This is a genomic window from Pantoea sp., assembly GCF_028283705.1.
Classification (GTDB): Bacteria; Pseudomonadota; Gammaproteobacteria; order Enterobacterales; family Enterobacteriaceae; genus Pantoea.
Genome location: NZ_JAPWKD010000011.1, coordinates 1 through 230,686, shown reverse-complemented (window position 1 = coordinate 230,686; position 230,686 = coordinate 1). Strand labels below are relative to the sequence as shown.

205 protein-coding genes and 6 pseudogenes (1 of these 211 cut by a window edge) are annotated in these 230,686 nt (G+C 56.4%); 123 read left to right on the top strand and 88 right to left on the bottom strand.

From position 1 onward, the window contains the following. Both PW844_RS08140 and PW844_RS08135 read right to left on the bottom strand, forming a co-directional pair. Positions 1-751 carry the 5' portion of an ABC transporter substrate-binding protein gene (locus PW844_RS08140; RefSeq protein ID WP_299451089.1) on the bottom strand. Its footprint begins 320 nt before the window's first position, so 751 of the gene's 1,071 nt are visible here — the first part of the coding sequence; its start codon is at positions 749-751; its stop codon lies beyond the left edge, outside the window. Positions 752-785: 34 nt separating this feature from the next. Continuing rightward, positions 786-2,915, bottom strand: coding sequence for a TonB-dependent siderophore receptor (locus tag PW844_RS08135; RefSeq protein ID WP_299450161.1), 2,130 nt, complete (start codon positions 2,913-2,915; stop codon positions 786-788). Positions 2,916-3,359: 444 nt separating this feature from the next. Between PW844_RS08135 and PW844_RS08130 the strand changes: the two genes are divergently transcribed. After that, the gene (locus tag PW844_RS08130; RefSeq protein ID WP_299450159.1) at positions 3,360-4,247 is read left to right on the top strand and encodes a MurR/RpiR family transcriptional regulator; all 888 of its coding nucleotides are present in this window, start codon (positions 3,360-3,362) and stop codon (positions 4,245-4,247) included. A gap of 25 nt (positions 4,248-4,272) precedes the next feature. On the opposite strand, the gene PW844_RS08125 is transcribed toward PW844_RS08130, so the two are convergent. Both PW844_RS08125 and iolE read right to left on the bottom strand, forming a co-directional pair. Then, positions 4,273-5,454: a Gfo/Idh/MocA family oxidoreductase gene (locus tag PW844_RS08125; protein WP_299450156.1), complete on the bottom strand. Its 1,182-nt coding sequence runs from the start codon at positions 5,452-5,454 to the stop codon at positions 4,273-4,275. 12 nt (positions 5,455-5,466) lie between these two features. After that, a complete protein-coding gene (gene iolE / locus PW844_RS08120; protein WP_299450155.1) occupies positions 5,467-6,390 on the bottom strand; it encodes a myo-inosose-2 dehydratase in 924 nt (307 codons plus the stop codon). Between the two features lie 120 nt (positions 6,391-6,510). Here iolE and PW844_RS08115 point away from each other — a divergent pair, with 120 nt between their 5' ends. The 4 genes from PW844_RS08115 (at position 6,511) to PW844_RS08100 (ending at position 10,898) form a co-directional block, all read left to right on the top strand. Further along, complete coding sequence (locus tag PW844_RS08115; protein ID WP_299450153.1) at positions 6,511-7,548, top strand: LacI family DNA-binding transcriptional regulator; 1,038 nt, start codon at positions 6,511-6,513, stop codon at positions 7,546-7,548. Positions 7,549-7,820: 272 nt separating this feature from the next. After that, a complete protein-coding gene (locus tag PW844_RS08110; RefSeq protein ID WP_299450150.1) occupies positions 7,821-9,332 on the top strand; it encodes a pyridoxal-dependent decarboxylase in 1,512 nt (503 codons plus the stop codon). A gap of 2 nt (positions 9,333-9,334) precedes the next feature. Continuing rightward, complete coding sequence (locus PW844_RS08105) at positions 9,335-9,934, top strand: N-acetyltransferase (RefSeq protein WP_299450147.1); 600 nt, start codon at positions 9,335-9,337, stop codon at positions 9,932-9,934. Positions 9,935-10,169: 235 nt separating this feature from the next. Next, positions 10,170-10,898: a LuxR family transcriptional regulator gene (locus PW844_RS08100; RefSeq protein WP_299450145.1), complete on the top strand. Its 729-nt coding sequence runs from the start codon at positions 10,170-10,172 to the stop codon at positions 10,896-10,898. Positions 10,899-10,952: 54 nt separating this feature from the next. Here the strand turns inward: PW844_RS08100 and PW844_RS08095 are convergent, their stop codons facing one another. Both PW844_RS08095 and PW844_RS08090 read right to left on the bottom strand, forming a co-directional pair. Next, positions 10,953-13,091 (bottom strand): TonB-dependent siderophore receptor, encoded by a 2,139-nt coding sequence (locus PW844_RS08095; RefSeq protein ID WP_299451086.1) that lies wholly within the window; start codon positions 13,089-13,091, stop codon positions 10,953-10,955. Between the two features lie 421 nt (positions 13,092-13,512). Next, positions 13,513-14,193 carry a type 1 glutamine amidotransferase domain-containing protein gene (locus tag PW844_RS08090; protein WP_299450142.1) on the bottom strand — a complete coding sequence of 227 codons (681 nt, stop codon included), beginning with the start codon at positions 14,191-14,193 and terminating at the stop codon, positions 13,513-13,515. Positions 14,194-14,363: 170 nt separating this feature from the next. Between PW844_RS08090 and PW844_RS08085 the strand changes: the two genes are divergently transcribed. Further along, positions 14,364-15,266, top strand: a complete 903-nt coding sequence (locus tag PW844_RS08085) for a LysR family transcriptional regulator (protein ID WP_299450140.1) — start codon at positions 14,364-14,366, stop codon at positions 15,264-15,266. 186 nt (positions 15,267-15,452) lie between these two features. Here PW844_RS08085 and PW844_RS08080 read toward each other — a convergent pair whose 3' ends face one another. The 3 genes from PW844_RS08080 to PW844_RS08070 form a co-directional block, all read right to left on the bottom strand. Then, on the bottom strand, positions 15,453-15,854 hold the full coding sequence (locus tag PW844_RS08080) for an H-NS family nucleoid-associated regulatory protein (protein WP_299450137.1): 402 nt from the start codon (positions 15,852-15,854) through the stop codon (positions 15,453-15,455). A gap of 163 nt (positions 15,855-16,017) precedes the next feature. Then, positions 16,018-17,313 carry a citrate:proton symporter gene (locus tag PW844_RS08075; protein WP_299450134.1) on the bottom strand — a complete coding sequence of 432 codons (1,296 nt, stop codon included), beginning with the start codon at positions 17,311-17,313 and terminating at the stop codon, positions 16,018-16,020. Between the two features lie 287 nt (positions 17,314-17,600). Beyond that, positions 17,601-18,731: an L-dopachrome tautomerase-related protein gene (locus PW844_RS08070; RefSeq protein ID WP_299450132.1), complete on the bottom strand. Its 1,131-nt coding sequence runs from the start codon at positions 18,729-18,731 to the stop codon at positions 17,601-17,603. Positions 18,732-18,859: 128 nt separating this feature from the next. Between PW844_RS08070 and PW844_RS08065 the strand changes: the two genes are divergently transcribed. Further along, positions 18,860-19,747: a LysR family transcriptional regulator gene (locus PW844_RS08065; protein ID WP_299450129.1), complete on the top strand. Its 888-nt coding sequence runs from the start codon at positions 18,860-18,862 to the stop codon at positions 19,745-19,747. A gap of 436 nt (positions 19,748-20,183) precedes the next feature. Then, positions 20,184-22,355, top strand: coding sequence for a ferric-rhodotorulic acid/ferric-coprogen receptor FhuE (gene fhuE / locus PW844_RS08060; protein WP_299450127.1), 2,172 nt, complete (start codon positions 20,184-20,186; stop codon positions 22,353-22,355). Positions 22,356-22,398: 43 nt separating this feature from the next. On the opposite strand, the gene PW844_RS08055 is transcribed toward fhuE, so the two are convergent. The 15 genes from PW844_RS08055 to PW844_RS07985 form a co-directional block, all read right to left on the bottom strand. Next, positions 22,399-23,235 (bottom strand): hypothetical protein, encoded by an 837-nt coding sequence (locus PW844_RS08055; protein WP_299450124.1) that lies wholly within the window; start codon positions 23,233-23,235, stop codon positions 22,399-22,401. A 1-nt stretch (position 23,236) separates the two neighbouring features. Continuing rightward, positions 23,237-24,802, bottom strand: coding sequence for a hypothetical protein (locus tag PW844_RS08050; RefSeq protein WP_299450122.1), 1,566 nt, complete (start codon positions 24,800-24,802; stop codon positions 23,237-23,239). Between the two features lie 14 nt (positions 24,803-24,816). After that, a complete protein-coding gene (locus PW844_RS08045; RefSeq protein WP_299450119.1) occupies positions 24,817-26,199 on the bottom strand; it encodes an OmpA family protein in 1,383 nt (460 codons plus the stop codon). Positions 26,200-26,537: 338 nt separating this feature from the next. After that, complete coding sequence (locus PW844_RS08040; protein ID WP_299451083.1) at positions 26,538-27,053, bottom strand: SRPBCC domain-containing protein; 516 nt, start codon at positions 27,051-27,053, stop codon at positions 26,538-26,540. A 115-nt stretch (positions 27,054-27,168) separates the two neighbouring features. Further along, complete coding sequence (locus PW844_RS08035; RefSeq protein ID WP_299450117.1) at positions 27,169-28,017, bottom strand: VOC family protein; 849 nt, start codon at positions 28,015-28,017, stop codon at positions 27,169-27,171. Between the two features lie 23 nt (positions 28,018-28,040). Further along, positions 28,041-29,192 (bottom strand): amidohydrolase, encoded by a 1,152-nt coding sequence (locus tag PW844_RS08030; protein WP_299450114.1) that lies wholly within the window; start codon positions 29,190-29,192, stop codon positions 28,041-28,043. Positions 29,193-29,194: 2 nt separating this feature from the next. Then, entirely contained in the window at positions 29,195-30,298 is a 1,104-nt protein-coding gene (locus PW844_RS08025; RefSeq protein ID WP_299450111.1) for an alkylhydroperoxidase domain protein, read from the bottom strand. A gap of 12 nt (positions 30,299-30,310) precedes the next feature. Further along, positions 30,311-31,306: a putative FMN-dependent luciferase-like monooxygenase gene (locus PW844_RS08020; RefSeq protein ID WP_299450109.1), complete on the bottom strand. Its 996-nt coding sequence runs from the start codon at positions 31,304-31,306 to the stop codon at positions 30,311-30,313. Continuing rightward, positions 31,303-32,913 (bottom strand): ABC transporter ATP-binding protein, encoded by a 1,611-nt coding sequence (locus PW844_RS08015; RefSeq protein ID WP_299450106.1) that lies wholly within the window; start codon positions 32,911-32,913, stop codon positions 31,303-31,305. Before PW844_RS08015 ends, PW844_RS08020 begins: the two co-directional genes overlap by 4 nt. After that, on the bottom strand, positions 32,910-33,767 hold the full coding sequence (locus tag PW844_RS08010; RefSeq protein ID WP_299450104.1) for an ABC transporter permease: 858 nt from the start codon (positions 33,765-33,767) through the stop codon (positions 32,910-32,912). The genes PW844_RS08015 and PW844_RS08010 overlap by 4 nt, the downstream gene beginning before the upstream one ends. Continuing rightward, positions 33,767-34,708 (bottom strand): ABC transporter permease, encoded by a 942-nt coding sequence (locus tag PW844_RS08005; protein ID WP_299450101.1) that lies wholly within the window; start codon positions 34,706-34,708, stop codon positions 33,767-33,769. Before PW844_RS08005 ends, PW844_RS08010 begins: the two co-directional genes overlap by 1 nt. A gap of 12 nt (positions 34,709-34,720) precedes the next feature. Then, on the bottom strand, positions 34,721-36,343 hold the full coding sequence (locus PW844_RS08000) for a TIGR04028 family ABC transporter substrate-binding protein (RefSeq protein WP_299450099.1): 1,623 nt from the start codon (positions 36,341-36,343) through the stop codon (positions 34,721-34,723). 199 nt (positions 36,344-36,542) lie between these two features. Continuing rightward, entirely contained in the window at positions 36,543-36,755 is a 213-nt protein-coding gene (locus tag PW844_RS07995) for a hypothetical protein (RefSeq protein ID WP_299450097.1), read from the bottom strand. Continuing rightward, positions 36,752-37,285, bottom strand: a complete 534-nt coding sequence (locus tag PW844_RS07990; protein WP_299450094.1) for a DUF2778 domain-containing protein — start codon at positions 37,283-37,285, stop codon at positions 36,752-36,754. Before PW844_RS07990 ends, PW844_RS07995 begins: the two co-directional genes overlap by 4 nt. Positions 37,286-37,487: 202 nt before the next feature. Next, complete coding sequence (locus PW844_RS07985) at positions 37,488-38,405, bottom strand: alpha/beta hydrolase (RefSeq protein ID WP_299450092.1); 918 nt, start codon at positions 38,403-38,405, stop codon at positions 37,488-37,490. A gap of 287 nt (positions 38,406-38,692) precedes the next feature. Between PW844_RS07985 and PW844_RS07980 the strand changes: the two genes are divergently transcribed. The 11 genes from PW844_RS07980 to PW844_RS07930 all read left to right on the top strand — a co-directional run bounded on the left by PW844_RS07980 (position 38,693) and on the right by PW844_RS07930 (position 48,449). Beyond that, a complete protein-coding gene (locus PW844_RS07980; protein ID WP_299450089.1) occupies positions 38,693-39,499 on the top strand; it encodes a hypothetical protein in 807 nt (268 codons plus the stop codon). 192 nt (positions 39,500-39,691) lie between these two features. Further along, entirely contained in the window at positions 39,692-40,690 is a 999-nt protein-coding gene (locus tag PW844_RS07975; RefSeq protein WP_299450086.1) for an MsnO8 family LLM class oxidoreductase, read from the top strand. Positions 40,691-40,712: 22 nt separating this feature from the next. Beyond that, positions 40,713-41,870, top strand: coding sequence for an amidohydrolase (locus tag PW844_RS07970; protein WP_299450083.1), 1,158 nt, complete (start codon positions 40,713-40,715; stop codon positions 41,868-41,870). 53 nt (positions 41,871-41,923) lie between these two features. Further along, positions 41,924-43,237, top strand: a complete 1,314-nt coding sequence (locus tag PW844_RS07965; RefSeq protein ID WP_299450080.1) for an LLM class flavin-dependent oxidoreductase — start codon at positions 41,924-41,926, stop codon at positions 43,235-43,237. Positions 43,238-43,252: 15 nt separating this feature from the next. After that, positions 43,253-44,188, top strand: a complete 936-nt coding sequence (locus PW844_RS07960) for an ABC transporter substrate-binding protein (protein ID WP_299450077.1) — start codon at positions 43,253-43,255, stop codon at positions 44,186-44,188. 9 nt (positions 44,189-44,197) lie between these two features. Further along, positions 44,198-44,710 (top strand): GNAT family N-acetyltransferase, encoded by a 513-nt coding sequence (locus PW844_RS07955; protein WP_299450075.1) that lies wholly within the window; start codon positions 44,198-44,200, stop codon positions 44,708-44,710. A gap of 9 nt (positions 44,711-44,719) precedes the next feature. Continuing rightward, positions 44,720-45,646, top strand: coding sequence for an amino acid ABC transporter permease (locus tag PW844_RS07950; protein WP_299450071.1), 927 nt, complete (start codon positions 44,720-44,722; stop codon positions 45,644-45,646). After that, positions 45,630-46,424, top strand: coding sequence for an amino acid ABC transporter ATP-binding protein (locus PW844_RS07945; protein WP_084881001.1), 795 nt, complete (start codon positions 45,630-45,632; stop codon positions 46,422-46,424). The genes PW844_RS07950 and PW844_RS07945 overlap by 17 nt, the downstream gene beginning before the upstream one ends. 252 nt (positions 46,425-46,676) lie before the next feature. Next, positions 46,677-47,237 carry a non-canonical purine NTP pyrophosphatase gene (locus PW844_RS07940; protein WP_084881000.1) on the top strand — a complete coding sequence of 187 codons (561 nt, stop codon included), beginning with the start codon at positions 46,677-46,679 and terminating at the stop codon, positions 47,235-47,237. Next, entirely contained in the window at positions 47,234-48,028 is a 795-nt protein-coding gene (locus PW844_RS07935; RefSeq protein WP_084880999.1) for an SIR2 family protein, read from the top strand. The genes PW844_RS07940 and PW844_RS07935 overlap by 4 nt, the downstream gene beginning before the upstream one ends. Before the next feature lie 73 nt (positions 48,029-48,101). After that, positions 48,102-48,449 carry a YebG family protein gene (locus PW844_RS07930; protein WP_299450055.1) on the top strand — a complete coding sequence of 116 codons (348 nt, stop codon included), beginning with the start codon at positions 48,102-48,104 and terminating at the stop codon, positions 48,447-48,449. A gap of 44 nt (positions 48,450-48,493) precedes the next feature. Here PW844_RS07930 and PW844_RS07925 read toward each other — a convergent pair whose 3' ends face one another. The 5 genes from PW844_RS07925 to PW844_RS07905 all read right to left on the bottom strand — a co-directional run bounded on the left by PW844_RS07925 (position 48,494) and on the right by PW844_RS07905 (position 54,368). Beyond that, positions 48,494-49,600, bottom strand: coding sequence for a Fic family protein (locus PW844_RS07925; protein WP_299450052.1), 1,107 nt, complete (start codon positions 49,598-49,600; stop codon positions 48,494-48,496). A 109-nt stretch (positions 49,601-49,709) separates the two neighbouring features. After that, positions 49,710-50,441 carry a hypothetical protein gene (locus PW844_RS07920; RefSeq protein WP_299450049.1) on the bottom strand — a complete coding sequence of 244 codons (732 nt, stop codon included), beginning with the start codon at positions 50,439-50,441 and terminating at the stop codon, positions 49,710-49,712. 700 nt (positions 50,442-51,141) lie between these two features. Further along, positions 51,142-52,602 (bottom strand): MFS transporter, encoded by a 1,461-nt coding sequence (locus tag PW844_RS07915; protein WP_299450046.1) that lies wholly within the window; start codon positions 52,600-52,602, stop codon positions 51,142-51,144. A 50-nt stretch (positions 52,603-52,652) separates the two neighbouring features. Next, positions 52,653-53,387: an RraA family protein gene (locus PW844_RS07910; RefSeq protein WP_299450043.1), complete on the bottom strand. Its 735-nt coding sequence runs from the start codon at positions 53,385-53,387 to the stop codon at positions 52,653-52,655. 3 nt (positions 53,388-53,390) lie between these two features. Continuing rightward, positions 53,391-54,368 carry a hydroxyacid dehydrogenase gene (locus tag PW844_RS07905; RefSeq protein WP_299450040.1) on the bottom strand — a complete coding sequence of 326 codons (978 nt, stop codon included), beginning with the start codon at positions 54,366-54,368 and terminating at the stop codon, positions 53,391-53,393. 492 nt (positions 54,369-54,860) lie between these two features. Between PW844_RS07905 and PW844_RS07900 the strand changes: the two genes are divergently transcribed. From PW844_RS07900 to PW844_RS07865, 8 genes are all read left to right on the top strand, one after another. After that, entirely contained in the window at positions 54,861-55,259 is a 399-nt protein-coding gene (locus PW844_RS07900) for a DoxX family protein (protein WP_299450037.1), read from the top strand. 49 nt (positions 55,260-55,308) lie between these two features. After that, positions 55,309-55,785 (top strand): heme-binding protein, encoded by a 477-nt coding sequence (locus tag PW844_RS07895; protein WP_299450035.1) that lies wholly within the window; start codon positions 55,309-55,311, stop codon positions 55,783-55,785. A gap of 15 nt (positions 55,786-55,800) precedes the next feature. Continuing rightward, positions 55,801-56,457: a sugar dehydrogenase complex small subunit gene (locus PW844_RS07890; RefSeq protein WP_299450032.1), complete on the top strand. Its 657-nt coding sequence runs from the start codon at positions 55,801-55,803 to the stop codon at positions 56,455-56,457. 25 nt (positions 56,458-56,482) lie between these two features. Continuing rightward, positions 56,483-58,075 carry a GMC family oxidoreductase gene (locus PW844_RS07885; RefSeq protein ID WP_299450029.1) on the top strand — a complete coding sequence of 531 codons (1,593 nt, stop codon included), beginning with the start codon at positions 56,483-56,485 and terminating at the stop codon, positions 58,073-58,075. Between the two features lie 3 nt (positions 58,076-58,078). Continuing rightward, entirely contained in the window at positions 58,079-59,479 is a 1,401-nt protein-coding gene (locus PW844_RS07880; protein WP_299450026.1) for a c-type cytochrome, read from the top strand. A gap of 46 nt (positions 59,480-59,525) precedes the next feature. After that, on the top strand, positions 59,526-59,993 hold the full coding sequence (locus PW844_RS07875; protein WP_084880987.1) for a heme-binding protein: 468 nt from the start codon (positions 59,526-59,528) through the stop codon (positions 59,991-59,993). 187 nt (positions 59,994-60,180) lie between these two features. Next, positions 60,181-62,121 carry a methyl-accepting chemotaxis protein gene (locus PW844_RS07870; RefSeq protein ID WP_299450014.1) on the top strand — a complete coding sequence of 647 codons (1,941 nt, stop codon included), beginning with the start codon at positions 60,181-60,183 and terminating at the stop codon, positions 62,119-62,121. 65 nt (positions 62,122-62,186) lie between these two features. Continuing rightward, positions 62,187-62,540 carry an MmcQ/YjbR family DNA-binding protein gene (locus PW844_RS07865; RefSeq protein WP_299450012.1) on the top strand — a complete coding sequence of 118 codons (354 nt, stop codon included), beginning with the start codon at positions 62,187-62,189 and terminating at the stop codon, positions 62,538-62,540. Here the strand turns inward: PW844_RS07865 and PW844_RS07860 are convergent. Then, entirely contained in the window at positions 62,524-63,522 is a 999-nt protein-coding gene (locus PW844_RS07860) for a class I SAM-dependent methyltransferase (protein ID WP_299450010.1), read from the bottom strand. The genes PW844_RS07865 and PW844_RS07860 overlap by 17 nt on opposite strands. Positions 63,523-63,632: 110 nt before the next feature. Between PW844_RS07860 and PW844_RS07855 the strand changes: the two genes are divergently transcribed. Beyond that, the gene (locus PW844_RS07855) at positions 63,633-64,511 is read left to right on the top strand and encodes a response regulator transcription factor (protein ID WP_299450007.1); all 879 of its coding nucleotides are present in this window, start codon (positions 63,633-63,635) and stop codon (positions 64,509-64,511) included. On the opposite strand, the gene cybB is transcribed toward PW844_RS07855, so the two are convergent. Together cybB and PW844_RS07845 are read right to left on the bottom strand one after the other, a co-directional pair. Beyond that, positions 64,503-65,042, bottom strand: coding sequence for a cytochrome b561 (cybB, locus tag PW844_RS07850; protein ID WP_299450004.1), 540 nt, complete (start codon positions 65,040-65,042; stop codon positions 64,503-64,505). The genes PW844_RS07855 and cybB overlap by 9 nt on opposite strands. Before the next feature lie 60 nt (positions 65,043-65,102). Beyond that, positions 65,103-65,597: a MarR family winged helix-turn-helix transcriptional regulator gene (locus PW844_RS07845; protein WP_299450001.1), complete on the bottom strand. Its 495-nt coding sequence runs from the start codon at positions 65,595-65,597 to the stop codon at positions 65,103-65,105. A gap of 105 nt (positions 65,598-65,702) precedes the next feature. Here PW844_RS07845 and PW844_RS07840 point away from each other — a divergent pair, with 105 nt between their 5' ends. The 3 genes from PW844_RS07840 to PW844_RS07830 all read left to right on the top strand — a co-directional run bounded on the left by PW844_RS07840 (position 65,703) and on the right by PW844_RS07830 (position 67,887). After that, positions 65,703-66,851, top strand: a complete 1,149-nt coding sequence (locus tag PW844_RS07840; protein ID WP_299449999.1) for an MFS transporter — start codon at positions 65,703-65,705, stop codon at positions 66,849-66,851. 95 nt (positions 66,852-66,946) lie between these two features. After that, positions 66,947-67,453 carry a DUF1543 domain-containing protein gene (locus PW844_RS07835; RefSeq protein ID WP_299449996.1) on the top strand — a complete coding sequence of 169 codons (507 nt, stop codon included), beginning with the start codon at positions 66,947-66,949 and terminating at the stop codon, positions 67,451-67,453. 26 nt (positions 67,454-67,479) lie between these two features. Then, entirely contained in the window at positions 67,480-67,887 is a 408-nt protein-coding gene (locus PW844_RS07830) for an NUDIX hydrolase (protein WP_299451080.1), read from the top strand. Between the two features lie 12 nt (positions 67,888-67,899). Here the strand turns inward: PW844_RS07830 and PW844_RS07825 are convergent, their stop codons facing one another. Further along, positions 67,900-68,322 carry a DUF2000 domain-containing protein gene (locus tag PW844_RS07825; protein ID WP_299449993.1) on the bottom strand — a complete coding sequence of 141 codons (423 nt, stop codon included), beginning with the start codon at positions 68,320-68,322 and terminating at the stop codon, positions 67,900-67,902. Between the two features lie 137 nt (positions 68,323-68,459). Here PW844_RS07825 and PW844_RS07820 point away from each other — a divergent pair, with 137 nt between their 5' ends. From PW844_RS07820 to PW844_RS07810, 3 genes are all read left to right on the top strand, one after another. Further along, positions 68,460-68,930 carry an Lrp/AsnC family transcriptional regulator gene (locus PW844_RS07820; RefSeq protein ID WP_299449990.1) on the top strand — a complete coding sequence of 157 codons (471 nt, stop codon included), beginning with the start codon at positions 68,460-68,462 and terminating at the stop codon, positions 68,928-68,930. An 88-nt stretch (positions 68,931-69,018) separates the two neighbouring features. After that, on the top strand, positions 69,019-69,891 hold the full coding sequence (gene rluF, locus PW844_RS07815; RefSeq protein WP_299449987.1) for a 23S rRNA pseudouridine(2604) synthase RluF: 873 nt from the start codon (positions 69,019-69,021) through the stop codon (positions 69,889-69,891). Between the two features lie 233 nt (positions 69,892-70,124). Beyond that, positions 70,125-71,270, top strand: coding sequence for a glycosyltransferase family 4 protein (locus PW844_RS07810; protein WP_299449984.1), 1,146 nt, complete (start codon positions 70,125-70,127; stop codon positions 71,268-71,270). A gap of 21 nt (positions 71,271-71,291) precedes the next feature. On the opposite strand, the gene PW844_RS07805 is transcribed toward PW844_RS07810, so the two are convergent. Further along, on the bottom strand, positions 71,292-72,155 hold the full coding sequence (locus tag PW844_RS07805; RefSeq protein ID WP_299449982.1) for an aldo/keto reductase family oxidoreductase: 864 nt from the start codon (positions 72,153-72,155) through the stop codon (positions 71,292-71,294). A gap of 96 nt (positions 72,156-72,251) precedes the next feature. Between PW844_RS07805 and PW844_RS07800 the strand changes: the two genes are divergently transcribed. The 3 genes from PW844_RS07800 (at position 72,252) to PW844_RS07790 (ending at position 80,910) form a co-directional block, all read left to right on the top strand. Then, positions 72,252-73,181, top strand: a complete 930-nt coding sequence (locus tag PW844_RS07800; protein ID WP_299449979.1) for a LysR substrate-binding domain-containing protein — start codon at positions 72,252-72,254, stop codon at positions 73,179-73,181. Between the two features lie 82 nt (positions 73,182-73,263). Then, a complete protein-coding gene (locus PW844_RS07795; RefSeq protein ID WP_299449977.1) occupies positions 73,264-74,448 on the top strand; it encodes a pyridoxal phosphate-dependent aminotransferase in 1,185 nt (394 codons plus the stop codon). A 150-nt stretch (positions 74,449-74,598) separates the two neighbouring features. After that, positions 74,599-80,910, top strand: coding sequence for a hypothetical protein (locus PW844_RS07790; protein ID WP_299449975.1), 6,312 nt, complete (start codon positions 74,599-74,601; stop codon positions 80,908-80,910). A gap of 75 nt (positions 80,911-80,985) precedes the next feature. On the opposite strand, the gene PW844_RS07785 is transcribed toward PW844_RS07790, so the two are convergent. The 4 genes from PW844_RS07785 to PW844_RS07770 all read right to left on the bottom strand — a co-directional run bounded on the left by PW844_RS07785 (position 80,986) and on the right by PW844_RS07770 (position 85,170). Beyond that, on the bottom strand, positions 80,986-82,458 hold the full coding sequence (locus PW844_RS07785) for an aspartate aminotransferase family protein (RefSeq protein ID WP_299449972.1): 1,473 nt from the start codon (positions 82,456-82,458) through the stop codon (positions 80,986-80,988). 14 nt (positions 82,459-82,472) lie between these two features. Beyond that, positions 82,473-83,858 (bottom strand): diaminobutyrate--2-oxoglutarate transaminase, encoded by a 1,386-nt coding sequence (locus PW844_RS07780; protein ID WP_299449969.1) that lies wholly within the window; start codon positions 83,856-83,858, stop codon positions 82,473-82,475. 212 nt (positions 83,859-84,070) lie between these two features. Then, positions 84,071-84,826 (bottom strand): A24 family peptidase, encoded by a 756-nt coding sequence (locus PW844_RS07775; protein WP_299451078.1) that lies wholly within the window; start codon positions 84,824-84,826, stop codon positions 84,071-84,073. A 134-nt stretch (positions 84,827-84,960) separates the two neighbouring features. Then, the gene (locus tag PW844_RS07770; protein ID WP_084880970.1) at positions 84,961-85,170 is read right to left on the bottom strand and encodes a hypothetical protein; all 210 of its coding nucleotides are present in this window, start codon (positions 85,168-85,170) and stop codon (positions 84,961-84,963) included. A 518-nt stretch (positions 85,171-85,688) separates the two neighbouring features. Here PW844_RS07770 and arnB point away from each other — a divergent pair. The 8 genes from arnB (at position 85,689) to PW844_RS07730 (ending at position 94,307) form a co-directional block, all read left to right on the top strand. Continuing rightward, positions 85,689-86,825: a UDP-4-amino-4-deoxy-L-arabinose aminotransferase gene (arnB, locus tag PW844_RS07765; protein WP_299449965.1), complete on the top strand. Its 1,137-nt coding sequence runs from the start codon at positions 85,689-85,691 to the stop codon at positions 86,823-86,825. A 1-nt stretch (position 86,826) separates the two neighbouring features. Next, the gene (gene arnC / locus PW844_RS07760) at positions 86,827-87,810 is read left to right on the top strand and encodes an undecaprenyl-phosphate 4-deoxy-4-formamido-L-arabinose transferase (RefSeq protein WP_084880968.1); all 984 of its coding nucleotides are present in this window, start codon (positions 86,827-86,829) and stop codon (positions 87,808-87,810) included. After that, the gene (gene arnA, locus PW844_RS07755) at positions 87,807-89,789 is read left to right on the top strand and encodes a bifunctional UDP-4-amino-4-deoxy-L-arabinose formyltransferase/UDP-glucuronic acid oxidase ArnA (RefSeq protein ID WP_299449960.1); all 1,983 of its coding nucleotides are present in this window, start codon (positions 87,807-87,809) and stop codon (positions 89,787-89,789) included. The genes arnC and arnA overlap by 4 nt, the downstream gene beginning before the upstream one ends. Next, the gene (gene arnD, locus PW844_RS07750; RefSeq protein WP_299449958.1) at positions 89,786-90,682 is read left to right on the top strand and encodes a 4-deoxy-4-formamido-L-arabinose-phosphoundecaprenol deformylase; all 897 of its coding nucleotides are present in this window, start codon (positions 89,786-89,788) and stop codon (positions 90,680-90,682) included. The genes arnA and arnD overlap by 4 nt, the downstream gene beginning before the upstream one ends. 6 nt (positions 90,683-90,688) lie before the next feature. Then, a complete protein-coding gene (gene arnT / locus PW844_RS07745; protein ID WP_299449957.1) occupies positions 90,689-92,338 on the top strand; it encodes a lipid IV(A) 4-amino-4-deoxy-L-arabinosyltransferase in 1,650 nt (549 codons plus the stop codon). Further along, positions 92,335-92,667: a 4-amino-4-deoxy-L-arabinose-phosphoundecaprenol flippase subunit ArnE gene (gene arnE, locus PW844_RS07740; RefSeq protein WP_299449956.1), complete on the top strand. Its 333-nt coding sequence runs from the start codon at positions 92,335-92,337 to the stop codon at positions 92,665-92,667. The genes arnT and arnE overlap by 4 nt, the downstream gene beginning before the upstream one ends. Then, positions 92,664-93,038 carry a 4-amino-4-deoxy-L-arabinose-phosphoundecaprenol flippase subunit ArnF gene (arnF, locus tag PW844_RS07735; RefSeq protein ID WP_299449955.1) on the top strand — a complete coding sequence of 125 codons (375 nt, stop codon included), beginning with the start codon at positions 92,664-92,666 and terminating at the stop codon, positions 93,036-93,038. The genes arnE and arnF overlap by 4 nt, the downstream gene beginning before the upstream one ends. A gap of 126 nt (positions 93,039-93,164) precedes the next feature. Then, entirely contained in the window at positions 93,165-94,307 is a 1,143-nt protein-coding gene (locus PW844_RS07730; protein WP_299449954.1) for a DSD1 family PLP-dependent enzyme, read from the top strand. 50 nt (positions 94,308-94,357) lie between these two features. Here PW844_RS07730 and PW844_RS07725 read toward each other — a convergent pair whose 3' ends face one another. Beyond that, positions 94,358-95,701 carry an MFS transporter gene (locus PW844_RS07725; protein WP_299449953.1) on the bottom strand — a complete coding sequence of 448 codons (1,344 nt, stop codon included), beginning with the start codon at positions 95,699-95,701 and terminating at the stop codon, positions 94,358-94,360. Positions 95,702-95,860: 159 nt separating this feature from the next. After that, entirely contained in the window at positions 95,861-96,871 is a 1,011-nt protein-coding gene (locus PW844_RS07720) for a GntR family transcriptional regulator (protein WP_084880960.1), read from the bottom strand. 311 nt (positions 96,872-97,182) lie between these two features. Between PW844_RS07720 and PW844_RS07715 the strand changes: the two genes are divergently transcribed. The 7 genes from PW844_RS07715 to PW844_RS07685 all read left to right on the top strand — a co-directional run bounded on the left by PW844_RS07715 (position 97,183) and on the right by PW844_RS07685 (position 103,573). Then, positions 97,183-98,058 carry a polysaccharide deacetylase gene (locus tag PW844_RS07715; RefSeq protein WP_299449948.1) on the top strand — a complete coding sequence of 292 codons (876 nt, stop codon included), beginning with the start codon at positions 97,183-97,185 and terminating at the stop codon, positions 98,056-98,058. A gap of 86 nt (positions 98,059-98,144) precedes the next feature. Beyond that, positions 98,145-99,509, top strand: a complete 1,365-nt coding sequence (locus tag PW844_RS07710; RefSeq protein WP_299449946.1) for an MFS transporter — start codon at positions 98,145-98,147, stop codon at positions 99,507-99,509. Between the two features lie 9 nt (positions 99,510-99,518). After that, complete coding sequence (locus tag PW844_RS07705; protein WP_299449944.1) at positions 99,519-100,295, top strand: SDR family NAD(P)-dependent oxidoreductase; 777 nt, start codon at positions 99,519-99,521, stop codon at positions 100,293-100,295. A 9-nt stretch (positions 100,296-100,304) separates the two neighbouring features. After that, a complete protein-coding gene (locus PW844_RS07700; protein WP_299449942.1) occupies positions 100,305-101,051 on the top strand; it encodes an SDR family NAD(P)-dependent oxidoreductase in 747 nt (248 codons plus the stop codon). Between the two features lie 11 nt (positions 101,052-101,062). Further along, positions 101,063-101,353, top strand: coding sequence for a hypothetical protein (locus PW844_RS07695; RefSeq protein WP_299451075.1), 291 nt, complete (start codon positions 101,063-101,065; stop codon positions 101,351-101,353). Continuing rightward, the gene (locus PW844_RS07690; RefSeq protein WP_299449940.1) at positions 101,353-102,375 is read left to right on the top strand and encodes a GTP-binding protein; all 1,023 of its coding nucleotides are present in this window, start codon (positions 101,353-101,355) and stop codon (positions 102,373-102,375) included. Before PW844_RS07695 ends, PW844_RS07690 begins: the two co-directional genes overlap by 1 nt. Positions 102,376-102,379: 4 nt before the next feature. Beyond that, the gene (locus PW844_RS07685; RefSeq protein ID WP_299449938.1) at positions 102,380-103,573 is read left to right on the top strand and encodes a signal peptide prediction; all 1,194 of its coding nucleotides are present in this window, start codon (positions 102,380-102,382) and stop codon (positions 103,571-103,573) included. A gap of 91 nt (positions 103,574-103,664) precedes the next feature. Here the strand turns inward: PW844_RS07685 and malG are convergent, their stop codons facing one another. The 3 genes from malG to malE are packed head-to-tail and all read right to left on the bottom strand — an operon-like array spanning position 103,665 to position 107,353. Continuing rightward, positions 103,665-104,555, bottom strand: coding sequence for a maltose ABC transporter permease MalG (gene malG / locus PW844_RS07680; RefSeq protein WP_299449936.1), 891 nt, complete (start codon positions 104,553-104,555; stop codon positions 103,665-103,667). 9 nt (positions 104,556-104,564) lie between these two features. After that, the gene (malF, locus tag PW844_RS07675; protein ID WP_299449934.1) at positions 104,565-106,103 is read right to left on the bottom strand and encodes a maltose ABC transporter permease MalF; all 1,539 of its coding nucleotides are present in this window, start codon (positions 106,101-106,103) and stop codon (positions 104,565-104,567) included. A gap of 59 nt (positions 106,104-106,162) precedes the next feature. Continuing rightward, positions 106,163-107,353: a maltose/maltodextrin ABC transporter substrate-binding protein MalE gene (gene malE, locus PW844_RS07670; RefSeq protein WP_299449932.1), complete on the bottom strand. Its 1,191-nt coding sequence runs from the start codon at positions 107,351-107,353 to the stop codon at positions 106,163-106,165. Positions 107,354-107,714: 361 nt separating this feature from the next. Here malE and malK point away from each other — a divergent pair, with 361 nt between their 5' ends. From malK to malM, 3 genes are all read left to right on the top strand, one after another. Beyond that, on the top strand, positions 107,715-108,824 hold the full coding sequence (gene malK, locus PW844_RS07665; RefSeq protein WP_299449930.1) for a maltose/maltodextrin ABC transporter ATP-binding protein MalK: 1,110 nt from the start codon (positions 107,715-107,717) through the stop codon (positions 108,822-108,824). 42 nt (positions 108,825-108,866) lie between these two features. Next, positions 108,867-110,168 carry a maltoporin gene (locus PW844_RS07660; RefSeq protein WP_299449928.1) on the top strand — a complete coding sequence of 434 codons (1,302 nt, stop codon included), beginning with the start codon at positions 108,867-108,869 and terminating at the stop codon, positions 110,166-110,168. 96 nt (positions 110,169-110,264) lie between these two features. After that, the gene (gene malM / locus PW844_RS07655) at positions 110,265-111,188 is read left to right on the top strand and encodes a maltose operon protein MalM (protein WP_299449926.1); all 924 of its coding nucleotides are present in this window, start codon (positions 110,265-110,267) and stop codon (positions 111,186-111,188) included. A gap of 149 nt (positions 111,189-111,337) precedes the next feature. On the opposite strand, the gene malQ is transcribed toward malM, so the two are convergent. Both malQ and malP read right to left on the bottom strand, forming a co-directional pair. Next, positions 111,338-113,359 carry a 4-alpha-glucanotransferase gene (gene malQ, locus PW844_RS07650; protein WP_299449924.1) on the bottom strand — a complete coding sequence of 674 codons (2,022 nt, stop codon included), beginning with the start codon at positions 113,357-113,359 and terminating at the stop codon, positions 111,338-111,340. Continuing rightward, positions 113,356-115,755 carry a maltodextrin phosphorylase gene (gene malP / locus PW844_RS07645; RefSeq protein ID WP_299449922.1) on the bottom strand — a complete coding sequence of 800 codons (2,400 nt, stop codon included), beginning with the start codon at positions 115,753-115,755 and terminating at the stop codon, positions 113,356-113,358. The genes malQ and malP overlap by 4 nt, the downstream gene beginning before the upstream one ends. Before the next feature lie 285 nt (positions 115,756-116,040). On the opposite strand from malP, the gene malT reads away from it, so the two are divergent. Beyond that, complete coding sequence (gene malT / locus PW844_RS07640; protein ID WP_299449920.1) at positions 116,041-118,743, top strand: HTH-type transcriptional regulator MalT; 2,703 nt, start codon at positions 116,041-116,043, stop codon at positions 118,741-118,743. Here the strand turns inward: malT and pqiB are convergent. Further along, a complete protein-coding gene (pqiB, locus tag PW844_RS07635; protein WP_299449918.1) occupies positions 118,714-120,378 on the bottom strand; it encodes an intermembrane transport protein PqiB in 1,665 nt (554 codons plus the stop codon). The genes malT and pqiB overlap by 30 nt on opposite strands. 285 nt (positions 120,379-120,663) lie before the next feature. Here pqiB and PW844_RS07630 point away from each other — a divergent pair, with 285 nt between their 5' ends. From PW844_RS07630 to PW844_RS07605, 6 genes are all read left to right on the top strand, one after another. Further along, the gene (locus tag PW844_RS07630; protein WP_299449917.1) at positions 120,664-120,987 is read left to right on the top strand and encodes a DUF3302 domain-containing protein; all 324 of its coding nucleotides are present in this window, start codon (positions 120,664-120,666) and stop codon (positions 120,985-120,987) included. Positions 120,988-120,991: 4 nt separating this feature from the next. After that, positions 120,992-122,128, top strand: a complete 1,137-nt coding sequence (locus PW844_RS07625; protein ID WP_299449915.1) for an HlyD family secretion protein — start codon at positions 120,992-120,994, stop codon at positions 122,126-122,128. A 104-nt stretch (positions 122,129-122,232) separates the two neighbouring features. After that, positions 122,233-122,484 (top strand): helix-turn-helix transcriptional regulator, encoded by a 252-nt coding sequence (locus PW844_RS07620; RefSeq protein ID WP_299449914.1) that lies wholly within the window; start codon positions 122,233-122,235, stop codon positions 122,482-122,484. After that, complete coding sequence (locus PW844_RS07615) at positions 122,474-123,709, top strand: type II toxin-antitoxin system HipA family toxin (RefSeq protein ID WP_299449912.1); 1,236 nt, start codon at positions 122,474-122,476, stop codon at positions 123,707-123,709. Before PW844_RS07620 ends, PW844_RS07615 begins: the two co-directional genes overlap by 11 nt. A 132-nt stretch (positions 123,710-123,841) precedes the next feature. Then, entirely contained in the window at positions 123,842-124,819 is a 978-nt protein-coding gene (locus PW844_RS07610; protein WP_299449910.1) for an arginase family protein, read from the top strand. A gap of 191 nt (positions 124,820-125,010) precedes the next feature. Then, a complete protein-coding gene (locus tag PW844_RS07605) occupies positions 125,011-126,351 on the top strand; it encodes an ISNCY family transposase (protein ID WP_299449909.1) in 1,341 nt (446 codons plus the stop codon). Between the two features lie 152 nt (positions 126,352-126,503). On the opposite strand, the pseudogene PW844_RS07600 reads toward PW844_RS07605, so the two are convergent. After that, a pseudogene (locus tag PW844_RS07600) lies at positions 126,504-126,731 on the bottom strand (IS3 family transposase); the annotation flags it as partial. Positions 126,732-126,919: 188 nt separating this feature from the next. Here PW844_RS07600 and PW844_RS07595 point away from each other — a divergent pair. Next, positions 126,920-128,650: a penicillin-binding transpeptidase domain-containing protein gene (locus tag PW844_RS07595; RefSeq protein WP_299449907.1), complete on the top strand. Its 1,731-nt coding sequence runs from the start codon at positions 126,920-126,922 to the stop codon at positions 128,648-128,650. A gap of 212 nt (positions 128,651-128,862) precedes the next feature. Next, on the top strand, positions 128,863-130,275 hold the full coding sequence (gene fliD / locus PW844_RS07590) for a flagellar filament capping protein FliD (RefSeq protein WP_299449906.1): 1,413 nt from the start codon (positions 128,863-128,865) through the stop codon (positions 130,273-130,275). 25 nt (positions 130,276-130,300) lie between these two features. On the opposite strand, the gene norR is transcribed toward fliD, so the two are convergent. After that, positions 130,301-131,818 (bottom strand): nitric oxide reductase transcriptional regulator NorR, encoded by a 1,518-nt coding sequence (gene norR / locus PW844_RS07585; protein ID WP_299451073.1) that lies wholly within the window; start codon positions 131,816-131,818, stop codon positions 130,301-130,303. A 156-nt stretch (positions 131,819-131,974) separates the two neighbouring features. Here norR and PW844_RS07580 point away from each other — a divergent pair, with 156 nt between their 5' ends. After that, the gene (locus PW844_RS07580) at positions 131,975-132,208 is read left to right on the top strand and encodes a DUF2526 family protein (RefSeq protein ID WP_299449905.1); all 234 of its coding nucleotides are present in this window, start codon (positions 131,975-131,977) and stop codon (positions 132,206-132,208) included. A gap of 43 nt (positions 132,209-132,251) precedes the next feature. Here PW844_RS07580 and PW844_RS07575 read toward each other — a convergent pair whose 3' ends face one another. Then, a complete protein-coding gene (locus PW844_RS07575) occupies positions 132,252-132,521 on the bottom strand; it encodes a hypothetical protein (RefSeq protein ID WP_299449904.1) in 270 nt (89 codons plus the stop codon). Positions 132,522-133,027: 506 nt separating this feature from the next. Here PW844_RS07575 and PW844_RS07570 point away from each other — a divergent pair. The 6 genes from PW844_RS07570 to PW844_RS07545 all read left to right on the top strand — a co-directional run bounded on the left by PW844_RS07570 (position 133,028) and on the right by PW844_RS07545 (position 142,604). Beyond that, positions 133,028-134,401, top strand: coding sequence for a NarK family nitrate/nitrite MFS transporter (locus PW844_RS07570; protein WP_299449903.1), 1,374 nt, complete (start codon positions 133,028-133,030; stop codon positions 134,399-134,401). Between the two features lie 16 nt (positions 134,402-134,417). Continuing rightward, complete coding sequence (locus PW844_RS07565) at positions 134,418-138,155, top strand: nitrate reductase subunit alpha (RefSeq protein WP_299449902.1); 3,738 nt, start codon at positions 134,418-134,420, stop codon at positions 138,153-138,155. Next, positions 138,152-139,687, top strand: a complete 1,536-nt coding sequence (narH, locus tag PW844_RS07560) for a nitrate reductase subunit beta (RefSeq protein ID WP_299449901.1) — start codon at positions 138,152-138,154, stop codon at positions 139,685-139,687. The genes PW844_RS07565 and narH overlap by 4 nt, the downstream gene beginning before the upstream one ends. Then, entirely contained in the window at positions 139,687-140,376 is a 690-nt protein-coding gene (gene narJ / locus PW844_RS07555; protein WP_299451070.1) for a nitrate reductase molybdenum cofactor assembly chaperone, read from the top strand. Before narH ends, narJ begins: the two co-directional genes overlap by 1 nt. Then, on the top strand, positions 140,376-141,053 hold the full coding sequence (narI, locus tag PW844_RS07550; protein WP_299449900.1) for a respiratory nitrate reductase subunit gamma: 678 nt from the start codon (positions 140,376-140,378) through the stop codon (positions 141,051-141,053). Before narJ ends, narI begins: the two co-directional genes overlap by 1 nt. 342 nt (positions 141,054-141,395) lie before the next feature. Next, positions 141,396-142,604: a hypothetical protein gene (locus PW844_RS07545; protein WP_299449899.1), complete on the top strand. Its 1,209-nt coding sequence runs from the start codon at positions 141,396-141,398 to the stop codon at positions 142,602-142,604. A gap of 117 nt (positions 142,605-142,721) precedes the next feature. On the opposite strand, the gene PW844_RS07540 is transcribed toward PW844_RS07545, so the two are convergent. Genes PW844_RS07540 through PW844_RS07515 form a run of 6 tightly spaced genes read right to left on the bottom strand, consistent with a single transcriptional unit; the run spans position 142,722 to position 147,972 of the window. Continuing rightward, positions 142,722-143,582 (bottom strand): VOC family protein, encoded by an 861-nt coding sequence (locus tag PW844_RS07540; protein ID WP_299449898.1) that lies wholly within the window; start codon positions 143,580-143,582, stop codon positions 142,722-142,724. Then, a complete protein-coding gene (locus PW844_RS07535) occupies positions 143,579-144,298 on the bottom strand; it encodes an ABC transporter ATP-binding protein (RefSeq protein ID WP_299449897.1) in 720 nt (239 codons plus the stop codon). The genes PW844_RS07540 and PW844_RS07535 overlap by 4 nt, the downstream gene beginning before the upstream one ends. Next, positions 144,295-145,074, bottom strand: coding sequence for an ABC transporter ATP-binding protein (locus tag PW844_RS07530; RefSeq protein WP_299449896.1), 780 nt, complete (start codon positions 145,072-145,074; stop codon positions 144,295-144,297). The genes PW844_RS07535 and PW844_RS07530 overlap by 4 nt, the downstream gene beginning before the upstream one ends. After that, complete coding sequence (locus tag PW844_RS07525; RefSeq protein ID WP_299449895.1) at positions 145,071-145,943, bottom strand: branched-chain amino acid ABC transporter permease; 873 nt, start codon at positions 145,941-145,943, stop codon at positions 145,071-145,073. Before PW844_RS07525 ends, PW844_RS07530 begins: the two co-directional genes overlap by 4 nt. Further along, positions 145,936-146,829, bottom strand: a complete 894-nt coding sequence (locus PW844_RS07520) for a branched-chain amino acid ABC transporter permease (protein ID WP_299449894.1) — start codon at positions 146,827-146,829, stop codon at positions 145,936-145,938. Before PW844_RS07520 ends, PW844_RS07525 begins: the two co-directional genes overlap by 8 nt. 36 nt (positions 146,830-146,865) lie before the next feature. After that, on the bottom strand, positions 146,866-147,972 hold the full coding sequence (locus tag PW844_RS07515) for an ABC transporter substrate-binding protein (RefSeq protein ID WP_299449893.1): 1,107 nt from the start codon (positions 147,970-147,972) through the stop codon (positions 146,866-146,868). 130 nt (positions 147,973-148,102) lie between these two features. Here PW844_RS07515 and PW844_RS07510 point away from each other — a divergent pair, with 130 nt between their 5' ends. The 4 genes from PW844_RS07510 to PW844_RS07495 all read left to right on the top strand — a co-directional run bounded on the left by PW844_RS07510 (position 148,103) and on the right by PW844_RS07495 (position 151,221). Next, a complete protein-coding gene (locus PW844_RS07510) occupies positions 148,103-148,339 on the top strand; it encodes a hypothetical protein (protein ID WP_299449892.1) in 237 nt (78 codons plus the stop codon). A gap of 136 nt (positions 148,340-148,475) precedes the next feature. Further along, the gene (locus PW844_RS07505; protein ID WP_299449891.1) at positions 148,476-149,177 is read left to right on the top strand and encodes a GntR family transcriptional regulator; all 702 of its coding nucleotides are present in this window, start codon (positions 148,476-148,478) and stop codon (positions 149,175-149,177) included. Positions 149,178-149,239: 62 nt separating this feature from the next. Next, the gene (locus PW844_RS07500; RefSeq protein ID WP_299449890.1) at positions 149,240-150,424 is read left to right on the top strand and encodes a M20 aminoacylase family protein; all 1,185 of its coding nucleotides are present in this window, start codon (positions 149,240-149,242) and stop codon (positions 150,422-150,424) included. After that, a complete protein-coding gene (locus tag PW844_RS07495) occupies positions 150,421-151,221 on the top strand; it encodes a pyrroline-5-carboxylate reductase dimerization domain-containing protein (protein ID WP_299449889.1) in 801 nt (266 codons plus the stop codon). The genes PW844_RS07500 and PW844_RS07495 overlap by 4 nt, the downstream gene beginning before the upstream one ends. A 58-nt stretch (positions 151,222-151,279) precedes the next feature. Here PW844_RS07495 and PW844_RS07490 read toward each other — a convergent pair whose 3' ends face one another. Together PW844_RS07490 and PW844_RS07485 are read right to left on the bottom strand one after the other, a co-directional pair. Continuing rightward, positions 151,280-153,640 carry a glucose/quinate/shikimate family membrane-bound PQQ-dependent dehydrogenase gene (locus tag PW844_RS07490; protein ID WP_299449888.1) on the bottom strand — a complete coding sequence of 787 codons (2,361 nt, stop codon included), beginning with the start codon at positions 153,638-153,640 and terminating at the stop codon, positions 151,280-151,282. Between the two features lie 276 nt (positions 153,641-153,916). Continuing rightward, on the bottom strand, positions 153,917-155,032 hold the full coding sequence (locus PW844_RS07485) for a metallophosphoesterase (RefSeq protein WP_299449886.1): 1,116 nt from the start codon (positions 155,030-155,032) through the stop codon (positions 153,917-153,919). Positions 155,033-155,257: 225 nt separating this feature from the next. Here PW844_RS07485 and PW844_RS07480 point away from each other — a divergent pair, with 225 nt between their 5' ends. Further along, positions 155,258-156,058 carry a MetQ/NlpA family ABC transporter substrate-binding protein gene (locus tag PW844_RS07480; RefSeq protein WP_208717624.1) on the top strand — a complete coding sequence of 267 codons (801 nt, stop codon included), beginning with the start codon at positions 155,258-155,260 and terminating at the stop codon, positions 156,056-156,058. 43 nt (positions 156,059-156,101) lie between these two features. On the opposite strand, the gene PW844_RS07475 is transcribed toward PW844_RS07480, so the two are convergent. After that, positions 156,102-157,415, bottom strand: a complete 1,314-nt coding sequence (locus tag PW844_RS07475) for an MFS transporter (RefSeq protein WP_299449885.1) — start codon at positions 157,413-157,415, stop codon at positions 156,102-156,104. 435 nt (positions 157,416-157,850) lie between these two features. On the opposite strand from PW844_RS07475, the gene PW844_RS07470 reads away from it, so the two are divergent. Further along, positions 157,851-159,026 (top strand): MFS transporter, encoded by a 1,176-nt coding sequence (locus PW844_RS07470; protein ID WP_299449884.1) that lies wholly within the window; start codon positions 157,851-157,853, stop codon positions 159,024-159,026. Between the two features lie 5 nt (positions 159,027-159,031). On the opposite strand, the gene PW844_RS07465 is transcribed toward PW844_RS07470, so the two are convergent. The 4 genes from PW844_RS07465 to PW844_RS07450 all read right to left on the bottom strand — a co-directional run bounded on the left by PW844_RS07465 (position 159,032) and on the right by PW844_RS07450 (position 163,682). After that, the gene (locus tag PW844_RS07465) at positions 159,032-159,943 is read right to left on the bottom strand and encodes a LysR family transcriptional regulator (RefSeq protein ID WP_299449883.1); all 912 of its coding nucleotides are present in this window, start codon (positions 159,941-159,943) and stop codon (positions 159,032-159,034) included. Between the two features lie 89 nt (positions 159,944-160,032). Beyond that, on the bottom strand, positions 160,033-161,433 hold the full coding sequence (locus PW844_RS07460) for a cytochrome c (RefSeq protein ID WP_299449882.1): 1,401 nt from the start codon (positions 161,431-161,433) through the stop codon (positions 160,033-160,035). Further along, entirely contained in the window at positions 161,430-163,085 is a 1,656-nt protein-coding gene (locus PW844_RS07455; RefSeq protein ID WP_299449881.1) for a GMC family oxidoreductase, read from the bottom strand. The genes PW844_RS07460 and PW844_RS07455 overlap by 4 nt, the downstream gene beginning before the upstream one ends. Positions 163,086-163,115: 30 nt before the next feature. Beyond that, entirely contained in the window at positions 163,116-163,682 is a 567-nt protein-coding gene (locus PW844_RS07450) for a sugar dehydrogenase complex small subunit (protein WP_299449880.1), read from the bottom strand. Between the two features lie 290 nt (positions 163,683-163,972). On the opposite strand from PW844_RS07450, the gene PW844_RS07445 reads away from it, so the two are divergent. Next, positions 163,973-164,881, top strand: coding sequence for an alpha/beta hydrolase (locus PW844_RS07445; RefSeq protein WP_299449879.1), 909 nt, complete (start codon positions 163,973-163,975; stop codon positions 164,879-164,881). Here PW844_RS07445 and zinT read toward each other — a convergent pair. Then, positions 164,878-165,525, bottom strand: a complete 648-nt coding sequence (gene zinT / locus PW844_RS07440; protein WP_299449878.1) for a metal-binding protein ZinT — start codon at positions 165,523-165,525, stop codon at positions 164,878-164,880. The genes PW844_RS07445 and zinT overlap by 4 nt on opposite strands. Before the next feature lie 542 nt (positions 165,526-166,067). On the opposite strand from zinT, the gene PW844_RS07435 reads away from it, so the two are divergent. Then, positions 166,068-166,373: a DUF1471 domain-containing protein gene (locus PW844_RS07435; protein WP_299449877.1), complete on the top strand. Its 306-nt coding sequence runs from the start codon at positions 166,068-166,070 to the stop codon at positions 166,371-166,373. 51 nt (positions 166,374-166,424) lie between these two features. On the opposite strand, the gene efeB is transcribed toward PW844_RS07435, so the two are convergent. Genes efeB through PW844_RS07415 form a run of 4 tightly spaced genes read right to left on the bottom strand, consistent with a single transcriptional unit; the run spans position 166,425 to position 170,740 of the window. Then, positions 166,425-167,690, bottom strand: coding sequence for an iron uptake transporter deferrochelatase/peroxidase subunit (gene efeB / locus PW844_RS07430; protein ID WP_299449876.1), 1,266 nt, complete (start codon positions 167,688-167,690; stop codon positions 166,425-166,427). A gap of 3 nt (positions 167,691-167,693) precedes the next feature. Beyond that, positions 167,694-168,908 carry an iron uptake system protein EfeO gene (gene efeO, locus PW844_RS07425; RefSeq protein WP_299449875.1) on the bottom strand — a complete coding sequence of 405 codons (1,215 nt, stop codon included), beginning with the start codon at positions 168,906-168,908 and terminating at the stop codon, positions 167,694-167,696. A gap of 30 nt (positions 168,909-168,938) precedes the next feature. Next, positions 168,939-170,507, bottom strand: a complete 1,569-nt coding sequence (efeU, locus tag PW844_RS07420; RefSeq protein WP_299449874.1) for an iron uptake transporter permease EfeU — start codon at positions 170,505-170,507, stop codon at positions 168,939-168,941. Next, on the bottom strand, positions 170,480-170,740 hold the full coding sequence (locus tag PW844_RS07415) for a hypothetical protein (RefSeq protein WP_299449873.1): 261 nt from the start codon (positions 170,738-170,740) through the stop codon (positions 170,480-170,482). The genes efeU and PW844_RS07415 overlap by 28 nt, the downstream gene beginning before the upstream one ends. On the opposite strand from PW844_RS07415, the gene PW844_RS07410 reads away from it, so the two are divergent. Continuing rightward, a complete protein-coding gene (locus PW844_RS07410) occupies positions 170,739-171,332 on the top strand; it encodes a hypothetical protein (RefSeq protein WP_299449872.1) in 594 nt (197 codons plus the stop codon). The two genes, PW844_RS07415 and PW844_RS07410, sit on opposite strands and share 2 nt — an antisense overlap. A gap of 136 nt (positions 171,333-171,468) precedes the next feature. Next, entirely contained in the window at positions 171,469-173,085 is a 1,617-nt protein-coding gene (locus PW844_RS07405; RefSeq protein ID WP_299449871.1) for a terminase family protein, read from the top strand. A 72-nt stretch (positions 173,086-173,157) separates the two neighbouring features. On the opposite strand, the gene PW844_RS07400 is transcribed toward PW844_RS07405, so the two are convergent. Then, entirely contained in the window at positions 173,158-173,286 is a 129-nt protein-coding gene (locus tag PW844_RS07400; protein WP_299449870.1) for a hypothetical protein, read from the bottom strand. A 357-nt stretch (positions 173,287-173,643) separates the two neighbouring features. On the opposite strand from PW844_RS07400, the gene PW844_RS07395 reads away from it, so the two are divergent. Further along, the gene (locus tag PW844_RS07395) at positions 173,644-174,261 is read left to right on the top strand and encodes a glycoside hydrolase family 19 protein (protein WP_299449868.1); all 618 of its coding nucleotides are present in this window, start codon (positions 173,644-173,646) and stop codon (positions 174,259-174,261) included. Positions 174,262-174,516: 255 nt separating this feature from the next. Here the strand turns inward: PW844_RS07395 and PW844_RS07390 are convergent, their stop codons facing one another. Together PW844_RS07390 and PW844_RS07385 are read right to left on the bottom strand one after the other, a co-directional pair. After that, positions 174,517-174,915, bottom strand: coding sequence for a thioesterase family protein (locus tag PW844_RS07390; protein ID WP_299449866.1), 399 nt, complete (start codon positions 174,913-174,915; stop codon positions 174,517-174,519). Between the two features lie 157 nt (positions 174,916-175,072). After that, the gene (locus PW844_RS07385) at positions 175,073-175,909 is read right to left on the bottom strand and encodes an acyl-CoA thioester hydrolase/BAAT C-terminal domain-containing protein (RefSeq protein WP_299449865.1); all 837 of its coding nucleotides are present in this window, start codon (positions 175,907-175,909) and stop codon (positions 175,073-175,075) included. Positions 175,910-176,129: 220 nt separating this feature from the next. Here PW844_RS07385 and PW844_RS07380 point away from each other — a divergent pair, with 220 nt between their 5' ends. From PW844_RS07380 to PW844_RS07320, 13 genes are all read left to right on the top strand, one after another. Beyond that, positions 176,130-176,921 carry an alkaline phosphatase family protein gene (locus PW844_RS07380; protein WP_299449863.1) on the top strand — a complete coding sequence of 264 codons (792 nt, stop codon included), beginning with the start codon at positions 176,130-176,132 and terminating at the stop codon, positions 176,919-176,921. Further along, positions 176,842-177,969 (top strand): alkaline phosphatase family protein, encoded by a 1,128-nt coding sequence (locus PW844_RS07375; protein WP_299449862.1) that lies wholly within the window; start codon positions 176,842-176,844, stop codon positions 177,967-177,969. Before PW844_RS07380 ends, PW844_RS07375 begins: the two co-directional genes overlap by 80 nt. Positions 177,970-178,150: 181 nt before the next feature. Continuing rightward, a complete protein-coding gene (locus tag PW844_RS07370; protein ID WP_299449860.1) occupies positions 178,151-178,990 on the top strand; it encodes a Dabb family protein in 840 nt (279 codons plus the stop codon). Between the two features lie 88 nt (positions 178,991-179,078). Next, on the top strand, positions 179,079-180,239 hold the full coding sequence (locus PW844_RS07365) for a phage portal protein (protein ID WP_299449858.1): 1,161 nt from the start codon (positions 179,079-179,081) through the stop codon (positions 180,237-180,239). 52 nt (positions 180,240-180,291) lie between these two features. Then, the gene (locus PW844_RS07360; protein ID WP_299449856.1) at positions 180,292-180,567 is read left to right on the top strand and encodes a CopG family ribbon-helix-helix protein; all 276 of its coding nucleotides are present in this window, start codon (positions 180,292-180,294) and stop codon (positions 180,565-180,567) included. Then, positions 180,564-180,860: a type II toxin-antitoxin system RelE/ParE family toxin gene (locus PW844_RS07355; protein ID WP_299449854.1), complete on the top strand. Its 297-nt coding sequence runs from the start codon at positions 180,564-180,566 to the stop codon at positions 180,858-180,860. Before PW844_RS07360 ends, PW844_RS07355 begins: the two co-directional genes overlap by 4 nt. A 234-nt stretch (positions 180,861-181,094) precedes the next feature. Further along, positions 181,095-181,415: a DUF6107 family protein gene (locus PW844_RS07350; RefSeq protein WP_299449852.1), complete on the top strand. Its 321-nt coding sequence runs from the start codon at positions 181,095-181,097 to the stop codon at positions 181,413-181,415. A 279-nt stretch (positions 181,416-181,694) separates the two neighbouring features. After that, complete coding sequence (locus PW844_RS07345; RefSeq protein ID WP_299449850.1) at positions 181,695-182,285, top strand: HK97 family phage prohead protease; 591 nt, start codon at positions 181,695-181,697, stop codon at positions 182,283-182,285. Between the two features lie 4 nt (positions 182,286-182,289). Continuing rightward, positions 182,290-183,552, top strand: coding sequence for a phage major capsid protein (locus PW844_RS07340; RefSeq protein ID WP_299449848.1), 1,263 nt, complete (start codon positions 182,290-182,292; stop codon positions 183,550-183,552). A gap of 514 nt (positions 183,553-184,066) precedes the next feature. Then, positions 184,067-184,636, top strand: coding sequence for a head-tail connector protein (locus tag PW844_RS07335; RefSeq protein WP_299449846.1), 570 nt, complete (start codon positions 184,067-184,069; stop codon positions 184,634-184,636). A gap of 2 nt (positions 184,637-184,638) precedes the next feature. Further along, positions 184,639-184,974, top strand: a complete 336-nt coding sequence (locus PW844_RS07330; RefSeq protein ID WP_299449844.1) for a phage head closure protein — start codon at positions 184,639-184,641, stop codon at positions 184,972-184,974. After that, positions 184,971-185,111 (top strand): hypothetical protein, encoded by a 141-nt coding sequence (locus tag PW844_RS07325; protein ID WP_299449842.1) that lies wholly within the window; start codon positions 184,971-184,973, stop codon positions 185,109-185,111. The genes PW844_RS07330 and PW844_RS07325 overlap by 4 nt, the downstream gene beginning before the upstream one ends. After that, the gene (locus PW844_RS07320) at positions 185,108-185,509 is read left to right on the top strand and encodes a DUF3168 domain-containing protein (protein WP_299449840.1); all 402 of its coding nucleotides are present in this window, start codon (positions 185,108-185,110) and stop codon (positions 185,507-185,509) included. Before PW844_RS07325 ends, PW844_RS07320 begins: the two co-directional genes overlap by 4 nt. On the opposite strand, the gene PW844_RS07315 is transcribed toward PW844_RS07320, so the two are convergent. Further along, positions 185,499-186,764, bottom strand: a complete 1,266-nt coding sequence (locus PW844_RS07315; protein ID WP_299449838.1) for an MFS transporter — start codon at positions 186,762-186,764, stop codon at positions 185,499-185,501. The genes PW844_RS07320 and PW844_RS07315 overlap by 11 nt on opposite strands. A gap of 308 nt (positions 186,765-187,072) precedes the next feature. After that, complete coding sequence (locus tag PW844_RS07310) at positions 187,073-188,011, bottom strand: NmrA/HSCARG family protein (protein WP_299449836.1); 939 nt, start codon at positions 188,009-188,011, stop codon at positions 187,073-187,075. A gap of 206 nt (positions 188,012-188,217) precedes the next feature. Here PW844_RS07310 and PW844_RS29420 point away from each other — a divergent pair. The 4 genes and pseudogenes from PW844_RS29420 to PW844_RS29410 form a co-directional block, all read left to right on the top strand. Further along, positions 188,218-188,340: pseudogene (locus tag PW844_RS29420) on the top strand (winged helix-turn-helix transcriptional regulator); the annotation flags it as partial. A 160-nt stretch (positions 188,341-188,500) separates the two neighbouring features. Next, a pseudogene (locus tag PW844_RS29415) lies at positions 188,501-188,988 on the top strand (phage major tail protein, TP901-1 family). Further along, positions 188,988-189,350, top strand: coding sequence for a gene transfer agent family protein (locus tag PW844_RS07300; RefSeq protein ID WP_299449832.1), 363 nt, complete (start codon positions 188,988-188,990; stop codon positions 189,348-189,350). Before PW844_RS29415 ends, PW844_RS07300 begins: the two are co-directional and overlap by 1 nt. A gap of 62 nt (positions 189,351-189,412) precedes the next feature. Further along, positions 189,413-189,553, top strand: a pseudogene (locus PW844_RS29410) (phage tail assembly chaperone); the annotation flags it as partial. A 361-nt stretch (positions 189,554-189,914) separates the two neighbouring features. Here the strand turns inward: PW844_RS29410 and PW844_RS07295 are convergent. Continuing rightward, a pseudogene (locus PW844_RS07295) lies at positions 189,915-190,201 on the bottom strand (endonuclease domain-containing protein). Positions 190,202-190,342: 141 nt separating this feature from the next. Here PW844_RS07295 and PW844_RS07290 point away from each other — a divergent pair. From PW844_RS07290 to ccmE, 13 genes and pseudogenes are all read left to right on the top strand, one after another. After that, positions 190,343-190,918, top strand: a complete 576-nt coding sequence (locus PW844_RS07290) for a hypothetical protein (protein ID WP_299451145.1) — start codon at positions 190,343-190,345, stop codon at positions 190,916-190,918. A gap of 8 nt (positions 190,919-190,926) precedes the next feature. Then, positions 190,927-191,364: pseudogene (locus PW844_RS07285) on the top strand (TIGR02217 family protein); the annotation flags it as partial. After that, complete coding sequence (locus PW844_RS29405) at positions 191,279-191,569, top strand: DUF2460 domain-containing protein (RefSeq protein WP_367187755.1); 291 nt, start codon at positions 191,279-191,281, stop codon at positions 191,567-191,569. The pseudogene PW844_RS07285 and the gene PW844_RS29405, both read left to right, overlap by 86 nt. Continuing rightward, positions 191,566-192,456 (top strand): DUF2163 domain-containing protein, encoded by an 891-nt coding sequence (locus tag PW844_RS07280; protein ID WP_299449828.1) that lies wholly within the window; start codon positions 191,566-191,568, stop codon positions 192,454-192,456. Before PW844_RS29405 ends, PW844_RS07280 begins: the two co-directional genes overlap by 4 nt. Next, positions 192,453-192,893, top strand: coding sequence for an NlpC/P60 family protein (locus PW844_RS07275; RefSeq protein ID WP_299449826.1), 441 nt, complete (start codon positions 192,453-192,455; stop codon positions 192,891-192,893). Before PW844_RS07280 ends, PW844_RS07275 begins: the two co-directional genes overlap by 4 nt. A gap of 958 nt (positions 192,894-193,851) precedes the next feature. Further along, positions 193,852-197,448, top strand: a complete 3,597-nt coding sequence (locus PW844_RS07270; RefSeq protein WP_299449824.1) for a glycoside hydrolase/phage tail family protein — start codon at positions 193,852-193,854, stop codon at positions 197,446-197,448. 22 nt (positions 197,449-197,470) lie between these two features. Further along, positions 197,471-197,683: a hypothetical protein gene (locus PW844_RS07265; protein WP_299449822.1), complete on the top strand. Its 213-nt coding sequence runs from the start codon at positions 197,471-197,473 to the stop codon at positions 197,681-197,683. A 127-nt stretch (positions 197,684-197,810) separates the two neighbouring features. Next, positions 197,811-198,065 carry a hypothetical protein gene (locus PW844_RS07260; protein WP_299449820.1) on the top strand — a complete coding sequence of 85 codons (255 nt, stop codon included), beginning with the start codon at positions 197,811-197,813 and terminating at the stop codon, positions 198,063-198,065. 47 nt (positions 198,066-198,112) lie between these two features. Continuing rightward, the gene (locus tag PW844_RS07255; protein ID WP_299449818.1) at positions 198,113-198,784 is read left to right on the top strand and encodes a response regulator transcription factor; all 672 of its coding nucleotides are present in this window, start codon (positions 198,113-198,115) and stop codon (positions 198,782-198,784) included. After that, a complete protein-coding gene (locus tag PW844_RS07250; RefSeq protein ID WP_299449816.1) occupies positions 198,774-199,268 on the top strand; it encodes a hypothetical protein in 495 nt (164 codons plus the stop codon). Before PW844_RS07255 ends, PW844_RS07250 begins: the two co-directional genes overlap by 11 nt. A 247-nt stretch (positions 199,269-199,515) precedes the next feature. Continuing rightward, complete coding sequence (locus PW844_RS29400; protein WP_367187754.1) at positions 199,516-200,172, top strand: ATP-binding protein; 657 nt, start codon at positions 199,516-199,518, stop codon at positions 200,170-200,172. Between the two features lie 103 nt (positions 200,173-200,275). Next, complete coding sequence (locus tag PW844_RS07240; RefSeq protein WP_299449814.1) at positions 200,276-200,704, top strand: hypothetical protein; 429 nt, start codon at positions 200,276-200,278, stop codon at positions 200,702-200,704. A 136-nt stretch (positions 200,705-200,840) separates the two neighbouring features. Then, a complete protein-coding gene (gene ccmE / locus PW844_RS07235) occupies positions 200,841-202,445 on the top strand; it encodes a cytochrome c maturation protein CcmE (protein ID WP_299449812.1) in 1,605 nt (534 codons plus the stop codon). On the opposite strand, the gene PW844_RS07230 is transcribed toward ccmE, so the two are convergent. Next, positions 202,370-202,876, bottom strand: a complete 507-nt coding sequence (locus PW844_RS07230) for a hypothetical protein (protein ID WP_299449810.1) — start codon at positions 202,874-202,876, stop codon at positions 202,370-202,372. The genes ccmE and PW844_RS07230 overlap by 76 nt on opposite strands. Between PW844_RS07230 and PW844_RS07225 the strand changes: the two genes are divergently transcribed. The 9 genes from PW844_RS07225 (at position 202,866) to PW844_RS07185 (ending at position 212,135) form a co-directional block, all read left to right on the top strand. Continuing rightward, positions 202,866-204,014, top strand: a complete 1,149-nt coding sequence (locus PW844_RS07225) for a heme lyase CcmF/NrfE family subunit (protein WP_299449808.1) — start codon at positions 202,866-202,868, stop codon at positions 204,012-204,014. The two genes, PW844_RS07230 and PW844_RS07225, sit on opposite strands and share 11 nt — an antisense overlap. Continuing rightward, entirely contained in the window at positions 203,906-204,211 is a 306-nt protein-coding gene (locus tag PW844_RS07220; protein ID WP_299451064.1) for a cytochrome c-type biogenesis CcmF C-terminal domain-containing protein, read from the top strand. The genes PW844_RS07225 and PW844_RS07220 overlap by 109 nt, the downstream gene beginning before the upstream one ends. Further along, complete coding sequence (locus PW844_RS07215) at positions 204,205-204,432, top strand: cytochrome c-type biogenesis CcmF C-terminal domain-containing protein (protein WP_367187753.1); 228 nt, start codon at positions 204,205-204,207, stop codon at positions 204,430-204,432. Before PW844_RS07220 ends, PW844_RS07215 begins: the two co-directional genes overlap by 7 nt. Before the next feature lie 179 nt (positions 204,433-204,611). After that, the gene (locus tag PW844_RS07210) at positions 204,612-205,070 is read left to right on the top strand and encodes a cytochrome c-type biogenesis protein (protein WP_299449806.1); all 459 of its coding nucleotides are present in this window, start codon (positions 204,612-204,614) and stop codon (positions 205,068-205,070) included. A 167-nt stretch (positions 205,071-205,237) separates the two neighbouring features. Beyond that, complete coding sequence (locus tag PW844_RS07205; protein ID WP_299449804.1) at positions 205,238-206,791, top strand: Do family serine endopeptidase; 1,554 nt, start codon at positions 205,238-205,240, stop codon at positions 206,789-206,791. 76 nt (positions 206,792-206,867) lie between these two features. Continuing rightward, entirely contained in the window at positions 206,868-207,638 is a 771-nt protein-coding gene (locus tag PW844_RS07200) for a response regulator transcription factor (RefSeq protein ID WP_299449802.1), read from the top strand. Beyond that, entirely contained in the window at positions 207,635-209,047 is a 1,413-nt protein-coding gene (locus PW844_RS07195) for a HAMP domain-containing sensor histidine kinase (protein WP_299449800.1), read from the top strand. Before PW844_RS07200 ends, PW844_RS07195 begins: the two co-directional genes overlap by 4 nt. A 131-nt stretch (positions 209,048-209,178) precedes the next feature. Further along, positions 209,179-209,733: a hypothetical protein gene (locus PW844_RS07190; RefSeq protein WP_299449798.1), complete on the top strand. Its 555-nt coding sequence runs from the start codon at positions 209,179-209,181 to the stop codon at positions 209,731-209,733. 11 nt (positions 209,734-209,744) lie between these two features. Then, entirely contained in the window at positions 209,745-212,135 is a 2,391-nt protein-coding gene (locus tag PW844_RS07185; protein ID WP_299449796.1) for a bifunctional [glutamine synthetase] adenylyltransferase/[glutamine synthetase]-adenylyl-L-tyrosine phosphorylase, read from the top strand. Here PW844_RS07185 and PW844_RS07180 read toward each other — a convergent pair. From PW844_RS07180 to PW844_RS07125, 12 genes are all read right to left on the bottom strand, one after another. Next, positions 212,088-214,466 carry a PAS domain-containing sensor histidine kinase gene (locus tag PW844_RS07180; RefSeq protein ID WP_299449794.1) on the bottom strand — a complete coding sequence of 793 codons (2,379 nt, stop codon included), beginning with the start codon at positions 214,464-214,466 and terminating at the stop codon, positions 212,088-212,090. The genes PW844_RS07185 and PW844_RS07180 overlap by 48 nt on opposite strands. A gap of 211 nt (positions 214,467-214,677) precedes the next feature. Beyond that, on the bottom strand, positions 214,678-215,571 hold the full coding sequence (locus tag PW844_RS07175; RefSeq protein WP_299449793.1) for an aminopeptidase N C-terminal domain-containing protein: 894 nt from the start codon (positions 215,569-215,571) through the stop codon (positions 214,678-214,680). Then, positions 215,483-217,327 (bottom strand): aminopeptidase N, encoded by a 1,845-nt coding sequence (pepN, locus tag PW844_RS07170; protein ID WP_299449791.1) that lies wholly within the window; start codon positions 217,325-217,327, stop codon positions 215,483-215,485. The genes PW844_RS07175 and pepN overlap by 89 nt, the downstream gene beginning before the upstream one ends. Positions 217,328-217,511: 184 nt before the next feature. Further along, positions 217,512-218,756 carry an MFS transporter gene (locus tag PW844_RS07165; protein WP_299449789.1) on the bottom strand — a complete coding sequence of 415 codons (1,245 nt, stop codon included), beginning with the start codon at positions 218,754-218,756 and terminating at the stop codon, positions 217,512-217,514. 154 nt (positions 218,757-218,910) lie between these two features. Continuing rightward, positions 218,911-219,063 (bottom strand): hypothetical protein, encoded by a 153-nt coding sequence (locus tag PW844_RS07160; protein ID WP_299449787.1) that lies wholly within the window; start codon positions 219,061-219,063, stop codon positions 218,911-218,913. Positions 219,064-219,166: 103 nt separating this feature from the next. Then, entirely contained in the window at positions 219,167-219,355 is a 189-nt protein-coding gene (locus PW844_RS07155; RefSeq protein ID WP_299449785.1) for a hypothetical protein, read from the bottom strand. 152 nt (positions 219,356-219,507) lie between these two features. After that, positions 219,508-220,392, bottom strand: a complete 885-nt coding sequence (locus tag PW844_RS07150) for a uracil-DNA glycosylase (RefSeq protein ID WP_299449783.1) — start codon at positions 220,390-220,392, stop codon at positions 219,508-219,510. Positions 220,393-220,468: 76 nt separating this feature from the next. Beyond that, on the bottom strand, positions 220,469-221,758 hold the full coding sequence (locus PW844_RS07145; protein ID WP_299449781.1) for an Hsp70 family protein: 1,290 nt from the start codon (positions 221,756-221,758) through the stop codon (positions 220,469-220,471). Positions 221,759-221,910: 152 nt separating this feature from the next. Next, positions 221,911-225,027, bottom strand: a complete 3,117-nt coding sequence (locus PW844_RS07140; RefSeq protein WP_299449779.1) for an efflux RND transporter permease subunit — start codon at positions 225,025-225,027, stop codon at positions 221,911-221,913. Beyond that, complete coding sequence (locus PW844_RS07135) at positions 225,024-225,305, bottom strand: hypothetical protein (protein WP_299449776.1); 282 nt, start codon at positions 225,303-225,305, stop codon at positions 225,024-225,026. The genes PW844_RS07140 and PW844_RS07135 overlap by 4 nt, the downstream gene beginning before the upstream one ends. Positions 225,306-225,310: 5 nt before the next feature. Beyond that, positions 225,311-226,255: an efflux RND transporter periplasmic adaptor subunit gene (locus PW844_RS07130; RefSeq protein ID WP_299449774.1), complete on the bottom strand. Its 945-nt coding sequence runs from the start codon at positions 226,253-226,255 to the stop codon at positions 225,311-225,313. Positions 226,256-226,667: 412 nt separating this feature from the next. Continuing rightward, positions 226,668-227,456, bottom strand: a complete 789-nt coding sequence (locus PW844_RS07125) for an SDR family oxidoreductase (protein WP_299449772.1) — start codon at positions 227,454-227,456, stop codon at positions 226,668-226,670. A gap of 252 nt (positions 227,457-227,708) precedes the next feature. Between PW844_RS07125 and PW844_RS07120 the strand changes: the two genes are divergently transcribed. After that, positions 227,709-229,373, top strand: a complete 1,665-nt coding sequence (locus tag PW844_RS07120) for a 4Fe-4S dicluster domain-containing protein (protein ID WP_367187751.1) — start codon at positions 227,709-227,711, stop codon at positions 229,371-229,373. Between the two features lie 11 nt (positions 229,374-229,384). Next, a complete protein-coding gene (locus PW844_RS07115) occupies positions 229,385-229,921 on the top strand; it encodes a GNAT family N-acetyltransferase (protein WP_299449771.1) in 537 nt (178 codons plus the stop codon). A gap of 91 nt (positions 229,922-230,012) precedes the next feature. Here the strand turns inward: PW844_RS07115 and PW844_RS07110 are convergent, their stop codons facing one another. Next, positions 230,013-230,378, bottom strand: a complete 366-nt coding sequence (locus PW844_RS07110; RefSeq protein ID WP_299449769.1) for a type II toxin-antitoxin system VapC family toxin — start codon at positions 230,376-230,378, stop codon at positions 230,013-230,015. Next, a complete protein-coding gene (locus PW844_RS07105; protein WP_299449767.1) occupies positions 230,375-230,596 on the bottom strand; it encodes a type II toxin-antitoxin system VapB family antitoxin in 222 nt (73 codons plus the stop codon). The genes PW844_RS07110 and PW844_RS07105 overlap by 4 nt, the downstream gene beginning before the upstream one ends. Positions 230,597-230,686 lie beyond the last annotated feature (90 nt).

Sequence of the window (230,686 nt, the reverse complement as noted above, 5' to 3'; positions counted from 1 at the left end):
CGCCGGTGGCGAAGTAATATTCTGGCTGTGCGGCAATCACGCTTTCCTCGCTAAGACGACCAAATACCCCCTGCACGGTTTTGCTGGCAATGTTGTCGCCACCGGCGGCATTGAGTAACTCGCCGAGGCTGCCTTTGACGGCCGTGACGCAACATTCGTTGCGTCTTCCAAGGTGCAGTTGCAGCAGTACCGTCGGTTTTGGTCCGTGATAACTCGCCAGCCGCTGTTGAATCACCTGCAAATGCGCCTGATAGAAACGGTTGAACGATTCGGCCCGCGCTGTCTGGTTCAATACTTCACCGAGGATCTGCACGCTGCGCGTGGTGTTCTTTAGCAAATGCACACGCAAATCGATCTTCACTACCGGGATGTGTGCTGCTTTCAGCATCGCCAGCAGACGTAAATCCCCATCGTCGTAACGTGCCAGGCTGGGCAGGATCACCACATCCGGTTTGAGCGCCAGCACTTGTTCCGGGTTGATGTCATTGGTGCCGCCCGCCCCCAGGACCGGAATTTTCAGCATCTGCGGGAACTTGCGGGCGAAAATGTCCCACATCTGGCTGTCGTATCTTTTCAAATCCTGCGGCCAGCCGATAATGCGCTGGAAAGGATCGCCAGGCTCGAGCATCGCCAGCGTGTACAGCATGCGGCTTTCCCCCAGCACGATGCGCTGGGGGTTATCGGGAATCGTCACCGGGTTGCCGTCGATATCGGTGATGGTTTTTGCCAGCGCGGCGCTGCTCAGCATCATCAGCAGCAGCGTCACTATCCTGAGAATGATCGCCTTAGAATTCAACGCTGGCCTCTAGCATAAAGTTTCGGGTGGCACCTTCACGCACACGCAGATTGCCGCCGCTTGAGGTGTAGTAGTGTTTATTAAACAGGTTATTCAGATTCAGTTTCAGCTGGGTTTTGTTGCCCAGCAGACGATTGTTCCAGGCAATAAAGCTGTCAGCCACGATGTAATCCGGCATGGTGAAGCTGTTTTCTGGATCGCCCGCACGAGCGCCCACATAACGTGCACCGCCACCGACGCGGAAATCACCCGGAATTGCGTTAAACGTCAGGTTATGGCTCAGGTATAGCGCACCAGAATGGCGCGGCGCATTTTGCAGGCGGTTGCCGTTATTGGCAGAATCCTCGCCATCGTTAACGATTTCCGCCTTGTCATAGCTGTAGTTGGCGCTGAGATCCCAACCTGGCAGGATTTCACCGTTCAACTCAAACTCGGCACCGCTGGAACGTGCTTTATCGATGGCACGGGTTTCACCATTGATGCTGAGCGACATATCGCGCTCATCGATACGATACAGTGCCACGCTGGCGAACAGACGCGGCGAGATTTGCCACTTGCTGCCCACTTCCCAGGTGGTGCCCTGTTCGGGTTTACCGACGTTACCATCATCATCCACATCGGTTGACGGGGTGAACGATTTGCTGACGCTGCCGTACAGCGACACATCTGGCGTCAGTTTGTAGATCAATCCGGCCTGTGGCAGGAACTTGTTACCTTCATCGTTCAGGGTTTCGACCACCGGATCCCAGCCTTGTGAAGCGCGTTGCTCATAATGCTGGTAGCGCCCGCCGACGACGGCGATCCAGTTGGAGGTCAGCGAGATGCTGTCCTTGGCATACACCGAGCGGCTGTGAATACGGTTCAGCAGATTGGCGTTGGCGGTTTTCTCGGTGCTGCTATCGGTCACCGGCGACAGCAAATCGTACTGTGGATCATACAGATTGAAATCGCTGTTGGATTTGCCCTGATACTGATGCGCACGGTAGGTCTGGTTCATCTCATAATCGGTACCGACCACCAGATTGTGTGTCATGCCGAAGATTTCCGGCGTTCCCATCACATCCCAGGAGACATATTTAGTTTTGTGGTTAAAACCACGGTTAGCATCAGCACGGCGCGTCACGGCTCCGGTGGTGGTGTTGATGGCCGTGACCCTGACTTCGTTGTTGTCATACTGGCGCTGATTCATACCGAAAGTCAGACGGGTGCTCCAGTCGTCGTCGAACTGCCAGTCATAATGGGCATTCAGGGTCTTATTGTGGCCCCAGGCGTGGTTGGCTTTATCATCCAGACGATCCTTATAACCGATATTTACCGGCTTACCGTTGATAAATGCCGTGCCGCGATCGTAAGGGATATCGTACTGATAATCTTCATAACTGATCAGGAAGCTGGCTTTTTCGCCATACCATTGCAGTGATGGTGCGATCAGCGTGTGTTTATCAACGCCAAAGTTGCGCCAGTAATCCTGGTTTTGTTTTTCCGCGATCAAGCGGAAGGCAAAACCGTTGCCGAGCGGGCCAGTGACATCCACCGTGCCTGCACCGCCGCCTTCGCTGGCATAGCGTCCACTGACTTTGGTGTGCCATTCATATTGCGGTTTTTTACTGATCACGTTGATCACACCACCCGGATTCTGAATGCCGTACAGTAGCGAGGCTGATCCCTTTAACACTTCCACACGTTCGGTGGTGGCATCGAAGTTCAGCCCCTGGCTGCTGCGGACGCCATCACGGTAGATGGAGCCATCCGAGTTACTGCCAAAGCCGCGGCGCACAAAACCATCCTCGGTGCCTGCGAGGGTATTACCCTCGGTTACGCCACTGACAAAACGCATGGCTTCTGACAGATTACTGACCTGGTAATCTTCCAGCTGTTGCTGCGTCACCACGCTGACGGATTGCGCTTCATTGACGCGGGGTGTCGGGGTTTTACTGGCGACCGAACTGCTGGTGGCGTTATAACCCTGGTCGTTGTTTTCCTGTGCTGTTACCGTGAGAGTATTATTTTCCTCAGCGGAAAAACTGATTCCTGGTGTAAAAATCGCCACCCCGTAAATAGCCGCAATAATGGCCGGATGAGGTTTCTTTTTAAAAGCGAACGGCTGATTGTTATTCATTTAATGTAAACCTGGTATTCATTGTCTGGTTATTTTCATCCATGAAAAAATCGCCGGCCTTTTTAATAATCAGGCCAGATGTGTTGCTCTGATAAACATTGCTAATTATCTGGGTATTATTATTTTATTTAACGCAGGAAGCCGTTGTGAGGCGACCTCAATGTAATTGAGAATCATTCAAACATGAAAGAATGTAGTAGTAAATGCAAAAAATTATCGAAATGCTACATCAGAGTTTAAGGAGGGGTTAGCAAATCATGGATTGATATAACATGTTGAATAACATGTTATTTCAAGGGGTTGACTGTGATTTTTTTAATGATTTTCCGCTTCATTTTATGTAGTTTTTACAGTAATAATGGATAGTTGTTACTACAGTCGAATAAAGAAACTGTGGTGAAATTATCAACAATATTAGGTAAATCAATTAGTTCGGATAAGCAAATGGCATCAGGCAATAAAATAAAAAACCGGGTCGATGTGTTGGGTGAGCGTTATCGTGCACGAGCTGCGGGACTTTCTCCTCAGCTGCAAACGGTGGTGCGCTATATCCATGAAAATCGTGAGGCGGTGGTAGAGGCGACAGCGATGGAAATTGCTGCCGCGACGCAGAGTTCAGATGCCACCGTGGTTCGTGCCGTTCAGGCATTGGGTTTTGCCGGATTACGTGATTTAAAAAAAACGCTGGTAGCCTGGTTTGGACCGGCGATGAATTCCGAAGAAAAAATGATTACCACGGTCGGCGAATTGTCCTGTGATATTAATTCCGGCATTGATTTTGTCTTAGGCGGACATAAACGCGCCTGTGATGCGTTATCTGAACCGCATAATCGTCAGGCAATCTCTGCGGCAGTGGCGTTATTAATTGAAGCGCGTCAGGTGGGGTTGTTTGGTATTAATGCGTCAGGCGTGCTGGCGGATTACAGCCGCCGCTTATTTGTGCGTATCGGTATCCCGGCGGTGGCACTTAACCGCTCCGGTGTGGCGCTGGCTGAGCAACTGATTGCGCTACAGCGCGGTGATGTGTTGATCATGATGGCGCAAAAGTCGGCGCATCGGGAGGGTATCACCACGGTTAAGGAGGCAAAACGTCTCGGTATCCCGATTATTCTGCTGACCAACGCCACCGATTCGTTTTTTGCGAAGGAGGCTGACGTGGTGATCAATGTGCCACGCGGTGGCGAGGATGGCCGTATGCCGCTGCATGGCACGGTGCTGGTGTGCCTTGAGATGCTGATTTTGTCGGTAGCATCGGCCACTGCGTCGCGTACCGTGAAAACCATGAAGCGTATTCAGGATCTGAATCGCAGCATGAAGCCCGGTAAAAAATAACCGCGCTCCCATCCTCTTTTTCCCGTTAAGCCCGCAGGCTGGCGATCTCAACGCGCGTACCGCTGGCAGAGGAGCGCACCATCGCTTCGATAATCTGCTGATTTTCCAGGCCGAAGCGGAAATCCGGGAAACAGCCGCTTGCTCCGCTCAGGCCTTTAATCAGGTCATAGATTTCAATCACTTTAACGTCAAAATAGCCGAGGCCACCGCCCGCAAAGTCGAAGCCAAAGAAACCGCCAAACTGCTCCACCTGAGAACCGGCGTAAAGGGTTTTGAAGCCGCGATCGTGTTTTTCATCGCGATAGCGGGCAATTTTCAGCTCGTTAAAACGTTCACCGTCCATGATGATAGTCCCTTCGGTACCCGACACCTCCCAGGCGATACCAAACACTTTTCCCGCCGAAATCCTTGAGGCTTCAATCACGCCACCGGCATGGTTGGCAAAAGTAATCAGCGACTGAAACTGATCATCGTTTTCAACCTTCAGCCGTGCCGCGTCCCTGCTGGCTTGCGCACCATAGCCAGAACCGGCACCGGCAGCCGGTCGCGAGTCAATAAACAGCTGCTCCTGGCCGATAACGCTGGTGATCGGCCCCATCAGATATTGCGCCACACTCACCACATGGGAGCCAAGATCGCCAAGCGAGCCGGAACCGGCCTGCTCACGCGAGCAGCGCCAGCTCCACGGCAGCTCAGGATCGTTGAAAAAGCCCTGATCAAACCAGCCGCGAAAGCGGGTAGGTGTGCCGATATCGCCACGGTCAATCATCTGTTTCGCCAGCTGGGCTGCCGGGGTTTTGATGTTATTAAACGCTACCATGGTTTTAACTCCGGCGCGTTCTGCTTCCTGCGTCAGGGTTTGTGCTTCCTGTAACGAAACCGTCAGCGGCTTTTCGCAGTAGACATGTTTGCCTGCACGAATCGCAGCCAGCGCCATGTCGTAATGCATGTTATTCGGGGTGGTGATGTCGACAATATCAATAGCCGGATTAGCGATCATCACCCGCCAGTCCGCCGTGCTGTGCTGAAAACCAAAACGGCGCGCGGCTTCTTCCGCCAGTGCCGGGGTGGCATCGGCCAGCGTATGTAGCACCGGTTGCAGCGGCAGATTGCGATACAGCAAGCCTGCACGACGCCAGGCGTCGGCATGGGCCTGGCCCATAAAGCCTGAACCGATCAGGCCAACGTTGAGTTTTTTTCCGGTCATGTTCTCTTTCCTTTATTGGGCGGCAGGTAAAATATGTTCGGCAACATAGCGTTGCGCGCGCGTGACGGTTGCAAGCGGCGGGGCTTTTGCCGGATCCTGTTCTGCTTCCACCACCAGCCAGCCCTGGTAGCCGCTGCGAGTGATAAACTGTGCCAGCGGGCGATAATCAATACCGCCGTCCCCCGGCACGGTAAACATGCCCGCCAGCACGGCTTCGTTAAATGTCATTCCGCTCTGACGCACCTGCTGGAGTCGATCCAGTCGCACGTCTTTCAGGTGGATATGGCAAATGCGGTCGGCAAATTCATCGATCAATTGGGTATAAGTAAAACCAGCAGCGGTGGCATGTCCGGTGTCGAGTAACAGGCCCACCGACGGAGCACAGGTAGCCAGCAAAGCGCGAATTTCTGGCAGGGTTTCGGCCACCATCATCAGGTGATGGTGATAAGCAAGGCGCAGGCCATATTGCTGATACAACGCCTCGGCAAAGGCAGACAGGCGCTCTGCATAGCCCTGGACCTGATCTTCCGGTAGCAGGCGACGCTGGGCCAGCGGGACATCGAGCGCGTTGGCGGTCATCCAGCCACATTCGCCATACACCATCACCTGGGCACCATTTTCCTGTAATAGCGTGGCATGGTGATGTACCGCTTCCAGCTCCTGTTGCACGCTTCGTTCGGTGAGAAAACCGTCGTGCCAGCCGGAGACCAGATGTAATTTGTGCTGCGCCAGCAGAGCACGCAACGCCCCGGGTTCACGCGGGAAGATACGACTCAACTCCACACCCTGATAGCCAGCCAGAGCAGCTTCTTCCAGGCATTGCTGCGCGCTGGTGTCGGCTCCCAGATGTTGCAGCACCTCATTAACCCATGAGAGCGGACTGACACCGAGTTTAGGTGCCGGTTGTCCGGGCTGATAAAACGCATCCTTAATCATTTTCTTCTCCACCCTTGATTGCGATGAGAACGAAAATAGCGGATGCAATTTTCGGCTGCTATGGCTAATTTGAAGGGAAACCTTCAATATTTGACGTCAAATCTTCAGGCAAAAATTACTGTGATCAATCGCAAAAAAACTACGCTGGAACAGATAGCTAGCGCCGCAGGCGTCAGTCTGAGTACCGTGGATCGGGTGATGAATCGACGCGGTGGGGTCTCTCCGGCTAAAGAAGCCCGGGTGCTGGAATGGGCCAGTAAACTGAATGTTGATCGGGTACTGTTCCGTGGTTACCTGCGTGCGTTACGCGTAGCGATTCTGCTGCAATCCCCCAAAAATCCTTTCTACAAAGGATTACGCAATGCGTTTGCCGATCTCGGTGCGGAGATGGCTGAGATGCGTATTAATGGCGTGATGCATTACCACAATCCTGGCAATATTCGCGCGACCATAAAACAGGTGGAAACCATCGCCGCCAGTCATGACGCCTTGATTGTGGTGTGTCCGAATGACCCTGAACTGGCGGATGCACTTAAGCGTGTTTCCGGGCAACTACCGATTTTAACGCTGGCGACCGATATTCCTGCCAGTGGCCGTCTGGCCTATGTCGGACCCGATAACCGGCAAATGGGGCGGGCTGCAGGGGAGCTGATGGGGCGTTTTCTCGGTGAGCGCGGTGGTGAGGTGGTGGTGGTATTGGGTATGCATAACATGATTGGTCACGAGGAACGTGAACGTGGTTTCCGTGCGGTGTTACGTGAGCGTTTCCCGACATGCATTTGGGCGGCAACGCTGGAAAGTTCAGAAAATCAACAGCGTGCAGGTGACGTGGTGCGTCAGGTGTTGCTGGAGAATCCTCGTATTTGTGGTATTTACAATACGTCGTCAGGTAACAGCAATATTGTTGCCACGCTGCAATCGCTGGGGCGAAAGGCGCAACTGATTACGCATGAGCTCACTCCGGAAAGACGCCTGTTACTGCTGGAAGGCTCACTGGCGGCGATTATCGATCAAAATCCGCGCGAGGAGGCACGTCGCGCGCTGGCGTTATTGGCACGTCACTTCAATCGCAGCGATGAGTTTTCTCTGCATGACAACATCACACCGTTTAACCTGTTTATCCGTGAGAATTGCCCCGCCGAAGCCAGCCAGAGTTAGACCTGATGCGGCAGGAGAGCTGGAGTCGCGTGCTGGTGCAGGCTGACTAAAGGTACAAAAATTTTTTTTGTTACCCCTATTTATGAGACACCAGATTTATATCATTAGCTTGCTGTCGGACGTTAGACAGTCAATTTGTTAGCCAGTGCACAGCATAAGTCTTATAAATATGGCAAATTACCTGACTCGCGTTTGCCATGACCTCCATAACATGTTGATTTGTTATGGGGGCTAACATAATACGTTCCGCACCCCACAATGGAGATGTTTATATGGAAAATTCTTTGGGCGTAAGCAAAACATTTGTAGTCGCGAAGACAAAGTTTGGCAGGGCAATTCCACATTCTTTTATCAAGCATGTAAAACGTCCTCATACTTTCACTATTACCAACTTTTGTGTGCCCGATAAGGTGAGAAAACGGATTGATAAAATATACACTAATCTCGTCAGTCGACAGGAGTTATCTTTAGGATATCCACTAAATCAAAAGTTCGATTATTCAGCTATTGCTCCATTTATGAATATTCATCTGAATAACGTTGGCGATCCTTTTGAAAACAATTCCATGCTGCTGCATACGCGTGAACTTGAACAGGAAGTGCTCGAGTATTTCCGTAAGCTCTGGCATGCTGAATTACGAGAGCCGTTAACGCCAGAGTCATTCTGGGGTTACGTTCTGGCTATGGGGTCCACTGAAGGGAATATGTATGCGCTGTGGAGTGCGCGAGAGTATTTTCGGAAGACGCAGGCCACAGCTAAAGTAAAAAGGGAAAATTTCTCTCACCCGGTACTTTATTATTCTCAGGAATCGCATTATTCATTTGAGAAGTGTGCGAGTATTCTGGATATCTCCACCTTCAAAGAGATGGGGGATAAAGGCTATCCCGGTCAGTGCCCGATCACCGCAGATGGCCGATGGCCACATGGGGTGCCAGTAGATCAACACGGTGCGGTGAATCCTGAATCGTTGTCTGCTTTGGTTGATTTTTTCGCCGCTCATGGACATCCACCGATTATAGTACTGAATATGGGCACCACATTTCAGGGCGGATTTGATGATGCGCAGACAGTCTGGCAACAGTTATCGCCCATGCTTGAACAGCATGATTTCAATGTCCAGACTACAGGTGATAGCAGACCCGATTTTTGGATCCATATTGACGGAGCGCTTGGCGCAGCGTATTTGCCCTATCTCGAAATGGCCCATCAGAAAAAAATAAGCGAAGTTAAGGGGCCCCAGTTTGATTTTCGTCTTCCCTTTGTGAGTTCAATAGTGATGAGTTCCCATAAGTGGTACGGTGCTCCCTTTGCATCCGGCGTGTATATGACGAAAGAAAAGTACCGGATGCAACCCGCCACACTGCCTGAATATATTCATTCTCCTGATACTACGCTGGGGGGGACGCGTAATGGCATGTCCGCATTATTTCTCTGGTATATGGTGAATACTGTATCTCAGCCAATGCAGAGTCGGATTGCTGCGCAGTGCGAGCAATTGGCCGCTTATGCGTATGAACGGTTAACCACCATCAAAGCTATTCACCCATCGTTCCGCGTGGAACGGGGTCCACAGTCGCTGGTGGTGATTTTTACTCGCCCCGAAAAAGAGATATTCAAAACATTCCATCTGAGTGGCAGAGGAGATCTGGCACATATTGTAGTGATGCCGCACGTTACACGCTCAGCGATTGATAGCCTGGTTGAAGCGTTACAGCGAAATGATGCCTTTTCTGAGCAGGATCGCTTTATCAACGATGCCAGTGCCGAATATTCAGGAGCATAAACATGGAATGTCGATTTGCCAGCGATGCTGAACTGGATATCGTTTGTGATCTTCTTACATCAGAGTTCTATGACGATCCGGTGCTTAAATATGCTTTTACAGGTACTAATAAAGAAAAGCGTATGAAGGTAATGCGCGGTTTTTTTCGGATTTATGTTGAGCTTGCGCAAAAATTAGGAGGGGTTGTTCTCACTGAGAACAATGCAGGGACTCTGGTCTATTTTGGACCGAAATTAATGGAAATGAAGGAGGAAGATAACCAACTCATTGATAGACAGTTACGTGAGGTATGTGGGGACGATTATGTGACGGCGGTGGCGTTTATGGACGGACTCGATCGTAATCATCCCCGAACACCACCACATTATTATGTCTTTCTTATTGCAGTGTCGCGTTATAGCCGGAGAGGAGGAGTACTTGTGGAGAAGTTGCTTCGCCAGCTAAATACCACGCTGGACAGGGAAAAATTGCCTTGTTATGCCGAATGTACTACTTTAGGCGTACGTACTTTTGTCAGGCGTTTCGGTTATCGTGATGTTGGTGCGCCACTGCATATTGAGGGATTTCCGGAAGTCTATCCCATCTGGCGCGAGCCTGAATGAATAGCATCAGTTTTAAACTGAACTTCATCGCTTATGGGCGATCTCATAAGTCAGTGACATCCACCTAAATGGTAATGTATGGAGGCCGTATATGGATGGGCGACTTCTATACAATCAGGAGACGATTCTTCTTCTGTCATCGCAGTAACTGCCTGTATTTTATAGTAGAGTGATGCTACCATTTCTGTGTTTATATAGTTAAGTGGTATAAGTTTGCATGTAGAGGATTAAGTCCATGAGTAGAACTTTTTTTTCGGATTTAGAAAAAAACGGAGTTGTAAAGGAGAATCTGGAGAAAAACTTAGCAAAATATGGTGAAATGTATTACGGCTACGGCGTAATGAATAAACGCAATATGGATGATATGCTAATCATCACGAATTTACCGGGTATTTTCATTGATGATTATAAGGAAAAGAAATATCAAAGCATAGACCCTATCATTGTTAATGCATTAAACCGTGTATCGCCTCTCATCTGGGATAATTCGCTAAAGGTTAACGACTTATGGATTGTTGATAAGATTTTTGAATCTGTAAAGTCTTACAACATCATCAGTGGTCAAACTTTTGTTTTACATGATCAGAATAATAATCTCGTTGTCCTTTCATTATATATCAATAAGTTTCTGATGGCGGAGCTGGATGCAGAAGTTAAAAGGCACAAGAATGATTTACAGGGCCTTTTAATTGACACCCATGAACTTTTGCTGCATCTCTATCGTGATGAAAACAAACCGCAACAAAATACAGAGAGTACCTTATCCTCCCGTGAGAACTCTATCCTTTACTGGAGCAGTACCGGTAAAACTTACCCTGAAATTGCCCGCATACTTAATATCACCGTCAGTACTGTAAAATTCCATATGGGAAATATTGTCAGAAAGCTGGGTGTTAAGAATGCAAAACATGCTATCAGTCTGGCAATCGAGCTTAACATCATCTCCCATCCTTCAGATAAATAAATCTGATTGGGGAAATATCCTGCCAGCGCAGTGCTGGCAGGGTGGTGAATCACATCAGAACGACAGGGTTAATCCGGCATAATAAGCACGGCCTGGTTCGTTATAGGTCGATGCGCCATCATTTTCACGATAAATACGTTTATCAAACAGGTTGTTGATCCCTGCATTGGCGCGCAGGTTTTTAGTGATATCGTAATTCATGTTTAAACCGAAGATGGAGTAGGGACTAATTTCCCGATTAGAAATTGCACCGACTTCATTACGTATTTCAGCATATTGACGGGGTTTCTGCCTGCCGTACTGGGTCCAGTTAATATTGGCATCCAGCTTCTCGGTAACCTGCCAGTCAAGCTGCGAGTTAATGGTAAACTCCGGGATAACAGACAACGGATTACCTGTTTTCTTGCTTTCTGAACGGAACATATATGTTGCGTTGGTGCGCCATTCCAGCGTATCGCGCACCAGCGGAATCGTCAGATTTCCTTCCAGGCCTTCAACAATCGCTTTACCACCATTTTCCCAGCGTAACACGTTATAGCCGTTAGAGGCATAACCCACCAGGTCATCACCTGCGACAATTTTGTTTTTGTAATCATTACGGAACCAGGTAATCCCGGCGATATAACCATCATGATTAAATTCGATACCGATTTCTTTATTGACGCTGATTTCCGGATCGAGGTTTTCATTACCTAATAAATAACAGCTACCAGTAGTGAGACCTACCGGACAACCATTGCCACGCGTGGAAAGCAGATACCCCTCGGTGGACTGATAAAGATTCGGTGCTTTAAATGCGCGCGCAATACCCGCCTTTAAGGTGAAGTAATCGCCCAGGCCTTGCGAAATATTAAGACTCGGACTCCAGTTAGCACCGAACTTATTGTGATAATCAAAGCGTAAGCCCGGGATAACTTCGGTACTGTCGGTGGCGGCAATATTATCTTCAAAAAACAGCGAGCTGATGGTGGCGCTATTTTTACTGCTGCGTGCAGATGGGTCGCCTGATACGCCGTCAATAATGACACCGGATTGATCGGTTGCGCTCATTGAGGCAGGGTCGTTTAATTCGTCACGATTCCATTCTGCACCTAATGTGACCGTTTGATCGACCAGCAACTGCACCGGGAAGTTGATTTCTCCCCCGACGCGATAGCTTTCAAGACGACTGGTAGCGTAGCTATCGCTGTTGATCATCCCTTCAACGCGACCCGTTGAACCCTCTTGCAGGCGTGTGTTGTTGGTTTTCTCATAATTGAAATTGAGTTTTGACGTACCCCAATCCCAGATGCCATTCCAGGCCAGACCATAGCTCTGGCGGTACATGCGATTGGTTTCATCACCGTAGAGCGATTCAACCAGGCCATTCGGACTGATATTGCCGTTGCTGTATTGGGTGTCCCCGGCATAAATATTACCCTGGCGGCTGTAGCCGTAGCTGAAATCAACAACTTGCAATGGGGTAATTTTCCAGGAGAACACCGTGTTGATGTCTTTATTGCGTACGCCTTCACGGCCTGCTGCATAGGATCCGTTTTCATTGGTATTGATGTTATAAGCGTCGGCATCGGTTTTATTGATGTTACCGAACAGGCGCATGGTCAATGCATCACCGGCCAGCGGGCCACTGAGGTTGAAGTTGGCGCGTTTAGTGGCACCTTCCTTATCATCTTCTGGCTGGTTGGTGAACAGAGACAGTGAACCATGCCAGTTATTCGTTGGGCGTTTAGTGATGATGTTCACCACACCCCCTGCGGCACCCGAACCATAACGGGAAGCGGCCGGTCCACGAATCACTTCAATACGTTCCACCATTTCGGCTGGCACCCAATTGGTATCGCCACGGGTATCACGCTCGCCGCGCCAGCTGTAGCGAACGGCGTTGCGAGAGGTGACAGGGACACCATCTATCATGATCAATGTATTTTCCGGTCCCATCCCACGAATATCGATTTGACGATTATTACCACGGCTGCCACTGGCGCTGTTGCCGGTGAGATTGACACCTGGCATTTTGCGAATGATGTCGGATAAATCGTTAACAGGGGGGCTTTTTTGAATGTCTTCCGCAGTAATGGTTGAAACACCAGGCTGTTGTTTCAATTCTTCTTCAGCTGTGACAATCATCGATTCATCGTCAGCCAGTTTTTCGGTGGGTTCCTCATTGGCAGCGTAAGCTGACGTACTCAACAGCCCGGCCAAAAGCAACGCGATGGGATGCCTTTGGTTACATTTGGTTGCATTAACTTAATCATTCTCCCTGTTTTGTTAACACTTGTAAGTAAATACGCATGATAATGAGAATGATTATCATTGTATATCAATGATGAGGAATCTCCTTTTTTTCTCCTTTTTTGGTTAATAACTAGTCTAATATGGCGGTGGTTTGATGCTTAAAGGTTTCTGAGGAGGGGAGATGGCCAATATAATTACAACATACTTAAGTGTGACGACGTCACAACCCAGGCTCCTCTGCTCGCATTAGATTAAGCAGATGGCGAGAGCAGCTATTATTGAGCTGGTCGGCATGACGCCGACCCAATGACTGCGGGGCGCGAATTGGCGTGCGCACCGGGATTGACGTTAAAGACATCAGAGATGGATAAGAAGAACATTATCCCTGCAATATTTTGACTATTGCTTTCCCCACATTGGCAGCAGACTGTGGATTCTGCCCGGTGACTAAATGCCCATCCACCGAAACCTGATCCTGCCATGCAGCTGCACCAGCAATAATCGCGCCCTGCTGCTGCAATTTGCTGGTCAGTAAAAACGGTACGACGTTTTCCAGCTGCACAATATGTTCTTCTTCATCGGTAAAGGCACTGACTTGCTTGCCCGCGACCAGCAGCTCGCCGTCATCAAGCGTGACATTGACCAGCGCGGAAGGGCCATGGCACACCGCTGCTACCACGCCATTGTGCTGCCATATCTCGCGAGTCACGCGTTGAACCGCTGCACTCTCAGGAAAATCCCACATCGTGCCATGTCCACCCACGTATAACACCCCAGCGTATAGCGCTGCATCCACGTGCTCCAGTGCCGCGGTATGCGCCAGCTTGTACTGGAAGGTCTCATCTCGCCAGTAATGCGCATTGACGGGATCCTCCAGCTCAACGCCATACACCGGCGGCTTGCCACCTTTAATTGAAGCAAAATCTACGCTGAATCCGGCTTTTTCTAGCTGTTCAAGAGGATGGGTTAATTCGGGAAGATAGAAGCCCGTTGCGCCATCGGTCGAACCCAGTTTGTTGTGGCTGGTGAGCACGAACAGTATTTTTTTAACAGACATCATGGTTCCTTAGCGACTGAAGTATCTGATTCGCTAGTATGGGGTATTGGCTCCCATCAGCGTTATCGGCATTTATGATTTCAGTTATCATCACAGGTGATAACAGCCGCGCTTGCCGTATGCCACAGTCCGTGTTGAAATAAATTTCACCATTAGTTTTTGCGATAGCCATCATGTCAATTGATATCAGAACCATGGACCTCAACCTGCTCAAAGCACTTGATGCATTGCTGGATGAACGTAACGTGACGCGTGCGGCCAACAGGCTGGCGCTGACCCAACCTGCGGTCAGTGGCATGCTAACCCGACTGCGTGAGTGTTTTGACGACCCGTTATTTACCCGTACGCAACGCGGCATTGTGCCAACGCTGCGGGCGCTGGAACTGGCTGCGCCGGTTAAACAGATCCTTGCTGAAGTTAACGGGCTGCTACAACCTAAAGCGTTTGATCCGGCCAGTGCAGAGATGACCTTTACCATCGCCGCGACCGACTACGCACTTCGTGCCGTGGTGGTTCCCTATATGGAAGCATTACGTAAACTCGCACCTGGTATTCGAGTTGCAGTCGTGCCCGTAAATAATGATCAACTGACTTTTCAATTCGAGCGTGGTGATATCGACATCGCGTTGATTACACCGGACACCACACCACCAGATTTACATGCCCGCGCGCTATATGATGAAGAGTATGTCTGCCTGTTGCGCCGCGACCATCCGGCAGCGCAGGGTAACGGCATCACCCTCGACGATTTCTGTTCTCTTGATCATGCTCTGGTGTCTTATCACGGCGGTCAGTTTCATGGTGTCACCGATGACGCGCTGGCAGCGCAGGGGAAAAAGCGTCGTGTCTCATTATCGGTCAGCAGTTTTCTGGTGTTGCCGGAGATTCTGCGGGTTAGCGATTTGATTGCTGTGGTGCCGCGCAGGTTAGCGGTGAATACTGAAGGGTTGCGGGTGATTACTCCGCCACTGGCGATTCCAGGTTTTACCAAAAATGTTGCCTGGCATGAACGAACTCACCGTGATGCAGGTTACCGCTGGTTGCGCGGTCTGCTGTTTGAAACTGTCGCCGGATAAAAACATCGCCCTGACAACCGATGGACGTATTGAGTCAGTAACCCATTAAAATAAGGCAGTGACTGATGCTGATGTTGCTGAAGGTGTCGAACAGCTATCCGCTTGATGGTAATGCCAGCAAAAAGGTTGCAACAGGGAACGGGTAATACTAATAAAGGAGAGTGCCACGGACACTCTCCTTTACTGTTAAATCAGAAAATCATCCAGCGAACCGCCAGCGTCAATGACGCTTTTGATTGGCGATGGCGTACGACCCTGACCCGTCCAGAATTTTTCTTCACCATTTTCATCAGTGAATTTATATTTGGCCGGACGTGGTGCGCGTTTCGCTTTAGGTTTGCTTTCGCCCTGGGTTAATTGCGCCAGTTCAGAAATATCGATACCGTCGTTAAGCAGCATCTCTTTATACAGCGCCAGCTTCTCTTCTTTCTCACGCAGCGCGGCATTTTCCGCAGCCGCTTCATCACGACGTTCGGCGATTATCGCGCTGAGCTTTTCCAGCATTTCGTTTAAAACCTCAACCTCAACATCTCGTGCCTGTGCACGCAGTGTGCGAAGATTGTTCAATGCCTTCAGTGCATCGCTCATAAAAAACCCTTGATTATTGTCTTACACATGCAAAAAAGGACATTCTACGGGAAAATGACACAAAAGAAAATATTGTCGTGTATGCAGAATTGTCTTGAAAATAACGAGACAGCAGGCAATGAAATTACAACCTGATATCTCGTTGGGCTACATGGGGGGTTATTTAAGCATCACGATAAAAAGGGAAACATCCGGTAATCAGTGCAACCAGCAGTAATACCAGACAGGTAATAAATGACCAGCGCAGAGTGAAACGTTGCGCCTGGGCATAATCCAGCTTCAGCATACCAATCAGTAAATAAGTTGAGGCCACCAGCGGGCTGAGAATATGTACTGGCTGGCCCACTAGCGCGGCGCGCGCCATTTCAATCGGTTCGATACCATAATGTCCAGCTGCCTGAACCAGCACCGGCAGCATGCCGAAATAAAACACATCGTTGGAGACCATCCAGGTCACCGGAATACTGATCACCGCAGTAATTACGGCCAGATAAGGACCGAGCGCCGGGGGAATTACATTCACAATCGCGGTTGCCAGGCTATCTGCCATGCCGGTTTCGGAGAAGATCCCGGTAAACACCGCAGCGGCGAAGATTAAACCGGCCACGGCGAGGATGGCTGGCGCATGGCGTGCCATCTGCTCCTGTTGCTGGCTGAGTTGTGGGTAGTTAACGACAAACATGAAAGCCGTTGCCAGCATAAACAGGTACGCCATTGGCACCACATCCAGCACCAGCAGCGTCATCAGCGCAATGGTCAGCGCCCAGTTAAACCAGAAGCGCCAGGCTACACAGGGTTTTTCTTCAAACTGCAGGCCGCTAATCGTCGCCGATGACCCGCCATCAAAACCTATTCGCTTGCGCTCACTGCGGCCCAGCAGCCACGCCATCACGAAGGTCCACACCACGCAGGCCAGCAGCGGTAACAACATGGGCACAAATAAGGTGGCGACATCGGCATGGACTGCCGTAGCAGCACGGGCGGTGGGGCCACCCCAGGGAAACATATTACCCAGCCCGGTACATTGCAATAACAGGCAGGCAACGCTCAATTTAGATAAACCAACGCGTTCATATATCGGCATAAATGCTGACAGGACAATCATATATACCGTTGCGCCATCGCCATCCAGCGCCACAATAAACCCCAGCAGGGCCGTGCCGATAAATATTTTCACCGGGTCACCATCGACAGCAGAGACAATGCGTTTAATTATCGGATCAAACATCCCAGCATCGGTTACGCTCATAAAATAAAGCATGGCGAAAATCAACATCACCCCGGTAGGTGCGACGGTTCGCAATCCTTTAATCACCATACTGCCCATTTCCGCACCATGCCCGGAAAATAGCGCGAAAAGTGTTGGGATAATAATCAATGCCGTCAGGGCAGAGAGTTTTTTGCTCATTAATAAGGCGATGAAACAGCCGATCATAAGCACACTGAGAATTAGCAGCATGGCGAGGTATCCTGTTCAGAGGAAAATATTCGGGTATAAATAAAAAACAGCAAAATGATTATTTAATGTGCAGAAGTGCCTTCTTTGCCCTCGACAGTCATACGCTATTATCTGAAGAGTGTTCCAGACATAACAAGATGTATTGCGGGTAAAAAATGTGTGCAACTTCTTATTTTTAATAAAAATAAATTGTCTTAAGGTGATGATTTATCCTGGTGTTATTTCCGCTCCTTAATGATTCCTGTGATAAATAAAACCGCCCGACGCGTGAAGTCGGGCGATTCTTTTTATCCGTGATCGCGCGGCGAAGGCACAATCGGTAAAGGCAGACGATAAAGTTTTACCGGGTATTCCACGGTAGAAGGTTTACCGCCGGTAGTGGCAGGCGTACGGTTGATTTGTGCCGATGGCATCCACAACGCACCTTGGGAGATCCACATCGCATCAATCCATACTAGGCGCGGATCCTGAATCACGGTCGTGACCGTGCCATCAGGCGCAATACGTTTTATGCTGCGGGTATTGATGTCCGAAGCATAAATATTACCTTCAGCATCAATCGCCGTGCCGCCTGTGCTCCAGGTGTCACGGACTTTATGAGCATGTTTCGCTACCTCGGCTGCTGAAAGTTTCTCATCGTTCAGATAACGCGTCTCAATGCGAGCCAGTGGGCCGGGAATGGCCTGGTAGTATAACCATTTACCGTCCGGTGAGACTTCCAGCTGATCGAGGCCAACACGTTTTTCACGACCGTCGCGCAGGTACAATTTCTTGCCGTCGGCATAAATTGGCTGATGATCGATGGAGAGTGGATGGTCGTCCAGAACACGCCAGCTTTTGCCGCTTTTCATATTTAACACCACCAGACCTACCGCTCCGGGGTCGGTCAGATAGGCGAAATCCCCGTTGAAACGCACATCGTCCAGGTAGCTGGTAGCCTTCAGGGTGGGGGCTTTAAACACATAGCTGCCCACCACTTTGCCGCTTTGCAGGTTGATGCGCACCAGCTTGGCGGCACCCGGTACCGCCTGATCGCCCGTGCCAATGCCCTTATTACCGGCATCCATTACCCAGAGGTCGCCATCCGGGCCAATCCGCAGTGCATTCACATGGTAAAAATGGTGTTCCGGATCCTGGCTTTGCCACTGATTCCAGCTTTCGTCGGGATAAGCCTTAAGCTGACCGTTCACCACTTCAGCCAGTTGCAAACCGCTGCCTTCTGATTGGGTCAGTGAGGCGAAAATGCGGCCATCATGGCTCACGGTGATGCCATTCCACACGCGAGGCGAGGTAGTAACCTGTTGCAGGCGGCTGTCCTGTTGCGTCGGCAATTTTGCCGGCAACGTGTCCTGCGCCAGCACCTGTCCGGCGGCGGTTAATGTCAGCGCGGCTACCAGCGCCTTGAGTGAATGCTTCATCCTTCTCTCCCTTTTACTTAACATTGCAGGTTATTTGTTGCTCTGTTGTTAATGTCTGTTCATCCTGGCAGGCCGCAGTGATAAATTATATTCTCTGATTTTTATCAATTAATTCCTGGTGGGAATGAATGGAGCTAAAAGACCTGCATTATTTGCTGGCGGTGAAGGAAACCGGACACCTCGGCAAAGCGGCACAATCCCTTGGTATCACCCAGCCAGCGCTAACCAAATGTCTCCAGCGGCTGGAAAAGTTCTATGCCACACGGCTGATTTTAAAGGTCGGGCGGGGGATGCAACTGACGGAAGCGGGACTGCTACTTTGTGAACGTGCTCAAAAAGTGGTGCATATGATGCAGGTGACACGCCAGGATTTGCAGGCGCTGGGGGCCGGTACCGCAGGGGTGATTCGGCTCGGCGTGGCCGCTACGGCAGCGGAGTTTATGCTGCCTATGTTGACCCGTGATTTGCTGCACAAGGCACCGACAGCCCGGCTTGAAGTGACGGTAGGGATGAACGACCTGTTACAGAAACTGCTGCGTGAAAACAAGATCGATCTGATCCTCGGTTTTTTGCCGGACGGTAACAGTGAGTTCGTCACCCGCCCGCTCATTGATGATCCGGTGGTAATCGCTGCCAGCCGTCGTCATCCGCTGGCGAATATACACCCCACGCCGGAGCAACTGGATCAATACAGCTGGCTATTGCCATCGTCGAATGTTGCCACGCGCCAGTGGCTGGAGCACCGTCTGCGGAGCGGGGGGTATGCGCCACCACGGGTACAAATGGAAAGTAATACCCTGTCGCCATTGCGTGAGGTCATTGCCAGTACGCAGCTCCTGAGTTTTCTCTCGCGCCGCTTGCTAAAAGGCGAGGGCGATGACGCCATGCTGGTGGAGATCCCGTTACCTCTGGTCATCATGCCCCGTACTTTTGGCTGGCAGTTCCGATCATTAAGTGAGTTGTCCCCGGCATCGCGTTTATTGGTTGAGTTAGCGGAAAAACGCTGGCACTGGTAACAGCACGTCACGTAGCGGCGCAATTTATTGCGCGTCTTTGGCAGCATCGCCGGAATACACCCGCGCGATAAATCGCGTCGCAACGGATCCGTGCTGTTATTGGCCTGGTCGGCATGAATGCGCACCGTTTTACTGTTGTGATAATTACCTTTCTCAACTCTTTCGTATTATTACTCATTGAAGAATAAGCGAATTTCCCGCAGGAAACTTTTGGTCGCAGAGTAACAATTTCTTGCAATAGAAATCTTAATGCGTATATTTCTCATTTGCTTTCTTAACGACATGTTTACTGTCGCGCTGTGAGTGCCCGGACGGCACAGTCAGGCGCTTCCTCTTACCTGACATTTATTCTTCAACTCCTTTTGCGGCGGGATGCCAGCAGACGTACAGCGGGTGTGTCGTCATCTAAATAAAAATAAGTTGATTGAGGAATATTATGTCTTTCGAAGTTAAGCGGGTCAGGGGATCGCAACCAGCGTTGCGCCTTTCTGTGCTGGCGTTATTGATTGCATCAGGAATTGCTCATGCGGCTGAAGCCGATAGCAAGGAACAAACACTGACGGTAAACGCCAGCACCGACGATCAGCAGCAGCAGGCCGCCAGCGATTACAATGTCCCGGTCACGCGTGCGGCTACCAAAATGGCCCTGACTGCGCGTGATACGCCTCAGTCCATCAGCGTCATCAGCAAACAGCGTATGCAGGATCAACAGCTGGAAACGCTGAATGATGTTTTAAAAAATACCACCGGTATCAGCGAATTTAATTCCGGCGCTAACCGCAGCAATTTCTACTCACGCGGTTTTATGATCGATAACTATCAGGTCGATGGCGTCCCGGTGTTGATTGATTCCCAGTGGAATATTGGCGACACCCTGTCTGATACGGCCATTTATGACCGGGTCGAAGTGGTGCGTGGTGCCACCGGCTTAATGACCGGCGCAGGTAGTCCGGCGGCGTCGGTGAATATGGTCCGTAAACGTGCCGACAGCAAAGAATTTAAAGCCGATGTCTCAGCCAGCTATGGTAGCTGGGATAATCAGCGTTATGTTGCCGATCTCTCCGCACCGCTGACTGAGTCGGGCAATGTGCGTGGGCGAGTAGTGGCCGGTTATCAGGATGGCGACAGCTGGCTGGATCGTTACCATACCCAGAAGAAATTCCTGTATGGCGTGGTTGATGCCGATCTGACCGATTCCACTACGCTGTCCGTGGGATACGATTATCAGGAAACCAACATCTCGGGCGCGACCTGGGGTGGCCTGCCCACATTCTATCTTGATGGCAGTAAAACCAATTATTCCCGCAGCACCAACCTGGCACCTGACTGGGCGTACAACAATAGCGACTCGAAATCCGTCTTTGCCAGCCTGAAGCAGGAATTTAACAACGGCTGGCAGTTCACCCTGAGTGGCACGCATACCGAAGCCACCATGGACAGTAAGCTGCTGTATATCGATGGTTACTTTGATAAAACTACTGGTATCGGTATTGGGCCTTATGCGGGTTATGACCTGCTCGGCGGCACCGGTTATAACACCGCGAAGCGCAAGGAAAATTCTGTTGATGCTTACGTCAGCGGGCCGTATGAACTGTTTGGTCGTCAGCATGAAATGATGGCTGGCGTGACCTGGATTCGCCAGAATGATCGTTATTTCAGTTCATCAACCAGCTTCACTTCAGCCGATGTGGGTGATTTTAATGAGTGGGGTAATTACCCGGAGCCAGACTGGGACCCTCAGTCGCTGTCGCAGGACAATACTATCAATCAGAAGTCAGCTTATCTGGCAACGCGCATTTCGCTGGCCGATCCGCTGCATCTGATCCTCGGTGCGCGTTATACGAAGTACACCGCCGATACGCTGACGCAGAATATGGAAAAGAACAACATCACGCCTTACGCGGGCCTGGTGTATGACATCAACGATACGTATTCCGCCTACGCCAGCTACACCTCAATTTTCAAACCACAGACCTACCGCGATGTGAATGGTGCTTACCTTTCGCCGGTCACGGGTAAAAGTTATGAAACCGGGATTAAGGGGGACTGGCTGAATAGCCGACTGACCGCCTCAGTGGCCGTTTTCCGTATCGAGCAGGATCACCTGGGAGCAACGGATTACGCGCTGGTTAATGGTGGTACGGATTATGCCTACTATGAGCAGAACGGCACGGTCAGCAAGGGTATTGAATTTGAAATCAATGGAGCAGTGACGGATAACCTGCAAATGACCTTCGGCGCGACCCGCTATGTAGCGAAGGACGGTGAGGGTGAAGCGCTGAATCCAACTCAGCCGCGTACTTCACTGAAGTTCTTCACCAGCTATCGCTTGCCGATGCTGCAGGATCTGACGGTAGGTGGCGGTGTTAACTGGCAGACCCATACCTGGGATCATGTAGCCGGTCCGGATGGCACCAGCACGCTGTATGCCGATCAGGGCAGCTATGCGTTGGTTGACCTGTTTACGCGCTATCGCGTGAATAAACAGCTGTCAATCCAGGCGAACCTGAACAACCTGTTCGACAAAACCTACAACATTGATGTGGGCAGAAACACGGTGTACGGTGCGCCGCGTAACGTCTCCATCTCAGCAAACTATCGTTTCTGATGATGTGAAAAAAGGAGGGGATGTTTTGGCATCCCCTCTGTTTTTACTGGAGATCAACATTTAATGCTGGAGCACCAAAACTGACCAGCACAGCGTTTGAGGCAGTGAAGTAATCACGCCAGAACGCTTCTAACTGCTGCAAAACTTTTCCTGAACGATAGTTATTCTTCGCATCGGTATCAATCAAACCTGCTCCAGCGACAAAAACCTTTGCCCCGGAAAAATCGGTCAACAGGTTTTGACTTTTGACCTGTTCCAGTTCTTTTTCGGGTGACAGTAAACGCAACGCGTTATTGCGATAAAAGCTATCGAATGCACTGTTTTCCAGCATGTCCGAGATCAGGAACACCGTTCGTGATTGAACCGAATCCTGTTGCAGATCGCTGCTTATACGTTTAAGACTGTCGAGGATTTCGCTTTTTGCGATGTTGTCCCCTTTCTCGGCGAAACTCTTCGCCATTAACGTGCCAACGGTTTTAGCAAAGAAACTTTTTTGTTCCACCAGGCATTGGTCGAGATGCTTCAGACTTTCCATGCCCAGATTGTCGCGGATTTTCTTATCCACCAGCAGCGGCTCGAGGCGACCATCAAACAATCGCTGCATAAAATTATTTTGCAGCAATGCAGAGAACTGATACAGCACCACGCGATCGCCAGGTTGGCTAAAACGCAGAATTTGCTGCCAGCTGGCGTTCTTGATCTCCAGAGGGACTTTTACCGTCTGATCGATAATCACCACCAATTCACGACCACTACTGGCTGGGCGGTATTGGGTTAATTTCGTGAAATCATAACAGCCGGGAATATCATTGCGTTCGGCTGCCTGAGCCAGGGCGCTTGCCCCGGCCAGCAGCAACAGACATGCTGTGATAAGCCTCACCTTACCCACCTCTGGCTTTATGCAACACCAGCTGAACTTTGCGACGGTGCTGCAAAGCCTCAAAAGGCAGACCAGCGTCTTCAGCAACCAGCAGGAGTTCCTCATCGTTAAGTACGGTTAAATCACCCAGCTCCGCAATGCGGGCTTTATCATCTGCGCTGTTTGGCTCAAGAGCCACCGGGGTGAGGGCCGCGGGTGCAGGTTCAACCACTAATACCGGTTCTGGCTTATGCATCTCGCGAACATGAGCAGAAGGAACATAAGACTGACGCGATGCAGCATGCTCATCGGCCTCGATTTTGTCGCGTTGTTTACCACGAACATATTCATCAAAGGTGCGAACGTCATTTCTGGCGTTACTGGCACTGCTGGCTCGCTGCATGGCCATACGATTTTGCAAACTGGCCAGTTTATCCTGGGCATCACGTTCGACACGCTCACGACGCATGGCATACCATGCTGCGAACTCTTCTGAGCCACTGAAGTTACCGACGTATTTCGCAGCATGCCGGGATTCGATACCCACCAGTGAGCGATAATAGCCAATCAGAATGCCAATAAGCTGCACTCCAATAAAGATCACCGAAAGGATAATAAACGTCAGTTTTGAAGCAAAGACGCGATTGTCAGTCACTTCCTTTGCTGCCTGCTGATCGGCTTGCTGATTATCTTCAATGGCCTGTTGTGGCAGTTCAAATGGCGAGCTGGTACTGACAGCGCTGGTCTGGCTAAAAGGCGTGCCATTCACTGCCTGAGTTTCAGCAGCGTTGATGGTGGCAGCGCGAATAAAATAGGCACCAATCGCAAAGGTGATAATCAGCAGCAGGGTGACAACGGTTTGAACATACTGAGGTTTCGCGCCGATACCGTGTTGAACGCGGTTAAGCATTTGCAGATAGCTGGGGGCATCATCATCGATGCGGGTGTTCTCCAGAGAAACTTCTGGATCTTTCTTCAGCGCCTGAGCATTGCCTTCAAGATGCGCTTCTTTATGCCAGTAGCGGATTTTTTTCAGCAGCGTATTTTTGTGCAGTTGTGTCCCCATCAGATGTGTCGCGGGGACGAGGATCACGCCAATCAACACTGAAACCACAATAGCGGACAATTCAGCCTGGTTTGCTGAAATATTGTTAGCAATGAAAGGTGACAGGACCAGTGCGAAGATGAACGCTTCAAGGATTACCAGGGCGATACTGCACAGCCACAGCACCACGCTGGTGGGTTTACGTCCGCGCTCATCGACTTTATTGAGATAATTGACGCAGCGGAGATAAAAATCGGCGTCACGGTTTGAAATACTGTGAAACTGATAAAATTTACCACACAGTGCTTCTTCTGCCGGATGCCAGATTAATTTGCCCGTGCCAGGGCGGCGTGATTCATGGCTGCGAGCGAGACGGCTGATAGTCCCAATCACCGGTAATGAACAAAACAGGTTAAGGAAAAAGTAGCGTACCTGTTCCCACCATTTAATTGCCGTGATCGTTAATGCCAGCAGAGCGAAAAGTGGCCAAAAAATATAGCGATACGTCGCGATAGTCTGAAATAAGGTATTTAAAATTTCCATTCGATAATTTTCCGTTATCCACGCTGAGGAGCATATTCAGCCAGCCAGGGCTGGCGGTGGTTGCTGTAGAACAATTGGCCTTGCTGGGCCGGATGACCGGATTTCGGTAACAACAGGTCAAGACAGGAAACGGGTTGTTGTTGGGCGTTTTCGATGTAGACACGGTAAAGAATGCTGTCCTCACCTTCCCAGCTATTCGCGATGCCGGACATGGCTGTCAGTGAGGTGCGTTTCCCTTGTGCGTAGCCAGGCGTGATGATTATCTGCGGATTTTTGGTCACTTTTGCCCCGTCTTTCAGCACTGAAACTGGAGTGAGGGTGACGAGGTTACCATTAACTAATCCGGCCCAGGCCCGGCCATTCATATTCGGCAGGAATGCCTGCGTTTCGTGTTTCTCAACCGGCTGGCCACTGGCGAGATTTTTCGCCATTCCACTGACGCGTGGCAGGTCGGTCAGACAACTCCCCGCGACACTGCTGGCCTGTGCCTGGCTGATCAGGCTAAAGCCCTGAGACAACGGCTTCAGATTACTGGCGAGTCCTGTCGAATGTGTCGATGCCGGTGAACCACCAAAGTCGATAAAGTTGGCTGGATTGGTCACAACGGAACTTGCCATTGGCGTTGCTATCACTTGCGTCGAGGCAATCTGCGGCTTTCTGGTGGCAGCCAGAGACTTTTTCGGTGGTGTCGGGCGAGCCGCTGTGCTTTCTGCGGCTGAACTGTAACGCAAATAACGTGGGTTGTTATCCTCCAGGGCCAGACGCTGGCGTAGCAGACCTTCATTGGCCAGTGCCACCATTTCAACCCGGCGATTCTGCGCTCGCCCGCTGGCTGAGTCGTTATCGGCCAATGGGCGGGAAGAACCTACGCCCTGGAAATAGAGCTGACTGGCCCTGATACCGCTTTGTTCGAGTACCAGCCCCACATTATGAGCCCGGGCTTCGGAAAGTTGCTGATTATACGCCGGGCTGCCGGTAGCATCTGTATGCCCCACGACTAATAGCACACCCTTGTCATCCTGCTGACCACTTTTCATCACGGCAGCAATTTTCTGTACCTGGCGCAGTCCAGCGCTGGTGAGGTCAGCGCTTCCACTGTTAAACATGGAACCATCCTCAACCTGAGCGACGAACCCCACCTGATCCTGTTTGCTATTTTCCTGTGCCTTCAAAGCCTCAGTACTAATACGGATTTTTTCTTCCTGGGCGATTTTTTCCAGCGCCTGTTCGCGACTCTGCCAGACGTTACCCACCGCGCATCCCGCTATCCCGCCTGCCAGTCCACCGACCAGCGCTTTTTTAGCGTCATGGGTAACGAGATAGGTTATGCCACCGCCTAATGCGGCACCGCCTATACAACCGGCTGCTGTGCCGTAATCACGGGCGAAATCATGCATGGATGAGCAACTGCTGGTGAGAGAAGCTGCGACCAACACGGATGCAGCCTTCTTAACAAAGGGTGAATTCACATCTGTTCCTTGATTAAAAAACATCAGTACGTGGTTTGAGTGAGCCCCAAATCAATAAAAAAAATTCACCTGTTGTTATCGTCCGTAAAATCTCCAACTTTAGTTTTTTACTAAAATATACTTAATTCAACGTGATAAAGGATGAAGGGAGGAGGGTTGCTGACGTGATGAGGGATTTTAGATAAGTAATTCTGTTTTTTTGGCAGGCTATCTGTTGCCGGCAATAATTTATACCAGTCAGATGAAACTGACTGGCTTTTACTTGATTACGCTTTTTTTGCTCTGGCTGCCGCCACCAGACCATCCAGCCACTCCTGATGACCATTAATCATCGGGTTCGGCTGCGCTTTTGCCAGCTCTTTCGCCGGGTTACCGTTCTGCGTTTCCTGGGTCAGAATGCGCACGCGGTTGTCCGACAGATCTTCCACCAGCCAGGCATGCAGCACGTCAAGGCGATCATCGGCACCTTCCTCGCCTGCCCAGCCATGCCAGGCAACACGACCTGCCTCACCAGCAGAGGGTGCAACGTACTCTGTTACACGCGACTCAACCGGGAAACCAAAGGTCTCAAAGTAGAAACGGTCATCCTGTGCCAGCACCGGGCCTTTGTTGTCGTAGAAGCGTGCATTGGCCGAGTTTTTGTAATAAGTCGGCCACAGCGACGGCGTTACCAGCAATGGCCAGATTTCTGCCGCAGTCAGACCCGCGACAATTACTTCATTCGAACAGTAATTATCGGTAAAACCCGGTACAAAGCCTTTCGGCCATACAATTGCATTCATTTTCATGTTCGTCACCTCGTATTGATTTGATGTAACAAGCATGGGCGAATTTCTCATATAAGTGAAATGGATAGTCATGATATGAGATATCAGGAATTTTTATTTCAGGAATGAGTTACTGCTGAAAACGTAACGCCACACCCAATGCCTGCTCTGCCGCTACAATCACTGCGTGTTCCGTCTCGCTAAACGGCACATCACCCAGCAGCAAGCTGGCTTTTACTTTGCTAAGGTCGTGGGTTTGCAGGCTCAATGCTGCCATGCGCGCGCTGCCGTCATAATCTGCTGGCAGGCTATTAAAGCGTTGCAGCACATAGTCGGCTGCCGCGAAACGTACCGTCGCAGCCCCGGCTTTTAACACGAAAGCACCTTCCTGACAGGCCAGTAACCTTCCGGCACCGAATAAGCGGCTGTACACCAGCGCGGCGGCTGCCGGATCCTGCGCCACCACCACAAACTCCACGATATTGCCGACGCCATTGGGATGTTGTTGCCAGGCCGCTTGCCACACCGCCTGTGGCGTCTCATGCTGGCAGAAGAAACTGCGACCATTCGGCACCAGCGCCGGGCGTAAACGCACGGTGCGAAAGCGCGCCTGTTGTGGTGATCCATCGGGCAGGGTAACCGGACGATAAAAACTGGCCGGTGGTTCGCCATCGATATCCTGGCTTTCCAGGTACCGCCACACCGCGTCAGCATCGTCACTTTTCCACACCAGCCCGCTTAAGCCCAGTGGGGACTGCCACAAATCCTGGCGCAGGTTTCCGCGTTGCGGTTCATAACCCAGCAGCTCCAGATAATTTTCGTCAAAAACCGCCAGGTGATTGCTGGAGCCAAGCGAATGGTGGCCGCGGTCGGTGAGTTGAAAGCCCAACCTCTGATACAGCGTACGCGCTTCATCCAGTCGATCGGCCACATTGATCACCACATGATCCAGTTGCGGCAGTGGAGCGATAATCGCCATTGGTTTTCTCCTTGTTCGTACGGTCACGAGGCCAGTTCCTGAGCTTGCTGCACCTCAGCCAGCGCCTGTTGTGCGAGAGCGGCAAAGTACGCCACTGCGGGTGCAAGCATCGCTTCATCCGGGTCGAATGCCGGATGATGCAGACCCTGTGTGCTGGCACTGCCGATACTGACAAAGGTGCCGGGCACATGGTGCAGATAAAACGCAAAGTCCTCACCGCCCATCTGTGGGATTGCCACTTCCGTCTGGTATCCCTGCTGCTGAGCCACACGCAGCGCGAAGTCGGCCCAGGCGGGCGTATTCACCAGCGAAGGCGGGCCTGGCTGCCACAGTAGCTCAGCTTCGCCATTAAACCCGGCCGCGATACCCGCGATCAAATTGCGTATTTTATGCACTACCTGTTCACGAATCTGCGCGTTATGGGTACGTACCGTACCTTCCAGCTCCACCTGATGTGGCAGGACATTCCAGCTATTCCCAGCAGTGAATCGCGTCACGCTGACCACCACCGATTCCAGCGCGCTAAACACGCGAGCAGGCAGGTTTTGCAGCGCGGTGACGATATGGCTGGCGATGACAATCGCATCAACACCTTCGTGAGGTCGCGCCGCATGCGCACCTTTACCGTGAATGTGTATCTGAAAACGATCAACGTTGGCATAGAAGGCACCGCCGCGCGTGCGCAGCGTACCCACCGGCAAATCCGGTGCATTGTGCAAACCAAAAATGGCCTGCACATTTTGCAATGCCCCGGCATCAATCAGCTGCTGTGCGCCATTAAAGGTTTCCTCGGCGGGTTGAAACAGAATTCGCACCCGGCCGGGCAACTGCGCTTCAATCCGTTTGAGCTGATGCGCCACGCCGAGCATCACGCTGCTGTGCAGATCATGACCGCAGGCATGCATCACGCCTTTTTGCTGTGACTGCCACGGACGATCGGTGAGTTCTTCAATCGGCAAGGCATCAATATCGGCGCGCAGGGCAATCACCGTATCGCCCTGACCAATCTCCGCCACCACTCCGGTTTCCAGTGCCAGCGGTAACAAACGGATATGAGCCTGTTGCAACCAGCGGGTGATGCGGGCGGTGGTGGCGTGTTCCTGATTAGACAGTTCAGGGTGCTGATGCAGTTCACGTCGCCAGTGGATAAGTTGTTCGGTAGAGAGGGTTGTCATAGTTATCCTTTGGCGTCGTCAGGCAGGAAGGGTTCGCCCAGCGTCAGCATCAGGCGGTTGGCCCAGGCAAAGAAGGCGGTGGACTGAACCAGATCCAGCAGCTGCAAGGTATCCAGCCCGTGAGCGCGTAGTGCCTGCAACTGTTCCTGGCTGGCACTGGCCGGGGTGACGGATAACGCGGCGCTGAAATCGATAAGCGCCTGCCAGCGCGGTGACTGTCCGTGCGACAGTTCCGCACCGGGTACCACATTGAGCAACTTTTGCACCGCAGCCTCCTGTTTCGTTAGCTGACTGGCTTTACGCGCATGGACTGAGGCGCAATAGATGCAGCCATTCACCTTACTGACCACCGTGGCCGCCAGTTCACGCTCGGCGCGCGGCAAGCCACCTGCGGTATAAAAGATGCCTTTATCGGTCAGGGTACGCTGTTCCAGCAGCGGCAGGTTGCGTCCCAGCAGGCGGAAATAGTCAGAGTCACTATGACCAAAACGCGCCAGCGTGGCTTTTTCCTCGTTGTCGAATTCCTCAAGCGGTTTGGCGGCCAGCCAGGGTTCCCATCCCAGTTCCTGCTGGGTAAAGGCGGTGAGGGCGCTCTTGCCGCTAAAGGTCAGTGGCGCGCTATGCCATTTTCCGGCTACGGCGTGCTGCTGTGTGTTTAAGTCATCGCCCTTGAGCAGGCGGAAACCGGCCAGCAGACGGCTCTGGAAGCTGACGAACGCAATCAGCTGCGCCAGTGTGACAATGCCGCGCGCTGTCCAGCCCGCGCTTTGCAGATTGGCAATGTGCTGCGGTGTTGCTTCTACCGGATGGAAACTCAGCCGCTCGGCGAAAGCGCGTCCCGCCTCTTCGCGTGCGCTGTGTTGCACATCCTGTACCTGCTGTTGGTAGTGCGCCTGTAAAGCCACTTCGCCATGCCAGGCGGCGACCTGGGCAGCCAGCGCGAAGCGTTCCGGTAACGGAAAATCGTCATCATGCTGACTAAACAAGACTTCATAGCTGCCCTGGGTGTGACGGGTGGCAGCATCGCGTTGGGTGCGTGCCAGCGCCAGCTCTGAGGTGGGATCAATATCGGCCAGCGCTGCCAGCAAATCATCGAGTTGAGGCATGAATTTCTCCTGTTATGCGTTGCGCAGCGGTGGCGCGATGTGGTCGGCAATCAGTTCAATCGAACGCAAAATATCGGCATGGGGAGGATCAATCGAATGCACCTGGAAGGTGATATCGGTGGCGCGTGCCAGCACGCTATCCTGCGCCAGAGAGGCCAGCACCGCGTCAGGATCGCCGAGATGGGCGTCAAACTGGCGGATATGATCATCCAGTGACGCACCCAGGATGCTATGTCCGCTAGCCTGGAACTGGTCAGCCTGACGTTGCAGACCCGGTTCGGCCAGGCGACGCGCATGGTGGGTGGAGTCTGCGACGAAGGCGGTGCGTGAGGCGAGAATTCGCGGCGCAATTCCTTCTGGCAGCGCAGCCAGATAGGCGTCGATCATCGGGTTCTGTAGCGCATCCAGTGGTAAGTCCGCTTGTCCGGCAGGCCGTGGCTGGGTGCGGGATAACATCAGGCCGTGGCCCGCCTGACCGGCGCGTGCAGCACCTTCGACGGAAAACGTGGCGATCCAGACGCGTTGCGATAACGTCGGTGCGGCGGGATAAAGATGGTTATCCGGATGCGCCAGGGTATCGCCACGCCAGGCGCTCAGTACGCTATGCAGTTGTTCCGCAAAGAAGGGCGCGCGTTGCTCGATCGTCAGGCCAAACGGCAGGAAGGAGGTGGCGGTGCCGCCGGAACCAAAACCGACCTCAAGGCGTCCGTTGCTGAGCAAATCCAGCACTGCGGCGTCTTCAGCGACACGCAGCGCATTTTCCAGTGCCAGGGTGATAATACCGGTGCCGAGGCGAATGGTGCGGGTATGCGCCGCGATATGCGCGAGAAACACCAGCGGTGATGGCAGGCCACCTTCATGTTCGTGAAAATGGTGCTGCGCAATCCACGCACTATCAAAGCCAAGTCGTTCCGCGTGCTGGATCTGCTCGGTTGCCAGCCGGTAACGCAGCTGTGCGCTACCTTCATCGAGCAGGCGGGTAAAAAAACCAATGCGTTTACGCGTCATGCAGACTCCTTAATCAGCGGACGGAAAGCGGGAATCGCCTCAATTAATGACCGGGTGTAGGGATGGCGGGGGGCAGCAAATAGCGTGACAACGTCACTCTGTTCCACCACTTCCCCGGCGCGTAACACCGTGACGCTATGCGCCAGTCGCCGTACGGTGGCGAGATCGTGAGTAATAAACAGATAGGTCAGGCCGAGGTCGTGCTGCAACTGTTGCAGCAGTTGCAGAATTTGCGCCTGCACGGTGACATCCAGTGCCGAGGTGGCCTCATCCAGCACCAGAATCGCCGGTTCAACAATTAACGCCCTGGCAATCGCCACGCGCTGACGCTGACCGCCGGACAACTCGCGCGCTTTACGCGTCAGCAGCTCAAGCGGCAACGCCACCCGCTGTGTGACGGCAGTAACGCGCTGACGACGTTGTTCCGCTGTCAGGCGGGCAAAATTGCGCAGCGGTTCTTCGATGATGGCAAACAACGTCTGACGTGGATCAAGCGAAGCATAGGGGTTCTGATACACGAACTGAATTTTGCGCCGCAGCTGACGCCGCGCTTCGTTACTCAGATCGTGGGCATCAATACCGTCAATCACCACACGGCCACTGTCGGCCTGCTCAAAGCCCAGCAGAATGCGCGCCAGCGTGGTTTTGCCCGATCCTGATTCACCAACCAGTGCATGGGTGGTGCCGCGCGGCACGCTGATGCTGACGGCGTTTAAAGCCTGAAACTGCTGATGACGCCCAAGCCGGAAACGTTTATTGATGGCGGAAAGCTGAATTGCCGGGGTGGCAAGCGCTGTCGCGGGGGGCGGCGGCAGAGCCAGTGAATCCAGCGCCGCATCCTGCAACAGCTGCCGGGTGTAGGGATGCTGTGCGGCATTGATCACCCGCGCAGTATCGCCCTGTTCCTGGATCTCGCCGTGACGAAAAACCAGCAGCCGGTCAGCACGTTCAGCCGCCAGCGCCAGATCGTGGGTGATAAATAACACCGCCGTGCCGGATTCGCGCCGCAGGATATCGAGCAAATCGAGAATGCGTTTCTGCACCGTGACATCCAGCGCGCTGGTTGGCTCATCAGCAATGATGATTTGCGGACGCAGGGCGAGGGCGATGGCGATCAGGACGCGTTGTTTCATCCCGCCGGAGAGTTGATGCGGGTACTGATCCACGCGTTGCTCAGGGTGGCTCAAACCCACGCGGCTCAGTAGCTCAATCACCCGCTGCTGACGTTCTTTACGGCTGATACGCAGGTGCAGTTGCAGCATTTCACCCACCTGTTCACCGATGGTTTTCACCGGATTGAGTGAGTTGCCTGGGTCCTGCGGCACCAGGCTGATACGCACGCCGCGCAGGCTGTCCAGCCGTTTGGCGGACCAGCCGCTGATATCAGTACCGTTCAGCACAATGCGACCACTGTCGCGGCGGCCATTTTCCGCCAGCAGGCCGATGATCGCCTGCGCGGTGGTGGTTTTACCAGAACCCGATTCACCCACCAGCGCCACCATTTCACCCGCCTGCAGACTAAAACTGACGTTATGCACCACCGGACGCCATTCGCCTTGCTGGCGATAGCTCAGGGTGAGGTTTTCAATTGCAAGGATCGTGTTCATTTCTTCCCTCCGGCCAGTTGCTGGTTAATACGATTGGCTGCCAGTACCACCGCCACCACCACCATGCCGGGAAAGATCGTCAGCCACCAGGCGGTCGCCAGGTAGTTACGGCCTTCCGCAATCAGGAGTCCCCATTCCGGGGTCGGTGGCGGTGTGCCATAACCGAGAAAACTCAGGGTTGAAAGCGCCAGAATCGCCTGACCAAATTGCAATGCCGCGAAGGCGATCACTGCCGTCAGCGAGTTCGGCAGGATATGCCGCCATAGCACGGTCCAGAAACTGCCGCCACTGCCATAAGCGGCCTCGACAAACTCGCTACGCCGCACGCGTACCACTTCACCGCGTGCCAGCCTTGCGAAGCTGGCAATGGAGGCAATTCCCACTGCCAGCGCAGCGTGTACCGTGCCAAAACCCAGCAAAATCAGGATGCTCAGCGAGAGCAGCAGGGACGGGATGGAGAGCAGTACATCCACCAGCCGCATCAGTAAGGTTTCCGTGCGCCGCCCGACCGCTCCGGCAATCACGCCCAGTGCCGTGCCGACAATCAGGCCCATCGCCACCGCAGCAAATGCCGCTGCCAGCGACTGTGACGCGCCATAAACGATGCGGGTGAACAGATCGCGGCCCAGCTGGTCGGTACCGAGCCAGTAAGTTGCCTGTGGAGGCAGGCGCTGCGCACCAGCAATGCCTTCCGTGGGGTTGAAGTGGGTAAACAATCCGGGTGCGAAAGCCGCCAGCAGCGCCAGTATCATCACCGCCCATGCCAGCCACAGACCGGGTTGCAGTTGTACGCCGTGCCAGCGATGTTTTCTGCGCGAACTCAGACGGCCCGCCGCGTAATCCACCAGACTCATCAGTGACCTCCCGCGATCGGTTGTAGCCGGGGATCAAGCAACGGCATCAACAAATCGACCAGCAAATTAATCAGCACAAACCCCAGCGCGGAGATCATCACCACCGCCTGAAGTACCGCGACATCCTGATTGTTGACCGCCTGTTGCGTCAGCTGTCCCAGCCCGCTCAGGCCAAACACCGTTTCAGTAATCAGCGCACCGGCAATTAATTCGCCGAGCAGTAAACCGGCCACGTTCAGCACAGGCAGCAGTGCATTGCGCAATACGTGACGCCATAACACCCGGTTTTCACTCGCGCCTTTGGCACGCGCCACCGCCACGAAGGGTTGGGTGGAGACGTCATCAATGCTACGCAGCAGGATCTGCGCCAGTGGTGCGGAGATGGGCACCGCTACCGTGATCACTGGCAGAATCAGCCCTTGCAACGCCGAAGGATTGATAACCGGAATCCAGCGCAGCTGGAACGAGAACACCTGGATGAGCGCAATGCCAAGCCAGAACGTCGGCAATGAGACAAACAACGCAGGAATGGACTGTAAAAATGTGCGCAGCAGGCGTAAACCCGGTAGCCGCGATAACGCCGCCAGGGCAAACGCCAGCAACGCCGCCAGTAAAAATCCCGGCAGCGCCAGGCTGAGCGTGGCGGGTAGATTGCTGGCGATCAGTTCGCTGACCGGAACGCCCGCCTGCACCGAGTAACCGAAATCGCCACGCAGCATGGCAAACAGGGTATGCCCATACTGCTGCCAGATTGGATTGTCAGCACCGTAGGCCAGCCGCATCTCGGCAATTTGCGTGGGGCTAAGGCCGAGGTCCGGGTTCTGAAACTTAATCAGAATCGCGTCACCCGGCAGCACCTGCAGCAGCAAAAATGACAGGGTGAACGCCGCCCACAATACCAGCAGGCTTTGCCCCAATCTGTGCAGCAGAGAATGTTGCATTATCAACCTGCCTTAGTGTTTTTCCAGCCACGCGCCGTAGAACGATGGGCGGCCCACCGCTTCAAAACTGACGCCTTTTAACCAGGGCGCACCGGCAAACACCTGCGGTTCCTCGAAGATCGGGATCACATAGGCGTTGTCGAGCAGATAACGCTGCGCATCACCGGTCAGTTGCAGGCGCTTTTGCGCATCAACTTCGGCCGAGATATTTACCAGCAGCGTATTCAGTTTGTCGTCGCGGAAGTTTTTCACTTTGTCGCTTGAGCCGCCTTTTTGCAGCAACGCATCGCGATTGGTGGGATAGAACATGCTTTTCACCACATCCGGGTCGGCACGTCCCACCTCGGACACCGTCAGTGGGGTTTTCAGCGGATCCAGGTTATCCAGCGTTTTGCTGCCTGCATCACCGGCTTTCACCCTCAGGGCAACCCCCACCTGACGCCACTGCTGCGCCACCAGTTGCAGCACTTCTTTGTTTTGCGGCTGTGGCGGAGATTCATACACCGTCAGCACCAGTTTCTCGCCACCTTTCTCGCGGATCCCATCGCTACCGGGTTTCCAGCCTGCTTCATCCAGCAGTTGTTTCGCCAGCGTCGGGTCATAGTTGAGTTTGTCGCTCAGATTGACGTAGCCCGCCGCGCTTGCGGCAATCACCGAAGTCGCTTGCGGATAGTTGGGGGAGAACAGGGTTTGTACCACCTGCTGTGCGTTGGTGGCATGCAGCAGCGCCTGACGTACTTTCAGGTCGCTGACCAGCGGGTTATCCGGGCGGAAGCTGATACTGTCATTGACGCCACGCGTCGGGGCGGCATAAATCGGGAAGTTCTGTTGTTTGGCCTGTTTTTCGTCATACGCCTGCACCTGGCGAATAAAATCAGCCTGGCCTGCCAGCAATGCGCCAATCCGGACGCTGTCTTCCGGGGTGACGATAAATTTGATGCCGTCGAGATTGGCCGGGCCTTGCTGCGCAATATTTTTCGGCCCCCAGTGGTAATCCTTACGTGCCACCAGATCGACTTCACGGCCCAGCTGTTCATTGCTGACCACAAACGGGCCTGAGCCAATAATATGGCGCGCATCACCCAACTGATCGAAGCTGCGTTTTAAAGTGCTGAGGGACACCAGTCCCGAGCCTATGGTGGCGGTGCCTTGTAAAAAGCCCGGTGAGGGTTTGGTGAAATAAAATTTCACCGTAAGCGGATCAATCACTTCGCTATGATCGTAATTATTAATCACCTCAGACACCGGCAAACGCAGCGCTTTATTGCCCAGACCATAGGTATCAAAGTTTTTCGCCACCGCGTTGGCATCCAGCGGTGTGCCGTCGGAGAAAGTGACACCCGGACGAATTTTAAAGGTGTATTCGGTTTTGTCGGCGTTACTGCTCCAGCTTTCGGCAATCCAGGGTTCAACCTGTAAGGTTTTGGGGTTTTGCCAGGTGAGTTTATCGGTGATCTGATTCAGGATGCCACCGTTGGGGTAAAAACCACCCGCCGGAGGATAAAGGTTGGTATGTGGTTGTTGTTCCAGATAAATAAGCGTGCCGCCTTTAACTGGCGTGTCCGCTGCGTGAGCACTGAATATCCCTGTCAGCAGAGCAAAACTTAATGCCTGCAAGTGAAAACGTTGCTTCATGATGGTGAATTCCTTTGTTATCAATTACCCGACGGGCGGTTTTTATCATCGAACGCCGCGTCGGGGAGTTGAACCAAGGAAATGCACTAAGCTTTGCTGAAAAAGGTAAAAGCTCAATAGCCCGGAGCTTAATGTGGTCCTTTAATCAGATAGGTCACAGGGTGAGTACACTTCAATCTCCATTTCATTAATTAATTCCTCATTGAGGCTTCCGATATCTGCGTAGAATCAGCAGGGCAATGACGGCTGAAAAAGCGGTCTTGATTAACAAAATGATAAAAAAGAAATTATTCATTCCCTCCTCGCCGTCACCTTGAGCTAAATCCAGACTGTCCACAACATGGCCGACAACTGTGTCAGGTATAAACACGATTCCAGCAATGACAATTACGATAAAGATGATTATTTTCATTTCACACTGCATTTAGAGAAATCAGGGATGCCACGAACATCAATGCGTCCGTATGCCATTAATCCATTCCCACCGGGAACGCGAACCTTGGGACGGTTGAGCAACGCACGTCTCAACACCTGGAATTCGTTTGATCGATAGAGAGTAATACACCCCCAGGATACACCGGAACCGTCTGAATTGAGCGGGTGTAATCGGAAACTGCCCCAACGTATTCCATTAACAAAAACATGGTCACTCATCGTGTTGCTGCTGTACAAGCCAAACCATTCAGAATGGTGATTGCGGTACAGATGTGCCATATCTATGGCCTCAGCCCGAATCTGATTAAAAAGACTTCCCTGTGGTCGATCAACTATCCAGTAAGTTCCGGGTGGAATTGCAGCTTTCTCCCTGTCGGAACAGTGTGGATTGTTTATGTATTTTTCAATTCCAGAAAGGACATCAAAAGAACCTACGCCGTAACACATCAACTTCAGCGTCTTTCCATCTGGAGATAATCTCCCATAATCCATCATACAAATCTGCATCAGTAAAACTCCTGTACTTGTGATGTGATACAGTCACCGCGCACTCGTTGCTGCGGCCTGTTGACCGTTTCCATAGTCAACCTAAGTCCATCTTACACATTCACATTTCTGATGTATTTAGAAAATTTACTTCCCCCACAACCTATTACCAGAAATTTCCTAACTTCGAATGGCACATCAGGCAGAACGCAGGCATGCCTGGTTATCGCCAGTGGCGGGTAATAAACTCTGCAGCGGCATCCAGCGCATGGCGCGCAGCTTCCAGTTCGATTTCGCTCTGAAATACATGATGCATACCTTCATAAATATCCAGACGCACTTCGCCGCCTCGTGCTGCCGCAGCGGCGGCATAACGTGTGGCATCATCCAGCAACAATTCGTCTGTTCCCACCTGAATTGCCAGCGGGGGTAAGCGTTCGGGTACGTCGTACAACGGCGATGCTAAGCCGTTGGTTGCGGGGGTGCCATTGAGATAAACCCCTGCCAGTTGGGTCAGTATTTCAGGATGGAAAATGGGGTCGTGAGTCGCCGGATTATTAAAGGAGTCCCCGGTAAAAGCCAGGTCGAGATACGGCGAAAACACCACGGCAGAAGCCACATCAGCCGCCACCTGTGGGTTTTGTAACAATCCCAGCACCAGTGCACCTCCGGCAGAATCCCCCACTAACGCCAGCTGAGTCATCCCCTGAGTCGCCAGCCAGCCAGGAATTCGCGCAAGCGCCTTCGGTGCTGCCGGGAATGGATGTTCTGGGGTTAAAGGATAGTCCGGGACAAATGTGGCAATACCGGTGCGTGTCGCTAACTGGCTGGCAAAACCCCGATAAGCAATGGCACTGCCCAGCGTATAACCACCGCCATGAATAAACACCACTGCCCGAGAATCAGTTTGCTGCTCCGGTTTCACCCACCAGCCCTGTATCCCAACCTGATCGATGCGTTCGGTGACTATACCTGGAGCCATGGGTGTCCCGGCCAGCATCTGGTCATACATTTCCCGCGTCGTGCCGGAAAAGTTCGCTCGCAACTGGTCCATAGCCGCGATGATTTGTGGTTCAAGCGTGCGATCATGGGCAGATACCGGATGGCGTGTTTCGAAAGGTTTATAAGCATGCTGTGACATAGACAGAATCTCCGGTTAGCAAAAGCGAATAGTTTCAGCTGTTCCCGATGATGGTTTATTCCAATGGCGCTGTACAGATGATATTTTTGGTCATCATAAAATAATTGATATGCCATTTATTTCAGAGATAAATCAGTTTTAAATATGACATGATATTTATGATGTTACCTTCAGTGAATTATCATAACCAATAACATTTTATTTTTATCAATATTGCTTACTGTTAAGCACATAATTCATGGCAGCGGCGCTGGAAATAAAGACCATCTAAACCAGGGAGTGTAAATATGTCCGATCGTATCGGTTTTCCTTCTGTCCATATGGCAACCTCTTCGGCCACGCGGGGCAACAACCATCCGGCACCACGCCTGCCGATTGCGCGATTATCTCAGCTAACGCTATTACCTGCATCGAATAATCCGCAGATGCCTGTCGCGCCGCCATCCTATTACGGCTATTCGGGGCCGAGTGATTTTAGACCACCGCAGGCCTATCCTGCGCCGCTGAGTTACGAAGCCTCACAACGTATTGAAATAAAATCGCTGGGAGAAAAGTTTCAGGCGTTATTTGAATGCAGGCCTCCGGTTTTTCTTGAGACTGAAATTATTCACCCGGATATAGGGAGTGAAAATCTTGAAAAACATATCACTTTCTATTTTGATAAGATGAAACTTCAGGACGAACTGGTGGTTTTTCTGGAAGATGCGGGTGTTGAGTACACATCGAGAATAGTGGGTAGAGAAATTCCGGTTTTTAATGTGATTAAAGACATGAGCACAAGAGAAATGAGGAATATGGGCGGAGTACATAAGATTTGTCATTGTGCTGATGAAAAAGGTGAAAGATATCAGTTCATTGAACGTCCTCGCGCATTGCGTGACCATCCTAAGAGTCTGCTGATTTCCGAGTCCTCTTATTCAAAATATGAAGAAGATGCGACTCTCAGAGAAATAACAACCGTTTGGGGGAAAATTGATCTTGCAATTTCCGAGCGTAGTCTGGACGAATCATTGTCTTTATATAAGCCAGAGCTGGAGAAAATTTATAAAATAATTGAAAACAGAAGTATTCAGACAACAACAACACAACTGTAACCTGTCAACATTCTGGCGTCTGGCGGCATGGGTTATCGTGTCGCTACGAAGCAGTTAAGACATGGCGTTAAACTCCAGCTTTTCCCGCACCATTTCCATTTTTCTAATTCACTTTGTCGAATTTGTTGTTTTGCGAAATAAAAGCCCCGTTCCACACTAGCCGCCATATTCATTGCAGAAAGGATAAGGCGTATGTCATACCGACTCAGTTTGCTGGATAAATCGCCGATTGCCGAAGGAGAGAGTGCAACTCATGCGTTGCATCGTACCCTGCATCTGGCACAGCAGGCGGAAGCATGGGGGTATCACCGCTTCTGGCTGGCTGAACACCATAACTCGGCCCAGCTGGCCAGCCCGGCACCGGAATTACTGATTGCCTGGATTATTGGCCAGACACGTCATATCCGCGTTGGCTCGGGTGGCGTGATGTTGCAGCATTACAGCCCATACAAAGTGGCGGAAAACTTTAATCTGCTGGCGTCGCTGGCTCCGGGTCGTATCGATCTTGGTGTAGGCAAGGCTCCCGGTGGGTTGCCACTGTCCACCCGGGCGCTCCAGCTGGGCGTTCATCAGGATGAAAAAGGCAGTTTTGCTGAGCAACTGGCGTTGCTGGATGGCTGGTTACAACCCGCCGCGTTACACAGTGATGAGGAAACCCTTAACGCAACCCCGCAGCCCGCCCGTCCGGCTAATCGTTTTCTGCTGGGAGCCAGTGAAGAAAGTGCGCAGCTGGCGGCAGAACTCGGCTGGCAACTGGTGTTCGCCGCCCATCTCAATGGTGATCGCCAGTTGCTGGAGAGGGTGCTGGGACGTTACCACCAGCTCAGTTATGGCCAGCGTGCGCTGGTGGCAGTGCAGGTGGTGGTGGCGGATTCTCCGGCAGAAGCTGATCTGCTGGTCAGCAATCTACGCTTTTATCGCGTCACAGTGAAAGACGGGCAAAGCGTCAATGTTGGTAGCATTGAGCAGGCAGAACGCTATGTACGTCAGGGCGGGTACCACGATTATGTGATTGAACCGCGTACACCTTCTTTGCTGAAAGGCACAGCAGCCCAGGTACATGCGCAGCTTGAGGCACTGCATCAAAACTTCGGTATCGACGAGTTCGTGATTGATTCACCGGTGGTGGATGAGCATGCCCGTCTGAAATCCCTCGAACTACTGGCAACCCATCGTCTGGTTGCGGCCTGAACGACGCACTTCGGAGGCAACCATGACGCAATTTTCACAACAACAGCTGATTGACTGGCGGCGTGAGCTGCATAGCTGGCCGGAACTCTCCAGCCACGAAGTTGAGACCACCGCGCGCCTGCGAGGATGGTTACAGGCGGCAGGGATACGTTTGCTGGATTATGGGCTGGAAACTGGTGTGGTGGCAGAAATCGGCCAGGGCGACACCGTCATTGCGTTACGCGCAGATATCGATGCCTTACCTATCCACGAAGCGACTGGCCTGTCCTATCGTTCGCGTCATACCGGTGTGATGCACGCCTGCGGCCACGATGTCCACAGCGCGGTAATGCTGGGGGCTGCGTTACAACTCAAAGGGCAGGAAGCACAGCTGCCAGGGCGTATTCGTCTGTTGTTTCAGCCCGGCGAAGAGAATGCCACCGGCGCACGGCAATTTATCCGCGCGGGTGTGTTGCAGGATGTGCAGGCGATTTTTGGTATGCATAACGAACCAGGATTGCCGACAGGTACCTTCGCCACACGCGGCGGCGCTTTTTATGCCAATGCCGATCGCTTTGTGATTCGCGTCAACGGTAAAGGGGCCCATGCGGCGCATCCGGAACAGGGGGTGGATAGCATCGTGGTCGCCAGCCAGATCATTCAGGCGCTGCAATCCCTGACCAGTCGCAGTTTTAATACCCTCGACAGCCTGGTGCTCAGTATTACCCGCATCGACGGCGGCAAAACCTGGAATGTGCTGCCGGGAGAAGTTGAGTTTGGCGGCACCGCACGTACGCACGATTTGCTGGTCCGGCAACAACTGGAACAACGCGTACGACGTCTGGTGGAAAGCGTCGCCGTTGCGCAGGGTGCCACTGCCACTCTGAGCTGGCACGCCGGTCCGCCGGTGCTGGAGAACGACCCACAATGGGCAGCTTTTGCCAGCGATATCGCGCAACAGGCCGGATATCGGGTGCAAACCGCCGATTTGCACCTTGGCGGTGAGGACTTCGCCTTTTACCTGCAACTGATCCCCGGTGCATTTGTCAGCATCGGCAGCGCCAGTGATTTTGGTCTGCATCATGGCGGATTTAACCCGGATGAAGCCTTAATCGCGCCCGCTGCCAGTTACTTTGCACAACTGGCTCAGCAGGCGTTGCAACATCTCAACGCACGATGTCGTGACGTCATCCTGAGCTAACAAATTACCCCCCTCTTTTAATCGACATGTGCTATGGACGGAGAGAAACGATTATGACTACCAGACAACTGCGACTGGGCACTATTCTGCACGGCGCATCCGGTAATATGTCTGCCTGGCGCCATCCGGCGGCACAGGCGGACGCCAGCATCAATTTTGACTACGCCAGACATATCGCGCGCAAAGCAGAACAGGGCAAACTGGATTTCCTGTTTGTTGCCGATGGCCTGTTTATTAATGAAAAGTCGATTCCTCATTTCCTCAACCGTTTCGAACCCCTGACGCTGCTGTCGGCATTGGCTGGCGTGACGCAGCATCTCGGATTAGTGGGCACCGTTTCCACCTCCTACAGCGAACCTTTTACCGTGGCGCGTCAGTTCGCCAGTCTCGACCATCTGAGTGGTGGGCGTGCGGGCTGGAACGTGGTGACGTCACCGCTGGAAGGATCAGCGAAGAACTTCTCGCGTCAGCAACACCCGGAACACGCATTGCGCTATCGCATTGCCGATGAGTATTTGCAGGTGGTGAAAGGGTTGTGGGATTCCTGGGAAGGTGATGCCTTTGTACGCAACAAGGAGAGCGGCCAGTTCTTTGATCCCGCCAAATTGCACACGCTGGATCATCATGGTGATTTTTTCCAGGTGCAGGGGCCACTCAACATCGCCCGTACGCCGCAGGGGCGTCCGATTATCTTCCAGGCTGGCGCATCCGAAGAGGGTAAAAAGCTGGCCACACGCCATGCGGATGCCATTTTCACTCACCAACCCACACGAGAAGAGGCCCAGGCATTCTATCGGGATGTGAAAACGCAGCTGGTGGCGCAGGGTCGTCAGCCAGAGGATTTGCATATTTTCCAGGGCGTCAGCGTGATTGTGGGGGATGATGCCGACGATGTGGAACGCCAGTATCAAACCACCGCAGCGCTGGTCTCAATCACCGATGCGCTGAATTATCTCGGACGCTTCTTCGATCATCACGATTTCTCGCAGTATCCGCTGGATGAACCCTTTCCCGATATTGGTGATATCGGGCAGAACAGCTTCCGCAGTACCACCGATGAGATCAAACGCAAAGCACGCGAGCAGGGTCATACGCTGCTTCAGGCTGCTCTGGAAGCAGCCACGCCCCGTCCGCTGTTCCACGGCACGCCGGAGCAGATTGCCGATGGCCTGCAACTGTGGTTCGAAAGCGCAGCCACTGACGGCTTCATCATTCAGGGCGGCACGCCGGATACCTTCGAACGTTTTGTCGATCGCGTGGTACCGATTTTACAGGCGCGGGGTTTATCGCGTCGTGAATACCCGGGCAGCACGTTACGCGCCAGTTTTGCCCTGCCGGATCCGCAAAACCAGTTCACACAACAATAAAAGCGAGTAGCCGCTATGCAGAAGAAGATCGCCCTCATCGCCCTGTTATTCGTGACCAGCAGTATGTCCGCCCTCGCCGAAGAGGTGGCGCTGAATGGTCAGCAGGTCAGTCTCGAAGCCAACAAAACCCCGATTAACACCGGGAAAAATAGCGCTGCGGTGGCACAGATCCCCGCCGGACACCATTTTGCCGTGCCTGGTAGCTTTACCGTGGCAGTGGCCGCACAGAACTCCCCTCCGCTAACGGTATTCAGCGATGACAACAAAACGTTACTCGGCAGTGAAGTGGATATCGCCCGGCTGGTGGCGGATAGCCTCGGGTTGAAACTTAACATCGTACCGACCTCCTGGGAAGATTGGCCGCTGGGAGTGGCATCCGGTAAATACGACGCGGCCATCAGCAATATCACCGTGACTAAAGAACGCAAAGAACGCTTTGATTTTGCCACCTACCGCAAGGACTCCCTCGGTTTCTATGTCAAAACCAGCAGCCCGATCAAATCCCTGACCAAAGCCGCAGATATCGCCGGGCTGCGCATCATCGTCGGATCCGGTACCAATCAGGAAGCGATTTTGCTGGCGTGGGATAAAGAGAATCAGGCCAAAGGGCTGAAGCCATTCACACCGATTTATACCAAAGACGACGCGGCACAAACCCTCGCGCTGCAATCCGGTCGCGCTGACGCTTACTTCGGCCCAAATGTGATTGGTGCATGGAAAGCCGCGCTGACCGGGCAGACACGTCTGGTCGGCAGTGTGGATGGTGGTTGGCCAAAGGCGGCACACATCGCGGTGACGGTGAAAAAGGGTAGCGGCCTGGCAGAACCGATCAGCACCGCGCTTAACGGCGTAATGCAGAACGGTGATTACCTCCGGGTGCTGAATCGCTGGGGTGAGGGTGTAGAACACATCGATCATTCTGAAGTGAATCCGGCCGGTCTGGGCGATTAAGGAGGCAAGATGAGCCAGCATTTTTTCCGCGAGGTTTCGCCGGAAGCGCCGGAACTCCAACCTATCCTGAACGGATTGTTTGGTGAATATGAGGCCCGCTACGGTGATTTTTTCCGCAACAGCAAAGAAGTGGAACTGACCGAATGGTACTTACCGCCGCGCGGCCTGTTTATCGTGCTGGAGCGGGAGGGCGAAATCATTGCGATGGGAGCCTACAAACCTTATGACGAGCACACCGCCGAGCTGAAACGTATCTGGACACGCGGGGATCTGCGTCGCCAGGGGCTGGCGTTGCTGATTTTACAGGAGCTGGAGCGGCGTGCGCAGCGCGCCGGTTATCAGCGTATCTACCTCACCACCGGCTTTCGCCAGCCTGAAGCGGTGCGGTTGTATATCGGCCATGGTTATCAGCCGCAGTTTGAACTGCGTGATGATATGGAGATCTATGGCCAGCCTCCCAATGACGGGCGTTTGCGTTTTCTCAAAGTGATTGATGTGCATAGCGTGGCCGAAGCCAGCTAAGGAACCCGCATGAAAACTGAGCAGCGTTTAACCGTGGTCCCTGCACGCTATCCGGCTCGGACTCTCGGGGCCATTGTCGCGCTATTTATCCTGGCCGGGGTGATTGATTCGGTAGCGTTTAATCCACGCTGGGAGTGGGGCGTGTTTGCCCGCTGGTTTTTCGATCCAGTGATCCTCAGTGGCTTAGGGCAAACTCTGTTGCTGACACTTTTTGGCACGTTCTTCAGCCTGATATTTGGCGGTCTGCTGGCGTTGGCACGCCTGTCATCATCCTGGTTGTTAAGTTCACTGGCGTTCGGCTATATCTGGTTGTTCCGATCGCTGCCGCTGATTGTGGTACTGATCATTCTGTATAACTTCTCCTATTTGTACGACACGCTGTCCTTCGGCGTTCCGTTTACCACGTTATCCTGGGGGCACTTCCAGACCATTAACGTGCTGGGGCAGTTTCCGGCGGCAGTGATTGGCCTGACCCTGGTGCAAAGCGCTTACAGTGCGGAGATCATTCGCGGCGGTTTTCTCGGCGTCGATCATGGTCAGTTCGAGGCCGCTTCAGCGCTGGGTTTATCCTCTTCGCGTCGTACGTTTCGCATCATTCTGCCGCAGGCACTGCGTGCCATTATTCCCACCGCGTTTAATGAAGTGATCAGCCTCGCGAAAGGCACGGCGATGGTGTATGTGCTGGCGATGCCGGAGCTGTTTTATACCATTCAGATGATCTACAACCGCACTCAGCAGGTCATCCCGCTGCTGATGGTCGGTGCCGCCTGGTATCTGATCATCACGACCGTATTGTCGCTGTTACAACACAGTGTGGAACGCTGGCTGGCACGTAGCGTCAGCCGGGAACCGCAACCATCGCGCTGGCGTCAACGGCGCAATCGCGTGGCAACAGATGCCGCCAACGAGGAACTTTCCCATGTCCGAAGCCATTGATTACCGCAATCTGCACGCTACCGGTGCCATCAGTATCACCGGCGTCAGCAAATTCTTTGGCAGCCATCAGGCGCTGGATGATGTGTCACTGGAGCTGGCACCGGGTTCGGTCACGGTGATCCTCGGCCCTTCCGGCTCAGGAAAATCGACGCTGCTGCGTACCATCAACCATCTGGAACGGGTGGATGAAGGGTTTATCCAGATCGATGGTGAGTACATCGGTTATCAGCGACGGGGCGATAAACTTTACGAACTGAAAGAGAACGCCATTCTGCGTCAGCGTATCAACGTGGGCTACGTGTTTCAGAACTTCAATCTGTTCCCACATCTGACGGTGCTGGAGAACCTGATTGAAGCACCGGTGGCACATCGTCAGCTTTCCCGCAGGGAGGCGGTCATCCGGGCGGGTGAACTGCTGGATATTGTTGGCTTACGCCATAAGGCCGATGCCTGGCCTCGTCATCTTTCCGGTGGACAGCAGCAGCGGATCGCCATTGCCCGGGCACTGATGCTTAATCCGCGTGTGATGTTGTTCGATGAACCCACCTCAGCGCTCGATCCGGAACTGGTGGGGGAAGTGCTGGATGTGATCAAAAAGCTGGCGCGATCTGGCACCACGCTGGTGATCGTCACCCACGAGATTGGCTTTGCGCGCGAAGTGGCGGATAACGTGGTGTTTATGGTCGATGGCCGCATCGTTGAGCAGGGCAGCAGCCATCAGGTGTTGAACCAGCCGCGTCACGAACGAACGAAACGTTTTCTGGCGCGGGTGTTGTGATGAGCCTCATTGTCACCGCCGGGGCAAGACAGCCCCGGCCAAAGCCCCCGACAAACCAGAGATAATTAACGCCGTTCATCCTTTTTCTCCTTTGTGCGTCAATCGGTTGCATTCAGAATAAACTGCACTATCCTCACAAACACGGTGGGACTAAAGTCGCGTCGTCACAATAAACTGTCATCGAAAGCAGCTATCCTGCGGCATAAACTTATAATTTGCTGCTATTCACCCATTTGAAATCAACTGGTTGCAATGAAAATACGTTTTCTATCTGCAAACGAGCATAAACTGGCCGAGGTGCGCACCATCCTCGAACCGGTGGGCGTGGAGGTGCTCCCCATCGCGCGCCGTATTGAAGAAATCCAGACAGAGAACGAGGTTGAGCTGGTGCGCGATAAGCTCACCAAGGCGTTCTCGATTATTGGCCGCCCGCTGTTTGTTGAACATACCGGTTTGTACCTCGACGGGTTAAACGGCCTGCCTGCCGGGTTGACACGTATCTTCTGGAACCGCCTGGAGGCGGAGCGCTTTACCAAACTGGTACAGGGGCTGGAGAGTCAGAGCGTGACGGCCAAAACCGTGCTCGGCTACTGTGATGGTCGTAAGATGTATCTGTTTGAAGGTGAAGTCCGTGGCACCATTGCTGCTGAGGCAGCCGGACCGCGTGAATTCCAGTGGGATTGCGTATTTATCCCTGAAGGACATACACAAACTTTTGCTGAAATGGGCGAGTTAAAAAATGAGGTTTCCATGCGGCGACTGGCGCTGGATCGTTTTGCCACTTTTCTGAAAACGTCGCGGGGACTGGCATGAAACCGGAACTGAAACGTGCTTATGATGCCGGTAAGCTAATCCTGTTTGCCGGAGCGGGCATCTCTCGTAACCTGGGGTTGCCAGAGTGGCATGAGCTGATCGCGCATCTCGCCAATGAACTCGGTTATGACCCTAAGATCTTCAATACCTACGGCACCCATCTTTCGCTGGCGGAGTATTACAAACAACGTAAAGGGTCACTGGGTCCGCTGCGTAGCTGGATGGATCGCGAGTGGCATCGCCCGGATATTGATGTGCGCAGTTCAGAAATTCATACCATGATCACTCAGGGTAATTTCTCGCGGATTTACACCACCAATTACGATCGCTGGCTGGAGATGGCGCACGAAGCGCATAATGTACCTTACAGCAAAGTGGCTAACGCGGCTGACCTGGTGTCATTGACGGAAGATAAGCGCCATATCATCAAATTACACGGTGATTTCGATGATGATACCTCGATTGTTTTGGACGAAAGCAGCTACTTTGAACGACTCTATTTTGATTCCCCGCTGGATATTAAGCTGACGCATGATGTGATGGGGAATTCGGTGCTGTTTGTCGGTTACAGCATCAGTGATTTTAATATCCGTCTGTTATTTTATCGGCTGACGAAAATGTGGGGACGAACCGGTCTGGCGTCAGCACGGCCCAAATCCTACCTGTTTACCAACCGTAATAATCCGGTGGCAAAAGAGGTATTGGGGCAGTGGGGGATTGAGATGATCGTCTCTGAAGAGGATGATCCGCGTAAAGCACTCGCGGATTTTTTGCAGGAATTGATCGCCTGACGGGCAAAAAGCCATTGCCCTGCAACGATAATTCGGAATATACTGTATATAAATACAGTTAACGAGGTGCATCATGGCAGTCGAAACCAAATATGTTGTGGTCAGAAAGGGTGAAGAGAAAATGACGTTTGCCAATAAAAAAGACGCAGATGCCTGGGACAAGATGCTCGATATGGCAGATGCCTTTACTGACTGGCTGTTGCGAAATAATCCAGAGATGGATGAAAGCCAGGCGGAGGCTCTGGGCCTGCAACTGGCTGAGCAGAAAGACGCGGTGCAGCACATCCTGCGCACCAGCAAGTTGCCAGAACCGGTGAACGCCGAAGAATCTGCGTCAGCTGAAACAGCCGAAGCGGATGATGCCGTAGAAGTGGCAGCCGAGGCACCGGAAAAGAAAGTCCGCGCCGTAAAGGTCGCCTGATATGAAACAACGCCGTCGTTTATGACGGCGTTGTTGTTTCTGCATTAATGTTTGATGTGATAGCGAGTGCTGCGGCCACCGCCCGGAAGTTTCTCCAGGTAGCCCTTCTCCAGTAACTCGTTCAAATGGCGTGTTGCCGTGGATTTACTCACTTTTGCCACTTTTTGATACTGACCTGCGCTAATGCCATCCACGAAGCCCTGCTCACCGCCATCCAGCAAACGATTAAGCACCTTCGTTTGTTCCATGCTGAGCGCGGCTCCCTGATGATTCAGCCAGAAGCGGGCTTTTTGCTGGGTACGGGTTACCACGACCAGGGCTTGTTCAAGACTGTCGTTGAGCACCTCCAGGAACCATGCCAGCCAGGCTGTCACATCCATCTCCCCGCGTTGTGTCTCCTGCAAAATGCGGTAGTAATCAGACCGGTGAGCCAGAATAGATGCCGACATGGCATATAATCGAATACTTTGACTGTCAGCCTGCGCCAGAGCCAGGTCGGTCAATGCGCGCGTGATGCGCCCATTACCATCGTCGAAGGGATGTAACGTCACGAACCATAAATGACACAATCCGGCGCGTAATAAAGGATCGAGCAAAACGTCTTCCCGACTGTAATTAAACCAGTCGATAAACTGCTGTAGCTGTGAATCCAGTCCGGCACGAGGTGGCGCTTCAAAATGAACCGTGGGACGATCAATCCGTCCGGACACCACCTGCATTGGCTCCTCACCCCGTAAACCTCCGACATTGAAACGTTGAATTGACCATTCACTCACAGGGAATAACCAGCGATGCCATTCACATAAACGTGCCAGCGTTAAAGGCTGATCGCGCAGGGTAATGGCATCCATCATCATTGCGGCTAATCCTTCCGAACGTTCAGACACCGGATAGGACTGGTCCAGCGATACGCCTAAGCGGCGGGCAAGTGAGGATCGTACCGACTGGGCATTGACCCGCTCATCCTCAATGGCTGACGAAGAGAGAATATTTGTCAGCAATGTATCCAGCGTCTGGTGATCGTTATTGTCTGCAATACTGGCTCGTCCCAGCAAAACGCCACGCTGTTGCTGCAAATGCCGGAGCCGGGGCAGCAATATCTCATCCTGCCAGTGGAATGCTGGCCAGTTGGATTGTTGCCATATCCACATGATCCACCTCAAATTTTACGGTGTTTGAGCTGAATGTAATGTTTATTCGGCCCGAAATTCGAGCCGATAAGGATGGCTATTCGGCTCATATATTGAGTCGAATAGTAGATCATATTCGGTTCATTGACCAGCCGGGTTGGGGATAATGGCTATTCGCATAGGCATTCATGCGTTGATTTTGCCCTTGTTGTATAGCCTGCTCGTAGGTGGGAGGGGCTTCACCAGGGGTTATTCCACTGTGATGACCCATTAAATAATGATCGTCAGCGGCAGGGGCAGAGGGTAGCACACGATTAACAACCTGATTATTTTGCGGAAGACGAGGGGCATGAAGCTGATAATGCCCATGGATCGAGAAATAATTAAAAACTTTTCTGTCATCAATAAATTCGTATAAATAAGCTAATGCAGTAATAAGTTTACCATCAGGAGCAGTAACAGAGGATGGGTCGGGATGACGTAGTCCCAGGGTCAAAAAATCCGCCATTTTAATTAGACACTGAAGTTTATTAATATCATCAGATATTTTTGACTGTGTTTTAGTAAAGAAAGTCAGGTTCTCACCCTGAGACTTTGCTTTTTCTATATTGGCAATAACTTCCTCTTCTGCCACGGGAATCTTTTTTGACAGCTTTTTAATATGCGAGAAATCACCACGAATACGACTTTTTGATGAATTTGATAATAATTTATTATAACTTACGCCAGTGTTCATAACCTTTGTTAGATTTTTACAGAAGTCCTTAATTGTTTGATTTGTTTTATATCTCGATGATGTCTTATCAAAAAATACACTATCCAGATGTGCTGTCAGATGGGAATAGGGAGTTTGTATTCGCATGATAACGAACCTCTCGGTAGATGAATGTTTGATTGGTCACTGACTGAGGTGTTGAACGAGCGGTAACTCTTCAACTTCAAGCAGTGTAAACACACTCATCTGCGCTTCAGTAATGAATTTTCCCTGATTTTCGCAGTATGTTAATCCGGCTGTTTCAGATGCTTAATTACCGGGAAAGGCATTGTAATTATTGCGATTTGATATGCTTGTTGCTGCCGTGCCAGGTGAATGGGACTACTCATTACTGGCGATTTCAGCCTGAAATTTTCACGCTTAATTGAATTTAAAATGAGAGATGATGCGATTTTTTATCTGAACACCATGCGATAAATTGGGTAATGGCAGGCGTTTTTTTGGCGACGCTTTGTCGCGACGCAATTTATCGCGCGGGGGTAAACCGCGCACGATAAATTACGCCACTACACCAATCAATGGGTAAACAACGAGAAAGTACCTGCATAGTAATTCACCATCCAGCCGACATACACCAGCCAGACCAATAACACGCCTGCCAAAGTCACTTTAGTGCTCATCTTCGTATCCTCTTGTTATGTGGGTGTGAAGACCCTGTGAGGAATAAGCTGACAGGAGATGCGCTGAATGTTTTTGCGCTGGATCAAAAAAGGGAATGCAAGCATCCCCTTGATGTTTTAATTGCGATCAAATCAGGCAATTTGCGCAATTTTTGCCAAACCTGACATCAGGAGGCAATCTCCTCCAGACGACGATTCAGGGTGCGCGGACCAAAAATGCCGATGGTGAATACCACAATCGCCATCGCGGTGGAGATCACCATAAACACGGAACCCACCCCCATCTCGTGCAGCACCCAGGCGATGGTAAAGCCCGATAGCATGCCGCTGATGCGGCTTACTGAGTAGACCATACCAATCGCTTTGGCACGGAAACGAGTCGGGAACAATTCCGCCTGATAGGCGCGATACGAGAAAGTCATACAGGTGCTGGCCAGCGAAAGCAACAGACCGAGGGTAACCAGCATCACTGGCTGCGATTGCCAGGAAAACACCGTGCCCACCAGCGCTATCGCTAGCGCGGATCCACTCACCAGCCATTTACGTTCGATACGGTCAGCAAAGGTCATGGCCAGTAGCGGTCCCAGCGGACTGGCAAACGCAATCAGGAACGAATACAACAGGCTATGGGTGAAGGTGACACCTTTCGCTGCCAGCAGGGTCGGGATCCAACTGGCAAAGCCGTAGTAGCCAATTGACTGAAAGAAGTTGAACACCAGCAGCATGATGGTGCGGCGACGGTAGGGGGGACGCCACATCTCATTTTTCACTGCGGGGACATTCTCGACCGGTTTCAGTGCTTCGATGTTAACGGGAGGTAATACCGCGCCGGTCGATTTGGCGACCTTTGCTTCGAGGCGGCGTACGATATCTTCAGCTTCTTTGTAGCGACCTTGCTCTACCAGCCAGCGCGGGCTTTCCGGCAGTCCCATACGGATTAACCAGACAATCACCGCGCCAATGCAACCAAATAACACCACCCAGCGCCAGCCGGTCAGCCCAAATGGAGCCAGTGGCACCAGTTGCCATGACAAAAAGGCGATAGTCGGAATCGAGGTGTATTGAATCGCCTGCACAAACGCGTATGAACGGCCACGCAGACGTGCCGGAATGAATTCTGATACGTAAGCATCAATGGTAACCAGCTCAGCCCCGACACCAATCCCCGAGATAATTCGCCAGAACACAATGGCATACGGATGATGCTGGAAGGCCATAATGCCGCTGGCGATGGCATACACCAGCAAGGCGATGATGAAGACTTTGCGGCGTCCCATCCGGTCCGCAAGATTGGCAATCAATAACGTACCGAGAAAAACGCCGAGGAACATAGCTGCCACAAATGCCCCAAGGCTGCTGGGATCAAAGAAGCTATGGCTGCCGTGGGTGAATATTCCTTCACGTACCATGCCTGGCCCGATATAGGCGGTGAGAAACACATCATAAACTTCGAACCAGCCGCCAAGGGCCAGCGCAAAGATAATGAGCCATAATGGGCGGGCGGCCGGTAATCGTTCCAGTCGCGCGGAAAGCTGCGCACCAAAGGCTTTACCTTCTTCTGGTGTGAAATTGTCACGCCAGGTGATCGGTGGCGGTAACGACTCGCTCAGTGAAATTTTCTTAAGCACGGTAGGGTACTCCACTGTTTTTATAATGATGAACGCGCAGGTGTTTCAGGCTACAGAGGCGTTGGCTGTAGCCTGAATGATTCAGGGGCCTTTAAACAGGACAACCTTTGGCATCGCAGAATCGCGTTAAAACGCTCCGGATCGTTGGTTCCGGCGAGATTGCTGGCACGGATTTTCTCTTCACGCTGCGCATGTTGTTGTACGCGCGGCAGCAGTACACTCAGCTCGTCATGCGGAATGGCGATCACGCCATCAGCGTCGGCGACGATCAGGTCACCAGGGGAAATCACCAGACCGGCACAGTGCACCGTGGTGTTCACTTCTCCCGGGCCGTCTTTCGAGGGGCCGCGCAGTGTGTTACCCCGCGCCCAGACCGCCACGCCACCTTCGGCCCATTCGTTAAGATCGCGTACTGCGCCGTCAATGACGAAACCCGCAATCTTCTTCGCTATTGCTGAAGTGCGCATCAGGCCGCCAATCAGCGCCTGGGTCAGGTCACCTGAACCATCAACCACGATCACGTCGCCCGGTTGTGCCAGTTCGATCGCTTTATGGATCATCAGGTTGTCGCCGGGGCGAACCTTCACCGTCAATGCCGGGCCACACAGTACCAGCTGCGGATCGTTGTGATAGGCCGTCAGCCCTAATGCGCCGACGCTACGGCCCATTGAGTCACCAATATTGGGCACCGGCAGCTGACGGAAGGCTGCAAGTATAGCGTTATCAATTTGTGGGCCACGTTCGCCAATAAAATAGCCAATCGGCCAGTCACTTCGCATCGTCATAAGTTAACTCCGGTTAAGCACCTGCGGATTAACGCAGGCAGGAAGGTGAATGTGTTGGTTATCAAGCCAGTCCAGACACTGCCGAGCCGCGCTTTGCGCCACTGCGTCCAGCGCCTGGGGAGTGGAGCCGCCAATATGCGGGGTAATGATCAGATTCGGCAGTGCGCGGAAGGGATGATCGGCGGCGAGCGGCTCCTGGGCCACGGTGTCCAGCGCCGCCGCGCGCAGTTGCCCATTTTGCAGCGCCATTGCCAGTGCTTCCTCATCCACCAGCTCGCCGCGTGCGGTGTTAATCAGGATGGAACCTTGCGGCAGAAGTGCGAGCGAGTTCACATTGATCATCTGGCGGGTTTTCGGCGTCACCGGGCAATGCAGGCTCAGCACATCAGCCAGCGGCAGTAAATCGTCCAGGGATGCACAGCGCTGTGCGCCTGCAAAATCGGCATCGGAAGCAATGGCCGGATCGAAAAATACCACCTGCATGCCGATGGCGTGTGCAACACGCGCTACGCGGCGGCCGATTTCACCGAAGCCTACCAGGCCGAGCGTTTTCCCCTGCAACTCTTCGCCGTCACCGCTGCGCGTCCAGCGGCCGGCAGCCACTTCATGCTGGAAGAATGGCAGACGGCGCGCGCAGTTCAGCATCAGCGCCAGCGTCAGTTCCGCGACCGATTGCGCGTTAGTCGCCGGGGTCGTCAGTACCGGGATCCCCTGCTGGGTCGCGGCTTCAACATCGATATTGGTTACGCCAACACCGTGTTTGCAGATGATTTTTAACGTCGGACAGGCTGCTATCGCTTTGGCACTTAACTCAACCGTACGTGAAATCACCGCGTCATAAGGCACGCTGCTCATTCGACGTTCCACTTCCGCCGCATCGTTGGCGTTGTCCAGATAATCCACGACGCAATGGGCGTCAGCGAGTAAGTTGCGGCCTCCCTGGCCGAGGCTCGTGGTCGTCACGAGAAAGCGATAAGTCATGATGGTTCTCCGATAGGGTTTAGCGTCATCCTGGCATCGGAGACTGATAAAAAATATTCTGTGTTAGTTATGAATTCATTCCTGTCGGGAATTTATCGGCATTTTTAGCGGGAGAAATGTGGGCAAAATCACGGCAAACAGCGCGCCATACTGCGTTAACAACTTGTTCACTTTCTGATGACATCAATACCTGCATATTGGCTAACGCTTTTTGTTAAATAATCGGGCCGTGAGGCTTCAGAAATCAGCATTGTGTGACAGCACATCATCAGGTTCTGACACGAGCCTATAGTGTGATCGACTTCAAATTCTGCTCTCAACCGCCTGTTACAAAAGAAACAATTGCTTACTTTCTCCGGTACAAAATTGTGCCATTCGCGCGCCCGCGCAAAAAAACAGCCCGTTTGTGTCAGCACGAAATGGTAAAAGTTAGTAAAGATTTAAAATGTACTGTCTGGTTCATTAACAACTACATATCAGAATGGTTACATCATGAATCAGTCCAAAGATCTGCTTTCCGTCCTCGGTCGGGTGATGGCCGTCGGCCTGTTTTTTACCTCCGGCGTCGACAAAATTGCGCACTACAGCGACAACCTGCAACTGATGGCCAGTAACAACGTGCCGGGCTTTTTCCTGCCACTGGTGATCCTGCTGGAAGTCGGCGGTGGACTGGCGATTGTCCTTGGTTTCCTCACTCGTTTCACAGCGATTTTTATGGCGGTTTTCTCCGTGGTTGCGGGTTTCCTGTTCTACCAGGGCTACAGCCATGCACACCTGATGGTGTGGCTGAAAAACATCTCCTGTGCCGCCGGTTTCCTGCTGCTGTGCCTGCATGGTGGCGGCAAATGGAGCCTCGACCATCTGTTGCAACGCCGCTTCGTCCGTAGCTGACCAGGCAAAATACTTAACATCCCTTAACCCATTATTTCAGGACCCCATCATGAAATTGATTCCGACAGCGCTGCTGTGCAGCGGACTGATCTGCGCCACTGCGCAGGCTGCCCAACCGGTTAACCAGGTTTCCATACTCACACATCAGCAGGCACAGTCGCTGGTGGCAAAAGCTGAGCAAATCATCCGTAGCCATCAGATTGGTGGCGTGGTCGCGGTGGTTGATCCCTTTGGTCAGTTGATTAGCTTTGACCGTCTTGATGGTGCGACGCTGGCGAACAGCGAGCTGGCACCGAAAAAAGCCCATTCCGCAGCGGCGTTCGGCGTACCGACTGCCAGCTTCCAGCAGAAGATTGCGGCAGGGAATATCGGGATGCTGGGTAATCCGGCGGTGGTGCCGTTGCCTGGCGGCGAGCCAGTGAAACTCAATGGTGTGGTAGTGGGGGCGATAGGCGTCAGTACGCCGGATGGCAATGTTGATGCCGAAGCTGCGAAAGGGGCGCTGTCGGCCCTGAATGCTGGCTAGCGTGAGAAGCTGAAAATGGAAAGAAGACGCTTTTTACAACTGATGATGGCGACACCGGTTATTGTCGCTATCCCGATGCAGCCTTTGCTGGCGGCTCCCGCGGACAGTGGCGCTGCCTTGCTGCTGCGTGCCAGTGAGTTGCTCACCGGGCGACGCGGGTTGGATATCGGCATCACCGAACGCCTGTGGACCTTACTGTGCCAGCAGGACAGCACATTCCCCGCCCGGCTCGCCAGCCTGATGACGCGGCTGAATGCGCTGCACAGCGAAGATCGTGAACAGATTGTCACTCAGCTGAGCGATGACGAGGTTAAAACCGCGCTGACCATTATTTCACCGTGGTATCTCGGCTACACCGGTCATCCCTCTACCACTAAAGCGGTGGATGACGCGCATTTTGTCACCTTTCTGTCCGCACTGATGTACGAACCCACGCGCGATCACACCATCCGCCCTACCTACGCGCGTGCCGGTGGTGATTACTGGGCCGAAGTGCCGCCGGGTGTTAATGCACCCGCGATGCCGGCAGAAATCCGCGCCTGGGGCGATCGCTCGCCCGTTGCTGCCAGCACCATCAAAGAACCGGATGCCCCGTGGCTGTTAATGATTCAGGGAAAAGCCAAAACCCTCGTGGAAGCCGAGGCGTTGCTGGCGCAGCACAACAACACATAACAAGAAACGTGAGCAGGAAAACAAAATGAGCGAATTTGATGCTGATGTGGTGATCATCGGCTCCGGCGCACTCGGCGCCAATGCGGCTTACCAGCTGGCTAAAGCGGGTAAGTCGGTGATTATGCTGGAAGCCGGACCCTATATCCCACGCTGGAAAGTGGTGGAAAACTACCGCAACGGTGCCAGTAAACGTAACTGGTGCGCACCGTACCCGAATCTGCCCTGGGCACCCAACTCCTACACCGAAGGCTATATCGATGCCAAAGGGGATGAGGATTTTGAGTATGTCACCAGCTACCTGCGCGTGGCTGGGGGCAGTACCCGCCACTGGGCATCCGCCTGCTGGCGTCTGTTACCCAATGATTTCAAACTAAAAAGCGTCTATGGCGTGGGGCGCGACTGGCCGTTTGAATATGGCGAGCTGGAACCCTGGTATGTCAAAGCCGAACGTGAAATTGGCGTAGTGGGCACCGGTGAAGAGGATCAGAGCGGCCAGGGGCGTGGTCATTATCCCCCGCGATCTGCCGAGTATCCGCTGCCGCCGGAAGCGAAACCTTATATGGTGCAGCGCATGCAGGCCAAACTCGGCCCGATGGGCTATCAGGTGGTGCATGAACCTCATGCACGCGTCTCTCGTCCTTACGATGGCCGCCCGGCCTGTGCCGGAAATAACAACTGCGAGCCGATCTGCCCGATTGGTGCGATGTACTCCGGTGATATGCATGTTGATAAGGCAGTAGCGCTGGGTGTGAAGCTGCTAACCGAATGTGTTGCCTGGAAGCTGGAGAAGGGCGCGGACAATAAAATTGTCGCACTGACCTATCGCAAGCCCGATGGTAAAGACACCCGTCTCACCGCGAAGGTGTTTGTGGTGGCGGCACACGGGCTGGAAACGCCGAAGTTGCTGCTGATGAATGATATCGCCAACAGTTCCGATCAGGTGGGCCGTAATCTGATGGACCACACCGGGCTGAGCCTGACCTTCCTGGCCGATGAACCTCTGTGGACCGGGCGTGGTTCGGTCCAGCATGGCACTATCGCCAATCGTCGCGATGAGGCCAGCCGTGCACAGCATTCCGCCATTCGTTATTCGCTGCGTAACCTGGTACCCAACGTTGATGTGACGGTGCCGTTGCTCAAGCAAGGCATGATGGGCCAGGCGCTGGATGATGCCATCCGCGATCGTGCTTCGCGCATTATGAATATCAGTACCATGAGCGAAACCCTGCCCAGCCCGACCAACCGCGTGGTGCCGAATTACGACCGTAAAGATTCCATCGGCCTGCCGATGCTCAAGGTGAATTATCATCTCGACAGTTACGTGCGTGGCATGCGCCCGCAGGCATACAAGGACTTTGCCAACTTTTTGCAGGCGTTTAACGGCGAAGTGATTGAGGCTCCCACCGGCTGGCGTAACCAGTACCACATCATGGGCACCACCATTATGGGTGATAACCGCCAGGACTCGGTGGTCGATGCCCATTGCCGCAGCTGGGATCACCCGAATCTGTTCCTCGCCACCACGGGTGTCATGCCCACTTCGGCAACCGTTAACCCGACGCTGACCGGTATCGCTCTGGCGATCCGTATGGCCGACACCATTGCCAGGGAGATCTGACCGATGCGCTTAAATAGGTTATTTCGCATCGCCAGCGCCAGCCTGTTGCTGCTGAGCGGCGTAAGTCTGGCGCAGGACGCCTCGCCAGATCTGGTGAAACGCGGTGAATATCTGGCAACCGCCGGTGACTGCTCCGCCTGCCATCGCAATCCACAAAGCGGCCAGCCTTTTTCCGGTGGTTATGCCATCCAGTCGCCGATGGGTATGATTTACGGTTCGAATATCACGCCATCCAAAAGTGCCGGTATTGGTAACTACAGCCTCGCCGATTTCACTGCGGTGATGCGTGAGGGTAAAGCGCCGGGTAATCATTATCTCTATCCGGCAATGCCTTATACCGCGTTTGCCGGCATGTCAGACGAGGATATCCACGCGCTGTATTCTTACCTGATGCTGGGTGTTCCTGCAGATGATCATCCGGCACCGGAAACCCATCTGCCATTCCCGTTCTCTTTCCGCCCGGTGATGGCGATGTGGAACCTGATGTTCCTCGATAAAAGCGCTGTGCCGGGCAGCGATGCCGCTGCGGGCAGTGCCGAACGTGGTGAGTATCTGGTTCGCACTTTGGCGCACTGCTCCACCTGCCATACGCCGCGCAACGGCATGATGGCGGAACAGGGTGATCGTTTCCTCTCCGGCGGAAAAGTGGGTAGCTGGAGTGCACCGAACATCACGCCGGATGCTAAAGCCGGGATTGGTGACTGGAGCGTAACCGAAATCGAAACCTACCTGCGTACCGGTGCGCTGCATGGTAAAGCGATTGCAGCCGGAGAGATGGGTACGGCGGTCCAGAATTCGTTCTCAAAAATGGATGACAGTGATCTGCAAGCCATTGCGCGCTATCTGAAGCAGGTGCCCGCCATTGGCGGTGCCGATCGCAAAGCGCCAGCCGTTGCCCCTGCCAGTACGCCGCTGTCGGCAATTGAAACCGGCATGAAAGATGACATCAATGATTATGTCTCAGCGGATGCCATGAGCGGTGCGCAGCTTTATAACGGAGCCTGTGCCACCTGCCACGCCAGCGATGGTCGGGGTACGCACGATGCGCAGCACTTTTACCCGTCGCTGGTGGGATCTTCGGCGGTGCTGGCTGCTGACCCGGCCAATCTGATCATGACTATCGCCGAAGGGGTTGATCGCAATACTGCCGCCGGGCACGCCTTTATGCCGGAATTCCGTACTCAGTTTAGTCAGGAACAGCTGGCGAAAGTGGCGAATTATGTCTCCACCAGCTTTGGCAATCCACAGCACGCGATCACCAGCGCCGATGTCAGCCAGACATTGCAGGGTGAGAGCGGCAGTTGGCTGATTCGTTACGCCCAACCTCTAACTATCGCTGGCGCTGTTGTCGCGGTGATGGTACTGCTGTGGTTAATTTATCTTCTGCGCCGTCGGCGCGGGTAATCCACGGGAGCCGCGATCTGGCTCCCTTATTATGGAGTGATTGAAAATGAAAAAGATCCTGTCTCTGGCGCTGCTGAGTGCCGCTCTGTTCGGTGCGGCGGGCGCGCAGGCCGTTACCACGCAAACCATTCTGACAGAGAGTGATGCGCAGAAGCTGATTGCCGCAGCGCAGGAAAAAGCCCATGCGTTGAATGCCAATGTCTGTATCGCGGTACTGGATCAGTCAGGTGAGTTACTGGCGTTCCAGCGTATGGACAATGCCCCGGTCGGCTGTATTGATTCATCGATTCTGAAGGGGCGTGCTGCGGCGTTGTACCGCACGCCAACCGACAAATATATGGATCGTGCCAATGGCAAAGAACCCGCTATCGCCACGTTGCCGGGCGTTATCCCGCTGGGCGGCGGTTCCCCAGTGGTGTGGAAGGGCAATACGCTGGGCGCGGTGGGCGTCAGTGGCTCGGCCAACCCGAATGAAATCGCCATCGCTAAAGCGGCGAGTGACAGTTTTAAATAATCAGGTTTGACAGTTGGCGCGGTGTTGTTTGCCGCGCCAATTCCCGCCTTGCGCAATTCCCCCCCACTGATCAGACCTGCCAGGCCATCAAGTTCCCCCAGACCCCGCCGATAGATTATTCGAAGGAATGTGTGTGCACAGGGAGTGGTTCTTTTTACCGGAAAGTGTCAACTCCAGGAGCGCCAGCATGGCCAAACGACTGTCTGATAAGAAAAAAATGAGCACCCGCACGCAAATGCTGCTGACGGGAGCCTTAACCATTACCCTCGGCTTTACTGTTACGATCGGTGTACTTAACTGGCAATCCAGCCACGAACAAAAATCGCTGGCAGAAAATTATCTGCAACAAATTGCGCAAAGTCAGGCGCTGCAAATCCAGCAGGATCTCAGCTATGCGCGTGATGTGGCGCATAACCTGGGGCACAGTATTATCGCGCTGCCCGGCGCAGGTGTGCAGGATCGTAAAGTCATCGACAAGATGATGGAATCGACGCTGCGCGATAATCCCAGCTATCTTTCCGTCTCCGTGATCATGGAAGAAAATGCGTTTGATGGACGTGATGCGGAGTTTGCCGATAAACCGGGTCAGGCACCGAAAGGGCGTTATGCCTGGTTCGTTGATCGTGACCAATCTGGCAACTTCAATATGCATCCACTGGCTTCCTATCTGACCCCAGGGCAGGGTGATTATTATCTGCAACCGCAGAAAAGCCAGAAGGACACGCTGATCGAACCCTATAGCTATGCCTACAATGGTGTGCCTACGCTGTTGACCTCCGTCGCGGCACCGATTGTCAGCCAGGGGAAATTGTGGGGCGTAGTGACCTCCGATATCTCGCTGGCCTCGTTGCAGGAGCGGGTCAATAAAATCAAACCCTGGGAAGGTACTGGCTACGCAATGCTGCTTTCCAGTGCCGGAAACGTGGTTTCTTATCCAGACAAAAACCTCACCAGCAAGCCCTGGAAAGGTAACACCAACAATTTCAGTAATGACGTCATTGAGCGTCACGACGATATCATCGGAGCCGATGCGCTGGTGACCTGGCAACCCATTGTCATCGGCAATAGTGACCAGAAATGGTATCTCGGTGTCGTCGCCCCGGTCAGTGAAGTGATGGCCGCTGCCAATCGCCAGCTGATCAACGCCATAGTGCTGATGGTGCTGAGTATTCTGTTGGTGAGCGCGCTGCTCGGCCTGCTGTTCAGCCGTAAAGTGCTGAAGCCAATTGGTGGTGAACCGCTGGAAGCCGCCACCATCGCGCTGGCGGTTGCCGATGGTAAGCTGGATAACCCTATCGCAGTGAAATCACGCGATACCAGCAGCCTGTTCTATGCCCTCGACACCATGCAAAACCAGCTGCGTGACATTGTGGGACAGATTCAGGATGCCAGCGCGTCGGTACGTCAGGGGGCGGGGGAAATCGCCAGCGGTAACCTTAACCTCGCGTCCCGCACCGAACAACAGGCCGCCGCACTGGAGCAGACTGCCGCCAGCATGGAGCAGATCACCGCTACGGTGAAACACAACGCGGCTAATGCGCATCAGGCCACCACGCTCACCGACAATGCCACGCACATCGCCAGCCGTGGTGAAGCGCTGGTGGGTGAAGTGGTGCAAACCATGGCGCAAATTGACGACAGTGCGAAAAAGATTGGCGACATCACCGCCATCATCAATAGCATTGCCTTCCAGACCAACATCCTGGCGCTTAACGCTGCCGTGGAAGCGGCGCGTGCCGGTGAACAGGGCCGTGGTTTTGCCGTGGTGGCTTCAGAAGTGCGTAACCTGGCACAGCGCAGTGCTAATGCGGTGAAAGAAATTGCCGCGCTGATTGAAGAGTCCAGCCAGCGGGTGGGCAGCGGTGTTCAGCTGGTGCAGGATGCCGGTAAAACCATGCAGGAGATGACCCAGGCAGTGCACTCGGTGCGCACTATTATCGGCGAAATCGTCACTGCTTCAGATGAGCAGGCGCGGGGGATCAGCCAGGTGACCATTGCGGTCAATGAAATGGATGGCACCACACAACAGAACGCTGCACTGGTGCAGCAGATGTCAGCAGCGGCCAGTTCGCTGGAAGATCAGGCTGCTCAGCTGGCGCAAACGGTAGGGCGCTTTCATCTGGCCTGATAAGTCAGAAGTGGGTAAAGTCGTGGCCATCGCACCACGACTTTTTTTGCCCACAGGAGTGAAGCATGAATCGCCAGCAATTGTTTGACTGGGTTAACCAGCAATACCAGGTCGAACCTGATTATCCCTGGAAAACTAATCCGCAATACGCGGTGCTGCGTCATCCGCGTCATCGTAAGTGGTTTGCCGTGGTTTTCCCACTGGAGAGCCACAAACTGGGACTGCCGGATGGCGCGGTGGTGCAGGTGATGAACATCAAAACCCGCCCGGAACTGAGCGGGTCGCTGCGCCAGCAGGCGGGCATCTATCCGGCTTATCATATGAATAAAGAACACTGGCTCAGCCTGACGCTGGCTAATGGTCTGCCTGATGAAGAGATCTTCGCGCTGCTGGATGACAGTTTTAGTCTGACGTTTTAGGCTTACGCGCCAGATGGACATTCAGCGGCGACATCGGGAAGGGTTGCAGCCGCTTAATCGCTTCGATGGTAAATCCCACCTGCTGTAATTGCTGCGTTAACTCACCTTCATTCGTGACACTGTAACCACGCATCATCAATGGTGTGAAAAACGGCAATATGTGACGCGCCTCGGCCGGGTCGGAAGACACTTCCGCATGGGCACTAATCAATAATCCTCCCGGCTTCAGACGGCGGAACAACTGCTGCAACATCGCCTGACTGTCCTCCATAAAGTACAGCAATGATGAACACCAGATGATGTCAACCTGCTGCGTTTCCGGCAGCTGTGAAAGCGCGCGGAAGCGTGCACTTAAACCTGCGCGTTCGATATTCTGTTGCGCCACGGTCGCGGTTTTGGGCAGGTCAAGCACCACACCGGAGAGCTGCGGAAAACGCGCTGCTAACGCCAGCGTAATCAATCCTGGACCCCCGCCCATATCCAGCAGCTGGGCCGGGCGCTGAAAATCAGCCAGATCGCTGGCGATGGCACAGGCGGTGTCGCCACTCAGGGCGCGTTGTTCCTGCGCAATCTGGCTCAAAGCAGCATCGGCCCAGGCGGTGTCGATCTCCAGCGGATCCTGCCTGCGTGGCGTGCTGCGGTTCAGCAGATCGGGCAGTCGGCGGGTAAACTGCTGCAACAACTGCTGACGATAACGCCAGGCATCGCCGATATAACGCGTACCGCTGCGGCACAGATATGTCTGGGCGTCGGGGTGGGTACGGTAACCCTCCGCCTGTTGCTGCAACAATTCACCACTCCACAGCAAACGCAGCCAGTGTCCGACCGGCTCTGGCTGCCAGCCAAAATGTTGCGCGACGGCAGTGGCATCGGCACTCCGCGTCAGAAAATCAAACAGCTGGTGTTCAAAGGCCAGAGCCACTGCGCCACTCAGGGCGTGTTGCGCCAGCAGGTTGTCAAGAAAGGGTAACGGGGATGGCATAGCTGTCTCCAAAGCAACGGTGATGGCTACAGACTAGCGTTTCATGCCAATGCAATTTATTCTCATTGCTCTGCGAAACGGCGATTTGACTCTGCGTGAAGGCGAAAACGATGCAACGGAACCCAGGTGGCGATGAGCCATGGATTGAACACCAGCCCGGCGCGGGGGTTTTTCGTTCGCGGCAGTTCAGCCTGGTCAGTGGGATACGGCTGGTACAGTCTGATTATCAGCCGTTAAAAGCGCTGGCAGAAAGCTCCCGGCCAGCCGGAAATACGCCGCAGCTGGTACTGACCTTCGGTTTGCTGGGCAGCTCACGTTTCCGGGCGGATTCCGGTTATGAAGTGTTGTTCCAGGCGGGCCATCTTACCGTCACCAGTTTTCAGCACAGTAGTGGCGAACGGTTATATCGTGCGGGGGAGCGGGTGCAACAGCTGCGGCTGGTGCTGAATGCTGAAAGCGTGCAGCGTTATCTCGGGGAGGATGCCGCAGAGCATTTGCTGCATCAGCCGCAATTGAAACGCCATCTGTTCCGCCTGTTTGGTCACGCCACCACCGCACAACTTAACGAGGTGCAGCCCGATCCACTGCTGCGCGAGATTCAGGCGCTGAATCTGCTGGCGTTACATCGCCATCAACTGCAACCGGCGGCAGCGCAGGCGAAGAAACTCCATCCTCAGGATATCGACCGGCTGGAGCAGGCACATAACTGGATGCAGAGACATCTGGCGGAGCCTGTTACCCTCGCGACGCTGGCGCTGGCCGCGGGCCTGAGTGAATACCAGCTGAAAAAAGGCTTTCAGCAGCACTTTGGTTGCACGCCCGGCGAGAAGTTACTGGCACTGCGGATGCAGAAGGCACATCGACTGCTGGAGGAAGGGTATCAGGTAGCGCAGGCGGCCTGGCAGGTCGGTTATCAGCATCCCCGCAATTTTAGCGTGGCGTTTCAGCGTTACTTTGGCCGCCCGGCCAGCCAGCTAAGGTCAGCGTGAGCGTCGGGACGGCATCATGCGCAGCAGGGTGTTGTCCTTCATCAGATAGTGGTGGGTCAGCGCTGCCACCGCATGGATTCCCACCAGCCAGTAACCGTAAGGTGCCAGCGTTTTATGCAATCCTGTCAGGATATCGGCAAAATCCGGGTCGGGCGCAGCGCTGACCGGCATCGGAATACCAAACAACCACCAGGTTCGCCCCAGATAAAAGCGTGAAAGAATACCGAGAATCGGCAGTGCGATAAAAAACAGGTACAACCCCAGATGCATCAAATGCGCCAGACCGGTTTGCCAGCCCTCTGGCTTTGGCACGATGGCCGGGCTTTGATGACGAAAACGCAGCAACACGCGCGATAACATCAGCACCAGAACACAGCTTCCTGCACTGAAATGACCGATGATCATCGTAAAACCCTGCCAGGACCCACGCGTTGCCAGCCCGCGAAACTCCATGGTGCAATAGGCAATGACCACCAGGAAAAATGTCAGCCAGTGGAGAAGAATCTGTGAAGGAGCAAATTTATTCTGCATATCCTGTCCGTATAAAAGCGCGAATGAATTCATATTTTGACACATGACTGAGCAGTTTAGTTACGTCTCATGCTCGCTGGCGACCAGCAGCTGGCTGAGCAGGGCTGACAACTGTTGCCGCTGCGCGGGTTCCAGTGCGGCCAGCAGCGTATTTTGCGTTTGCGTATGCACCAGCAATGCCTGCTCGATTTTCTCCCGCCCGGCCACTGTTAGTGCGACCAGGGTACTGCGTTTGTCCTGCGGGTCAGCGACCCGGGCGATCAGTCCCGCCTCTTCAAGGTGATTCAGACGATTCGTCATCGCGCCGGAAGTGACCAGCAACGATTTATACAACTGCGTCGGCGATAAACAGAAGGGTGAGCCCGCCCGGCGTAGTGTGGCCAGCACGTCAAACTCCCCATCACGAAAACCAAAGGGGGACAGTGCCTCGGCACGGGTTTTCGCCAGATGTTTCATGATGCGCAGCATACGACCAAATATCGCCATGGATGATGCATCCAGCTCAGGCATCGCGCTGGCCCATTGTTGTGTCACAAAATCGACGTGATCCGCCACTTTTCCCCTCACTTGTTGTGGTTACTGTGTTGCTTTGTGCGGTCGGGCTATTTCTTCTTCGCTACTTATCTTAACGTTAAGATAAATCATCAGCGGAGAAGCAATGTGAAACGTACCTTACCCGCAATCGGGTTGTTTGCTTTAGTGGTTTTTATCATCGGCCTGAATCTCAGACCGGTGATGGCGGCGCTGGGGCCGCTGTATTCTTACCTGCAACAGGATGCCCATCTTAGTGCTACACAGATTAGCCTGCTGACGACTTTACCGGTGATTATGATGGGGGTTGCTGCACTGGCTGGGCCGCGCCTGCTGCGCACCGTCGGGGAGAGCAAAGGTATCGCTCTCGGCTTGACTCTGCTGGTGCTGGCCTGTCTGGTGCGCGGTCTGGCCCTGCAATCTGTTGTGTTGATTGCCAGCGCGCTGCTGGCCGGTGCTGGGATTGGTATGATCCAGGCGCTGATGCCTGCGTTGATTAAACGTTGCTTCAGCGCCAAAGCCAGTACGCTGATGGCGCTGTTTACCACCGGGATTATGGTGGGTGCGACACTGGCTGCCGTCAGTGCCGTTCCGCTGGCATCCTGGCAGGGCTTAGCACTGGTGCTGGCGCTACCGGCACTGCCCGCATTGGTCGCTTTATTGTTGTGGGGAAGAGTGTTGCCATTATCGGTTCCGGTCGTGGCGGCAAAATACCCCCAGGCGATCAATGCCGAGCGCGCCTGGCTGTTGATGGTGTTTTTTGGCATCGGCACCGCAGCCTACACGCTGGTACTGGCCTGGCTGCCGCCGTTTTATCAGCAGCATGGCTGGAGCGCTGAGCAAAGTGGCTATGTCCTGGGAGCGTTAACGTTGACTGAGGTGGCTGCAGGCTTTGTGCTTTCGGCGTTAATCCATCGTTTTCCCGATCGTCGCCGTCCATTGTTGCTGGTTCTGGCCTTGATCCTGGGTGGATTAATTTGCCTGATCACGTTCGGTGGTACGCTGGCCTGGCTGCCCACATTGCTGCTTGGACTCGGTATCGGCGCGCTGTTCCCGCTTTCCCTGATTGTCACCCTTGACCATGCGCAAACAGCAGAACAGGCTGGGGCATTGCTCTCTTTTGTGCAGGGCGGCGGGTATCTGATCGCAGCGCTAATGCCGCTGATTGCCGGAGTGGTACGTGACCACGCAGCTTCGCTGGACAGTGCCTGGATCCTTATGAGCGCGGGGATTGTGTTGCTGATGGGGATGACGCTGCGTTTTCGACCTGGGCTGTAGCCGGGCATGGTATCGGCACGAAACAGTTGTATCGATATATACCATGCTTTATAACGCATCTTTTCCATTTACGTTCAGCACAAGGAAATGACTACGTGAATCTGTTTATGTTTTATGTCGGTGGCAATGCCGGAAAATCCAACATTGAAGTGCATGACATCCAGTTTGTAGCTGCAGAACAACCTGAGGAGGCCTGGCCCGCACTGCGTGAAGCCTGGTTTGGCGATGCAGATAAGATCCATATCGATGGTTATGCCCGCATCACCTGGGCGGATGGTTACCGCATCTCCCTGTCGCCGGAACCCACCACCGGTAGCCAGCGACTGTTCTTTGTTAATGCCGGGGCTTACCATCCTTCCAATCTCGCGGAGCTGCATGCGTTCGATCTGTTCGTCGCTAAAGATGCCGCAGAGGCCAAAGCAAAAGGACTGGAAAACCTGCTGAAGGGGGCAGATCATCAGCACAAAGACAATCTTAAGGATGTGGATGATTGTCTGCTGCTGGATAAAGTAGGCAACTTGTTTGTGCATCTGACCCCGGACGCCAATGGCACGCCGTTCCGTCCTGAATGGCAGGGCTATCAACCGATTGGGGTGGAATAATACCTGCGTTTAAAGAGGGAATAATGATGTCTCCAAAAATTGGTGTCGGTGTGCTGATTTTCCGTAACGGGAAACTGTTGCTGGGACGACGTAAAGGCAGCCACGGTGCGGGTGACTGGTCCGCACCGGGCGGGCATCTGGAATTTGGTGAAACCCCGGAAGAATGTGCACGCCGTGAAACTGAGGAAGAGACCGGATTGCAGTTGCATGACTTGCAGAATGGCGCATTCGTCAGTGATGTTTTCCCCGAAGTGCAAAAACACTACATCACGTTGTTTATGGTGGCACACAGCCTCCACGGCGAGCCGCAGTGCCTTGAACCGGAAAAATGCGAAGGCTGGCATTGGTTCGCGCCGGAGCAACTGCCGCAACCGCTGTTTGCACCGCTGCGTACGCTGATCGAACGTGACGGATTGGCGGCGTTACAAGCGTAACGCCGCTATCTTTTAGCGATAAAGTTTCAGATTTCCCGTCAGACGGGTAATTTTTTTCTTTGGCCCGATTAATCCCATCGCCACCAGCTCAATCTGCTCGCTATGCGCGGTGGCGATGCGTTCACCATATTCATCATAAGTTTTACAGGATTGCGCCAGCGCACTAAAGGGCATACTGAAGATCTCCGGGTCTGTGCCACTGATTTGCTGTAGTTCGCGCAGATAATTACCCTCTGCCAGCAACACCGGCAGCGGGGCATAAATCACCCCTGGGTAAATGAAACCATCCTGGCTGCGCATATCCGGCCCCACCAGATTACCGATTAATTTGCCAAAACTGATGCCAATCACGCTGGCAGCATTCATCGCCAGCCCGGCGGGTAACTGTTGATCAATGACCAGGGTGCAACGATGCACATTTGCGTCGAATTCCATTTTTTACTCCTGCGTTTGCTGAAGGCGATATTGTGCGTGAGCTGGCCGGAAAAGTGCTTGCTGAATAACCCTGGATTTTCCTAAATTAAGGCAAGATCTGCCCTTATATGATTAAAGGAAGAAAGGATAATTCTCTTATGGCTCTCAGCAAGACAGACGTCAGGATTCTCGAACAGTTACAGCGCGACGCGCGAATGACCAATCAAACTCTCGCCGACACCCTTGGTCTGTCCCCGTCACCGTGCTGGCGCAAAGTGCGCAAGCTGGAAGAAGATGAAGTTATTCAGGGATATCGCGCTGTACTTAACCGCAAGAAAATTGGTCTTAGCATGATGGTGTTCGTCCGCGTCACTATCGACAGCCACAGCGAGGCAGAGGCGCGAAAGTTTGAGGCAGAAGTGACCGCACTGGATAACGTCGTTGCCTGTTACAGCATCGGTGGCGATGCTGACTTTTTATTGCAGGTGGTCGCTGCCGATATGGATCGCTATGCTGATTTTGCCATGTCGGTGATTCGGCGCTTGCCGGGTATTAAAGAGATGCAAAGTATGTTTGTGCTGAAGGAAATCAAGGCTCAGTCCGCTTGGCCGATTCAGGCCACAGATTAGCGTTAGCGTCTGTGTTACATCTTTTGCGTAAAGCACTCACAGAAAGCCAAAGGTTGTTGTATAGTCCGCTTCTTTTTTCGGAGGAACCATGCTGACCAACTCATCCACCCGCCTTAATAAATACATCAGCGAAAGCGGCATTTGCTCGCGTCGCGATGCCGATCGTTACATCGAGCAGGGCAACGTTTTTATCAACGGTAAACGTGCCACTGTGGGTGCTCAGGTGTTTGTCGGTGATGAAGTTAAAGTGAATGGTCAGCTGATTGAACCTCGTGACGCCGACGATCTGGTGTTGATTGCGCTGAATAAACCGGTGGGCATCATCACCACTATGGAAGAAGGCGAGCGCGATAACATCAGTGATTTCGTCAACCATAGCAAACGCGTATTTCCGATTGGCCGACTGGATAAAGATTCGCAGGGACTGATTTTCCTTACCAACCATGGTGATTTAGTCAACAGAATCCTGCGTGCTGGTAACAACCACGAAAAGGAATATGTGGTGACGGTTGATAAACCGATCACAGACGAATTTATTGCCGGTATGGGCGCGGGTGTCCCCATGCTCGGTACCGTGACCAAAAAATGCAAAGTGAAGAAGGAATCGACCTTTGTGTTTCGTATCACGCTGGTGCAGGGGCTTAATCGTCAGATCCGCCGTATGTGTAAACATTTCGGCTTTGAAGTCACCAAACTGGAGCGCACCCGCATCATGAACGTCAATCTGAAAGGATTGCCGCTCGGTGAGTGGCGCGATTTGACCGATGATGAATTGATCGACCTGTTTAAGCTGATTGAAAACTCGTCCTCAGAAGATAAGGCAACGAAAAAAGCCCCGGCAAAGACCAGCAACGCGAACAAACCCGTGAGCAATGGCCCGAAGAAAGGCGACAAAGCAGAAGCGCATCCGGCATCACGCAAGCGTTTTACCCAGCCAGGACGGAAAAAGAAAGGGCGCTAAGCCGGTCGGAATGTCAGCCTATGCTGACATTCCACATTATCTACTGGCACTGTTTGATCGTTGGAAACATAATTTACACTTGGTTCTATCATCCTGTTAATGCTTCCCAAACAAATTACTACTACTTTTCCTAATTTTCCCGTAACTCCTTTACTCATGACGAAATTATTTTATAACTGTCTTACTGGCGATTTTTTAATTCTTATAAACTCGTCAAGCGTTAAGGAGGATTGATGAAAATTGTAGTGAGTAGTGATGGTTATCCGGAAAAAAGAAACATAATGGTGGATTCTGAAAACAATTATGTGAATTTGAAAAAGAAAAACATATATCTTTACATCAATGCCCTGCGTCAGAAATTGTTGAAGAAAAATAAGATATTTGTCTTTCAACCTGTTCCCGGTCTGGCGGCGAATGATGCGGATATCATTCATCTTTTTAATGAAGTTGCCCGAACATCGGACCGCTGGGTCTCGACCTTCGAAACCGAAATTCCACGTGTCCTGCCGGTTGCAGGCATAGCCAAAACAGACAATCCCGAACTTCATAATCTGATGCAGCTTGCGGCCCGTAAAGAGTGCATCCAGTTGATTGCCATTTCCGAAGTCACCAGCAATATCCAGCTGAAGCTGCTGGAAGCCTTCCCGGCGGTAAAAGATGTTATCGCGGCGAAGCTATGCGTGATGCACCCACCCCAGCCTTTACTGACGGATAAAGGACGTGAAGTCACCGGAGAGAAGGTCACTTTTACCTTTATCGGCAATGAGTTTTACCGCAAAGGTGGGGCCGAAGTGGTGATGGCGTTTTCTGAACTGGCAAATGAGGGGATCATCAATGTTGATCGTATAAAGGTGAATATCATTGGTGACCTGTCACGCAAACATAATATAGCCCACCGTCAATATCAGGATCGCGAGGAATTCTACAGTCAAATCGAAGGGTTAATCAAAAAATGGCCTTTCTTTCAGCATTCCGGATCATTACCCAATTCGTCTGTCATTGCATTATTAAAAGAGACGGATGTTGGCCTGCTTCCCACCTGGCAGGACACTTACGGATTTTCCGTGCTGGAAATGCAGGCGTGTGGCTGTCCGGTAATAACCACCAATGTGCGTGCATTACCAGAAATTAATCCACCGACCACCGGCTGGCTTATTGATTACAAACTGAATGATATGTATGAATTTACTGTCGATTCAGAGCAAGCTAAACAGACAATCAGGAATACCGTGGTCAGCCAGCTAAAAGGATATATTGCTGATGTCCTGCATGACCCGGAAAGTATCAACCAGCGCTCAGCGCAGGCAATATTGAGGATCCGCCAGCAGCATGATCCTCAAACCTTCAAAAAGCGGCTGAAAGAGATTTATTTATCTTAGAGCTAGACAAAAACTGAGGGATCAGGCTTCGGCCAGTCCCTCCAGTCTTGCCACGATGTCGTCCGATAAGTGCAGCCCGGCGCTTGCCAGATTCTGTTTTAGATGTTCTGGCGAAGAGGTGCCCGGAATCAGCAAGATGTTCGGCGATCGTTGCAGCAACCATGCCAGAGCGACCTGCAAAGGCGTTGCACTCAGCTCGTTTGCTACCGCCGTCAACTGTGCTGATTGCAACGGCGAAAAGCCGCCAAGCGGGAAGAAGGGCACATAAGCAATGCCCTGCGCTGCCAGGTGATCCAACAGTGCATCATCCTCGCGGTTAGCCAGATTATAGAGGTTCTGTACACAGGCAATTGGAGTCATGGCCTGGGCATCAGCCACCTGTTTCGCCGTAACATTGCTTAAACCGATATGTCGAATCAGCCCGCGTTCTTTTAGTTTGATAAGTGTAGTGAGTTGTTCCTCCAAAGAACCTTCAGCCGGACCGTGCACATCAAACATGGCGCGCAGATTCACCACATCCATCACCTCAAGGCCCAGATTGAGCAGGTTATCTTCCACTGCCTGTGTCAGCTCCGCTGGGGTAAAAGCCGGTAACCAGCCGCCTTGCTGGTCACGACGCGCGCCGACTTTAGTCACAATCACCAGATCCCCGGCATAGGGATAGAGCGCTTTTTTGATGAGCTGATTGGTGACATGGGGACCATAGAAATCGCTGGTATCGATATGATTAACACCGGCATCAATCGCCTCTCGCAGCACCTGTAAGGCGCGCCCTTCATCTTGTGGCGGACCAAACACGCCCGGCCCGGCCAACTGCATGGCACCATAGCCGAGACGATTCACGCTGCGGTCGCCGAGGGGGTAAGTCATTACGGGATGAGACATAAGAACCTCCGTCATAGGGTGTCTGAAGATTGTAACGGGGGTTGGGCTGTGCAACTATCCGGTGAAATCAGGACACAATGTACGGAGTGGCGCACAATGTCATTAGATATTGCCTTATTACACGCCGTGGTGGCGGTAGCCAAAGCCGGAGGCTTTCGCGAAGCTGCTCGCATGACCGGCAGCAACCCTTCGCGTTTGAGTGATGCCGTGCGACGTGCTGAGCAGCAACTGGGCGTGCGTTTGTTTAATCGCACAACCCGCACCGTCGCGCTGACCGAAGCGGGCAGGGCCTTGATGGCTCGCCTGCTACCGGCCATGAATGAGGTGGATGCGGCGCTCGATGCATTGAACCGTTTTCGCAACACGCCGGGCGGCACATTGCGCCTGAATGTGCCAGTTAGTGCAGCACGCCTGGTGCTTCCAGGAATTGTGCCTGGTTTTCTGCAACGCTATCCGGATATTCAGCTGGAAATCGTCGCTGAAAGTAACGTGCAGGATATTTTTCGCGACGGCTGCGATGCTGGCATCCGTTATGACGACCATCTGGAGCAAGATATGGTGGCGCTGCCAATTGGACCACGCACCCAGCGCTTTGCCGCCGCGGCGGCGGCTGGTTATCTGGCGCAATATGGCATCCCGCAACATCCCCGCGATCTGATGCAACATCGTTGCCTGCGCGGTCGTTACGCCACAGGCGTGATGGCGGAATGGGAGTTTGCCCGCGACGGTGAAAACCTGCGTCTGCAACCCAATGGTCCCTTAACCTGTAGCATTGGGGCGGCGATGGATTTAACTGTGCAGGCGGCCATCGCCGGTGTGGGCATCGTTTATTTGTTTGAAGATTGGTTACAACCGGCGTTCGCCTGTGGGCAGCTACAGCCGATTCTGGCCGACTGGTGGCTCAGTTTTTCCGGGTTATGGCTTTACTATAACGATCGTCGCCTGATCCCCGCCCCCTTACAGGCGTTTATCGATTATGTGCGTGAACTGAATGACAACTCAGCCAGACAAAATTGCTATTCCTGAACTTTTGCGCTGCGTGGTATACCAGGTGGGTGCTATGTATTGAAATAACAGTTAAACAGGGATAATCGTTGGAGGTTTTTTCATGCAGTCGTCTTTTCCCCTCGTCTCGCGCAACACTATCAGCCAGATTTCACCCTCGCTCATCCGCGAAATTGCCAATGAAGGGATGGATCGTCCCGATATGCTCGCCTTCTGGTTTGGTGAATCCGACAAACCCACGCCACAGTTTATTACCGATGCGGCTATCACCTCGCTACAGCAGGGGGAGACCCGTTATATCCAGAATCTCGGGCGACCCTATTTGCGTCAGGCGTTGTCCGATTATCTGAGCCTGCTGCATGGTCATACTATCAGCAGCGATCAGCTGGCGATTACCAGTGCCGGAATTAACGGCCTGATGCTGGTGGCGCAAACGGTGCTGTCACCGGGCGATAAGGTGGTGGCGATCACGCCAGTGTGGCCGAACGTGGTAGAGATCCCGCAGATCCTCGGTGCCTCTGTCGAACGTGTGGCGTTGACAGTGCAAGATGGCGCATGGGCGCTGGATATGGACCTGTTGCTGAGTGCGCTGACGCCTGATGTGCGTATGCTGATTATCAACTCACCAGGTAACCCTACCGGCTGGACCATCACCGATGAGGAAGTTCAGACGATACTCGCACATTGCCGTAAACACGGTATCTGGATTCTCAGCGATGACGCCTATCAGCGCTTGATCTATGCCAGCGACCGCCATTACGCGCCCTCATTTCTGGATTATGCGACGCCGGAAGATCGATTGATTTCAGTAAATACCTTTTCCAAAGCCTGGCTGATGACCGGTTTTCGCGTCGGCTGGGTAGTGGCTCCGCCATCCATCATTGATGCTCTGGGTAAACTGATTGAGTTCAATACCAGTTGTTTGTTCGAACCTTGCCAGCGTGCAGCCCAGGCGGCGCTACTTGGCGGTGAAAGTGGAATCATCAGCCTGCGCGCCGAGCTGGCGCGCAGCTATCAGTTTCTGGTAAATGGCCTGCGGGAATTACCGGGCGTAAGCGTGCCGGAAAGCGGTGGTGGTATGTATGCGTTCTTCCGCATCGAAGGATTTGACGATACCACCACGCTGGCGAAACGGCTGGTGCGGGAAAGCGCTCTGGGTCTGGCACCGGGTGCCGCGTTTGGTCCTGAAGGAAACGGCTGGTTACGCTGGTGCCATGCAGTTTCGTCAACGGACAAGTTGCAGCAGGGATTGATGCGGTTGAGTGAGTTTCTGGCGCGGAATCGTTAAGAGGAGCGGTGTAGTGTAACGGCGTGATTTATCGGGCTGTTTTTTTTCTAAAGACATAACATATAAATATCGGTGCTTTTTCGAAAGAAGGTTCAGATGCATTGGCATAGATTGCCAGGTATTAATAACCTCTCTCTAAGGAACGTACCGATGCTCTCCGTCCCCTCAAGTTCGTCAGAACTGAATGTAAACCCAATCTCCCCTGTCTCGGGTAATCGTAAAAGTAACGCGAACAGTTCCGAGGAAATCTTTACATCGAACGTGGTATGCACGGCTCTCAGCAGCTTTATAGAAAGTCAAAAAAGTTGGCCTGGAGCAGCAGCAACCGACTTACTGAACTTATGCCTGAATCATGATGAAGAATTAAAGCAGCGCCTCAATGAGGCCGGTTTATTGACCCAGGGTGGATTAAATACGCACCTTACTGATAAACAATTGCAGAAACTGAGCGATGTACTGAAAGATTATTGCCATCAGGAGCGTGAATTTAAGCGTACGGAGCCTGCCTCTGTGAAAATCAGCGCGTTTCAGCATGAAGTCCTGGATAAACTGGACGAATTACTCAGCCAGCTCAGTCTGAGTGATAGCCAATTATCAGATTTATTCTCACAACTAAAAAATGAAGTACCCCAGCATTTAGTGAGCGCAAAAGAACATGCAGAACACATCAATACAGCCAATGAATTCAGAAATCTGGGGGGAAAAAATCACCAGTATCTTGCCGATGCCGGTATCGCGCTTAAACATAGAGTGGATAAAATGGCACCGTTGCTGACGGCACGTGGCATGGTGGCTGTTGCTACAGATCTGCTAAAAAAATGTTCTGATGCCCTTCAGGTTTCGGAAGATGTCGCCAGTAAAATGAGCGGGGATGAGAAAAAGCAGCGACTGAACGCCTGTGAGGCACTCACCGACGTTGTTAACGCTATTGAGAATCTCGCCGAGGCGAAAAGATTTGTCCGGGAAGCGGCGACCGATAACGATGCAATCTGGTTGCTGGATAAAATTGAAGGCGCAAGAAAGAACCTGAAGGTCGCTCTGAAGGGCGTGCAAACAAGAAACAGACAGGTTGCGATGCTGCCCGCTGACAAGCTCACACAGCAACATGGAAAGTTGCGTCTGGTTCTTGACGCATTCTGCAAAAATGACTGGAAGACAATACAGGCTGACCTGAAAGAAGAAGTAAAAGAACTTAAAGAAGGAACATTGCGGGAATATATTTGTATCCGCAACGCAAATAAAAAATTTAAAGAATTGGCCAAGGTTCAGGCTGACATACTTAAGGGCGAAGCGGGTATCATTATCGGATTGGTCAGGCAACTCTGCCAGTTGCTGGAACCAAAACTTCAATTCGCTCAGGATCTGGAAAAGCACCCCGACCCCGAAGAATGTTTTAAGGGAAAAGACCTTGCGCAGCATATAAAACCACTGGCTACCGCAGCAGTCACCACCTATCGCGCACTGGAAGGTGCAGGTGTCATACCGGGAAAAATTAACGAGGTAAAAACCCAGCGTGCGGTGCTGAAACGGGCTATTGAGCAACTGCAAAACGTTAAATCCTGCGGAGTGATATTTGCGGAAGGGAATAAGGTTGCTGCGTTGACGGAACAATTATGGCAACAGCTAAGTATCGCTTCTGCAAAACTCGGTGAATACAAGCCGGGCGGCGATGCGAATGTCGGAGATCAGTACGAGTTTGACGGATACTTGAGATCACAATTAAAGACCGCCGGAACGGCCATCAGTGGCCTGACGCTGAAAGGTGCTAATAAGGTGGTGGGGTTGTATGACCGGATGAAGTCATCTGCAGCGGAAGGGAAAAAACTGAATGACCTGATGGAGGTAAAGAGTGCCGGATTACTCACTTCTTTATACGAGCTGGAAAGGCATGTGGGAATACTGCAGGGGGAAGCTAAGAAAGCCGGGACTATTGCCGGCCGAAAGACGCAGAAAAAAAATGTTTGCACACTCAGTACCCCATCCGATCAGCGCACAGCAGCCTGTAACAAAATGAAGCTGCGCCAGGCTGCAGTGCAAAATGCCGTGTCCCTCGTCAAAAGCCATTTTGCAGAAACTCAGGCTGAACTGAATGCGATTAAGGAAGAATGTAAAAAAGAATATGATGACGTGCTGCAACTGCGTAATGAACAGGGCACTGAGGAAAATCTCGCATCCGAGCAAGGCAGAGCACAGTGGAAACAGCACAATAAAAAACTGGACGCGCTGTGGCAAACCATTACTAAAGATATCCCTCACTGTCTTGCAGAGAATAAAGAAGCACTTGATGACGCGGAAAAAGTGGCAACAGAAACCGCTGCACTCTCTTTTTCTATGGATAAATTATCCGGACTCGAAGAAGACACGCTCAAAATCCCTCTACTCGCCGAAAAAGCCAATCGAACAGTAAAGTCGGCGCTACGGAAGGTCACGCATCGGGAACCTGAAGTTTTTGGTATTGAGCAAAGGCTGGCGAAATTCCACGGCAAGTTTTTGTCGAACCTCACCGAAGGGATGGGACTGAAGCCGAAACAAAGGGATGATCTGGTAAGAAAGGAGGCGGAGCGCATTGCCGCAGATGACGGCACTACCTTTGACAAAAAAGCGTATGCCAAAATGATTTACCATGAATACGAGCAGAAACGTGATGGTAAACAGATACTGTCCCGTGATTATCGGGCTATCCAGCAAGAACCGGGGCTGGAATGGGCCAGTCTCTTCGCCGATACCGGTCTTGCCGGGCTGAGTGACACTGCGGTTAGCGCTATTGCCCGTGAAATCTTCGGTGAGGGGATGAATTTCGGTCTGATGGGGGGCTTAGTCAGCAGCCCGTGGACTCTGGTCCGGGGCTGTTTGTCTATTGCGGTACTCATTAATAAGGTATATCAGCGTAACTGTGAAATGAAAACCTCTGTAATGCCGTGCTGCGCGTTACCATCGAATACTCAGATAAAAGAAATAGTTAAAGGCACAAAATTTATTTTCCTGTCTCAGGGCAAACAATTTTTACCCCCCACAGCCAGAGTCCTCATTAATGCGTTCAATATGCTATCCGATATTAACAAAAACGGTTTTGCTTATACGCTGGAATCGGCTTCACGCAATTTCGCTAATAAGGAAATGATGTCGGTCGCCAGCATTATGATAGCGGAGTTTGGCAAAGATGTTCTTACTGGTGGTATTGAATTGCTGGAACAGCTACAGACGAATAATGAGTCATATAGCGGTGAGGGCGACTCCGGCGAAGATAAAGTTGACGACGTTGCCAGAATCATCAGCCGTGGGCGTGCGGCAATGCAGCCCGGTGAGGGCACGAAAATTGACAACGGACTGTCAAGCGCGCTGGCCATGTTAAACAATGTGAAAAATAAGCTGGAGAAAGGATTATCTCCGGCGGAAAAGTCCTACTTCAGTCAGCTGTTGGGAATAGAGCCGCAGGATTTTGCCGACAGAGTTAATGCGCTGATCGAGCGAGTCCAGAGCTACCAGACAGGAGGAGCTAACCAGAACCAACTGGTGATGGTTGCGCCTGGTAAAGATAATTTTGCTGCGTGTGTGGTAAAAGGTGATCCGCTCAACCGTATTTTTATCAGCCGCGATGCTTTGGAGAATAGCGAACATGAGGTAGGCATCATGCTGCTTCATGAAATGCTACACCTGGAGGGGACGGAGGATAATGTGGAAAACGCATGGAATGACACTGGCAAAAATTTGGCCCTCGTGGAGGGTTTGCATCTACGCACTCCATACGTCCAACGGGATACCGCGAATCATGCGGGTAAGCATATATCCCATGATGGGTTAAGCTTTTATGTGCATATAAGAACCGGAAGTGAGATGACAAATAACAACTTCAGCGGTTTCCGGGTATTACCTAATTCCCTGGCTAGCAATCAGTCGTCGGTGCAAAATGCAGCGCTTGCTCTTAATGGCGATGAACTTAAAATCCCTGGATTTAAAAAAGTTAATATCAAAAATAAAAGTGAGCTGGATACACTTTACGATAGTCTGAAAAAAGATATGGACGCTACGGAGAGATTGATTAATAAAAATTCCCATGACGATGATAGGTTAAATAATGCCAGATTTTTCAAACTGGAAGACTACAAAAATCTCGTCGAAGGATTTCAGAAACTGCAGACGCAATGGAATAGAAAGGCATTATCTCTTGATGATAAAAATAAAGTCCAAAAACGTCTACAGAAAAATGGTGATGTTGGGAGGAACAGTGAAATATCAGATCAGGACATACTAAAAGAGATTGGCGCAGACGGTGGACAGGATTATGAAAGCATCCTGAGAAGGAAAATCTTTAAAGGAAGAGCTGAGATGCTGATTAAGCATCATAGCGAACACTATCACAGCGAAAAATTCACCGGGACACCAGAACCATTTCAGCTTGATTTAACTGATAGAGCTGTTGCTGTGAGAAATAAATGGCTTACCTCGCTTTACCAGAAATATGGAATTAATCCGGAAAGAATAAAGTGTGATTATATTGCAGCCTGGCCATTGGCTGGTCTACGCAATTCAAACTCAAGTGATGGTGTTGATTTACTTCAGATCGCTCCAGGCGATCTCGCCGCTAACAATATTCATGATAAAATACATAAAATAAGTGGATTCAGTATTAATGAATATACTGTACATTATCCTGATGACTACCCTCAAGGTTTAAAAGATGAACTCGAAAATGGGATGTGGAGCGACTTTCAGGTTGCTTTTATTGATAAGATGGATAATTATACGGAAGTCACCAACTATAAGAAAAACTTAAATGCGCGAGCTAAACTAGCGTTTGCATTTAACCGGCGTTCGGATGATCCAGAGCTGAAATCCGCAGAAATTAATCGTAACCTGTCACGGGCAAGGCCGGTTGTCTTTGGTGATCATACTGTGGCGGGTATGTTTATTATTCCGGATAAAACCAATGGAAATAAAGGGCGGTTATACAGTCTCGATCCGACTTTCAAAGCAGTGGATATCGAGTATGGTGCCGATGTTAATGAACTTTTTCGAAATAATCCGGAATTAAAGAAAAAGATCGATGTAGGACTGGTTGGCAGGCCCTCATCTGACTCGAGTTTTACACGAAATCTCATAAAGTTCTTGAGCCCATCTGCTAGATTTGACAGATCAAATAAAATCGAATTCGTATTTACTAAAAGTAATGCTGAAACAACAAAAGTAGAAGATTTTTTATTTAATGGTTTGAAGGAGCGTCTTTATACCAATATGGATGATTTGACGGTATCTTCATTGGAGATAAAAGTTCAGGACTATCTGGAGGGAGCGAAGTTTCTACTGAATGCTGTTACCGCGGAAATGGGGCCAGAATTAGCGGCATTTGCCACTATAGCACAGGTTATTATTCCGCTGGTGCAGGCAAAATGGGCTGACGATCCCGATCTGGCTGAGGCCTATACTCGCGAAGCCTTATGGTCGTTGGTCCTCACAGCAGTAATGCACAGTGCCGGTAGCGCATTGGAGCATTTCAATAAAAGTGAGCTGGAGGCAGAAATAAATAAAACCGTCGCTGATATAAAACGCAGGCCCGCCACTGCTAAGCAGGAAGTGGAAACATTTAGTAATTATCTTGATGAAATGGTGCAACGTAGTAATCGTAACTTTACTGCCAAGAAAACGACGAGGAATGGGATAGATATTATAATGTATCCTAATGAAGCTGCGGCTGCAGAGAAATATTGCACTAATGCGCAGTTTCTCTCATTAGAACAGAACGCTAACAATGCAAGAATATTTTTAACAAATCATGAAACCAATGGCACTATTATACAGAATAAGATTCTAGATATTTTAAAACATGACCCTACAGGAAAGGGTAAGATTCATGTATTAACGGGGACACATGGCAACGCGGATGGCGTTCGGACATATGGGGGGCGTGGCTCCGATAGTGCAACCCGGTTTTCACAGCAGGACTGGGAATGGACTCAGACGTTGGCCACAGAATATAAAAAACGCATTGAAATTCATGACATTTCAGGGCCTGGATATGCAAATGGCAAGGTTGGTAATATCATAACGAATGCGGGCGAAAACGATGTTGTTATTGGTGCATTTTGTTACAGTCGCAATGATAATGAGGTCAGGGCCGCACTAAATCTTCATCCTGTCACATCTTATGTTTCTTACGAAGCTCCGGCTAATAGCGGGATTACGGAAATAAATTTTTGGCCCGGTCTGCGCCGGGAGCCGGTTCCTTACTGGATGAGGAGCTTTGCAGAAAACGGGGAATATATTACGACGGGACAAAAAATAACTTTCAATGGGATAGAAAAGAAGGAAACATTTGACAGTATTTTTGCACAATTCAAGAAGCACCACCCTAAGGCCTCCAGGCTTGAATTTAATTTAAAAAATCAGTCAATGATTGTCAAATATGGACCTGGTGTTGAAATTCCCGCAGGAGTAACAATCAAGTTTGGAAAAGCGCATCCATAAATAGTCATATCATTGTTCTGGCAATAAAAAACCGGGAGCGGTTACCCGTTCCCGGCTTTTTGTATCACGCAAAAATTATGCGTCCAGCAACTGATCCGCCGTCTTTTCCACCAGCGCCAGCAGGACTTTGACATCCTCAAGCGTAACGGTTGGGTTAAGCAACGTCAGCTTCAGGCAGGTGATGCCATCCGCTTCGGTTACACCCACGTTGGCGCGGCCAGATTCCAGCAAGGCATCGCCGATACGCTGGTTGAACAGCGCAACTGCCGCATCACCACTGGCAGCCAGCTGCTCAGGACGGAAGCGGAACAGCACGCTTGCCAGTTGCGGCTGCATGACCAGCTCGAAACGTGGCAGGTCAGTAACATATTTTGCCACTTCCTGCGCCAGCGTGACGCCGTGATCAATAATCGCTGCATATTGTTTCTGACCCAGTGCTTCCAGGCCCATCCACAGTTTCAGCGCATCAAAGCGACGCGTGGTTTGCAGTGATTTGGATACCAGATTCGGCACACCTTGCTCTTCGTCGAATTCAGAGTTCAGGTAAGCCGCCTGATAACGCATCAGCTCGTAGTGGCGTTCGTCTTTCAGCAGGAACGCACCGCAGCTGATGGTCTGGAAGAACTGCTTGTGGAAGTCGAGAGTAACGGAATCCACCAGCTCCAGGCCATCGAGGTAATCACGATACTTCTCTGACAGTAACAGGGCGCCGCCCCAGGCTGCATCAACGTGCACCCAGATGTTGCGCTCAGCCGCAATACCGGCAATTTCACGCAGTGGGTCAATCGCACCGGCATCGGTGGTGCCTGCGGTGGCTACAATCGCCAGAATCTGTTCACCGTTAGCGTCCGCCTGCGCCAGCTTGGCTTGCAGGTCGTTAACATCCATACGGGCGAAACGATCGGATTTCACCTGAACCACCGACTGGTAGCCGTGACCCAGCAGAGCCATGTTCTTCTGCACCGAGAAGTGGGCATTTTCGGAGCACAGCACTTTGATCTTACGCAGATCACCAGTGATGCCATCCTGCTGCACGGAGTGACCCTGACGCGCATAAAACGCATCACGCGCCAGCATCAGGCCCATCAGGTTGCTCTGGGTACCACCGCTGGTGAAGACACCCGCATCGCCAGCCGGGTAGCCAACCTGTGCACGCAGCCACTCGATCAGTTTGATCTCGATGACGGTCGCTGATGGGCTTTGGTCCCAGGAATCCATACTCTGGTTAGTCGCGTTGATCAGCACTTCCGCTGCCTGGCTCACCACCAGGCTCGGGCAATGCAGATGCGCCACGCACTGTGGGTGATGCACCGACAGGCTGTCTTTCAGAAAGTATTCAATAGCGCGTTCAATCGCGGCCTGGTTGCCCAGGCCATTCGGATTGAAGTCGAGCTTGATACGCTCACGCAGTTCGGCAACCGTTTTGCCCTGATACATCTCAGGCTGCTTCAGCCACTGCACAACCGCGGCGCTGCTCTGCGCAATCGCCTGCTGGTACGCTTCAATGCTTTGTGCAGAAGCGGCCAGAATCGGGTTTACTTCAGTCATCTAACTCTTCCGAATTAAACAGGTTTGATGCCAGCGCCCAGCAGCGCCTGCTCAAATTTATCAAGGAAAATCGCCAGTTCATCGTTGGTGATCAGCAGCGACGGCAGCAGACGCAGAACCGCACCATGACGACCACCACGTTCCAGAATCAGACCTGCCTCGAAGCATTTTTTCTGCAGCAGGGCAGACAGCTCACCATCAGCCGGGTAAGCACCCATGTGGTCAGCGGCTTCGTTTGGTTTAACGATCTCAATACCGATCATCATGCCCATGCCACGGATATGGCCGATTACCGGGTAACGCTTCTGCATTTCAGCCAGCTGCGCTTTCAGCCATTCGCCCTGTGCGGCAACTTTGCCAGCGATATCCTGTTCTTTCAGGATTTTCAGGGTGGTCAGACCGGTAGCCATTGCCAGCTGGTTGCCACGGAAGGTGCCAGTGTGGTGACCCGGTGACCAGGCGTCGAACTGTTTCTTAATGCCCAGCACCGCCAGTGGCAGACCGCCACCCACAGCTTTTGACATCACGATGATATCCGGCTCAATGCCAGCGTGTTCGAAGGCGAAGAATTTACCGGTACGGGCAAAACCCGCCTGGACTTCGTCAAGGATCAGCAGAATGCCGTGTTCCTGAGTCACTTTGCGGATACGCTGCAGCCACTCAACCGGTGCCGGGTTCACACCACCTTCACCCTGAACGGCTTCCAGGATCACAGCAGCAGGTTTACGCACGCCGCTTTCAACGTCGTTGATCAGGTTTTCGAAGTAGTAGGTCAGCGCTTTCACGCCAGCTTCACCACCGAGACCCAGCGGGCAACGGTACTGATGCGGATAAGGCATGAACTGGACTTCCGGCATCATGCCGTTAACCGCTTCTTTCGGTGACAGGTTACCGGTTACCGACAGCGCACCGTGGGTCATACCATGGTAACCACCAGAGAAGCTGATCACGCTGCTACGGCCAGTCACTTTCTTAGCCAGTTTCAGTGCAGCTTCAACAGCATCAGCCCCTGAAGGACCGGTGAACTGCAGGCAATATTCTTTACCCTGACCCGGCAGCAGTGACAGCAGGGATTCAGAGAACTGATCTTTTAAGGGGGTCGTCAGATCGAGTGTATGTAACGGCAAGCCGCTGGTAATGACATTTTGAATGCTTTGCAGAACTTCCGGGTGGTTATGGCCCAGAGCCAAAGTTCCTGCGCCAGCCAGGCAGTCAAGATATTGTTTATTCTCAACATCGGTAATCCATACGCCATTCGCTTTGGCAATCGCTAAAGGTAATTTGCGCGGGTAACTCCTGACATTCGATTCGAACTCAGCCTGACGGGCTAAGAACTCGTCGTTGTTTCCGTTGAATGAGTTGGCACCAAAATTATCAATACGGACTTTATCCGTCATCATATCTCTCCTACAACCGACGGCGGGAAAAGCGCACCGGTTGGTTAATTGAACAAAAAACTATCAGCTGTGAAAAAAACGCGGCCAATATAGAGCCTTTTACCCTGGGGGGCAATGATTAATTTTGTTTAGAATTGTTTATTACTTCTATATACGAATCAGGGATTTGCTGAAGAAATGGCCGATTATTTTATCATGGACGTATGACGTGCTTATTAAATAATCGAGTTAATAAAAAGACTTATGCCAGCGAGAGATAGCCACGGACCGAAAGCGATGGGGTGAGAAAAACTTCGCTGCCACAAGCTTCTGGAAATTAAGCCAAATAAAAGGCCGCCACAACAGGCGATAATAAGCACAATCGGTAAAGGCTCCCAGCCCAGCCATGCGCCTAGTGCGGCCAGTAATTTTGCATCTCCCATCCCCAGCGCATCGGTATGGCGCAGCTTTCGATAACCCAATGACAGTAATGCCAGGCTGGTATAGCCCGCTACTGCGCCGGACACGGCGGCGTCCAACGTACCAGGGAGTAGGGCGAAGCAATGCAGGAGTAAACCACCCCATAATAAAGGCAGGCTAAGTGCATCGGGCAATAAGTAGTCGCGGATATCAATGATCGACAACGTCAGTAGCGTCCAGCTTAACAACAACGCTGGCAAAAGCAGCGGAGTAAACGGCAGTAAGCTGCACATCACCAGGCTTAATAAAGCAGTAATCAGTTCAATCACCGGGTAACGGATGCTGATTGACTGGTGACAATGACGACATTTACCGCGTAACAATAGCCAGCTTAACAAGGGGATATTGTCGTACCAGTACAAAATGTTTTTACAACCGGGGCAATGCGAACGGGAAGGGAAAGGGTCAGGACCTGTGTCCGGATTAAGTAGACGTTGTGGTAATCGGTAAGCAATAACATTAATAACGCTGCCAGCGCACAGTCCAGCGATCAATCCATAGCACCATTCCATGTGCAACTCCTCACCTTGTTTTTTCAACCCTATTCCAGCTGGGCAGCGAAGGCGAGGACAACATCACGCATACAGCAAGTTACATAGAGTTTTCAGATCCGGGTCCGACAATCTTCAGCAAGCAGTGGCCGGGGTCACTGCTGTTGCTTAAACATTTGGATCGCTTCCTGCACATTGCTGGTTTCCAGCTGCATGACGCGTGCATTGTCCAGAAATACATCATAGTGCCCGGCGTTGTAGCGAAACACATAAAGCGCACCGCGGAAGCGCAATCCTTTTGTTTTTACGCCAATATGATGACGACGCAGCGCGGCTTGTGAGAGACGGTCGGTATCGGTTTTCACGGCAACTACCTCCGTGCCTGTGGTTAAGTAAAAGCTAAGTAAATCAGCATAATAGAATTTCCTTAGTTTTCCCTTAAGAACAGTATAGTTAATCTCCTAAACAGTTGTTTTCAGAAACATCACAGCTTCATCAATACCGGTTTAATCGCTAAGCCGCAGCGATGAATCGTCGTGAAACCCCGATGGCACCTCATTTTTTCCCAACAGAAAACAGCGTGATCTGGCTCCGGTTTTTCTACAAAGCTTCAACGTTAGTCTGAAAAGTGACTACATCTGCACTCTATTTAATGTTCCGTTAAGTTTTCCATCGTATTTTGGTCTATAGAGAAACAACCTAATGTCTCTAATGCTTTCAAAATGTGAGAATTATTTGCGAAGTCTAACATGCTGTACTAATTGTTTATCTGGTGAACTCATAGAGATATAGCCCGTTAAACATAACATTTTCATATCATCATTCTGGCTATGTTTTTTACCCTTATGAAGTGAAAGGCATTACACATTAAGGAAGCTAATCCATGTCTTTTCTCCCATTCTCTCGCCCTTCGCTGGGTGAAGAAGAATTAGCAGCGGTTAAAGCGGTGTTTGAATCCGGCTGGATTACCACCGGTCCACAATGTGCCGCCCTGGAGCAAGCCTTTTGCCAATTGACCGGCAACCAGCATGCGATCGCCGTCTGTTCCGCCACAGCAGGTATGCACGTAACCCTGATGGGGTTGGGCATTAAGCCAGGCGACGAAGTTATTACCCCCTCACAGACCTGGGTTTCAACCCTTAACATCATCACCCTGATGGGTGCGACGCCAGTGATGATCGATATTGATCGTGACACACTGATGGTAACACCTGAGCAGGTTGAAGCGGCTATTACACCCCGCACACGCGCCATTATTCCCGTGCACTACGCCGGTGCCCCAGCCGATATCGATGCGATTCGCGCGATCGGTGAGCGTCACGGCATTACGGTAATTGAAGATGCTGCCCATTCCGCTGGCACCCTTTACAAAGGGCGTCATGTCGGGCATGTCGGTACAGCCATCTTTTCACTTCATGCCATTAAAAATATTACCTGCGCCGAAGGTGGCGTGGTGGTGACGGATGATGCCGACCTTGCAGATCGCATTCGCAGCCTGAAATTTCATGGTTTGGGTGTTGATGCTTACGATCGCCATACCCACGGACGCAGGCCGCAGGCTGAAGTGATCATGCCCGGCTTTAAATACAATTTGCCCGATATCAGTGCTGCCATTGCGTTGGTACAACTGAAAAAACTGGCTGACATCAATGCCCGTCGCAAAGCCATTGCAGAGCGCTACCTGACTGAACTGGCTGATACACCGTTCCTGCCGCTGGCATTACCCACATGGTCACATCAGCACGCCTGGCATCTGTTTATTATTCGTGTTGATGAGGCGCGTTGTGGTATCAGCCGTGACGGTTTGATGGAAGCGCTGAAAGCTGTAGATATTGGCACTGGACTGCATTTCCGTGCCGCCCATACCCACAAATATTATCGCGAGCAGTATCCGCAACTGTCCTTGCCTAATACTGAATGGAACAGCGAGCGCATCTGCTCCATTCCGCTGTTCCCTGATATGACTGATGATGATGTTGAGCGGGTCATCAAAGCGCTGCGCACGCTAGCCGGAGTCTGAAATGCTGGAAGAAAAACCGATTCGTAAAGTGTCCGTGGTGATCCCGGTCTACAACGAACAAGAGAGCCTGCCGGAGCTGATACGCCGCACCCACGCTGCCTGCGACACCATTAATCTGGAGTATGAAATCCTGTTGGTCGATGACGGCAGCAGTGACCGTTCCGGGGAAATGATCGCCGATGCTGCCGATATGCCTGGCAGTCACGTAGTTGGCGTGTTGCTCAACCGCAACTATGGTCAACACTCCGCGATTATGGCGGGTTTCAGCCATGTCAGCGGCGATCTGATTATCACCCTGGACGCGGATTTACAGAATCCACCGGAAGAGATCCCGAATCTGGTTGCCGCTGCCCTGCAAGGGTACGACGTGGTAGGCACCGTCCGCCAGAACCGGCAGGACAGCTGGTTTCGCCGCCGGGCATCCCGCACCATTAACCATTTAATTCAACGTGTGACGGGCAAAGCCATGGGTGATTACGGTTGTATGCTGCGCGCGTATCGCCGTCATATCATTGATGCCATGCTGAATTGCCACGAGCGCAGTACCTTTATTCCTATCCTGGCAAACACCTTTGCCCGCCGCACCATTGAGTTACCGGTTAAACACGCTGAACGCGAATTTGGTGATTCCAAATATAGCTTTATGCGTTTGATTAACCTGATGTACGACCTGGTGACCTGTCTGACCACCACGCCGCTGCGTCTGTTGAGTGTGGTGGGCAGCATAATTGCGCTGGCCGGTTTTGCCTTTTCTTTAATTTTGATTGTGTTGCGCTTATTCCTCGGCGCAGCCTGGGCAGGCGATGGCGTTTTTATGCTGTTTGCCGTGCTGTTTATGTTTGTTGGCGCGCAGTTCGTCGGCATGGGACTTCTCGGCGAATATATTGGCCGGATTTACAACGATGTCCGCGCTCGTCCGCGCTACTTTATTCAACGTGTTATCCATCCGCAAAAAGATGCATCTGTACAGGAAATTGAGCAATGAAAACCATCGTCTTCGCCTATCACGACATGGGCTGTGCAGGTATTAATGCCCTGCTGCAATCTGGCTTCGAGATTAGTGCTATCTTCACTCATCCGGACGCGGCTAATGAAAACCACTTCTTTGGTTCGGTTGCTCGTATCGCCGCAGAACAGGGCATCCCGGTCTATGCCCCGGATGATGTCAATCATCCGTTATGGGTTGATCGCATCAAAGCGATGGAGCCGGAAATCATTTTCTCGTTTTACTACCGTAACCTGCTAAACGACGAAATTCTCAACAGCGCCCGTCTCGGTGCTTATAACCTGCACGGTTCTTTGCTGCCGAAATACCGTGGACGTGCGCCACTGAACTGGGTACTGGTCAATGGCGAGAGCGAAACCGGCGTAACCCTGCATCGTATGGTAAAACGCGCCGATGCCGGGGATATCGTGTCTCAGGTTCGTGTTCAGATTGACGAGCAGGACAATGTGCTGACGCTGCATCGCAAGCTGGTGCTGAGCGCCACCCAGCTGCTGGAAAGTGTATTGCCAGCGATGAAACGCGGCGAGATCAACGCCCAACCGCAGGATGAGAGCGAAGCCACGGTGGTTGGTCGCCGCACGCCGGAAGATGGACGTATCGACTGGTCACGTCCTGCGCAGGAAATCAATAACCTGATTCGTGCTGTCACCGATCCCTGGCCTGGCGCTTTTGGTTATGCCGGCACAGTGAAATTTATCGTGTGGAAAGGGCGCGTTCATCCTGCTGCACACGGTGCCAAACCAGGCACTGTATTATCGGTTGAACCTTTCCTGATCGCCTGCGGTGAGGGTGCGCTGGAAGTGATCACCGGACAGAGCGAGAACGGCGTCTATATGAACGGCAGCCAGCTGGCGCAAAGCCTCGGTATGGTGCCGAGTGCGTTGCTCTACTCTAAGCCGGTTGCTGCGGTGAAACGTCGCACACGCGTGCTGATCCTCGGTGTGAATGGTTTCATCGGTAACCACCTGACTGAACGTTTGCTGGAAGATGACAACTTCGAAGTTTACGGCCTGGACATCAGCTCTGATGCGATCAGCCGTTTCCTGGGTCACCCGAGCTTCCATTTTGTTGAGGGTGATATCAGCATTCACTCAGAGTGGATTGAGTATCACATCAAGAAATGTGACGTGGTGCTGCCGCTGGTGGCGATCGCCACGCCAATTGAGTACACCCGCAATCCGCTGCGCGTATTCGAACTGGATTTTGAAGAAAACCTGAAAATCATCCGTGATTGCGTGAAATACAAAAAACGCATCATTTTCCCTTCCACCTCAGAAGTATACGGCATGTGTACCGATGGTCATTTTGATGAGGATAACTCCAATCTGGTGGTGGGACCGATCAACAAACAGCGCTGGATCTACTCCGTATCCAAACAGCTGCTGGACCGCGTGATCTGGGCCTATGGTGAGAAAGAGGGACTGCGTTTTACCCTGTTCCGTCCGTTTAACTGGATGGGTCCGCGTCTGGATAACCTCAATGCCGCACGTATCGGCAGCTCGCGCGCTATCACCCAGTTAATCCTTAATCTGGTGGAAGGTTCGCCGATCAAGCTGATTGACGGCGGCGCGCAGAAACGTTGCTTTACCGATATCCGTGATGGCGTGGAAGCGTTGTTCCGTATTATCGAGAACAAGCAAAATAATTGCGATGGACAGATTATCAATATCGGTAACCCGGATAACGAAGCCAGCATCAAAGAACTTGCCGAGCAGTTGCTGGCGAGCTTTGAACGCCATCCGCTGCGCAGCCAGTTCCCGCCATTTGCCGGTTTCCGCGAAGTGGAAAGCAGCAGCTACTACGGTAAAGGTTATCAGGACGTTGAACATCGCAAGCCGTCGATCAAAAACGCCCGTCGTCTGCTGGGATGGAAGCCAGAAGTGCAGATGGATATCACCATCGACAACACCCTCGACTTCTTCCTGCGCACCGTTGAGTTGCAGGCTGAGAAGTCATGAAAAAAGTAGGCTTGCGCGTTGATGTCGATACCTGGCGCGGTACACAACAGGGTGTACCTGCGCTACTGGAACTGTTTAGTCTGCATCAGGTGCAGGCCAGTTTCTTTTTCAGCGTCGGGCCGGACAACATGGGACGCCACTTGTGGCGTCTTATGAAGCCGCGCTTTTTATGGAAAATGCTGCGTTCACGCGCAGCATCGTTGTATGGCTGGGACATTTTGCTGGCTGGTACCGCCTGGCCGGGGAAGCAAATTGGCCGTGGTCTGGAGGAAATCATCAGCGCGACGGCGGATCATCATGAGGTTGGCTTGCACGCCTGGGACCATTTTGCCTGGCAAACCTGGGCAGGGGTGTGGCCGGAGCAGCGATTAGTTGAAGAGATTGCCCGAGGAAAGCAAGCACTGGAAGCGATAATAGGTGACAATGTCACTTGTTCGGCGGTGGCTGGCTGGCGTGCGGATAGCCGGGTTGTCGAAGCAAAACAACAATTTGGCTTTCGTTACAACAGCGATTGTCGTGGTACCCGACCATTCCTGCCGCGTCTGAGTGACGGTACGCTGGGTACGGTGCAGATTCCGGTGACGTTACCCACCTGGGATGAAGTGGTTGGTCCAAAAGTCAGCGCGATTGATTTTAATGACTATCTGCTTGATCATCTGCGCGAGGCAGGAGATACCGCGGTTTACACTATCCACGCAGAGGTGGAAGGGATTGTCGGACATCAGACGTTTGCAGAATTACTTACCCGGGCGGAAAAGCTGGGCATTCAATTCTGTCCGCTCAGTGAACTGCTACCTGACGATTTAAGCACGTTGCCAATTGGCAACATCGTGCGCGGACAAATTCCCGGACGCGAAGGCTGGCTCGGCTGCCAGCAAGAACAATACAGGTAACCACGGATGCGTACTGGCACCAAAACGGCTCTGCTTCTGTTTGTATTTGCGCTTTATTACCTTATCCCCATCGAATTCCGCGCCTTATGGCAACCAGATGAAACCCGTTATGCGGAGATCAGCCGGGAAATGCTGGTCAGCGGTAACTGGGTGACGCCGCATTTTTTTGACCTGCGCTATTTCGAAAAACCGATAGCGGGCTACTGGGTGAATAACCTTGGGCAACTGCTATTTGGGCATACGAATTTTGGCGTCCGTGCTGGCTCCATTATCAGCACCACGCTGTCGGCACTGCTGGTGTTCTGGCTTGGCATCCGGTTATTCGCCAACCGGGCGGTGGCATTGAGCGCCAGCATCATTTTCCTCACCTCGCTGCTGGTTTACGGTGTCGGGACCTATGCGGTACTCGATCCGATCCTGACGTTGTGGCTGGTAGCAGCCATGGCGAGTTACTGGCTGGTAGCTCAAGCCAGTGACACGCGGCAGCGGCTCGTCGGCTATGTTTTGCTGGGTGTCGCCTGTGCCATGGGTTTTATGACCAAAGGATTTCTGGCGCTGGCGGTGCCGGTGCTGGCGATTCTGCCCTGGGCCATCGCGCAACGTCGATTTGGCGAACTGTTGCGCTTTGGCCCGCTGACCGTGCTGGTCGCGGCGCTGGTCAGTGCCCCCTGGTCACTGGCGATTTATCGCCAGCAAGGTGATTTCTGGCATTACTTTTTCTGGGTTGAACACATCCAGCGCTTTGCTGAATCTGATGCGCAGCATAAAGCACCATTCTGGTATTACCTGCCGGTGCTGCTGGCGGGTTCACTGCCGTGGCTGGGGCTGCTGCCAGGCGCACTGATTCAGGGCTGGCGTCAACGTCGTCAGCAGGCGGGGTTAAGTTACCTGCTGAGCTGGGTGCTGATGCCGCTGCTGTTCTTCAGCATTGCCAAAGGTAAACTGCCAACCTACATTCTTTCGTGCTTTGCGCCACTGGCGCTAATGATGGCGCACTACGCACATAGCATGACGCCGCAGGTGATCAAAGCGCTGAAAGCGAATGCCTGGATCAACATAGTGTTTGGCGGCATCGCGGCCCTGGCACTGGTTGTGGTGCTGGCACCGTGGGGCGTTGCACATCGTCCTCCTTTCAGTGTGACTGAGCATTATAAGCTGCTGCTGGGTGTGCTGGCCTTTGGTGGCTGGGGCCTGGCGGGTGCGTTGAGTCGACGCAACTGGCAGCTGGCCGCGTTTTGCCCACTGGTACTGGCGCTGGTGATTGGGTTTGCCATCCCGGACAAGGTGCGTGATTCCAAACAACCCCAGAGCTTTATGAATGTGGTTGCCGGGCAGTTGGCCGATAGCCGTTACATTCTGGCTAATGGACCTGGCGTTGCTTCTGCGGTGGCATGGCAAGTGCAGCGTAGCGATATTTTTCTCTACGATCAGCAGGGTGAAGTGGAATACGGCTTGCACTATCCGGATGCACAGCAACGTTATGTATCAGCGGATGCCTTCGCTAACTGGCTGGCTGAGCATCGTCAGCACGGTAAAGTTTCACTGGTGCTGATGATGTCGTCTGTCAATGCTGACCCGGATCCCGGTTTGCCGAAACCTGATTATGTTTATCGCCAGGGGCGACTGGTTTATTACGGGTATAATTCGCTGCCATGAGCCTTTTATTGATCCTGGTGGTTAGCCTGTTGAGCTGCATCGCGCAGCTTTGCCAGAAACAGGCGGCATATATTGGCAGACGTTACGGCAAGGCACGTTTACTGATGTGGATTGCGCTCAGCATGCTGCTGCTGGGCGTGGCCATGCTGATCTGGCTGGCGGTACTGCGCCTGGTTCCGGTTGGGGTGGCCTATCCGATGCTTAGCCTCAACTTTGTGCTGGTCGCCTGCGCCGCCCGTCTGATCTGGCGGGAAACGTTCACCGCGCGTCAGATTTTTGGCACCTTGCTGATTGTGGCAGGCGTGGCGCTGATGGGAAGTCATCTATGAAAGGCTATGGACTGGCGTTATGTAGCGTGGTGCTGGTGTCACTGGCGCAATTGCTGATGCGTAGCGCGATGCTGCAATTTCCGGCGTGGCCGGATGTTCTCACCCCGATACTCTGGCAGCATCCGCAACCGCTGGTATTCCTGTTTATTGGTTTGAGCGCCTATGCACTGTCGATGCTGTGCTGGATGCTTTCCTTGCGTCATCTGGCACTGAGCCGGGTCTATCCATTGCTCAGTATCAGTTATGTGCTGGTATGGCTGGCGGCGATCTCATTGCCGGTGTTTGGCGAAACCTTCCGCTGGAGCAGTCTGGCTGGCGTCGGATTGATTGTTGCCGGTCTGCTTTGCGTCTCCCTGCCAGGCAAAAAATAATCTCAAGGCGGGCATCGTGGATGCCCGAATGGGATAGACTTTTTGTCTAACTTTATATATTTTGTCATTTCAGGGCCAGGCGCTTGACCTGGTTGCTTCAGCGTATGCATTCCGCAGGAGATATCCGTGAAATTGACCCCCGACTGGCTTCATCAACTTGAAACGCCTTTTTTACTGATCGACGAAGCGCGTTATCAGCGCAATATTGATCGGTTATATCAGCGTGTCACCAACCTTGGCAGTGTAGTCCGCCCGCATCTGAAAACGCTGCGCTCGGTGGCTGCCGCCTCTTATCTCCTGAAGGATCATGAACATCCAGCAACTGTATCCACCCTGGCAGAAGCTGAAGGTTTTGCGGCGGCGGGGTATCGCAATCTGTTGTATGCGGTTGGTATCGCGCCGCATAAACTGCCGCGCGTGGCGCGCCTGATGCAGCAGGGCGTAGATCTGCATATCCTGCTGGATACGCCCGAACAGGCGCAGGCGGTGACGGAGTTCGCCCGCCAGCATGACGTTATTTTTTCAGTTTTTATCGAAATCGACTGCGATGGTCACCGTGGTGGCATTCCTCCAGAGAGCGAGGTGTTGTTGCAAATAGCACAGCAGCTGGAAGGCAAGGGCGCGGTGGTGCGTGGACTGCTGGCCCATGCCGGTGAATCCTACAACTGTCGCAGTGAAGAGGCGATTCGTGCGGCTGCGCGTAATGAGTGTGACGCCATTCATCTCGCCGCGCGCCGGGTTCGCGAGACGGGCATTGCCTGTCCGATTCTCAGCATCGGCGCAACGCCCACCGCGCATTACGCTGAAGAACTTGAGGGCATCAGCGAAGTGCGCGCCGGTGTGTTTACCACTTTTGATTTGGTTATGCATAACGTCGGCGTCTGCCAAAAGCAGGACATTGCCCTGTCGGTGGTGAGCACGGTGATTGGTCACAACGCTGAGAAAAACTGGGTCTTTGTCGATGCCGGTTGGATGGCAATGTCGCGCGATCGTGGTACCGCAGCGGGCCCAGTGGATTATGGTTACGGGCTGGTGTGTGATATGCAGGGAAACCCTTTAGATGTTTGCCTCAACACCACCAACCAGGAACACGGCATCATCGCTTTACCGGCAGGGAGTAGCCTGAGCGTGCAGGACTTTCCGGTGGGTTCACGCGTGCGTATTTTGCCGAATCACGCCTGTGCCACTGCCGCCATGCATCAGCAATATCAGGTGTTACAGGCGGAAGATGACCAGCCGTTAAGCTGGTCGCGTATTATCGGTTGGTAATTATGTGACGTTGTCACTATGGCGGTGCCTGCCGTGCCGCCCTGACAACATCAATGTTGCTGCCACTCCTGATATTCTCCGTTGCGCCGACCCGGTGCGGTTTCTGGCAGTCGCAGCAGGCCAATCACGGAAATCACCCCAAGCACCGCCACATAAATCGCCAGACCATACCAGTGTCCACCGGTTGCCTGCAGAATCTTCACCGCCACCAGTCCCAGCACGCCGCTGCCGATCAAAGAACCGACCTGCCAGATCACCGCGATGCCGCTACAGCGGATGTGTGTGGGAAACAGTTCCGGGAACCAGGAGGCCTGCGGGGCGTAACACATGCTATGGCCCAGCGTCAGCGCCACAATCATCGCTATTTGCGTCAGCCAGTAACTGTTTTGTGACAGTGCGAGGAAGAATGGCACGATAGATAACACGATGAGCAACGCGCCAATCATATACACCGGTTTGCGGCCGATTTTATCGGACAACGCTCCCATCAGCGGGATCGAGAACACTTCCAGAATCACCGCAACGATCATGCTATTCATCAGGATACCGGCATCGATCTGGTTAGCTTTACCCCATGCGAGGATGATCACCGTGAACAGGGCGAAAGCGCAGGCTTCTATCAATTTGGCCGCCACGCCGTTGATCACCAGGCGCGGATTTCCCTGAATCACTTCTTTCAGTGGGCGTGACTCTGCTGCTTTAGTGGCACGGATGGCGGCAAAAACCGGCGATTCATCAATGCGCAGGCGAATAAATAACCCCACGATCACCAGCAGCGCGCTTAACAGGAAAGGTACACGCCAGCCCCAGTCCATCATCTGATCGGTAGATAACGTAGCGTTAAGGATGGCAAACAACGCCAGCGGCAGCAGAAAGCCGACTGGTGCGCCAATCTGCACCCAGCTGGCAAAGAAACCCCGGCGTGAAGATTGTGAATATTCCGCTGTCATCAATACGGCCCCGGCCTGTTCACCACCCACGCCAAATCCCTGCAACAGACGAATCAGAATCAGCAACGCTGGTGCCCACAGACCAATTTTTTCATAGGTTGGCAGCAGCCCGATACAGAAAGTCCCCAGGCCGACGATCAGAATAGTCGCCACCAGCGCTTTTTTACGACCAACTTTATCGCCGATATGACCAAACACGATGCCGCCAATCGGACGCGCCAGAAAACCTACCGCATAAGTGGCGAAAGCGGCGAGGGTACTGACGAGGGGATCGTGGCTGGGGAAAAACAGATGGCCGAAAAACAGTACAGCAGCAGTACCGTAAGCGAAGAAATCGTAATATTCCGCCGCAGTGCCTATGGCTGATGCCCCGGCAACCCGTTTAATTAATGAGGTATCTGTTGTCTGAGAAGCCTGGGTCGAAGTTACAGCAGAGGAAGACATAATTATTACCTGCAGGTGAGTTTTGTTCTACTACCATACAAGAATAGTTATGCACTCTGATGAGAAAACGATCACATCTTAAGTAAAAACAGCCCAATATCGCACCAGGTTGTAGCGGCACAATTTATTGCGCTATTGGGCTGTCAAAAATGGATATTTTCAACGACGCTCCATAAATGACGGCAGAGCAGGGACCGGCAGCACCGAGAGAACCTTCAGGCGTTGCAGGGTACGTACCTGCGCCCGTTCGAGATGGTCGCGCAGACAAGCCGCGGCCAGCTCCCAGTTGCCTTTCAGCAGCATTTCGTACACCAGGCTGTGCTCCTCCAGCATCGCGGTTTCCACCGGGATGGCGAGCAAATCATAAAAGATACGGGTGACAATAAAGGGGGATTGATTCTGTCGCAGAATCTGCATCATTAGCTTATTGCCTGCCGGTTCGAGGCAGCGCACGTGCAGATCTTCCTCCAGCAATTCCAGCTCGGCGGCTGTCAATTGTTTGCCTTTGAATTTCTGCGCTTTTTCCAGTGATGCCGTCAGCCAATCCACCGCCAGATGACGGCCTGCTTTGCGTAACGCCGTAGGTTCAAGGCTGGCGCGAATTTCAAAATGGTCGGCAATTTCACGTGCGGTCAGCGGACCTGTCAGCCACTGGGAATAGGGTTCTTTTTCCACCAGGCCTTTATCACGCAGACGCATCAGGCTTTCGCGGATCACCGCGCGGCTGATGTTGTAATGCTGCGCTGCTTGCTGCTCATCCACCTGATAACAACCAAACACCATGGCGGTGGAAAGCACGACCTGGAGGTTCTCCAGCACTTTCTCCCCGGTACTGCGGGTATCCACCAGCGCTTCCTGCTCATCCAGCCCGAGTAATTCGCGCGTCAGGGCGATGCGCAGCGGTTCCACTTCCTGCGCTTCCTTCGCCACGATAAAGCCACGGCCTTCGAAACGGGCAATCAGCCCCTCATCATGTAACAAACTCAGTGCACGGCGAACCGGCACGCGGCTGGTGCCAAACAGCTGCGCCAGCGGGCCTTCCAGTAATACCAGACCTTGCGGCACGCGTTTCTGCTTCAGCACGGTATATAAAAGCTGGCGAATAACTTCATAGCGCGCAGAGGCGGTTTCTTCTGTCGCTGCCGGGGAGCTTTTTGTCCGCATTGTCATTTCATCGGTCCTGTTTTCATCGCGCTACATTATCACATCCTGACGGGCTGCAAAGCCGCGAGCGCTGAGGCACAGTTCTGGTGCAATCCGCACAATAATGGATCATAACTACAAATGTACATCTTTAAGATGTCATCTCAAAAACGCCACTACCCTGGCATTTATCATTATACAGATTATTCAAGCCATTGATTAAATTATATTAATATCCAATCATCATACTAGCCCCCATCCGTTACAAAGATCCTGGCATCCCTATTGCAAACACTAAATGGATATTTATTTAAATGTACATTTATGGAGTTGCAGATATGGCCAAAGAAATCCTTTGCGCATTTGGTGTGGATGTTGATGCCGTTGCAGGCTGGCTCGGTTCTTACGGCGGGGAAGATTCGCCGGATGATATTTCACGCGGGCTGTTTGCCGGTGAAGTGGGCGCACCACGTTTGCTGAAGATGTTTGCCGAGCAAAACCTGCGTACCACCTGGTTTATTCCAGGACATTCCATTGAAACCTTCCCGGAACAGATGAAAGCGGTGGTGGATGCCGGACACGAAATCGGTATTCACGGTTACAGCCATGAAAACCCCATCGCCATGACACCGGCGCAGGAAGAAGCGGTGCTGGATCGCAGCATCGAACTGGTCACTCAGCTGGCGGGTAAACGTCCTACCGGTTATGTTGCGCCCTGGTGGGAATTCAGCAATGTCACCAATGAGTTACTGCTGAAGAAAGGGATCAAATATGATCACAGCCTGATGCATAACGATTTCCATCCTTATTACGTTCGCGTCGGGGATAGCTGGACCAAAATCGATTACAGCCAGCATCCCGATGCCTGGATGAAGCCGCTGGAACGCGGCGCGGAAACCGACCTTGTGGAGATCCCCGCCAACTGGTATCTCGACGATCTGCCGCCAATGATGTTTATCAAAAAATCGCCCAACAGCCACGGTTTCGTCAATCCGCGTCATCTGGAAGAGATGTGGCGTGACCAGTTTGACTGGGTCTATCGCGAAAATGACTACGCCGTCTTTACCATGACCATCCATCCCGATGTTTCAGGCCGCCCGCAAGTGTTACTGATGCTGGAGCGTCTGATTCAGTACATCCGCAGTCATGAAGGTGTGCGTTTCGTCACCTTTGATGAAATCGCCGATGACTTTAAACAGCGCCAACCACGCTGACCCCCGGAGCGCATTAATGCGCTCCCTACAAGAACCCGTAGGGTCACCATTTATGGTGACCTGACCCCTGACAGAGTGATAGCGCTATGAGCATCTTTAAAAAAATCTCCGTAAATGGCTGGCAGCCGCAGCAGTTGACCATCAGGGATGTAAAATTTGCCACCTGGATTGCTTTTTTTGCCTGGGTTTTTGCTGTTTATGATTTCATCCTGTTCGGCACGCTGTTGCCGGAAATCGGCGGCCATTTTGGCTGGAGCGAAGTCGAGCAGGCGGAAATCGCCACCTGGGTCGCCGTTGGCGGAGCGGTGATTGCCCTGGCGATTGGCCCGCTGGTGGATCGTCTCGGTCGCCGTATGGGGATTGTCATCACCGTGGGCGGTGCGGCGCTGTGCTCACTGCTGACGGCGGTGGGCGGTGCCTGGGGTAAAGGCGCACTGACTGCGATTCGCTCTGTCGCCGGGTTGGGCTATGCCGAGCAAACCGTCAACGCGACCTATCTCTCCGAATTGTATACCGCGCTGGACGATCCAAAACTCAACAAACGCAAAGGTTTCGTTTATAGCCTGGTGCAGGGCGGCTGGCCGGTCGGGGCACTGGTGGCTTCAGCGCTGACCGCGATTCTGATGCCCGTTATCGGCTGGCAGGGCAGCTTTATCTTCGCCGCATTGCCGTCGCTGGTGATTGCCGTATTGGCGCTGAAGCTGAAAGAAACCCCGCAGTTTCAGGTACAGAAAAAGATCCAGCAGCTACGCGCCGCAGGTCACGATAGCGATGCGCGTCAGGTCGCGGCGGATTATCAGGTTTCTTATGAAGAACAGCATAACGCGGGCATGGCGGCGGCGTTTCGTGGTCCCTCGCTGCGTGCCACGCTGGTGCTGGGTGGTGCGGTGCTGATCAACTGGTTCGCCATTCAGATTTTCAGCGTGCTGGGTACTACCGTGATCACCAAAACCCACGACGTGTCTTTTAACAGTTCGCTGCTGATTCTGATCCTGTCCAACCTCGTCGGATACTGTGGCTACCTGGTACACGGCTGGCTTGGTGATCGCTTCGGCCGTCGCAACACCATCGCGGTAGGTTGGATGCTGGGCGGTGTCTCCTTTGCTGCCATGCTTTACTGCCCGGACAACTTCGCCACTATCGTCGCTCTCTACAGCATTGGCCTGTTTTTCCTCATCGGTCCTTACGCGGCGGCGCTGTTCTTTATCAGTGAAAGCTTCCCGACCGCCATCCGCGCTACCGCCGGAGCATTGATCGGGGCGATGGGACCGGTCGGCGCGATTATCGCTGGCGTCGGTACCACCAGCGTCCTGAGCAGCGGCGGCCACTGGCAGGATGCTGCACTGTGGTTCGGGGCTGTGCCGTGCTTTATCTCCGGCATCATCATGTTCTTCGCGCGGGCTAACGCGCATCAGCGTGCGGGCTCGCGCGCCGCTGTGACTTCAGTTTAAGGAATAACCATGCAAGATTCTGTCTCAACACAACCGGTCGCCGCGATTAGCGGTGCCGCCAGCGGGATTGGCCTGGCGCTGGCAACGCTGTATGCACAACGTGGTGTACGGGTGATCGCCGGTTACTACCCTGCCGATCCGCACGATCCGGCTGTCGCTGCGGCACAGGTGGAAGCCGCGGGTGGTGATGCCATCTGGTTGCCGCTCGACGTCGCCACAACGGATTCGGTGGATACCTTTATCGCGCAGGGTGTGGCGCACTTTGGTCGCCTCGATTATATGGTGGCGAATGCGGGAATTTTGCGTCGTGCGCCGATTGAAGAGATGAGCGATACACGCTGGGACGACATGCTTAATGTTGACCTGACCGGGGTGATGCGCTGCTTCCGCGCCGCCACTCCCCATCTGCACGCCGGTGCCAGCCTGGTTGCCGTTTCCTCCATCGCCGGTGGTGTCTACGGCTGGCAGGATCATGCCCACTATGCCGCAGCGAAAGCTGCGGTGCCAGGCATCTGCCGCTCTCTGGCAGTAGAACTGGCTGCGCGCGGGGTACGCTGCAACGCCATTATTCCGGGATTGATCGAAACGCCTCAGTCGCTGGATAAGCAGAATTCACTGGGTCCGGAAGGGCTGGCAAAGGCTGCCGGAACCATCCCGCTGGGACGCGTGGGTCGCCCGGAAGAAATCGCCAAAGCGATCGCGTTTCTGACCAGTGAAGAGAGCAGCTATCTCACCGGGCAAAGCCTGATTGTGGATGGTGGGCTGACTGTGCGTTGGCCGGACTAAGGAGTCGTGATGCAACTGCAAAATAAACGCTGTGTGATTACCGGTGCCGCCAGCGGCATTGGTGCTGCCATTGCTGAGCTGTTTGCGCGCGAAGGTGCGCGGCTGGTACTGACCGATCGCGACAGCGACAAACTCGCGCTGAGGGTGGCGCACTGCCAGCAACTCGGTGCCGATTGTCATGGCGTGGTGGCGGATGTCGGTGAGATCGCCGGAGCCACCGCGGGCGTGGACGATTGTATTGCGCGCTTTGACGGCATTGACGTGCTGGTGAATAACGCCGGTATGCTGACCCAGGCACGTTGTACGGCGATCACGCTGGCAATGTGGGAAGAGATGATGGCTGTCGATTTGCGCAGCGTATTTTTAGCCACACAGCGCGCGCTACCAGCGATGCTGGCCCAGCGCTGGGGGCGGGTGATCAATATCGCTTCGCAGCTGGGCATTAAAGGCGGTGCTGAATTGTGTCATTACGCCGCAGCTAAAGCGGGTGTGATCGGTTTTACTAAATCTCTGGCGCTGGAGGTTTCCGCCGATAACGTGCTGGTCAACGCCATCGCGCCCGGCCCGATTGAAACCCCGTTAATTGATGGCATCAATCAGGCGTGGAAGCAGGCGAAGGCGGCAGAACTGCCGCTGGGGCGTTTTGGCCGGGCGGAAGAGGTGGCACCGGTGGCCTTGCTGCTGGCAAGCGAGCCGGGCGGCAATTTGTTTGTCGGCCAGACGCTGGGACCGAATTCCGGCGATGTGATGCCGTAACGGAGGCAATGATGTGTGGAGTCTGTGGTCTTCTTGATAACGGGCCGCAGTGGAGCGATCCACTGCGGCAGGATCTGCCCGCCCGCCAGCTACGCCTGCAACAATTGGCGCTGCTCAATCGTGCGCTTAAACCCTGGCGGTTATCCCTGACGGAGTTTCACAACAGCTGGCTGCTGGCCAGCCCGACCGGTCAGCAAACGCTGGTCAACTCGCTGGATGTGTTGTGGAAAGAAGCGGAAAAGATGATGCGGCGGCCCATTGATCCACTCGATGAAAACTGGCTGGCGGCGCTGGAGGGCTGATGCAATACGAAGAGAAGTTACCCCTGCATGTACTGAGCGGTTTTCTCGGCAGTGGCAAAACCACGCTGCTGAAAGGCTGGCTGGCGCAGCAGAATCTGAATGATATTGCGCTGCTGGTGAATGAATTTGGTGAGGTGGGCATTGATCATCATTTGCTGAATGAAGTCGCGCCCGATACGGTGCTGCTGCCCAGTGGCTGTGTCTGCTGCCAGATTCGCGGTGAACTTAAAACCGCGCTGCTTGATCTCTATGAACGTCGCGCGCGCGGGCAGCTCCCGCCGTTCAAACAGGTGATTCTGGAAACCACCGGGCTGGCTGATCCTTCACCGATTTTGTCAACGCTGCTGCATGATCGCCAGCTGCAACATCATTTCACCCAGGGGACACTGGTCACGCTGGTGGATGCGGAACACGCAACCCTGCAGGCTGATACCCAGCCCGAGTGGCTGGCTCAGGTCAGCGCGGCAGATAAGTTGTTGCTGAGTAAAGGTGACAGGGTAACGAAAGAGGCCCGTACAGACATGCTGGCCTGGCTACGTCAGCTCAATCCACTGGCACAACTGAACGATACCGAAGAGGCGCTGCGCGATCCGCTCAGCCTGTTTAGTCACACAGTTACCAGCGGGTCACGGCAGCAACGCTTCCGCTGGCTGGGAGCTTGCTCCAGTGACAATGTCACGTTAACCCCGGTTGCGCACAGCACTTCACATCCGGTTACGCAAACCTGCGTGATCACCCTGCACCAGACGATAAACTGGCCAGCGTTTGCTATCTGGCTGTCAATGCTATTACATTGCCATGGCCGTACGGTGTTGCGAATGAAAGGCATTTTACGCGTGAGCGACAGCAGCGCGCCCATTGTGATTCATGGCGTGCAGCATACGCTGCATCCGCCGGTGCATCTGGCTGACTGGCCCGGTGAACTGGAGAGTTCAAAACTGGTATTTATTTTGCGCGGTCTGGAGGCCGATCGTCTGCAACAGGCGTTCAGTCGCACCCTGCGGGCGTTTGAGGAGCCATAACGGTATGAATTCTGCGGCAGTGGTCAATGACCAGCTGACCTTACGCGTGCTCGGAACCTCCGTCACGTTGCTGGAGATGCTGCGCGTGCGCGCGGAACAGGATCTCGGCATTAAAATCGAATATATGTTGCGTAGCGTGGAAGATGCGCAGCGAATCGCCGTCATGCATCCCGAAAGTTACGATCTCTACGATCAATGGTTCCACAATATCGATTTCGTCTGGCCAGCACGTGCCATCCAGCCGCTGGAGATTAAACGGCTGACGTACTGGGACGAAGTCAATGCGCTGGCCAAGACCGGCACCCTGCAAAATGATGGCGTACTGGCAGATGGCAGCGTGCCATCACAGCGTTTGTATGTGCAGCGTGATTTGCATCTCGGCAGCCAGCCGAGCGACCGTATCAGTATGCTGCCGCTGACGCATAACGTCGATAGCTTTGCTTATCACGTCGATCGTCTGCCCACCGCATTGCGCGAAGAGGAAGAGAGCTGGAGCTGGTTATTGCATCCGGCACTTACCGGCCAGGTAGCGTTGCAGGAAGATGCCGCCATGGGTGGGCTGGATGCCGCGCTGGCGATGCAGGGGGCTGGACTGGCGCGTTTCGCCAACACCGGCAATCTGACACTAGAAGAAATTGATACCCTCGCCCAGGAACTGACGCGTCTGAATCGCCAGGGCCATTTTGCGGCGTTCTGGGCCAGCCAGGAGCAGGCGTGCGATTTAATTGAGAACCGCCAGGTGGAAGTACAAAGCCTGTGGGCACCGATCTACTTTCGTCATCATTTCCATCAGCGTGGCTATAAAATGGCGCATCCGCGCGAAGGCTATCGCGCCTGGTATGGCGGCATGTCTTTGTCTCGTTGCGCCACCGGCAGAATTAAAGATGCCGCTTACGCGTATCTTAACTGGTGGCAATCCGGCTGGCCGGGGGCAGTGATGGCGCGTCAGGGGTATTACATCTCCAATCCACAGCGCAGCAAGGCGCATCTCTCTGCGGCCGAGTGGGATTTCTGGTATGGCGGCAAGCCTGCCGCAGAAATGTTGTATGACGCCTGGGGTGCTCCGTTGATTCCGCAGGGAGAAAGCCGCGATGGCGGCAGTTATGAACAGCGGATGAGCCATATCGCCGTGTGGAACTCGGTGATGGATGAGCATAATTATCTGACGCGTCGCTGGCAGGATTTCTTGCGTTCGTAAAGAAAAGAGGCGGCCCGCAGGCCGCCAAAGACGCTCAATCCCTCAATGGCAGTGAACATTGAGGAAGCAGTGGCAACGCAATGATGAAGACTTATCCTTTGACGCCTCCCGCCGTGAGACCGCTGACCAGCCAGCGCTGAGCCAGCAGGAACACCAGCGTAATCGGGATGGCAGAAAGCACCGCCGCTGCGGCAAAGTCACCCCACAGGTAGTTCTGTGGGTTGAGGTATTGCTGCATGCCGACCGCCAGCGTGTAGCTGTTAACATCGCGCAGCAGCAACGAGGCAACCGGCACCTCGGTAACCGCCGCGATAAAGGCGAGGATAAAAACCACCGCCAGAATCGGCACGGACAGCGGTAATAACACCAGCCGGAAAGCCTGCCACGGCGTTGCACCATCCAGCGCTGCCGCTTCCTCCAGCGAGCCGTCGATGGTTTCGAAATAGCCTTTGATGGTCCAGACGTGCAGCGCAATGCCGCCGAGGTAAGCAAAGATCACGCCGCCGTGGGTATTCAGACCAATAAACGGCAGATACTGACCCAACCGATCAAACAACGCGTACAGCGCGACCAGCGACAGCACTGCCGGGAACATCTGGAAAATCAGCATCGCTTTCAGCAGGCTGGCGCGTCCGGCAAAGCGCATGCGCGCAAACGCATAAGCGCAGGTGGTGGAGAGCGTCACGATGCCGAGCGCGCTGATGGCCGCAATTTTTATCGAGTTCCACAGCCACAACAGCACCGGAAAGGGTGGTGGCGTCACGCTGCCATCCGCATGGGTAATGCTAAAACCGAGCGCCAGCCGCCAGTGTTCCCACGACACCTGATCCGGAATCAGGCTGCCGGTGGCGAAGTTACCGGCACGCAGTGAGATTGCCAGCACCATCATCAGCGGGAAAAGTATCGCTGCGATAAAGATCAGCAGCAGCAGATGCGTCAGCAACAGGCGCAGCTTCTGCGATTTGGGTTGCACCATAGCCATAACGTCTCCTTAGTCGAATTTCATCCGCACAGCTTTCAGGTTGATCACCGCCAGCGCACCCACCAGCAGGAAGATCAGGGTGGCAATCGCCGCTGCCAGACCAAAGTCCTGCCCGCCGCCGCCTTCAAAAGCGATGCGCCAGGTGTAATTCACCAGCAGGTCGGTGTAGCCCGCCGGGGTGGTGGTGCCAATCCGATCCGGGCCGCCATTGGTCAGCAGCTGTACCAGCACAAAGTTATTAAAATTAAAGGCAAAGCTGGCGATCATCAGTGGCATCAACGGCTTCAGCAGCAGCGGCAGGGTGATGAGAAAGAAGTTCTGTAACGGCCCGGCACCGTCCATCGCAGAGGCCTCATAAAGATCATCCGGGATCGCTTTCAGTAACCCCATGCACAAAATCATCATGTAGGGGTAGCCCAGCCAGGTGTTAACGATCACCAGCATCGATCGTGCCAGCAAAGGATCGCTGAACCATGCCGGTTGCAGGCCGAATAGCGCCTTGAGCATCACATTGATCTCGCCAAAACTCTGGTTAAACAACCCTTTGAAGATCAGGATCGAGATAAACGCGGGCACCGCGTAGGGCAGGATCAACAGCACGCGATAGATGGCTTTGCCTTTCAGTGCCTCCCACTGCACCAGGCAGGCCAGCACCATGCCCACTGCCACCGTCAGAACTACCGTCAGTAGCGAAAAGATCAGCGTCCAACCGAAGATCGCCAGAAACGGCTTCTGAATCCCGGCGTCAGTAAAGACACGGATAAAGTTTTTCCAGCCGGTATTCACCGTAAAGCCTGGACTGAGTTTTTCACTACCCCAGCTGCCATCGATATTGCGGGTCTGATAAAAGCCACTGGTACCATTTGCCCGGTAAAGCACGCCACTTTGCTGATTTTTCAGCGCCCCATCGTTATTCAACTGGTAAAGCGGGCGGGTGCCGGAAAACTGGCGTAAAGAACTCATCACCAGCTGACGACCATCAGGCAGTTCGGCATGAATCTGGCTCAACGCCTGGCGGTTGGTCGTGATGATCCTGAGCGTCGCGCGTTCACCGCCAGGCGCAGGGGCGCTAGTCAGTTTAAGCGACTGCTCACCACCAAAGGAGAAGGGCGCTGAGACAAAAGTTTGCCCGCTCTCCCCATCGGCTAACACCAGTTGCCAGCGTTCACCCGCCGAAAACAGTGAGAAATTTAACCCCGCGCCATCCTGGTACTCTCGGCTGAGCAATACCTGCTGCGCCCGTTCCAGCGTTAGTTGGTTGGTGCTGCTGTAGTTGGTGAAGGCAATAGCGACGGTACAGGCCAGCGGGAACAACACAAACAGCGCCATCCCGGCAATACCGGGGTACACATAGCGCCAGGCATAGGCGCGGCGATTGGCATAAATCCAGATGCCGACTGCGCTGATAATCAACGTGACCAGCGCAAACAGGTACTCACCTTGGGCATACATCAGCACCAGAAGATAGCCGACCAGCAGACAGCAGATCCCGACGAGAAGGCTCTTCAGCACTGCGCTTTGCCATCCCGATTGCGGTTTTCCTGACATGATTCGGTTTTCCTTAACAGCCGTGACGAGCCGGATCATTCCGGCTCTGGTAGTGGGAATTACTTGGTCAGACGTGCTTGGGCGTCTTTTAACGCGGCGTCTACGGTCTGGCGACCGCTCAGGGCGTTGAGGGTCGCAGTACGCATGGCATACCAGAAGGCCGCCATTTGCGGGATGTTAGGCATAATGTCGCCGTTCTGGGCGTTGCTCATGGTGGCGGCGATACGCGGGTCTTTCTCCAGCTGTTGCTGGAAGGATTTGAGGGCGACGGCACCCAATGGCTTATCTTTATTCACCGCACCCAGACCGGCGTCGGTCAGCAGGTAGTTTTCCAGAAACTCTTTCGCCAGTTCTTTGTTCGGGCTGGCGGCGTTAATACCGGCGCTCAGTACGCCGACAAACGCTTTCGACGGTTTACCCTTCAGCGTTGGCAGCAGCGTGATGCCGTAATTAATGCCGCTTTTATCGATATTGCTCCACGCCCAGGGACCGTTAATGGTCATGGCGGTCTGGCCTTTATTAAATGCGGCTTCGGCAATGGAATAATCGGTATCGGCATTCAGGGTCTTGGCTTTCACCTGATCCACCAGGAACTGCATCCCGGCTTTGGCACCGGCATTATCCACACCCACGTCCTTCACGTTGTAGTGACCATCAGCGTATTTAAAGGCATAGGCACCCCCTGCGGCCAGCAGCGGCCAGGTGAAGTAGGGTTCCTGCAAGTTGAACATGATGGCGCTTTTACCCTGCTTACGCATTTTCTGGTCGAGCGCGGCGATCTCTTCCCAGGTTTTCGGTGGTTCTGGCAGCAGGTCTTTGTTATAAATCAGCGACAGGGCCTCAACCGAGATCGGATAACCAATCAGCTTGCCGTTAAAGCGCACCGCGTCCCAGGTAAACGGAAAAATCTTCTCCTGGAAATTCTTGTCCGGGCTAATCTCCGCCAGCAGTCCTGATTCGGCATAACCACCAAAGCGATCGTGCGCCCAGAAGATGATGTCCGGACCATCGCCGGTTGCTGCCACCTGCGGATATTTCTCTTCCATCTTGTCGGGATGTTCGACGGTCACCTTAATGCCGGTTTCCTGTTCAAACTTTTTGCCGACTTCAGCCAGGCCGTTATAGCCTTTATCGCCGTTGATCCAGATGACCAGTTTTCCTTCTTCGATCTTCGCCATCGCCGAGGCCGAAAAGAGCACGGCGGTAAGGGCGGATAAGGCCAGAATTCGTGCACCGGTATTCATCGTCATAACTCCATCCTGTTAGCAGAAACGGTAATCTTGTCGTTTCATTCTGTTTGTCTCCGTTAACTTTTCATCCTCCTGTGTTCTACGCCTGCCTGCCGCTTGCTGTGATCTGCGTTGCAAAACAGGGCGGTTATCACGGTCTGGCGCACAAAACTGTCAGCTCCGGTTTGTCTTGCCGGTCACAAAAATCGTCTGCCCTCCGCTTCTGGACGGTTTGTCCACCTGACCTCCTCCTCCCAACTCCTCCCCCATAAATCAGCCCGTTGCGGAGGATGTTGCCTGCTACGTCGATGCCCATAGTGGTCGCCGGGGTCTGTCCGCCGTTTCGTGGACAAGGATTAGCACGTTGAGAGGAATAAGCATCATGGCGAGCGTCACGTTACGCAATGTCACCAAAGCCTGGGGTGATACCGAGGTCTCGAAAGATATCAACCTGGAAATCGGCGAAGGGGAGTTTGTGGTGTTTGTCGGCCCATCAGGCTGTGGGAAATCCACGTTGCTGCGCATGATTGCCGGGCTGGAAACCATCACCCGTGGCGAATTGCGCATTGGCGATCAACGAATGAATGAAGTGCCTCCCGCTGAACGCGGTGTTGGGATGGTGTTCCAGTCTTATGCGCTCTATCCCCATCTTTCTGTGGCGGAGAACATGTCTTTCGGCCTGAAACTGGCCGGAGTGAAAAAAGCGGAAATCGCGCAGCGAGTGAACCAGGTCGCGGAGGTGTTGCAATTGGCGCACCTGCTGGATCGCCGTCCGAAAGCGCTTTCCGGTGGGCAGCGGCAGCGCGTGGCGATTGGCCGTACGCTGGTGGCGGAACCGCGGGTGTTTTTGCTGGATGAACCGCTCTCCAACCTGGATGCGGCGTTACGTGTGCAGATGCGTATTGAGATTTCCCGTCTGCATAAACGCCTGAAGCGTACCATGATTTACGTCACGCACGATCAAATCGAAGCGATGACGCTGGCCGATAAGATCGTGGTGCTGGATGCCGGGCGCGTGGCGCAGGTAGGCAAGCCACTCGAACTTTATCACTATCCCGCCAACCGCTTTGTTGCCGGTTTTATCGGCTCCCCGAAGATGAATTTCCTGCCCGTCAAAGTGACCGCCACCGCCATTGAGCAGGTGCAGGTGCGTCTGCCTAACGATCAACTGGTGTGGCTGCCGGTGGACAGCGCGGGTGTGCAGGTGGGCAGCAACATGTCATTAGGCATCCGTCCCGAACATCTGATTTCCAGTGAGATCGCCGATGTCACCCTCGAAGGAGAGGTGCAGGTGGTCGAGCAACTGGGTTTTGAAACGCAAATTCACATCCAAATTCCCGCCATTCGTCAGAACCTGGTTTACCGCCAGGAGGACGTAGTGCTGGTAGAAGAGGGCGCCCTGATGGGCATTGGTCTGCCGCCTGAGCGTTGTCACCTGTTCCGTGAGGACGGGAGCGCTTGTCGCAGGTTGCATCAGGAGCCTGGTGTTTAGCCCCGTAAAAACAAGAAAAGCAATGACCTCAGGAGAATAAACATGTTAACTCTGCGCAAACTTCCCCTCGCGGTTGCCATCGCGGCGGGTACGCTTTCAGCCCCGTCTATGGCGGTCGATTTTACCGGCTATGCCCGTTCCGGCATCGGCTGGACCGGCAGTGGCGGCGAACAGCAATGTTTTCAGGCAACCGGTGCGCAAAGCAAATACCGTCTGGGAAACGAATGCGAAACCTATGCTGAACTGAAACTGGGCCAGGAAGTGTGGAAGGAGGGCGATAAAAGCTTCTACTTCGATACGAACGTGGCTTACTCGGTTTCTCAGCAGAACGACTGGGAAGCGACTTCCCCGGCTTTTCGTGAAGCCAACGTCAAAGGTAAAAACCTGATTGATGCCCTGCCAGGCGCCACCATGTGGGCAGGTAAACGCTTCTATCAGCGCCATGACGTGCATATGATCGACTTCTACTACTGGGATATCTCGGGGCCTGGTGCCGGTTTGGAAGATGTCGACCTCGGTTTCGGTAAACTCTCTTTCGCGGCGACCCGTTCATCTGAATCAGGCGGTTCTTACGCCTTCTCCAGCGATCAGACACGTGATTACGCCACTGCCACCGCCAACGATGTATTCGATGTGCGTCTTGCTGGCCTGCAAACCAACCCGAACGGGGTGCTGGAACTGGGTGTCGATTACGGTCGTGCCAACGAACGTGATGGCTACCATCTGGAAGACGGTGCATCCAGAGATGGCTGGATGTTCACCGCCGAACACACGCAGAGCATGCTGAAAGGCTACAACAAGTTTGTACTGCAATATGCCACCGATGCCATGACTTCACAGGGCAAAGGCATTCCGCAAGGCACCAGCATCAATAACAACGGCAACATGTATCGCATCCTTGACCACGGGGCGATCTCGCTGGCAGATGACTGGGACCTGATGTACGTCGCCATGTATCAGAACATCGACCTCGACAACGATCGTGGTACCGAGTGGTACACCGTTGGTGTGCGCCCGATGTACAAATGGACGCCGATCATGAGCACCCTGCTGGAAGTCGGCTACGACAACGTCAAATCTCAGCAGGCGAAAGAGCGCAACGGCCAGTACAAAATTACCCTTGCTCAGCAGTGGCAGGCTGGCGACAGCATCTGGTCACGCCCGGCGCTGCGTCTGTTCGCTACTTACGCCAAATGGGATGAGAAATGGGGCTACACCAAAGATTCTTCCGGTGACCTGACCTCCTTTGCCTCTGCTGATAGCACCGGTAACGGCATCTTAACCAACAGTCGTGGTAACAACGATGAGTGGACGTTTGGTGCACAGATGGAGATCTGGTGGTAAGCCGATCCTGCATCACCTCTGAATAATGTCTCTTCGGCAGCGGCGGCCATTTGCCTGGTTTACGCCGCTGCCTGACACCCTGTTAAGGTCAATACCATGAAAATGACAAAAACATTTACCGCACTTTGCCTGAGTGCTGCGCTGCTGGTGGGTAGCACCCTGCCAGCACAGGCTGAAATCACCCTGGTGCCGCAGGATCTCTCGGCGGCTCCCACTTTCCCGGCAGGCAGTCTGCAACAATTGAGCTGGACGCCGCTGGATGCCTCCCGCAACCAGGTCACCCGCCTGACTGACACCAGTCCACAGTTAACGGCTCCCGGCGTAACCGGAGCGATTGCAGCCTACAGTCTGCCTGCCAGTATTGGTGAACTGACGGTGACGTTAAGCAGCGAAGTAAAGAATAACCAGGTGTACGCCCCTAACGTTTTGGTGCTGGATGAAAACCTGCGTCCCGCAGCCTGGTTTCCGAGCCAGTTTTTTACCTATCAGGAACCCGGTGTGATGACTGCCGACCGGCTGGAAGGGGTGATGAAACTGACGCCGGTGCCGGGGCAGCAAAAGATCTATTTGCTGGTGTTTACCACCGAAAAAGATCTGACGCAAACCACCACCTTGCTGGATCCGGCCAAAGCTTATGCCAAAGGGACCAGCAATGCTATCCCCGACATCCCGGATCCTGTTGCCCGACATAGCCGTGAGGGCGAGCTGAAAGTGAAGGTGAAAACCAATTCAGGATCCTCAATTCTTGTCGGGCCGCTGTTTGGACCCTCTGGTCCGGCTCCGGTGACGATTGGCAGCACCCAACCCGCCGCACCGGCCCCGGTCGTTGCCGCGCCACAGCCAACGGTGAAACATGAACCGATCATGAGTGATACCGAGAGTTACTTTAATCAGCGCATCCAGCAGGCAGTGAAACAGGGCAATATCGATAAGGCACTTAAGCTGCTTGATGAGGCCGAACGTCTGGGATCAACCACCGCACGGCCCACTTTTATCAGCAGTGTTAAAGGCAAGGGGTGATGCAACCCCGGCAATGCTGAGTTGCCCCACCTGGTGCGCTACGGCGCACCTTTTTTATGTCTCTTTTAAATTACCTGGTGCGCCCGGTTGTACCTGAATGCGCACCCTACAATCGTAGGGTCGACATTTATGCCGACCAGGTCTTTCAATTAACGTCGTTGGTCAATATCTGCCAGCAGGGCGTTGATATGCGGATCGCTGAATAACGTTTCCAGTGTGACGCGTAGCTTGCGCCGCCAGTTGGGGTATTGATCGGTGGTGCCCGGAACATTCACCGGGGAAGCCATATCCAGCCAGTCTTCCGGCTGTAACCCCAGCAGCGCGCTGTTGCTATCAGCGAGAAAACGATGCATCGCCTGGTTTAACGTTTTACTCATCGTGACAGGATGTTTGCTTGCTGGCAGATAACCAGCCTGTTGCAGGGTTCGCAACAAGGCCTGTTTCGCTGCCAGGCGGTCCTGATGCAAACCGGCCAGAATCACTTTGTCGGGATACAGCCCCAGCTGGCTGCCAGACGTCAGATCGTCACTTTGCCACCAGCCGCGCAACGTAGGCATATCATGCGTGGTGGCGACTGCCATCGCCTGACGCATCCATTGCTGCGACGGGCGGAACGCATTCTTTGACGTTTGCTCGAAAAACAGCACCTTGTAGGAATAAACTCCGGCGTCGCGCAATTTCCCGACAATGGCGGCGGGCACCGTTCCCAGATCCTCTCCGATCACCATGCAACGATGGCGCTGGCTTTCCAGTGCGAGGATCGCCAGCAGATCATCGATAGGGTAATGGACATAGGCACCCTGGGCCGCGCTGCCATCCTGCGGGATCCACCACAGGCGCAACAGCGCCATCACATGGTCAATGCGCAACGCCCCGCAGTCACGCATGTTGGCCCGCAACAGGGTGATCCATGGATCATAAGCACGATCCTGCATCACCTGCGGGTCCATCGGCGGTAATCCCCAGTTTTGACCCAGCGGGCCAAGGATATCTGGCGGTGCACCAACGCTGGCCTGCAAGCAATACAGCTCACGGTCGCTCCAGGTTTCTGCGCCCCCCTGAGCCACACCGACGGCCAGATCACGATACAACCCGATCGGCATTTGCTGCTGCTGGCACAGCTGCCAGCAGGCTGCGAACTGCGTCTCGGCCAGCCATTGCAACCACAGGTAAAAATGAACTTCGTTACTGTGCTCGATGGCGAAGGCCCGCACTGCCACATTGTCAGGATGCTGATACGCTTCTGGCCATTGCTGCCAGCCATAGCGATTGCCATCCTGCGCCATCTGATCCGCATGCAGCGCATCATAGACGCCCTGATGCCACAGGCTTTCTCCCCCGGTAGTGACAAATGTCTCAAAGGCTTTTACCGCAGGATCGGTCATCGCACGCTGCCGGAAATGCCGCCATGCCAGACGCAGTGCCGCCAGTTTCAAGGCGGTGACGGCACGATAGTCAACCCATGCTGCCGCGCGTGCCAATTGTAATGCCTGCTGTGTCTGGTCTGAATGCCACCAGACTTGTGCTTCCCGGCTTTGAATAAAATCCGGCACCGAGGGGACATCGATATAGATAATGTTGAGCCAGCGACGTGACGAAGGGCTGTAAGGACTGGCACTTTCCGGTATGGCCGGAAACAGGGCATGTAGCGGATTCAGCCCAATAAAAGACCCGCCGCGCTCACCGACCTCGTGCAACATCTGTTTGAGATCGCCGAAATCGCCGATACCCCAGTTACTTTCGGACTTCAGGGTATAAAGCTGTACGCAGCAGCCCCACAGTGATGCACCTTTACGTAGCGCTTCAGGTTCATAACAACGTGACGGCGTCACGATTATTGAGCAGGGCCAGCTGCTGTCACCCACCTTTAAGCGCAACTGGTGGTAACCCTCTGGCAGAGACGGTAGTTGCAGGGGCTGATCGGCGGCACATTGCCCTGTCCAGATCTGTCCGTTCTCGCTTTGCAATTGCCACTCAGCCGGGCGGGTACATGTGGGAGATAACAGCAGCAGCTCACCGTGACGAAATACCTTTACGGGCGGCAGAGGGGATAATCCTGGGGCAGCCGGTTTGAGTACCGCCAGCAAACGCTGGCGGGTCAGGGTAGAGATCGTTTGCGACTGGCCATGGGCATCGATGTAATCCAGGGCGATAAGGTTTTGCGGTTTCATCGTGCAGCCTGCCAAATACGTTGCTGGTAGTCGCGGATGGAACGATCGGAACTGAACATGCCACAGCGCGCCGTATTGAGGATCGCAGCGCGGGTCCAGGCTTCCTCGTCGGCCCACAGCGCCTCCACCTGTTCCTGCGCTTTCAGGTAGTGGCGGAAGTCCGCCAGTACCAGATAGGGGTCGCCGCCCTGCGGGCCGAGGCTGTGCAGCAGATCGTCAAACGCGTGTGTATCGCCATCGCTAAAGGTGCCGTCTTCCAGTGCAGTCAAAACTTTGTCGAGCTGCGGATCTTTTTTGCGCCAGACCGCAGGCGCGTAGCCTTCGGTTTTCAATGCGTTGACCTGCTCAACCGTGTGACCAAAGATAAAGATATTTTCGCTGCCAACCTGTTGCGCAATTTCCACGTTCGCGCCGTCGAGCGTGCCAATGGTCAGCGCACCGTTCAGTGCCAGTTTCATATTGCCGGTGCCGGACGCTTCTTTCCCGGCGGTAGATATTTGCTCCGACAGATCCGCTGCCGGAATCAGCCGTTCAGCCACCGAAATGTTGTAGTCAGGAATGAAGACCACCTTCAGACGGTCTCCCACCCGTGGGTCGTTATTGACGGTATGCGCTACTTTGTTGATGGCATAGATGATGTTCTTCGCCAGCACATAACCGGGTGCAGCTTTTGCGGCAAACAGCACCACGCGCGGAGTGAGATTGGCCTGCGGATCGCTCACCAGGGTTTGCCACAGGGCAATGATGTGCAGCAAGGTCAGATGCTGCCGTTTGTATTCGTGCAGGCGTTTGATCTGCACATCAAACATCGCCTCCGGGTTGATGACGATGCCGGTGCGTTCGCCGATCCAGCGCGTCAATTGGGCTTTATTACGTTGTTTGATGGCGCGGTAGCGGGCGCGGAATTCTGCATTATCGGCAAACGGGGCTAAATCCTGCAACGCATCGAGATTGTTGATCCACGGCTGGCGCAGGGTAGCGCTGATAAGCGTCGCCAGCGCCGGGTTGCATTGGTTAATCCAGCGGCGCGGCGTTACGCCGTTGGTGACGTTATGGAACTTCTCTGGCCACAGTATGTGATATTCAGGGAAGAGATCGTCCACCACCAGCTGTGAATGCATGGCGGCGACACCATTGACCGCAAAGCCTCCGACCACGCACAAATTCGCCATGCGTAACTGGTTGCTGTGCACCAGCGCCAGTTTTGCCCATACCGCTTCATCATCCGGCCAGCGGGCGGTAACCTGTTTTTTCAACTGTGCATTCAGGATGTTGATGATCATCATATGACGGGGAAGCAGGGCGCGGACCATACGCACATCCCAACGCTCCAGCGCCTCCGGCATCAGCGTATGGTTGGTGTAGGCAAAGGTGCGGTGGGTGATGTCCCATGCCTGGTCCCAGCTCAACTGATGTTCGTCCAGCAGCAGACGCATCAGCTCGGGAATTGCCAGCGTTGGGTGGGTATCATTGAGCTGAATCACTTCGTAATCAGGCAGCGTGGCGATGGCGCGTCCGGCCTGATGATGACGGCGCAGAATATCCGCGACCGAGCAGGCGCACTGGAAATATTGCTGCATCAGACGCAGCTTTTTACCCGCTTGATGGTTGTCATTGGGGTAGAGCACCTTCGTCAGCTTCTCCGCTGTGATGCCCTGCTGTTCGGCGCGTAAAAAATCACCGTCGTTAAAGCGTTGAAGATCAAAGGGTTCAGCATGTTTTGCCAGCCACAATCGCAGCGGCTGGGTCACCCCGTTTTGGTAGCCGACCACGGGCAGATCCCAGGCTTCTCCCTGCAAACAAAAAGCCGGCTCCCAGCGCGGCACACCGTTTTCGCTGATGACTTTTCCCCCTATCGCCACCGACACCGTCAGCGCCGCGTTATGGCTAAACCACGGATAGCTGTCACGCTGCCAGTCATCCGGTTGTTCATGCTGTCTGCCATCGACAAAGCGCTGGCGGAACAAGCCGTACTGATAATTCAGGCCATAACCGGTGGCGGGCTGCCCGACGGTCGCCATTGAATCGAGGAAGCATGCCGCCAGACGTCCCAACCCGCCATTGCCCAGCGCCGGATCGGTTTCAGACTCCAGCACCGTGCTGAGCGAGATATCCCATTGTTTCAACGCGTCATTAACCGCGTCATACCAGCCCAGATTGAGCAAATTGTTACCGGTCAGCCGACCAATCAAAAACTCCATGGAGATGTAGTTAACGTGACGCTGTTGTGTGCTGACGGGCTGGGCTGGCAGGTTCGCCAGCATATCAGCCAGCGCACTGCTCAGGGCTTGCCACCATTGTTGCTGCGTCATGTCGCGTGCATCACGCAGCCCAAAACGTTGCCATTGCCGTGTCAGGGCGTCGATAAAACGGGCGTGATCAAATTGCTGTGTCATAGCCGGGTTAGTCCTGTAAGTCGCCAGAGAAAATATGCGAGTTAGTTTGCCCGTGTGACCCGCTGTGCTCCTCCTCCTGCGACAAATTCAGCAGGGAGGAGTAGCGGGGGGGAGAGGGATGCGGGAATTCTGAAAGCGAGCCAGGAATGTGATAACTGCCGCTTTTGTAAAGATTAGTTAATGAGTTTGCTTGCAATCAGTACACGAATAATCGAACGTGTATGAATAATAATTTCGAAGCGTAAAAAAATAATTCGCAACATGTAAAGGGAGGAGCATGCGACTATGTTAATACCCTCGAAACTCAGTCGTCCCGTTCGCCTTGACAGCACCGTCACGCGCGATCGCCTGCTGCAAAAACTGACGGCTGCTGGCAATTACCGACTGGTGCTGGTCACCAGCCCGGCAGGTTATGGCAAGACCACGCTGGTCTCACAGTGGGCTGCGGAGAAAACAAATCTGGGGTGGTACTCATTAGACGAAGGAGACAATCACCCGGAGCCGTTTGCCGATTACCTGATTGCAGCACTCCAGCAGGCCACGCAAGGCGGCTGCTCGCGCAGCGAGGCATTGGCGCAGAAGCGCCAGTATGTAAACCTCAATGCGTTATTTGCCCAGTTATTTATTGAAGTGACGGAATGGCAAAAGCCGCTCTGGTTGATCATTGATGATTACCATCACATCACCAACCCCGCCATTCATGAAGCGATGCGGTTCTTTTTACGTCACCAGCCGGATAACCTGACAGTGATCCTGCTGTCGCGCAACTTGCCTCAACTGGGTATCGCTAACCTTCGTGTGCGCGAACAACTTATCGAACTGAGCAGCCAGCAACTGGCGTTTACTCATCAGGAAGCGCGACAGTTTTTTGATGGTCGGCTCGCGGCTCCGCTGGCATCCGAAGAGAGTGATCAGCTATGTGATGACGTCGCTGGCTGGGCTACCGCGTTACAACTCATCGCCCTTTCTGCCCGTCAGGGGGCCAGCGCGGCTCAGGATTCTGCGCGGCGTCTTTCCGGTATTAATGCCAGCCACCTGTCAGATTACCTGGTTGAGGAAGTGCTGGATAACGTTGATGTCACCACACGTCATTTTCTGCTGAAAAGTTCGCTGCTGCGTTCGATGAACGACGCGCTGATTACCTGTGTCACAGGGGAAGAGAACGGCCAGATGCGACTGGAAGAAGTGGAGCGTCAGGGGCTTTTTTTACAGCGTATGGACGATTCCGGGCAGTGGTTTAGTTATCACCCATTATTTGGCAGCTTTCTTCGGCTGCGCTGCAAGCGGGAGTTGGCCGCAGAGCTGCCTGCTATCCATCGCGCGGCAGCAGAAAGCTGGATGGCGCAGGGGTATCCACGTGAAGCCATCCATCACGCGTTGGCTTCCGGTGATACCAGTATGTTGAGGGATGTGTTGCTGGAGCATGCCTGGACGCTGTTCAATCAAAGTGAACTGACGCTGCTGGAGGCTTCGCTGAAAACCCTGCCGTGGGAAACGTTGCTGGAAAATCCCCGGCTGGTGCTGCTTCAGGCCTGGCTGATGCAAAGTCAGCATCGGTTTTATGAGGTGAATAGCCTGCTGGCGAGGTTTGAGGAGGAGGGCCGTAGCCAGGTTGATGAGGCCCTGCGCGGTGAATTCAATGCCGTGCGCGCACAGGTGACCATCAATAATGGCAACGCTGAGGACGCCGAACGTCTGGCGATGCTGGCGCTGGAAACCCTGCCCGATAGTTGCACTTACAGCCGTATTGTTGCCACTTCGGTGCTCGGCGAAGTGATGCACTGTAAAGGCGATTTGGTGAATTCATTGCAGTTGATGCGTCAGACGGAGCAGATGGCTCGGCGTGATGAAGCCTGGCATTACGCGCTCTGGAGCCTGATTCAGCAAAGCGAAATTTTGTTTGCACAGGGCTACCTGCAGAATGCCTATGAGACGCAGGAGAAGGCATTTGTGCTGGTGCACGAACAGCATCTGACGCAATTTCCTTTGCATGAATTCCTGCTGCGCATCCGCGCTCAGCTGATGTGGGCCTGGGGACGGCTGGAAGAGGCGGAACAGGCTGCGCGGAGCGGTATCAAGGTGTTGAAAGGTTTTCAGCAACAGCAACAAATCCAGTGTCTGGGTTTGCTGGTGCAATGTTCCCTTGCGCGCGGCAACCTCGATAATGCGCGTAGTCATCTCAACCGGCTGGAAAATCTGTTGAACAATGGTAACTGGCACAGTGACTGGATCACCAATGCTGACGAGGTCAGAGTCATTTACTGGCAGATGACTGGCGACAAACAAAGCGCCAGCAACTGGCTGCATCAAACCGCAAAACCGGAGTTTGCCAATAATCATTTCCTGCAAGGGCAATGGCGCAATATCGCCCGGGCGCAGATTCTGCTGGGCAATCTGACCCATGCCGAAGTGGTACTGGATGAGTTAAATGATAACGCCCGCGCATTGCGGCTGATGAGTGACTTAAATCGCAACCTGCTGCTGATGAACCAGATCCATTGGCAGACCGATCGTAAAGCCGACGCGCAGCGAACGTTAATAGAAGCACTGCAACTGGCGCGTAGCACCGGTTTCATCTGCCACTTTGTCATTGAAGGCGAGATGATGGCACAGCAGCTACGCCAGCTGATTCAGCTCAATATTCTGAATGAACTGGATAACCATCGGGCACGACGCATTCTTGATGAGATCAATAAACATCATCGGCATAAGTTCGCTCATTTCGATGAAGGTTTTGTCAGCCGCCTGCTGAGTCACCCTGACGTGCCGGAGCTGATTCGGACCAGCCCACTGACCCAGCGCGAGTGGCAGGTACTGGGGTTGATTTACTCAGGTTACAGTAATGACCAGATTGCCGGTGAACTGGATATTGCCGCCACCACCATTAAAACGCACATTCGAAATCTGTATCAGAAGCTGGGGGTGTCCCATCGCTCCGATGCGGTAAACCAGGCGCAATCAATGCTGCGCATGATGGGGTATGTTTGATTGTATGGCCTTCGGTTGAGGATCCTGAACAACGGCAGGGGCGATAACCAGGGCGTTGCTCTTGTTGTTAAGGGTCTTCAATACCGGTTGTAACTCCCGCAGAACCTGATCAAGACGCTGCATGTTCGCCACCATTTTCTCGTAAGCTGGAGAACCGGGTTGCAGACTGCGCATATTGCGACTCAGTTCCCGTAACGTTTGCTGTGTTTGTTCCGGTAAGGATTTCATCGCCTCACTGCCCATAAACAGGTTGAGATTATGCAGCGCCGTTTGCGACTCACGTAAGGTGAGTTGGCTGGCTTTGAAGGTATCCGTCGCCTGTGTCAGCAAGGGGTTAAGTGGCAACGTGTTGAGTTTATCGAGCACTGCCACCAGTTTTTGCTGGATCTGACCCAGCCCACTGTCCATGGTTGGAATAATTTCGTAGCCTGCCAGCGTGGTGAGACCGGTATACGGTTCCGCTTGCGGATAAAAATCCAGATCAACATACAGCGAGCCAGAAATCAGGCTGCCGGTTTTCAGTGTGGCGCGAAGGCCATTCTTTTTCGCTTCCTGGAGTCGTTGTTGCAGATTGAAGTTTGTCCCCATACTGCTGACAAAGCGTTCGGGTTCAATCCTGATCAGCAAGGGAGGACGATAATTACGTTGCAGATCCTGCACCACGCCGGGTAAGAAGAACGGTACCTGCGCGACCGTGCCAACGCGCAATCCACGAAACTCAACGGGTGCGCCTGCTTCCAGCCCGCGCACCGAACTGTTGAAAAACAACAGATAATCCACGTGCTCGGTATAAAGCGAATCCTGAATACTGTGCTGGTCATTAAAAAGCGGGTATTCCGCCTTATTCTTTGCCGGGCTGCCATAGGGCAAGCCATCGGGGACATCAAAACTGACGCCACCGCTCAGTAAGGTGGTGAGGGAACTCATCTCCACCCGCAGACCGGCAGCCGACATATCGATAGCAATGCCGCTGTCCTTCCAGAAACGCACATTCGTCGTGACCAGACGATCAAAAGGGGCCGAGATAAACAGCTGATAGGACATCAGGCGCTTGTCCGTATCGAAGTGGTTGCTCTCCACGGTACCAACAGGATAGTGCCTGAAAAGGACCGGATCCCCTGCTTTGAGCTGGCCAGCTTTCTCACTGAAAAGGGTGACTCTGATCCCAGGGGCGTTGGCGGCGGCGGGGGGCGGCGTGTCTGTCAGCGCATAGCTCGGGGGTTCTTGCCCCTCAGTTCCAGGTTGTAATTCTATATAAGCGCCTGACAGTAAAGTACCCAGCCCGCTGACCCCCTGAAAACCCACCTGCGGTTTCACCACCCAGAAAAGGCTGTCGCCATGCAGCAATGTTTCCATGCCTTCATGCAGGCGCGCTTTAATCTCGACATGCTGGAGATCATCCGATAACACCGTGCTTTCGACCTGGCCAACCGTAATGCTGCGGCTTTTGATCTCCGTTTTTCCCCCCTCAATTCCCTCGGCATTGTCGGTAATCAGGGTGATTTCAGGCCCCTGATGGCTGAAGTGATAGTAGATAATCCAGGCACCGATCACCAGGGTGATAAAAGGAAAAAACCACACCGGAGACCAGCGTTTAATCTTATTAACGGGAGTAGTCTCGGCATTGTTTTCCATTATGACTCAGCTCATCAGCATGTGTTAAAAGGACTCAGGAGGTCACACTGATTATAGAAAATATTACCTTATCTGATTCCCATGAAAAATGACAATCGGAAACCCCATCACAGAAATAATTAAAACAAGAGAGAGTTACCGCCTGGCTTAAATACTGAAAGCGAGGCAGGTAACAGTGGTAGTGCCAGCCATTTCTGACAGGGAATAATTTTTTATTGCTATACTTCCTTCAATTATTCACAACGTCTATATTTATCAGCAAGCTGGTTTGCTAACGAGGCGGATATGTTTCTAAACTACTTCGCGCTGGGCGTTCTCGTCGTTGTATTTCTTATTATTTTTTATGGGATTATCATTCTTCATGATATCCCTTACCTTATTGCAAAATCACGTAACCATCCACATGCCGATGCTATTCATGTTGCCGGTTGGGTTAGTTTATTCACATTACATGTTATCTGGCCTTTTTTATGGATCTGGGCCACGTTATATCGCCCGGAACGTGGATGGGGAATGCAAAGTACCAATGAAAGTCTGGAGCTGCTTAAACTGCGCGTGACGGAACTGGAAAGAAAACAAGGTATAATCAACCAGCCGCCTTCGGAGTAAATCTATGGATTTGCTGATTATTCTGACTTATGTTGCTATCGCATGGTCGATATTTAAAATATTTAAGATACCGGTAAACAAATGGACCGTACCCACAGCTGCGTTGGGTGGGGTTTTTATCGTCGGTGCCCTGATATTGTTAATGAATTATAACCATCCTTATACCGAGCTGGCGCAAAAAGCTGTTGTTGCTATTCCAATCACTCCCCAGGTTACCGGAGTCGTTAGTGAAGTGACCAATAAACAAAATACGTTAATTAAGAAAGGTGAGATGTTATTTCGCCTTGATAACACCCGCTACCAGGCGCGGGTAGATAGATTACAGGCGGATCTGACCACGGCGATTCACAATACCCAAAGCCTGAAAGGGCAGCTGGATGAAGCCATCGCCAATACGCAACATGTCAGTGCGGAGCGAGACAGGTTATACGAAGATTATCAACGTTATCTTGCGGGGAGCAGGGCAAAAGTAAATCCTTTTTCCGAAAGGGATATTGATAATGCCAGACAAAACTTTCTGGCGCAGGATGCCCTGGTAAAAAGTTCCCTGGCTGAACAGGCACAAATTAAGAGCCAGTTGGATAGCCAGGTTAATGGGGAACAATCACAAATTGTCAGCCTGCGAGCTCAGCTGACTGAGGCCCGATATAATTTAGATCAAACCGTCGTTCGTGCCCCAAGTGATGGTTATGCCACACAGGTGCTTATCCGCCCTGGAACCTATGCCGCCGCTTTGCCATTGCGGCCGGTGATGATTTTCATACCGGATCAAAAACGCCAGATCATTGCCCAGTTCCGACAAAATTCTCTGTTGCGCCTGAAAGCCGGTGATGAAGCTGAAGTGGTCTTCACCGCGCTTCCCGGCCAGGTTTTTCCGGGAAAATTAACCAGTATTCTTCCTGTTGTGCCGGGAGGCACCTATCAGGCGCAGGGCACGCTGCAATCGCTCACCATCACTCCCGGCAGTGATGGGGTGCTGGCAGTAATTGAACTGATACCTAATGCTGATGTTGATACCTTGCCAGATGGCATATTTGCCCAGGTTGCTGTTTACTCGGATCACTTTTCGCATGTTTCGGTGATGCGCAAAGTGCTGCTACGCATGACCAGTTGGATGCATTATCTGTATCTTGATCACTAATTCCCGGCGAAATGATGCTTCTGCGATAATGGTATCTATATGGTGACAAAAAAGCATTTATATGCGATTTTGTCACCATATAGATACATCATGCAGGGGGATCTATGTTGCCAGGAATGCACGCGATTGGAGCAACATGTCGTGAACGACGCAAAGCGCGGGGGTGGACACAACAGGTTGCCGCATCACGCGCAGGAATCCACCGTACTCTGGTCTCTGAAATTGAGAACGGAGTTTATACCGGATCGCTGAAAGCCTTAACCATCTATCTGACGGCCATGGACCTGATGTTAACGGTTCAGACTGCTGGCTTGCCGCAGCTGGATGAACTGGAGGCGTTGTTCGATGATGACTGATCTGCAACAGCTTGCCCGGCCAATACGCCAGATTGAGGTCTACAACGGGGGGGAATACACCGGCAAATTACTGCATGAGCATGGCAGTTACAACTTCACCTATTCCTCGCCGCACAGCCGTCGTATCTCGTTAACCATGCTGCCGGACAACCGTATGAGTTATAACAGCAGCCGGTTGTTTAACATCTTTGAGATGAATATACCTGAAGGCTATGTGCGGTATCACATTGCCGAACGCCTGCGCCGTTATGTGGGTAATATCTCCGAAATGCTGTTTCTCGCACTGCAGCAGGATACCGGTATTGGCGCGCTTTCTTATGTCAGCGATATCGATTTACCACGACCATCCCCGGAAAAACTGGAAGATTTATTGAGATGGGACCACAAAGAGAGTGCGTTTCAATATCTGCTCAATAAATACCTGCTGCAAACTACGATTTCCGGTGTGCAACCTAAAGTGATGATCAGCACTGAAAGCCGGGGCACGGTACTTTATCCAAATCTGATCGCAAAAACCGGTGATGAAGAATATCCCCGTCTTGCAGAGAACGAATTCATCTGTATGTCTCTGGCAAAAGCCTGTGGTTTACCTGTCGCCAATTTCTGGCTTTCAGACAATAAAGAACTGTTTATCATGGAACGTTTTGATATTGCTGGGGATAAGCGGCAGGCGATGGAGGATTTCTGTGTGCTATCGGGGAGAACGTCCGATCATAAATACAGCGGTTCGTATGAAACTGGCGCGAAAATCGTCAGTCTGTTTACCCGCGACCAGTCCCAGGTTGAGCTTTACTGGCGCTATGTGTTGTTTAGCTGCATGGTCGGCAATGGCGATGCACATCTGAAGAACTTTTCGCTGGTTTATCCGGCTGAAAGTGAGGCGTCGCCGCGACTTTCTCCGTTATATGATGTGGTAAATACGCTGATCTATCCCACCAACGATAATGATCTGGCGTTAAAGTTGAATAAAAGCAAACAGTTTCCCGACCGCGCCAGTTTGATCAAATTCGGACGAGAACTGAAAATTATCAATCCCTCCCATGTGCTGGAGCAATTTGCCGATGTGATCAGCGATCAGCTGGCAAATCAGGCATTGTTCGCTGACTTCCCGGCGCTGCACACGTCCATCAGCCATTCTTTGAGCCGAAGCGGGGCAACCAACAACCTTTTTTTAACCACGGATGTCAAGCGGCCTAAAAAACGTAAAACAGACTCTTTTTTGTAGTTATATAGTGACAATTCAAATTTTAATAAAAAAATGTCACTATATGAATACAAAAGATATGTTAATTGCAAAAGGATCGAGAATTATAGGCTATGAATAAATAAGGTATCTGACAATCAGGAGCAGCCCCTGATGAAAAAAATCATTCTGGTTCCGTCGAATTTAGGGCTGAACCCACTGGGGGAGAATCATATCCCCGGGACTTTTAAGGCACCTGACGTGTTAATGGCGCACGGGTTAGAAAAAGCCTTCGCTGGATATGAAGTTGTGACAATGTCACAGCCCGAGTACAGTCCATTTCCTGAGCCGGGAACCGACATCCTTAACGGCCATAAGCTACGCGAGTTGAATATACGGATCGCCGATGAGGTGAGTTCAGCTCAAAACAGTGGCTTAAAACCGATAGTTATTGGTGGGGATTGCGCAATCCTTCCTGGTGCGCTGGCCGGCAGCCGACAACTCGGGCCAGTGGCATTGGTTCATATTGATGGTCACAGCGATTTTCGTCATCCCGGAAACTGGAACCGCAAAGAGGCCCAAAAACCAGCTGCAGCTGCCGGAATGGATCTCGCTCTGGTGACTGGCAGAGGAGAAGCCATTTTAACCAGCTGGCCAGGCATTGAGGGGCCATTGGTTCCGGATAGAGCCGTGATTCAGCTGGGCGAACGAGAATCTCTCGATGAGGGTTATGTCTGGGCAGATATCTTTGCTACCGACATTGAACGAATAACAATTTTCGACGCTTTAAAGCTGAGTGACAGCGAAATCATCACACGAATATACCGTCGTCTTAATGACTTCCCTGGCTGGCGTTATTGGGTCCATATTGATATGGATGTGCTGGATCAGTCAGAGATTTCGGCAGTCGATAGCCCAGGTTCACCTGGTCTGACATCGCAAAGTCTTACTCACATTGGCCATCGCTTATTTGAAAATCCACGCTGTTGTGGCATCACTGCAACCATCTACGACCCAGACCTTGATCCTTCAGGCCAGCAGGCTCAACTGATTGCGCGGATTATCAGTCAGATCACAATGATGGTGGAATTTTGCCGTAGCGGCGCGATTTATCGCGCATCGTCCAGCCATGATGAGGGAAAACACGCGTGATAAATCACGCCGCTACGGGTGAGGTGCGGTCCGGGGCGTGTGCGGATAACGTATTTAACATAATCATGATTGTGCGTATATTAACTGAGGGTCACATTTGATATTGTCACTTTTTATCTAGTTCATAATTTCACCCAGATCCGGTGCGTTTACCACTTTTTTCTGGGAGATCTCTGCTGATGCTGGTGACCATGTCGAATAAAGAACTTCACCGCCTTCCCGTCATTCAGGCTGTCATCGAAAAGCGCCTGCGTCGCCGTGATGCGGCCTTTCAGCTTGACCTCACTGAACGCCAGGTTCAGCGGCTGATGAACCGCTATCGCGAGTCTGGTGCAGTCGGCCTTATCAACGCACGACGCGGCAAGCCCGGCACGCATCGTATTGATGAGGCTCTGCGTCACCGCATACTGACGCTGCTGCGTGAAAATTATGTCGGTTTCGGACCAACGCTCGCCGCAGAAAAGCTCCAGGAGCGCCACGGGATTAAGATCGCCGTTGAGACGCTGCGATGCTGGATGACTGCTGACGGACTCTGGATCCCGCACGCACGCCGTCAGCCCCGGATTTATCAGCCACGCCAGCGGCGGGATTGCCTGGGCGAGCTGATCCAGATTGACGGTTCACACCATGACTGGTTCGAAGGCCGCGCACCAAAATGCTGCCTGCTGGTTTACGTTGATGACGCGACCGGTCGTCTGATGCACCTGCGTTTCTGCCAGAGTGAGTCGGCCTTCGATTACATGATGGCCACGCGCGATTACATCGATAAACACGGCAAGCCGGTGGCGTTTTACAGCGATAAGCACGCGGTGTTTCACGTCAGCCAGGCCGAAACGCGACGTACCGGTATGACGCAGTTCGGACGCGCACTGCACGATCTGAACATCGAGCTTATCTGTGCCAACAGCTCTCAGGCCAAGGGTCGCGTCGAACGAGCTAACCTGACGCTCCAGGATCGGCTGGTTAAGGAGATGCGGCTGGAGAACATCACCGGCATTGATACAGCCAACGCCTGGCTTGAGACATTCATCAGCGATTTCAACCGCCGCTTTGCCAGACCGGCAAAATATCCGAAAAACCTGCACCGCGCCGTCTCCGAAAGCCGCCCGGAGCTGGACGATATCTTTGCCTGGCAGACGCTGCGCACGCTCTCAAAATCACTGACATTTCAGTACGATAAGATTCTTTATCTGGTTGAACCCAGTGAAGAAAACTCACGCATTGCCGGTGAGAAAATCATGGCATATGACTATCCGGACGGTACGCTGGCTTTCCGCTATGGCAGCAGAATGTTGAAATATCGGGTATTCGATAAGCTCGCCAGCGTCAGCCAGGGGTGTATCGTTGATAATAAGAGACTGGGCGCAGTGCTGAAACTGGCACAGGAAAAACAGGATGAGCTGGAAGCGGCAGGGAAAAGGGAACGCAGCCGGCATATGCCGGGGAGGCGGGCGCAGATTCAGGAGCAGCTCAGGGCAGTTAATCCGGTTCTGGCTGAGCCGTTGCTCTACAGACCCGGCCTGAAGAAATAACCCCCTGCTGCCCTTTTCTCTTCATCAGAAAGCAGCAGAAAGTGACATTCAAAACCGGGAAATCAGGGTGACATTATCAATGTGGATAGACATTAACTGTTACTCCAAAGCGCTAATGGGAGATGCGGAGATGCGGATGTTTTCCTGGACTGCTATGTTGTGATCCCCAGATGCTCCCGGTACTTCACCGGACTCATCGCACCTAATGATATTTTGATTCTCTTCTCGTTATACCAGCGTATGTACCTGTCCAGGAAGCACATAAAATCTTCCAGCGATGTGCCCGCCCAGTTTCTGCCATAGTACATTTCATTTTTGACCCGCCCGAAGAAGCCTTCGCACGCCGCATTATCCGACGAGCAACCCTTGGGAGATGCGGATGTTCTCCTGGACGGTTCCGCCCGTTTTACCATCAATCAGCTCAGTTAATGCGCCCTATGCTACATAGATGTTATAGGTACATCTTCTGATTAAGATTCTTAACGAACTGACACATAGTTTGTCTGTCGTCAGGTAAATTATTTATTTATAAGTGATTGGGGAATTTAGATGATCATAGCGGAATAATATGCCCCCCCAAAAAAAACACCAGGGAACGGATTCGTCCCGATCCTCATTTAATCGTTACCGATACAACTTAATATGTGTGGGCGTACTCGGTTGTCTGGGACTGCTGCTGACTCGTATTGCTGATCTACAGTTGCTGAATCATCCGATGCTGGAACATGAAGCCGATCAGCGTTCGCTACGAACCGTCACTCTGCCCACCAATCGAGGCACGTTGGTTGACCGGGATGGTGAGGCGCTGGCCCTCAGCGTGCCATCGCGTGACATCATTGCCGATCCCAAACGCGTACTGCAAGCTAACCCCGATTTCACCAATGCCAAGTGGAGCTATCTGACAACTGCACTTAATCTGAGTCCTGAAGTATTACGTGCGGAAATTACCGATAATCCAGACAAACGTTTCCTCTACCTCGGACGTAAAATCGAACTGGGCATTGCCAAAGATATTACAGAGCTGCACCTTAAAGGTATTAGCTCTGTGGACGATGACAGCCGCTTTTATCCCATGAGTGAAGCCGCCGCGCCGCTTTTAGGTATCGTCGGGGCCGACAATACCGGTCTGAATGGGCTGGAAAAAGGCTATAACGCCGTACTTGAGGGAAAACCTGGTAAAGAGGAATATCGCCAGGATGGTGATGGTCATATCATTTCAATGATTGATTATGAACCTCCACAGTCACCGCCAACGGTGCAACTCAGCATCGATAAATTCGATCAATATACTCTCTACAGCGCGTTACGTGATGGCGTGCTATTGAATAAAGCCGATTCGGGTGCAGCGGTGTTGGTAAAAATTGACACCGGTGAAATTCTGGCAATGGCCTCTTATCCCTCATTTAACCCGAATAATTATGAGAGCGCCTCCCCTGCTGATATGCGTAACACCGCCATCAACGATAGTTATGAACCGGGCTCAACGGTCAAACCATTGGTCGTTCTTGAAGGGCTGGAACGCCATTTAATTAATCCGGATTCGGTTATCGATACCTCCCCCTATGTGGTTAACGGCCATGTCATACGTGATGTGGGGCACTGGCCGCGCCTGACGATAACAGGAATACTGCAGAAATCGAGTGACACCGGGGCTTCTCATATTGCGCTGGCGATGCCTGCTCAGGCCATTGTCGATACCTATCAGGCGTTTGGCTTGGGTAAACCGACAGGGTTAGGTTTGACGGGTGAAAGTGTGGGTTACTTCCCGTTGCATCGCCAGCGTTGGGCTGATATAGAACGTGCGACATTCTCTTTTGGTTATGGTCTGCGGGTCACGCCACTGCAGATTGCGCGTGAGTATGCAACGCTTGGTTCCTTCGGCATTTATCGACCGCTTTCAATTACCAAAGTGACACCGCCGGTGATGGGTGTTCGGGTCGCTAATCAGGCCACAGCCCAAATCGTCGTTCATATGATGGAGAGTGACGTTTTACCGGGGGGGTCAGGATTACGCGCGGCAGTACCTGGCTACCGCCTGGCAACGAAAACCGGTACGGCGGAAAAAATGGGTACCGACGGTAAATATGATGGTGGTTACATCAACTATACAGCGGGTGTTGCGCCTGCCAGTCATCCGGATGTGGCTCTGGTCGTGATGGTTAACCACCCCACAGCAGGCGATCATTTTGGTGGTTCTGTCGCGGCCCCCATTTTCGGCAAGATCATGGGACCGGTGCTTAAACATATGAACGTGCCGCCAGACGCAATTAACCTGAAATCTTCCGCAACTTCTTCCTGAAGTTAGTCAATCAAACCAGGAAAGGCGCGCGGCTTTTGACAGCCGCCCTTTTCTTGCTGCTTATTTTTTGACCTTCCGATCAATCCATCAGTACAAATGCCCTGAAAAACGCGCCTTAACGTAAGGATTGCGTAATCTTATCGATCATAAGATCCCACCTTGTTGTAATTTTTTAGGCAACAGATGTAATAAAATATTAACAGGAGGAGAAAATGGTAGGGATTTCTACGTTAGGTATAGGCTCGGGGTTAAAACTTGATGAGATTCTCACCAAGTTAACCACTGCGGAGAAACAGGTTTTAACCCCTATTTCAAAGCAGCAATCAGCAGCGACTGCCAGGCTTTCTGCCTATGGTTCGCTGAAAACAGCAATCCAGAATTTTCAGACAGCAAACAGTAAGTTGCAGGAAGCCGGGCTTTATACCCAGACCAACACAGTCAGCAGCTCCACAGCGTTTAGCGCAGATTCTGACGGCAAAGCGATTCCGGGAAAATATACCGTCAGCATTACGCAACTCGCGCAGGCACAGACCCTCACCAGCGCGGCAAAAAATGACACCAAATTGCCAGCCGGCAGTGATGCGGATAGCCGGACGCTAAAAATTTCCATGGAGGATGGCAAAGAGCACAACATTACCCTCAGCAAAGACCAAACCTCACTTTCAGCACTACGCGATACCATCAATAAGGCCAATGCGGGTATCACAGCCAGCCTGATTCGTGTCTCTGATAAAGAGTATCGTCTGTCGTTAACATCAACCGAAACCGGCACCGGACATGCGGTGAAATCCATTGCGGTCACGGGTGATGATACGTTACATGGCTTTATTGGTTATGATGCCGCTGCCAATAGTAACGGGATGACACAAAATGTCGCTGCGAAAAATGCGCTGTTCAGCATTAATAACGTCAGCATTGAAAATAGCAGTAATGTCATTACGGATGCGGTTGAAGGTGTCACGCTTAAATTAAATGATGTGACCACTGGCAACCAGGTCCTCACGGTTAGCAGTGACAGTGCCAAAGCAAAAACCGCAATTTCTGATTGGGTCACGTCGTATAATTCGCTACAGGACACAATAGGAAATCTGACCAAATACACACCGGTAGATGCGGGTCAGGATCAGGACAGTAAAAATGGTGCTTTGCTGGGAGATGGAACGCTGCGCATTATCCAGACGCAATTAAAAAGTATTCTGGCTAATAGTTCCGGCTCCACCACGTTCAAAACTATGACCCAGGCGGGCATCACTTCCGACCCCGTGAGCGGTAAACTCAAACTGGATGAGGACAAGCTCGGTAGCGCACTCTCCGTCACCCCGGAGGCTGTCCGCGATATTTTTGCCGGAGATGGGAAAACTACCGGGGTAGCGACGGTGCTGGCCACCAGCATGACTTCAATACTGAGCAGCAAAGGGGTGCTCCAGGGGGCAACGGATAGTATCAGTAAAAAACTCAATTCGTTGACCGATCACTATAATAAAGCCAGTCAGAAAATAGATAATACTATTGCCCGCTATAAAACTCAATTTACTCATCTGGACACAATGCTCAGCTCACTCAACAGCACGAGTAGTTATCTGACCACACATTTCGAAAATATGACCAATAGCAACAATAAATAACTCCCAGTGACCCGGAGATGCCGGGTCACTTTATTCCCAGCTTTTTAGCCTGACGATGCAAATTCCCCGGATCGACCTCGAGAATTCTGGCGCAGGTCGACCATTTTTTTCCATTGCTATTAAACACCCGCAAAATGTATTCGCGCTGGAATTCCCGCGTTGCCTCCTGCAAGCTTGTATTGGGTGCATAATGATTGGTAGTTTCAGTTAACGGCAGTGTCATGTCTGCATGTAATGAAAAATGAGATGGCAGCAGTTCAATTTCATCATTACTGGCATCAGCTCTGGCAATGACCGCCGCGCGATAAATGGCATGCTCCAGTTCACGAACATTACCTGGCCAGTCATATGACATCAGCAACGCGCGCAAGCTGGCGTTAAGCGAGATTCGCTTCAACCCAAATTTGATCCGGCATCGTTCACTAAAAAACCCAGCCAGTAAGATGACGTCTTCATTGCGATCGCGCAGCGCGGGTACATACAAAGGAAAAACACTCAGACGATGATATAAATCGGCACGAAAAGTACCGTCAATCACCGCCTGTTTCAGATCTTTATTGGTGGCAGCGATAATCCTGACATTCACCTTCAACGCCCTGTCCTCACCAACGCGCTGCAAATCACCGTATTGCAAAACGCGCAACAATTTCGCCTGTAAGGCGAGTGGCAGCTCCCCAATTTCATCAAGAAATAAAGTTCCGTTATCGGCCAGCTCAAATTTACCGGCACGCTTATGCACCGCACCGGTAAATGCCCCTTTCACATGACCAAATAATTCACTTTCCGCCACCGTCTCCGGTAACGCGGCACAGTTCAGATAGATAAGCTCATTAGCCCGGCGGGTTGATTGCTGGTGAATAGCCTGAGCGACTAACTCTTTCCCTGTCCCCGTTTCTCCCGTTATCAGCACATTGAGATCCGAAGGCGCCACAATGCTGATTTCTTTCTTCAGTTGTAGCATGGTGGTCGATTCACCAATGATTTCACTGACCGAAGATTCATTATGTTCCCGTTGCAGGGAGGCGAAGGACGTGGTGTTTTTTTCCAGCTGTTCCAGTAACAGCGCATTGTTCAGCGCAGTGCCAGCCAGATTCGCCACAAAACGCAGTTCCCGGTCGCGAAAGGCGGCAAAATGATCCGCCTGCAAAGCATCCAGCGTTAGTGCTCCGATCAGGGTTTGCCCATAAAACAGCGGTAAACCAATACAGGCATGAACATGCAGCTCCGTATTTTCGGGAATCAGCCCATCCCAGGGATCGGGTAAATCACTATCCGCAGGAAAACGCACCACATCACCCGCACGCGCAATCGCTTCCAGCCGGGGATGTGCGTCGAGACTAAAACGACGCCCCATCACATCAGGTGCCAGCCCCGCCGTGGCCAGGGGGCGAAAGCCGAGATTTTCGTAACGCAGCAGCGCGGTAGCATCGCATCTAAACAGATGGTGGATACTGTGGATGATGCGACTAAAGCGATCATGCCCTGATAGCCCACTCTGCAATTCAACTGCCAGAGCGGCAATACCGTCAAAGGAAAGGGCCATCATTGTTTACTCGCCAGATAATGTTAAAAACACAATAGCAATGCATTGTAATATTGACAAATCAGAAAGAGTTTAATGTTTAAGATCATATAATTACAAACTGGCATGGATCATGCGAGAAAAGTATATGCTCGCTAAATAACAGGTGAACCTACTATGAAGCATCGTGATGAAGTTTTTGCCCAGGTCGAGGCGGCAGTCCACAACAATGTCATCCGGGAGATGAACGAATTGCTCGGACAGCTGAGTTCAGATGCTGAGCTGAGTCGTGAAGATCGATTTGCAGCCCAGCAACGCCTACGTCAGGCCGTTTTTATGCGAGATCAGGAAAAGGATGAACTTGCTGCACAACGTCATAAATGGCTAACGCGCGGCGGGGTGATTAAATGACATATATACCAGGGCCGCATTAAAATGCGGCTTTACGCTGACCTTACTCCACTTTACTACCCGCTGCTGGCGTCCAGCTATGCCAGATCTGCCAGAACACCTCGCCCACCACCTCACGTAAATCATCGATAGCAAAATCAGTCTTCACCGTAATGCCTGCCAATGTTGCCGTTATCATAGATTTATGCGGCTTTTCGGCCAGTGCCAACTGAAAAGCCTCACAGTGATTACCCAGCCACACCATACGGCTGCAAGTGCAGGAAGGTGCATTGTGTACCACTAAATTTGGATCCCTTTTTTCTTCAACCAACATATCAACTCCTTATCAATCCGCCATTACCATTAAGCGGGTTAAGGCAAGTAACATGCCAATTTCAGCCCCCTGTATTTAAAGGAATAATACCGTTCCCTCCTGAGGGAGGTTGTCTATTTGACCTGTCTTACCGACATCAATTGTGTAATTAACAATAAAAAATAAAGCAAAGCGGCAGCTGCCATTTAAATGATAATCATTATCCATTGAATGGCAATAAACACCTTGCAGAGGTACATATTTAAATAATTATGAAAACAACTGGTTAATTAGAAATGAAACTTGCCCTTACATATTGAAGGGATATCTGGCTTGCTTATTTCTCCATTTCTTTCTATGAAAAAATAACCCTTCATGATGAGTTTCTCACCTCACAGGCAAATATACCTCCAAAGGGGTATTACGATCGACACATAAGATGATTCTGGATCAAAGTTTTTAACCTACTGTTATTGATTTAATAAAAAGAAACCCATGCAGTCAGGCTTCAAGACCAGGAGGAATATGTGAGCGTAAAAAAGCTTCCATCTGAAAAATCATTAATACAGCAGTGGACTCCTGAAGACCCCAGTTTTTGGCAACAGCAAGGGCAGCATATTGCACGACGTAATTTGTGGATCTCCGTCAGCGCGTTATTACTGGCGTTCTGTGTCTGGATGCTTTTTAGTGCCGTTACGCTAAATCTCAATCGGGCCGGATTTAATTTTTCTGTTGACCAGCTGTTTTTATTAACCGCCCTGCCATCATTGTCCGGCGCGATTTTTCGTGTGCCCTACTCGTTTATCGTACCGGTACTCGGCGGCAGACGCTGGACAGTCATCAGCACGGCGATTTTGGTAATTCCCTGCCTGTGGCTGGGCTTTGCTGTGCAGAATCCAGCCACTCCTTATGCGGTGTTCATCATCATTGCATTGCTGTGCGGATTAGCCGGGGCAAATTTCGCGTCCAGCATGGGCAATATCAGCCTGTTTTTCCCTAAAGCACGTCAGGGGGCAGCACTGGGCATCAACGGTGGATTAGGCAACCTGGGGGTGAGCGTCATGCAATTGCTGGCCCCGCTGGTGATTGTGGTGCCTTTCGTCGGCGGCATCACCCTACAGGATGGCAGCACCTTGTGGCTGGCGAACGCCGCATGGATTTGGGTGCCATTGCTGATTATCGCCTCGCTTGCCGCCTGGTTTGGTATGAACGATATCGCCGGGATGCGCGCATCATTACGTGATCAGCTCCCGGTGCTGAAAAGTGTCCATTTATGGATTCTGGGCATGTTGTATCTCGCGACTTTTGGATCTTTTATCGGCTTCTCCGCCGGTTTTGCCATGCTGGCTAAAACGCAATTCCCGGAAGTCAACATTATCCATCTCGCCTTCTTTGGCCCGTTATTGGGGGCGCTGGCTCGGTCAGCAGGCGGCATGATATCGGACAAGCTGGGCGGCGTGCGCGTCACCACCGTGAATTTCCTGCTGATGGCGTTCTTTTCTGCGCTGCTGTTTTTAACCTTACCCGGTGCGCGAGGGGCCTCATTTTTAAGTTTTTATATCGTATTTATGGGGCTATTCCTGACCGCAGGTTTGGGTAGCGGTTCCACCTATCAAATGATTGCCGTGATATTCCGACAGCTCACCCAGCAGCGCATGCTGGCAAAGGGAGTCAGTCCTGAAACTGCCCGCCATACAGCCATTACCGACACCGCCGCTGCACTGGGGTTTATTTCTGCATTAGGTGCTATCGGGGGCTTTTTTATTCCTAAAGCCTTTGGTACGTCGCTGGAAATAACCGGTTCACCAATCGGCGCGATGAAAATATTCCTGTTGTTCTATCTCGTTTGTTTTTTTATCACCTGGATTCTTTACGGCCGTCGTAAAGCGGTCACCGAATAATTACTGGAGAAGCGTCATGAGTAAACTTCTTGACCGCTTTCGCTATTTCAAACAGAAAGGTGAAAGTTTTGCGGATGGACATGGTCAGGTATATCACACCAACCGTGACTGGGAAGACAGCTATCGCCAGCGCTGGCAATACGACAAAATTGTGCGTTCCACCCACGGCGTCAATTGTACCGGTTCCTGTAGCTGGAAGATCTATGTCAAAAACGGCCTGGTCACCTGGGAAACACAGCAGACGGATTATCCTCGCACCCGCCCTGACCTGCCTAACCATGAACCACGCGGTTGCCCGCGTGGGGCCAGTTACTCATGGTATCTGTACAGCGCCAATCGTTTGAAATACCCGCTGATTCGCAAAGCGCTGCTGGAGCTGTGGCGCGAAGCATTGGGCCAGCACGCCGATCCGGTGATTGCCTGGCAAACGATTATGGCCGACAGCGCCAGGAGTGAGCATTTTAAAACGCAGCGAGGCCGTGGCGGCTTTGTGCGGGCCAGCTGGCAGGAGTTAAACCAGCTGATTGCCGCCGCCAATATCTGGACCATCAAAAATTATGGCCCGGATCGTATCGCCGGATTCTCCCCGATTCCCGCCATGTCGATGGTCTCCTATGCGGCGGGCACACGTTATCTGTCGCTGATTGGCGGCACCTGTCTGAGTTTTTACGACTGGTACTGCGATCTGCCACCGGCCTCGCCGATGACCTGGGGCGAGCAAACCGATGTACCGGAATCGGCAGACTGGTACAACTCCAGCTATATCATTGCCTGGGGTTCCAATGTGCCGCAGACCCGCACGCCGGATGCCCATTTTTTCACCGAGGTACGCTACAAGGGCACCAAAACGGTTGCCATTACTCCCGACTACTCCGAAGTCGCCAAACTGAGCGATCAGTGGCTGGCCCCGAAACAGGGCACCGACAGCGCACTGGCGCTGGCAATGGGGCATGTGATCCTCAATGAGTTCCACCTGAAAAGCCCCAGCGATTACTTTATCAACTACGCGCGCCACTACACCGATATGCCGATGCTGGTGGTGCTGGAACCGCGTGAAGATGGCAGTTTTGCCCCGGGTCGCCAGTTACGGGCGGCTGATCTGATCGATAACCTTGGTGAAGAAAATAATCCGCAGTGGAAAACCGTGGCCTGTGATGCTTCCGGTGAACTGGTGGTGCCCAATGGTTCGATTGGTTTTCGCTGGGGTGAGAAAGGTAAATGGAATCTGGAGCCAAAAGCAGCAGGCGCAATCACGCAATTAGCGTTGAGCCTGATTGAGCAGCGCGATGCGGTGCTGGATGTGGCTTTCCCCTATTTTGGTGGACTGGAAAGCCCGCATTTCCGCCATGTGGAGCAGGAGTCGGTGCTGCGGCATAAACTGCCGGTGAAATACCTGACGCTGGCTGATGGCAGCCAGACGCCGGTGGCTTCTGTTTATGATTTGACTCTCGCCAACTACGGCATCGATCGCGGGCTGGATGATAGCAACTGCGCCCGCGATTATGACGATGTTCGTGCCTACTCCCCGGCATGGGCGGAACAGATTTGTGGCGTACCACGCAGCCAAATCGAAAAAATTGCCCGTGAGTTTGCCAGCACTGCGCATAAAACGCATGGTCGTTCGATGATTATTCTCGGTGCCGGTATCAACCACTGGTATCACATGGATATGTCCTACCGCGCCCTGATCAACATGCTGGTATTTTGTGGCTGCGTCGGTCAGACCGGGGGCGGCTGGGCGCATTATGTCGGACAGGAAAAACTCAGGCCACAAACCGGCTGGACGCCGCTGGCTTTCGCGCTGGACTGGAACCGTCCTCCGCGTCATATGAACAGCACCTCGTTTTTCTATAACCACGCCAGCCAGTGGCGGTTTGAAAAACTGCAGGTAAAAGAGTTGCTGTCACCCTTAGCGGATCCGCAACAGTATTCCGGGCATTTGCTCGATTTCAACGTTCGCGCTGAGCGGATGGGCTGGCTGCCCTCTTCACCACAACTCAATATCAATCCGCTGGACATCGCTACAAAGGCGCAGCAGGCCGGTCAGTCGGCCGAAGCCTGGACCGCTGCGGCGTTGAAGGCTGGCGATCTGCGCATGGCCAGCGAACAACCTGATAGTGGCAACAACCATCCACGCAATATGTTTATCTGGCGATCCAACCTGCTGGGTTCTTCAGGAAAAGGCCATGAATATATGCTGCGTTACCTGCTGGGGACCGAGAGCGGTATTCAGGGGGAACCCGAGGATGATGAAGCGCTGATGCCGGAAGAGGTGGAATGGCAAACCGCAGCGCTTAAAGGCAAGCTGGATCTGCTGGTGACGCTGGATTTTCGCATGTCCAGCACCTGCCTGTTCTCCGATATCGTCCTGCCAACCGCCACATGGTATGAAAAAGATGATATGAACACCTCGGATATGCATCCGTTCATTCATCCACTTTCCGCTGCCGTTGATCCCGCCTGGGAATCCAAAAGCGACTGGGAAATCTACAAAGGCATCGCCAAAACCTTCTCGCAGCTGTGCGTGGGGCACCTGGGTCAGGAGACCGATGTGGTCTTGCAGCCGATTCAGCACGATTCTCCGGCCGAGCTGGCGCAGACGGGTGACATTCTCGACTGGAAAAAAGACCAGTGTGATTTGATCCCCGGTAAAACCGCACCACATATCATCAGCGTGCAGCGCGATTACCCGGCCACTTACGAACGCTTTACCTCGGTTGGCCCGCTGCTGGAAAAACTGGGGAATGGCGGCAAAGGGATCAGCTGGAATACCGACAAAGAAGTGGATCTGCTGCGTCGTCTTAATTACGTCAAAGCTGAAGGACCGGCAAAGGGGCAACCTCAGATCAACAGCGCGATTGATGCGGCGGAAGTCATCCTGACGCTGGCACCGGAAACCAATGGCCAGGTGGCGGTAAAAGCCTGGAATGCGCTTAGCGAGTTTACCGGTCGCGACCACGCGCATCTGGCACAGCCGAAAGAAGAGGAAAAAATCCGCTTCCGCGATATTCAGGCTCAGCCGCGCAAGATCATCTCCAGCCCGACCTGGTCAGGACTGGAAGATGAACACGTTTCCTATAACGCCGGATACACCAATGTGCATGAGCTGATCCCGTGGCGCACCCTGAGTGGACGCCAGCAGCTGTATCAGGATCACCCGTGGATGCGCGCGTTTGGTGAAAGCCTGGTGGCCTATCGTCCTCCGGTGGATACGCGCAGCGTGGCGAATTTAAGCCATATCCCGTCGAACGGTTTCCCGGAGAAGGCGCTTAACTTCCTTACCCCTCATCAGAAATGGGGTATCCACTCCACTTACAGCGAGAACCTGCTGATGCTAACGCTGTCGCGTGGAGGCCCCATCGTGTGGATGAGCGAAGCCGATGCCAAAGAGTTGGGTATCGAGGATAACGACTGGATTGAAGCCTTCAACGCCAACGGAGCCTTAACCGCGCGTGCGGTGGTCAGCCAGCGCGTACCCGCCGGTATGACCATGATGTACCACGCGCAGGAGCGTCTGATGAATATCCCCGGTTCCGAGGTCACCGGGATGCGTGGCGGTATCCACAACTCGGTGACCCGCGTCTGTCCAAAACCCACCCATATGATTGGTGGCTACGCGCAGCTGGCTTATGGCTTTAACTACTACGGCACTGTTGGATCCAACCGTGACGAATTCATCATGGTGCGCAAGATGAAGAAGGTGAACTGGCTCGATGACGAAAACCGCGATCAGGTGCAGGAGGGTGCGAAATGAAAATCCGTTCACAGGTCGGTATGGTGTTAAATCTGGACAAATGCATTGGTTGTCATACCTGCTCAGTCACCTGCAAAAACGTCTGGAGCAGCCGCGAAGGCATGGAATATGCCTGGTTTAACAATGTCGAAACCAAACCGGGACAGGGCTATCCCTATGCATGGGAAGACCAGGAAAAATGGCACGGCGGCTGGATCCGTAAAATCAACGGCCGCCTGGCACCGCGTCTCGGTAATCGCACCTCGGTGTTATCCAAAATCTTCGCCAACCCGGTGCTACCGGCCATTGATGATTATTACGAACCCTTCACCTACGACTATCAGCATCTGCATACCGCGAAAGCGGGCAAAAACCAGCCCACGGCACGCCCGCGTTCTCTGATTAGCGGCGAACGTATGGATAAAATCACCGGCGGTCCCAACTGGGAAGAGTTACTGGGTGGTGAATTCAGTAAACGTTCGGCGGATAAGAACTTTGATTCGATGCAAAAGGAGATGTACGGGCAGTTTGAAAACACCTTCATGATGTATCTGCCGCGTTTATGTGAGCATTGCCTGAATCCCAGTTGCGTCGCTACTTGTCCCAGCGGCGCGATCTACAAGCGTGAAGAGGACGGCATTGTGCTGATCGATCAGGACAAATGCCGTGGCTGGCGTATGTGCATCAGTGGCTGCCCTTACAAGAAAATCTATTTCAACTGGAAAAGCGGCAAATCCGAGAAATGTATTTTCTGTTATCCGCGTATTGAATCGGGCATGCCGACCGTTTGCTCAGAAACCTGCGTCGGCCGTATCCGCTACCTTGGCGTGTTGCTGTATGACGCCGATAAAATTGCCGAGGCGGCCAGCACCGAAGACGAGCAACAACTGTATGAACGCCAGTGCGAAGTGTTTTTAGATCCCAACGATCCACGGGTGATCGAGGAAGCGCTGAAGCAAGGCATCCCACAAAATGTGATCGATGCGGCTCAGGCCTCACCGGTGTGGAAACTGGCGATGGACTGGAAACTGGCGCTGCCGTTGCATCCGGAATACCGCACGCTGCCGATGGTATGGTATGTACCGCCGTTGTCTCCCATTCAGTCAGTCGCCGATAACGGTGGGTTGGAAAACAATGACAGCGTGCTACCCGATGTCGAAAGCCTGCGCATTCCGGTGCAGTACCTTGCCAATATGTTAACCGCAGGCGACACCGCGCCGGTGTTGCGCGCCTTGAAACGCATGATGGCGATGCGTCATTTCAAACGTTCCCAGACGGTAGAAGGCGTCACCGATACCCGCGCGCTGGAGGAAGTCGGGTTGACGGAAGCCCAGGTGGAGGAAATGTACCGTTATCTGGCTATCGCCAATTACGAAGATCGTTTCGTCATCCCCACCAGCCATCGCGAACTGGCGCGTGAAGCGTTCCCGGAACGCAATGGTTGTGGCTTCAGCTTTGGCGATGGTTGCCACGGCAGCGATACCAAATTCAACCTGTTTAACAGTCGCCGAATTGATGCCATCAACGTTGGCGATAAAGCGGGAGGTGAATGATGGAGATTCTTAAACTCATCGGCATCCTGCTGGAGTATCCCGACGAGGAGGTCTGGCAACATCAGGAGGAGGTGCTGTCGCTGGCCGCGCAACAGCAGCCGGGATTGCTGCCTTTTGTGCAGCAGTATCTCGCCACCCCACCACTGGATATGCAGAGCGACTGGTGTGCCTTATTTGAACGCGGCCGGGCAACCTCATTGCTGCTGTTCGAGCATGTTCATGCGGAGTCACGCGATCGGGGCCAGGCGATGGTGGATTTGCTGGCGCAATATGAACGGGCCGGATTGCAACTTAACTGCCGTGAACTGCCCGATTACCTGCCTTTGTATCTCGAATATCTGAGTATGTTGCCTGCCAGTGAGGCGCGTCAGGGGTTGCTGGATATCGCGCCAATTCTGGCGTTGATCGGTGGACGGCTGAAGGAGCGCGACAGCAACTTTTGCCAGCTGTTTGATGCGATGCTGCGTGTGGCGGAAAGTCCGTTACGCAGTGACAGCGTCACAAGCCAGGTTGCCAGCGAAGTTCGCGATGACACCCATGCCGCGCTGGATGCGGTCTGGGAGGAAGAACAGGTGAAATTTATTGATGACAACGCCTGTGATAACAGCGCGCAGCAGCAACATCAACGACGCTTCCGGGATGAACATTCACCCCAGTATCTCGATCTCTCTGCGGGAGGATCACGCTAATGCACTATCTCAATTTGTTGTTCTTTGATATCTATCCCTACCTGTGCGGCACCGTTTTTCTGGTCGGCAGCTGGCTGCGTTACGATTACGGTCAGTACACCTGGCGCGCCTCCTCCAGCCAGATGCTGGATAAAAAAGGCATGCGCCTGGCCTCGAACCTGTTTCATATCGGTATCCTCGGTATCTTCTTTGGACATCTGTTTGGCCTGCTGACACCGCACTGGGTGTACGAGCCATTCCTCTCCATTGCCGCCAAGCAGAAAATGGCGATGGCGGCGGGCGGCGTGTTTGGCATCATGACGCTGGTGGGGGGCTTGCTGCTGTTAAAGCGTCGTCTGTATAACCCGCGCATCCGGGCCACCTCGACCCATGCCGATGTGCTTATCCTCGCCATTCTGGTGATCCAATGCACACTGGGGCTGACCACTATCCTGTTCTCGATGCAGCATATGGACGGGGAAGGCATGATGAAACTGGTGGGCTGGGCGCAGGCGATTGTCACTTTCCGTGGCAATGCGGCTGAGCATCTCAACGGGGTGGAGTGGATTTATCGCGTTCATCTGGTGCTGGGTATGACGATTTTCCTGCTGTTCCCGTTTACCCGCCTGGTACACGTGTGGAGTGCACCAGTGGAATATTTTACCCGTCGCTATCAGGTTGTGAGATCACGCAGATAAAAAATCGGTCCAGCTGGCATTTGCCTGCTGGGCCGATGTTCATCCGTTACGATGGCAAGTTTGAAACTGCGCGGCATGCAGCGCTTTTATCTGACAATAAGTCATATAATTAACGCCAGTTAATGCCCATCGTGAAACGGAGTTCCAATGGATATCAATCCAACCCTATCGGTACGTCCAATTATGGGAAGCAGGCGTGACTTTGGGATTCGGCAGCGTTAGCCTGGCGCTCAGCACGGCCACTGAGAGCATGGCGGTTAACCTGATCGAGACTGAACCCACGGAATAACCACTATCCTGCATTGACGCGGGTATTTTTCCTCCACCAGGCACGGAATCCTTATGAATAGCCAGACAACCTTATTGATCTCCCCCCTTGTACCAACGGCAACGCCCCCTGTGATGCTCTGGCAGACGGGGTTCTCTTCGCAGATTGCTTTTGTCAGCCAAAGCCCCCTGAATTTTACAATGTCCCCGCGCGCTGCTTATCCAAATAATCCGGACAGTGCGGAAGAATATGAACGCTGGAGAATTGACTGGCTCAGGACAAACCTGAAGGCTGTCGGTGGCAAGAAGACTGCGCTGGATAAACTGATAGCGCTGCAAAAAATGCCGGGGTATCAGGGCTGTAGCATGAGGACTCTGACACGCCTCCTGAAACGAGTGGGGATGAACGTGAGTTATGACATAGTGAAGCTGGCTCAATTGGCACACCGAACAAAAATCACCGATACGCAGCAAACATGGTTTGATGGCAACTGGAAAAAGGCCTGCGGTTTATCTAAGAAGGAACGGCTAAGAAGCCTGCTCAGCCAGCCAGGAAGACCCCCTATCAAGCCACCTGAACTTTGGTTATTGCTTTATAACGCAGCTCAGCCTACGGGAATGACAACGGTGCGTAATATGCTGGCGGCAATGACGGTCAACATCAACCAGGTGCAGATTAAGTTAGTGAATGATACCTGGCATAGCCTTGACCATCGCCACACCACCAGCATTGTGCCCCAACTGATCAGGTTGCTGCTGCGGCTCGAAAACAAGTCCAGCCTGCAACCGGTTGAAGTCATGGTTGCCTTGACAGAAGGCAATGTCGAGGTCAACTCCACGGCGATGGGACATGCCGCCGCCGCGGCGCGGGTCAGGTTCACCCAGGCTGATGTGGCGTGGATAAAGAGAGTCTGGCCGGGCATCAACAAAGAAGTGCCGCAATTTATGCAAATGGTGGAATTGCTAAACCAGTATCAGGATCTGGATGACATGACACCTGGCAAAGTGGTGCGATTGCTATGGGAAATTGACGAGTATGTCTGCCCGGCGATCATAGGTCATGCACGCAGTATGGTCATGCAACAACGTAATGGTGTTGTCGTTGACCCTGATGACCCGGTTCCTGAGCTTATCGATCTGGAACCTGAGTCAGCGATGAGCCCCCCTCCTCCTGTTGCAAAACCAGCCTCACCCGTCCGATTTCAGTTACCAGGGCAAGACGAACTTTTCCCTGTTAAGGAACAGGAGTGGAAATGGCAGTTGGACCAGGAACTGGAACCTTAACCACCGTGTGCCAAAGCCCGGAGCAACCCTCCATTTTGCCGCCCTGGAGACGACACCGATTCCATCCCTGGAACAGTGGTATGACGGGTCAGAACAGCAACTGAAATGGCCTCGGGATCAGGAGTTGGGCTGATGAGTAGCTTCCCGAAACACCAGCGGCAAATACCCTGATGCCTCAGCGCTGACCCGCACAGCACCGTCACGCATGACAAACGGTATTTCCCCCTGATCAAGACAGGATTGCAGTACCGATAAGGATTCTACCGCAAACACCAGCGCCACCATCCGGGCTTCAGGTGCGGTAAGCGTCATGCCAAACTCCCTGTTCACCTGTTGCGGGGTAATCACCCGGATGCGCGTCCGTCCCCCCTGCAACGCGTAGCCCGCACCGCTGGTATCCAGCACCGGCTCGCTGGCAAACAGACGGGCATACAGTGCCATCCCGGCTCCGGGATTGTCAGCAGCCAGCACAAACTCGGTGATGTCCTTCACCCCGTTCGGATGCTGCTGCCACTCCGGCTGCCATACCGCCTGTGGTGTCAGGTGCTGGCAGAAAAAGCTGAACCCTCCGGCAACTGCACTGGCACGCAGCCGGGTAATACAGAACCTGGCATCACAATGTTCACCATCAGGCAGGGTCACTTCGCGAGAGAACATCGTCGGTGGTTCCCCCTCCAGGTGCAGCGCCTTCAGTATCTGCCACGCCTGCCGGGCATCGGTAGTTTTCCACACCAGTCCCGCCAGACCAATCGTCACCTGCCACAATCCCCGGCTGCCAGTGGCGCGCGTCGGTTCATAACCCAGCAGTTCCAGATAGTTTTCGCCAAAAATCGCCAGATGGTTGCTGGACCCCATGCTGTGATGCCCGCGCGCCAGCAATTGAAACCCCATCCGGGTAAAACGATCACAGGCCTGATCGAGTTGGTCATTCACGTTAATCACCGCGTGATCAAAACGTGGTTTGAGCGGAGAAGTCATGCTGCCCGACCTCCAAAGTAGAGTTCCCGCATCTGCGGATCGTTAAGTAATTTGTCTGCGGTGCCACTCATGGCGACCTTGCCCAGCGCCAGCACATAGGCACGATCCGAGATATGCAGTGCTTCCATCGCATTCTGCTCCACCATCAACACCGTCACTTTTTCCTGATGACGGATAGTCTGAATCGCGCTGAATACGTCACTCAGCATTTTCGGTGACAGGCCAGCAGAAGGTTCATCCAATAACAACACCTCTGGTGCGGGCATTAACGCACGCGCCAGCGCCAGAATTTGTCGTTCTCCCCCCGAGAGCGCTGAGGCTGCCATACGCCATTTGGCCTTCAGCACCGGATAGGTTTCCGCCAGGCTGGCCATGCGCTGACGTCGCTGTTCCGGGGCGAGAAACTGTCCGCCGGTTTGCAGGTTTTCCGCAATGGTCAGGTTGTTAAACACGTTATTTAACTGCGGAACAAACCCCAGCGCACAATCGCGCACTTTGCGGTGTGCCGGAATGCCGCCGGTTTCCCGGCCATTGATGGTGACACTTCCCTGACGCGGAGCCAGAAAGCCAGCAATGGTTTTTAACAGCGTCGATTTACCGCAACCGTTGGGACCCAGCAGCGTAACGATTTCACAGTCGTTAACCTCAAGCGAAATACCGTGCAGGATATCGATGCCTGGGGTGTATCCTGCCACCACTTCATTCAGCGTGATCATACTGCTTCCTTTAATGCAGCTGTGCCGTGGCCGAGATAGGCCTCCAGCACCTGTTGATTGTTAGCCAGTTCATCCGGACGGCAGCTGGCGACGATCTGTCCGCGATCCAGCACAATGCAGCGCTGGCACAGGCTGGCGATAAAATGCATATCATGCTCAATCACCAGCAACGCAATCCCCTGTGCCGCGAGCGTCAGCAGCGTCTCTGCCAGTTGCTGGCGCAGATGCGGATGCACCCCCGCCATCGGTTCATCGAGCATCAGCACCTGCGGATTGCCCATCAGCGCGCAGGCAATACCCAGCAATTTCTTCTGCCCGCCCGATAACGCCGCGGCAGGCAAATCTTTCACCTTGCTGAGCAACATGACTTCCAGCAGATGCAATGCTTTCTCTTTATCCTGCCGTTCGATTTTCCGTGCCTGCCGCAAGGCCAGCAGACCACTCCACAAGCCATGGGCGCGCGTTCCGGCAGCCATTACCACTTCCAGCACCGTCATTTTTTCCGGCATCGCCGGTAACTGAAAAGTACGGGCGATACCGGCAGCAATAATGCGATGCGTGGGCAGACGGTCAATGGTGTGCTCTGCAAAACGGATGCTGCCGCTGTCCGCAGGCGTAAAGCCAGAGATGGTGTTCAGCAGCGTACTTTTGCCTGAGCCATTCGGCCCCAACAGGCCGAGGATTTCCCCCTTCCCCAGCGTGAAGCTGACGGAGGTCAACACCTTGTTACCGCCAAAGGCTTTACTCAGGTCAGTGACCTGTAAAATGGGTGTCATGATAAAACCCTCAATTTTTCCGGCAGCAGCCCCGCCGGACGCAGCAGCAGGCAGAGCAGCAAGGTGAATCCGACCAGACCGAGACGTAATGCGCCGGTCAGATCAGCGCTGAAGTGTAAGTAGTCTTTGGCAAACGGAATCAGGTTGTATAGCGCCTCCACCACCAGTACGCCAAGCAACACACCCCGCACGTTACCCAGCCCCCCAATCATCACCATGCTCCAGATCAGGAAGGTTTCCGATGACAGCAGATAATCAGGGCTGGCGTAGTTGGTGTACCAGGCCAGCAACATCCCTGCCAGGCAACCCATCACCGCACTGCTCATCAGCGCCCGGCATTTTAGCCACGGCAGCGAGTAACCCATGCACATTGCCAGCTGCGGTTGCTCACGCATCAGGCGTAGCGCGCGACCAAAGCGACTGGCAGCAAAACGCAGGGAAACCACGGTACTTAACGCCACGGCCAGCAAAATCACTCCGCCAAACAGCAGTGGCCCGCCGTTCCAGGGTGCGCTAATACCGCCAATCCCCTGTGCGCCGCCGGTTATCTGATCCTCATTGGTCATGACAATGCGGATGATCTCCGCCAGCGCCAGCGTCGCGATGCCCCAGTAATCCGCTGCCAGCTGACGACCCAGCGTTGCCATCAGCAGGCTGACTAACATGGCAATAGCGATACCTGCCGGTAAGGCAAACCACAATGACCAGCCGAACTGGCTGCTCAGTGCCACCGCGTAAGCGCCGATACCGACGAAAGCGATATGGCCGAAGTTGAGTAACCCGGCGTAACCCGCCTGGAGATTGAGCGCCAGTGCAATGACCGCATAGATCCCCGCCAGGCAGAAAATATTCAGGAGAAACTCAGACACGTCGCACCTCACGGTTAAACAAGCCAAAAGGACGCAGCCATAAAGCCAGCAGCAGCATGACAAACGAGCAGGCATTGACCCAGGTCACCGGCACAAAGGCCATTTGCCCGTCAATCAGACTGCCGAAATCGACATTGGTGATAAGGGTTTCGGTGATGGCGATCAGCAACGCACCAAACACCGCCCCGAGCGGGTTACCCAACCCACCGAGAATGGCGGCCGCCAGCACCGGCAGCATCAGGTCATTGCCCTGATTAATGTAGGCACTGCCCTGCATCGCCATCATCGAACCCCCGAGGCTAGCGAGCATCCCGGCCACCAGATTCACCACATGCACGATGGCAGTGGCGTTAAGCCCCGATGCCGCTGCCAGTTCACGATTGCTGGCAAGCGCGCGCACCGCCCGCCCCTGCGGCGTCCAGAACAACACCAGCGCAAAGACGAGGATCAGCGACAAGGTAATGATCAGGCTGAACAACCGGTCACTGGAGAGACGCGCACCGGCGAACTCCCACATGCTGCCCATCGGCAGATTAAAGCTGACGGGTGCCGATCCCTCGGCCCCCAGCATCACCGCGATAATCACCATCGACACCGCCAGCGAGCCAATCATGGCGTTGGCGGTGCCACTCTTCAGCAATGGCTGAAACACCCAGTGATGCAGCAGCACCGACAACAGGCCGCACAACACAGCGGCCAGCAGCATCGCCAGCAACAGCGGCATACCGAGTTGCAAACCACCGGCGGTAAGAAACGCGCCGGTCATGGCGTATTGCATATGGGCGATATTGGCAAAACGCACCAGCCCATAAACCAGGCTTAATCCCAGCGCCACCAGCGATAAATCGGCAGTGCGCATTAGCGTATCGAGCATAAACGGCAACATAACGTTTTCCTGCAATCAAGACCGTAAAGGCACGGGTTAGCGCGCCACCAGTTCACCGTTCTGCGCTTTCACGTTGAGATACGGTTGGCTCTGGCGTTGGTTATCGCTATCCAGATCGAGTTTGCCGGTCAGGCCGTTAAAACCTGGTGCGACGGTTTGCATGGCGGTGATCATGGCTGCCGGTGCGCTGCTGTGTGCCTGCTTGATCGCAGCTGCGGCTAGCATGATGCTGTCATAGGCATAGCTACCGTAGACGGAACGCGGTTTCTCTTTAAACTGTGCCTGATATTGCTGGTTATAGGCTTCTGCCGCCTGATTACCGCTGGCTCCGCCCACTTCCATACCAAGCTGACCATTGGTGTACTGCACAGGAGAGTCGGCAATCGCCATCGTCAAATACATGCCGTACCACGGGGTGTTGTGCAGGCCAAGTTCCCACGCCTCACGATTCAGGACGATGGCATCCTGACCGTAGCTGGTATACACGTAAGCCTGGGGTTGAGCGCGGGAGATTTGCTCCAGTTCACGGCGGTAAGAAGGCTGCCCACTGGTATACAGCACCTTTGCCACAACTTTGCCGCCAGCGGCTTCAAACGCTTTGGTGAATTGCTGTGCCATGCCCTGGCCGTAGGCCCCATCTGGTGCGACAAATGCCACTTTGCTGTAACCCAGTTTGCGCACATCTGCGGCTGAGAAACGCGCGGAAAGATCATCAAGACCAATCACGCTCCACGAGGTTTTACCGATTTTGCGGATATCGGCACTGGTGCCGGAAATATTGATATGCAGCAGCTGGTTCTTCACCAGGTATTGCCCCACCGGGATAGTGACACTGGAGGAGAAATCCCCTACGACCAGCGGCACTTTGTTGACCTGCGTCAGCTTGCGCACTGCACTCAGGCCCGTCACCGGGCTGCCTGCTGAGTCTTCCACTATCACCTGGAGTTTTTCACCGTTTACACCACCCGCAGCATTGATCTGATTCACCGCCAGTTCGATACCACGACGCTGATCTTCACCAATGCTGGCGCTGGTCCCGGTGAGCGGCAAAATCGCCCCCAGCGTGATATCCGCCAGTGCGTTATGTGCAACCAGTGACAACAAAACACCCGTAACAGCCGAAAAGGGGAACATCTTTTTCATGATCTTTCTCCAGTTTTCAATAAGTTCCGGCTCTGAGGCCGGTATCTATCCCCATAAAGGGGCCCTGATGTTGGCGAGGTGAAGCAAAGTCGATGCAGAAGTGCATACACTTGTGTATTAAGCAAGGGCTGTGCCATACGCCACAATGGCAGGCATGAAGAAGCAGCGGGTTTCTGCCGCTGGTGAGAAAATACTCAACAAATACAACGCCAGTGACCGCAGAAATAATTTTACCTGGCAAACGATCACGGGATTAAAAAACCAATCAGGCAGGATTTATCGTAATGCACAAGTGAATACACTTAAGTCTATTTTGGTGCAGCGCTGTCATTTCATGGTGCAAATAAACATAAGCATGGCGTCTTAAATAAAGCGGGATTGCCCGAGAGGATGCACGCAGAAGTGTATGCATTTATTTGTTGAGTTGCGCCCCGGGACTGTGCTAACAATTTAAAAATAGCGCTGCGGTAGTCACGATGCAGCAGGGAATTAAGGGGACAGCATTGGTCATCGCAAAAAAGAAAATCCGCAGTGCCGACAGCGTAGAAAAGGTGTACGAGAAGGTTAAGCTGCTGGCAATTGACTACCAGTTTCGTCCTGGCGAACGTGTCAATGAAGTCGAGCTGGCGGCGGAGCTGGGGGTTTCCCGCACCCCGGTGCGCGAGGCGCTGAACCGTCTGGCGCAGGAAGGTTTTATGAACTTTGTACCGAACCGGGGTTTTTACTCGCGCGATCTGACGCCAGACGGTGTGCGTGAACTGTATGAAGTGCGCATGGTGATTGAGCAATCCACCTTTCGCTTTGCCTGCCTGCGCGCCAGCGATGAAGATATTGCGCGTACTACCGCCATCTGGGAAAACGTCACCCTTCATCCCCCCGAGTTGCAGGATGCCGACTACTGGGCGCGCATTGCCCAAGTGGATGAGCTGTTTCATATGGAGATTGCCCGTATCGCCCGCAATACCCGGCTATACGAGATGCTGGAGAGTTTAAACTCCCTCAGCCGCTTCTTCCGTCGTATCGATCTGGAAGCCCCGGTACGCCGCAATAACGCTTACGATGAACATGTGGAAATTATTGCCGCCCTGCGCGCCCGTGATATTGATAAAGGCGTCCGCTTAATGGAACAACATATTTCCCTGAGTTCAGAGCATGCTGTGGCGGTGACCAAAGAAGGCCTGGCGCGGATATATTTAAGTCTTTGAATCATTAATTAGCGGCGGTTATTCACACCGCCATGTTATTACCTATCATATTGCGGGGCGCTATGGGAGATATTTCTCAGGAGCTGATCCGTCAGGCGATTGACTGGCGGCGGGAATTGCATCGCATCCCGGAAATTGGTTTACAGGAAATCAAAACATCAGAAAAGATCGCTGAGTTATTAAGCGGGTTTGGTCTGGAAGTCCATCGTGGTATTGCCGGGACCGGTATGGTGGCGGTCCTGCACAACGGGCCAGGTCCCACTATCGGGCTACGCGCAGATATTGATGCGCTGCCGATGCAGGAACGCACTGGCTGCGACTGGCAATCGATCCATGCAGGAGCGATGCACGCCTGCGGCCATGATGGACACAGCGCTATCCTGCTCGGGGCCGCGCGTCATTTAGCGCAAACGCGCCAGTTTAGCGGCACCGTCTGTTTTATTTTCCAGCCCGCAGAAGAGAATGCCGGAGGTGGCCGCCTGATGATTGAAGACGGTTTATTCAGCCGTTTTCCGATGCAGTCGGTATTTGCACTGCATAATTGGCCCGGCCTGCCACTGGGTGAATGCGCTATCAGTCCCGGGGTGATGATGGCATCGCAGGATAACTTCACCATCACGCTACAGGGGAAAGGCTGCCATGCTGCCATGCCGGAACGGGGCGCTGACCCGATTATCGCCGCCTCGCAGCTGGTGCTGGCGTTACAGACCATCGCCGCGCGCCGCCTGTCGCCGCTGGAGCAATGTGTTATCAGCGTGACGCAGATTCACGCCGGGGAAGCTATTAACGTCATCCCGGATCGCCTGACGTTGGCTGGCACGCTGCGCTGCCTGAGCACCGCGACGCGCGAGCGTTGCTGGCAGCTGATTGACGACTATGCCCGCACTGTCCCGCAGGCCCTGGGTGTCACGGGGAGCATCGAGTGGGCCTATGGATACCCGGTCACCCAAAACCACGCCAACCAGGCTGACGCATTGCGCCAGGCCGCCCTCGCGACGCCAGCTATCACCTGCGTGCATGACAATCCGCGTCCCTCAATGGCGGCTGAGGATTTTGCTTATCTGTTGCAGGCCTGCCCCGGAGCCTATTTATGGCTCGGTGCTGACGGCACGAGGCCGTCCGCTTCGCTGCACAGCCCGGATTACGATTTCAATGATGACCTGATCGCCCCTGGTATCGGCTTGTGGGTTTCACTGGTGGAACGGTCATTACCTTCGCGTTTTTCTGACCAGGAGATGCCCCGATGAGCCACATCCACTTCTTTGGTGCCGGACAGATGGCAGAAGCCATCATCCGCGCAGCGTTACAACGTCACACATTATCTGCCAGCCGTGTCACCCTTTCGGACATCGATCCGGCTCGTATTGCACTGCTCCAGACGCGTTATCAACTCACCAGCACCCTGCCGGAACCCGCAGCGCTGGCCAGCGCCGACTATATTGTGCTGGGCATCCGCCCCCAGGATGATCTGGCAGCGGTTGCCGCGCAGATTAATCAGTATGCCGCCCCGAATACCACCGTGATCTCCATCATCGCCGGGGTGACACTGGAGAAACTGGCGGCGCTGCTGGGAGCCACGCGTCCTATCGCACGCATTATCCCCAATACCCTCACCGATACCGGACAGGGCTTCAGTGGTGTGGCGTTTAATCAGCAGGTTGAGCGTGGCCCACTGCTGCCGTTCCTCGAAAGTTTCGGCAAGGTAATGCTGCTGGAGGAACGTCTGATTGATGCCTTCACCGCCTTTGCCGTGGCCGGGGTGAACTACGTTTATTACTTTATTGAATCGTTAGCGGATGCGGGCGTACTGGCGGGATTGACGCGCACGCAATCCACCCAGGCGGTGTACGAAAATCTTATCGGCGCAGTGGAGATGCTGAAGCTGAAACAGTGCCACCCGCGCCAGCTGATGGATATCAACAATTCCCCGGGCGGCGTCGGTATCAACGGCATATTTGAACTGAACAAAAGTGATTTTGCTGCCGGATTACAGCAAAGCGTGCTGGCGGCATTGCGCAGAACCACCGAATTATCCGGAAACTAAACGAAATCGCCCCCGCCGGAGAACCCGACGGGGGCGAGATTGACAGAGCTAATCAGGTTTACGGCAGCTTATAAGCGATAACGTAATCGCCCAGTTTGGTGCCGAATGAACCGTGCCCACCTGCCATGATTACCACATACTGCTTGCCATCGACCGCATAGGTCATCGGTGTTGCCTGACCACCCGCAGGCAGACGAGCCTGCCACAGCAACTGACCATCACGGACGCTATAGGCGCGCAGGTAGTTATCCAACGTACCCGCCACGAAGAACACGTTACCGGCAGTGGTAACCGGACCACCTAACATCGGCACACCCATTTTGAACGGTAACGGTACCGGAGCGCTGTCACGCACCGTACCAATACGTTTTTTCCAGACAATCTGATGATTTTGCAGGTTGATCGCGGAAACAAAGCCCCATGAAGGTTGCAGGCATGGCAGACCAAACGGTGACAGGAACGGATTCAGTTCCACACCATAAGGTACGCCGTACATATGCTGCACACCTGATTCAGAACCGGAGCCCGCAGCCCCATCGGCACCCGGCTCGATCGGGTTGCCCGGACCACGCGGAATCAGTTTGGAGATAAACGGCATTGCCATCGGGTTGGCAATGGCAATCTGACGATCGGTATCCACCGCAATACCGCCCCACTCAAACATGCCGAAGTCACCCGGGAATACCAACGTGCCCTGCTCAGAAGGCGGCGTAAACGGCCCTTCGTAGCGCAGACGATGGAACATCACGCGGCACACCAGCTGATCGAACATGGTGGCACCCCACATATCCTTGCCCTGCAATTTCTGCTGCGGACGGAATGTCAGCTCAGAGAATGGCTGGGTTGGATTGAGGTGATCACCTTTGGCCGGACCTTGCGGAACCGGAGTTTCCGGGGCCGGGACCACTGGCTTGCCGGTTTCGCGGTTCAGAACAAAAATGTTGCCGGTTTTAGCCGGGACATACACCACCGGAACGGTGTTGCCGTCTTTGTCGGTGATATCCGCCAGCGTCGGTTGTGAAGGCAAATCCATATCCCACAGATCGTGGTGTACGGTCTGATAGAACCAGGCCAGTTTACCGGTGGAGGCATGCAGGGCTAACAACCCACTGGCGAAACGTTCCTGGTCAGCGGTGCGATTGCCACCCCAGATATCTGGCGTGGACACACCCATCGGCAGATAGATGATGTCACGTTTGGCATCGTAAGCTGCCGGAGCCCAGGAGTTCGGTGAGTTGGCGGTAAAGGTTTCGCCATCTGCTGGCAGCGCATTCGGATCTTTCGCGCCCGGATCGAAGGCCCACACCAGTTTGCCGCTGTTGATATCAAAACCACGGATCACACCCGAAGGTTCGCGTGTGGACAGGTTGTCAGTCACCGAACCCGCCACAATCACCATATTATCCGTCACGATCGGCGGAGATGTCGGCTCGTAACCACCCGGATAGGCATTCGGCTGCTGATGTTGCAGATTCAGTTCGCCATGATTAGCGAAAGTCTGGCAACGCTCACCGTTTTGCGCGTCGAGCGCGAACAGACGACCATCATCCACTGGCAGAAAGATACGGCGAGCACAGCTGGCAGGCTGGCTGGTGCTGCCTTCGGCTGCGGTCGGCATTTCATGATAAGAGACGCCACGGCAGGTAATGTGCTGGAAGGTCGGATCCGATTTCAGTTTGGGATCAAAGCGCCATTTCTCTTTGCCGCTCGCCGCATCCAGAGCAATCAGGATCTGATGTGGGGTGCAGAGATACAGCATATTGCCGACTTTCAGTGGCGTCACTTCGTTGGTGATTTCACCTGGGTCATTGGCGGTTTTGTGATCGCCGGTCTCAAACTGCCAGGCAACCTGCAAATCTTTAACGTTGTGCTCGTTAATTTGCTGCAACGGTGAATAGCGCACCCCTTCCTGTGTACGGCCATACGCAGTCCAGTCTTCCGCCGGAACCGTAGAAGCAGCTGGTGCTTTATCGGTCAGCGGCAGTTCGCCGTTGATTTCCTGCGGATCGTGCAGCGCAGAACCCGCCAGCAACGCCACGTTAGCCAGCAAGGCGACCAGCATCGCTCCGAGCGGCTTTTTGTTATCGGTGGAGAATTGACGATAGCTGAAAGGCAGGATCAACCAGATACCCAACAACACCCAGATATCCAGACGCGGAACCAGCGTCCAGTAATCGCTCCCGGCTTCATGCCAGGCCCAGATAGCGGTAAGCAACAGAATCGCGGCGTAAAGATAGAGCGCGCTGCGCTTTTTCTTCAGCAACAGCCAGCTAAACGCCGCCATTGCCAGACCGCTAATCAGGTAATAAGCACTGCCGCCCAGCGACAGCAACCAGACACCACCAATCAGCAACCATGCAGCACAAAGCACTGAAAAGATGAGTGTTAACAAATTTAAAATTCGGGATGCCCGTGACATTTTATTAACCTTGAAGGAAAAAACGTGACAACTGTAAATAATTTACATCATTAGTGTAAACGTTATCACAAGATTTTTACATTATAATTCTGTGCGAATTTCTTCCAAATATTGAAAGTTACCTTATTTATCAGATAATTAATTGTTATTACTTCTTTCTGAATTGAAGTTTTCGATATGGGGGGGTTGATGAAATGGAGCTTCAGTGGAAACGATATCACAGTGGCGGCGCGATTTATCGCGCGAAGTAGTGATGGGGCTGCGCGCCCCCATCACTCAGTTTGCTCTTTTCAGCGTAATGCGCGTCAGTTCAGAAGGACGTCCTAAACGCACTGCCATGCCCGGCCACAACGCAGTGCCGTTATTCACGTAAAGCTGCATACCTTCTACGGCATAAAGGCCGGAAACAAAGCCGCCATTCGGTTTAGCAAACAGGCGATCAAACCCGGCAATCAGGCCGCCATGGGTGTGGCCGGATAGCTGTACATCCGCCCCTTGCGCCGCATTCTGGCGCGCGTTGCGCGGTTGATGGTCCAGTAACACCACCGGTGCATTGAGCGGCGCACCCGACAGTGCGCGGGCCAAATCCGGCCCCGGAGCACCTCGGCCAGGGGCCGACGCATCGGTCACACCAACAATCACCAGGCTGGCATCATCGCGGGTCACAACCGTGTGGCTGTTGAGTAAAGGTTTCAACCCCAGCGCGGCGAGATGTTCCGTCCAGCGCGCCTGTTCAAAGAAATATTCGTGATTGCCGGTAATGGCAAACACGCCATCAGGCGCGCTCAGGCCCTGCAAGGGCGCAACATCATTGCGTCGATTGTTCAGCGTGCCATCAATCACATCACCGGTGACGACAATCAGGTCCACCTCCAGCGCCATCGCCTTCTCCACCATCTTCGCTGTCCATTTTCCATTGAACAGTTTGCTGATGTGTAAGTCCGTCAGCTGCAACAACTGATAACCTTCAAACTCAGCAGGCAGGTTCTTAATGTTGAAAACCACATCTTTCACCGGTGGGACGCGTATCGCCTGATGCACACCCACAGCGGCCAGCAACATGGCGATCCCGCCAGCCAGATAGCGTACCTCGGGGGAAATGACCAGCGGATGCCCGACCAGCAGCGCAATCAGCCCCACCGCATCGATGACCACCTGAAGCATGGCGAGAAACAGCACCGCACAGAATGCCCAGTTGAACAGGATAATCACCGGACGCGGCATTTCCGGCGACATGATGCTGCCGGAGGTAAAACGACTGAAAAACAGGTATTGCGTGGCAAGCAACACCACGGCCGAGAACAGAATCTTCACCCCAAGCGGCAACGCCAGGGGAGCAATGAAACGCGCGATGACATACCAGCCAGGTATGCTGAAAATCAGGTGAAACATCGTGATATCCCTGGGAATCAGGCAAAGTTTAGCGTGCCATTATCGGCGAAAAACATGTCAGCGACTTTTCAAAACTGGCGAAATCCGACGCCAGTTACGCTGCAAATTCCAGCAAACAGTTTCCATCTGGATGTACAGACGTCCAGATGTAGATTATAGTGCGTTCCCTGTACCCGACCTGCCACGCAGGGAGAGACCATCAGATGTTTAGAAAGGAACTTCGTTATGAATAAGAAATTAGTCTCCGTATTGCTGGCTGCCTCAGTGACGCTACTCAGCGCCTGCAATAAAGACAGTAACAACAGCGTCAAAGTGGCGATCAACACCGGCCCCGATCAGGCGCTGTGGGATACCGTCAAGCAGGTTGCCCATGACAAGTATCATCTGGATGTCGATGTGGTGGCCTTCAATGACTATGTGCAGCCTAACGAAGCTCTGTTCAACAAAGATGTCGATGCGAATGCCTTCCAAAGCCTGCCTTATCTGGAAATGCAGTCAAAAGAGCGTGGTTACCATTTTGCGGTGATCACCAACACCTTTGTTTTCCCCATCGCTGGCTATTCACGCAAAATCAAATCGTTAAAAGATCTGCCTGATGGTGCCACTATCACTATCTCTAACGAAGCCACCACCCTCGGACGCAGCCTGCTGTTGTTGCAGGCCCAGGGGCTGATTAGCGTGAAACCCGAAGCTGGTCTGCTGCCAACCACACTGGATATCACCGCTAACCCGAAAAACCTTAAATTTGTTGAAGTGGACACACCGCAGCTGGCTCGTACGCTTGATGATCCGCAGGTTTACGTTTCCATCATCAATAATAACTTCGCGGCGCTGGCGAATCTCTCCGCCTCACGTGATGGCATGTTTATGGAAGGAAAAGCGTCCCCGTATGTGAACGCGATTGTGGCGCGTGAAGATAATAAAGACAGCCCGAATATTCAGAAGCTGAAAGAAGCGTTCCAGTCACCGGAAGTGCTTAATAAAGCTAACGAAATTTATAAAGGCGACATCATTAAAGGCTGGTAATTTTATGGCGGCGCAATTTATTGCGCCGCCATAGCCGATGCAGTTAATGCTTATACGTTGCGAGTTTATCCTGCTGCATATCCCCCAACCCTTCTGAAGGTTTCAGGTCACAGGCTTTGGGCAGCGTGGTGGTCAGCAGACCGGCTACCACCAGCGAACCCGCCAGCCAGCAGACCGCGACATTCTGTCCATAAAGCATGGTCATAATCCCGACCAGATAAGGCCCGCAGAATCCTCCCAGGTTACCGAGGCCATTGATCACCCCGCGCGCGCTGCCCGCAACTTCCGGCGCGGCAATGCGGCCAGGAATTGACCAGAACGGGCTGGTCGCAGCCTTCAGGAAGAAACCACACACCACTAGCGCGATGTAGGCCGCCACCACGTTGCTGTGCAGGATCACCGAAGCCAGCAGCGCCGCCGCAAAGCAGAACAACGACACCATCACCCACAGACGACGTTTGCCAGTGCGGTCGCTTAACCATGAAATCGCATAAATACCCAGAATGGTCGCGACAAACGGCAAGGCCGCCAGCAAACCAATACCCGCCATATTCGATCCGGTCAGGTTTTTCAGAATACTCGGTAACCACAGGGTGTAGCCGTAATCCCCGGTTTGATAGAAGAAATTCAGTGCCACCAGCTTCATCAGGCCCCGGTTGCGAAACACCGCTTTTAAAGGGGCTTTGGTCACTGACGCGACGGCACGCACCGCCGCACGTTCACGTCCCAGCTCACCGAGCAACCAGGTTTTTTCCTTCTCAGGCAACCAGCGCGCTTCTTCCGGACGGTCGCTGACCACCAGCCACCAGATCAGCAGGATCACCGCCGATAACAAGCCTTCAATAATAAACAGCCAGCGCCAGTCCAGTACATTGATGATGTAGCCGGAGATCGGTGCGGTAAACATGCCGCCTAGCGGAGCAAACATCATCACGAAAGCATTGGCACGACCCAGCTCTTTCTCGGGGAACCAGTTACTCACCATGGTTAAGACCACGGGTAACATCCCCCCTTCCGATACGCCCAGTACAAAGCGTAACGCCAGCAATTGATAGTGATTGGTGACAAAACCGGTAGCGATGGAGACCAGCGTCCAGGCAACCAGCGACCAGGCGATAAAACGTTTACCGCTGCCGTTCACCGCCGTCCGGCCACCCGGTACCTGCAAAAACAGATAACCGATAAAGAAAATACCGCTGACGATACCTGCCATCTGGCTGGTGATTGCCAGGTCCTGATCCATACCACCAGGCAGCGCAAAGCTGATATTGACGCGATCCATGAAGGAGACGATGCAAACGATCAAAATCGGCGCAATAACGCGATACCAACGTGTTCCGGGAATACGGTCCTGCATAATGCCCCCTTCGTGTAGATTCGTTGTTCTGCTATCTATTAAAGAGAGTCTGGATATTATTTTTGCGATCTGAATCACTGCAAATCGTGTTAAGGAAAGCTGTTACACACAGCGTGATGTGGCGGTGGAAAGCGCGTGGTTAAACGCCCGGCGAGAGGCGGGAACAAAATAAAACAACCTGACAGCACGCGTTCCGGCTGCCTTTCACACGCAGAATCAGCGCTCTATCACAGGAGTTGTAACATCAGGTTGTAACAACAATGTTGCATTTGCTCATCAACACCCATCGATAGTTGAATTTATGTCTCCTCAGTAACATCCAGAGGCCTGTTTCCCCGCAGCTAAAAGTTAAGGATGATATCCACCCCGGAAAGGTCAGGTTCCATATTCCGCTTTCCCTTTATTTCATTTGCGATTTTTTCGTAAGGGTGTTCTATGCAAAATAAAAGCACATTGCTTTTACTGGCTCTCTCTGTCGCCGTATTTGGCGTGATAACCACAGAAATTGCGATTATTGGTTTGCTGCCAAAATTAGTTTCACAACTTCATGTTACACCCACTCAGGTCGGTTTTTTGGTGAGCATCTATTCGGTAATTGTCGCGATTACCGGTCCGTTTATTACGCTGCTGTTATCCGGTTTTAATAAGAAAAAAGTATTATTGAGCATTCTGGGCGTGTTCATTATTTCCAACCTGATTTACGCCACTACCGATATATTTAATCTGATGCTGTTGTTCCGCATCCTGCCCGCTCTCGCCCATGCGGTGTTCTTCGCCGTAGCGCTGGTGGTTGCCGCCAGTTCGGTGCCCAAAGAACAAGCCGCGCATGCCACCGCCCGTGTATTTGCCGGTGTCGCGATCGGTCTGGTGCTGGGCGTACCGCTCAGTGGGTTAATTGCCGATCATATTTCTCTGGCTGCGGCTTTTTATTTCGGCGCTGCCGCCTGCATGCTGGCCTTTGCTGGCGTGTTGTTTCTCATGCCTTCCATGCCCGCCACACAGAAAGTATCGTTCGCCAGCCAATTATCGGTATTACGTAACGGTAAATTGTGGCTCACTATCGCCACCGTGACGTCAATATTCGCCGCCATGTTTTCCAGCTTCAGTTATGTCGCCGATTATCTGTCAAACATTACGCAACTGCATAACAATGCCATCAGCGCGATGCTTATTTTATTTGGTGCGTGTGGTTTTATCGGCAATTTCGTCTTTAGCCACTTTTTGCAGAAAAATGTGGTAAAAACCACCCACCTCTACCCGGTGTTATTTAGCGTGATTTTTCTGCTAGTGTGGTTATTTGGTTTCTCACCGCTCAGTATGTGTCTGCTGACGGTTTTCTGGGGAGCGTTCCATTCCTCGGGATTAGTGATCAGTCAGACCTGGCTGATGCGCGAAGCCAGCAAAGCGCCGGAATTCGCTAACAGCCTGTATATGTCTTTCTCAAATCTGGGCATCACCATCGGTTCGCTGACGGGCGGCTGGTTTATTGCGCACCTCGGCACCCATGCTGTGGTGCTGAGTAGCGTGATTTTCACCGTTCTGGCGCTGTTAAGCATCGTGATAAAACATCGAGCCGACCACGCCAGCGTGCTGGTAAAGGAACTGGCGTAACCTGATTAATCCAGCAAGCCGTCTTCTGCCGCTTTCACCAACGTATCCACCACATAACGGATGCGCGGCAGCAGCTGACGGCTTTTCGGCCACAACGCACTGATGGGCACTTCCCCGCCGGAATGCCCGGAAAGCACCTCACGCAACTCACCACTGGCCAGATATTTTCCTACCAGCCACAACGGTAACTGCGCCAGCCCACATCCGGCTAATGTTGCCGCCAGCATGGCATCCCCATCCGCCAACTCATGCGTCGCGGGCGGGGTAAAACGCAGCATCTGTCCGTTGCTTTGTTTCAGCAGCCACGAAATAGGCTGATTACGACGGAAACCGACCACACACTGGTGTTGGTTGAGTTCGGCAGGCGCAGCCGGTTCCCCCTGACGTTGCAGATAATCCGGCGCAGCACAAATCACCAGCTTCTGCGTGGTCAACCTGCGCGCTACCAACCCACTGCTATCCGCCAGCTCACCAATGCGGATCACCAGATCAATGCCTTCATCAATCAGGTCAACAAAGCGCTCGCTGAATGTCACCGTCAGCGCCAGCTCCGGGAAGTCATGCGTAATTTGCAGCAGAATAGGCAGAATACGTTGCCGCCCAAAAGCGGCCGGGAGATCGACGCGTAATCTGCCCGCAGGTTGCGAAATATGGGACGTCAGCTCGGCCTCGGCCTGCTCCAGGATATCGATGGCACTCTGGCAGCTGGAGAGAAAACGTTCACCATCCGGTGTCAGGCTGAGTCTGCGCGTGGAGCGCTGGAAAAGCCGCAGCCTGAGCCGCTCCTCAAGGCGACTGACGCTTTTACCCACCGCTGATTTGGTTAATCCCAGCCGTTCAGCCGCCGCCGTGAAGCTACCTAATTGCGCCGTGGTAACGAAGGCGGTGATGCTGCCGAGATGATCTGTTTTCCGCATAAGCGTGCGTAATTCCTCTTTATCCAGTGCCGGGATAAAAACATGTAATCATAAAAAAGGCCAGGGTATTAGCCTGGCCTGTCGCATGATTACTGCGCTTTCGCTTTTCGTCGCAGCAGGCAAATGATGCCGATAATCGCCAGCACCAGGATAATCCCCCCGATGATGGCTGGCATCATCAGCGGTTGCAGGCGCGCAAGCAGTGGCGGATGGCCACCTTTACGAACCCAGGCAACATCTCCGGCAGTGACAGTCACATTCGGATTGCCGTAGTTTTTCAGCACAAAGTTACTGATATCTGCCACCTGCTGATCGTTCAACTTATCAACATACGACGGTGAGCTAAAGCCTGGCATCAGCACCTGATGATCGGCGGTATCACGTTGCACGCCAAACAGAATCGCAGCAATCAGGTTGTTCGGATTGCGCATGCCCGTGGCGGTATTGTGGAACAACGATGGATAAGCCTGATTGGCGCTGCCCGAGCCATCAGGCTGATGGCAACTGGCGCAATTGCCGCTAAACAGTGCCTCACCGTTGGTCAGGGAGAGATTGGCGTTGTTGGGGTTGCGACCACGTACGCTATTTTCGATATCCATCGGTGCGCCCCAGCTGTAGGCCGGTTGCGTTTCACCCTGATCACGAATCGGTGCCGTGCCTTTCAGGTAAACCGCAATGGCGTGCAGATCGCTATCCGGCAGATATTGCAGGCTATGCTCAACCGCTTCTGCCATCCCGCCTGCCGCCTGATTTTTACCCGCGGCACGACCGGTTTTCAGGTACTGCACCAGCTCGTCATCACTCCAGCCACCGATACCGCTCACCGGGTCTGAGGTGATATTTGGCGCATACCAGCTACCAAGCGGTCCGCCAGCCAGCGGACGATCCTGTTGCTCCTGCATCAGGAAACCACGCGGTGTATGACAGGTATTACAGTGCGCCAGGCCGTTAACCAGGTAGTTACCCCGATTCCACTCCGCACTTTTGCTGCCATCGTTTTGCCACATTTTGTCGTTAGCAAACATCATGTTCCAGAAACGCATGCTAAAACGCAGGCTGAACGGGAATGGCAGATCCGTCTGCGGATTATGTTGCTCGACAGCGGGTACACCATGCATCAGGTAATAATACAGGGCGTGCAGATCCGCATCGGTCATCATGCTGTAGGAGGTATAAGGCATCGCCGGGTACAACTGTGCGCCATCAGCCCGTACACCATGCCGGACCGCAGCCGAGAACTGGGCTTCGGTATAATCCCCGATACCACTTTTGGCTGGCGTGATGTTGGTGGCATAAATCACCCCCATCGGTGAAGCAATACCATAACCTCCGCTGAACGCGGTTTTACTCCCCGGCGCGGTATGGCATGCCTGGCAGTCTGACGCAATGGCAACCTGTTCACCCTGCTTCAGCAGGTTGGTATCAAGGGAATCAGCCTGCGCGCCAAAGGTGACCAAAGCCGCAAAGCCGGTGACAATGAGCGTTTTCATGCCATTGTCCTCATCCGCTGGGCGATATCCTGGGCCGCTTTCAGGCCCAGCGCCGCCATCGTCAGGGTACTGTTGACCACGCTTGCGGAAGGGATCGCCCCACCACCCGGCAGCCACAGGTTTTCGTGATCAAATGCCCGGCAGTTACCATCCACCACCGCGTCTTTGCCGCTTTTACCCATGATCACGCCACCCATAATATGGTTGTTGGCATTCAGTCCTTTACTGATGGCGAACTCCTTGCCATTAAACAGCTGACCGATATGTTCCAGCTGGGCGTGGGAAACTTCAGCGCCTTTACGCACGTAATCGCCGACATCGTAATAGATATCCGGGCAAGGCAGGCCATGCGGGTCGTTGCGGGTTTTGCTTAGGGTCAGACGGTTTTCCGGGTCTGGCAGCGGTTCGAGACTGATAGAAATATCGACACTGTGGATCGAGCGGTAACGGATTTCCTCATCCAGCGCTTTCCCGACCAGCCCTTTCTTCAACGCCTGCTGCGTCGCAGAAACTACGCGTGAGATATTGTTAAGAATCATTTTGTTAGCAGAATAATCGCGGCGGAAGTCGCCATCACGATAGCCCACCATGCAGCTGCTTTGTGCCGGGCCACGACCCAGCCACACCGGTTCTTCGGTCAGGAATGAACAATGGAAGCCGGAGTGGTCCATCATGTTGCGTCCCACCATATCCGAACCATTGGCAATACCATTCGGGTTGCCGCCGTTCGCCGCCATCAGCAGCAGACGTGGCGTTTCAATACCGTTGCAGGCCAGCGCAAACGCTTTGCCGGTGGCTTTATGTGACGCGCCGGAGCTGTCTTTCCAGTGCACGGCTGTCACGCGGTTATTACCGTCGGTATCAATTTTGTAAACCACGGCTTCGGCCAGCACCACGGCACCGGCACGCTCCGCACGTTCGATATGGTGGATACCGTTGTACATCGCTCCGATCGGGCAAATGGGTTGGCAGTTATTGTTCCCACAACAGGTAGGACGCCCCTGCCACGGCCGCGTGCTGCGTCCCTGGGGGATGGGTACCAGGTTGTAACCATGCGGGTTAACCACGCTGGCAAAATAATTATCACCGTGGGCGAAAGGCACCATATCCATCGGGTAAGGCTGGCTACGCTCCGACGGCGATTGCATCGCCACATTGTTCGGACCTGCCACGCCAATTTCGCTTTCCGCACGGCAATACCAGGGTTCCAGCTCGTCATAGCTGATTGGCCAGTCGCGACCCACGCCATATTTTGACTGCATCACAAAGTCGCTGGGGTGATGACGCCAGCACGATGCCGCCCAGTGCCAGGTCGTGCCACCAACGGTGCGCAGGTAACCCTGCTGAAAGCTGCCAGCATCCGGACCGGTAACATTCACATAATTATTCGGTGGGAAGTAGAGCGGTGCCGGGGCAAATTTAGATTGCGGATATAACCCCTGAAAATCAGAGCCAGCACGGTTTGCAAATGGCATGTTGCGCCAGTTTTCTACTGCCTGTGCACGATCAATACGTAAACCTGCTTCCAGTACCAGTACGGAATAGCCCTGGCTGACCAGCTCATTCGCCATCAAGCCACCCACCACGCCGGAGCCAACAATAACAATGTCTGCTGCAGCATCACCCTGCGCAGAAAAAATCGGTTTTTTCATGATTTTCGTCGTTTTTTATGAAAGGGAAATTTATAGCGAGTCAATCAGACTGCTGTGCTCATCCGGAATCGGTGCGGTCCACCAGATCGGACCGTTACCACAATAAGTCGGCACGATCAGGCCATCGCTGACGGTTTGATACATCAGCGCCTGTTTATAAGCGACCAGGGTGCCGTGGTAGTCATTCCCCACCGTACCGGTGTACCAGGCGGTAACGATTTGGTAGAGGAAATCGTGCAGACCGGCTTTATCGGCCTGATCCAGCAACTGCTGCGCGCTCATGCCGGGTTGCAGCAGCCGCGCCAGCTGGGTCAGACGCGGGCCAAACTGCGCATCACGTTGACTGAATGCCTGAAAAAAACGCGCGGCCAGCACAGTATCCAGATGCTTATGTTCGGTGATGGCCTGGGAGATGCTGATGAACTGCTTCACTGCATCGCTGGCACTGAGGACGCTGGCGGCGAAAGCCCTGCCCGGCAGGGTGGCGACCGCGCCGGTGAGCGTCAAACCAAGGGTCGCAAAGAGAAATTCTCTGCGGGTGGAACCGGTTCCATTTTTGGTTACAGAAACGGTTTCAGCCGGAATTTGTCGTTTCATGGGTTACCTGATGTTAATGCGAAAGGAACAATAAAGTTACGGGTAACATCCTACCGGTTAAGTTTCAAAACTGTTATCAGGTTTTTATAAAACACCTCATATTCGCAGGGAGAATAGCACTAAATGATAACCTATTGTGAAATCGATTAATTAACAAGCAACGAATGAGTAACAAATAAGTACCACAATCAATCCGCGATTCATTTTGTTACACAGCGAGCTGAATACTTCATCTTTTCTCCCGGATTGTATGGCGGGATAGAGGTTTAGCGCATTAACAAGGAGTTGCTATGGATCGTCGCCACTTTCTGACCGGGCTTGCTGCCAGCGTTTTCGTTGCGGGGCATACCCGGTTGGCTTTCGCCGCACCGACAGTTTCACGCTCGGTCATTCCCCTGTGGCAGGGGGAACCGCCCGGCGGTGGCGGGCCGACTGGCAACCTGATCATTTCCGCAACCGGTGCTCAGCGCAATATCACCCTGCCCACCCTGACGGTGATCAGGCCTGCGGTTCCGCGTGGTCAGGCCGTGCTGATTGCTGCGGGCGGTGGCTATAAACGAATTGAGATGGGTAAAGAGGCGTGGCCTGCCGCTGAGTGGCTGGTAGCACACGGTATCACTGCCTATGTACTTAGCTATCGTCTGCCGGGTGAAGGATGGAAAGATGGCAACAGGGTTTCACTACAGGATGCGCAACGGGCGCTGCGGATGGTACGGAAACGCGAAAAACAGGTCAGCGTATTGGGCTTTTCGGCGGGCGCTCACCTTCTCGGGCTGGCCTCAACCCGCCCTGATTTTCCTTCCTATGCCCCACAGGACGATCTCGATCAGCTGCCAGCCCGTGCTGACCGGGCTGCACTGATTTATCCCATCATCACGCTTGAGCAACCCTACACCCACACCTCCACCCACCGGATTTTGGTTGGCCCGCATGCATCCGCCACCGAGAACGCCGCCTGGTCAGTGCAAAATTATGTGCGTCCTCAGTCACCGCCTTTTTTTCTGGTACAGGCAGAGGATGACCCGGTATCAAACCCTGAAAACACCCTGATCATGGAACACGCCTGTGAACGACAGCACGTTGCCGTTGAGTTACATCGTTACAGCCGGGGCGGGCATGGCTTTGGTATGGGACGGCCCGGCACCCCTACCGTGGCGTGGCCGGGCCTGTATGAAAAGTGGCTATCGCGTTTGGTTTAGTGGTGCAACATCTCGTCCACCACTTCAGCCTTTTGCATCTGCCACGGATAGTAAGTCGGCCAGTTGTCCATTTCCTTCAGCAACGCCTCCTGTGAGGTGTTGCCCATAAAAATATGAAAATGGGACGACTGACGTGGGCCGATGATGTGATCGCTGAACTGAACATATTTGGGAGCGTGGCTGGCGGCATCCTGGCAGCTAAATAGATAACGTACGCCTTTCTTGCCCGAGGCATAGGTCAGAATTTTGTGCCCATCATAGGCGTAATGGCAGGAACTGGATTGATCGCCGATATGGAACTCCATCACCCCATTTTCAATACCAATGGTATCTACGTTGGTGGCATAGCCTTTGCGGTAATACTCTTTGATCTGGGCGAAGGTTTTGCTGTTGTCCTTCTCCACTTTTTTGCGCAGCACCGGGTCGAGGTCGCCATTAAGCAGCAAAGGGTAAACCGACTGCCACACCCCTTCCCAGTTCGATAACGTTCTGTCCTGCACGTCATGATCAGCAAACACTCCATCCGCCGCCTGCTGCTCCTTTTGCGTCAGGGGCTTACCATGCGCATGATCGCCATGTGAAAACGCCTGAACGCTGATGGTCATAAGTCCCAGAGATAACGCTATTTTTTTAAATTTACCCATCACAACTGCACTCTCCATTGGTCAAAATGGAAATGTTATATCATAACAATTTGTAACGCAAAGTTTACTCAGACACATCATGCTGGCTGAGGAAAAGACGGATAAAAAGCGCCGCATAACAGGCAGGGCCTAAAAAAAAGCCCAAATTCATTTTGGGCTAATCGGACGTAGAGAATGTTTATTATGATGTGGCATGGAGAAATATTTACATACTTCTCATCAGGCAAACCCACATTAAACCAATGCTTAACAACTTATTTATAATATGGTGCGAAGTGATGTTATTGGGCGCTGTCGCCGCCGCTAATTGTAATCAAATGAAAAAATATTCGCACAAAGTTAATTGAGTTGTGGCAGAAGGTTGCTTGCGTGTTAATTAGCAGTTAAAGCTAAAAGTCATCCGGCTAAAAGGTATTTATTATTCCTAACGGTGGTGATTACCTGCCGTGCGCAACCGTCGATTTTTATCAACGAAGATTAAACGACAACAACCCGATACCATACGTATAACTGGCTTAACAGTAGCGTTTGAGGAGTCAGATATGAAAGCATTAGTGAATGACATCATTTCCATTTTTACCGAGAAGACAATTAATCCGGTACTGGTCCGCTCAGGATTATCTCACCGTGAAATTGCGTCGATCCACCCCGTAGGCGTGACCAGCGTGAGCTGGGTGACATCAATGGAAGAACTCAACGACGCCTTTGTGAAAAAGGCCCTGGAAGCCGGTGCAGTGGGTTACCACATCACCAATGTGGATTCCCATAAACCCGGCAATGATGGTCAGCATGTGATGGCGGCCACCGCAACGCTGTATCACATCAATGACAAAGTGGCATATGGCTAACGCGCGTGAGACACATCGCCAGGTACGCATCCCCTGGCGATGTGTCGTTATTTAGCTGAATAACTCAGCGCCAATATAGGAACCTTCAGCCGGTGCCGGTGGAATAAAGAAAATGCCGGAACCAATATGTGAAATATATTCATTCAGCGCATCTGCCGCGCCCAGTTTGGCCTGTAATGTTTCAAAGTGCGCCGGATCATTCTGATAACTGATAAACAGCAGCCCCGCATCCAGCAAGCCAAGGTTATTAAGACCATCGGTATAATTGTAGGAACGACGAAGTATCCGAATTCCCTTGTTATTCTCATGCGCGGCCAGGCTGATATGCGCCGTTGCCGGAATAACGAGTTCTCCGCTTTGATCTTTCACTGCAAAATCAGGCTGATCAAACTCTTTGTGCCCGCTGAGCGGCGCGCCAGAAAGCTTATGGCGTCCAAACACATTGTTTTGATCGCTGACGCGGTCGGTATCCCAGTTTTCAATGTGCATGCGAATCTTCCGCACCACCTGGTAAGTACCCTGCTGCTGCCAGGCCGGGCCATCATCTTTGATCCACACATGCCGGTTAAAATCGGTTTTTTCGGTGATATTGCGCGTGCCGTCTTTGAAACCAAACAGGTTACGCGGCGTGGATTGCCCTTTCCCTGCCGAGGCGCGACCAAAGCCCAATACCGACCAGCGTGTGGCCGCTGTCCCTGTCGATTTGGCGATACGTGCCAGGTTGCGTACCGCATGGTAAGCCACCTGAGGGTCATCCGCACAAGCCTGAATGGAGAGATCACCGCCAGTCAGTTCCGGGCTGAAGTTGTCGCTTGGCAGCTGAATCAACTCACGCATCAGCGCAGGCTTTTTATCCGCCAGCCCCATCGCTTCACTGAAAATACGCGGCCCCAGGCCCACGGTGACGGTCAACGAGGCGGGTCCCAGATCCATCGCTTCGCCGGTATCATTGCCCACGCCGCTGGTGCGGGTCGGTTCTACCTGACCAATGGTTTCACCACGCATCATTTGCGCAATGGCGGATGACCAGCGTGCCAGCAAAACCTGCAAATCACGCGGATTGTGCGAGGTTAAATCAAAGGTCATAAACATAATATGACGCTGCGGTGGCGTCTCAATGCCCGCCTGACCCGCAGTGCCATAAAAAGCATGCTCACGAGAAAGATCAACACGATCCTCAGGGTTGTGGATCGCTTCATTCTGTCCATGCGCTACACTGATGGCCGGAACAGCCAGCGCACTGGCCACCGCCCCTTTCAGCAAATCGCGTCGGGTGAAATTACCGGCCTCCCTGGCCGGTTTTGACTTATCGCTCATCGATTATTTTCCGCTGGTTGCGACTTTTTCAGCGATTTTTGATAAAGGTTCCTGCAACGCCTGCACCGCACGGCTCAGTTTTGCGCCATCGGAAGCTTTCAGCTCGGCGGTGTAGTATTTGTACCCCCCCGGAATCGCTGGATCGCGGTAGGTTTCCAGTAACGCATGCACGGCAGCAAACTGCTCGCTCACGCGTTTGGTCAGGTCGGGATCGATTTTTTCCAGACCCGGTTTCAGGAAGGCAAATGCCTGCTCGGCACCCTCGATATCACCGGCGAAATCGATCAGATCAAGATGGCTGAACGCTTCTTCTTCCCCGCTGATTTTGGTGCTTTGCACTTCTTCCAGCAGATCCGCGGCGCCGTTCGCCAGGTCTTCCGGTTTGAAGTTGATGGATTTGATCAGTTTGTCCAGTTTGCCGACATTGGCCTGCAGTTCCGCCGCAGTTTGCTTCGTTTCTGCAGTGATAGCGCCTTTCTCAAACAGGTCGCGTTCAATCGCATGGAAACCGTGCCAGCCCACTTTCGGATCGAGGTTAGACGCGCGCATATCGATCAGATAGTCGAGGTTGCCCGCATTATCGGTGGCTTTAAAGCCCGGCAACACGAAACCACTGACATCAGATTCGATACGTTCATAGAAGGGACGCGCTTTGGCGTAGTCAGCTTTGGCTTTTTCCAGGTCGCCCGCGTCGATATCCGCCTTCAAACGATCGACCGCCACCACCATGGCATCGACCACGCCGCTGACATAAGCGCCATAACCTTTCGCACCTTCGTTAAGTAAGGTCGCCGCGCTACCTGATGGTGCCGCCGCACTCTTGCCCGTCACGGTGAAGTTAGTCAGCTCCTGCTTCGCGCCGGGGCAATAAATCTGATAAGTGCCACCGTCCAGCGTCAGGGTGAATTTCACCGCTGGCAGGCCCGGTGCCAGATTTTCTTTTTCACCCAGAATACGGTTGTCGCTCAGCAACTCCAGCTCAGTCAGTGACGTCGCAGTTTTGTTCACGACGGTAAAGGTAACCGGGCCCGCTTTCGCGGTGGTGTGGTCGATATGGCAGGTGCCATCGCCTTCACTGGTCATGGTGATATTGACCTGCGAAACACCGTTTTTCACAGGTGCCTGCGTTGCGGCCTGCGCATCAACCGAAAGCAGCAGAGCCGCGGAAATCCCTGCCGCAATGAGCGCGTATTTTTTGGTGAACGGTTTTGTCTTCATCGTGCCTTCCTGTTTGTTTTTCAGGCAATGTCATTGGTGAGTTGAACTGTCCAGCAGTCCCTGTTTGCTGCGTCCTCGGGCACGATCACCTTTTAGCCGTCTGAACTGACGACTGGCTGAGAAAAAGCAGGTGAAGGCCAGAATGGCAAAAAGCGAAGGTAAAATAACGGCCCAGAAGTGGTAGACATCCTGCGCAGCCACCGCATCACGCAGGCGCTGCTCGATATCCTGTGAAAACGCCGGGCTGATCTGCCAGTCACAGCCCGCTTCTGCATTGCGGGCGCGGGCGCTGATGGTACGGGGCGATTGCAGGCCACTGCCGGATAACGTGATATAGGTTGATGAGTGCGATTCGGCGGTCACCACCACGCCACGCAGCATGGTGGCATCCACGCTGCAATTCACCGTCCATTTCGCCTGATAAGGGCCGGGATGCTGCGCCGGGCTTAATCCCACCGGAATGCGGTTGCCATAGGCTTCCATCACCTGGTCCAGTGTCAGTGGCGAGCTGGCATCGGCTGGCTCATAGCTGTAATCCGCCTGCCACTCCTGCTTACCCGAAGTGGTGACTTTGCTTAACTGATCATCAGGCACCGTCAGCGCTGCGGCAGGTAGCCCCTCAAGGGTAACGGCAAACTGGGGTTTGCCTGTAGCAGGCTGGCTACTGATATGGCCCACGGTTTGCTGCGAAGTGCGACTCACCAGCGGAATTTCATCAGGGATATCGGCATTCGGTGCCGGATAAACCAGGAACAGCAGCAGAGCGGTGAGCGCCAGGCCTGCTCCGGTCACGGCGGTGAATTGCGCCGCACGTTTGGGTGCCGGTCGCAGGTGTGCTGGCCAGTAGATCAGTGCCGCAACTGCGACGATGTAAATCAGCCAGCCAGCAAACTCCACCAGTCGGGGATCGGCCGGAATACCGAGCACGCCGGTGATCAATGCAGACTGAATCGTACCCGGCGTCACCAGCCAGGTGAGGTCAGCAACGCGCTGCTGCCCCGCATTCAGCCAGCCCGCTTCATGGGCGCTGCGTAAGGCGGAGATGATTAATCCGGCGGCAACCAGAATCAGGAACAGACCCGTAAAACGGAAGAAACGGGACAGATTGATACGAATCCCACCGGCATAAATGCCCCATCCCACCAGAATTGCCACCAGCAAGCCCAGAATCGCACCAACCGCCGCCCAGATTGCCGATTGCGAGGCAGAAAAGGTTGCCAGTAAGAAGACGCTGGTCTCGAACCCTTCTTTCAGCACCGACAAAAAGGCCATGCTTGCCAGCGCCATCGCACTGGAACGGGTGATCGCCTCTGCAGCTTCGGTTTCAAGCTGACGCTTCAGGTTGTGAGCATGGGAGTTCATCCACATCACCATGCCAGTAACAAAGAACACCGCAACCAGGCCGATAATGGATTCCATCATCTCCTGACGCGCCTGCGGTAAGGCATTCTCAGTCAGGTTCAGCACAAAACCGACAGCAAGGGAAAGAATGACAGCACATACCACGCCCACCCACATGGCAGTCAGTGGTTTGCCATTTTTGCGTAAGAAAGCGGCGATAATACCTACGATTAATGCAGCTTCAAGACCTTCGCGCAATGCGATAATGAACGTCGCGGCAGGCAGAGAGCCTGATTTGGCGCTTTGAACGAGCGCCCCGCAACACTGCCTTCTGCCTTCTGCCTTCTGCCTTCTGCCTTCCGCCTTCCGCCTTCCGCGCCGGTGACCGCCAGTGCCTTGGCGGAACGCTGCACCTTGATGAAAAACCAACACCCTTGTTGCCGTTCCCGCCCGCCGGCTCTGCCGCGGCGCTTGCCATGCGAGATTTTCATGCGCGACCTCGATAGTTTCGACACGACGCTGTTCGGCGCGTGGCCGCAGACTGCCGCCTATGACCCTGGCGGCGGTTCCGGCTGGAGTGCCGAGCACTGCCGGCTGGCGGTGGAAACGGTCTTTCTGGAAACCAAGTCGGGCGACCCGCAGCAGCAGTTGCGGGCGCTGCTCAACGACATGACCGCCGAAATGCGCGCCCAGTTCGACCTGTTCAAGAGGCTGCGCACGGCGGCCGAAGCGGTGAGCCAGGGCGATGACGAGGCGGCCGCCAGGCTGGCGCGCGCCGATATCAAGGCCGCGGTGGATGCCATGTCGCTGATCATCCGCACCCTGGAAAAGATCGACGCGCTGCAGCGGCAGATCGTTCGCGACCAGGAGCTGGAGAGCGAGCGCAATGCCGACGAGACCGGATATGAGGCCGCCAAGGCGCGGCTTCTCGTCATCATCGAGCAGCGGGTCAACGACCGTGTCGAGGCCATTCTCGCCGGGCGGGGACGCGATGGCGCCGAAAATACCGACGCCACAGGGCCGCCAGGCGCCGATGGTCTTGGCGGCGGGGTAAATGCCGTCGCCGGTGACAGGGGCGGGTAGGCGGCAGGCGCCGACTGCGGCAGAGGGGCGATCTTGCGCCGAAAGGCACGATGCCGCTTCTGCAAAGTGTGAGGCAGCATGAATGCGACACGCTTTTGGCGCGGCACGGACCTTGCGAACCGGCAGGAGCCTACTCATGGCGCAGACGCGCCGCGGCCGGCTTTCCGGGGCAGGCCTCCGGATAAAAGACGATACCGACGCGCTACGGTCCTCAGCCATGTCCGGGCCTTGGCCCCCTGCGAGCCGCCTGCCGTACGGGCAGAGATCGGCGCCGCTCGGGCGGCTGTCCGTGCTGAGGCTGCAGCGGCATTTGCGGACCTTCGACGCGCTGCTGAAAAACTACGTCCGGTTGATGGCGGCGCTGGACGAGGCCCGTCGAAACATGGCGGCCGCCACTCAGCCGGGGCGAACGGCCGCCGCCGCATTCAGCCGCGAGACGAAGGCGAGGGCTGGTACTCTGGCAGACGAACCTTCCGCCGCGCCGCCGGCGACGGCCGACACGCTCGCCGCCACCCTGGATATCCTCGCCCAGACGCCCCGCTCCGACCGCGACTGGGACATCGTCGGCCGCGACTATCAAAAACCGCCGCCGGGACACTGGCACAGCTGGCTGCTGCTCGGCGGCCGCGGCTCCGGCAAGACGCGGGCCGGGGCCGAATGGGTGCATGGGCTGGCGAGTGCCGGCGAGCGTTCGAACCTGCGCATCGCGCTGGTCGCCGAAACGCTGGGCGATGCCCGCGAGGTGATGATCGACGGCATCTCCGGCATCTGCCGGATCGCCCGGCGCAAGCGCCCGGAGTTCGAAATCTCCCGCCGCCGGCTGGTCTGGCCGAACGGCGCGGTGGCGCAGATCTTTTCCTCCGAAGATCCCGAAAGCCTGCGCGGCCCGCAGTTTCATTTCGCCTGGTGCGACGAGCTGGCCAAATGGAAATACGCCCAGGATACTTTCGACATGCTGCAGTTCGGCCTGCGCCTCGGCGCCGATCCCCGCCAGCTGGTGACGACGACGCCGCGGCCGGTACCGCTGTTGAAAAGCCTGATGGCCGACGCCGGCACGGTGGTGACGCGGCTGTCGACACTGTCCAATGCCGGCAATCTGGCGCCGGGTTTCATCGCGGCACTGGCCGCCCGCTATGGCGGCACGCGGCTCGGGCGCCAGGAGCTGGACGGCGAGCTGATCGAGGACCGCGAGGACGGGCTGTGGAAGCGCGATGCGATTGCCGCCCTGACGCTGAAATTCACCGGCGCCTTGCGGCGCATCGTCGTGGCCGTCGATCCGCCGGCCTCGGCCGGGCCGGAGGCCTGCTGCGGCATCGTCGTCGCCGGCCTCGAAGCCTCGGGCCGGGCGGTGGTGCTGGCCGACTGTTCGGTGGAAGGCGCAAGCCCGGCCGCCTGGGCCCTGGCCGTCGTCAAGGCCTATCGCCGCTTCGACGCCGACCGCATCGTCGCCGAGATCAACCAGGGTGGCGACATGGTGACGGCGATGCTGCGCAGCGTCGATGCCAATCTGCCGGTGACGACGGTGCGGGCGACGCGCGGCAAGTTCTTGCGGGCCGAGCCGGTGGCGGCGCTCTACGAGCAGGGCCGCGTCGGCCATGCCGGCCGGTTTTCGGCGCTGGAAGATCAGATGTGCGATTTCGGACCGGACGGATTGTCGTCGGGCCGCTCGCCCGACCGGCTCGATGCGCTGGTCTGGGCCTTGACGGCGCTGATGCTCGAAGGCCTCAGCGAACCGCGGGTGCGCGGCGTCTGACGTGGTGCGCTCGCCAGACCGCGGCCCTGGGCCGCCGGTCGGGCGTGCCGCGGTCCGCTCCGGCTGAGGGGATCAGCCGCGGGCTGGCTGGGTGACAGGCTTGGGTGCCGGTTCGCGGCCCTGCATCTGCCGCCATTCGTTCTCGTGGCGCTCAAGCAGGTGCTGCGGAACGGTCTTGGTGGACAGGGCGGAATTGGACATCGTGGACCTCGTTTGACGTTGACAGGGCGCATAACGTCGCTGCGACGACAATGGTTCCACATGACAAAGCAATTGTAAATCAGCTGCTTACTCGCTTTAAACGATTGAAATTATTTTAAAACGATTAAAATTGTGGAGGAAAGCCGGCGGCGCGTTTCGGCCGCGGAAATATCCCAAGGTTGCATCGAGAAGCCGGATGCAATTTCGAATCGGACGTGGTTTAATCCGCGTTGCACCGGCGATGACGGCTGTCCGTTTTCAGGGCAGTTCGACGACAAAGAGGAACTGCGGTGCCCTTCCGGCGCCGACAGTGGCGACGCTTTGGCCCCTGGCAAGGCCGGGGCATGGGGAGGGCGCATGACCATCAACCGCGACTTTTTCTTCGACCATCTTCGCGAAAAACTGTTTCCGAACGGCCTCGTCCAATCGCAGCTCGACGGCCACAATGCTTTGCTCGACGCCTGGGAAAAGGAATATGCCGGCGAGGACGACCGCTGGCTCGCCTATATCCTGGCGACCGCCTACCATGAATCGGCCCACACGATGCAGCCGGTGCGCGAAACGCTGGCCAACAGCGACCTGCAGGCGGCGCAGCGGCTGGAGGCGGCGTGGAAGGCCGGCAAGTTGCGCTGGGTCCACGATCCCTATTGGCGCCAGGACGCCAGCGGCAATTTCTGGTTCGGCCGCGGCCTGGTGCAGCTGACCTTCAAGACGAATTATCAGAAGCTCGGGCATGCCATCGGCGTCAATCTGGTTGCCAATCCGGCGCTGGCGCTGACCATGACTGTGGCGATCGACGTCATCTTCTACGGCATGCTGAACGGCAGTTTTACCGGCCACAAGCTGGCGAACTATTTTAACCGGAGCACGGCGGATTGGGTCAACGCCCGCAAGATCATCAACGGCCTCGACCGCGCCGACGCGATTGCCGGTTACGGAAGGGGATATTATGCGGCGCTGAGCTATACGGTCTAGGCGCTGCCGGGCAAATTTTGAGCCGAAAGGAATTGGCTGGCATGCCCGAACGATGGGGTCGATCGAGCGCAGCCGGCATCATCACCGGGAAACGAAATACGCGCCCTCGAGGTTTGTCCCCGGCGTTGCGGCCGCCGCCCACGACAGCCGCGAGGGAGGGGAGAATGGCGCCGAACCTTAACAGCGGTTGCCATTTGCAAAAGGCTTGCCCACCAGGCAGGGATGACCCACCAGCACCCGACGAAACTGCCAGCCTCAGTCCGGTAAAAATTTCCGGACGATCTCGCGGGCGAGCCGCCGGGGCTTGCGGGTGGCGGCGTCGATGCAGCACCAGGAACTGACGACCTCGGCCGAGACATCCTTGCCGCGCTTGAAGATCGTCTTGAACGAGGCGCGCGAGCCGCGGGTTTCGGTGGCCGTCACCAGGGCGTCGACGTCGTCGTCGAGAAACAGCGGGGCGCGATAGGTGATCTCATGCTTCAGCGCCACCCAGAGCAGGCTGGCGCGGGCTTCGAGCGGCGCGATGTCTTTCCAGTAGTTGACGATCGTTTCCTGCACCCATTGCAGGTACACCGCATTGTTGACATGCCCCATGTGATCGATGTCCCCGGGGGAAATCGTGATGTGATGCGCAAATGTCGGCGGAACGTGCATGGACATTTCCTATAGGTGGGGATAGCCGCAGGCGATTCAATACCGGCAGCGCCGTCATGGCAAGCGTTTCATCAGCCCGCGGCTATCGGGCGCGGATATCGGGCGGCAAAAAGCCGGCTATGCCCCGGATCGTCGCATGAAGGCTGTCGGTCGGCTGTTACAGCAACGCCAGCACCTGCGGCCAGGCGGCTTGTCCGAGCCGCGCATCGGCCGCGTCGCTGCCACCATGGGCATGGGCGATCGACCGTGGGGTTTTCTCGCCGGGAAACAGGACGCGGTGCCCGGCCTCTGTATCGGCTATCAGCGCCACCGGCCTGCCATGGTCGGTTCGGCGCCTGGAAAGAGCCTGCGCAAAATGCGCGCTTGGCCAGACCGCGTCGTCTCCTCCGGCAATGAGCAGAATATCCGCTGCTGCCGCTTCGATCGGGATTTCGCTCCGGTCGTCCCTGGAATGGCGGAGGCAATGCTCGAAGAGGCCGCGGAAAGACACCAAGTCCTGCCGATAGGCCGGCGCGTAGCCGGGGATGAAAGGCACGAAATCGAGCGGCACGCCGCCGAAGGACCAGGAGGACCGTTCCGGCCAGGCGATCCCGTCGATGCCTGGGCCGATATTGCCCCAGACGACCGATGACGGGTTGATGGCGACGACAGCATTGACGCGTGGATCGCGGATGGCCGTCAGCAGTGCGGCTTCGGCCCCCTTGGAGGTGCCGACGAAGACGATGCGCCGGCAGCCGATCGCCATCATATGGTCCGTTGCAGACACGAACGTCTCCAGCGGGATTTCACAGATGCCAGGCGCTTGGCCGGTGCCGCCGAACCATTGCAGCGCCAGGGCTCGGGTGCCGGCCTCGGCAAACAGCTGGGCGCGGCCGACATCCACCCTGCCGCTGGAGCCGCCAAGGACAACGACGCCGGTCGTGGCGGCGCCGGGTCCGACAACCAGTTCGCCGCGAACCTCGCCTTCGAGCTTTTCAACCACGGTGTCGATCATGCCAGGTTTCCTTGCAAGCCGATCGGGAGACGTCGTGTTCAGCACAATATGCCATATGGCTGCTGCTTTGAACATCGTCCGCCCTGTCAAGGCCGCCGCAGCGCCAGCGCCGGCCGACCGCGTGCATCCGAACGCACCTCCGTGGCCGAAGCCCGGATTGTCACGAAACTGTCAAGCAGCGGGTCTAGCGTCGCCGGCATTCGGATGCTTGGAGATTGCTATGACGTTGAAACTTATGTCTGCCCTGCTGGCTGCGGGCGTTGCCGGCCTCACCACCGCGTCCGCTGCGACGGCGGCCGACCAGCCGCACAATGTCATCCTGTTCGTCGCCGACGGACTGCGCAGCCCTGTTGTCGACGACACGACGGCGCCGAATATGGCGGCAATCGCCCGCAACGGCGTCTACTTGCGCAACAGCCATTCGCTGTTCCCGACCTTTACCACCGCCAATGCCTCGGCCATGGCCACCGGCCATATGCTCGGCGACACCGGCGACTTTTCGAACACCATCTATACCGGCTTCCAGGTGCCCGGCGCCGGCAAGAGCCTGACGCCGTTTCTCGAAAGCGATCCTGTTCTCGGCGATGTCGACGAGCATTTTTCCGGCAATTATCTGAACGAGGCGACCATCCTGCAGCTCGCCCGCGAAAAAGGGTTTTGGCACCGCCTCGATCGGCAAGCTCGGCCCGGCGCTGATCTTCGACCATACCGAGCGGACCGGCGAAAAGACGGTGCTGATCGACGATTCGACCGGGACCGAAAAGGGCATTCCGCTGTCGGCCGAAACCCAGGAGCGGCTGAAGGCGGCCGGCCTGCCGCTGGCGACCCCGGCGCGCGGCCCGAACGGCAAATCCGGCGATTTCCAGACCGCCGGCACCAAATCGGCCAACACCATCCAGCAGGATTATTTCGCCGCCGCCGCCACCCGCGCCGTGCTGCCGGAACTGGCCGACAGGCACAAGCCCTTCGTCATGGTCTTCTGGTCGCGCGACCCCGACGGCACGCAGCATAACCAGGGCGACAGCCTCGGCAAGCTGGTGCCCGGCATCAACGGCCCGACGTCGCTTGCCGCCATCCGCAATGCCGACGACGATCTCGGCCGTTTGCGCGCCGCGCTGCAGGAGCAGGGGCTGGCCGACACCACCGACATCATCGTCACCGCCGACCACGGCTTTTCGACGATCTCCAAGCAGAGCCAGACCAGCGAGGCGGCCAAGGCGAGCTATGCCGACGTGACGCCCGGCCTGCTGCCGGTCGGGTTCCTGGCGCTCGACCTGTCGAAGGCGCTTGGCCTGCCGCTGATCGATCCCGACCAGGACTACAAGCCGATCGACGCCGGCCAGCATCCGAAGGGCGGCGACGGCCTGATCGGCGGCGACAAGGATCATCCCAAGGTGGTGGTCGCCGCCAATGGCGGCTCCGACCTGATCTACCTGCCCGACGGCGACAAGGCGATGGCCAAGAGCGTCGTCGACGCGCTGCTCGCCCAGGATTATGTCAGCGGCATCTTCGTCGCCAAGTCGCTCGGTTCCTTTCCGGGCACTTTGACGCTCGACGACATTGCGCTGGAAGGCACGGCGGTGACGCCGATGCCGGCGATCGCCGTCAACTTCCGCTCGTTCTCGACCATCTGCGGCCAGCCGGAACGCTGCACCGCCGAGGTTGCCGACAGCGGATTGCAGCAGGGCCAGGGCATGCACGGCTCGTTCAGCCGCGCCGACACCTGGAATTTCCAGGCGATGATCGGCCCGGACTTCAAGACCGGCTTTACCGATGCCGCCCCGACCAGCAATGCCGACGTCGGCAAGACCATCGCCAGCATTCTCGATCTTCCGACCGAGGACAAGGGCAAGCTGGTCGGCCGCGTCCTATCGGAGGCGATGAAGGGCGGGACGATGCCGGAGGTGGCAGCCAAGATGCTGGTGTCGGCGCCGGCCGCCAATGGCCTGAAGACCATCGTCGACCTGCAGACGGTCGGCGACACCCGGTATTTCGACGCCGCCGGCTTCCCCGGCCGCACTGTCGGCCTGACCGTTTCGGACGGGGCTTCGACGAACTGAGGCGGTTTGAAGCCGCGTTCCGGATGAAAGCGGCAGCCCTCGGGCTGCCGTTTTCGTCAAGGCGGGGTGCGCCAAAAGCCGGTGTCGGGTGCACCTGCGAGACGCCACCGTGCCGCGGTTGAACCCCGCTGCCCCGCATGCTAACCGCTGCGGCAGACAACCTTGCCGAGGAGTGCCGCGCGTGATCCGTCATATCGTCTTCTTCAACGTCCCCGATCGGGCCAATCTCGAAGCGGTGCGGGCCGGCCTGTCGATCCTCACCGAAATCCCCCATGCCCGGCTGCTGGAGATCGGCACCAACGTCAAGACCGACCAGCTCGGCACCGATGTCGATCTCGTCGTCTACGGCGAATTCGACGACGAGGCGGCGCTGGCCGCCTACAAGGCGCATCCGAACTACCAGATCTCGATCGAGCGGGTGCGGCCGCTGCGCGAGATGCGGATCGCCGCGGATTACGACAGCGCAACGGCGGCGACGGCAGCCGCTGTAGCCGGCTCCGGTCGCGCCGATATTGTCGCGCCGCGCCGCGGCGCGGCCACCGACGGCTTCGGCCGGGGTGCGGCGACCGTCAGCCGCTCAGAAGCGCCGGATCGCGAAGCTGACGACAACGGTTTTCCAGGCGTCGTAATGGTCGGCCGGCAGCATGGTGAAGGGCGCACTGCGGACGACCGCTCTGCTGACGGTTTGCAACAATATTTGCCGCTGGACGGTGGTGCCGCCGCGCACCCGCACCGCAGGTCGGCCGACTATGTTGCCGCTGCGGTCCAGATGCAGCCTGATATCGGCAGACACGCCCACGGCATCGTGGAGTTCGGAAGACGGGAACCAGTGGCTTTGGATCGACGCCCGCAGCGCGTCGAGAGACGACTGTTTCATCAACGCCGGTCGGGCCTCGCCGACCTGCGCCAGCAGCAACACGCCGAGCAGGGCCATGGTAATGAATGTGACGGCACGGTGCATGGCTGCCTCGCTGACAGGTCGATGCCGACGGCGATGACCGCCGGCGTGATGATGGGATAATGGATAGCGGCCCACCGGCCTGCTGAGAAGCCCTTGAAAATGATGGGCCTCTCCGCCGCCGCCAGCGCCACCAACCAAGGACATCCGGATGAAACTCCCCTTTCCCCTGCCGTGGCGTCCCGCCACGTCGGGCCGCAAAACCGTGCCCGAGCAAAAGGCCACCGGCGCGCTGCTGGCGCTGTCCACCGACGCCCGGGCCCACTGGACCGGCCGTTCCTACGCGGCGCTCGCCCGCGAGGGTTTCATGAAAAATCCCGTCGCCCACCGCTCGGTGCGGCTGATCGCCGAGGCGGCGGCGTCGGTCTCCTGGCTGCTCTACGAGGGCGACCGCGAGATCGGCGACCATCCGCTGCTGGCGCTGATGCGCCGGCCGAACGGCCGCATGGCCGGCCCGGATTTCTTCGAGGCGCTGCACGGCCATCTGCTGTTGTCCGGAAATGCCTATGTCGAGCCGCTGTCGATCGGCGGCGAATTGCGCGAAATGCATCTGCTGCGCCCGGACCGCGTCGCCATCGTCGAGGGCCGCGACGGCTGGCCGGAGGCTTACGAGTATCGCGTCGGCGGCCTGGTCCGCCGCTTTGCCGCAGACGTCGACGGGCTGACGCTGCTGCACCTGAAACTCTTCCATCCGCTCGACGACCATCTCGGCTTTCCGCCGCTGGCCGCCGCCCAGGTGGCGCTCGACCTGCACAATGCCTCGGCCAGCTGGAACAAGGCGCTGCTCGACAATTCGGCCCGGCCCTCCGGCGCCCTGGTCTACCAGCCGAAGGAGGGCGGCAACCTGTCGCCGGACCAGTACGAGCGGCTGCGCCAGGAACTGGACGAGGGCTATTCCGGGCCGATGCGGGCCGGCCGGCCGCTGCTGCTCGAAGGCGGGCTCGACTGGAAGTCGATGGGCCTGTCGCCGAAGGACATGGATTTCGTCGAGGCGCGCCATGGGGCGGCCCGCGACATCGCGCTCGCCTTCGGCGTGCCGCCGATGCTGCTCGGCATTCCCGGCGACAACACCTATGCCAACTACCAGGAGGCCAACCGCGCCTTCTACCGGCTGACGGTGCTGCCGCTGCTGGCCCGCACCGCCTCGGCGCTGTCGCTGTGGTTTGCCGGCGCCTATGGCGACGGCCTGCGGCTGGAGCCGGACCTCGACACCATCGCCGGCCTGGCGGCCGAGCGCGACCAGCTGTGGACGCGGGTCGGGGCGGCCGATTTCCTGACGGATGCGGAGAAGCGTCAGGCGGTGGGATATTGAGGCGGGTTCGAAAATTTGTTATACGGCGTATAACAAATCAAGGAGTTTTTCGATGGCCAAGCCAGTCTTATCCGACCCGATCGCCTTGCGCATTCCCGAGGACATGCTGGCGGATATCGAGGCGATCGCCAAGGCTTCCGATCGCAACCGCAGCTGGGTGATCGTCCGGGCGCTGAAATATTACCTGATGCAGGAGGGCAATGATGTCCTGCAGATCATGGCAGCGCAAGCGGATGTCGAAGCCGGCAACGTCATGGACCTCGATGATCTGCTGGCGGAGTTCGATGCCGATGGCGAAACCAGGCCAATCAAAGATGACGCTGCATGACAAAGGTGCGGATTTCGACACGCGCCGCCGCGTTCATCCGCTCAGAAAGAGCGTATCTTGCGCGGTTCAACAAGAGAGCCGCGGCCGGCGTGTCGCGGCAACTCCGTCAGGCTGCAAAGACACTATCCGACTATCCGAATGTTGGCACGCCGGTTATGGCGCGGGGTGATGTCCGGCGCTTCGTCACGCCGCCTTACGTCATAGACTATGAAATCCATCCGACCGAACTGGTCATCCTGCTCATCCATCACGGCAGGCAGGACATCTCGCTCGTGATTGATGGCGAACAGTAGGTTGTTTCAGGTCAATAGGCCGAAAACCAAGGTTAACAGTGCTTTGATGGAAGTCTCGAGCGCCAGCCCCATTTCGCTGACTCAACCTCTCAATGGCCTGACTCAACTCGCCAAAAATCGGCCCGAACCGATTCAAAACACACGCTGAATTGCGACCGTGACGCCGCAACGCAGGCGCATTGCCGCAAGCCGCAGCCTTTTGCCGATCCCCATCCTAACATCGAGAGATTAACAATGGCGCATCTTCCAAGCGACGCCGGGCTGTGGGCGGCAAAGATCGTCGGCGCTTCGGCCGGGGCCGCGGTGTCGCTGATCTATCTGCTGCCGAAGAACCGGCGCGAGGCGGCCGGCCGCTTCTTTACCGGCCTGTCCTGCGGCCTGATCTTCGGTGGCCCGACGGGCGTCTGGGGAGCGGAGCGGCTCGATCTGTCGCCGGTGCTGTCGGCCGTCGACGTGATGCTTGCCGGCTCCGCCGCTGCCAGCCTCTGCGCCTGGTGGGGGCTCGGCATCCTGTCGCGGCTGGCCGATCGCTACGGCGAGAAGCCGGGGCAGTGAGTGATTAGTGAGTAGTGATTAGTGATTAGCGAGTAGGCAGTAGGCAGTAGGCAGTAGGAAATAGTAATTTTCGACATACTCCGTCATGCGGCCTCTATATTCAGATAGTCATGATTTACTATTGCCTATTGCCTACTGCATTTTACAAAATGACTACTCACTACTCACTACTCACTACTCACTACTCACTACTCACTACTCACTACTCACTACTCACTACTCACTACCACTCCCCCGCGCCGCCGATCGAAACATCAGTACAATCCGGAGCCTTTCACCATGACCGCATCCCGCGCGTCGGCGCGATTTCCCATGGGCGTCGATACCTGCAAATTCGCCAGCCTCGAACTCAAGGCGCTCCATCGCGACGGCAGCTTTTCCGGCTATGCCAGCGTTTTTGGCGAGGTCGATCTCGGCAAGGACCGCGTCGAACCCGGCGCCTTCCGAAAATCGCTCGGCGAACGGGGCGCATCGGGGGTCCGCATGCTGTTCCAGCACGATCCCTCCGAGCCGATCGGCGCCTGGAAAACCATCCGCGAGGACAGCCGCGGCCTCTATGTCGAAGGACAGCTGGCTGCGGGCGTCGCCCGCGCCCGCGAAGTGCACCAGCTGTTGAAGAACGCCGCCCTCGACGGCCTGTCGATCGGCTTTCGCACGGTGCGGGCAAAGACCGATGCCAAGTCCGGCGTGCGGCGCATTCTGGAGGCCGACCTCTGGGAAATCTCGGTGGTGACCTTTCCGATGCTGCCTTCGGCCCGTGTCCAGAATGTCAAGCATGCGCGGTGGTTCCGCGACAGGGAAACCGAGCTCGTCCGCCATATAAGGCGGGCGGCGCGAAAGTTGATGACAGAAACCTTTGAAAAAGGATAGTCGCATGAGCGAGCAGGCAACAACGGCGCCGCGTGGCACCATGGAAATCAAGACGGTGCCGGATACGGTGAGCGCCGCCTTCGAGGAATTCATGGAGGCCTTCGAAGCCTTCAAGGATGTCAACGACCGCCGTCTCGGCGAGATCGAGGGCAAGCTGACGTCGGATGTCGTCACCCGCGAAAAGGTCGACCGCATCAACAAGGCGATGGACGACCAGAAGAAGGTTCTGGACCAGCTGGTGCTGAAGAAGGCCCGCCCGCCGCTCGGCCGCAGCGCCCCCGGCTCGGCCGACGCCGCCGAGCACAAGGCCGCCTTCGAAACCTATATCCGCCGCGGCGACGAGGCCGGCCTGCGCGAGCTCGAAGCCAAGGCGCTGTCGGTCGGCTCGAACAGCGATGGCGGCTATCTGGTGCCCGACCAGACCGACACCGAGATCGGCCGCCGCCTGTCGGTGGTCTCGCCGATCCGGTCGCTGGCGACCGTCCGCCAGGTGTCCGGCTCGGTGCTGAAGAAGCCGTTTACCACCCAGGGGCTTGCCGCCGGCTGGGTGGCCGAAACCGCCGCCCGGCCGCAGACCAATGCGCCGCAGCTCGCCGAGCTGAGCTTTCCGACCATGGAACTCTACGCCATGCCGGCCGCCACCCAGGCGCTGCTCGACGATGCCGCCGTCGATATCGAAAGCTGGATCTCCAGCGAGGTCGACATCGTCTTTGCCGAGCAGGAAGGCACCGCCTTCGTCACCGGCGACGGCGTCAACAAGCCGAAGGGTTTTCTGGCCTATACGGCGGTGGCGGATGCCGCCTGGAGCTGGGGCAATCTCGGCTATGTGGCGACGGGGGCAGCCGGCGGCTTCAAGACGGCGGGCCCGGCCGATGTGCTGATCGATACGATCTATGCGCTGAAGGCCGGCCATCGCCAGAACGGCAATTTCGTCATGAACCGGCGCACCCAGGCATCGATCCGCAAATTCAAGGATGCCGACGGCAACTACCTCTGGCAGCCGCCCTCCGGAGCCGGCCAGCCGGCCGCGCTGATGGGCTTTGCGATCACCGAAGCCGAGGACATGCCCGACATCGCCGCCGATGCGCCGGCCATCGCCTTCGGCGATTTCCGCGCCGGCTACCTGGTCGTCGACCGCACCGGCATCCGCGTGCTGCGCGATCCCTATTCGGCCAAGCCCTACGTGCTGTTCTACACCACCAAGCGGGTCGGCGGCGGGGTGCAGGATTTCGAGGCGATCAAGCTGATCAAGTTTGCGGTCAGCTGAGGCGCCATTTGCCGTGCCGGCGCGAAAATGCCGCGTCGAACATGCCGGCAACCGCAGCCGATGGGGCGTTTTTGCCGCCCCGTCGGGGCGCCATCTTGGCCTCGGGCCTCAGCGGGAGCGTTGGAGGGCACAAGACTCTCCACCCTCATCCCTGTGCTCGTCACAGGGAATCCAGTGCGCCCAAGTCCTCGGGCGCGAAAGACTTTTTGGTGAGCGGAAGAGAGTCCTCTCACGGCGCAGACGCGCCGTGGCTGGATTCCTGTGACAAGCACAGGAATGAGGGAAGGCGGGGAGCCGGCATTCGATCAGTGACTTGCCAGAAATCCATCCTGTCGCTTTCCCGTCGCCTACGCGGGAAATTGTTCCGCGCCCGACACCCCTCCATCCACGCCGTCATCGCCCCCCCGCAAGGGAGGCTCGTCTGCCGCACGGCCTGCATCTCGGTCGAAAGCAGCGAATGGCCTGCCACGCCCATCTTCTCACCCGTTGCCCAAATCGCCGCACAGGAGACCCCATGACCTATGCCCTGATCACGCCGCCCGCTGCCGAGGCGCTGGCGCTTGCCGAGACCAAGGCGCATCTGCGGCTCGATACGACCGACGAAGACGACCTCGTCACCCGCCTGATCACCGTTGCCCGCGAGCATCTCGAGCGCAGCACCGGGCTTTGCCTGATGAACCAGAGCTGGCGGCTCCATCTTGATTCAATCTGTGAAGACGGCGTCATCCCGATTGCCAGGGGCCCGGTGCAAACCATTGAAAGCGTGATGGTTTACGACGAGACGGGCAGCCCTTCGGCGCTCTCGCTCGACGGCCATGTGCTGGACGGGTTCAGGCGTCCGGCGCGGCTGATGCTGCCGAAGCCGGTCAGGCCCGGCCGCGCCGTCAACGGCATCGAAATCGATTTTACGGCCGGCTTCGGTGCGACCGCCACCGACGTGCCGGACACGCTGAAGCGGGCGATGCTCAGCCATGTGGCACAGATGTTTTCCTGCCGCGGCGTCGTTGCCGCCGAAGACCAGCCGGCCCTGATCCCGCCCGGCTACGATCGGCTGCTGGCGCCTTTCCTCATCCGGAGCCTTTGACCATGCGCTCGCGCTTTTTCGATCCCGGCCAGATGACCGCGCGGCTCACTCTCGAAGCCGCGGTCGAAACGCCCGACGGCCAGGGTGGCGTCACCAAAACCTTCGTCGAGACGGCATCGGCCTGGGCGCTGATAGAGCCGGTCAGCGACAGCGTCGAGGAGCAGGCGTCGGCAGAGATTTTCCGGCGGACGCACCGCATCTGGCTGCGCTTTCGCCCGGACGTGTCCGCCGGCATGCGGTTGCGCAAGGGCGGCCGGATTTTCTGGATCGGCGGCACCCAGGACCCCGATGACAGTCGCCGCTACCTGATCTGCCATTGCGAGGAGACAGCTGCATGAATGCCTTGTCGATCTATACCTTGCCCGATCTGACGCTGCTGCTGACGCGGCTGTCGGCCATCGGCCGGCCAACCCCGGCAAACCAGCGACCCGGTGAGCGACCCTGCGGGCAGCGCGACGAAGGCAGTCGCCGATGAGTGCTGCCGCCAACCAACTGCTGCAGGCGATCCATGCGGCGCTCGCCGCCGACGCCGGGCTGACGGCGCTGATCGGCGCCGACGGCATCCGCGATCGGCTGGTGACCGGCCGGCAATTGCCCTGCATCGTCATCGCCGAGCTGGTCAGCAACGACTATTCGACGTCCACGGAGCCGGGCGAGGAGCATTTTCTGACGCTGCAGGCCTGGTCCGATGCGGCGGGCCAGCGCCAGGCCCAGGAGATCGCCACGCTCGTCCGCCGCCTGTTGCAGGACGGCGACCTGCCGCTTGCAGCCGGCGTGTTGGTAAACCTGCAGCATGTGACGACGAAAGCCAGGCGCGAACCGCAGACGCGGCTGTTCTGCGCCGAGATGCGCTTCCGGGCGGTCACCGAATAGTCGCGGCAAGCCTGGATGTCGGTCTCTGCTTCAGGCGATGGCCGCCGCCCGATCCGGCGTGGCCGCCCGCCGCACCAGCAGGCCGAGCGCCATGATCAGCGCCAGCGCCAGCGCCGCCAGCACGGCGCAGACGGTGAGGGCGATCGGAGCGCTGGCGTGGTCGAGGATGGCGGTGAAGACCACCGGCGCGATGGCGTTGGCAAGGTTCTGCGGCAGCCCCAGCCGCGCCGAATGCAGGCCGTATTCGGCCGGCGAAAACAGCGCCAGCGGCAGCAGCGCCCGGGCCACCGCCATGACGCCGCCGCCGAAGCTGAACAGCAGGGTGAAGATCACCAGTTGCACCGTCGACGCGCCGGCCACGAGAAGCAGCACGAAGCTGATCACCATCAGTCCGATACCGATGCCCGGCGCTGAGGATCGGATTGCCGCGCCGGCCGAGCAGCATGTCCATCAGCCGCGCCGAAATGCCGATGACGCCGCGCGCCGAACCCAGCTGCAGAGCCAGCGCCGGCGAGGCGCCGTACTGGCGAAAAATCTCGAGCATCGAGGGCGACAGGCCGAAGGTGACGAAGGTGGAAATCGTCGTCGCCGCGGCGATCAGCACAAAGGCCTTGCGCCGGCCGGCCGCCGACAGCGGGATCGGCGCTGCGTGGTGGCCGGCATCGCCCTTTGCTGCGGCGATCGGCTTTGGCAGTGCGAACAGGTACAGCGGCAGGCTGACGAACAGATGCAGGCCGGCGCAGATCAGAAAGGTCGCGCGCCAGCCGAAATACGCGTCCAGTAAAGTGAGGATCGGCCAGGCCAGCGTCGTCGACAGGCCGGTGAACAGCATCATGATGGTAATGATGCGCTTGCCGTTCAGTCCCTCGCGCTCGACCACCGCCGCATAGGCGGGCGCCGACAGGCCCATCGCGCCGGCAAGTCCCATCACCAGCCAGGCGAGGGTATAGAGCACGAGACCGCTGGCTGCGGCGAGCAGCAGCAATCCGATGGCAAAGGTGATCGACGAGGCGGTGAGCACCCGGGCGGCACCGTGGCGCGCCAGCGCCCGACCGATAGCCGGGCTGACGAGCCCGGTGATCAGCATCATCACCGTCAGGCCGGCAAAGACGATCTCGTTCGACAGGCCGAGATCGGGCGCGATGATGCGGCCCATGGCGCCGAGCATATCGAAGCTGGTGCCCCAGCTGATGATCTGCGTGATGCTGAGAACGGCAACCGTTTGCGCGGAACGCAGTGAAAAGGATTTGGTCATGAAAAAGCGGCGGTGTTCGAAGGATTGTATCGTTGTCCGTAACAGTTTCGCCGTCTGGTTGAAAGTGACATCTCGATGACAGCAAGGGGAGGTTTTGCCAGCGTCTTTCCGGTGGCGCCGCCAAGGCGGAAGGGACCATTGCCGGGCCCATCATCGCATGGATGCCAGGCGGCCTCGCCGGTCGGCCGGGCCGCGCTCGGGAGAGCCGCCGTCCGACTGGCCGGGATGGTTCCGCCCAAGTCGGCGCCGCCCTTTGCTGCAGGTAACGACGGCGCCGCCGCGCCGGCCCTTGCTGCCGCAACGGCCTGTCAGCGCAGCGCGATCGGGCCGCCATCCGCCTCCATGGCCGCCAGCAACAACGGCTTGCCGGTCGTCTCCAGCCATTGCTCCATGGTCAGCAGGCCGGGAAAATCGCGCCGAAGCGCGGCCAGATCGGCATTGCCGGCCAGGCGGCCGTCGTCGACCAGCGCGACCAGCCCGGCCAGGAACAGGTTGTCGTCCAGAAGGCTGTCGGGAAAGCGCAGGTAGCGGATCGGACGTCCTGCCGCCTGGCTCAGCCGGCCGGCCAGTTCATTGCCGGTCAGCGCATCGCCGGCGATCTCGATCGTCCGCCCTGTGAATGTCGCGGGGTCGGCGAAAATGCCGGCGACGATCCGGCCGATGTCCTCGACGGCGATGAATTGCATCGGCTGGTCTGGCTGCATGGCGAAGCTGAACATGCCCTGGTCGAGGCCCATGCCGGGCAGCATCAGGATTTCCATGAAGGCGCTGGGACGGATGATGGTGCTTGCGATGTCGAGGCCGGCGATATGCGCCTCGATCCGGCTCTTGCTGTCGAAATGCCCCATTCCGGTTTTTTCCGGCCCGGCGGCGTTGACGGAGGTATAGACCAGATGCTTGACGCCGCTGGCTTTGGCGATGTCGGCGATATCGCTGCCGTAGCGGATTTCCTCGGCATCGGTGACGCCGCCGTCGGCGACGCTCTGGCCCGAACTGGGCTGCACGCTGAAGACGCCGTAGACACCGGCCATGGCGGCCTCGATGGAGCTCCTGTCGGCAAGATCGCCTCTGGCAAGCGCAACGCCGCTGGTTGCCAAAGCCCGCGCCTTGGCGCTGTCGACATCGCGCACCAGTGCGGTCACCGGCCAGCCCTGGGCGCGCAGCGCCGCGGCAACGGCACCGCCCTGCTGGCCGGTCGCGCCGAAAACGAGAATGGTTTTGCCTTGCCTGTCCACGATAGTCTCCATCGGTAACTCTTGATGGTTACCCATATATACCGCTAGAAAGGTGTCGCAAGACGGCACAGGAATGTGCGTCGGTCACAGGAAGAGAACCAGTGTCGCAAACCATCCATGGCCGACGTTACGAGATCACCGCCCGCGGCCCGGTGCTGGAGCCCTGCGCGCCGCATGATGTGCTGTCCCGGCTCGGCGACAAATGGACGACGCTGGTCATGTCGCTGCTGGCCATCGCTCCCGACAACCGGCTGCGCTTCTCGCAGATCAAGAACGGCATCAGCGGCATCTCGCAGCGCATGCTGACGCTGACGCTGCGATATCTGGAGCGGGACGGTCTGCTCGTCCGCCATTATTTCGCCGAGGTGCCGCCGCGCGTCGAATACGAGCTCAGCCGATGGGCAAGAGCATGCTGCCGGCGCTCGAAGGCTTTACCAACTGGATCCGGTCGAACTGGCCGGCGATCGAGGATTCCCGGCGTGAATTCGACGCCCGGGATGCATGACGCGCGACAGGCCGGCAAGACGTCATCCAATCGCACAGGCGCCCCTCCGGGCGCCTTTTTCTTTGAAAGGAATTCCGATGGTGGCGCAGAAGGGCAAGGACCTGCTGCTGAAGATCGACAATGGCGGCGCTTACGAAACGGTGGCCGGCTTGCGCAGCAAAAAGCTGTCGTTCAATGCCGAGACGGTGGATATCACCGATGCCGAGAGCGTCGGGCGCTGGCGCGAGCTTCTGGGCGGCGCCGGCGTGCAGCGTGCCTCGCTGTCCGGCTCCGGCCTGTTCAAGGACCAGGCGTCGGACGCGCTGATCCGCACCGCCTTCTTCGGCGGGCGATCCTGTCCTGGCAGATCGTCATTCCGGATTTCGGCACGGTGAGCGGCGCCTTCCAGGTGACGGCGCTGGAGTATGGCGGCGCCCACAATGGCGAGGTGACCTTCGACATCGCGCTGGAATCGGCCGGCGCCATCGCCTTCGGAGCGCTGTGATGCTGCGCCCCGGCATCGGCGCCCGCGCCAACCGCCGACGTGGCGAGATCGAGGCGGAAATCGACGGCGAGCGCCGCATCCTCTGCCTGACGCTCGGCGCCCTGGCCGAACTGGAAACCGCCTTTGCCGCCGACGATCTCGCCGGCCTGGCGACGCGCTTTTCGGCCGGCCGGCTGAAGGCTGCCGATCTCATCCGCATCCTCGGCGCCGGCCTGCGCGGCGGCGGCAATGTCTATTCCGACGAGGACGTGGCGGCGGCCGGCATCAGCGGCGGCATTGCCGGAACTGCGGCGATTGTCGGCGAGCTGCTGACGGCAACGTTCCTCGGGGAGCGGGTGGGACCCGCGCCGGACCCTCGCTAGCCGCAGCCGGGAGAGCCGCCGACGGGCCGGGCGAGGCGAGGCCGACGGCCTTTCCCTGGCGCCGCGCCCTGCATGTCGGCCTCTGCCTGCTGCGGCTTCCACCCGACATTTTCTGGGCGATGACGCCGATCGAATTCCACGCCATGGCCGGCGGCCTGTCGCCGCCGGCGCCGCGCTCGATCGGGCAGGATTGGCGGCGATGATGGCGCGGTTTCCGGATTGAGGAGGGGGGCAAGATTGGCTCGGCGATTTTTCGCAAAGGGGGGCGGGCTGCTCGGGGAGGACGGTGACGCGGTTTCTTCTCTCGGATGGCTGCTGCGAAAAGACAACCGACAGTGTCCCAGAGTGCCCCTCACCCTAACCCTCCCCCGCCCGCGGGGAGAGGGGACTGCCCATGTTCGCGACTCTCTGATTTACCCGAGGCCGCTGGCCTCACGCTTTCCCCTCCGCCGCTGCGGGGAGAGGGGCTGGGGTGAGGGGCATATTTCCCGAGTGCAGGGTTGAAGTTAAGATCCTGCGCGTCCACGCGTTCGGCCAGTCTGCCATCGCAAATCGCGAGCTTTTTCATCGTGAACGGGCGCAATTGGTGAGCGGGTCAACATTCCAGAAACGCACCACGCTCCACCCGTTTGCATTCATGAATTCATCGCGCCGCCTGTCTTGTGCATTGCCGACATGCTGGCTGCCATCCACCTCGATACGATGTTTTTCACGACAAGCAAAGTCGCGAAATAGGGACCTAGGGGGAGCTGTCGGACGAATTTCAGTCCGTTCAAGCGACGGTTTCGAAGTTCGGACCAAAGTTTGTTTTCCGCATCGTTGTCGGCCTGACGCAATGAGCGGGCACGCAGGGTGGATTTTTGGCTTGGTCCTCTCTTGGTCGTGTCCCTCGCAGGTTGCCCCTCACGCTCCCTCTCCCTCTCCCCGTTTGACGGGGAGAGGGGACTTCGCCCCGCCTTGCCGACCCTGGCAAGGATCGCAGGAAAAATCCGATGACCGAAGAGACCGACCTTTCCGACACCAACACCCAGGCCGAGGCGCTGAAACAGACCCTCGACGATCTCGACAGTCGCTCGCGCTCCTTCGGCACGGCGCTCGGTGGCGCGCTGACCTCGGCGACGGCGGGCGGCAAGGGGCTCGATAGCGTGCTGCAGAGCCTTGGCAACCGCTTGACCAACATCGCCCTGTCGGCCGGCCTGAAGCCGCTGGAGACGGCACTTGGCGGGGCGGCCGACAGCCTGACCGGCGGCATCGGCAAACTGTTCGGCTTTGCCAAGGGCGGCGTGCCGGGGCGGGTGACGGCCTTTGCCGATGGCGGCGTCGTCGCGGCGCCGACCTATTTTCCGATGGGCGGCGATCTCGGGCTGATGGGCGAGGCGGGGTCGGAGGCGATCCTGCCGCTGAAGCGCGGCGCGGACGGATCGCTGGGGGTGGCCAGTTCGGGCAGCAATGGATCGTCGATCGTCTTCAACATCACCACGCCGGATGTCCAGAATTTCCAGAAGAGCCAGGCGCAGATTTCCGCCATGCTGGCGCGCACGGCGCTGCGTGGCCAACGCAATCTTTGAGGGCCGCAATGACAACGGCATTTCACGACATCCGCTTTCCGCTGCGCCTGTCGCTGGCGACCAGCGGCGGGCCGGTGCGGCGCACCGATATCGTCAACCTGTCGAACGGCCGCGAAAATCGCAACAGCCGCTGGCGCGATGCCCGCCGCAGCTATGACGCCGGCTCCGGCATCCGTTCGGTCGCCGATCTCTACGCGGTGCTGGAATTCTTCGAGGCGCGCAGCGGCCAGCTTTACGGTTTTCGTTTCCGCGATCCCGTCGATTGGGCATCGGCTGCGCCCGGCGCGGCGGTGACGCCGGTGGATCAGCCAATCGGCACAGGCGACGGGGCGACGGCACGATTTGCCCTGCGCAAGACCTATGCCGACCTTGCCGGACAGTCTCAGCGCGCCATTGCCAAGCCGGTGGCCGGCACGGTCGTGGTGGCGGTCAACGGGATCACCGTGCCAGCCGGGCAAATGGGCCTGCGACCCGGCGACCGGCGTCGTCACCTTCGCGGCCGACGCCATTCCGCCGGCCGGCATGCCGGTGACCGCCGGCTTCGCCTTCGACGTCCCGGTGCGCTTTGCCACCGATCGCATCGACGTCAGCCTGTCGGCCTTTGAGGCCGGCCGCATCCCGTCCATCCCGCTGGTGGAGATCCTGCCATGAGAGCCATCGACCCGGCGCTTGCCGCCCATCTGGCCGGCGACGCCACGACGCTGTGCCATGGCTGGCGGCTGGTCCGCCGCGACGGCATCGTCCTCGGCTTCACCGATCACGATCGCGACCTGAACTTCGTGGCCACCCGTTTCCTCGCGGCCAGCGGCTTTTCCGCCAGCAGCAGCGAGGAGGAAACCGGCCTGCCGGCCAGCACCAGCGATGTCGCCGGCGGCTTTTCCAGCGCGGCGATTGCCGAGGCCGATCTGCTGGCCGGCCTCTACGACGGGGCGCGGGTGGAGGTCTATCTCGTCAACTGGGCAACGCCCAGCCAGCATCTGCTGCTGAAAGTCCAGGAGATCGGCGAGGTTACCCGCCAGGCCGGGCAGTTCCAGGCCGAATTGCGCAGCTTTGCCGCCCGCCTTGCGGAGCCGCAGGGCCGGATCTACAACCGCCGTTGCGACGCCGTGCTCGGCGACGCCAGATGCGGCGTCGATCTCAACCTGCCGCAATACCGCGCCGAGGGCCGTGTGGCCTCCGTCGACGATGCCACCGGCTTGACCCTGTCGGGCATCTCCGGCTTTGCCGCCGGCTTTTTCGACCGCGGCAGGCTGGCCTTTCTCGATGGCGCCAATGCCGGCCTGTCGGTCGATATCGACAGCCATGCCATCGTCGACGCGGCAACGCAGGTGATCCTGTGGCTGCCGCTCGCACGGCTGCCCGACGTCGGCGACCGCGTGGCGCTGACGGCCGGATGCGACAAGGGCTTTGCCACCTGCCGCGCCAAATTCGCCAATCCCGCCAATTTCAGGGGCTTTCCGCACATGCCGGGCGCCGATTTCGCCTACACCTATGCCGACGGCAGCAGTCTGCACGACGGCAGTCCGTTGTTTCCATGAGCGAGGATGTGGCCCAACGGGTGCTGTCGATCGCCGCGGGCTGGATCGGCACGCCCTATCGCCATCAGGGATCGAGCCGCGGCATCGGCTGCGATTGTCTCGGCCTCATCCGCGGCATCTGGCGCGAACTTTATGGCGAGGATCCCGAATTGCCGCCGGCCTATGCCCGCGACTGGGCGGAGCGCAGCGGCGAGGACCGGCTGATGGACGCCGCCCGGCGCCATTTCGGGCCGTCCCATGGCCTCGATCGGGCGAGGCCCGGCGACCTGATCCTGTTTCGCTGGCGGCCGGACTGTGCGGCCAAACATGCGGGCATTCTCGACCATGCCGGGCATTTCATCCACGCCTACGAACAGGCGGCGGTGATCCGCTCGGCGCTCGTGCCCTCCTGGCGACGCCGCGTGGCCGGCGCCTTTGGCTTTCCGATGCTTGCGTGAAAAGCGCCGGGCTTGCCAAAGACGGCAACCTTGGGTATTTTGGAGTGGTGAGCGAGGTGGTAGCCCCGCTCACCGTTTGCTAAGCTATGATGCTGACCCGGACGGTCAATAACCAGCTCGTCCGGGTCTTTCTCACGGTCAGCGTGATGCTAAGTGGAAACCACCACATAACCTCACCTCCATGTTCGAGAGCAAGGCCCTTGCCTGGGTCGGCGCGGCCTATCCTCGCCGACGCGCCGGCTGGCGCGGCGCCCGCTGCTTCTGCTCTCGACCGGCAGTAACGATACAATTTTAGAGGGTGTTTTCAAGCTCCGGGGAGCGCCGGCGGCGACTTTTCCGCTCCCTGCTGTCCATGGGGCAGCTCGGCTGCCTTGCAAAATGGCGCAACCTTTAGTATTTTGGAGTGGTGAGCGAGGCGGTAACCTCGCTCACCGTTTGCTTATACTATGATGCTGACCCGGACGGTCATTGACCAGCTCGTCCGGGTCTTTCTCACCGCAAGCGTGATGCTAAATGGCAAGAGCCACATAACCTCACCTCCATGATCGAGAGCAAGGCCCTTGCCTGGGTCGGCGGGGCCCGTCCTCGCCGACACGCCGGCTGGCGCGGCGTCCACTGCTTCTGCTCTCGATATTTGCGAATAATACAATTTTAAAGGGTATTTTCAAGCGCGGGCTTTTGCCCCTGCGCCGATGCCCGTGTCCAATCCTTGGCGAGACGTTCATGGCAACCATCCTCTTTCAGGCGGCGGGTGCGGCCCTCGGCGGCGTCTTCGGGCCGCTCGGTGCGATCATCGGCCGGGCGGCCGGGGCGCTGGCCGGCAGCGTCGTCGACAAGGCGCTGATCAACGGCAGCCGGACCATTTCCGGCGCCCGGCTGTCGACCGCGCGGATCTCCGGCGCCGACGAGGGCACCGCCGTCACCCGCCTCTACGGCACGGCCCGGCTCGGCGGCACGCTTGATCTGGGCGACGCGCTTCGAGGAGACGGTGTCCCGCGAGCGCTCGGGCGGCAAGGCGACCGGGCCGCGGGTCGAGACCTTCCGCTACTTCGCCAATATCGCCATCGGCCTCTGCGACGGGCCGATCGCCTGCATCCGCAGGGTCTGGGCCGATGGCAAGGAAATCGACCTGACCGGGATCGAGATGCGCGTCTATACCGGCACCGAGGGCCAGCTGCCCGATCCGCTGATCGAGGCCAAGCAAGGGGCCGGCAACGCGCCGGCCTATCGCGGCCTGGCCTATGTCGTCTTCGAACGGCTGCCGCTCGACAGCTACGGCAATCGCATTCCGCTGCTGCAATTCGAGGTGGTCCGGCCGGTCGGACGGCTCGAAAGCCAGCTGCGGGCCGTCACCATCATCCCGGGCTCGACGGAACATGGCTACGCCACCGTGCGCGTCACCGAAAAGACCGGCGCCGGCAGCGCCAGGGCGATGAACCGCAACGTGCTGACGGCGGCGACCGACTGGCAGGCCTCGATCGATGAACTGACGGCGCTCTGCCCCAATCTCGACAGCGTGGCGTTGGTCGTTGCCTGGTTCGGAACCGATTTGCGGGCCGGGGAATGCCGCATCGTCCCCGGTGTCGAGACTTTGACGCGCGATGGCGAGAGCAGCCGTTGGTCGGTGTCGGGGATCGGCCGCGGCGATGCCCATCTGATCAGCCGGAATGACGGCGGCCCCGCCTATGGCGGCACGCCGGACGATGCCAGCGTGCTGCAGGCGATCGCCGATCTCAAGAGCCGGGGACTGAGCGTCTGCCTCTATCCGTTCGTGATGATGGATATTCCCGTCGGCAACGGTCTCGCCGATCCGCAAGGGGCGGCCGAACAGGCGCCCTATCCCTGGCGCGGCAGGATTACCGCCTTCCCGGCGATCGGCCGGCCCGGGACCGCCGACCGGACGGCGGCCGCGGCCGTGCAAATCGCTGCCTTCTGCGGCACCGCGGCGGCGGCCGACTTCTCCGTCCACGGCGCATCGGTCGCCTATCACGGCAGCGACGAAGGCTATCGCCGCATGCTGCTGCACTACGCCCATCTGGCGGTTGCCGCCGGCGGCGTCGACGGTTTCATCATCGGCTCGGAGCTGCGCGGACTGACGCAGCTGCGGGATGCGGCCGGCGCGTTTCCCTTCGTGCAGGCCCTGGCGGCGCTGGCATCCGACATCCGCGCCATCGTCGGGCCGGCGACCAGGCTGACCTATGGCGCCGACTGGAGCGAGTATTTCGGCTACCATCCGGACGACGGCAGCGGCGATGTCTATTTCCATCTCGATCCGCTGTGGGCCGCCCCCGAGATCGATGCCGTCGGCATCGACAATTACATGCCGCTGTCCGACTGGCGCGACGACGATCTCTCGGCGCCGAACCCCGACGGCCTCCGGCTGCAGGACGATCTGGCCGGCCTGACGGCGGCGATTGCCGGCGGCGAGGGGTTCGACTGGTATTATGCCAGCAGCGCCGACCGGGTGAACCGGCGGCGGTCGCCGATCAGCGACGGGCTGGCCGCAAAGCCCTGGGTCTTCCGCTACAAGGATATCGAAAGCTGGTGGTCGAACGCCCATCACGAGCGTGTCGGCGGCGCCGAGCGCGCCACGCCGACCGCCTGGACGCCGCGCGCCAAGCCGATCTGGCTGACCGAACTCGGCTGCCCGGCGATCGACAAGGGCGGCAACCAGCCGAATGTCTTTCTCGACCCGAAGTCGGTCGAATCGGCGGCGCCCTATTTCTCCAACCGCCTGCGGGCCGACAGCGTCCAGCGTCGCTTTCTCGAAGCCCATCACGACCATTGGGCGGCGTCCGGCATGGTCGATCCCGGCCGCATCTTCGTCTGGACCTGGGATGCGCGGCCCTATCCGGCCTTTCCGACCGATACCGGCCTGTGGAGCGACGGCGCCAATTGGCGGACGGGCCACTGGCTGAACGGCCGGCTTGGCGCCGGCACCCTGGCGGACATCATCGCCGCCATCCTGCGCGACCAGAATTTTTTCGATTTCGACGTCTCGCAGGTGAGCGGCGACCTGACCGGCTATGCCCAGGGCGACGTCGCCTCGGCGCGCGACCTGCTGGCGCCGCTGCTCGACGTCTTCCAGATCGACGTCATCGAGGATGGCCCGGTGCTGCGGTTCCGCTCGCGGCCGGCCGCCAGCCTGCCGGCGATCGACATTGCGGCGGTGGTCGATGCCGAGGATCAGCCGCTCTGGCAGGAAACCCGCGGCCACGACAGCGATTTTGCCGCGGAAGCCATCGTCACCTTCTACGATCCGCTCGATGACTACCAGCAGGCCAGCGTCCGCTCCCGTCGCGCGCCGTCGGCATCCAACCGCGTGCTGCGCAACGATCTCGGCGCAATCTTGCCGGAGGATGCGGCGCTGCAGGCGGCCGAAAACCTGCTGCGCGACAATCGCGTCGCGCGCCGCGCGCTGAGCCTGTCGCTGCCGCCGACGGCCATTGGCGTCCAGCCCGGCGACGTGATTTCCGTGGCGGAGGGGCCGGCCGGCCGTTTTCTCGTCACCCGCATCGAGGATGGTGCCGCCCGCAGGATCGAGGCGCGGGAGTTCGCGCCGCTGATCGGCGGCGCCGTCGTCACCCCGACGCCGACGAAATCCGCCGGTGGGACGGCCGCCGCCGTGTATGCGCCGGTCGTCGAACTGCTGGATTTGCCGCAGTTCGAAAGCGGCGCTGCCAGCGATTTTGCCCGCGGCGCGGCATTTGCGCGGCCGTGGCGGACGACGGTGCTCTCCGCCTCGGCGTCGGCGGAAGCCTATGGCAGCCGGGTGCTGCTGGATCGTCCGGCGCAGATCGGCACGCTTGCGGCGCCGCTGTCGCCGGGCGTCAGCGGCCGTTTCGACTGGTCGCAGGCGATCGAGGTCGACCTGGCCTATGGCGGACTGGAATCGGCGCTGCCGCTTTCGCTGCTGAACGGTGCCAACCGCTATGCCGTGCAAAGCATCGGCGGTGGCTGGGAGGTCGGCGCGTTCACCCAGGCCGAGGAAATTGCCGCCGGCCGCTGGCGGCTGTCCGGCCTGCTGCGCGGCCTGGCCGGGACGGAAGATGCGATGGCCGCGGGGATCGCCGCCGGGGCGGCTTTCGTCATGCTCGACGATGCGGTCAAATCGCTGGGGCTCACCAGCGAGGAGATGGGCCTGCAGCTCAACTGGATCGCCGAGGCGGCCGGATCGGGCGACAGCGCCGGTCCCCTTGCCTTTGCCGGCGGCGTGCGGGCGCAGACGCCGCTGTCGCCGGTGCATATCCGCGGCAGCCGCAATGCGGCAGGGGCGGTGGTCTTCACCTGGATCCGTCGCGGCCGGATCGACGCCGACAACTGGATAGCTGCCGACATTCCGCTGGACGAGCCGACCGAGCGCTATCGCGTCGATCTCATGCAGGACGGCGTGCTGAGGCGGCGAACGGAGGTCGACGCGCCGACCTGGACCTATGCCGCCGCCGACGAGATCGCCGATTTCGGCGCCGCGCAATCGCAACTTCAAGTCATCATTTCGCAACTGGGGCAAAGGGTGCCGGTCGGCATCCCGGCGGCCGCCATCGTTGCCGTCTAGCTTCCAACCAGAGGAGTTGATCATGGAAGACGCAAAGCATTGGTACTATTCGAAAACGATCTGGGGTGCGCTCTTGGCGGTCGGGGCGTCGGCCCTGCAAATCAGGGGGGTGCAGATCGGTGCGGCCGATCAGGCAACCATCGCCGATTCCGCCGTGTCGATCGCCGGCGCGGTCGGCGGATTGCTGGCCGTCTATGGGCGGGTCACCGCAAGCACGGCGATCAAATCCAACTAGCGCACGCTACCTTGGGGGAATGGCATTCCGCCGCAGCCTATGGGCGAAGGATATTACCACCCATTCATTTGCCATTCAGACGGGTTTGGGTAACTATTCCCTCAAGTTCGTATCACCATGAAAGTTAATGGGCATGGCATCATCCTTGAGCGTAGCAGCGGTCGTCGCCATGATGGCGGGGTCGGCTGTGTTGCCGGTGACCACGCCGACGCTTGTCGCGCGCGCAAAGTCGGACTGCAGCGATGCCGCTGCCCAGGTGGTGGAAAAGACCGGCGGCCAGCTGCTGTCGGTGCAGCCTTCCGGCGACAGCTGCGTCATCACCGTCCTGGTGCAGGGCAATGGCGAGCGCCCGCGTAAGGTGACGGTAAAGGTTCCGATGTAGGAGCAGCCTGACCAGGCATCGCGAATCGTTAGGAATTGGGCGGAAACATGCGCATTCTCGTAGTTGAAGACGACGTCAATCTGAACCGCCAGCTGGCCGACGCGCTGAAGGAGGCCGGCTATGTCGTCGATGTCGCCTTCGACGGCGAAGAAGGCCACTATCTCGGCGATACCGAGCCCTACGACGCCATCATCCTCGATATCGGCCTGCCGGAAATGGACGGCATCACCGTGCTGGAAAAGTGGCGGACGGCCGGCAAGGGCATGCCGGTGCTGCTGCTGACGGCCCGCGACCGCTGGAGCGACAAGGTCGCCGGCATCGATGCCGGTGCCGACGATTACGTCGCCAAGCCGTTCCATGTCGAAGAAGTGCTCGCCCGCATCCGCGCCCTGATCCGCCGCGCCGCCGGCCATTCCTCCTCGGAAATCATCTGCGGCCCGGTGCGGCTCGATACCAAGAGCTCGAAGGCCAGCGTCGACGGCAAGCCGCTGAAGCTGACCTCGCACGAATACCGGCTGCTGGCCTATCTGATGCATCACAAGGGCGAGGTGGTGTCGCGCACCGAACTCGTCGAGCACATGTACGACCAGGATTTCGATCGCGATTCCAATACGATCGAGGTGTTTGTCGGTCGCCTGCGCAAGAAGATGGGCGTCGACCTCATCGAAACGGTTCGGGGGTTGGGCTACCGCATTCAAGCGCCGACCAATGCCAATTAAGTCGCTCACCGCCCGCGTCCTGCTGCTGACCACGCTGTGGTCGGCCGTGGCGCTGGTGGTCATCGGCCTTGTCATCTCGACGCTCTACCGCAAGAGCGCCGAGCGCGGCTTTCAGGATCTGCTGCGGGCGCAGCTCTACAACGTCATCAATTCCGTCACCATCGGCGACCAGGGGGCGCTGGCCGGCAGTCCGCAGCTCGGCGACCTGCGCTTCGCCCAGCCGAAGACCGGCTGGTACTGGATGGTCGAGCCGCTCGGCACCTATACCGCAGCACCCGCTGGTCTCGCCGTCGCTCGGATCGGCCAACCTGCCGGTGCTGTCGGTGATCGAGGCGCCGTTCGACAAGAATTACGAGCGCTACTACATCGTCACGGATTCCTTCGGCAATCGTGTCCAGGTGGCCGAGACCGAGGTCGTGCTCGACACCGACGGCCGCGCCGCGCGATTCCGCGTCACCGGCAATATCGGCGTCATCGAGGATGATGTCGGCACCTTTTCCCACAGTCTCTATCTGGCGCTGGTCGTCTTCGGCATCGGCAGCCTGATCGTCAATGCGCTGGCCATTCTCTACGGCCTCAGGCCGCTCGACCAGGCGCGCGGCGCGCTGGAGCGCATCCGCGCCGGCGAGAGCGAGCGGCTGCAGGGCGATTTCCCGCGCGAAATCCTGCCGCTCGCCAACGAGGTCAATGCGCTGATCGACAGCAACCGCCGCATCGTCGAGCGGGCCCGCATGCAGGTCGGCAATCTCGCCCATTCGCTGAAGACGCCGATTGCCGTGCTGCTCAACGAATCGCGGGTGCTGGATCAATCGCATGGCGATCTGGTCAAGGGCCAGGCGGAGGCGATGCAGGGGCAGGTGCAGTCCTATCTCAACCGCGCCCGCATCGCCGCCCAGCGCGAATCGGTGCTGGCCCGCACCGATGCCGAGCCGGCGCTGGAGCGGCTGGTGCGCGTCATGCGGCGGCTGAACAGCGAGATCGCCTTCGAGCTGACCGTCAGCCCCGGCCTGGCGCTGGCGATGGAACAGCAGGATCTCGAGGAAACCGTCGGCAATCTGCTGGAAAATGCCGCCCGCTTCGCCAGGCACAAGGTGGTGGTCAGCGCCGTCGAGGCGGCGCCCGACGTCAAGGGCCTCGATCCGGCCCGCCGCTATTGGGTCGAGCTGGTCGTCGAGGATGACGGGCCGGGCCTCGAGCCAGACCAGATCCGCGAGGCGATGAAACGCGGCCGGCGGCTGGACGAAAGCAAGCCGGGCACCGGCCTTGGCCTGTCGATCGTCAGCGAGATCACCGCCGAGTATCAGGGCCGGCTGACCTTGTCGCGCGGCGCCCCGGGCGGGCTGCGGGCCTGCCTAATTCTGCCGGGCGTTGCAAAGGATGTTGCGTGAGCGGCGGCATGATGCCAGAAAGATCGAATGCGCCATGGGGATGCCCTTCGTGGATCGCAGGACGGTTTTTTCGTCTTTGGGCAGTTAATCCTGGTTCGGTTGCATGAAGCTTGGCATTTCCTCTTCGATCGTCGCCGTCCTGTTGGTCGCCGTCTCCCTGTCCGGCTGCGGCACGACGAGTGCCAAAGGCGCTTTGGCCAGGCTCTCGCCGATCAAGAGCAACCCGTCCGCACCCTTCATCACCGCCCTTGACGGCGGCATCATCGCTCATACCGGCCTGACCATCGGCGACAGCGACAAGCAGCGGGCGCTGGAAGCGGAGTACCGCGCGCTCGAAGCCGCCCCCGGCGGCCAGCCGGTGGTCTGGAGCGGCCGCGGCATCAGCGGCCAGGTGGTGGCCGCCGCCCCCTATCAGGTCGGCTCGCAGAATTGCCGGCAATATACCCATACGGTCACCGTCGACGGCAAGCAGACTGTTGCGCGCGGCTCTGCCTGCCGCAACGACAACGGCACCTGGACGCCGCTCGAGTAGCGCGGAGGGCGGCGGGTAGGCCAGCCGGCTCGTCCAGTGTAGATTGTGCTGGAGGCCTTGCGGCCAAACGCCTCAAATTTTCGTCATTTAAGCTTTCGCAGTTGGAATGCCTGCAGCGTTAACGTATTGGGCGTCTATGTTGTTCTGGATCATCGTTGCCGTTCTGACGGCAAGTGTCGGCGCCGTCCTGCTCTATCCGCTGCTGCGCGGCGCGCAGGCGGCAGAGCTCGATCGTGCCGGCGAAACCGCCGTCTACCGCGACCAGCTGGCCGAACTCGATCGCGACCTGGCCGGCGGGCTGATTACCGCCGAGCAGGCCGTTTATGCCAAGGCCGAAATCGGCCGGCGGCTGCTGGCGGTCGCCGCCGCGCCGGACAAGGCGCCGGCAAGGGCTGTTGGCCGAAAGTCCCACCGCCTGACGCAGGCCTTCATCATCCTCCTGCTGCCGGTGCTCGGTCTCTGTCTGTACTTGCGGACCGGCGATCCCGGTCTGCCGTCGCAGCCGCTGGAAGCGCGGCTCGAACACCCCGGCAACGACATGGCCATCCTGGTGGCCAAGGCCGAGCATCATCTGGCCGAAAACCCCGATGACGGCAAAGGCTGGGCCGTGCTGGCGCCGATCTACATGAAGACCGGCCGCTTCCTCGATGCGCAGGTCGCCTATCGCAATGCCATCCGCCTGCTCGGGCCGACGCCCGACCGGCTGGGCAGCCTGGCCGAAACGCTGATGGCCACTTCCGACGGCGTCGTCACGGCCGAGGCCCGCGAGGCGCTGCAGCAATCGGTGCAGATGGACCCCAACAATCCGCGCGCCAAATTCTACCTGGCGCTGGCCTTCGAGCAGGAAGGCAAGGCGGACGAGGCCAAGAACGCCTTTGTGGCGCTGGCAAGCGAATCGCCGGCCGATGCGCCCTGGCTGCCGCTGGTCAACCAGCATATCGCCAAGAACGGCGGCGCCCCGGCCGCACCGCCTGCCGCCGATCCGAAGGCGCTCGGCGCCCCCGACGCCGAAGACGTCGCCGCCGCCCAGACGATGAACAGCGGCGACCGCCAGCAGATGATCAAGGGCATGGTCGACACGCTCGACGCCAAGCTCAAGGACGATCCCAACAATTTCGAAGGCTGGATGCGGCTGATCCGCTCCTATGCCGTGCTTGATGACAAGGATAAGGCCGCCGATGCCCTGAAGCGCGGCCTGGCGGCCTTTCCCGGCCAGCGGCGAGCAGGGCCAGCAGCTGGTGGCGCTTGCCAAGCAGCTCGATCTTCCGACGGAGGCGACGCAGCCATGACCCGCAAGCAGAAACGCCTGGCCGTCATCGGCGGCGGCATGAGCTTTATCGTCGTCGCGGTGTTTTTGGTGATGTTCGCCTTCAGCCAGTCGGTCGCCTATTTCTACATGCCCGGCGATCTCGCCAAGAAGCCGGTCAGTCCCGGCACGCTGATCCGCCTCGGCGGCCTGGTCGGCGAGGGCACGGTGGTGCGCGGCGAGGGGACGACGGTGCAGTTTGCCGTCACCGACGGCAGCGCTGCCGCCGTCAAGGTCAAATATACCGGCATCCTGCCCGACCTGTTTCGCGAGGGGCAGGGTGTCGTCACCGAAGGCCGCTTCGAGCCGGGCGACGATGTTTTCGTTGCCGACACGGTGCTTGCCAAGCATGATGAACGCTACATGCCGAAAGAGGTCGCCGATCGCCTGAAGAAGGACGGCACCTGGAAGGGCGGCGAGGAAGCCAGCAAATGATCATCGAGCTTGGACATTACGCACTGGTTCTGGCGCTGGCCACCGCCATCATCGTCTCGACCATCCCGCTGATCGGCGCCCGGCGCCAGGATCAGGCGATGATGGATGTGGCCCGGCCGGGCTCGATCGCGCTGTTCGTGCTCGTCGCCTTCTCCTTCGGCGTCTTGACCTACGCCCATGTCGTCTCCGATTTTTCCGTCGTCAACGTCTGGGAGAATTCCCATTCGCTGGTGCCGATGATCTTCAAGGTGTCGGGCGTCTGGGGCAATCACGAGGGATCGATGATGCTCTGGCTGCTGATCCTGGCGCTGTTCAGCGGCCTCGTCGCCGTGTTCGGCCGCAACCTGCCGGACACGCTGCGCGCCAACGTGCTGTCGGTGCAGGCCTGGATCTCGGTCGCCTTCCTGATCTTCATCCTGCTTGACCTCCAATCCCTTCACCCGCCTCGATCCGGCGCCGGCCGAGGGCAAGGACCTCAATCCGGTGCTGCAGGACATCGGCCTCGCCATCCATCCGCCGCTGCTCTATCTCGGCTATGTCGGCTTCTCCGTCTGCTTCTCCTTTGCCGTCGCCGCCCTGATCGAAGGCCGCATCGATGCCGCCTGGGCGCGCTGGGTGCGCCCCTGGACGCTCGCCGCCTGGACCTGCCTCACCGCCGGCATCGCCATGGGCTCCTACTGGGCCTATTACGAGCTCGGCTGGGGCGGCTGGTGGTTCTGGGATCCGGTCGAGAACGCCTCCTTCATGCCGTGGCTGGCCGGCACCGCGCTGCTGCATTCGGCGCTGGTGATGGAAAAGCGCGATGCGCTGAAGATCTGGACCGTGCTGCTCGCCATCCTCACCTTCTCGCTGTCGCTGCTCGGCACCTTCCTGGTGCGCTCCGGCGTGCTGACCTCGGTGCATGCCTTCGCCAGCGATCCGACGCGCGGCGTCTTCATCCTCTGCATCCTGCTGATCTTCATCGGCGGCGCCCTGTCGCTGTTTGCCTTGCGGGCGCCAAAACTGACGGCCGGCGGCCTGTTCGCGCCGATCTCGCGCGAAGGCGCGCTGGTGCTCAACAACCTGATCCTCACCGTCGCCTGCGGCACGGTGCTGACCGGCACGCTCTATCCGCTGGCGCTGGAAACGCTGACCAACGACAAGATTTCCGTCGGCCCGCCCTTCTTCAACATGACCTTTGGCCTGCTGATGATCCCGCTGCTGGTGGCCGTGCCCTTCGGCCCGCTGCTCGCCTGGAAGCGCGGCGACCTGCTCGGCGCCTTCCAGCGGCTCTACGCCGCCGCCGGTCTTGCCTTCGTCGCGGCGCTGGTGCTGTTCTATGTCCAGCATGGCGGTCCTGTCATGGCCATCCTCGGCCTTGGCGCCGGCCTGTTCCTGATTTTTGGCGCCGCCACCGACCTGTGGTTCAGGGCCGGCATCGGCAAGGTGCCGCCAATGTCGCCTGGCGGCGCTTCGCCGGCCTGCCGCGCTCGGCCTTCGGCTCGGCGCTGGCCCATGCCGGGCTCGGCGTCACCGTGCTTGGCATCGTCGCCGTCAGCACCTTCCAGACGGAAAACATCCTGGACATGAAGCCGGGCGCCACCACGGCGCTCGGCGGCTACAGCCTGCATTTCGACGGCATGAAGCCCGGCGTCGGCCCGAACTTTACGGAAGATCGCGGCACCTTCACCGTCAGCCGCGGCGGCGTCGCCGTTGCCACCGTGTCCTCGGCCAAGCGCATCTTCACCGCCCGCAAGAGCGCCACGACACCGAGGCCGGCATCCTGACCTTCGGCCTCAGCCAGCTCTACGTCTCGCTCGGCGACGCCGGCAATGACGGCAGCATCGTCGTGCGCATCTGGTGGAAGCCGCTGATCGTCTGCATCTGGGGCGGGGCGATCATCATGGCGCTCGGCGGCATCGTCTCGCTCAGCGACCGCCGCCTGCGCGTCGGCGCGCCCAGCCGGCGGGCCAAGGCGGCGCGGGTGGCGATGGAACCGGCGGAATGAGGCGGCTTATGCTTCCCTCATTCCTGTGCTTGTCACAGGAATCCAGCCCGCCCAAGTCCTTGGGCGGAGCGGACTCCTCTCATGCCCGCGAGTCATTCACGGCGCAGAAGCGCCGTGGCTGGATTCCCGTGACAAGCACAGGAATGAGGGGAGGAGGTGCACAGCGCCGCCAACCGACAGTGGCGATCCTGGCACGGCTGCTTTTCGCGCTTCTCCTTTTGCTCCCCATGTCCGCCTTCGCCGTCAATCCCGACGAAGTGCTGTCCAATCCGGCGCTTGAAACAAGGGCCCGGGCGATCTCCACCGAACTGCGCTGCATGGTCTGCCAGAACCAGTCGATCGACGATTCCAACGCCGATCTCGCCCGCGACCTCAGGCTGCTGGTGCGCAAGCGCCTCGTCGATGGCGACAGCAATCAGCAGGTGCTCGACTACATCGTTTCGCGCTACGGCGAATTCGTGCTGCTGAAGCCGCGCCTCAGCGAAAAGACCTATGTGCTGTGGGGCGCGCCGATCGCCCTGTTGGTGATCGGTGCCATTTCCATGGCGGTGTTTGCCAGCCGCCGCCGCGGCAAGCCGACCGGCACCCGCCTGACCGGCGAGGAACAGGCGCGCCTCGACGCGTTGCTTGGCGAATAGCGGCGAATATTTCCGGAGCCTTCACCTTGCCGGAAACAATTTGCAACATTACCAACATTTCATGGACCGGACAGTTCGCCGTAACGTGCAAAACCCTATATCTTGTTCATCAACTGCTCGCCGCTGACCCCACGGCGCCAGTCCAGAAGAAAAGAAAAGGTACGCACATGTTCGAGACCATCAAAAGCCGCCTGACGCGCAGCACTGCTTTGAAGGCTTCCGCTGTCGCCGGCATCGCCGTTGCCGCCCTGGCAGCCGGCGTCCCTGCCGAAATCTCCAGTTCCTATGCCGATGCCGTCACCGTCCAGGCGCCGCAGGTTCCGAGCTTTGCCAATGTCGTTGACGCCGTGTCTCCCGCCGTCGTGTCGGTGCGTGTCGAGTCGCGCGTCAATCCGGTCGCCGATGAGGACGACAGCTTTGGTCTCGGCCGCGGCTTCGACGAACTGCCGGACGATCACCCGCTGAAGAAATTCTTCAAGCAGTTCGGCCAGCAGCCGAACGGCAAGGGTTCGCAGGATCAGGCGCAGAAGCCGAACGCCGACAAGGGCCGCCTGCGCCCGGTCGCCCAGGGCTCCGGCTTCTTCATCTCCGACGACGGCTATCTCGTCACCAACAACCACGTCGTCTCCGATGGCGCCGCCTTCGTCGTCGTCCTCAGCGACGGCACCGAGCTGGACGCCAAGCTGATCGGCAAGGATCCGCGCACCGATCTCGCCGTCCTCAAGGTCGACGACAAGCGCAAGTTCACCTACGTCAAATGGGCTGACGATACCAAGATCCGCGTCGGCGACTGGGTCGTTGCCGTCGGCAATCCCTTCGGCCTCGGCGGCACGGTGACGGCCGGCATCATCTCGGCCCGCGGCCGCGACATCGGCTCCGGTCCCTATGACGACTATCTGCAGATCGACGCCTCGGTGAACAAGGGCAATTCCGGCGGCCCGACCTTCAACCTCAGCGGCGAAGTCGTCGGCATCAACACCGCCATCTTCTCGCCGTCGGGCGGCAGCGTCGGCATCGCCTTCGCCATTCCCTCGACGACCGCCAAGGACGTCGTTGCCGACCTGATCAAGACCGGCTCGGTGTCGCGCGGCTGGCTCGGCGTGCAGATCCAGCCGGTGACCAAGGACATCGCCGAATCGCTCGGCCTGTCCGAGCCGGCCGGCGCCCTCGTCGTCTCGCCGCAGGAAGGCTCGCCCGGCCAGAAGGCCGGCATCAAGAACGGCGACGTGGTGACCGCCGTCAACGGCGACCCGATCAAGGATCCGCGCGATCTCGCCCGCCGCATCGCCGGCATGGCGCCGGGCAAGAAGGTCGAAGTGGCGATCTGGCGCGACGGCAAGTCGCAGCCGCTGACCGTCGAACTCGGCACGTTGCCGGCCGAACAGAAGGCTTCTGCCGACGGCAACAACCAGACGCCGGCCGAACCGCAGCAGCCGGCCTCCGAAAAGGCGCTGGCCGATCTCGGCCTGACCGTCGGTCCGTCCGATGACGGCAAGGGTGTCGCCATCACCGCCGTCAACCCGGACTCCGATGCGGCCGACAAGGGTGTGAAGGAAGGTGAGAAGATCACCTCCGTCAACAACCAGGACGTCGCCAACGCCCAGGACATCGCCAAGGTGATCGCCCAGGCCAAGAAGGACGGCCGCACCCGGGCGCTCTTCCAGATCCAGTCCGACGACGGCAGCCGCTTCGTGGCGCTGCCGCTCGCCGCCCAGGGCTGATTGCTGACGCAGCAATGTAGACCGGAGCCGTGCAGGCCGCCGCTTGCACGGCTTCTTTGTTTCCCGACGAGCAACGATGGGTGAGACCATGACCAGCGGTAGCCAGCCAAAATCCGACGCCACCGATTCCGGTTGTGCAGCAGTGCCGCCGGCGAGTAATGTCACCCACATGAAGATTTTGATCATCGAAGATGACCTCGAAGCCGCCGCCTACCTGACCAAGGCGTTTCGCGAGGCCGGAATCCTTGCCGATCACGCCAGTGACGGCGAGAGCGGCCTCTTCATGGGCACCGAAAACACCTATGACGTGATGGTCATCGACCGCATGCTGCCGCGCCGCGACGGCCTGTCGGTGATTGCCGAGCTGCGCCGCAAGGCGATCCACACGCCGGTGCTGATTCTGTCCGCGCTCGGCCAGGTCGACGACCGCGTCACCGGCCTGCGCGCCGGCGGCGACGATTATCTGCCGAAACCCTATGCCTTCAGCGAGCTGCTCGCCCGCGTCGAGGTTCTCGGCCGCCGCAAGGGCACGCCGGACCAGGACGTGCTCTACCGGGTCGGCGATCTCGAACTCGACCGGCTCTCCCACGAGGTGCGCCGCGCCGGCAAGGAGATCGTCCTGCAGCCGCGCGAATTCCGGCTGCTCGAATATCTGATGAAGAATGCCGGCCAGGTGGTGACCCGCACCATGCTGCTCGAAAACGTCTGGGATTACCACTTCGATCCGCAGACCAACGTCATCGACGTCCACGTCTCGCGCCTGCGCGCCAAAATCGAGCGGGATTTCAACATGCCGCTGCTGAAAACCATCCGCGGCGCGGGCTACATGATCAAGGACGAGGGATGAGTCGCTTCCGCGTCCTCTTCAAGTCCACCGCCGTCCGCCTGTCCGCCCTCTACATCCTGCTCTTTGCCCTCTGCGCCGCAACGCTGGTGTTTTACGTCACGTCGATGTCGGAGCGGCTGCTGACGCAGCAGATCCGCGATGCCGTCAGCCTGGAAGTCAGCCAGGTCAAGCATGCCTATGAAAACGGTGGCCTGAACCTTTTGCTGCGCACCATGGAGCGGCGCGCCCGCCAGCCGGGCGCCAATCTCTACGTCATCGCCAGCCCGACGGGCGAGATCCTCGCCGGCAACGTCGCCTCCGTGCAGCCGGGCACCTTCGACGACCAGGGCTGGACCGAGCTGCCGTTCATCTACGAGCGCTATGCCGACACCACCGCCGAGCGTCATCACCTGGCGATCGCCAACATCTTCACCCTCGACAATGGCCTGCGCATCCTGATCGGCCGCGACCTCGGCGAGCCGGAGCGGTTTCGCCTGCTGGTCCGCCAGGCGCTGATGCTGGCGCTGGCGATCATGGGCGTCGGTGCGCTGGTCATCTGGTTCGGCATCGGCCGCAATGCGCTCCGCCGCATCGACCGGATGACCGATGCCAGCCGCAAGATCATGGCCGGCGACCTGTCGCAGCGGCTGCCGGTCGGCGGCTCCGGCGACGAATTCGACCGCATGTCGGATTCGCTGAACACCATGCTCGAGCGCATCGAAAAGCTCAACGAAGGCCTGCGCCAGGTCTCCGACAACATCGCCCACGACCTGAAGACGCCGCTGACCCGGCTGCGCAACAAGGCGGTCGATGCGCTGGATGTCGGCGATGAGGAACGCCGCCGTATCGCCCTCGAAGGCATCATCGCCGAATCCGACCAGCTGATCCGCACCTTCAACGCGCTGCTGATGATTTCGCGGGTCGAGGCCGGCGCGGTGGCGGCGGAAATGACGGCGGTCGACCTGTCGGCCATCGTTGCCGATACGGCCGAACTCTACGAGCCGGTGGCCGAGGATGCCGGGCTCGTCCTCACCGCCGACATCGAGCCGGGCCTGGAAATCCAGGGCAACCGCGAACTGATCGGCCAGGCGCTGTTCAACCTGATCGACAATGCCCTCAAATATGCGCCGGGCGGCTCCGGCCGGCCGGATGTCGTTCTCAAGCTCGCCCGCACTGCCGATGGCGTCAGCCTCTGCGTCGCCGACCATGGGGCCGGCGTGCCGGCGGAAAAACGCGAGGACGTCGTCAAGCGCTTCTTCCGCCTCGACGAGAGCCGGTCGAAGCCGGGCACCGGGCTCGGTCTGTCGCTGGTCGAGGCGGTGATGGAGCTGCACGGCGGCAAGTTGCAGCTGGCCGACACCGATCCCGACAATGCCGAGGCGCATGGGCTGACGGCGACGATGGTGTTTCCGAACGCCGGCAGGAATTGACGACGATGGCCGCGTTCGGCGTGCCAGCCCTTGGCGTTGGCCGCACTTCAGCCTAGATTGGCCCGTGACCAGCTTCGCGACTATCCGGCGGGGCGTCTGACCACGACCGCTTGAACAGGCCGGAGCGCTGCTTGACCCCACCGAACGATCGACTGGACGCCGTTGCCCGCGGCCTGTTGCGACCGCTCAACCAGGCCGCGGCCAAGACGGCGCTGGCCGACCTGAAAACCATCGGCAAGCGGCAGGCGGCGGTCGCGGCGCTGATCGACGGCGATACGCCGCTGCGCGATTTCATCGTCGCTGTCTTCACCCTCTCCCCCTATCTGCATGATACCGCCGAACTCGATCCCGCCTTGCTGGCTGCGGCGATCGGCGCTCCCCTGGTGCCGCAGATCGAACGGCTGATCGACGCGGCACGGCAGGCCTGGCTGCCGGCTGCGGACGCGGCGGCGGTATCGGAAGGCGAGCTGATGGGGCGCCTGCGCCGCATCAAGCGCAAGGCGGCCTTTCTCATCGCGCTTGCCGATCTCAGCCGGCTGTTCGACGCCCGGACCTCCGCGCGCCTGCTGAGCGCCCTGGCCGAGGCTTCGATTTCCGCCGCCATCGATCATCTGCTCCTGTCTGCCCACGAAGCCGGCAAGCTGGTGCTGAAGGACGCGGCCAACCCGGCGCCGGCTCCGGCCTGATCGTTCTCGGCATGGGCAAGCTCGGCGCCGAGGAGCTGAACTATTCCTCCGACATCGACCTCGTCATCTTCTTCGACGACATGGCCGGCATCGTTGCCGATCCGGACGATGCCATCGACATCTTTCCGCGGCTGATGCGCCGGCTGGTGCGCATCCTGCAGGAGCGCACCGCCGACGGCTACGTCTTCCGCACCGACCTGCGCCTGCGGCCCGATCCGGGCGCCACACCGCTGGCCATGCCGGTCGACGCGGCGATGATCTACTACGAAGGCCGCGGCCAGAACTGGGAGCGCGCCGCCTTCATCAAGGCCCGTCCCGTCGCCGGCGACAGGGCGGCCGGCGCCGCCTTCATCCGCGACCTCGTCCCCTTCGTCTTCCGCAAATATCTCGATTTCGCGGCGATTGCCGACATCCATTCGATCAAGCGCCAGATCCATGTCCACAAGGGCCATGGCGAGATCGCCGTCAAAGGCGGCCACAACGTCAAGCTCGGCCGCGGCGGCATCCGCGAGATCGAGTTCTTCGCCCAGACGCAGCAGCTGATCGCCGGTGGCCGCATGCCGGCGCTGCGCGGCCGCGCCACCGAGGCGACGCTTATCGAACTGACCCGGGCCGGCTGGATCGATGCCGAGACGCGCGACGAGCTGAGCGATGCCTACTGGTTCCTGCGCGATGTCGAGCACCGCATCCAGATGGTCCGCGACGAGCAGACGCATCTGCTGCCGGAAACCGATGCCGAGCTGAAGCGCATTGCGCTGATGATGGGATTTGCCGACGTCCAGGGCTTTTCGGAACGGCTGGTGGCCGTGCTGAAAACCGTGGAACGGCGCTATGCGCAGCTGTTCGAGCATGAGACGCGGCTTTCCGGCGAGGCCGGCAATCTGGTCTTCACCGGCCAGGCGGACGATCCCGAAACGCTGCAGACCCTGCAGCGGCTCGGCTTCGAGCGCGCCGCCGACATGTCGCGCATCATTCGCACCTGGCATTACGGCCGCTACCGCGCGACGCAATCCGTCGAGGCGCGCGAGCGGCTGACGGAGCTGACACCGCAATTGCTGCGCGCCTTCGGCGAAAGCACGCGGGCCGACGAGGCGCTGCTGCGCTTCGACCAGTTCCTCTCCGGCCTGCCGGCCGGCATCCAGCTGTTTTCGCTGCTCGGCAAAAATCCCGTCCTGCTCGACCTCATCGTCACCATCATGGCGGCAGCGCCGCGGCTGGCCGACATCATCGCCGCCCGCCCGCACGTCTTCGACGGCATGCTCGATCCCGGCCTCATGGCCGAGCTGCCGACGCGCAGCTATCTCGCCGCCCGCCTCGACAGCTTTCTGCAGCCGGCCCGGCACTATGAGGATATCCTCGATCGGCTGCGCATCTTTGCCGCCGAGCAGCGTTTCCTGATCGGCATCCGACTGCTGACCGGGGCGATTTCCGGGGCGATGGCCGGCCGGGCCTTCACCCATCTGGCCGACCTCGTCATCGCCGCCGCGCTCGACGCCGTGCGCAACGAACTGCGTGCCGCCCACGGCGATTTCCCCGGCGGTCGGATCGCGGTCATCGGCATGGGCAAGCTCGGTAGCTTCGAGCTCACCGCCGGCTCCGACGTCGATATCATCCTGCTCTACGATTACGATGACGACGCCACCGAGTCCGATGGTGCCAGGCCGCTTGATGCGACCCGCTATTTCGCCCGCATCACCCAACGCCTGATCGCAGCGCTCTCGGCCCCGACGGCAGAGGGTATTCTCTATCAGGTCGACATGCGCCTGCGGCCCTCTGGCAACAAGGGGCCGGTGGCGACACGCATCAACGCCTTCGAGAAATACCAGCGCGAGGAAGCCTGGACCTGGGAGCACATGGCCTTGACCCGCGCCCGGGTCATCTGTGGCGACACGGCCTTGGCCGGGGATGCCGGACGCATCGTCGCCGGCGTGCTGGCAGCGCCCGCCGATCGGGCGAAGATCGCCCAGGACGTCGCCGAGATGCGCACGCTGGTCGATACGGAAAAGCCGCCGGCCGGCCTCTGGGATCTGAAGCATGCGCGGGGCGGCCAGATCGACATCGAGTTCATCGCCCAATACCTGCGCCTCGCCGCACCGACGCAGGGCGATACGGAAGCGAATATCGGCTTAAGTACCGTCGAGGCCCTGGATCGATTTGGCCCCGATTTCATGGCTCTCGACGATCTGGCCACCTGCCGGCAGGCCCTGGCGCTTTATACCGAGCTGTCGCAACTGATCCGGCTTTGCATCGACGGCCTGTTCGATCCGGCCGCGGCGCCGGCCGGGCTGATCGATCTGGTGGTGCGCGCCGGCGATTGCCCGGACGTGACGACGCTGGAAGCCGAACTCCGCCGCCTAGGCGAAGCTGTGCGCGGCATATTCGACGCGCTTCTGCCGCGTTAGGGCCTTTGGCGGCGCATCGGGCTGATCCGGGATATAGACCGAAATGACGGTGCCGACGCCTTCGCGCGAGCGGATGTTCATGCTGCCCTTGTGCAGCTGGGCCAGCGACCGGGAGATGGCGAGGCCGAGGCCGGAGCCGCCCTTGCTCTTGGCATATTGATTCTGCACCTGCTCGAACGGCTGGCCGATCTTGGTCAGCGCCGCCTTCGGGATGCCGATGCCGGTATCGGCGATGGTCAGCATGACGCCGTCGCCGACGTCGCGCATGCGCACCGCGATCCGCCCGCCGCTGTTGGTGAATTTTACCGCGTTGGACAAAAGGTTGAGCAGGATCTGCTTCATCGCCCGCCGGTCGGCGGTCAGTGTGCGGCCGGCGGCAAAACGCTGGTCGACGCGAATGTTCTTGGCGGCCGCCGGCACCGAGGTGAAGCGCAGGCATTCCTCGATCAGCGGCACCAGGTCGATGGTCTCGCAGGACAGCTTGACGTGGCCGGCCTCGATCTTCGACATGTCGAGAATGTCGTTGATGACGTTGAGCAGATGCTTGCCGCTGTCATGGATGTCGCGGGCATATTCGTCGTATTTCCCGGAGCCGAGCGGGCCGAACATCTGGTTCTGCAGGATTTCCGAAAAGCCGAGAATGGCGTTCAGCGGCGTGCGCAACTCGTGCGACATGTTGGCGAGGAATTCCGACTTGGCCTTGTTGGCGGCCTCGGCGCGGTCCTTTTCGGCCAGGTAATTGGTGTTGGCGACGGACAGCTCCGCCTTCTGCCGCTCGAGAATCTGCCGCGAGGCGGAGAGATCGTCGATCGTCGCATTGTTGCGGCGTTCCGATTCGCGCAGCCGCTCCTGATGGCGCTTCAGCAGGGTGATGTCGGTGCCGACCGACACCGTGCCGCCGTCGCGGGTGCGGCGCTCGTTGATCTGCAGCCAGCGCTCGTCGGCAAGCTGCACTTCCGTCGTCTGCGAGTAGCCGGAGCGATCGGCATCGGCGATCCGCCGTTCGATCACCGGACGGGCGGCAGCCGAGACCACCGTCGAACGCTCGGTGCCCGGCATCAGCACGTTGTCGGGAAGGCCATAGGCCTGCTGGTAATGGGCGTTGCACATCACCAGCCGGTCGTTCTTGTCCCACAGTACGAAGGCTTCCGAGGTGCATTCGATGGCGTCGGCCAGCCGCTGGTCGGCCTCGGCGTAGCGCTGCGCCAGGCGGTGCTGCTCGGTGACGTCCATGGCGATGCCGATCATGTGCACCTGGCCGGAATTGTTGCGGATCACCTGGGCGCGCACCCGCATCCAGACATAATGGCCGCCGGCATGGCGGATGCGCAGGATCTGGTCGATCTGGCCGGCATTGCCCTTGGCGACGGCGCGGGCAAGCTCGTAGAGGCTGTTGTCGTTCGGATGCATCAGCCGGGCGGCATCGCCGAAGGACAGGGTCTTGTCGGAGGCCGGCAGGCCGAGCATGTCGTACATCGACCGCGACCAGAAGAATTCACGGTTGGCGAAATCGAAATCCCAAAGACCGCAGCGGCCGCGCGACAGCGCCGTCTCGACCCGCAGGTTGGATTCCAGAAAGGTTTCGTCGGCATCGCGGGCGCGGCGGACCTGCATGTAATAGGCATAGAGAATGACCAGCAGGATCGACGATATGCCGGCAAACAGCGTGACGTTGAGCGTCAGCTCGTCGCGCCACAGCCGGCCGATCTGTTCCAGCGAGGCGGCCGAGACGATGAAGCCGCCCTTGTCGCCGACCAGCGCGATCGAGGCGTAATAGGGCAGGCCGCCGATCTTGGTCTCGATGACGCCGCCGCCATCGCCGAAGCGGCGGATGGTCGAGACCTCGGGGAAGAAATCGGAGATCGTCAGGCCGACATAGCGCATGCCGTCGACCGACGCGGCAAAGACCCGGCCGCTCGCCTGCACCATCAGCACGAAGTCGCCGCTGTCGAGCCGGTCCTGCGGCAGATAGGTATTGAGCCTGGCTTCCGCCGCGCTGCGGTCGCCCGTTTCGAACAGCGACGCATCATTGGCAAAGGCAGCGAACACGGCCGAGGCCGACAGGGCGGTGGAATGGCGCGCGGCGGATTCCATCCGGCCGTGCTCCATCACCATCGAGACGATGTGCGAGGCGGCGACCACCGACAGGAAGGCGAGGATGAGGATCGGGATCGCCCGCTTGAGGATATGCTCGGCCTTGGAAAACTGCCGGGAGACACGGGTGACGCCGGCGCCGGCGCGATCGACGAGACCGTCGTGCCAGGATTTCAAGTCGTCGAAATTGACACGCAGCCGCCCTTCGGCCGCAGTTGCCCGCCGCACGTCCACCATATTGCGCCCTGAACCTTGTGTGATTCGCGCGCCGCTCGCTCGAACCTGCGCCAATGAATCATTCGCGATTCGGCTTGTCCAGAGGGCCTGATAAAACTTTCTTAACTATTTGCTATTGCAGGTTTTTTGGCAAGCCAATCGGCGCGGCGGCAAAGGCCTTTCGGAGATTTCCGAAAATTGCCGCGCAAATCACCTGCTTTCCCGCCGCAAATCAGTCCTTCAAAATGCGGTCGACGATGTCGCGAACGTCGGTCGACAGCTCGGCGCCGAGCTCGATCTGCATCAGCGCGGCGCGCGCATGGTCGGCGCGCACCGGCTCCAGCGACCGCCAGGAGCGCATCGAGGTGAGGATGCGGGCGGCGAGCTGCGGATTGCGCGGGTCGATCGTCAGGATCTCCTCGGCCAGGAAGCGGTAGCCGGCGCCGTCGGCGCGGTTGAAGGCGGTCGGGTTGCCGAAGGCGAAGGTGCCGACGAGGGCGCGGACGCGGTTCGGATTGCTGCGGGTGAACAGCGGGTCCTGCATCAGCGCCTGGACGCGTTGCAGCGTCGCAGCGCCCGGCACGGCGGCCTGGATGGCCAGCCATTTGTCGACCACCAGGGCATTGTCCTCGAAGCGGGCCTTGAAGGCGGCCAGCGCCTCGGTGGCTTCCGGCGAGTCGGGAAAGCGATGCGCCAGGATGGTCAGCGCCTGGCTGAGGTCCGTCATGTTGTTGGCGGCGTCGAAGGCGGCCTTGGCGCGGGCCGGGGCCTTGTCCGACAGCGACAGGAAGCCGAGCGCGGCATTGCGCAGGGCGCGGCGGCCGGCGCTGGCGGCATCGGGGCTGAACGGCCCCGGCGTGCCCATGCCGTCGTAGAGAGCGGCAAAGATGGCTTTCCCGGCTTCGGCAATCTGCGACAGGATCGCCTGGCGGCCGGCGTGGATGGCGTCGGGATCGTTGTTGGCGCCGAGTTCGCGGGCGATGTCGGCTTCGCTCGGCAGGTTGAGCACCTGGGCGCGGAAGGCCGGCTCCAGGGCTTCATCGGCGGCGGCAGCCAGCAGCGCCTCGATCAGCGCCGGGTCGCAGACGACGGGTGCACGGCTGCGCGTGTCGCGGACGGCCTGCAAGCAGGATCGGCAGCGCCAGATCGGTGAGCGCCTGCCAGCGGGCGAAATGATCGGTCTCGAAGCGGGCGATCAGCGCCAGGTCGCCGGCACTCTGGTCGAAATGCAGGTTGATCGGCGCCGAAAAGCTGCGGTTCAGCGACAGCACCGGACGCGACGGAATGTCGTGGAAGACGGCGGTCTGCGAGCGCTCGACCAGATGCAGCACATCCTTGGTGAATTCGGCGCCCTCGACCGATCCCGGCAGCATCGGCTGGCCGTCTTCGGAAATCAGGCCCAGCCGCAGCGGGATGTGAACCGGCTCCTTGGCCGACTGGCCGGGCGTTGCCGGCACCATCTGCTCCAGCGACAGGGTGAACGTCCTGGCGGCGGCGTCATAGGCGCAGGAGGCGGTCACCAGCGGCGTGCCGGCCTGGTGGTACCAGAGCGAGAACTGCGTCAGGTCGCGGCCGCTGACCTCGGCAAAGCAGGCAACGAAATCCTCGACGGTGGCGGCATCGCCGTCATGACGCTCGAAATAGAGGTCCATGCCCTGCTTGAACAGGTCGCGGCCGAGCAGGGTGGCGATCATCCGGGTGACTTCGCTGCCCTTCTCGTAGACGGTCGTCGTGTAGAAATTGTTGATCTCGCGGTATTTCGTCGGGCGGACCGGATGGGCGAGCGGGCCGCTGTCCTCCGGAAACTGCTCCGACTTCAGGTGCCGCACTTCGGCGATCCGCTTGACCGGGCGCGAGCGCTGGTCGGCGGAAAATTCGTGATCGCGGAAAACCGTCAGGCCTTCCTTCAGGCAGAGCTGGAACCAGTCGCGGCAGGTGATGCGGTTGCCGGTCCAGTTGTGGAAATATTCATGGGCGATGATCGCCTCGATATTGGCATAGTCGGCATCCGTCGCCGTTTCCGGATCGGCCAGAACATACTTGTCGTTGAAGACGTTCAGCCCCTTGTTCTCCATGGCGCCCATGTTGAAGTCGGAGACGGCGACGATCATGAAGATGTCGAGGTCGTATTCGCGGCCGAACACGTCCTCGTCCCATTTCATCGAGCGCTTCAGTGCATCCATGGCGTAGGCGGCGCGGGCTTCCTTGCCGTGCTCGACGTAGATTTTCAGGGTGACTTCGCGGTCCGACATGGTGACGAAGCTGTCTTCGATGACGCCGAGGTCGCCGGCGACCAGCGCGAAGAGATAGCTCGGCTTCGGATGCGGGTCGAACCAGGCGGCAAAGTGCCTGCCTTCGCCGTAACCGGCTCCGCCCAAAAAGTTGCCGTTCGACAGCAGCAGCGGATTGGCGGCCTTGTCGCCGATGATGTTGACGGTGTAGGGCGCCAGCACGTCGGGGCGATCCGGGAAATAGGTGATGCGGCGAAAGCCTTCGGCCTCGCACTGGGTGCAATAGATGCCGCCGGTGCGATAGAGGCCCATCAGCTGGGTGTTGGCGGTCGGGTTGATGATCGTCGTGATCGTCAGCTCGAAGGGCAGGGATGCGGGCAGGTCGCGGACGGTCAGGCTCTTGTCGGTGGCGGTATATTGCCCTGCCGGCACCTCGCTCTGGTCGAGCAGCAGGCCGGACAGGCTCAGTTCGTCGCCGTCGAGCACCAGCGGCGCGGACAGCTCGACGCCCTCGCGGCGGTGAAAGATCAGCCGTGCTTCCACCTTGGTTTCGGTCGGATCGAGCTCGAAGGTCAGATCGACGCGCTCCAGAACGAAATCGGTGGGGCGGTAGTCTGCCAAATGAACGATCTGGCCGATATCAGTGCGCATGGGACTTCCTAAATGGACGTTAGGGACGGCGCACGGTCCGCAGGGGAGCAGGCGTCTTCGAGAGAAACTTTATTCAATATGATTACATTAAAATCTGAACTAAAGTTAAAGCCATAACTTCCGATCGCGGCAATTTGCGATTGCCGTTTAAAATTCCTGAATTTTTGCAGGTCGCCCGAGTATCTCAGGCAGATCGATCGTCCGGCGAGGCATTGCGCACCGATGTTTCGGTGCCGCGCACCGGGATCGGCATGCCCTTGAAATCGGTCTTGTCGATACGCCCTTCGCCGACCTTGCGGATCGCCGTGCGCCAGCCGGCATAGCCGGCGTAGAGCGCGAAGATCAGCGCCAGGAACCACAGCAGGCCCGAGGTGCCGCCGACCTGCATCATCGCGCCGGCCAGGAGCGGCCCGAAAACGGTGCCGAGGCCGTAGAGGATCATGATGCCGCTGGAGATCGTCACATATTCGTCCGGGGCGGCCCGATCGTTGGCGTGGGCGACGTTGATCGCATAGACCGGATAGAGCACCGTGCCGACGAAGAAGGCGGCGACATAAAGCGCGATGATCGAATGGACGTCGAACAGCGTCATGACAGCGCAGGCGACGACGCCGATGATGCCGCAGACGATCATGACCAGGCGGCGATCGACCATGTCCGACACTCGGCCGATCGGCATCTGCGAGATCGCCCCGCCGGCCAGCACGCAGGCAAGCAGCGTCGCGCCCTGCGCCGTGTTCATGCCGACGATCTGGGTATAGACGCCGCCCAGGCTGTTCCAGGTGCCGGACAGGGCGCCCGATAGCAGCGAGCCGACAAAGGCTACGGGCGAAAGCCGATACAGCTTTGGCAGATCGAATTTCGCCTGGGCGATCGGCGTCGGCGATTTTGCCGTCGACAGCGCCGTCGGCAGCATGGCGAGCGCGAAGATGATGCCGCACAGGATGAACAGTGAGGTCGACTTCGGATCGCCGAGCGGCACCAGATATTGGCCGCCGATCGAGCCGACCAGGCAGGTGATCATGTAGACCGAGAAGATGGTGGCGCGATTGGCGTTGGTGACGCGCTCGTTCAGCCAGCTCTCGATGATCAGATAGGCGCCGGCGATGGCAAAGCCGCTGATGAAGCGGAAAGCCACCCAGGCGCGCCAGTCGACCAGCAGGGCGCAGAGCAGGATGCCGATCGCCAGCAGCGAGATCAGCGCCCCGAAGACGCGCACATGGCCGACGCGTTTGACGAACATCGGCGTGATGATGCAGGAAATCGTGAAGCCGAGCGTATAGCCGGTGGCGATGAAGGAGATGGTGAAGGTCGACCAGCCCTCGGCGACCGAGCGGATCGGCACGACATAGTTCATCAGTCCCAGGCCGACCATCATCAGGAGGGTCGACAGCATCAGGCTGGCGATCGAGATCAGGCTGGCCAGCATGGCAAATTCCGGGTGTTGGCTGGGAGGGAAGGCGGACGATGCATTGTCCTCTATCCCACGATCGAGGCGCAATCAATCGCGACACCGCCTGCCGCAGAAAGCCGCTATCCCCTGTCGGATGAGATAGGCGGACAATCCCGCCCGGAATTGCCGCCTAAAGCGGAACGGCCGCAGAGGCGCGATCGTCGTCGCTTGCCGGGTCGCGGCTGCTGCGGGCGCGCTCGAATTCCGCGGCGGCGCGCACGGCCGCGTCGATCTGCCGGGTGGTTTCGAACAGGCTGAAAAAGCGCGCAAAGGGCAGGGACATATCGGATTTCCGTGGTTCGGCTGAGTTGCGTCAAACTCTGCCTGTCGGCGCTTCGACGCAATCACCGTTGTTGCGCCCCAGCCATGCGGGGCGCGCAGGCCGATCAGTGGGTGCGAAATTCCGCAAACATCGTCGTCGGGCGAACGAGGCGCGACATTGTGCCGGTGGCACGCGCCGTTATCTGTTCGTTGGTCGGCTCGAGGCTGCGATAGCCGCGGGTGGTGCGCGCAATTTCGCTGGCGTGGCGGAGGGTTTCAAACCCACAATGGATGGGACGCGATCGAATAGTCATGGCCTTGGTTCCTAATGGCGGTTCCTCCCAAGACGCAGGCTGAATATCGCAGTGCAGCCGTGATTCCACAACGCATGCTGCCGCACGGACTGATATGCAAAAATCACATATCAAAATTCACAAAAAGTATTTATTGCCAAAAAAATAGACGATTACGCGTCTGCGTCAATACGTCGCCGAAAGGCCAAAAGATCCTGCCAGGCCAAGCGCTTATTGATGGGGGCCGTCAGAAGGTCCTGCGGATGCAGCGTCGCAATGGCCGGAACACTGCCCGATCCGACGCCAATATCGCGCCAATGGCCGCGCAGCGCGTGAATCGTCTCATTGCCGCCGAAAAAGAATCGGGCGGTGAAATTGCCGAGCAGCAGCAGGGTTTTCGGTTCGGCGAGCGCGATCTGCCGTTCGATGAACGGCCGGCAGATATCCACTTCCGGAATGGATGGCGCGCGGTTGCCGGGCGGCCGCCAGGGGATGACGTTGGTCAGCAGGATGTCGTCGCGGGCAAGCCCGATGGCGCCGAGCATGCGGTCGAGCAGCAGCCCGGAGCGGCCGGCAAACACGGCGCCCTCGCGGTCGTCGTCGGCGCCCGGCATCGGGCCGATGACCATGATGCCGCTGTCCGGATTGCCGCTGGCAAACAGCGTCGAGCGGGCGCTGTTCTTCAGGTTGCAGCCGTTGAAGGCCTCGAGGGCGGCCTTCAGTTCCGGCAGCGAGCGGGCGCTCTCGGCGGCAAAGCGCGCCTGGTCGATGGCCTGCTCGTCGGGAATGGCCGGCGCCCGGGCCGATGCGCTCGGTGGCGCAGCCAGGGCGGGTGCTGTGGGCCGGCGGTCGACGGCGTTCGCCACCTGGCTGGCGGCCGATGGGGCCGGCGATGGCGCGGCCGCCGGGCGGCCCGCCTGCCGCGCCGCTTTCATCGCCGCGAATTCGGCGAAACGGTCGACCGGCTCCTCCTCCAGCAGCCAGCTGACGCCGGCATCCGCATGGAAATGCAAAAGCGCGGCGAGTTCGGCCGGGGAAAGGTCTTGGACGGAGATCATCGCCGAACTCTAGCGAAGCGGCCCAGCCAAGGGAAGGGCCAAAGGCCGGCCTTGCCCTGTCTCAGCCATCCCCGCCTCAGGCTGTCCACTGGGCAATATCGTCGCGCTCGCCGATCAGCGCCAGGCCGTGGGCGATCGACAGCAGTTCGCCGCCGGTCTCGATGCGGCTCTCGTCGAAGCGTTCGGTGAAGATTTTGCGCACGGCGGGCACGAAGGAGGTGCCGCCGGTCAAAAACACCTTGTCGATGCTGCCGGCCGCGGTGTTGGTCTTTTCCAGCACCTCGTCGAGCGCGCCCTCGATGCGGGCCAGTTCCGGCGCGATCCAGCCGTCGAAATCGCTGCGCTTCACCGTCGTCCGGCCGGCGGCGCCGAGCGGCGCGAAGTTGAACTCGGCTTCGTCGGCGGACGACAGCGCCATCTTGGTGGCCGACACCGCCTGGTAGAGCGGATAGCCTTCGTCGTGCTCGATCAGGTCGATGAAGGTTTCCAGCTTTTCCGGCTCGAGCGCGGTGCGCACCAGCTTCTGCAGCTCGGGAAATTCGCGCGAGGTCTTGAAGATCGACAGCTGGTTCCAGCGGCCGAAGCTGGCGTAATAGGAGGAGGGCACCTCCAAAATCTTGTCGAAACTCTTGAAGTGGCTGCCCTTGCCGATTTTGGCGAGACGACGATTGTCGATGATGCGGAAGTCGAAATGATCGCCGGCGACGCCGACGCCGGAATGGCCGATCGGCGTTGCCGTCAGCCGGCCGCCTGACGTCTCGAAGCGGATCAGCGAATAGTCGGTGGTGCCGCCGCCGAAGTCGGCGACCAGCACGGTGGCATCGCTCTTCAGGTTCTGCGCGAAGTAGAAAGCCGCCGCAACCGGTTCATAGACATAATGAATTTCCGGAAAGCCGAGCCGCGTCAGCGCCTCGTTGTAGCGCGCCGTCGCCAGATCAGGGTCGGGATTGGCGCCGGCGAAATGCACCGGCCGGCCGGTGACGATGCGGCCGACATCCGACGGCCAGTTGTCGCCGGCATAGGCCTTCAGGCGGCGGATGAAGACTTCCATCAGGTCTTCGAAACTGTGGCGCTTGGCATGCACCAGCGTGCCCTGGAACAGGGCGCTGGCGGCAAAGGTCTTGATCGACTGCAGGAAGCGGCAATCGCCGGGATTGTCGATGAACTGCTGGATCGCCGCATGGCCGGCCTCGACCTTCAGCACCGAGGCGCCGAGATGCCGGTCCTTCATGAAGGACAGCGCCGTGCGCATGCTGTCGGCCGAACCGGCCGTGCTGGTGAACGAGACGGAGCGGGTCGACGCTCCATCGGCCAGCGCCATCACGCTGTTCGTCGTGCCGAAGTCGAAACCCAGCGCCTGAGCCATGCTCGCACTCCTGTCTGCCGAAAATGTCTGGATGGGGCAAAGTCCCGCCTGAAAGCGAAACGCCCTCTGATCAAAGAGGGCGCGTCATCGCATAGGCAGGCTGGCTGTGCAAGATGGCGCCGGCCGCGAAATCGCCCGCGGCCGGCCGATGGTCATTCCGCCGCAATGGCGGTGGGGGCGTGTTCCTCGGCAACCGGCTCTTTCCGGCGGCCGAGGCGTTTGACGAAATTGTCGAGCCGGTTCATCTCCAGGAAGATGACGGGGGTGATGAACAGCGTCAGGATCTGCGAGACGACGAGACCGCCGACGACGGCGATGCCGAGCGGCTGGCGCAGCTCCGAGCTCGCACCGCCGCCGATGGCGATCGGCAGGGCGCCGAGCAGGGCGCAGAAGGTCGTCATCATGATCGGCCGGAAACGCCGGACGCAGGCTTCGTGGATCGCCTCGGCCGGCGAAACGCCGTCCGAGGATCGCAGCGTCTCCAGCGCCACGTCGATCATCATGATGGCGTTCTTCTTGACGATGCCGATCAGCATCAACAGGCCGATCAGGGCGATGATCGACAGGTCGAAGCCGAAGAGTTTCAGCGCCAGCAGCGCCCCGAGCGCCGCCGCCGGCAGACCGGAGAGAATGGTCAGCGGGTGGATGAAACTCTCGTAGAGGACGCCGAGCACCACGTAGATGGTCAGGACGGCGGCCAGGATCAGGTAGGGCGTCGAGCCCTGCGACTGCTGGAAGATTTGCGCCGTGCCGCCATAGGAGGTGAAGACGTCGGCCGGCATGTTGATCTGCTTCTTGATCTGGTCGATCGTCGCCGTCGCATCGCCGAGCGCTTCGCCGGCCGGCAGGTTGAACGACACGGTGGTCGACACCAGCTGGCCCGTCTGGTTGATGGTCACCGGCCCGGTGTTGCGCTCGATATGGGCAAAGCTCGACAGCGGCACCTGCGCCCCGCTCGACGAGGTGACGCGGATGCGCGACAGTTTCTGGTCGTCCCAGGGCTGGTTGGCATCATATTCGATGATCACGTCGTAGCTGTCGCCGGTCGACTGGATCTGGGCGGCGGCATAGTCGCTGAACGCTTCCTGCAGCGTCGTGCGCAAAAGGTTGTTGTTGATGCCGTAGGCGGCCGCCTTTTCCGTGTCGATGACGACGTTGGCCTGCAGCGCCTTGTTCTGCGCGTCGGTGGTGACGTCGGTGAATTTCGGATCCTTCTTCATCTCGGTGAGCAGCTTGTTGGCCCAGGTGTTGGTCAGGTCGGCGCTGAGCGCCTGGATGACCAGCTGGTACTGGCTGGCCGTCTGGCGGCCGCCGAAGCGCAGGCTCTGCTGCGGATTGATGAACACCTGGATGCCGGGGATGGTGGCGACGGCGGCGCGCATTTCGCGCAGCGTCTGGTCGAGCGGCTCGCGGTCATGCTTGTCCTTCAGCTGGGCATACATGGTGCCGCTGTTCAGCGTCTGCCGGGCGCTGGCGCCGACCACCGACATGACATGCTCGACGGCCGGGTTCTTCTGGATCAGGGCGGCGGCCTGGTTCTGCAGGTCGCGCATCGCCGTGTAGGAAATGTCCTGGCGGGTGCGGGTGGAAATCTGCAGGCGGCCGATATCCTCGGTCGGGAAGAAGCTCGCCGGCAGCGTCATGAACAGATAGATCGACAGCCCGACCGAGGCCAGAAAACTGCCGAGCACGACGAATTTGTTGCGCAGGCACCAGGCGACGCCCTTGTCGTATTTGCCTTCCGTCCAGTTGAAGCCGCGGTTGAAGATGCGGACCGGCCAGGGCGGATGGCTGTGGCCGCTCGACAGCCGCGAGCCGAGCATCGGCGTGACGGTGAGCGAGACGATGGCCGAGGAGACGATGGCGATGGCGACGACCATGCCGAACTCGTTGAAGATGCGGCCGACGACGCCGCCCATCAAAAGGATCGGGATGAACACGGCGATCAGCGAGATCGACATCGAGATGATGGTGTAGCTGACTTCCGCCGAGCCCTGGATGGCCGCCTGGCGCACCGGCATGCCGTTCTCGATATGCCGCAGGATGTTTTCCAGCATGACGATGGCGTCGTCGACCACCAGCCCCACCGCGATCGTCAGTCCGAGCAGCGATATGTTGTCGACGCTGTAGCCGAGCACATACATCATCCCGAACGTGGCGATCAGCGACAGCGGCACCGCCAGGCCGGGAATGATGGTGGCCATGACGTGGCCGGTGAAGAGATAGATGACGAGGACGACGAGGCCGACGGTCAGGAGCAGCGTGAACTTGACGTCGGAGATGGCTTCGCGGATCGGTGCGGCCGAATCGTTCATGACGGTGGTCTTCACCGAGGCCGGCATTTCGGCGTGCAGTTTCGGCAGCGTCTTGTTGATCGCGTCGACGACGTCGACGGTGTTGGCATCGGGCTGGCGCTGGATGGCCAGAATGATGGCGCGGTTGCCGTCGTACCAGCTGCCGATGTTCTGGTTCTCGACGCTGTCCTGGACGTTGGCGACGTCGCCGAGATGGATCGGCGCGCCGTTCGGATGGGCGATGACCAGCGAGCGGAACTGCGCGGCATTGATGCGCTGCGTGTCGGCGTTGATCGTCATGCTCTGCGCCGAGTTCTGCAGCGTGCCGACCGGCACCTGGCTGTTGGCGTTGACCACGGCGGTGTTGACGGTATCGATGCCGATGCCGCGGTCGATCAGCTTGTCGGGATCGACGGAGATGCGCACGGCATAGGTCTGGGCGCCGTTGACGGTGACTTCGGCGACGCCCGGCAGCGTCGACAGCGACGGCGAGATGATGTTTTCGGCGATGTCGTCGAGCGTGCTGCGCGGCAGCGTGTCGCTCTGCACGGCGATCAGCATGACCGGCGCGTCGGCGGGGTTGGTCTTGCGGTAGCTCGGCGGCGTCGTCAGGTTGTTCGGCAGTTTGCGGGTTGCCGTCGAAATCGCCGCCTGGACGTCGGCGGCGGCGGCATCGATGCTGCGGTTGAGATCGAACTGCAGGACGATGCTGGTGTTGCCGAGCGAATTGGTCGAGGAAATTTCGCTGATGCCCGGGATCGTCTCGAACTGCTTGATCAGCGGCGTGGCGACCGAGGTCGCCATGGTCTGCGGCGAGGCGCCGGTCAGCTGGGCGGAGACGTTGATGGTCGGAAAGTCGACCTGCGGCAGGGCGGCGACCGGAATGAGCTGGTAGCCGGCCAGACCGGCCAGCACGACGCCGATCGCCAGGAGCGTGGTGGCGACCGGACGCTGGATGCAGAAATTCGGGATCATGGCTGCGCTCCGACTGCGATCGTTTCGGTCTTGCCGCCATCGGCCGCCGCTACTTTCTGCGCCGGGCCATCACTGAATTCTTCCTTGATCGTCTGGCCGTCGTTGATCTGCGACTGACCCTCGATCACCACATGGTCGCCGGCCGACAGGCCCTTGGCGACGGCGGTTCTGTCGCCGTTGGCGCGGGCCACGGTCACCGGCGTGACATGCACCTTGTTGTCCTTGACGACGAAGGCGATGAAACCGTCCGGGCCGGGGCTGACGGCGACCGTCGGCACGACGGTCAGCTTTCCGTATCGGAGAAATGCACGGCGACATTGACCGACCGGCCGGGCCACAGGGCGCCATTGGCATTGTCGAACTTGGCCTTGACGATGATCGTCCCGGATGTCTGGTCGACCGTGTTGTCGAAGAAGCTGACCTGGCCCTGGCGAACCTTGCCCTTGTCGGAGCGCGGCACGGTGGTCACCGGAACGGGGCCGGCGGCAAGCGCCTCCTGCAGTTCGCGCAGGTTGTTTTCCTGCATGTTGAACTTGATATAGGCCGGATCGTACTTGGCGATCGTGACGATGGCCGTTCCCGGGCTGACATAGGCGCCGAGGCTGAGCGACACGTCGCCAAGCCGGCCGTCATAGGGGGCGCGGATCTCGGTGTGCTCGAGCAGCACCTGGTCGGCGGCCAGCTGCGCCTTGTCGCCATCGCCGGTGGCGACGGCCGCGTCGCGCGCCTCGCGGGCCTCGTCGGCGGTGGCCTGCGTGCCGGCATTGCCGCTCAGCAGGCTTTGGGCGCGGGTCAATGCCGATTCGGCTTCGGCCAGCGTTGCCTGGTCCTTGGCATACAAGGCCTTGTCCTTGTCGACGGCGGCCTGGGCGGTGCGCGGATCGAGCTTGGCGATCAGGTCGCCGGCCTTCACCGTGGCGCCGTCCTCGGCGACGATCTGGGTGACGATGCCGGCCTCCTGGGCGGCGATGGTCGTCTGGTCGATCGGCACCACCCATCCGGTCGCGGTGACGTCCAGCGGCAAGGTCGTCTGGACGGCGGCCACGGTCTTGACGACGATCGGGGCGGAGGGTTTTTTCTGGCCGCCGGTCTTCGCCGCGCTGGTGCTCTCGGGCGCCGCGGACGCCTTGTCGACCAAGGCAGAGACAAAAGGTATGCGTTCCCGGTATGTCCAGAGCGCCGCGCCGGCGACGATGAGAAGGCAGAGGCTAAGCCAGAATTTCTTCATGTGTGATACCGGGCGAACGCTGTTTCGGAAGTAAGCGGCTTGGCAAATGCGGAGGAAAGCAACGCGGATATCACCAGCGTCGTCGCAACACTTCACATTTCTGTTACCGCTAACGCTGAGCAAATGTAGTTTAGGATTGATGCAGAAAGATTAGCCGCCAATCTAGCACAGATATTTCCGAGGAAAAATTAACACTTGGAAAGCTTTGGAGACCTGCTGGCCACGGAAAAGTACCAAACGGTAACAAAATGCCAGTTTTCGGCATGACGCGTTCGCGCCTTCTACTCCAGGTAGCCAAGCAGCCCCTCCACGGCGGTGGGGGCGCAAGCGATCGATGGCCGGGCTTGCCTTCACCTCTCGCACCGATCCCGACTGATTCCGCCGGGATCGGCCAATTCCGTTTGCCTGGCGATCAGACGGAGCGGGCGGCGCCGCCGTCGCAGCGGATCATTGCACCGGTGATGTAGCTGGCCGGTTCGCTGCACAGAAATGCGGCTGTGGCGGCGAACTCATCGACGCGGCCGTAGCGGCCGACGGGGATGCGGGCCTGCTTCTCGGCACGAATGTCCGCCATCGGCCGGCCGGTGCGCTTGGCGGCGGCGCCGTCCAGGTCGTCGAGCCGATCGGTGGCGATGCTGCCCGGCAGCAGCATGTTCGAGGTCACGCCATGGCCGGCGATTTCCGTTGCCAGCGTCTTGCTCCAGCCGGCCAGCGCCGGGCGCAAAGTGTTGGAAAGCGCCAGATTGGCCAGCGGCTCGATGACGCCGGAGGAGGCGACGGTGAGAATCCGGCCCCATCCCTGCGCCTTCATCGCCGGCAGCAGCGCGTTGGTGAGCGTGATGATGCGCGCCACCATCGAGACGAAATAGCTTTCGAGATTTTCCGCCGTCATGTCCTCGGTGGTGCCGGGTGTCGGGCCGCCGCTGTTGTTGACGAGAATGTCGAGGCCGCCGAGTTTTTCGGCGACGCCTTCGGTCACCGTCCTGACGAAGTCGGGGTGGCTGAGGTCGGCCTGCAGCCAGTCGGCCTTGCCCTTGCCCTCGGCGTTGATCGTCGCGCAGTTGGCGGCCAGCCGCTCGCTGCTGCGGCCGCAGATCAGCACGTCCGCCCCCTCGCGCGCCAGGGCGACGGCAATGCCGTAGCCGAGCCCCTTGGACGATGCCAGGATGAGTGCGCGTTTTCCCTTGATGCCGAGATCCATTGTCTGCGTCCTTCGTTTGAGCTGCCGATGCGGTCTGCGCTGATATAGAGCGGCGGCCGGCGGCATTGAAGCGAAAACGACGGCCGCGCGCCGCCAGCGCCGGATGGCGCGGCAGGAAAAGCCTTCGTTTCGTCAATTGTGCAAATTGGAGGAGTGGGCGTCGCATCCCGGCTCGACAATCCGATCCGTTTTGACAAGAGAGAAGACAAAACGGGGACGAGGCCGCGCGCACGGCCAAGCGGAGACGACGGAATGACCGACGCACTGGAACTGCCGGAACGCGAAAGCATGGAATTCGACGTGGTGATCGTCGGGGCGGGCCCGGCCGGCCTGTCGGCGGCCATTCGCCTGAAGCAGGTCAACCCGGATCTCACCGTCGTCGTGCTGGAGAAGGGGGCCGAAGTCGGCGCCCATATCCTGTCGGGCGCCGTCGTCGATCCCATCGGCATCGACCGGCTGCTGCCGGGCTGGCGCGAGGAGGAGGGCCATCCCTTCAAGACCGAAGTCACCGCCGACCATTTCATGCTGCTCGGCCCCGCCGGCTCGATCCGCCTGCCGAACTTTTTGATGCCGCCGCTGATGAACAACCACGGCAATTACATCGTCTCGCTCGGCCTCGTCTGTCGCTGGCTGGCCGAGAAGGCGGAAGCCCTCGGCGTCGAGATCTATCCCGGCTTTGCCGCCACCGAAGTCCTCTACAATGACGCCGGCGCCGTCATCGGCGTCGCCACCGGCGACATGGGCATCGAGAAGAATGGCGAGCCCGGCCCGAATTTCACCCGCGGCATGGAGTTGCTCGGCAAATATGTGCTGATCGGCGAGGGCGTGCGCGGCTCGCTCGCCAAGCAGCTGATCGCCAAGTTCGATCTCTCCAAGGATCGCCAGCCGCAAAAATTCGGCATCGGCATCAAGGAGCTCTGGCAGGTGAAGCCGGAGAACCACAAGCTCGGCCTCGTCCAGCATTCCTTCGGCTGGCCGCTCGACATGAAGACCGGCGGCGGTTCCTTCCTCTATCATCTGGAGGACAATACGGTGGCCGTCGGCTTCGTCGTCCACCTGAACTACAAGAACCCCTATCTCTATCCCTTCGAGGAATTCCAGCGCTTCAAGACCCATCCGGCCATCCGCGGCACCTTCGAGGGCGGCAAGCGGCTCTCCTATGGCGCCCGCGCCATCACCGAGGGCGGCTACCAGTCGGTGCCGAAGCTGACCTTCCCGGGCGGCGCGCTGATCGGCTGTTCCGCCGGCTTCGTCAACGTGCCGCGCATCAAGGGCAGCCACAATGCCGTGCTGTCCGGCATGCTGGCGGCCGACAATATCGCCGCGGCGATTGCCGCCGGCCGCGCCAATGACGAAGTCGTCGAGATCGAGAACGAATGGCGCGCCGGCGATATCGGCAAGGATTTGAAGCGGGTGCGCAACGTCAAGCCGCTGTGGTCGAAGTTCGGCACGGTGCTCGGCGTGGCACTCGGCGGCCTCGACATGTGGACGAATTCGCTGTTCGGCTTCTCCTTCTTCGGCACCGTCAGCCACGGCAAGACCGACGCCGCCTCGCTGGAGCCGGCGTCCAAGCACAAGAAGATCGACTATCCGCGCCCCGACGGCGTGCTGACCTTCGACCGCCTGTCCTCGGTCTTCCTGTCGAACACCAACCACGAGGAAAACGAGCCGGTCCATCTCAAGGTCAAGGACATGGCGCTGCAGAAATCCTCCGAACACGACATCTATGCCGGCCCGTCGACCCGCTACTGTCCGGCCGGCGTCTATGAATGGGTGGAGAAGGATGGCGAGGAAACCTACGTCATCAACGCCCAGAACTGCGTCCACTGCAAGACCTGCGACATCAAGGACCCGAACCAGAACATCAACTGGGTGCCGCCGCAGGGCGGCGAGGGGCCGGTCTATCCGAACATGTGAGGCGTGACGGCATGACGGTCACTGCGGCCGAGGGTTACATCATACGGCTGGCCCGGCTGGAGGAGTTTCCGCGCCTGACCGAGATCGAGTTGGATGCCTTCGCAACGCTGGCGGACGCCCGTGGCGGCGATGGCGACGGCGAGCCGCATGCCTTGCCGCAGGATGTGTTGCGGCAGTCGCTGGAAGACGAGCTGCTTTTCGTCGCCGCTGACGGCCGCAACCAGCCGATCGGCTTTCTGGCCGGCATGGAGCGCGACGGGACGCTGTATGTCAACGAGGTCGACGTCGTCCGCGTCTGGCAACGCCGGGGCGTCGGCCGGCGGCTGATGGCGACGGCCATCGCAACCGCCCGCGCCAGCCGGCTCGGCGGCGTGACGCTGACGACCGATCGCTTCGTGCCGTTCAATGCGCCGTTTTACGCCAGGCTCGGTTTTACCGAGATCACGACCAGCGATGCGCTGCCGGCGCTGCGCCAGGCGCTGGCTACGGAAGTCGGACACGGCATGGGTGCCGAGCGTCGGGTGGCGATGATCCTGCGATTTGGGTGATCGGTGTCCGCGCGGCGAGCCGCACCTGCTGGCGGGGCAGTCTATCCGAAATTCTGATGGCCTTGTTGGAGGGCTGTCGGCGGCGGCCCAATTAGGGTTCGTATGCGACGTCGAGACGGAGGGCGACTTTGGCCAGCCGTTTGTCCCGGGTCCAGACCCGCGCCTGCTGTTTCAATTTGGCTGTCGCCAGCAAATGCGCATCGACGAAACCGATGCCGCTTCCCAGCAGGGAATATTGCCTGATGAGGAACAGAAATTCCTCCTGACTTGCCGTGGCGGCTTGCGGCAGCTTGGAAAGCATATCCAAGATCGCATCGCCGTCTTTGAGATTGCCGAGAGCGATTTCGCCGATAACGAAGGGATGCAGCAAGAGCTGCTTGCGCTTGAGTAGAAATTCGACGGCGTCTTCACGACTCCGCAAATGGTCGATCCAGACGGAAGTATCAACCAGTATCAATCAGGATTTCCCTCCCAAGTGCCATCCTCGTTCCAGCGTCGCCGCGGCGGTATCTTCAGTCCCGGCTGGCTGCCGCCCAGGGCAATGAGCTTTTGCGCCGCTTCGTGTTGAACAAGCAGCGTCAGCGCTTGCTCCACCACGGACGCAGTTTCTGCGATGCCGGAAAATTCCTTGGCATCGGCCAGCAACTTGTCGTCAATCGATATGGTCGTAAGCATGGCGACCTCCTTGGCTGTTGAAGCTAGCACCATTCTGCGCCCTTTTCAACGCGCGCGGCAACCTGAAGTGGTGTTTGCCGCGCGCGAAGG

Bases quoted from the DNA above. Each gene is read 5' to 3' on its own strand.
- PW844_RS08135 (WP_299450161.1), bottom strand. From the start codon at position 2,915: ATGAATAACAATCAGCCGTTCGCTTTTAAAAAGAAACCTCATCCGGCC.
- PW844_RS08130 (WP_299450159.1), top strand. From the start codon at position 3,360: ATGGCATCAGGCAATAAAATAAAAAACCGGGTCGATGTGTTGGGTGAG.
- PW844_RS08125 (WP_299450156.1), bottom strand. From the start codon at position 5,454: ATGACCGGAAAAAAACTCAACGTTGGCCTGATCGGTTCAGGCTTTATG.
- iolE (WP_299450155.1), bottom strand. From the start codon at position 6,390: ATGATTAAGGATGCGTTTTATCAGCCCGGACAACCGGCACCTAAACTC.
- PW844_RS08110 (WP_299450150.1), top strand. From the start codon at position 7,821: ATGGAAAATTCTTTGGGCGTAAGCAAAACATTTGTAGTCGCGAAGACA.
- PW844_RS08105 (WP_299450147.1), top strand. From the start codon at position 9,335: ATGGAATGTCGATTTGCCAGCGATGCTGAACTGGATATCGTTTGTGAT.
- PW844_RS08100 (WP_299450145.1), top strand. From the start codon at position 10,170: ATGAGTAGAACTTTTTTTTCGGATTTAGAAAAAAACGGAGTTGTAAAG.
- PW844_RS08090 (WP_299450142.1), bottom strand. From the start codon at position 14,193: ATGATGTCTGTTAAAAAAATACTGTTCGTGCTCACCAGCCACAACAAA.
- PW844_RS08085 (WP_299450140.1), top strand. From the start codon at position 14,364: ATGTCAATTGATATCAGAACCATGGACCTCAACCTGCTCAAAGCACTT.
- PW844_RS08080 (WP_299450137.1), bottom strand. From the start codon at position 15,854: ATGAGCGATGCACTGAAGGCATTGAACAATCTTCGCACACTGCGTGCA.
- PW844_RS08075 (WP_299450134.1), bottom strand. From the start codon at position 17,313: ATGCTGCTAATTCTCAGTGTGCTTATGATCGGCTGTTTCATCGCCTTA.
- PW844_RS08070 (WP_299450132.1), bottom strand. From the start codon at position 18,731: ATGAAGCATTCACTCAAGGCGCTGGTAGCCGCGCTGACATTAACCGCC.
- PW844_RS08065 (WP_299450129.1), top strand. From the start codon at position 18,860: ATGGAGCTAAAAGACCTGCATTATTTGCTGGCGGTGAAGGAAACCGGA.
- fhuE (WP_299450127.1), top strand. From the start codon at position 20,184: ATGTCTTTCGAAGTTAAGCGGGTCAGGGGATCGCAACCAGCGTTGCGC.
- PW844_RS08050 (WP_299450122.1), bottom strand. From the start codon at position 24,802: ATGGAAATTTTAAATACCTTATTTCAGACTATCGCGACGTATCGCTAT.
- PW844_RS08045 (WP_299450119.1), bottom strand. From the start codon at position 26,199: ATGCATGATTTCGCCCGTGATTACGGCACAGCAGCCGGTTGTATAGGC.
- PW844_RS08040 (WP_299451083.1), bottom strand. From the start codon at position 27,053: ATGAATGCAATTGTATGGCCGAAAGGCTTTGTACCGGGTTTTACCGAT.
- PW844_RS08035 (WP_299450117.1), bottom strand. From the start codon at position 28,017: ATGGCGATTATCGCTCCACTGCCGCAACTGGATCATGTGGTGATCAAT.
- PW844_RS08030 (WP_299450114.1), bottom strand. From the start codon at position 29,192: ATGACAACCCTCTCTACCGAACAACTTATCCACTGGCGACGTGAACTG.
- PW844_RS08025 (WP_299450111.1), bottom strand. From the start codon at position 30,298: ATGCCTCAACTCGATGATTTGCTGGCAGCGCTGGCCGATATTGATCCC.
- PW844_RS08020 (WP_299450109.1), bottom strand. From the start codon at position 31,306: ATGACGCGTAAACGCATTGGTTTTTTTACCCGCCTGCTCGATGAAGGT.
- PW844_RS08015 (WP_299450106.1), bottom strand. From the start codon at position 32,913: ATGAACACGATCCTTGCAATTGAAAACCTCACCCTGAGCTATCGCCAG.
- PW844_RS08010 (WP_299450104.1), bottom strand. From the start codon at position 33,767: ATGAGTCTGGTGGATTACGCGGCGGGCCGTCTGAGTTCGCGCAGAAAA.
- PW844_RS08005 (WP_299450101.1), bottom strand. From the start codon at position 34,708: ATGCAACATTCTCTGCTGCACAGATTGGGGCAAAGCCTGCTGGTATTG.
- PW844_RS08000 (WP_299450099.1), bottom strand. From the start codon at position 36,343: ATGAAGCAACGTTTTCACTTGCAGGCATTAAGTTTTGCTCTGCTGACA.
- PW844_RS07995 (WP_299450097.1), bottom strand. From the start codon at position 36,755: ATGAAAATAATCATCTTTATCGTAATTGTCATTGCTGGAATCGTGTTT.
- PW844_RS07990 (WP_299450094.1), bottom strand. From the start codon at position 37,285: ATGCAGATTTGTATGATGGATTATGGGAGATTATCTCCAGATGGAAAG.
- PW844_RS07985 (WP_299450092.1), bottom strand. From the start codon at position 38,405: ATGTCACAGCATGCTTATAAACCTTTCGAAACACGCCATCCGGTATCT.
- PW844_RS07980 (WP_299450089.1), top strand. From the start codon at position 38,693: ATGTCCGATCGTATCGGTTTTCCTTCTGTCCATATGGCAACCTCTTCG.
- PW844_RS07975 (WP_299450086.1), top strand. From the start codon at position 39,692: ATGTCATACCGACTCAGTTTGCTGGATAAATCGCCGATTGCCGAAGGA.
- PW844_RS07970 (WP_299450083.1), top strand. From the start codon at position 40,713: ATGACGCAATTTTCACAACAACAGCTGATTGACTGGCGGCGTGAGCTG.
- PW844_RS07965 (WP_299450080.1), top strand. From the start codon at position 41,924: ATGACTACCAGACAACTGCGACTGGGCACTATTCTGCACGGCGCATCC.
- PW844_RS07960 (WP_299450077.1), top strand. From the start codon at position 43,253: ATGCAGAAGAAGATCGCCCTCATCGCCCTGTTATTCGTGACCAGCAGT.
- PW844_RS07955 (WP_299450075.1), top strand. From the start codon at position 44,198: ATGAGCCAGCATTTTTTCCGCGAGGTTTCGCCGGAAGCGCCGGAACTC.
- PW844_RS07950 (WP_299450071.1), top strand. From the start codon at position 44,720: ATGAAAACTGAGCAGCGTTTAACCGTGGTCCCTGCACGCTATCCGGCT.
- PW844_RS07945 (WP_084881001.1), top strand. From the start codon at position 45,630: ATGTCCGAAGCCATTGATTACCGCAATCTGCACGCTACCGGTGCCATC.
- PW844_RS07940 (WP_084881000.1), top strand. From the start codon at position 46,677: ATGAAAATACGTTTTCTATCTGCAAACGAGCATAAACTGGCCGAGGTG.
- PW844_RS07935 (WP_084880999.1), top strand. From the start codon at position 47,234: ATGAAACCGGAACTGAAACGTGCTTATGATGCCGGTAAGCTAATCCTG.
- PW844_RS07930 (WP_299450055.1), top strand. From the start codon at position 48,102: ATGGCAGTCGAAACCAAATATGTTGTGGTCAGAAAGGGTGAAGAGAAA.
- PW844_RS07925 (WP_299450052.1), bottom strand. From the start codon at position 49,600: ATGTGGATATGGCAACAATCCAACTGGCCAGCATTCCACTGGCAGGAT.
- PW844_RS07920 (WP_299450049.1), bottom strand. From the start codon at position 50,441: ATGCGAATACAAACTCCCTATTCCCATCTGACAGCACATCTGGATAGT.
- PW844_RS07910 (WP_299450043.1), bottom strand. From the start codon at position 53,387: ATGACGATGCGAAGTGACTGGCCGATTGGCTATTTTATTGGCGAACGT.
- PW844_RS07905 (WP_299450040.1), bottom strand. From the start codon at position 54,368: ATGACTTATCGCTTTCTCGTGACGACCACGAGCCTCGGCCAGGGAGGC.
- PW844_RS07900 (WP_299450037.1), top strand. From the start codon at position 54,861: ATGAATCAGTCCAAAGATCTGCTTTCCGTCCTCGGTCGGGTGATGGCC.
- PW844_RS07895 (WP_299450035.1), top strand. From the start codon at position 55,309: ATGAAATTGATTCCGACAGCGCTGCTGTGCAGCGGACTGATCTGCGCC.
- PW844_RS07890 (WP_299450032.1), top strand. From the start codon at position 55,801: ATGGAAAGAAGACGCTTTTTACAACTGATGATGGCGACACCGGTTATT.
- PW844_RS07885 (WP_299450029.1), top strand. From the start codon at position 56,483: ATGAGCGAATTTGATGCTGATGTGGTGATCATCGGCTCCGGCGCACTC.
- PW844_RS07880 (WP_299450026.1), top strand. From the start codon at position 58,079: ATGCGCTTAAATAGGTTATTTCGCATCGCCAGCGCCAGCCTGTTGCTG.
- PW844_RS07875 (WP_084880987.1), top strand. From the start codon at position 59,526: ATGAAAAAGATCCTGTCTCTGGCGCTGCTGAGTGCCGCTCTGTTCGGT.
- PW844_RS07870 (WP_299450014.1), top strand. From the start codon at position 60,181: ATGGCCAAACGACTGTCTGATAAGAAAAAAATGAGCACCCGCACGCAA.
- PW844_RS07865 (WP_299450012.1), top strand. From the start codon at position 62,187: ATGAATCGCCAGCAATTGTTTGACTGGGTTAACCAGCAATACCAGGTC.
- PW844_RS07860 (WP_299450010.1), bottom strand. From the start codon at position 63,522: ATGCCATCCCCGTTACCCTTTCTTGACAACCTGCTGGCGCAACACGCC.
- PW844_RS07855 (WP_299450007.1), top strand. From the start codon at position 63,633: ATGCAACGGAACCCAGGTGGCGATGAGCCATGGATTGAACACCAGCCC.
- cybB (WP_299450004.1), bottom strand. From the start codon at position 65,042: ATGCAGAATAAATTTGCTCCTTCACAGATTCTTCTCCACTGGCTGACA.
- PW844_RS07830 (WP_299451080.1), top strand. From the start codon at position 67,480: ATGTCTCCAAAAATTGGTGTCGGTGTGCTGATTTTCCGTAACGGGAAA.
- PW844_RS07825 (WP_299449993.1), bottom strand. From the start codon at position 68,322: ATGGAATTCGACGCAAATGTGCATCGTTGCACCCTGGTCATTGATCAA.
- PW844_RS07820 (WP_299449990.1), top strand. From the start codon at position 68,460: ATGGCTCTCAGCAAGACAGACGTCAGGATTCTCGAACAGTTACAGCGC.
- rluF (WP_299449987.1), top strand. From the start codon at position 69,019: ATGCTGACCAACTCATCCACCCGCCTTAATAAATACATCAGCGAAAGC.
- PW844_RS07810 (WP_299449984.1), top strand. From the start codon at position 70,125: ATGAAAATTGTAGTGAGTAGTGATGGTTATCCGGAAAAAAGAAACATA.
- PW844_RS07805 (WP_299449982.1), bottom strand. From the start codon at position 72,155: ATGTCTCATCCCGTAATGACTTACCCCCTCGGCGACCGCAGCGTGAAT.
- PW844_RS07800 (WP_299449979.1), top strand. From the start codon at position 72,252: ATGTCATTAGATATTGCCTTATTACACGCCGTGGTGGCGGTAGCCAAA.
- PW844_RS07795 (WP_299449977.1), top strand. From the start codon at position 73,264: ATGCAGTCGTCTTTTCCCCTCGTCTCGCGCAACACTATCAGCCAGATT.
- PW844_RS07790 (WP_299449975.1), top strand. From the start codon at position 74,599: ATGCTCTCCGTCCCCTCAAGTTCGTCAGAACTGAATGTAAACCCAATC.
- PW844_RS07785 (WP_299449972.1), bottom strand. From the start codon at position 82,458: ATGACTGAAGTAAACCCGATTCTGGCCGCTTCTGCACAAAGCATTGAA.
- PW844_RS07780 (WP_299449969.1), bottom strand. From the start codon at position 83,858: ATGATGACGGATAAAGTCCGTATTGATAATTTTGGTGCCAACTCATTC.
- PW844_RS07775 (WP_299451078.1), bottom strand. From the start codon at position 84,826: ATGGAATGGTGCTATGGATTGATCGCTGGACTGTGCGCTGGCAGCGTT.
- arnB (WP_299449965.1), top strand. From the start codon at position 85,689: ATGTCTTTTCTCCCATTCTCTCGCCCTTCGCTGGGTGAAGAAGAATTA.
- arnC (WP_084880968.1), top strand. From the start codon at position 86,827: ATGCTGGAAGAAAAACCGATTCGTAAAGTGTCCGTGGTGATCCCGGTC.
- arnA (WP_299449960.1), top strand. From the start codon at position 87,807: ATGAAAACCATCGTCTTCGCCTATCACGACATGGGCTGTGCAGGTATT.
- arnD (WP_299449958.1), top strand. From the start codon at position 89,786: ATGAAAAAAGTAGGCTTGCGCGTTGATGTCGATACCTGGCGCGGTACA.
- arnT (WP_299449957.1), top strand. From the start codon at position 90,689: ATGCGTACTGGCACCAAAACGGCTCTGCTTCTGTTTGTATTTGCGCTT.
- arnE (WP_299449956.1), top strand. From the start codon at position 92,335: ATGAGCCTTTTATTGATCCTGGTGGTTAGCCTGTTGAGCTGCATCGCG.
- arnF (WP_299449955.1), top strand. From the start codon at position 92,664: ATGAAAGGCTATGGACTGGCGTTATGTAGCGTGGTGCTGGTGTCACTG.
- PW844_RS07725 (WP_299449953.1), bottom strand. From the start codon at position 95,701: ATGTCTTCCTCTGCTGTAACTTCGACCCAGGCTTCTCAGACAACAGAT.
- PW844_RS07720 (WP_084880960.1), bottom strand. From the start codon at position 96,871: ATGACAATGCGGACAAAAAGCTCCCCGGCAGCGACAGAAGAAACCGCC.
- PW844_RS07715 (WP_299449948.1), top strand. From the start codon at position 97,183: ATGGCCAAAGAAATCCTTTGCGCATTTGGTGTGGATGTTGATGCCGTT.
- PW844_RS07710 (WP_299449946.1), top strand. From the start codon at position 98,145: ATGAGCATCTTTAAAAAAATCTCCGTAAATGGCTGGCAGCCGCAGCAG.
- PW844_RS07705 (WP_299449944.1), top strand. From the start codon at position 99,519: ATGCAAGATTCTGTCTCAACACAACCGGTCGCCGCGATTAGCGGTGCC.
- PW844_RS07700 (WP_299449942.1), top strand. From the start codon at position 100,305: ATGCAACTGCAAAATAAACGCTGTGTGATTACCGGTGCCGCCAGCGGC.
- PW844_RS07695 (WP_299451075.1), top strand. From the start codon at position 101,063: ATGTGTGGAGTCTGTGGTCTTCTTGATAACGGGCCGCAGTGGAGCGAT.
- PW844_RS07690 (WP_299449940.1), top strand. From the start codon at position 101,353: ATGCAATACGAAGAGAAGTTACCCCTGCATGTACTGAGCGGTTTTCTC.
- PW844_RS07685 (WP_299449938.1), top strand. From the start codon at position 102,380: ATGAATTCTGCGGCAGTGGTCAATGACCAGCTGACCTTACGCGTGCTC.
- malG (WP_299449936.1), bottom strand. From the start codon at position 104,555: ATGGCTATGGTGCAACCCAAATCGCAGAAGCTGCGCCTGTTGCTGACG.
- malF (WP_299449934.1), bottom strand. From the start codon at position 106,103: ATGTCAGGAAAACCGCAATCGGGATGGCAAAGCGCAGTGCTGAAGAGC.
- malE (WP_299449932.1), bottom strand. From the start codon at position 107,353: ATGACGATGAATACCGGTGCACGAATTCTGGCCTTATCCGCCCTTACC.
- malK (WP_299449930.1), top strand. From the start codon at position 107,715: ATGGCGAGCGTCACGTTACGCAATGTCACCAAAGCCTGGGGTGATACC.
- PW844_RS07660 (WP_299449928.1), top strand. From the start codon at position 108,867: ATGTTAACTCTGCGCAAACTTCCCCTCGCGGTTGCCATCGCGGCGGGT.
- malM (WP_299449926.1), top strand. From the start codon at position 110,265: ATGAAAATGACAAAAACATTTACCGCACTTTGCCTGAGTGCTGCGCTG.
- malQ (WP_299449924.1), bottom strand. From the start codon at position 113,359: ATGAAACCGCAAAACCTTATCGCCCTGGATTACATCGATGCCCATGGC.
- malP (WP_299449922.1), bottom strand. From the start codon at position 115,755: ATGACACAGCAATTTGATCACGCCCGTTTTATCGACGCCCTGACACGG.
- malT (WP_299449920.1), top strand. From the start codon at position 116,041: ATGTTAATACCCTCGAAACTCAGTCGTCCCGTTCGCCTTGACAGCACC.
- pqiB (WP_299449918.1), bottom strand. From the start codon at position 120,378: ATGGAAAACAATGCCGAGACTACTCCCGTTAATAAGATTAAACGCTGG.
- PW844_RS07630 (WP_299449917.1), top strand. From the start codon at position 120,664: ATGTTTCTAAACTACTTCGCGCTGGGCGTTCTCGTCGTTGTATTTCTT.
- PW844_RS07625 (WP_299449915.1), top strand. From the start codon at position 120,992: ATGGATTTGCTGATTATTCTGACTTATGTTGCTATCGCATGGTCGATA.
- PW844_RS07620 (WP_299449914.1), top strand. From the start codon at position 122,233: ATGTTGCCAGGAATGCACGCGATTGGAGCAACATGTCGTGAACGACGC.
- PW844_RS07615 (WP_299449912.1), top strand. From the start codon at position 122,474: ATGATGACTGATCTGCAACAGCTTGCCCGGCCAATACGCCAGATTGAG.
- PW844_RS07610 (WP_299449910.1), top strand. From the start codon at position 123,842: ATGAAAAAAATCATTCTGGTTCCGTCGAATTTAGGGCTGAACCCACTG.
- PW844_RS07605 (WP_299449909.1), top strand. From the start codon at position 125,011: ATGTCGAATAAAGAACTTCACCGCCTTCCCGTCATTCAGGCTGTCATC.
- PW844_RS07595 (WP_299449907.1), top strand. From the start codon at position 126,920: ATGCCCCCCCAAAAAAAACACCAGGGAACGGATTCGTCCCGATCCTCA.
- fliD (WP_299449906.1), top strand. From the start codon at position 128,863: ATGGTAGGGATTTCTACGTTAGGTATAGGCTCGGGGTTAAAACTTGAT.
- norR (WP_299451073.1), bottom strand. From the start codon at position 131,818: ATGGCCCTTTCCTTTGACGGTATTGCCGCTCTGGCAGTTGAATTGCAG.
- PW844_RS07580 (WP_299449905.1), top strand. From the start codon at position 131,975: ATGAAGCATCGTGATGAAGTTTTTGCCCAGGTCGAGGCGGCAGTCCAC.
- PW844_RS07575 (WP_299449904.1), bottom strand. From the start codon at position 132,521: ATGTTGGTTGAAGAAAAAAGGGATCCAAATTTAGTGGTACACAATGCA.
- PW844_RS07565 (WP_299449902.1), top strand. From the start codon at position 134,418: ATGAGTAAACTTCTTGACCGCTTTCGCTATTTCAAACAGAAAGGTGAA.
- narH (WP_299449901.1), top strand. From the start codon at position 138,152: ATGAAAATCCGTTCACAGGTCGGTATGGTGTTAAATCTGGACAAATGC.
- narJ (WP_299451070.1), top strand. From the start codon at position 139,687: ATGGAGATTCTTAAACTCATCGGCATCCTGCTGGAGTATCCCGACGAG.
- narI (WP_299449900.1), top strand. From the start codon at position 140,376: ATGCACTATCTCAATTTGTTGTTCTTTGATATCTATCCCTACCTGTGC.
- PW844_RS07545 (WP_299449899.1), top strand. From the start codon at position 141,396: ATGAATAGCCAGACAACCTTATTGATCTCCCCCCTTGTACCAACGGCA.
- PW844_RS07540 (WP_299449898.1), bottom strand. From the start codon at position 143,582: ATGACTTCTCCGCTCAAACCACGTTTTGATCACGCGGTGATTAACGTG.
- PW844_RS07535 (WP_299449897.1), bottom strand. From the start codon at position 144,298: ATGATCACGCTGAATGAAGTGGTGGCAGGATACACCCCAGGCATCGAT.
- PW844_RS07530 (WP_299449896.1), bottom strand. From the start codon at position 145,074: ATGACACCCATTTTACAGGTCACTGACCTGAGTAAAGCCTTTGGCGGT.
- PW844_RS07520 (WP_299449894.1), bottom strand. From the start codon at position 146,829: ATGTTGCCGTTTATGCTCGATACGCTAATGCGCACTGCCGATTTATCG.
- PW844_RS07515 (WP_299449893.1), bottom strand. From the start codon at position 147,972: ATGAAAAAGATGTTCCCCTTTTCGGCTGTTACGGGTGTTTTGTTGTCA.
- PW844_RS07500 (WP_299449890.1), top strand. From the start codon at position 149,240: ATGGGAGATATTTCTCAGGAGCTGATCCGTCAGGCGATTGACTGGCGG.
- PW844_RS07495 (WP_299449889.1), top strand. From the start codon at position 150,421: ATGAGCCACATCCACTTCTTTGGTGCCGGACAGATGGCAGAAGCCATC.
- PW844_RS07490 (WP_299449888.1), bottom strand. From the start codon at position 153,640: ATGTCACGGGCATCCCGAATTTTAAATTTGTTAACACTCATCTTTTCA.
- PW844_RS07485 (WP_299449886.1), bottom strand. From the start codon at position 155,032: ATGTTTCACCTGATTTTCAGCATACCTGGCTGGTATGTCATCGCGCGT.
- PW844_RS07480 (WP_208717624.1), top strand. From the start codon at position 155,258: ATGAATAAGAAATTAGTCTCCGTATTGCTGGCTGCCTCAGTGACGCTA.
- PW844_RS07475 (WP_299449885.1), bottom strand. From the start codon at position 157,415: ATGCAGGACCGTATTCCCGGAACACGTTGGTATCGCGTTATTGCGCCG.
- PW844_RS07470 (WP_299449884.1), top strand. From the start codon at position 157,851: ATGCAAAATAAAAGCACATTGCTTTTACTGGCTCTCTCTGTCGCCGTA.
- PW844_RS07465 (WP_299449883.1), bottom strand. From the start codon at position 159,943: ATGCGGAAAACAGATCATCTCGGCAGCATCACCGCCTTCGTTACCACG.
- PW844_RS07460 (WP_299449882.1), bottom strand. From the start codon at position 161,433: ATGAAAACGCTCATTGTCACCGGCTTTGCGGCTTTGGTCACCTTTGGC.
- PW844_RS07455 (WP_299449881.1), bottom strand. From the start codon at position 163,085: ATGAAAAAACCGATTTTTTCTGCGCAGGGTGATGCTGCAGCAGACATT.
- PW844_RS07450 (WP_299449880.1), bottom strand. From the start codon at position 163,682: ATGAAACGACAAATTCCGGCTGAAACCGTTTCTGTAACCAAAAATGGA.
- PW844_RS07445 (WP_299449879.1), top strand. From the start codon at position 163,973: ATGGATCGTCGCCACTTTCTGACCGGGCTTGCTGCCAGCGTTTTCGTT.
- zinT (WP_299449878.1), bottom strand. From the start codon at position 165,525: ATGGGTAAATTTAAAAAAATAGCGTTATCTCTGGGACTTATGACCATC.
- PW844_RS07435 (WP_299449877.1), top strand. From the start codon at position 166,068: ATGAAAGCATTAGTGAATGACATCATTTCCATTTTTACCGAGAAGACA.
- efeB (WP_299449876.1), bottom strand. From the start codon at position 167,690: ATGAGCGATAAGTCAAAACCGGCCAGGGAGGCCGGTAATTTCACCCGA.
- efeO (WP_299449875.1), bottom strand. From the start codon at position 168,908: ATGAAGACAAAACCGTTCACCAAAAAATACGCGCTCATTGCGGCAGGG.
- PW844_RS07410 (WP_299449872.1), top strand. From the start codon at position 170,739: ATGCGCGACCTCGATAGTTTCGACACGACGCTGTTCGGCGCGTGGCCG.
- PW844_RS07415 (WP_299449873.1), bottom strand. From the start codon at position 170,740: ATGAAAATCTCGCATGGCAAGCGCCGCGGCAGAGCCGGCGGGCGGGAA.
- PW844_RS07405 (WP_299449871.1), top strand. From the start codon at position 171,469: ATGGCGCAGACGCGCCGCGGCCGGCTTTCCGGGGCAGGCCTCCGGATA.
- PW844_RS07400 (WP_299449870.1), bottom strand. From the start codon at position 173,286: ATGTCCAATTCCGCCCTGTCCACCAAGACCGTTCCGCAGCACCTGCTT.
- PW844_RS07395 (WP_299449868.1), top strand. From the start codon at position 173,644: ATGACCATCAACCGCGACTTTTTCTTCGACCATCTTCGCGAAAAACTG.
- PW844_RS07390 (WP_299449866.1), bottom strand. From the start codon at position 174,915: ATGCACGTTCCGCCGACATTTGCGCATCACATCACGATTTCCCCCGGG.
- PW844_RS07385 (WP_299449865.1), bottom strand. From the start codon at position 175,909: ATGATCGACACCGTGGTTGAAAAGCTCGAAGGCGAGGTTCGCGGCGAA.
- PW844_RS07380 (WP_299449863.1), top strand. From the start codon at position 176,130: ATGACGTTGAAACTTATGTCTGCCCTGCTGGCTGCGGGCGTTGCCGGC.
- PW844_RS07365 (WP_299449858.1), top strand. From the start codon at position 179,079: ATGAAACTCCCCTTTCCCCTGCCGTGGCGTCCCGCCACGTCGGGCCGC.
- PW844_RS07360 (WP_299449856.1), top strand. From the start codon at position 180,292: ATGGCCAAGCCAGTCTTATCCGACCCGATCGCCTTGCGCATTCCCGAG.
- PW844_RS07355 (WP_299449854.1), top strand. From the start codon at position 180,564: ATGACAAAGGTGCGGATTTCGACACGCGCCGCCGCGTTCATCCGCTCA.
- PW844_RS07350 (WP_299449852.1), top strand. From the start codon at position 181,095: ATGGCGCATCTTCCAAGCGACGCCGGGCTGTGGGCGGCAAAGATCGTC.
- PW844_RS07345 (WP_299449850.1), top strand. From the start codon at position 181,695: ATGACCGCATCCCGCGCGTCGGCGCGATTTCCCATGGGCGTCGATACC.
- PW844_RS07340 (WP_299449848.1), top strand. From the start codon at position 182,290: ATGAGCGAGCAGGCAACAACGGCGCCGCGTGGCACCATGGAAATCAAG.
- PW844_RS07335 (WP_299449846.1), top strand. From the start codon at position 184,067: ATGACCTATGCCCTGATCACGCCGCCCGCTGCCGAGGCGCTGGCGCTT.
- PW844_RS07330 (WP_299449844.1), top strand. From the start codon at position 184,639: ATGCGCTCGCGCTTTTTCGATCCCGGCCAGATGACCGCGCGGCTCACT.
- PW844_RS07325 (WP_299449842.1), top strand. From the start codon at position 184,971: ATGAATGCCTTGTCGATCTATACCTTGCCCGATCTGACGCTGCTGCTG.
- PW844_RS07320 (WP_299449840.1), top strand. From the start codon at position 185,108: ATGAGTGCTGCCGCCAACCAACTGCTGCAGGCGATCCATGCGGCGCTC.
- PW844_RS07315 (WP_299449838.1), bottom strand. From the start codon at position 186,764: ATGACCAAATCCTTTTCACTGCGTTCCGCGCAAACGGTTGCCGTTCTC.
- PW844_RS07310 (WP_299449836.1), bottom strand. From the start codon at position 188,011: ATGGAGACTATCGTGGACAGGCAAGGCAAAACCATTCTCGTTTTCGGC.
- PW844_RS07300 (WP_299449832.1), top strand. From the start codon at position 188,988: ATGCTGCGCCCCGGCATCGGCGCCCGCGCCAACCGCCGACGTGGCGAG.
- PW844_RS07290 (WP_299451145.1), top strand. From the start codon at position 190,343: ATGACCGAAGAGACCGACCTTTCCGACACCAACACCCAGGCCGAGGCG.
- PW844_RS29405 (WP_367187755.1), top strand. From the start codon at position 191,279: ATGCCGACCTTGCCGGACAGTCTCAGCGCGCCATTGCCAAGCCGGTGG.
- PW844_RS07280 (WP_299449828.1), top strand. From the start codon at position 191,566: ATGAGAGCCATCGACCCGGCGCTTGCCGCCCATCTGGCCGGCGACGCC.
- PW844_RS07275 (WP_299449826.1), top strand. From the start codon at position 192,453: ATGAGCGAGGATGTGGCCCAACGGGTGCTGTCGATCGCCGCGGGCTGG.
- PW844_RS07265 (WP_299449822.1), top strand. From the start codon at position 197,471: ATGGAAGACGCAAAGCATTGGTACTATTCGAAAACGATCTGGGGTGCG.
- PW844_RS07260 (WP_299449820.1), top strand. From the start codon at position 197,811: ATGGGCATGGCATCATCCTTGAGCGTAGCAGCGGTCGTCGCCATGATG.
- PW844_RS07255 (WP_299449818.1), top strand. From the start codon at position 198,113: ATGCGCATTCTCGTAGTTGAAGACGACGTCAATCTGAACCGCCAGCTG.
- PW844_RS07250 (WP_299449816.1), top strand. From the start codon at position 198,774: ATGCCAATTAAGTCGCTCACCGCCCGCGTCCTGCTGCTGACCACGCTG.
- PW844_RS29400 (WP_367187754.1), top strand. From the start codon at position 199,516: ATGCAGGTCGGCAATCTCGCCCATTCGCTGAAGACGCCGATTGCCGTG.
- PW844_RS07240 (WP_299449814.1), top strand. From the start codon at position 200,276: ATGAAGCTTGGCATTTCCTCTTCGATCGTCGCCGTCCTGTTGGTCGCC.
- ccmE (WP_299449812.1), top strand. From the start codon at position 200,841: ATGTTGTTCTGGATCATCGTTGCCGTTCTGACGGCAAGTGTCGGCGCC.
- PW844_RS07205 (WP_299449804.1), top strand. From the start codon at position 205,238: ATGTTCGAGACCATCAAAAGCCGCCTGACGCGCAGCACTGCTTTGAAG.
- PW844_RS07200 (WP_299449802.1), top strand. From the start codon at position 206,868: ATGGGTGAGACCATGACCAGCGGTAGCCAGCCAAAATCCGACGCCACC.
- PW844_RS07195 (WP_299449800.1), top strand. From the start codon at position 207,635: ATGAGTCGCTTCCGCGTCCTCTTCAAGTCCACCGCCGTCCGCCTGTCC.
- PW844_RS07185 (WP_299449796.1), top strand. From the start codon at position 209,745: ATGGGCAAGCTCGGCGCCGAGGAGCTGAACTATTCCTCCGACATCGAC.
- PW844_RS07180 (WP_299449794.1), bottom strand. From the start codon at position 214,466: ATGGTGGACGTGCGGCGGGCAACTGCGGCCGAAGGGCGGCTGCGTGTC.
- pepN (WP_299449791.1), bottom strand. From the start codon at position 217,327: ATGCGCACTGATATCGGCCAGATCGTTCATTTGGCAGACTACCGCCCC.
- PW844_RS07165 (WP_299449789.1), bottom strand. From the start codon at position 218,756: ATGCTGGCCAGCCTGATCTCGATCGCCAGCCTGATGCTGTCGACCCTC.
- PW844_RS07160 (WP_299449787.1), bottom strand. From the start codon at position 219,063: ATGTCCCTGCCCTTTGCGCGCTTTTTCAGCCTGTTCGAAACCACCCGG.
- PW844_RS07155 (WP_299449785.1), bottom strand. From the start codon at position 219,355: ATGACTATTCGATCGCGTCCCATCCATTGTGGGTTTGAAACCCTCCGC.
- PW844_RS07150 (WP_299449783.1), bottom strand. From the start codon at position 220,392: ATGATCTCCGTCCAAGACCTTTCCCCGGCCGAACTCGCCGCGCTTTTG.
- PW844_RS07145 (WP_299449781.1), bottom strand. From the start codon at position 221,758: ATGGCTCAGGCGCTGGGTTTCGACTTCGGCACGACGAACAGCGTGATG.
- PW844_RS07140 (WP_299449779.1), bottom strand. From the start codon at position 225,027: ATGATCCCGAATTTCTGCATCCAGCGTCCGGTCGCCACCACGCTCCTG.
- PW844_RS07130 (WP_299449774.1), bottom strand. From the start codon at position 226,255: ATGAAGAAATTCTGGCTTAGCCTCTGCCTTCTCATCGTCGCCGGCGCG.
- PW844_RS07125 (WP_299449772.1), bottom strand. From the start codon at position 227,456: ATGGATCTCGGCATCAAGGGAAAACGCGCACTCATCCTGGCATCGTCC.
- PW844_RS07120 (WP_367187751.1), top strand. From the start codon at position 227,709: ATGACCGACGCACTGGAACTGCCGGAACGCGAAAGCATGGAATTCGAC.
- PW844_RS07115 (WP_299449771.1), top strand. From the start codon at position 229,385: ATGACGGTCACTGCGGCCGAGGGTTACATCATACGGCTGGCCCGGCTG.
- PW844_RS07105 (WP_299449767.1), bottom strand. From the start codon at position 230,596: ATGCTTACGACCATATCGATTGACGACAAGTTGCTGGCCGATGCCAAG.